The organism is Paraburkholderia agricolaris (assembly GCF_009455635.1).
Classification (GTDB): Bacteria; Pseudomonadota; Gammaproteobacteria; order Burkholderiales; family Burkholderiaceae; genus Paraburkholderia; species Paraburkholderia agricolaris.
The window spans coordinates 2,407,771-2,637,828 of sequence record NZ_QPER01000002.1 but is presented as its reverse complement, the minus strand read 5'-3'; the positions used below and the strand labels follow the sequence as shown (position 1 = coordinate 2,637,828).

Genomic DNA, 230,058 nt, shown 5'->3' with positions numbered 1-230,058 from the left:
CCGATGCAGTCACCGTGCAAGGCGCGGAGGGCGGTGGCCATACCGGCTCGATGCCGACGACTTTGCTGTTGCCGCGCGTACTCGATGCAGTGAAGGTGCCGGTGATCGCGGCAGGCGGGTTCTGCGACGGGCGTGGTCTCGCGGCGGCGCTTGGCTACGGCGCGGCGGGCATCGCGATGGGCACGCGCTTTCTGATGGCCGAAGAGTCACCGGTGCCGCGCTCGACGCTCGCGCGCTACGTGGAGGTCGACGATCCTTCGCAAATCCGCGTGTCCGCGGCGCTGGACGGCTTGCCGCAGCGCATGATCGACAACCCGTATCTGCTGCGTCTCGAAGCATTCGGCCCGCTGCGCCGCACGCTTTTCGCATTGCGCACGGCTGAAGCATGGCGCCGCCAGAGCGGCATGAGTTTGAGCCAGATGGCCGCGCTCGGTTTCAAGGCGCTGCGCGATCACAGCTACACCGCGAGTCAGACCTTGATGGCGGCGAACGCGCCGTTTCTGATTCAACGCGCGATTGTCGAAGGTAAGCCGGACGAGGGTGTGCTGCCGAGCGGCCAGGTCGCGGCGGTGATCGGCGCGATCGAACCGTGCGAGACCTTGATTGCACGCATTGTCGAAGAAGCCGTGGCGCGGCTCGACGCACTCGCGGCGATGCGCAGCGAACCGGTTCACGCATGACCTCGTGCATTCCCCAACGCAGCGCATGACCCGCTAAAGCAAATCAGCATTATTCACCCGGGACGGAGACATGACAGAACCCATCAATAGCGTCCGCTCGCTGCCGTTCAGAATCGAACGCGAAGGCGGCATCGGCGAGCTGGTGATCGACCAGCCGCCGGTCAATGCGCTCGACGCGCGCGGCTGGCAGGCGCTGGCCGACGCCATCGACGCGCTCGGCCGTGACGACAGCGTGCACGTAATTGTGCTGCGCGGCGCAGGGCGTGGCTTTTGCGCGGGCGTCGATATCAAGGAACTGGCCGCACATCCCGAACGGATCGTCGCGGTCAACGCCGGCAATTACGCGACCTTTCGTGCGGTGCACCGTAATCCGAAGCCGGTGATCGTCGCGGTGCATGGTTTCGTACTGGGCGGCGGTATTGGCATCTGCGGCGCGGCGGACGTGATCGTCGCGTCTGAATGTGCGCGTTTCGGCGTCCCCGAGATCGACCGAGGTGCGATGGGCGGCGGCGCGCATTTGCAGCGCATGTTCGGCGTGCAGAAAGTGCGCGCGATGTATTTCACCGGCGACATGGTCGACGCCGCCGAAGCATACCGGCTCGGCGCGGTCGAGCGCGTGGTGCCGCGCGAACAACTGCGTGACGCGGCCTTCGAGATTGCCCGCAAGATCGCCGCGAAGAGCCCCGCGATGTTGCAGCTTGCAAAAGAAGCGCTGAACGGTGTCGAAGACGGCAACCTCGAAGACAAATACCGCTGGGAGCAGGGCTTCACCTTGCAGGCGTACATGACGAACGATTCGGCGGAAGCACGCTCGGCTTTCGTCGAAAAACGCGACGCGCAGTTCGACGGCGGCAACGACGCCGAACGCCAGGCCGGAGCACGCGCATGAAGCTCGATTACACGCCGGCGCAACGCGCGTTTCGCGCCGAGATCCACAGTTGGCTTGCGCTCCATGTGCCGCGCGATCCGCTGCCGAGCTTCGATACCGAGGCGGGTTTTGCCGCGCACCGGGAATGGGAGCGCACGCTGCATTCAGGCCGCTGGAGCATGGTGACGTGGCCGCGCGAACTGGGCGGACGCGGTTGCGATCTGATCGAGTGGCTGATCTTCGAAGAAGAGTACTGGCGCGCCGATGCGCCTATGCGTGTGAACCAGAACGGCATCTTCCTGCTCGGTCCGACCTTGATGGACTTCGGCACGGACGAGCAGAAGGCCCGCTTTCTGCCCGCGATGGCGGCGGGCGAGCACGTATGGGCGCAAGGCTGGTCCGAGCCGAACGCCGGTTCCGACATGGCGGCGATTCGTGCCAGCGCGATCCGTACCGACGATGGAAAGGGCGGCGAGTACATCCTGAATGGCCAGAAGATCTGGTCGACGCGCGCGGTATGGGCCGACTGGCTGTTCGGCCTGTTTCGCAGCGATCCGCAATCCACGCGCCATCATGGTCTGACCTTCCTGATGGTGCCGCTTTCGACGCCGGGCATCACCGTGCGGCCCATCCGTCAGTTGAACGGCCACACCGGCTTTGCCGAGATTTTCTTCGACGACGTACGCGTGCCGGTCGAAAATCGTCTGGCGGGCGAAGGCATGGGCTGGCAGGTCGCGATGGCGACCGCCGGGTTCGAGCGCGGCCTGATGCTGCGCTCGCCCGCGCGTTTTCAGCGCACGGCCGAAGCATTGCGCGCGCTCTACCTCGCGCACCGTGAACAGGCTGATCGCGATCCCACCTTGCGCGACCGCGTGATCAGCGCGTGGATGGATGCGCAGGCCTACGCGCTCTCCACCTACGCGACCGCGAGCCGCTTGCATAAGGGTGGCCACATCGGTGCGGAGTCGAGCACCAACAAGGTGTTCTGGTCCGAACTCGACCTGCGCATGCATCAGACCGCGCTCGATATTCTCGGCGCGCACGCCGAAGTCGTGCCGCAGACGCACGAACAGCACGCGGCGCTCGGCAACTGGCTCGACGGTTTCCTGTTCGCGCAGGCGGGGCCGATCTATGCGGGCACCAACGAGATTCAACGCAACATCGTCGCCGAACGGATGTTGGGTATGCCGCGCTCGTGATGCCGGTGCTGCAAGCATGCAAGCCGCTGCAGCCGGCATTCAGACGCGTAAAGGATTGAGCGAGGAACTATGGATTTCGTATTCAACGAAGATCAGGAAGCATTGGCCAGCAGCGTCAAGCGCTTTCTGATGACGGAGATGACGCCGGAGTTGATCCGTGAGTTGTGGACTACGCCCACGGGCCGCTCGGAGCGTATGTGGGACATGTTCGCATCGCAAGGGCTGACCGCCGTGTCGGTGCCGGAAAATTTCGCTGGCCTGGGACTCGGTGACGTGGAGTGGGCGCTGCTTGCGCAGACCTATGGCTATTTCGCGGGACCCGAGCCGTTACTCGATACGGCGCTCGTGGCGGTCGGCATGCTGGAAGGCTTGCCGGCGAGCGGGCAACGCGATGCGTTGTTGCGTGATGTCGCGGCGGGTTCGGCGCGAGTGGCGATTGCGCATCCGGTGAATCCCTATGTCAGCGATGCGCACGTCGCAAAGGTTTTGTTGTGCGAGCGCGGTGGCGAGCTGCATTGGCTCACACCCGACGCTTGCAGATTGAATCCGGTGGAGAGCATCGATCCTTCGCGGCGGCTGTTCGAAATCGATTGGCAGGCAACGCCGCACACCCGGGTGGCGACGGCCTCCGAAGCGCAACCCTTGCTGGCGCGCGCACTCGACCGGGGTGCGTTCGCTGTTGCCGCGCAATTGCTCGGCCTCACGCAGCGTGTGCTCGACGTCGCGATCGATTACAGCGCGCAACGCAAACAGTTCGGTAAGCCGATCGGTTCGTATCAGGCGCTCAAGCATCTGCTCGCCGACGTCGCGATTCGCTACGAGTTCGCGCGGCCGGTGGTGTACCGGGCCGCCTGCGCAATCGCCGACAACGACCCGCAGCGCGCGCTCTACGTCTCCCACGCGAAGCTTGCCGCCACCGCCGCGGCGCAACTCGCCGCGCGCCATGCGATGCAGGTGCACGGCGCGATCGGCTACACGTGGGAACTCGACTTGCAGATCTTCATGAAACGCATCTGGGCGCTCTCGGGCAGTTGGGGCGACACGACGTTTCACAAGGCCCGCGTGGCCGACGCGCTGATCGAGTCCTGTGCTCCGATCGGACCGGCCCGCACTTTCGAACTGGAATCGTAATGAAACAGGCTTATATCGTCGATGCGCTGCGCACACCCACCGGTCGCCGCAAAGGCGGACTCGCGCAAGTGCATGCCGCGGATCTCGGCGGCTTCGTATTGAAGGAGCTGGTCGCCCGCAACGGCATTCCCGCCGAGGAATACGACGACGTGGTGTTCGGCTGCGTCGATACGATTGGTCCGCTGGCGGGCAATATCGCCCGCACCTGCTGGCTCGCCGCCGGCTTGCCGTTGACGGTGCCGGGTGTCACGGTGGACCGGCAATGCGGTTCGTCGCAGCAAGCCGTGCATTTTGCGGCGCAAGCGGTGATGAGCGGCACGCAGGATGTGGTGGTTGCGGGTGGCGTGCAGACCATGACGCAGATTCCGATTTCGTCGGCGATGACGGCGGCCGAGCCGCTTGGTTTCACCGATCCGTTCTCGGGCAGCATCGGCTGGCGCGCGCGGTTCGGCGATGCGCCGGTGTCGCAGTTTCACGCGGCGCAACGGATCGCGGACCACTGGAACCTGTCGCGCGAAACGATGGAACGGTATGCACTGGAGAGTCACCGGCGCGCGTTGGCTGCGATTGAGGGTGGCCACTTTGCGCGCGAGATTGTGCCGTTCGCCGGTGTCGTTCATGACGAGACACCGCGCAAGGACACGACGCTTGCCAGAATGGCCGCGCTTGAACCGCTGATGCCAGGCGGCGCGCTAACGGCGGCTGTCTCGAGCCAGACCTGCGACGCGGCGGCGGCATTGTTGATCGTCTCCGAAGAGGCGCTCAAGCGTTACGGCCTCACGCCGCGCGCCCGTATTCATCACCTCAGCGTGCTTGGCGACGATCCGCTGTGGATGCTCACCGCCCCGATTCCCGCGACACGTCACGCATTGAAGAAGGCCGGCCTCGCGCTCGCCGACATCGACGTGGTGGAACTGAACGAAGCGTTTGCGTCAGTGGCGCTCGCGTGGCTTGCCGAACTGCGTTATCCGCATGAAAAAACCAATCCGAACGGCGGCGCGATTGCGTTAGGTCATCCGCTCGGCGCCACCGGCGCGCGCTTGATGACCACTCTCCTGCACGAGCTCGAACGCACGCAAGGCCGCTACGGTTTGCAAGCAATGTGCGAAGGCGGCGGGCTGGCGAACGTCACGATCATCGAGCGCCTTTAAGCGCATTCAGGCGCACTCAGGCGCATCACTGTCTACGAGGATCAAGCATGGGAATCTGCAACGAACGCACCGTGATCATTACCGGCGCGGGGGGAGGGTTGGGCCGCGAATACGCGCTGGCGTTCGCCGCCGAGGGCGCGGCGGTGGTGGTCAACGATATTCGTCAGGAAGCCGCGCAAGCCGTCTGCGACGAGATCGCGCGAGCCGGTGGCCGGGCGCTGGCGAATGCCGACGACATCACGCGGGTCGACACGGCGCAACGCATTATCGACGCCGCGCATGAGGCCTTCGGCGCGATTCATGTGCTTGTGAACAACGCGGGTATTTGCCGCGACCGGATGTTCACGAGCATGACCGAGAGCGATTGGGATGACGTGATGCGAGTGCATCTACGTGGCCATTTCTGTCTCTCGCAACTGCTGGCCCGCGAGTGGCGCGACGCGTCGAAGGCAGGACGCGAGGTGGACGCACGCATTGTCAACACAAGTTCGGGGGCGGGTCTGCAAGGGTCGATCGGCCAGGCGAACTATGGCGCGGCCAAGGCGGCCATCGCGGCTTTGACTCTGATGCAGGCCGCGGAATTGCAGCGCTACGGCGTGTGTGTGAACGCATTGGCGCCGGCGGCGCGTACCTCGATGACCGAAGGTGTGTTCGCCGAGATGATGAAAAAGCCCGCTAACGGTTTCGATTACTTCGATCCGGCTAACGTGGCGCCGCTGGTCGTCTGGCTCGGCAGTGCTCAATCGCGTGACGTGACCGGTCAGGTATTCGAAGCGGCGGGGGGCATGATCGCCGTGGCAGAAGGCTGGCGCACGGGGCCGCGCATCGACATCGGCGCGCGCTGGCAAGTCACCGCGCTGGGGGCCGCGGTGGCGAAGCTGGTCGCAGAACGTGAGCCGGCGCAGCAGGTCTACGGAAGCTGACGCGATGAACCTCGCTCTCTCCGAAGAACAGACCATGATTCGCGACTCGGCCGCCGAAGTGCTGGCCGAGCGCAGCGCATCGGCGGTGGTGCGGCAGGCGATCGAACACACGGCGGGTCGCGACGAGGCTTTGTGGCACACGCTCGCCAGCGAACTCGGCTGGTGTGCGCTGACCGTGCCGGAAGCGGCGGGCGGTGCGGACCTCGGGGCGATGGAGTTGGTGTTACTGATGGAACAGATGGGGCGGCGCCTTGCCTGCGTGCCTTATTTCAGCACGGTGTGCCTCGCGGCGACGGCGCTCGCGCAGTGCGAATCCACGGCGGCTCGCGCGTGGCTCTCGCGGATCGCGAGCGGCGAGGTGAGCGCGACGCTCGCGCTGGATGCGGCCGCTGGTTTCGATACGCGCAAGGCGTCGGCATACGCCGTGCCCGGCTTTGATACGCGTTCGGTGACGCTCTACGCTGAAGAGACGGCTTACGGTTACCGTTTGTCGGGGACGTTGGCACAGGTTATCGACGGCGCGAGCGTTGATCTCGTACTGGTGCCCGCCTGGATCGCCAACGAGTCGCGAACCATCGCGCTGTTTGAATTGAACTGCGCCGATCTTGCGGGCCTCAGCCGTACGCCGCTCACCACGCTTGATGCGACGCGTCCGCTGGCACGTATCGAACTGAATGTGGTCGATGTGCCGCGTGACGCACTGCTCGCGTGTGGCGGCGAGGCGCAACGAGCGGTCGCAAGGACCGTATGGTTTGCCGCGTTGGCACTGGCCGCTGAACAACTGGGCGGCGCGCAGCAATGCCTTGATCTCACCCTTGCCTATACAGCGGAGCGCGTGCAATTCGGCCGCGCGATCGCGTCGTTTCAGGCGATCAAGCATCGTTGCGCGCAGATGATGGTCGAGATCGAGGCGACCCGTTCGGCCGTGCTCGGCGCGGCACAAGCGTGGGACCAGGCACGCAATGAAGCATGGGATCAAGCGGCCGTTTCGCTACCGCCGCTTGTGCTTACCGACATCGCCGCAGCAAAAGCCACCGCCAACGACGCTTTCCGTTTTTGTGCTCAGGAAGCGATTCAACTGCACGGTGGCGTCGGTTTCACCTGGGAGTACGACCCGCAACTGTATTTCAAACGCGCACAGGCTTGCAGCGCGCAATTCGGCACGACCGCGCAGATGCTGTCGTTTATCGCGGAACACGTGATCGATCGTAGCGAGGCTTCGAGCGTAACCCGGCCACTGCCGCTGGCGCATGCGGATCACGTGCAAGCTGTCCTCGCAGGAGTGCTCTGATGAACAGCGAAACGCAGCAGCAATGTTTGCGCGCGGAAGTCGCCGGGTGGATGAGTACCCATCTGCGTGGCGAGTTCGCTTGCCTGCAATACCGTGGCGGCCCCGGCGATGAAGAGGCTTATCCCGCGCTGCGCAAGCAATGGGAACGTGAACTGGCGAGCGGCGGCTGGACCGGGCTGGGCTGGTCGAAAGAACAGGGCGGCCGTGCGATGTCGGTCGCCGAACAGGTGATTTTTCACGAGGAATACGCCCGCGCCGGCGGTCCAGGGCGCATGGGCCATATCGGCGAGGGTTTGCTCGGGCCGACTTTGATCGCCTGCGGCACCGACGATCAGCGCCGGCGGTTTCTGCCGGGCATCCTGAACGGCACGCAGTTCTGGTGCCAGGGGTATTCGGAACCCGGTGCGGGTTCCGACCTCGCGAACGTCCGCACGCGTGCGGTCCGCGACGGGAGCGGCAATTGGCGTGTGCATGGCCAGAAAGTCTGGACCTCGCTCGCGCACGATTCCGACTGGATCTTTGTGATTGCGCGCACCGACGCCGAATCGCGCGGCAATCGCGGACTCTCGTTCCTGTTGATGCCGCTCGATCAACCCGGCATCGAGATTCGCCCGATCAAACAATTGAACGGCGGAGCCGAGTTCAACGAAGTGTTCTTCGACGGCGCACTCGCGGCCGCCGAAGATCTGGTCGGCACGCCGGGCGACGGCTGGCGCATTGCGATGACCTTGCTCGGTTTCGAGCGCGGCATGTCCACGCTGGGTCAGCAGATGCAGTTCATCCGCGAGCTCGAATGGGTGGTCGACGCGGCACATGAGGCGGGTGTGGCGAACGATCCGCTGGTTCGTCAACGGATCGCGCGGGCGTGGACCGGCTTACGCGTGATGCGCTACAACGCGTTGCGGATGCTGGCGGGCGCCTCTGCCGATGAAAACGGCGCCGGCGCGTTGAGCCGCGAAGCGCTGATCTACAAATACTACTGGTCGAACTGGCATCGCGATCTGGGCCAACTGGCGATGGACGTGCTGGGCCTCAACGCCAATCTGATCGACAGCGGCGACGCGAAACGTACCCGTCTGCAAGGCGTGTTCCTTTTCTCGCGCGCCGACACCATCTACGCGGGCACCAACGAAATCCAGCTGAACATCATGGCCGAGCGCGGGCTCGGTATGTCCAGAGAACCTCGAGGAACACTATGAACGAATTCCAAACGGTGCGTACCGCGCCTGCCTATGTGCCGGGCCATCAACTGCTGGCGGGTAAATCCGTGCTGATTACGGCGGCTGCCGGTGCGGGCATCGGCTTCGCCGCCGCCAAACGCTGCGCCGAAGAAGGTTGCCGCGCGCTTTTCATTTCCGACATCCACGAGCGGCGTCTTGAGCAGGCGGTCGACACCTTGCGCGCCGAAACCGGCTTACAGGCGATTTACGGACGCTTGTGCAACGTTTCGGTGGAACAGGACGTACGCACGCTGGTGGCGGATGCCGAAGACCGGCTGCAAGGCGTCGATGTGCTGATCAACAACGCCGGACTCGGTGGCGCGCGTCGCATCGTCGAAATGGACGATGCCGAATGGTCGCGGGTGATCGACATTAGCCTCACCGGCACCTTCCGCATGACACGGGCAATCCTGCCGCACATGCAGCAGCGAGGCCGGGGCGTGATCGTGAACAACGCATCGGTGCTCGGCTGGCGGGCGCAGGCGGAACAGGCGCATTACGCGGCAGCGAAGGCCGGCGTGATGGCGCTGACGCGCTGCGCCGCGCTCGAGGCTGCGCCGTACGGCGTGCGTATCAACGCGGTGGCGCCGAGCATTGCACTGCACGATTTTCTGAAGAAGTCGGCTTCGGCTGACCTGCTCGATCAACTGGCATCGCGTGAAGCATTCGGACGCGCTGCCGAAGTGTGGGAGGTGGCGAACGTGATGGTCTTTCTGGCAAGCGACTACGCGTCGTATATGACTGGCGAAGTGCTGTCGGTCAGCAGTCAGCACGCGTGATGGAGCGCGTCATGACTGAAGTCGGCGACATCGGCGGCACCCGTGGCATTGGCAGTGTGAGCGACGTTGACGGCCATAGCCAGCCCGCTCGCATATTCGCCCGTCCCGAAGCGCTGATAGCCGCCGTGGGTGAAACGCTCGGCGCCAGCGAATGGCTCGCGATCGATCAAGCGCGCATCGATCTGTTCGCCGAAGCGACGCTCGATCACCAGTGGATTCATGTCGATGCGGAACGCGCTCGCCATGGTCCGTTTGGCGGCTGTATCGCACACGGCTTTCTGACGCTCTCGCTCGTTAATTTTTTCTTGCCGCAGATCGTGCGTGTCGATGGCGCGCGGCTTGGCGTCAATTACGGCTGCGACAAGATCCGCTTTCCCGCGCCGGTGAGAGTCGGCGCGCGCATTCGTGGCGTCGGCCAGTTGTTGCACGCCGAAGCGATTGAAGGCGGCGTGCAGGCCTGGATTCGCGTGAGCGTGGAAATCGACGGCGAGACAAAACCCGGTTGCGTAGCGGACACCATCAGCCGCTACTACCTGTAGAAACCTGTAGAACCCGTAGAGGAAATCTCATGAACGAAGCGGTCATCGTCTCGGTTGCGCGCACACCGATCGGCAAGGCATTTCGCGGTGTGTTCAACGACACCGAAGCGCCAGCACTCGGCGGCCACGTGGTGCGCGCCGCGGTCGAACGCGCGCAACTCGACCCTGCCGAGATCGACGACGTGTTGATGGGCTGCGCCGCCCAGCAGGGAAGCCAGGGCTACAACATCGGCCGGCTCTCGGCGGCCGCTGCGGGTTTGCCGGCTTCGGTGCCGGGCATGGCGATGGACCGGATGTGCTCGTCGGGCTTGATGACAATCGCGACAGCCGCACAGAACATCCTGTGCGGCGATGCGCGAATCGTGGTGGCCGGCGGCGTGGAGTCGATCACGCTCACGCAGAACAAGCACAAGAATGCGTACCGCGCGCGTTCCGAGGCAGTGCTCGCGCATCAGCCGGCTGCCTATATGGCGATGATCGAAACGGCGGAAATCGTCTCGCGCCGGTACGGCATTTCACGTGAGGCGCAGGACGAATACGCGCTGACGAGTCAGCAGCGCACGGCGGCGGCTCAGGCTGCGGGCCGCTTCGACGAAGAGATCGTGCCGTTCGACGCGCAGCGCGCGCTGTTCGACAAGGAAGGCAAGCCGGCCGGCAGCGAAAGCGTGCGGGCGAGCCGCGACGAATGCAATCGTGCCGATACCAGCGCGGCCAGTCTGGCAGCGCTCAAGCCGGTCTGGAGCGGTGGCGAGGCGGTCGCGCAGGGCGAATTCATTACCGCGGGCAATGCGTCGCAACTGTCCGACGGCGCGGCGGCGGTGGTTGTGATGAGCGTGGCGGAGGCGAAGCAGCGCGGTTTGAAGCCGCTCGGCATTTATCGCGGCATGGCTGTCGCGGGCTGCGAAGCCGACGAAATGGGCATTGGTCCGGCGCTCGCGGTGCCGAAACTGCTGGCACGCCATCGGCTGACGGTGAATGACATCGGGCTGTGGGAAATGAACGAGGCGTTCGCGTGCCAGGTGATTTACTGCCGCGATCAACTGCATATTCCGGCGGACCGTCTGAACGTGAACGGCGGTGCGATCTCGGTTGGCCATCCGTTCGGGATGTCCGGCACCCGTATGACGATGCACGGGTTGCTTGAAGCGCGTCGGCGCGGCGTGCGCCATGTCGTCGTGACGATGTGCGTTGGCGGCGGCATGGGCGCTGCGGCACTCTTCGAAATAGCGGCGTAGACCGCACTCGGAGCTTTGCATGGAACCAGAGTAAGTGCTCTGCGTGGGACCTGAGTAGCGCGACAAGGCGCGAACTCTGGTCGACACGCCAAAGCGCGAACTCTGGTCGACAGGAGACAAAAAATGAAATCGACACTACCCGGTTTGCTGCTCTCTGCTGCCGTGTTGGGCGCGGCGCTGTTTGCGTTTTCGCCTCGCCCGCTGCCGGCTTTCGCGGCGACTGCCATTCAGGCCGACCGCCTGCAGATCAACGGACTTGCCCGAGCGGGCACGCATCTCGTCGCGGTGGGCGAGCGAGGCGTCATTCTGTTGAGCGACGATGCGGGCGCGTCCTGGCGGCAAGCCGCGATGGCCTCTGACGAAGCGTCCGCGCTTACTCAGGTGTTTTTTTATCACGCCGCGTATCGGTATCGCGGTGGGACATGACGGCTGGATCGTACGTACCGTCGATGGCGGTGCGCATTGGAGCGAGGTGCACTTCGATCGCAAGCATTCGGACCCGCTGCTGTCGGTGTGGGGCAATGCGAGCGGACTGGTGTTCGCCAGCGGCAGCTTCGGCCAGTTGTTCGTTTCGCACGATGCGGGCGCCACCTGGACCCAGCAGAAAACGCCCGCCGACGATCGGCACCTGAATGCGATTGCCGGCGATGCAAGTGGCCGTTTGATCATCGCGGGCGAAACCGGCACGCTGCTCCTCTCGACCGACAACGGCGCGAGTTGGGAGAAGCGGCCCGTACCCTATCAGGGCTCGCTATTCGGTGTGCTGAAGCTGGAAAACGGCGACTGGCTCGCGTACGGCATGCGCGGCAACGTGCTGCGCAGCACCGATCAGGGCAACACGTGGACGCATATCGACAGTCATGTCGGCACCTCGTATTTCGGCGCAGTGCAACTGTCCGACGGTGAACTGGTGCTGGTCGGCCAGGGCGGTGCGATCGTGATCTCGCGCGATAACGGACAGAGCTTCACGGTGCGTAAGGTGGGCGGCGTGCAGAGCCTCGCGGCCGTGGTCGACGCCGGGCACGGCGAACTAGCGTTGGGCGGGGAGGCGGGCGTGGCGTTGCTGCCGGCTTCGCCGGCGGCCCAGTCATCGCTTGCACCGCTGCACGCGTCGCCCGCCGCGTCACCGTCCTGAATCCCCGGTTTCGTTCGCCGAATTTCCATAGCGCGCGCGCCGGCCACCGACTCGCCACGCCCGCCGCGCTCCCCGTTGTTTTGCCGTGAGACGCACCATGAACGCATCGTCCCGTCCTTCTCCGTCCCGCCTTTCACGCTTTGTGGAACGCTGCGCCGACGCCATCATGCGGCATCGGCGCATTCTGCTGACGCTATGTCTCGCGTTGACCGTCGCGCTGGGCTGTTCCGCGACGCGTCTGCGGCTCGACCCCGGGTTCAACAAGATGATCCCGATGCAGCACCCGTATATGCAGGTGTTCAACCGCTATGCGAGTGCTTTTCCGGGCGCCAACACGATTCTCGTGAATCTGCGCTGGAAGGGCCACGGCGACATCTACAACCCGGCGTTCATGGACGATCTGCGTCACGCGACCGATGACGTGTTCTTCATTCCCGGCGTGAACCGCTCGCGCGTGTTTTCGCTGTTCACGCCGAATGTGCGCTACACGGAGGTCACCGAAGCGGGTTTTCGCGGGGACGTGGTCGTGCCTGGCCAATTTAGCAGCAGCAATCCCGACGACCTCGCCAAAGTGCGCCGCAACGTGGCGCGTTCAGGGCAGATCGGCCGATTGGTCGGTAATGACCTGCATTCCGCGCTGATTCGCGCGGAGTTACGCGAGACCGATCCGGTTACCGGCAAGCATCTGGATTACAGCGCGGTGGCGCGCCAACTCGAACAGATCCGTGCGCGCTATTCGAACCAGGATGTCGAGGTCGACATTATCGGATTCGCGAAACTCGTGGGGGATGTGGAGGCAGGAATTAGCGGCGTAATCGGCTTTTTCGCCCTCGCTTTCCTGATTACGGCCGCGTTGCTGTTTGCCTACATGCGCTCGGCGAAGACCACGGTGCTCGCGCTGTTCGTCGCGTTGCTGCCGGTGGTGTGGTTGCTCGGCGCGTTGCCGGTGCTGGGCCTCGGTATCGATCCGATGTCGATTCTCGTGCCGTTCCTGATTTTCTCGATTGGCGTTTCGCACGCCGTGCAGATGACCAATGCGTGGAAGCAGGCGCTGGTTGCGGGCATGTCCTCGACCGATGCCGCACGCGATGCATTTCGCAAGTTGTTCGTGCCGGGTACCGTTGCACTGCTGACAAATGCGCTGGGCTTTATGGTGATCATGCGCATCCAGATCGAGATCGTGCGTGAGTTAGGTGTCACGGCGTGCCTTGGTGTACTGCTGATGATCGTCACCAACAAGGTTTTTTTGCCGATTCTGTTGTCGTACACGCGATTGGAAGCCGGCACCCTGGCGCGTGCAAAAAGCCGCGCGGCGCAGGGTGGCAGCCGCCTGTGGACGCGCTTCGCGATCTTCGCGCGTCCCGTGCCGGCTCTCGGCGTGTTCGTGATCGCGCTGTTATTGCTCGCGTTCGGCGCGAGGGAGTCGCGCAAGCTTCAGATTGGCGACATTGGCGCCGGCGCGCCCGAGCTGCGCGCCACTTCGCGCTACAACCTCGATAACGCGCGCATCACGAGTCAGTACAACATCGGCGTCGATGCGCTCGCGGTGATCGTCGAGACCACCGGTTACGACGATGCCTGTCTGCATTACCCGGTGATGAGCGCGATCGAGCGCTTCGAGATGGAGATGCGCGGCGTGGCGGGCGTGCAGTCGGTGGTGAGCGTGCCTTCGCTTGCGAAGATTTCGATTGCCGCTTTCAACGAAGGCAATCCGCGCTGGGGTGCACTGCCGCGTTCGAGCGATGGCCTTACCCAGGGTGCGAGCGCCTTCGATCCGGACAACGGTATGAACACCGAGAACTGCCAGGCGATTCAGGTGTTGATCTACACCACCGATCACGAGGGCAAGACGATCGCGCATATCGTCGATGAGATCAAACGTCTGGCGGCTGCCGATCACACGCCGAATATCGCTTTCCGGCTCGCGGGCGGCAACGTCGGCGTGATGGCGGCGACCAACGAAGCGGTTGGCGACGCCGAGGTGGCGATGCTGCTGTCGATTTTCGGTGCGATCGCGTTGCTGTGCTTTGTGACCTTCCGTTCGTGGCGTGCGGTGTTGTGCATCGTCGTGCCACTGACGGTGGTGTCGATTTTGTGCAACGCGGTGATGGCCTGGCTCGGTATCGGGCTGAAGGTCGCCACCTTGCCGGTGATTACGCTGGGTGTGGGGGTGGGCGTCGACTACGGCATCTACCTGTACGAACGTTTGCAGCATGAAGTGCGCGGCGGAGCCTCTTTGCCCGAAGCGTTCGCGGCGGCGATGCGTCAACGCGGCACCGCGGCCTTGTTTACCGCGGTGACCATGTTCATCGGCGTGGGGACATGGGCGTTCTCCGCACTCAAGTTCCAGGTGGATATGGGCGTGCTGCTTGCCTTCATGTTTCTCGTCAACCTGTTCGGTGCGGTGTTTCTGTTGCCGGCGCTGGCGGCATGGCTTGGGGTGGAGCGGGCGGAGCGGCGAGCGGGTTCGCGGATCGGTGCACCGGACGTGGCCGTGGCAAACGTACTGAACGCGGCCGAGACGACTGAGACGACCGAGGCGGCGGATGCGGCCGTGCGCGGTGCTGCATCGGCGTCAGGCGAAGTCGAGCCGGCTACGCTCGAGCATGGCAATCCCGCGCGCTAGCGAGGTACTAACGAGTTGTTGAAGGGTAGCTGAAGTCCCTAGTCCATCGGGACGATGAAGGCGGAGTGCGTCGCGCTTATCGTCAGGCGAGAGCACGAAAATCTGCGCGCGCTCTGCAGAAGCACTGATGACGGCGGCTATTCAGAAGCGCCGTCTTTTCCATTGGAGGAGATAAGAGATGTCCGCACGTCCCTACAGAATTGAAGCGCAGCCGCTGGTGCAGCGATATGCACGCGGCTGGCACTGTCTTGGTCTTGCCAGCGAATACAAGGATGGCAAGCCGCACACGCTGAACATTTTTGGCCAACGTCTTGCCGCGTTCATGGATTCACAGGGGAAGGTGAACGTGGTCGATGGCTACTGCCCGCACATGGGTGGTGATCTGAGCACTGGCCGTGTGGACGGCGACACGCTGGTGTGTCCGTTTCACGGCTGGCAGTGGGACGGCGAAGGCAACTGCCAGTCGATTCCGTACTGCAAGCGGATTCCGCCGAAGGCCAGGATCGGCACCTGGCAGACTTGCGAACAGAACCAGCTGCTGTTCATCTGGCATGACCCCGAAGGCAATCCGCCGGGCGAAGACGTTGCGATTCCCCGTATCGACGCATGTTTTTCCGACGAGTGGTCCGATTGGGTTGTGGATCTGATGAAGATCGACACGAACTGCCGCGAGCTGGTCGACAACATCTCCGACATGGCCCACTTCGCTACTGTGCACGGCGCGCCGATCGATTATTTCGCGAATCTGTTCGAAGGGCATAAGGCAACGCAATTGCTTGTTGGCCGCAGCGAGCGTCTGGGTGACGACGAACTGATCGCGCTGTCCACTTACTTTGGTCCGGCATATCACATCACGGAAATGACGGGTAAAAGTGGTGGTCATCCGATCCATTCGATTCTGCTGAACTGCCATGTACCGGTCGATATGAACAGCTTCGAATTGCGTTACGGCGTGATGGTGAAGAAGGTGCCGGGTTTATCCGACGAGCAGAACATGGAGATTGCGCGTGCTTATTCGAAGCAGGCTCAGGCTGCGTTTTATGAGGACGTCGCGATCTGGGATACGAAGACGCGGATTGACAATCCGCTGTTGTGCGAGGGTGATGGTCCGCTGTATCAGATGCGCGACTGGTACTCGCAGTTTTATCTCGATGCAGCGGATGTGCGGCCTTCGAGTACGGCGAGAAAGGTCGTGGAGATCAAGGTTCGGGAGGGGGCGGGGAGGGTGGCCTTGCGGCATGTGTTTGAAGAGTGAAAGATGATGAGGGGCCTGTTCGGCGGTTTTGTTGTTGAGCTGGATTTTGGGCGTTGCCTTGCTGTGTTCGTGGTCTGTTTGGCGTTGCCGTCCTGGTCTTTTGGCCTTTCCTTGATTTGTTAGTGGTCTATTAGCGTTGCCCCTGTGCGGGGCGGCACCTACTTCTCTTTGCCGCCGCAAAGAGAAGCAACCGTATTGGAAGTCAAGCGACGGCTAGCTGGCGGATGACCGATGCCCGGCACGGTAGTCAGCGATGCACAGGCGAGCGCATGCAGCACGATTAATGATCGCGCCCGGACTGCCCGCCATCAGGGCAACGCGTGACGAAGCTCAGTTAGTCGGCGAACTCCAGGGCGTGGCGTTACGGACCATCGCATTGAGCGTGACGACGAGCTTGCGGATGCAGGCCGTGATAGCAACCTTGAACGGTTTGCCGGCCTTGCGTAGCCGGTCATAGAAAGCCCGGATGGTCGGGTTAAAACGCAGCGCCGGCACGCAGGCCATATAGAGCGCTCGCCGCACGACGGCGCGCCCACCCTGAATGCGGCGTTTGCCGATGTGCCTGCCGCTGTCGCTATTGAAGGGAGCGACGCCGGTGAGCGCAGCGATCTCCCGGCGGTTCAGCGAGCCAAGTTGGGGCATAAAAGCGATCAGCGTCGCGGCGGCGCCGGGACCGATGCCTGGCACGGAGCGCAGCAGGTCTTCCTTCTGGCGCCACGCGGGCGAGGAGCGCAGGAATGAATCGATGTCGTTGTCAGCGAGCTTGATCTGCTGCTTGAGCCATTTGATGTGCTCGTTCAGACTGTCCCGTGCAGCGGCATGGGCGCGCTCAAGCCGTGCTTTCTCTGCCACGAGCATATCGATGAGCTGGGCACGGCGCAGCAGCAGGGCCTGCAACTGCTCGGTCTGCACATCGGTGAGCGGGCGCACGACGGGCTTGAGGACCGCGGCGAAATGGGCGATGGCGAAGGCGTCGATGCGATCGGTTTTGGCACGCGAGCCGGTTGCGCGGGCGAAGTCGCGTACCTGCCGGGGATTGACCGCGACGGCGGGCAAGCCGGCCTCGCAGAGGGCCCTGAGCACAGCGAGTTCAAGCTTGCCGGTGGCCTCCATGACGATCAGTGTGGGGCTCAACGCGATCAGACGTTGCACCAGCTGTTCGATAGCGACCGGCTCATTGTCGACACGGAAATGTTCGGTGGTGTCGTGAATGGCAATATCGAGCGCGCTGCCGCTGACGTCGATGCCGATATAAACGGAAGAAGATTGATTCATCACGGTACCCATACTTGCAGGAAAATACGAGCTCAAGGCTCAGTCAACTGTTCGGGTTAGAAGGATGAAAAAGGATAGTCGCTCAAGCTTCTCTGCGGGCTCGAAACCCGGTAGGCAGACGAACTGACTGTCCCTGTGACGACAACTGATCGGGTCGGCGTCACAGAAGGGAATATACAAGTAGGCAAGAGAAAGCGGCTCAAACCGCTAATTCTTAAGCGGGTCCCCCGCACAGCCACGGTAGTGGTGCATCTGGAATCTGTCGCCTCGCACATTCGGCCTCAGTGACAAAGGAGTCATACTTCCGGCGGCGCTACGCGCGCCGACGCCCGGTTCAAAAAACCATCAGTTATGCAAAGCGCCGACCAGGTTTCCCAGGCAGACCCGTCCGCGACGCACGCAGTGCGGAGTGGGAGCTGATGAGTGCTTTGTCAACGGCGCGGAGTGTGCGAGGCGACAGATTCCAGATGCACCACTACCGTGGCTGTGCGGGGGACCCGCTTATGAGCTGGCGGGGTGAGCCGCTTTCTTTTGCCTACTTTTCTTTGCGGCAGGCAAAGAAAAGTAGGTGCCGCCCCGCACAGGGGCAACGCTAATAGACCACTAACAAATCAAGGAAAGGCCAAAAGACCAAAATACCAACCCCAAACCCTTACACCAAAACCTTCCTCTCCCGAGCAAGCGTCAGCGCCGTATCTTCAATCATATCCTCCTGCCCACCGACCAACCGCCTCCTCCCCATTTCAACAAGAATATCCCGTGCCGGAACCCGATACTTCGCTTCAGCCCGCTTGGCAAACAGCAAAAACGACGAATAAACTCCCGCATACCCAAGCGTCAACGCATCGCGATCGATCCGGATCGGTGCATCCATAATCGGCACGACAAGATCCTCGGCAACATCAGAAATTCCAAACACATCGACACCCGTCTCAATCCCCATCCGCTCGCACACAGCAATAAACACTTCCATCGGCGTATTGCCGGCACCAGCGCCAAGCCCCGCAGCCGCCGCGTCGATACGATTGGCCCCCGCAGCAATAGCCGCAATCGAATTCGCAACCCCCATCGCAAGATTGTGATGACCATGAAACCCCAACTCCGTCTCAGGTTTCAACGCAGCACGAACCAACCCAATGCGCGCAGTCACATCGTCAGGCAACATATAACCGGCCGAGTCGGTAATGTAGATGCAGTTCGCACCGTACGATTCCATCAACTTCGCCTGCTTGACGAGCTGCTCGGGCGGCGACATGTGCGCCATCATCAAAAAGCCCACCGTGTCCATCTCCAGCTTGCGGGCAAGACCTATGTGCTGCTCGGACACGTCCGCTTCCGTGCAATGCGTCGCCACACGAATCGTGTGCACGCCAAGCCCGTGCGCCATGCGCAAATGCTCAACCGTGCCGATGCCCGGTATCAACAGCGCAGACACCCGGGCCTGTTTTAGTTCTTCAATCACGGCGCTTAAATAGGCTTCGTCGGTATGCGCCGGAAATCCGTAGTTGACCGATGCGCCACCCAGGCCGTCGCCGTGTGTGACTTCGATGAGCGGTACGCCGGCGGCGTCGAGACCGCGCGCGATCGAGCGCATCTGGTCGAGTGAAATCTGGTGACGCTTGGGGTGCATGCCGTCGCGCAACGTCATGTCGTGGACGGTAATGCGGGTTCCTGCTAATGACATGGGAGCTCCTTACGCAGTGGCAGGGGATGCAGCAAGCATCTGTTGGGCAAAGACTTCCGCAGTACGCGCGGCGGCCGCGGTCATGATGTCGAGATTGCCGGCATATTTCGGCAGATAGTCGCCGAGACCTTCGACCTCCATGAACACAGACACGCGGCGGCCGTCGAACACAGGGCCGTTTTTTAACGTGTAGCCGGGTACGTACTGGCGTACTTCGTCGATCATCGCGTGCACGGAAGCCGTGATCGCCTCGACGTCCGGATCGGTCTCGGTCAGGCAATGGATCGTGTCGCGCATAATCAGCGGCGGCTCGGCCGGATTGATCACGATGATCGCCTTGCCTACCGCAGCGCCGCCGATCTGTTCGATCGCGAGCGAAGTGGTGCGGGTGAACTCGTCGATGTTCTTGCGCGTGCCGGGGCCGACTGAACGGGACGACACGGTCGCGACGATCTCGCCATACACCACGCGCTGTACGCGTGAAACGGCGTATACCATCGGAATCGTCGCCTGGCCGCCGCAGGTGACCATGTTGACATTCATGGCCTGCTGGTCGATCTGCGCGGCGAGGTTGACCGGCGGCACGCAGAATGGGCCGATCGCGGCAGGTGTCAGGTCGATCACGCGCACACCGCGCGCGGTCAGCTTGTCGGAATGCTCGCGGTGGACATACGCGGAGGTGGCGTCGAAGGCGATACGAATATCGTCGGCGGCCAGATGGGGCAGCAGGCCGTCAATGCCGTCGGCCGTCGTTTTCAAACCCATCTCGCGGGCCCGTGCGAGGCCGTCGGAATCCGGGTCGACACCGACCATCCACACGGGTTCAAGTACCGCGCTGCGGCGCAGTTTGTACAGCAGATCGGTGCCGATATTGCCGGGCCCGATCAACGCGCATTTGATCTTGCTCATTCAATGCATCCTCAAGGAAAAGACGGTGAAGCGCTCAGGTGAAGTGCTCAGATGAAGCGCTCAGATGAAGCGCACGGAACAACTGCCGATACCTTCAATTCGCATGTCCAACTGGTCGCCACGGGTGACAGGAATCAACGCCGCCAGCGAACCCGACAACACCACTTCTCCAGCGAGGAGTGGCACACCGAGTTCGCCCAGCGTGTTTGCAAGCCACGCGACTGCATCGGCGGGGTGACCCAGCGCGGCGGCGCCGAGGCCTTCCGCGGCACGCGCGCCGTTCTTATCGAGCGTCATGTGGCAGGCGGCGAGATCGAGCGTATGTGGCGCGACGCGTTCTTCGCCAAGCACGTAGACGCCGCATGAGGCGTTGTCGGCCACCGTGTCGCCGATGCGAATCGTCCAGTCGCGGATGCGCGAATCGACAATTTCGAAGCACGCGCCGACCGCTTCGGTTGCCGCAAGCACGGCTTCTCGCGTGATGCCCGGACCGCGCAGATCGTCTTTCAGATAGAACGCTATCTCGCCTTCCGCGCGCGGTGCGATCAGCTTGTCAATCGGGATGTCCTCGCCGGCGACATAGTGCATGCCGGAAAGCAGCACGCCGAAATCCGGCTGGCGCACGTCGAGCATGTCCTGCACGGCCTGGCTCGTTACGCCGATCTTCTTGCCGACAATGGTTTCGCCGGCTTCAATGCGGCGGGCGACGAAGTGTTGCTGCACGCGGTAAGCGTCGGCAAGCGACAAACCCTCGGCGCGCGCCGAGAACGGCGCAATCGGCGCACGCTCGCGCCATGCGCGGTAAAGCTCGTCGCCGAGGGTGGTGTGAAGTGTCGAAGTCATGGCGAGCGCGATTAGAAAGAAAAAAGCGCCGGGGCTGGACCTGAATCCGTCCCCGGCCGTGGTTTTGTTAGAGAGGCGACGAAATCAGTTGCCCGCGCCGCGAATCGCATCCGGCGAGAAGTACGCTTCGGTCAGTTGCGAGCCGCGTGTGAGCACCGGCATCGGTTCCTGATTCGAAAGACGGTCCGCGTAATAAGCACCCGAGATCAGATCGTGATAGAACACGGCGGTCGAATAGAACGATTTGGCGTCGTACGCGTAGAGCGTCGGGGCGAGGTTGGTGCGCCACAGCGTGCCGCGTGCGTCGTAGTTGTCGGCGGCGACTGCGTTCCAGGTGTCTTCGTCGAGATACAGCACCCGTTTCGCGTATTGATGGCGATAGCCGGACTTGAGCGTAGCCTGCAACACCCACACGCGATGCAGTTCGAAGCGCATGTACTGCGTGTTCTCATGGCCCTTGGTCAGCAGATCGGTGTATTTGATCGACGGGTCCATCAGCTTGTAGTTGTCGTACGGCACATACACTTCGCGCTTGCCGAGGATCTTCCAGTCGTAACGCTCGCCCGAACCGTTGAAGAGGCGGTCGTCGTCGACGGTGCGAAAGCCACCCGGTCCTTCGGGCTGGTCGAAGCCGAACTCGGGCGCCTGGCGTACGCGCCGCGTACCGGGGTTATACGACCATGTGCGGCGGGTGTCGGAGCCTTCCTGGTCCCACATTTCGTAGCCGGTGATGATCGTGCCGCGATCGGAGAGCGGCAGCATGGTGGTCTGGCGGAAGAAGCTCTTCGCGTTCAACGGATTCTTCGGATCGAAATGGTCCGCGCTGCGCGGTCCGTAAATCGCGTACTGCACCTTGCCCCACGCGATATTGCCGTCGGGGTAGACCACAGCCTGGTCGTAGGTCGCGGTTTCGCCTTCGACCGCGGACGCGAAGCGCAGATTCCACATCGCCTCGACGCCGTTTTTCGGCACAGGGAACGGCGTGACCGGCGGAAAATCCTTCAGGCCGTTCTGGTCTTTCGTCATCGTGGTGTTGGGCGAGTACAGGCGAATGTCCTTGTACACGGCGTCGCCATAGCTGAAATCGCGATGGCTCGGGTAGACCGGGATCTTGAAGCTGTCGGGATACTTCTTGAGCAGCGCTTTTTCGCCGTCGGTGAGACGCGCTTCGTACTGCTGCATGTTCTGCGCGGTGATCACGAAGAGCGGTTTCTCGTTCGCATACGGATCGGGGAAGCGCTGGCCCGGCTTATAGTCGACGCCCGGTGGCGTGCCGAACCATTTGCCGCTCCACGCGGGGATCGTGCCGTCGGCGTTGCCTGCGCGCTCTGCGCCCATCGGCGTGAGCGGGCCTTCGAGTTTGGCGAGATCTTCCGGGCTGGTTTTGGCAAACGATGGGGCACCCAGTGTGACGGCGAGCGCGGCGCCTGCCGCGAACACGCAGACACGCAATGCGGGATTGAAAATTCGACTCATGACCAAATCCTCTTGCAGTAAAAAGACGGCTGATTCAAAGGGTGATGCTTGCCGCAAAGCGCCCAAAGCCTGCGATACGCGCAATACGCGGGGCGCTGTGCAGCATCAGAACGAGTAAGTGGCGGTGGCGAGCACGTAGTCGCGATCGGCGAGCGGGCGATTGTTCGGGTCAGGCGTGCCGAGGAATTTCGCGTACACGATCCCGAGTTTCAGGTTGCTCAGACGCGTGAAGTTCACACCGACTGTCACGCGGTGGTCGCCCACGCCGGTCAGCGAACCGAGCGCGCCGTTTAGCGCGGATTGGCCGGTGAAGTCATCGGCATAGGTGATGGGTACGTCGACGTCCCAGCCGCTGAAGACGTTCTTGTAGCTGAGCGTCCATGCCACCTCGAAGGCCGCGGAGTTGCGCGTGTTGGTGAGCGTCGTCGAGCCCATGACCGGCGTGATGTTGCCGGCGTGCACATACGAGATTTCGCCCACCAGCGTTTGCGAGGCGGCAAGGAAGGTCGGTCCGATCGAATAGATCGCCGAGAGATTCGACTGCCAGACGTCGCCGCGCGTCGCCTGAGCTCCCGTGGGGGTGTTCACGAGCACCGCGGCGCCTTGGCGGTACGACGTTTCACCCGCGACGTTCACGCCGTTCAGATCGGTCGAGAAGCTCAGGCCGGTGAGCTTGATGTGGTCGAAGTACTTTTCCTGGTACTGCAGTGTCGGGAAGTACGTCGTCACGACACTCGGGTTCATGTCGTTGTAGTGCAGGTAGTACGCACCGAGTTCGGTGTCGCCGAAGACGCGCCAGCGTGCGCCCACACCCCACTGATCGTCGCCGTTCGGGCGGATGTCGTTGCCGCGCGGAATCTGCATGCCGCCTGGGCCGATGATGTATTGCGCGCCGGGGCCGACGACGTCCGAGTAGCTCCAGTAGCCGCCGGGCGGCACCAGCTTGTTAGGCTCGAACGCGAACTGGTAGTAGCCGAGCAGGCTGAAGTTCGGCGCGAGTTGCCATTGCGTCGAGATCTGCGGCACCGGCAGCAGGATATCTTTGACCTCCGCACCGGCCACATACGACGCGGTGGCATTGGAAGGCCCCTGGGCGCCCGCGATGTTCGGAAAGAACACGCTCTCGCCCCATGCGACGACCTGATCGCCGACCTTGACGTTCAGACTCGTGTTGCCGAGGTGGATGGTGTCGTACGCATAGGCCGCGAGCAACTGCGGATAGCCGCCGGCAAAGTAGCTTGCGTCGCTGGTGAACTGGTTGTACGCGCCGCTGTGGTTGACGGTGTAGGGTGCGTTGTTGCTGTTCGGGTGCTGGTAAGCCTGATCGTAGAACACATTGGCCCGCACGAAGACCCCCCAGTCGTCGTGCTTGAGGTTCACCTCGCCCAGCAGGCTCACCTGGTTCTCGATCAGCTTGTTCTTCGCGAAGTTGCGGTCGCCGTCGTCACCGTTGATGTTCGCCGGCGTGAGCAGATTGCCACTCGGCGAGCGGGTGCGCATTCCGAGGCCGTAGCCGAGCGTGAAGGTGTAGTCGAGCGTGGTGTCCGCGCCGAGATTGACGGTGTCGCCCGCGTAGGCGGGAGTGGCGAAGGTCGTCATGGTTGCCGCCGACGCCGCTGCCAGCACGGCGAGTCTGCATGCCGCGCACATTGCGCGCATTGCTGGTGCGCGCGCCTGTGTTCCGTTGATCTGCATCCTGTCTCCTCTGTGGTCACGTCTGAAATTTGTTGTGATCAGAGGTTAGGGGGCACGTGCGGCGCGAGAATCGTCAAAACGGACTAGTCGCTTGCCCCAGGGACGCGAGGTGGGCGCGCGTGAATGCGTCTATGAGTGAGTGGCGAACGCCTTGTGCAGATCGGTGGCGGCGAGAAAGGCGGGCACTTCGCCGCCGCCTTCGAGAATCAGGTTGCTGCCCGACGCATATGCGGCGTGCGGCGAGGCGAGGAACAGGCACGCGGATGCGACATCGCCGGGTTTCGCGAGACGGCCGGCGGGAATCGTCGCGGCGATGCTGGCGAGAGCGGGCGCGCCATCCGCCGCGGAGGAACCCGTGTGGCCGCTCGTGGCGGCTTCTGTTTCGACGAGACTCGGGCTGACCGCGCACACGCGAACCTTGGGCGCCCACTCCACTGCGAGCGAGCGCACTGCATTCAGCAAACCCGCTTTCGCCGCACCGTAGGCTGCGGTTCCCGGAGAGGGCCGCAAACCGCTCACACTGCCGATGAACAGCAGGACGCCGCCTTCCGCTTGCTGCTGCATCAGCGCATTCGCTCGTTGCGCGAGGTGCAGCGGCGCCAGCAGGTTCAGGCGGATGACGGCTTCGGTAAAGCGCGGGGAGGCCTGCGCGGCGAGCGCGAACGGCGCACCGCCCGCGTTGTTCACGAGCACGTCGAGCCGGCCCGTTTCGCGTTCGATCCGCGCGAGCATGGCGTCGATGGTGTCGATATCGCGTACGTCCGCGGCGATGAAACGTGGGGCGTTCTCAGGCACGCCCGCAGCCGTGCTTGCGGGTGGTGTGCGTCCGCATATGTAGACCGTTGCGCCCGCCGCCTGAAACGCCTGCGCGATGGCCGCGCCTATTCCCTTGGTGCCACCCGTCACCAGCACCACCTTGCCGCTGAAATCGAACCCTGTCATTGCCGCTGTCTCCGTCTGTCCATGTGGGCCCGATGGTAGGAGAAATGCGGCGCTGCCTCGTAGTCTGAAAAGACGATGCCTCGCTGCGGATTCGAAGGGATGATGCTTTCGCTGGCGACCCTCATACAATCTGCCGCGTCCAACGAGCGCGGCGCGAGCTAGGAGACAAGCGCGCATGAACGCAACGCCTACCGAGTCCCAACACGCCGACGCGCACAGTAAGTCCGGCAGCGCACCGCAATCCTTGCAGGCGCCCAAAGGGATATTCACGGAAGTCCCCGGCGGCCTGACACTGCATCACTTCGAAGCCGGCAGCGGCGCACCCGTTGTGTTCATCCACGGCAGTGGTCCTGGCGCGAGCGGCTTCAGCAACTTCAAGTACAACTACCCGCAGTTCGCCGCGGCAGGGTTCCGGGCGATCGTGGTCGATCTGCCGGGCTACGGCGCGTCGTCGAAGCCCGCGGATGTGAACTACACGCTCGATTTCTTTGTCGACGCGTTGCGCGCGCAACTCACGGCGCACGGCATTGGCCGGGCCACCTTGCTCGGCAATTCGCTCGGCGGCGCAATCGCGCTGCAATACGCGCTCGATTATCCCGACGACGTCGACAGTCTGATCATGATGGCGCCGGGCGGTGTCGAAGAGCGCGAAACCTACTTCAGGATGGAAGGCATCCAGAAGATGGTGTCGCTCTTCACGAACCGCCAGATGAACCGCCTGACGATGCGGCAGCTACTCGAACTGCTGGTGTTCGACCGCAGCCTCGTCACTGACGCACTGGTCGAAGAACGGCTGAGCGTGTGTGAACAGCAGCCGCCGGAAGTGCTGTCGACCATGCGTGTGCCGAACCTTACCGAACGGCTCGGCGAACTCAAATGCCCGGTGCTGGGTTTCTGGGGCACGGACGACCGCTTCAATCCGGCCAGCGGCGCAATGCGTTTTCTCGAACACTGCGCCGACGCGCGCTTTGTTCTGATGAATCGCTGCGGGCACTGGGTGATGGTCGAGCATCGGCGGTATTTCAATCGCGAATGCCTGGAATTTCTCGCGGAACGGCGCGCCGTTTGAGGCATCCTTCGGATGCGGCGCGACAGGGTGAACGGCTCGACGGGGGTGCCCGGCACGAGCCGCTCAAGTCCGCACGCCGCTGTAACCCCAACTACAACATGACGGAGACGGTATGACATTCCCCCATCAACTGTTCGACATGAGCGGCAAGGTGACCGCCATTACCGGCGGCGCGCGCGGCATCGGTGCGCAGACTGCCCGCACCTTGGCGGCGGCAGGTTCGGCAATCGCGGTGCTCGACGTGCTGACGGAGCCGGGCGAGAAACTGGTCGCCGAGATCAACGAGTCGGGCGGCCGCGCGGCGTTCTGGAAGATGGACGTCACGCAGGAAGAGAACGTGCAGCGCGTGTTCGGCGAAATCGCCACGCACTTTGGACGGCTCGATGCGCTGGTGAACAACGCCGGGATCGAAGGGGCGAATCTGCCCACGCACGAAATGACGCTGCAGCAATGGCAGAAAGTCATCGACGTCAATGTGACGGGCGTGTTCCTCTGCACCAAGTACGCGATTCCGCACATGCTGACGGCGGGCGGCGGCTCGATCGTGAATCTGTCGTCGATGTATGGGCTGGTCGGCGGCCCGGACGTGCCGGCATACCACGCCTCGAAGGGCGCAGTGCGGCTGATGGCGAAGACCGAGGCGATGCTGTACGCCGCGCAGAACATCCGCGCGAATTCCGTGCATCCTGGCTTTATCCGCACACCGCTGCTGGAAGAGGCGTTCGAAAAGCTCGGTGACCCGGAGCAGATCTTCGCGCATATGAAAACGCTCGTACCGCTCGCGAAGATCGGCGACCCACAGGATATCGCGGCGGGCATTCTGTATCTGGTGTCGCCGGCCGGCCGCTATGTGACCGGCACGGAACTGGTGATCGACGGCGGCTACACCGCGCGCTAGGAGGACAGATGAACGCCAGCGAAAACATGAAAGCGCGCCTCGTCGACTATATCGAGGCATTCAATGCGGCCGATGCCGCCCGCGTCGTCGCGCTGTTCGCCGACAATGCGAGCGTCGAAGATCCGGTCGGCACGCCCTTGAAAGAAGGCCGGAGCGAGATCGAAACGTTCTATACCTACGCGACCTCCGTGGGCGCCCGGCTCGAACTGATGGCGCCGCCGCGCGGCTCGCACGGCAATAGCGCGTCGATCAGCTTTCGCGTGCATATCGCGGGGCAGGACGGCCGGCCCGCATACATCGACGTGACCGACGTGATGGACTTCGACGCCGCCGGCAAGATCGTGCGCATGCGCGCCTACTGGGGCGCGGACGACTATCACGTGCTCGCGGCCGCGAGCTGAACCGGAGCGGCGGCACAGTGGCGCTCTACGAGTTCAACGGCAAGCGGCCGCGCGTCGATCCGTCAGCGTACGTGCATCCGAGCGCCGTGCTGATCGGCGACGTGACGGTGGGCGCCTGCTGTTACATCGGGCCGCATGCGAGCTTGCGTGGGGATTTCGGTGCGGTGGTGGTGGAGCGTGGCAGCAACGTGCAGGATAGTTGTGTGCTGCACACCGGCGTGGCGAACGCTTGCCGGCTCGGCGTCGACAGTCACGTCGGGCACAGCGCGATCGTTCACGGCGCGACGCTGGAACCGAGCACGATGGTCGGCATGCACGCCGTTGTGATGGACGGCGTCGTGCTCGGCGCGACGAGCATCGTGGCCGCTTGTGCGTTCGTCAAGAAGGATTGGCGGGTGCCGGCGGGCGTGCTGGTGGCTGGGGTGCCGGGGCGAGTGGTGCGTACCCTGAGCGATGACGAGATCGTGGCGAAATCGTCCGGCACCCGGATTTACCAGCAACTCGCGGCAGATTGCCTGCGCACCATGCGCAGCGTTTGAGGTTGACTGCCGCCCATCGGGCGGCAAGCCGTGCTGCGCTAAAGTTCAAAGACTGCGGCCGGCGCGATAAGCGCGCCGGTCGCAGTGTTCTTTCAACCTCCCTACGTCACATACCCCTGCGCCACGTTGATCAACTGCACGCGATTGCGCACATTGAACAACTGCCGCAGGCGCCGCAGGTGATAGTCGACGTTATGCGGAGACAGCCCAAGGAAATAAGCAATTTCCTTGTCGCGCTGCCCCTGCACGACCGCCTTCAGCACCGCGTGCTGCAACTCGCTCAGCGTGACGCGCTGTTGTTGCTGCGCGGGCGCGATCCCGATCACGCTCTTCGCGTGCGTCCAGATGAATTCGTGGATCGTGTGCGCGAACATCAGCGTTTCGGCCACGATCGACTCCGTCATCCAGCGCGGGTTGCCGATCTCCGAGTTAAAGCACAGGCTTGCGCTCAGCTCCGGCTCGGGCAGCGGCATCTGCGTAAGAATGCCGCTTTTACGCCCGGTGGCCTCCAGCATGTCGATCAGCCCGCCGAGCCTTTCGCTGCGCATCTGCGCACGCGGCAGGTCGGCGCGCATATCGGCCGTGTTCCAGAGGAACGGCATGCCGGTCGGCGACGCCAGCGCAACGCGCGGATCGAGCTCAAAATAACGCTCGCGGAAATAGCGCGTGAGCCAGGCCTGCGACTCGTAGCTGGTCAGCACGAACATCGTCTTGTGATGTGCGGTGGTGCGCGTGGCTGAATAGCTGAACGAGTCGAAGCCAAGTTGCTTGATGCGCCGCCGCACGAACTCCATGCGGTCCTGCGCGCTGCCAAATCGCACCAGCGGACTGATGATCGGTGCGGACCGCCGCGCGGCGGGCGAGGGTGTGCCGATCTCCTCCTCGGTGAAGAGCGTAAGGAAACCTGCGGGCGCGACGCTTGATGCGGTGCGGGCAGATGCCCTGGATGCTTCAGCCGCGTGGGCTGAATTCCCGGGTTGCCGCGTGCCGGCCGGGTAAGCCGGTTCTGCGGCAACCGCTGAGGTGTAAGCCGCCGACACGTGGCTGGCTTCGCCTTGCGGCGAGCCGGTTAGCCAATGCGGCAGCGTATCGCATTCGTGTTCCATGAAACGGTAGCTCCAGCGTTCAAAACGCATGAAAGACGACAACCTGGATGATTAACTATTTCCAAATATTACGGTAGCCGGTTCCTTGCTATCATTTTTGAGATCTTGCGCTGACCTCTAACCGGCGATGCGGGTGTGACAGGGTTTGCTCATGTACATACGGGACCTCCCAGGAAGAGACGTGATGGCAAAAATTCCAAGGCTGACAACGACGCTTGCCTACGACCGCTATATGGCGGGAAAAAAACTGGTGTCGAGCGTGGATCGCCCGTGGCGGCACCTGGTGCTGCGCTCGTACCTCGAACCGGCCGAGCAGGAACTGCTGGAAGCACCTGGCCTGCAGGACGTCACGTTGATGACGCTCGGCAGCGGCGCCGAACACCTCGAGCGCAACGTGAATGGGCACTGGGAGAGCGCCGAGCTGCGCATGGGCGACGTCTGGTACGTGCCGCCCGTGCCGGTCTCGTGGCGCTGGCGTTCGATCAGCGATGAGCCGCTGTCGACCGTCCATTTGCACCTGGAGCGCAGCCTGATCGACAGCGTTGCCGACCAGATGGAACTGGGCGGCTCACGCGAGCTGTCGTTGGGCGACGCGATGCAGTTTCACGATCCACTGATCGCCGCGATGCTCGGCGCGCTGCATCGCGCCGCGGGCGACCCCACCGACTCGCGGCTGTATGTCGACGCGCTGGCCCACGCGCTCGCCGCTCATTTACTGCAACACTATTCGCGCGGCCCTCGCGTGGGCTGCTTGCCGCCGCATCCCGAGCGCCTGGTGCCGCGCCGTATCCGGCGTGTAACCGATTACATCCGTGCCAATCTTGCCGCCGATCTGGCCATTGGCGAACTGGCCGCACAGGCCGGTTTAAGTAACTTTCATTTTGCTCGGGTGTTTCGCCGCGAGACCGGTGAAACGCCTCATCAGTTCGTTACGCGTTTGCGGCTCGAGGAGGCCGCGAGATTGCTGCGCGCCACCGATCTGCCGGTGCTGCAAATCGCGCTTGCGGTTGGTTACGAGAACGCCAGTCATTTCTCCGTGCAGTTCAAACGTGGCTACGGCGTGACGCCGCTTGCCTACCGGCTGCGCGGCTGAGTGTCGGGTTGTGCGGCTGAATCATGTGAGCGGCTCGCCAGCATGCGATGCCCGAGCGGTGCGCCGGCGCTTCAAGGCGCGCGGGGGTTCGCCGGTTGCGACACGCTGTTCTGCCGGGCGGCGCCGCAATGTTCGCGCGTGGCCTGGCATGTCAAGATGGTCGCAGGGGTATCGAGGGCAAGGATCTCGCGGCGGCGTGTGAAATTTCCACGGTGACGCCGGTTCCTTCGCCAGCTTTGCCGTCCGTTGAATTGCCAGAACGGACGTTATGCACTTTTCGCAGTTTGCTGCGCATTGCATCGCTTGCAAACTACGAAGTTTCGTGGCGTGAGTGCCGGTAGAGCTGGCACGCAGGGGCCCGATCGGTGTTCAGGCCGGTTTATCGCCGACCTGCCCGGCATGATGCAGCATCAAACAGCAAGCCGGAAGCACCCATGGCTTTGGCTGGATCGCGGCGCATTGCGCGCAGCCTGGTAGTTTGCGGCGGGATACGGTGGTCTGCTTCCTGCGTGGCAGCCGTCGCCACTGGTTCAACTGGCCTGACCAGTTGGACGGCAAGTGTATCTGTCGAAGCCTTGCACGGGCCGACAGAATGTTGCGCCTGCAGCCGCGCCCCGGCCGGCGTCTGACCGACCTTTCCACTCAACCCGTCACACGGATATCCAGCGATGACCCGACTTCGAATTACCTCCTGCGGCCATGTCTTTACCGCCGAAACGCATCCTGACGCGCCGCAAACGGTGGCCGCTTTTCTGAAGCTCTTGCCGTACCGTCAGAAGCTCATTCACGTGCGCTGGAGCGGCGAGGGTTGCTGGGTTCCGCTTGGCGACTTCAAACTCGAAAACGACGGCGCGGCGGTCGGCTTCGAAAATCATACGAGCCATCCGTCGGTTGGCGACATCCTGTTCTATCCGGGCGGTTACAGCGAAACGGAGATCATCCTCGCGTACGGGTCGTGCTGCTTCGCGAGCAAGCTGGGCCAGCTCGCGGGCAATCACTTCCTGACGATCGTCGAAGGCAAGGAAAAGCTGCGCGAACTTGGTACGAAGGTGCTGTGGGAAGGCGCACAGGATGTGCTGTTCGAGAAAATCTGAAGCGGCGATGTACCGGTGAGAGGCCGGCGGCAGGACAAGCGGGCAGAGACGAATGCGCGGTTTGCGCGCGCCGTCGGCCCGCTTTTTTTGCGCCCCGCACGTTCGATCGTGCGGGGGCGATGCAGTGCTTACCTGCTTACTTGAACAGCTTCATCGCCTGCGTGAGCGTATTGATCACGCCCCATGCCAGCGGCAGCGTCACATACAGCCAGAAGACGGCGAGCTTGACCTTGTTGGTCGGATGAACGGCTTGAACGGTCGACATGCGAGTCTCCTTAGGCGCCTTTGGCGAGTTGTGCGTCGGTCATGTGATGCTTGTCGTCGACCCGCTTGACCAGCAGGTTGCAGATGAAGCCGATCACCAGCAGCACGACCATGATGTGGATCGTCATCGTGTAGGCATCCGCCTTGGCGACGCCGTGCTCCACCTGATACGCGCGGATGTAGTTCACCAGCACCGGACCCGCCACCCCTGCCGCGGCCCAGGCGGTCAGCAGACGGCCGTGAATGCCGCCCACAAACGCCGTGCCGAACATGTCCGCGAGATACGCGGGGACCGTTGAGAAGCCGCCGCCGTACATCGACAGGATCACGCAGTACGCGAGCACGAACAGGGCGATCTGGCCGGAAGCGGCGAAGCCGGGCACTAGGTAGTACAGCACGGCGCCGAGCGCGAAGAAGATGAAGTAGGTGTTCTTGCGGCCGAGCCAGTCCGAAGCCGAAGCCCACACGAAACGGCCGCCCATGTTGAACAGCGACAGCAGACCGACGAACCCGGCCGCGGCGGCAGCGGTCACGGTGCCTTTGAAGCTTTCCTGAATCATCACCGACGCCTGGCCGAGAATGCCGATGCCCGCGGTCACGTTGAGGAACAGCACCAGCCAGATCAGATAGAACTGCGGCGTCTTCAACGCCTGGTCGATGTGCACGTGGTTACGCGAAATCATCTTCTTCTGGTTGGTCGCGGGCGGCGTCCAGCCGGCCGGCTTCCAGTCTGCCGGCGGCACGCGAATCGCGAGTGCGCCGATCGACATCGAGATGAAGTACGCAATGCCGAGCACGACGAAAGTTTCCGCCACGCCGATGCTCGTCGCGCTGCGGAAGTGGTTCATCAATGCCACGGACAATGGCGCGGCAATCATCGCGCCGCCGCCGAAGCCCATGATCGCCATGCCGGTCGCCATGCCGCGGCGGTCCGGAAACCAGCGGATCAACGTCGACACCGGCGACACATAGCCGAGCCCGAGCCCAATTCCGCCGATCACGCCGTAGCCTAGATAGAGCAGCGCGATCTGATGCAGATGCACGCCGAGTGCGGCAATCAGGAAGCCGCCGCCGAAGCAGCACGCGGCGGTAAACATCGTACGGCGTGGACCGACGTGTTCGAGCCACTTGCCGGCAAACGCGGCCGACAAACCAAGGAACACGATCGCCAGCGAAAAGATCCAGCCGAGCGAAGTCAGCGACCAGTCGTCGGGGGCGGATTGCGTAATGCCGATAACTTTGGTGAGCGGCCCGTTGAACACGGAGAAGGCGTAGGCCTGGCCGATACACAGGTGAACCGCGAGCGCCGCGGGCGGAACCATCCAGCGCGAAAACCCCGGTTGCGCGACGGTGGCCTGTTTGGAAAAGAATGGGGCTGAGCCTGAAGTGCCATTCGGCTCGGTGATACTACTCATGGTCGGTCTCCGGTGAGGAATTCTTTGTTATCGGCGCTTCATACACAATGCTTGAGTGTCGCGGCGTAAAAAAATTGCAAGTAATCCGGCATCAATATATGTAATCGAATTTCATATGCCGTATGCAAATTCGATATAAGCCCCGCTTCGACGAACGATAGGACGCAGACATAGCCTTTGCAATATGAGATGTAAATGCATAAGGTATTAGCCTGGTGAAATACGACCGTAATTTGCCGAATTGCGGCAACGCGGCATGAAGCATCGGAATGAACGACCTGAGGCGCGGGATCTGGATGCCGGAACGGCAAGAAGGCGGGGACAAAAGAGAAGCGGGCCGGCGTGGCGTTTTCGCCAGGCCGGCCCGTCGGAACATCGCAACAATCAGTGATCAGTGAGACCCGCGGTCAGAATCAGGCGACGCCGCGCCCGGTCTTCATCTTCGCGGCCACCAGCACCGAGATCAGGCAGCCGATCGCGAGGTAAGCCGCCACCGGATGCCACGAGCCACCGGCAAAGCTGACCAGCGCCACCGCGATAAACGGCGTGAAGCCGCCGCCGACCACGCTCGCCACCTGATAGCCGACACCCGCGCCGCTATAGCGATACTCGGTACCGAACAGCTCGGTGAACATGGGCTGCTGCACGCTCACGACCATATCGTGGGCGACGTTGGCGAGCATGACCGCGAAGATCACGATCCACACCGTCGAGCGCGCTTCGAGCGCGAGGAAGAACGGCACCGCGCTGAACATGCCGACCAGCGCGCCGACGATATACACGCGGCGGCGGCCGAAACGGTCAGCCAGCCACGCGAAGCAGGGAATCGTCACGCAACTTACCGCGCCCACCAGCAGGCCGATCGAGAGGAAGAACTCGCGCGGCATGTGCAGATTGGCCGTCGAGTAGTTCAGCGCGAACGCCGTCACGATGTACATCGTGAACAACTCGGCGAGGCGCAGCGCGATGATCAGCAGGAAAGCCTTGGGGTGCTTCAGCAAGGCCTCGACGATCGGCAGCCGCACGCTGCGTTCGCCGTGCTCGCCGACCTTCTCGACGAACTCCTTCGACTCTTCCATGCTCGAGCGGATCCACAGCGCGATCAGCACCAGCACCACACTGAACAGAAACGGTAGGCGCCAGCCCCAGCTCAGGAACGACGCGTTGTCCATCGAACGGCTGATGATCGCGACGAGGCCGGTCGAGAGCACGAGACCCACGCCATAGCCGACCTGCACGCCACTGCTGTAGAAGGCCTTCTTCTTTTCCGGCGCGCTTTCGACCGCCATCAACGCCGCACCGCCCCATTCGCCGCCGACCGCGAAACCCTGGATTGCGCGCAAGGTCACGAGCAGCACCGGCGCCCACCAGCCGATGCTGGAGAAGGCCGGCAGCAGGCCGATCGCGGCGGTGGAGAGGCCCATCGTCATTACCGTGAGAACCAGCATGCGCTTGCGTCCAAGCCGGTCGCCATAGTGGCCGAACACGAAGCCGCCGAGCGGCCGGAACAGAAAGCCGACGCCGAAGGTTGCGAAGGCGGCGAGTGTGCCCATTGCCGGGCTGACCTTCGGGAAGAACTCGGCATTGAAGACGAGCGCGGCGACGATGCCGTACAGCAGAAAGTCGTACCAGTCGACCACGGCGCCGACAAAGCTGCCGAGCGCCGCCTTGCGTGCCTGGCTGCGCGCCGTATTGTTGCCGGCCACGGCCGTTTTCGGCGCTTTGGGGATGGTGGTACTCATGACGGTGTCTCCTTCGGATTCTCGGACTGCGGTTCAGGATCGCGTGGCGGAAGATAAGCCCAGGAATCAGCGCCGGCCGCCGCCGACCCGTTGCAGGATTTCGGAAGGTTAATGACGCGATGCATATCTCACAATCCGCATTCGATGCCGATTGCGCGATTATCGATCGCATATGCGCGCATAGCGCGCGTTTTACGCGTTTACACCAAGCCGCTTCAGGTGGCCGCGCAAGGCTTTGCATGTCTGAGCCGCGCCGAATCGCGCAGCGTGTCGATGCCGGCGAGCAGCAGCGCGTCGACGTCTTCCCACGGTGTGTTGCGCAGGCGGTCGGTCCACACCATCGTGCCAAAAATGCCTTCCACCAGCGACTGAAAATACACGCTCGCGAGATGCAGATTGAGGGTGGCGGGCAACTCGCCGTTGCTCACCGCGCGCCGTAGCAGCGCGGTCGTGATGCGCAGCGTCTGCTTGTCGTAGAGCGTGCGCCGTCGCAGCAGCGGGGCGTTTTCTTCGCTCTGCTCGCATTTCATATAGAGGATTTCGAGCACGCGCTGCACCGAGCCCGATTCGACGCATTGCCGCAAATAGTGCAGCGCCGCCTCGCGCAGCGCCTCCAGCGCAGGTCCATCCTCGGCCAGTTCGAAGCCCTCGGCGGCGCGCGCGAACGCGCGGTCGCACATCGCGAGGCACACCTCGATCTTGTTCTTGTAGTGTCCGTAGACCGCGCCACGCGACACACCCGCCGCGTCGGCGATATCGGCCATCGCGGTTTGCGCGACGCCTTTTTCCAGAAACACCAGTTCAGCGGCATCGAGGATGCCATTACGTGTGTTTTGCGATTCTTCTTTCGTTTTGCGAGCCATTCGCACTAACCTTTCATTTCGCTGTCGTTACCACGCAACAATCTTACGGTATTTCGCTTTATTCAATCAGTCATGACTGATTATAATCGATCGCCTTTCGCGGACTGCCACAACGAGGCGGTGGCAATTTGGCGGCGGCGACCGCTTCGACACCAAGGATTCAGATGAAAACCACACGCGCCATTCCGATCACGCTCGCCGTAACCACACTGGTCGCGTTGCTCGCGGGATGCGGCAAACAGACCCCGCGGGCCGATGCCACGGCCGCCGCGCCTCAGGAAGTCGCGGTGTTGACGGTTCATCCGTCGTCCACAGCGTTGACGGTCGAGTTGCCGGGCAGGCTCGAAGCATACCGGCAAGCAGAAGTGCGTGCGCGAGTAGCGGGCATTGTCACGGCGCGTCTGTATGAAGAAGGGCAGGAGGTGCGCAAGAATGCGCCGCTGTTCCGGATCGATCCGGCACCGCTGAAAGCGGCTCTGGACGTGGCGGCCGGCACGTTGGCGCGTGCCGAAGCCAATGCACTTGGCGCCACTGACAAGCGCAAGCGCTACGACGATCTCGTTACCGATCGCGCGGTAAGCGAACGCGACCACACCGAAGCGCTTATTGAGGAGCGCCAGGCGAAGGCCGAGGTGGCGTCGGCACGTGCCGAACTAGAGCGGGCGCGGCTGCAACTGAGTTACGCGACAGTCACCGCGCCGATCGACGGCCGCGCCCGGCGCGCGCTCGTGACCGAAGGCGCGCTGGTCGGTCAGGATTCGGCTACGCCGCTGACCACGGTCGAGCAGATCGATCCGATCTACGTGAACTTCTCGCAGCCCGCCGCGGACGTGGCCGCGTTGCGCCGCGCGATCGACACCGGGCGCGTACAAGGCGTCGCGCAAAAGGACATCAAGGTTTATCTGATGCTGCCTGATGGCAGCGAATACGCGCAGACCGGCAAGTTGTTGTTCACGGACCTGGCTGTCGATCCGGGCACGGACTCGGTGGCGATGCGCGCGCTGTTTCCCAATGCGCAGCGTGAGCTGTTGCCGGGTGCCTATGTGCGGATCAGGCTGGATCGTGCGATCGATACCGCGGCGATTGCGGTGCCGCGCGATGCCGTCACCCGCACCGCGGACGACGCAACGGTCAAGGTCGTCGATGCGGCGAGCAAGGTGGTGGTAGTGCCCGTGCAGGTCAACGAGTTGAAGGGCCACAACTGGCTCGTGACGCGCGGCCTGAAGGGCGGCGAGCGCGTCATCGTGGAGAACGCCGCGACGCTTGTGCCTGGCACCGTCGTCACGCCGCGCGAGCGTGCTGAACGTGGCGCGGACCAGCCGGGTACAACGAAGGCCCCGGCCAGCACATAGCGGGTGAACCGGCTGGTTCCCGCCAACCGGCCGTGGCGGCGCGCGCAGCACGCGCCGCCACGGTCGAAACCCAACTGATCAGAGAGCACCATGGCTCGATTTTTTATCGATCGCCCCGTCTTTGCGTGGGTGATTTCCTTACTCATCATGCTCACGGGCATCTTCGCGATCCGTGCGCTGCCGGTCGCGCAATACCCGGACATCGCGCCACCCGTGGTCAACATCTGGGCGAACTATCCGGGTGCCTCGGCGCAGGTCGTCGAGGAATCGGTGACCGCGGTGATCGAGCGCGAGATGAACGGCGCGCCGGGGCTGATGTACACGTCAGCGACCAGCAGCGCCGGTTCGGCATCGATCACGCTCACTTTCAAGCAGGGCACGAATCCCGATCTGGCCGCAGTCGAAGTGCAGAACCGTTTGAAGACGGTCGAAGCGCGTCTGCCCGAGCCGGTGCGGCGCGACGGCGTCTCGGTCGAGAAGGCGGCGGACAACATCCAACTCGTCGTCACGCTGACTTCCGACGATGGCCGCATGAGCGAGGTGCAACTCGGCGAACTCGCGTCGGCGAATGTCGTCCAGGCGCTGCGGCGTGTCGACGGCGTCGGCAAAGTGCAGTTCTGGGGCGCTGAATACGCGATGCGGATCTGGCCCGACCCGATCCGGATGACGTCGCTGAATCTCTCCGCGTCCGATCTGGTTACGGCGATCCGCAGCCATAACGCGCGTGTGACGGTCGGCGATATCGGCAACCAGGCGGTGCCGGACTCGGCGCAGATCAGCGCCACCGTGCTCGCGGGCGGTCAACTGAGCACGCCGGAAGCATTCGGCGGCATTGCGTTGCGCACCAGGCCGGACGGCTCGGCGCTCTATCTGCGCGACGTCGCGCGGATCGAATTCGGCGGCAGCGACTACGCGTTCACCTCGCGCGTCAACGGCAAGACCGCAACCGGCATGGCGATCAAGATGGCGCCGGGTTCGAACGCGGTCGCCACGACCAAACGCGTGCGCGAGACGATGGACCAGTTGAAGAAGTATTTTCCGCCGGGTGTGAGCTATCAGATTCCGTACGAGACCGCGTCGTTCGTGCAGATCTCGATCCAGAAAGTGCTCAGCACGCTAATCGAAGCCGGTGTTCTGGTGTTCCTCGTGATGTATCTGTTCATGCAGAACATCCGTGCGACCCTGATCCCGACACTGGTCGTGCCGGTTGCGCTGCTCGGCACGTTCGGCGTGATGCTGGCGCTCGGTTTCTCGATCAACGTGCTGACGATGTTCGGCATGGTGCTGGCGATCGGCATTCTGGTCGACGATGCGATCGTGGTGGTCGAGAACGTCGAGCGGATCATGGCCGAAGAAGGGCTGTCGCCGTATGAAGCGACGGTGAAGGCGATGCGCCAGATCAGCGGCGCGATTATCGGCATCACGGTGGTGCTGACCTCGGTGTTCCTGCCGATGGCGTTTTTCAGCGGCGCGGTGGGAAACATCTACCGGCAGTTTGCGTTGTCGCTGGCGGTGTCGATCGGCTTCTCGGCATTCCTGGCGCTGTCGCTCACGCCTGCGTTGTGCGCGACGCTGCTCAGGCCGGTCGACGCCGGGCATCATGAAAAGCGTGGTTTCTTCGGCTGGTTCAACCGGATGTTCACGCGCATGACGGGCCGCTACCACGGCGCGGTCGCGAAGATCCTGCGCAAGCCGCTGCGCTGGATGACGCTGTACGCCGCAATCGGCGCGGCGGTCGCGATGCTGTTCACGAGTCTGCCGAGCGCGTTTTTGCCCGACGAGGACCAGGGCAACTTCATGATCATGGTGATGCGTCCGCAAGGCGCGACGATGGCGGAAACGATGCGAAGTATCAAAGCCGTGGAAGATTATCTGCTCGAGAAGGAGCCGGTCGAGTACGTGTACGCGGTTGGCGGCTTCAGCAATTACGGCAGCGGCCCGAGCAGCGGCATGATCTTTTCGACGCTGAAGAACTGGAAAGATCGTAAGGATGCCGAGACACATGTGGAGGCCATCGTCGCACGCGTGAACCAGCGCTTTGCCGGCACGCCGGACACCATGGTGTTCGCGATGAATTCCCCCGCGTTGCCGGACCTCGGTTCGACGAGCGGTTTCGACTTCCGTTTGCAGGATCGCGGCGCCGTCGGCTACGCGGCGCTGGTGGCGGCGCGCGAAAAATTGCTGGCCGACGGTCACGGGCAGAAAGGCATTACCGACCTGATGTTCGCCGGTCAACCGGACGCGCCGCAGATCGTGCTCGACATCGACCGCAACAAGGCTGCCGCGATGGGCGTGACGATGGACGAGATCAATACCACGCTCGCCGTCATGTTCGGCTCCGACTACATCGGCGATTTCATGCACGGCTCGCAGGTGCGGCGCGTGATCGTGCAGGCGGACGGACGCAATCGCGTCGCCGTCGACGATGTGCGCAAGCTGCGCGTGCGCAATGCGGCGGGCCAGATGGTGCCGCTCTCGGCGTTCGTCACGCTGCAATGGCGCGCGGGGCCGCCGCAACTGACGCGCTACAACGGTTATCCGTCATTCACGCTGAATGGGTCGGCGGCACCCGGACACAGCAGTGGCGAAGCGATGCAGGTGATGGAAACGCTGGCGGGCAAATTGCCGGCGGGGATCGGTTTCGACTGGTCGGGGCAATCGTTCGAAGAGCGTCTGTCGGGCTCGCAGGCGCCGATGCTGTTCGCGCTGTCGGTGCTGATCGTGTTCCTCGCGCTCGCGGCGCTGTACGAGAGCTGGTCGATTCCGCTCGCGGTGATTCTGGTGGTGCCGCTCGGCGTGATCGGCGCGGTGCTGGGGGTGACGCTGCGTGGCATGCCTAACGATATCTACTTCAAGGTCGGCCTGATCGCGACGATCGGCCTGTCGGCCAAGAACGCGATTCTGATCGTCGAAGTGGCGAAAGATCTATACGCCGAGGGCATGACGCTGGTCGACGCGACGCTCGAAGCCGCGCGTCTGCGCTTGCGGCCGATCGTGATGACATCGCTTGCGTTCGGCGTTGGGGTAGTGCCGCTCGCGTTCGCCTCGGGCGCGGCATCCGGCGCGCAGATCGCGATCGGCACAGGGGTGCTGGGCGGTATTGTCAGTGCGACCGTGCTGGCGATTTTCATGGTGCCGCTGTTCTTTGTGGTGGTCGGGCGTCTATTCAACGTCGGCAAGCGCCGGCGTCCTGGCCCGGCCGCGACGAATGCACTGGAGATAAAGGAATGAAGCGCGTTTTGATGCAACGAGACCCGTTGCAAGGACCGGCGTTGGCCGGGCGGGTAGCGCGCTCGGCGCTGGTGGGACTGCTGATGACGCTCGCGGGCTGCTCGCTGGCGCCGGTCTATAAGCGTCCGCCGGCGCCGGTGCCGCAGGCTTTTCCGGTAGCCGTGACGGGCAATCCCGCGAATAGCCCTTCCGGTGAGCAGGATCTCGACGACTGGCGTGTGTATTTCACCGACCCGGCCTTGAGCCGCCTGATCGAGGTGGCGCTTGCCAACAACCGCGATCTGCGCACCGCAACGTTGCGCATTCAGGAGGCGCGCGCGCTGTACGGCATCCAGTTTGCGGAGCGGCTGCCTTCCGTCGACGGCACCGCCAGCTACAACCGTGGCCGGACCGTGGATCCTTCGCTGGGCGAAAACGTGGTGGCAAGCCAGTATCGCGCGGCACTTGGCGTGAGCGCTTTCGAACTGGACGTGTTCGGACGCGTGAAGAGTCTGTCTGATGCCGCGCTGGCCGAGTATCTCGCCAGTGTCGAGGCGCAGCGCGCCGTGCAGATCAGTCTGATCGCGGAGGTCGCGTCGGCGTATGTCGCCGAGCGCGCGCTTTACGATCAGGAGCAACTGGCGCGCCGCACGCTCGCCGCGCGTGACGGCATCTACGCACTGACGAAGCGCCGCTATGGCGCGGGCATGAGTACCGCGATCGAATTGCGCACGGCACAGATGCTGGTCGACTCCGCGCGCGCGTCGCTGGCCGCGCTGGCGCGCGAGCGCACCCAGGCAGCGAGTGCGCTGCAACTGTTGCTCGGCGACTTCGCTGTCGATCTGCCGCGCGCCACGCCGGTGCTCGACGACTTGACGATGACGCCGGTGGCGGTCGGTTTGTCGTCGGATCTGCTGATACGCAGGCCGGATATTCGCGAGGCCGAACAGCGCCTGAAAGCCGCGAACGCGAATATCGGCGCGGCACGGGCGGCTTTCTTTCCGAGTCTGCGCATCACCACCGAAGTGGGATCGGTCAGCGACGGCTTTTCCCGTCTGTTCGCGGGCGGCTCGGGAGTATGGTCGTTCGCACCGCAACTGACATTGCCGATCTTCAGCGGTGGCCGCAATCGCGCGAACCTCGATCTCGCAACGGTGCGCAAGGACATGGCGATCGCCGGATACGAAAAGACGATTCAGACCGCATTCCGCGAAGTGGCCGATGCGTTGGCCGCCCGTGATCAGATCGACGCACAGCTCGATGCACAAAAAGGCGTCTATGAGGCGGACAATGAGCGGATGCGGCTTGCGCAACGGCGCTACACGAGCGGGGTGGCAACCTATCTGGAACTGCTCGATGCGCAACGCAGCCTGTTCGAGTCGGGGCAAGAATTAATCCGGCTGAAGCAGTTGCGCCTCACTAATGCGATTACGCTGTACCGGGCGCTAGGTGGCGGATGGCAGAAGGAGGGCAGTGCGTGATCGCCGGGGCTGTATAGACCGGAGACATAGCTGACAGGTGTGCGGGGACATGGTTGACACTTCCGGGTACTAAAACACCCGGTCCCGACCATGCCCTGGAACGCAAGAGACACTATGAGCCTCCGACAGGAATTTGTTCATCTGGCCAGTCAGGACACGCTGACGATGACCGAGCTGTGCCAGCGCTTTAACATCAGCCGGCAGACCGGCTACAAATGGCTCCATCGCGGCGAGCATGCGCTGGCAGATCAATCCCGACGCCCGCTCAGCAGTCCGTCGAAGACCCCCACTGCGATGGAGCAGGAAGTGGTACGGCTGCGCCAGGCCCATCCGCGCTGGGGCGGCCGCAAGATCAGCCGGCGCCTGCGTGATCTGGGCCTTGAGGCGGTGCCGCAGCCCAGCACCGTGACCGACATCCTGCACCGGCACAACCTGATCCTGCCGGCCGATTCAGCGATGAGCCAACCCTGGAAGCGCTTTGAGCACGAGCAGCCTAACGTACTCTGGCAGATGGACTTCAAGGGGCACTTTGAGACCCTCGGGAAGGAGCGCTGCAGCCCCCTGACGGTACTCGACGACCACTCGCGCTTCAGCATCCTGCTGCGCGCCTGTGGACCCACCGACACCGCTACCGTGCAGACAGGATTACGGGAGGCGTTTGGACACTATGGCCTGCCGTTACGCATCAATACCGATAACGGCTCGCCGTGGGGTTCGCCTGGCAGTCCGGGGCAACTCACCGAACTGGCCGTCTGGCTGATCCGGCTGGGTATCCGCATCAGTTACAGCCGGCCTTACCACCCGCAGACCAACGGCAAGGACGAGCGGTTTCACCGTACGCTGAAGGCTGAAGTACTGAACGGACGAAGCTTCGCTACCCAGCAGCACGTGCAACAGGAACTGGACCGCTGGCGCACCGTATATAACTGCGAGCGCCCGCATGAGGCGATCGGCATGGACACGCCCATCAGCCGTTACCGGCCGAGCCCCCGGGCGTATCCATCGATCCTGCCGGAGCCGGAGTACGGCCCGGATGACGTGGTGCTGCTGGTTAAATCGGATGGCCGGCTACGCTTTGAAGGACGGCACCTCAAGGTCTCGAATGCACTTTATGGACTGCCGGTTGCGGCACGCGCAAAGCCGGGCGAAGACGGCGTATTTGAATTCTGGTTTGCCCATCACCGCATCCTCACCCTTGACCTGAGGAGCGACAATCACTGACCATAAAGTGTCAATGATGTCTCCGCACGTTTGTCAACCATGTCTCCGGTCTATACACGGGGCAATTCAGGCGTGTTGTGCAGCGGGCGATCGTGCTACCTTGATTTGATGTCTGGAAACAACAACGCCTGATATACTACATACGGAATATTGATATTTGCGGCGTTGCAGCATATGATTGAGTCATCTGTTCACTTACTCAATCATTCGGAGTTGCAAATGGAATTTGTTCCTCTCGCGTTGCTCGCCGTCGCTGTCGTGGGTTTAGGCTCGGCCGCCACCGTCCTGTTGACCCGCTGGATTCCTCAGCCGGTTGCGCAACTTGCAGCGCAACATGGCCGGTTTGTCGGTCTGGGCGAGCAGGGCGGCGCAGTGCCGGCGGCGCCGTATCGTGCGCATGTTCAACAAGAGGCGATGAATGTCGTCAGAACTTCAAACTGAAGCAGTGGCCACACCGTTGATGTTGTCATTGCAGCCGATTGGCGCGAGCGCGAGCTTGCGCGATCAGGCGTATACGATGCTCCGCCAGGCGATAGCCGACGCGGATATCTATCAGAATCGCGAAGAAATCCGTCTCGACGAGCGCGTGCTGAGCGAATCGCTGGGTGTGAGCCGCACGCCGGTGCGCGAGGCGATGACGCTGCTCGAACAGGAAGGTTTTCTGCGCATGGTGCCGCGCCGCGGCATCTACATCGTGCGCAAGAGCAAGCGTGAAATTGTCGAAATGATCCAGATGTGGGCCGCGCTCGAAAGCATGGCCGCGCGTCTGGCCACTCTGCACGCCACGGACGAGGAAATCGCCCGTCTGCGCCATATGTTCGACAATTTTCGCGACGCCACGCCGGCCGAACACATCGCCGAGTATTCCGACGCCAACATCGCGTTTCATCAGGCGATCGTCGAACTGTCGAAATCGCAGATCATTCTCGACACGATCAAGAACATCTTCATCCACGTGCGGGCGATTCGCCGCATGACCATTTCGCAAAGTGACCGCGCGTCGCGTTCGATCGTCGATCACCTGCGCATTATCGAGGCGCTGGAGCAACGCGATACCGAACTCGCCGAGCGGCTCACGCGCCAGCATTCGCTGGATCTGGCGGCGTTTGTCGAAGCAAATTGCGATTTTCTGGATTGATGGCTGCTTAGGCGCCTGATTGGCGTTACGGATTAAAAAGCCTGCGGTGATGTCGTCACCGCAGGCTTTTTTTCGTCTTCTCTGCTTTGCATGCGGTAGGCGAGGCTGGCAGGCAGTGCTGTGCCGCGCCATCGAAATCGCATCCTGATGCGGTATTTAGCCGGCGTATTCGGCTCAGATCCACGCATGTTCCTGTTTCGTCGTCCGGCAACGGTCATCTTGCGCTACGGGATAAGCCTCGCTTGACGATGCGTGAAATATGGTATGTGATATATCAAACGGACTGAAGGCAGACAGAAGCTCGGTGTTTTCCCTTGGGCAGAGAGAACCGGCGCCGTGCCATTCCCTCGTAACGCAGTCCAGGCAGGCATTCAGCGCAGAAAACGCGGAACGGTTGCACCTGGAAATCGAGCTTGATTGAATGTGATATATCACATACCGTATGTACCACGGCAGTATCCGCACGAATGAGGACTTTCGAAGCAGGAGCGCCCGTCGTAACCGCTGCAACGACCGATCGACGGCTTTGCATCGACCAGGAGACAACCATGTCTGCAGTTGTTTCATCCGGGAATCCCGCCGCGGGCAGCACGACGGCCGAAGACACGCTGAAGCAGAAGACCCATGACGCCGGCGTTGTCTCTGGCGGTCATCTGGTGGCCAAAGCGCTGAACGTCGGCAACCTGCTGAGCGACGTGCCGTTCAGCAAGTTCGCGGAAATGCTCGGCGGTCATGGCGAAGAAGTGCGCGACCCGGCGCAGATAGTCGGCGCCTTGCAGCGCGCCCGCGAAGCGATTCTTCGCACGGGCCGCTCGGCGATCGTGAATATCTGGGTCGACCCGCGCGAATACGCACCGGGTACAAAGAATCAAACCATGTACAAGTAAAACGCGCGAACTTCTGGAGACAAGATATGAGTAAAGCACTCGACGGCGTGCGCATTCTCGATTTCACCCATGTGCAATCGGGCCCGACCTGCACGCAGTTGCTCGCGTGGTTCGGTGCGGACGTGATCAAGGTAGAGCGGGCCGGTGCCGGCGACATTACGCGTGAGCAGTTACGCGATATTCCCGACGTGGACAGCCTGTACTTCACGATGCTCAATCACAACAAGCGCTCGGTCACGATCGACACCAAGAATCCGGAAGGCAAGCTGGTGCTCGAGGCACTGATCCAGAAGTGCGACGTGCTGGTGGAGAACTTCGCGCCGGGCGCGCTTGATCGAATGGGCTTTACGTGGGAACGGATTCAGGAACTGAATCCGCGCATGATCGTGGCGTCGGTCAAGGGCTTCGGCCCGGGTCCTTACGAGGACTGCAAGGTCTACGAGAACGTCGCGCAATGCGCGGGCGGCGCGGCTTCGACCACCGGGTTCGACGATGGCCCGCCGGTAGTGACCGGCGCACAGATCGGCGACAGCGGCACCGGTTTGCATCTGGCGCTTGGCATTGTCACGGCGCTGTATCAGCGCACGCAAACCGGACGTGGGCAGAAGGTGCTCGCCGCGATGCAGGACGGCGTGCTTAACCTGTGCCGCGTAAAACTGCGCGACCAGCAGCGGCTCGAGCGCACCGGCACGATGAAGGAGTATCCGCAATATCCGAACGGGACGTTCGGCGAAGCAGTGCCGCGCGCGGGGAATGCTTCAGGTGGTGGTCAGCCAGGCTGGATTCTGAAGTGCAAGGGCTGGGAGACGGACCCGAATGCGTATATCTACTTCATCACGCAGGCGCCGGTGTGGGCAAAAATCTGCAATGTGATCGGCAAGGAAGAATGGGCCACCGATCCGAACTACGCGACCCCGGCCGCGCGCTTGCCGCATCTGAAGGACATCTTTGCCGAGATCGAGCGCTGGACCATGACCAAGACCAAGTTCGAGGCCATGCAGATTCTGAACAAATACGACATTCCTTGCGGGCCGATTCTGTCGATGAAGGAAATTGCCGAAGAGCCGTCGCTGCGCAAAACCGGCACGATTGTCGAAGTGGATCATCCGACCCGCGGCAAGTACCTGACCGTTGGTAATCCTATCAAACTGTCCGACAGCCCGACCGAAGTCAAACGCTCGCCGCTGCTGGGCGAACACACCGACGAAGTGATGGCTGAACTCGGCTACTCACCCGAGCAGATCAACGCATTGCGAACCGCCGGCGCGATTTGACGGCTCAAGGAGCGACGTATGGATACGTGGATGCGTTTCATGTCGAGCGACGGTGGCATCGTGTTCGGCCGGGTGGAAGGCGGCTATCTGCACGAGTACGAAAGTCTCGATCAACCGGTGCCGACCGGCGCGGTGTTGTCGACCCGTGCACTCACGCCGCTCGCGCCGTGTGCGCCCGGCAAGATTGTTGCGTTATGGAATAACTATCACGCGCTCGCGGCGAAGCTCGACAAGCCTGTGCCGGCGCATCCGCTATTTCTGCTGAAGCCGGCGGGATCGGTGATCGGCTCGGGTGAGGCAATCCGGCGGCCGCCCAGCTATGCGGGCAAGATCGTCTACGAAGGTGAACTCGGGATCGTGATCGGACGGCGCTGCCGCGATGCGAGTGCTGAAGAGGCCGCGGATTCGATCTTCGGCTACACCCTGGTCAACGACGTGACCGCGGCCGATCTGCTGAACGAGAATCCCCACTTTCCGCAGTGGTGCCGCGCAAAGGGCTTCGATACGTTCTGCTGTATCGGACCTTCGATCGTTTCCGGTTTCGACTGGTCCACAGCACGTCTCGTGACGATGCTCGACGGTGTAGAGCGGCAGAACTATCCGTTTGCCGATATGGTGTTTTCTCCTGCCGAGCAGGTGCGTCTGATTTCACAGGACTTGACGCTCGAACCGGGCGATGTGATTGCGTGCGGCACGTCAGTTGGCGTCGGATCGATCAAGGATGGTGCGACTGTGACGATCACGGTCGAGGGGATCGGCACGTTGAGCAATGCGCTGACCGCTGCCTGTGAGTTTGTGCTATGACGCAACGGCCCGGCCTCGTTGCGTTGTTCGGCAGCGCCATGGGACTGGCTGTTATGGTGGGCGGCTTTGCCTGCTATCTTTCGGCGACGATGGCGACGGCGACGGCGACGACGGCGACACGGGCGAATGTCGAGCGTTTCGAACTCTATACGGCGGTGTTCATCGGTGCGCTGGTTTTTGCCGCGTGTGCAATCGCGTTCTGCATGCTGCGCGGCACATTGGATCTCAGCGCGGCGGCGCGTCCGGGTCACGGCATCGTCAATGTATCGGCGCTGCTGCTGTGTGGGTGGCTTGGCTACGGCTTCGTCACCGAACAGGCCCAGCCGTTCGGGCTCGCCGCGCTGCTGGCGATGAGCGTGCTAGCCGCTGCGCTCGGTATGCATCTGATGGCGAATCGCGCCTACTCCCGCAATCCCGGCACCTACGCGCTCAGCGGACGCCGCCATGCGCGTGGTGATGCGCGTTGTCACGCGGGAACGCTCAAGCAACGAGGCGTGTTGGCGCGCATCGAATGGCACGGTGGGGAAGAGCAAACATGGGCGCTGCGTGAGATCACGCCGTGCATGGTGCGCGCGGCAGCATACCGGCATCGCCGCGGCTGGCACGATACTGGGAAGGTGGGCGCACACAGGCATGGGCCTGTGCGCCAGCACGCGACGCTTCGCGCGATGTACCGTCAAAGATGAATAGAGGGATACGTCGAGCGGAACACTGGATAAATGGCGGGAGCGTCCCGCCGCAGTCCCTATTCGTTGGCTTCACCGGCCCCGTTGGCTGGCGCGAACTCGCTGTAGTACCTGAGCTTCCTGCTCAGAATTATCTGGGCAAGAAACTCGGCGTCATACGCTCGGTGAAGATGCGAGTGAAATCGCTCGATGTAGGCTGTGATACGCGCCGCTTCACTATTGAATTCCTTCAGCACATCGAGTGTGGCCTGGTCCCAGCGGAACCGCAGGCCGAGGTCGCTGAAGGCGGCGTTGTAGGCGCTCAGGTGGGCGTCGTCGGAGCTGCCCACGGCAGCGCGTGTGGACAGCGTGCTGGCATGAGAGTCAAGCGGAACGGAATTCATGATCGGCCTCCTCGGCAGACAAGTAAGAGAACTCACTTGCAGCATAGGGATACTGATCAACCTGAAATAGTTAAAGTTTTAATGGGTTTGCATAAGCTACTGTTTATAGACGCTCAATTCCTTCACGCGGGTAATTTTCTCGATGAGATTCGCTCCTTCCTCCATCAGGAAGCGTTTGAAGGCAACCGCAACCGGCGGCAGGCGCTTGTTCTTCCGATGCACGACGTACCAGTTGAGCATGACGGGAAAGCTCTCGACGTCGAGCACGACAAGATGACCGAGCTGCAACTCGAGACTGATCGTATGGGCCGACAGGAACGCGATGCCCATGCCGGCGATCACGGCCTGCTTGATCGTCTCGGTGCTCTTGATCTCCATCGCGATCTTGAGATTGGCGAGACGGCCGGCGAAACCTTCTTCCATCGAATTCCAGGTGTCCGAGCCGCGCTCGCGCACGATAAAAGCCTCGTTCGCCAACTGGCTCATCTTGATGTTGCGTTTGTGCGCGAGCGGATGAGTGGGCGCCGCCACGATCACATAAGGGTGCGGTGCGAACGGCTCATTGGTCGCGTCGGTTTCGTGCGGCGGGCGCACCATCACGGCGAGATCGGTCTGATTGGTCGCGAGCTGATGCAGCAGTTCCGCGCGATTGTGTACCGCGAGATTGAGCACGACGCCCGAGTAGCGCCGCGTGAACTCAGCCAGCACCCGCGGAAAGAAGTAGTCGCCGGCGCTGATCACCGCGACGTTCAGCTTGCCGCCGGACACGCCCTTGAGCTGCCCCATCGCCTCGTCGACTTCGTGGAACTGCTGGATGATCGCGCGGCTGTAGTGGAGCATCTCGGTGCCGGCCGGCGTCAGGTAGATTTTCTTGCCGAGCTGTTCGAACAGCGGCAGTCCCGCATGTTCCTCGAGTTGCCGGACCTGGGTGGAGACGGCGGGTTGCGTCAGATGCAGTTCTTCCGCGGCGCGCGAGAAGCTCAGGTGGCGCGCCACCGTTTCAAAGACCTTCAGTTGCCGCAGAGTCGCATTGCGCATCGTCATGGCCAATGTATAAGCAAATGTGAATCAACATAATAACAAACTTTAATTATTAGTAATTCAGCAATGACCCTAGCATGGGCCTGTATTAGAAGCGGAATTGCCGGCGCGATAGTTAGCCGGGTACTCGGGTTAACGCTTGAATTTGACGCATGGCAGGGGCGAAAGAAGAAATTGATGCAGTGCCGAGGCTTAATTGGTCGAAATAAAAGAACTGATCGGAAAAGCAATGATTCAGGCAGGATTTTTTTCGAATAATGCGAATTAAAGACGCAAATATCAAATATTCCCGAATGGCAACGCTATTCGGGTCATAACCATAAGGTGAGACGCATGGCGCGCGGCGCGACGGCCGGCCGCACGCTAAAAAATAGCGGAGACAAGACGCATGGACGATATCAATCAGCAGACCACGGCCCGCGTATTCTGGGCGAACCGTTGGTGGCAACTCGTCATCGGCATGATGTGCATGGCATTGGTAGCCAATCTGCAATACGCATGGACGTTGTTCGTCACACCGATGAATACGCGGCATCATTGGGGGGAAGCATCCATCCAGCTCGCCTTCGCTATTTTCATTCTCACTGAAACGTGGCTCGTGCCGGTAGAAGGCTGGCTGGTCGACAAGTTCGGTCCGCGCCCGGTAGTCGCCGGCGGTGCGGTATGCGCAGGTCTCGCCTGGGTCATGAATTCATATGCGACGACCTTGCCGATGCTGTATGTGTCGGCGGTCATTGCCGGGATCGGTGCGGGTGGCGTGTACGGTACGTGTGTCGGCAATGCGTTGAAGTGGTTTCCGGATCGGCGCGGTCTCGCGGCCGGTTTGACGGCGGCGGGATTTGGCGCCGGCGCGGCGGTCACCGTCATTCCTATCGCCAGCATGATCACGCGCTCCGGCTACGAGCACACGTTCTTTTTCTTCGGCATCCTGCAGGGTGTTTGCATACTCGGCCTCGCGCTGCTGTTGAAAAAACCGACCTTGCGCCAGCAGGCGGCACCGAAGAAGAAGTTCGCGGTCACCAAGGTCGATTACACGCCGGGCCAGATGATCAAGACACCGGTGTTCTGGGTGATCTACGTGTCGTTTGTCGCGGTGGCGGCCGGCGGCCTGATGGCGACGGCGCAAATTGGTCCGATCGCGAAAGATTGGGGGCTCGCACGCATCCCGATGACGATCTTCGGCATGACCCTGCCGCTGCTCACCGCCACGCTTTCGATCGACAACATCTGCAACGGCTTTACGCGCCCCCTGTGCGGTTTCATTTCCGACAAACTCGGCCGTGAAAACACAATGTTCGTGATCTTCATCGGCGAAGGGCTGGCATTGCTCGGTCTCATGCAATACGGCAGCAACCCGTATGCGTTCATGACGTTCGCGGCATTGATCTTCCTGTTCTGGGGCGAAATTTTCTCGATCTTCCCGGCGATCTGTGCCGACACTTTCGGCAGCAAATACGCGGCGGCCAATGCGGGCACGCTTTACACCGCAAAGGGCACGGCCTCGCTGCTGGTGCCGATCGCTTCGGTATTGTCGGCAACAGGCGGCTGGAATCTCGTCTTTATCGTCTCGGCCGTCGTCACGATTGCCGCGGGCATCTCGGCGAAGTTCATTCTTGCGCCCATGCGTTCGCGCTGGATCGAAACGCACAACGAACCTCAGGGTGCGCTCGCCGTTGCCGGCAGCAAGTCCTCGCGGCTTAGCCGTTGGCCTGAGCAGACAGGCGAATAGAGTGAGCTGCCCACCCCCGGCGGTGACCTCATGAATGTGTCGCTGCAGCAACTCAAGGTGTTCGTCGCCGTGGCGCGTGAACGGAGCTTCACGCGCGCGGCGCGCCAGTTCGATCTGACGCAGTCGGCGGTGAGCCGTTGCGTGCGCGAACTCGAGGACGCGGTCGAATTGAAACTGTTCGATCGGACCACACGCCAGGTAGAACTGACGCATGCGGGCGCGAGTCTCGAACGCAGAATCGGTCGCCTGCTCGATGAAATCGAACTGACTTTGCGCGAGGAGCGTGCCGCTTACGACGGACACACCGGCGTGGTTGTGCTGGCGAGCAATCCCGTGCTGTCGTCGAGTTGGGTGGCTCAGGGACTGGCCCGTTGCGCCTTGGCGTTTCCGGAGCTGATCGTGTCGGTTAAGGACCAGGCGCAAGGCGGTGTGCTGGCGAGCGTCGAGCAGGGCGAAGTGGACTTCGGCGTGGTCTCGGTCGCGGAGCCCCTGAGTTCCGATCAGTTGCATGCACAAATGGTTTTCGCCACGCAACTGCACGTGGTGATGCCGCCCGCGCACCCCTTGGCGCGGCAAACCGTTGTTCCGTGGCGCGCCTTGCAGGAGTACGCGCTCGTCACGCTGAATGCCGACGCGGGTGTGCGCACCGCGCTCGAACTCGCTTTCAGTACGCACGGCCTGAAGCGACGGCCGCTCCAGGAACTTGGACACGTTGCGGCGGTATCGCGCATGGTCGAGCTCGGGATCGGTATCGGCGTTTTACCTGTGGGTGGACATTGGCCTGTGCCCGCGGCGTCGCTGGTGAGCAGACCGCTGGTTCCCGAGATGAATCTGACGACGCTGCTCGTGCATCGCCGCAACCGCTCCCTCAGACCCAACGCCGCGGCGGCGTGGGCGCAGTTTGCTGCCCTGACCGATCCGCTGCTGGTCAGCCCACGCGACATTCCACACAAGGAGCTTCATGATGGAAACTGAAACCGACCTCAGGCGCCATGACCTGCTGATCGACGGCAAGCGTTTGCCGCCCGGCACGGGTGAATATTCCATCGACATCAACCCGGCAACCGAAGAACCGATTGCGCTGGTTGCACAAGGCAGTGCCGCCGATGTCGATACTGCGGTACACGCGGCGCGCGCCGCGTTGAAAGTGTGGAACGCGATACGGGCAGCGGAACGAGGCCGCATCCTGATGCGTCTCGCCGGTCTGATGCGCGCGAATCAGGAGGAACTCGCCGCGCTGGAAAGCCTCGACGCGGGTAAACCGATCTCGGCGGTGATGCGTCAGGATATTCCCGCCGCGATCGATGCGCTCGAATACTACGCAGGCTGGTGCGACAAGATCAACGGGCAGGTGGTGCCGGTGCGTCCTGACGCCTTGACGTACACGCTGCGTGAGCCGGTCGGCGTGGTCGCGGCGATCGTGCCGTGGAATTTCCCGCTGATGATCGGGATGTGGAAAATCGCGCCCGCGCTGGCATGTGGCTGCACGCTAATCGTCAAACCCGCGGAGATCACGCCGCTGACCGCCTTGCGCATCGGCGAACTCGCGCTCGAAGCGGGTGTGCCGCCGGGCGTACTGAACATTGTTACTGGCAAGGGACGGGTGGTCGGCGATGCGCTGGTGGCGCATCCCGGCATCGACAAAGTGACTTTCACGGGCTCGCCTTCAGTGGGGCGCGGCATTCTGCAGGGCGCGGCCGGCAATTTCAAGCGTGTCACGCTGGAGCTCGGCGGCAAATCGGCAAACCTGATCTTTCCGGATGCGAATCTCGACAATGCGGTGCGAGCCGCGGCGTCCGGTATTTTCTTCAATACGGGGCAGGTATGTTCCGCCGGCTCGCGCATTCTGGCCCACCGCGATGTGTATGACGAAGTTGTCGAGCGTCTTGCGGCGCGTGCGAAGGCAATCAAGGTCGGCGATCCGGCGGCACGCGAAACGTCGATGGGGCCGCTTATCTCCGCTGCGCAGATGAAGACCGTGCTCGGCTATGTCGAGGCAGGGCGCGCCGAGGGGGCATCGCTCGTGACGGGCGGCGCGCGGGTGGGCGAACGGGGCTTTTTCGTCGAGCCGACGGTATTCGCCAATGTCGAACATGAAATGCGCATTTCGCAGGAGGAGATCTTTGGGCCGGTGGCAACCGTGATTCGTTTCAACGACGAAGCCGATGCGCTCCGGATTGCCAATGGCACCTTGTATAGCCTCGCGGCCGGCGTATGGAGCGCGGATATCGGCCGGGTGCATCGCGTGGCGCGCGACCTGAAGGCGGGCACCGTGTGGATCAATACTTACGGTTATACCGACGTGCGTTTGCCCTGGGGCGGTTCGGGCGATTCAGGATTCGGCCGCGAGCACGGCGACGTCGCGATCGAAAACTTCACCGAACCGAAGGCGGTGTGGCTGGCGATCGATCAATAGCAGCATAACTAAAGGATCGAACGCGTGGCGTTCGATCCTTGTCTGGGGCCTGCCGCTGCCGCCTGCGGCGAGAGGTGGGCAGGCTGCGTGAACTGACGTTCAGTTGCCCTGCAAGGCCATCCGTTCGCGCAGTTTGATCAGGGCGAGCACGACATCGATGGTCGGCGTGGGCTCGGCAACGAGACGGCCCATTTCCTGAACTACCGTCAGGAGCGGATCGATCTCCATCGGACGGCGGTTTTCCAGATCGACCAGCGTCGAGGTTTTGTGCGCGCCGACCGCACCCGCGCCGTCGATGCGTTTTTCCACATCCACCCGAAAATGCACGCCGAACTGATCCGCAATGCGCTTGGCCTCCAGCATCATTGTGCGTGATACCGCGCGCGTGCCGGGGTCGCTGGTGAGGACGTCGAGTGTGGCGTGAGTCAACGCGCTGATCGGATTGAAGCACAGGTTGCCCCATAGCTTGAGCCAGATTTCGTCGCGGATATTGTCGCGGATCGGCGCATCGAAACCCGCCGCCTGCATGATCTCGTGCAACTGCTGAATGCGCGGTGTACGTTCGCCGCTCGGCTCGCCGATCGGGAATTTCTTGCCGTACACGTGCTTGATGACACCCGGTTCGACGATCTCCGCGGCGGGGTACAGCACACAGCCGATCGCACGTTCCGGGCCGAGCCTCGTCCACTGGCTGCCGTCCGGGTCGATGCTGGCGAGGCGCGTGCCGGCGAATTTTCCGCCGTGCTGATAGAAGTACCAGTAAGGAATGCCGTTGACGCCTGTGACGATCGCCGTGTGCTTGCCGAGCAGCGGCTGCATGGTCTCGACCACGCCCGGCAGGGAGTGTGCCTTCAACGTGATGATGACGAAGTCCTGCACGCCGAGTTCGCGCGGGTCCGACGTACAGCGTACCGGTGCGCTGTACGTTTCACCGTCCATGATCAACCTCGCGCCGTGTTCGCGCATCGCCGCCAGATGCGCGCCGCGCGCGACGAAACTCACCTCCGCGCCGGCACGCGCCAGTTGCACGCCCATCAAACCGCCAATCGCTCCTGCTCCGAAGACGCAAATCTTCATGATGCCGCCCCTGTGACTATGAGAAGTCGCTTGCCCGCCGCCGCATGTGGTCTTGCCGCGGCGGCGGGTCATTGATCGAGCATAAGTCTCCCACGCAATTGCAGATAGTTAAAGTTTCTCCGCCGATGTATTAGGGATTGGTTATGGAAGGGGCAGCGGGAGGCGCTGAGGGGTTCTCGGAAGCAGTCAGAAATTGGCGCAGTTCGTCTGATTGATACCGGGCAGAAATGGGAAATTTCTCAATCGATCAGGATGTCGTTGAGAGGAGAATGCGGCTTCGTTGAAAAGTGATGCAGATGAATGGCATTGCGAACTGATTCCTGGAAGCGATGCCGTGAAGTCGAAGATTGATTTGCAGAATTCGAAAGTGTTTTTGTGTGTGCCGCTGGTGTGCGGATCGCATGGCGGCGAGTGTTCGGCACTGCGGCGCGGCCGAACGACAGGTTAAGCGCCATGCTCACGATGAGTCGTCACACCGCTCGCGAGGATTCCGCGTACATCGAGAGCGTACTCGCGCGTCTGCTCGATGTGATGTTGATCGCACTCGGCGCGGCGCTTGCTTCGCTCCTGTTGGTGACCGGCGTCGCACATCCGATTCTCGAAGGCGCCTTTGTGGCGCTCGACATGGCGTTGGCGATTTTGCTGTTGCCCCTGTTCGGCACTTACGACTCGTGGCGCGGTCGCTCGAAATGGCGTCTTGTCGTCAACATCGTGTTCGGCTGGATCGCGGTGCAGCTTTGCGGCCTCGCGATCATGTTCCTGCTTCACCGCACGGCGTCGGTGTCGCGGGTCTGGTGTGTGAGTTGGACCGTGATGACCGCGGGCGGACTCGTTGCGTCGCGGTTGCTCGTGCATACCGTGCTCGGCCGGATGCGACGCGCGGGGCGCAATCTGCGCATGGTGGCCGTGGTGGGCGCGGGGGCGCATCGCGATAGCGTGATCGGCAACATGGTGAGTTCGCCGAGCGCCGGTTTCAGGGCGGTTGCCACCTTAAACACGCAGCCGCACAGCGAGCCGGATTTTCCGGGTTTGCGTTCATTCAAGCGTGTGCGCGAATTTGCAAACTGGGTGCGAAGCGAACGAATCGAGGAAGTATGGATCGCGTTGCCGATGTCCGAAGAGCAGATGGTATTACGGCTCGTCGATGAATTCAGCGGCGACCTCGTCAATCTGCGGTTCATCCCCGACGTACGCAGTCTCGCGATGTTCGATGGACACCTCGTCGATCTGATCGGCGCTCCGGCCGTCAATCTGATGGCTTCGCCCATGACCCCGCGCGCGTTGCTCCAGAAAGCGATTTTCGACCGGCTGTTTGCGGCCGCGGCATTGCTCGCGCTGTCACCGCTCATGCTTGCGATTGCGGCGGCTATCAAGCTGTCGTCGAAAGGGCCGGTGTTCTTTACCCAACGGCGCAAGGGCGTGGACGGCGAGGTCTTTCGCATCTTCAAGTTCCGCACGATGCGCGTGCACGCGGAGCAATCCGGTGTGGTGCGCCAGGCCACGCGCGGAGATCCGCGCATCACGCGTGTGGGCGCGTTCCTGCGCCGCACGAGCCTTGACGAGTTGCCTCAGTTTCTCAATGTCTTGCGTGGCGAGATGTCGGTCGTGGGACCGCGTCCGCATGCACTCGAACATGACGATCAGTACCGCAGCCTGGTTGACGGCTATATCCACCGCTACCGCATCAAACCGGGCATCACGGGTTGGGCGCAAGTGAACGGGTTTCGGGGTGAGACCGATCGGATCGAGAAGATGCAGGGGCGGGTCGAGCGCGATCTTTATTACTTGCGCAACTGGTCGTTCGGGCTGGATATGCGCATCGTTGTTGCCACGGTGGTGAAGGGACTGGTGCATCGGAACGCGTACTGACGTGCGACGTATTTGTATCAGGCAGAGAGCAGTGCGCGCGATGTTCGGCAAGGTTTGGCCGGCGCGCATGGCATGAACATAAATGGAAGTTGAGTTGGGATGGCCCAGTGGCTCGTGACGACACGAGCGGTGCGCGTGGCGCGACTCGCTTAGGAAACAGGTTGAACAGGATGTTAGTGGTGACCCCTACGCAGACGATCGGTCGTCTTGGATCTTTGACAGTTGCGGCGACTCTGCTGCTGTCCGCTTGCGCGGCAGCGCCTGGCATGCGTATGAAGACTTCGTCAAGCCAGGTGCAGACGACGGCAGCGGACTTTGCCTATCCGGCGAACGCACCGGGCGTGGCCGCTGGTGCCATGGTTGCGAACGATGGTGCGGGGGCCACGAGAGCATCTGATCCTGCAGCGCAAGAGGATTTGAGCAAGGCGGGCGGGAAGGTGAATGCCACGGCGGGTACGCCGGAGATTCCGCTGACGGAACTCGATATTGCACTGGTCAAGCGCATGTCCGAACTGCAACGGCAGAAGCAGTTGGAGCAGGCGCAACTCCTGTCCGGGGCGCCCCAGGCTTATACAGTCGGCCCGGGTGACGTGCTCCAGATCGTCGTCTGGGATCACCCCGAAATTGCCGCGGCGCTGGGCTCGGCACAGACGCAGTCGTCGTCGCGTCCGGCCGATCCGATGAGCGGTTTTGTCGTCGATCAGAGCGGCAAGCTGACCTTTCCTTACGCGGGCACGTTGCAGGTAGCGGGTTTGCGTGTCGAGGAGGTTCAGCAGCGTGTCACGGCCGCGCTGGCGAAGTATCTCGTCAAACCGCAGGTGACTGTGCGGATGGCGTCGTATCGGGCACATCAGGTCTATGTCGACGGCGAGGTGCATAGCCCCGGTGTGCTGGCTGTGAATGACGTGCCAATGACTTTCTACGAAGCAATCAGCAGAGCCGGTGGGTTCAGCGATACGGCTGATCAGAGCGACATCGTGCTGGTGCGCGACGGTGTTTCGCGTCGGGTGAATCTGACCCGGATGCTTGCTGAGGGATTGAGCCCGTCGCAGTTGTACCTGAAGCCTGGCGACCTGCTGCGCGTGGTGTCACGTGACGAGAACACGGTGTACGTGATGGGCGAAGTGAACAAGCCCATTTCAGCGATTCCGCGCCGGACCGGCCGAATTACGCTGGCAGATGCGCTTTCGCAGGCGGGAAGCGTGAACTCGAGTACTGCCGACGCCGCGCAGATGTTTGTGATCCGCGGTTCGCTCACCGAGGCACCGCAGGTCTTTCACCTCGACGGCAGTTCACCGGTTGCAATGTTGATCGCGAAGGAATTCGACCTGGAGCCGAAGGATGTCGTGTATGTGGATGGCAGCGGCCTCGTTCGCTTCAATCGTGTGCTGAGTTTGTTGATGCCGCTTGTCAACGCGGGGTTGACCGCAGGCGTGGTGGCGAAATGATCGGCAGCGTTCTGATGGTTTGCGAGGGCAATGTATGCCGGAGCCCGGTCGCGCGAGTGATGCTCCAGAAGGAGCTGCCGCAGCTCGTCGTGAGTTCGGCCGGTACGCGAGCGTTGATTGGCGAACGCGCCGATCCGCTCGCGGTGCAACTCGCTGGCGAGCGCGGCCTCGATCTCACCGACCATATAGCAACCGCCCTGACCTGGGAGGATGTACGCGGCGCCGAACTGATCTTGAGCATGACTCAGAATCAGCGCGAGTTGATTTCGACGACCTATCCGTTCGCGCGAGGGAAGGTATTTCGTCTTGGTGAACACGATCAGATTGACATCGTCGATCCCTATCAACGGCATCGCGCTGCATTTGATCTGGCATTTGCACAGATCGAGCACGGTGTTTCGAACTGGCGCAACGTCATTGCAAGGCTGGCGCACTGAATCATGAATCTGCTCAAACAAAGTCGAGCGGCCGATACATCTGCCGACGACGAAATCGACCTTTCCGAAATCATTGCCGTTGTCCGCGAGAACCGGTTTCTGATCGCGCTTGTTACCGCCGCGATGCTGGCTCTCGGCGCTGTATACGCATTTCTGGGAACACCCATCTATCGGGCCGACGCGCTGGTTCAGGTGGATGACGACTCTGGTGCTGGCAGCATCAATGACAAGCTCGGGGATCTAGCCTCGCTCTTCCAGAACAAAGCGACAGCAGACGCGGAGATCGAGCTGATCCGTTCACGCATGGTTGCCAGTGAGACTGTGAGCAGCCTGCACCTCGATATCGACGTGAAACCACGCTATTTTCCGGTGATTGGTGCACTAGTTGCACGGCGCGCGTCGGAAGACAGTCTCGCCGACCCGCTAGTCGGATTGCGCCACTTTGCGTGGGGCGGCGAAAAGCTGGATGTAACGCAATTCGATGTGCCGCATAAGCAGTATGAAGAAGATTTCACGCTTATCGCCGAAGACAACCAGCGCTTCGAGCTCCGTGATCCGGATGGCAAAACCGTGCTTCACGGGCGTGTGGGCAATCGTGAGCGTGGCGCGACTCAGTATGGACCCGTGGAGTTGACCGTGGCCAGGATGGTTGCCCGAGCCGGCACAACGTTCGGCATCACGCGGTCGTCGACGCAACTCACGATCGGAGATCTGCAGAAGGCACTCGACATTAAGGAAAAGGTCAAGCAGTCCGGCATCATCTCGATCACGCTTGATGGAACGGATGCCGTTCGAACTACAGCAACGGTCAATACCGTTGCGCGTATCTACGTGCAGCGCAATGTAGACCGGAAGTCGGCACAGGCCGAGCAGATGCTCAGCTTTCTCGGTGAGCAACTTCCCCAGTTGAGAGGAGATCTCGACAAAGCCGAACAGCGTTACAACGCCTTCCGGGCGCAGCACGGAACCGTCGATCTGGAGGCGGAAGGCAAGCTTTTGCTGCAGTCGATTGTCGATACCAACGCAAAACTGATCGAGCTGAAACAGCAGCGCTCACTGCTAGTACAACGCTTTACCGCAGTACACCCGTCCGTGGCAGCGATTGATGCGCAGATCGGCGAGCTTCAACAGCAGCAGAACACGTTCGACCGTAAAGTCGTTGCGATGCCCGACATCCAGCAGCAAGCGCTGCGGCTGATGCGCGACGTACAGGTCAACACAGACCTGTACACCAAACTTCTTGATAGCACGCAACAACTGCGGGTGTTGAAGGCCGGACAGTTGGGCAATGTACGTGCCGTCGACTATGCCGTTGTTGCGGAAATGCCGGTCAAGCCCAGGAAGGCGCTTGTGATTGTCTTGTCAACCGTCTTCGGTCTATTGCTGGGATGCACGATTGCATTCGTAAGACGCGTGCTCAATCGCGGTCTTGAGAGCCCGGCGGAAATCGAGCGCGCGGTTGACGTACCGGTGTACGCAATCATTTCGCGCAGCGAGCGTCAACTGACGTTGCAGCAGTCGCCTCGCAGAGGTGTGTCCGGCCCCCGCGTGCTGGCCGCGGCCTTCCCCGAAGATATCGCCGTGGAGGGTATCCGGAGCCTGCGTACGGCGCTGCAGTTCGGCATTCTGAAGCCCGACAACAACATCGTGATGCTCACGGGGCCGCGGCCCGGTGTCGGCAAGTCGTTCCTTTCGGTCAATCTGGCGACCGTGCTTGCAGCGACAGGAAAGCGGGTATTGCTCGTCGATGCAGACATGCGTCGCGGCAACGTTCACACCTATTTCGAACTACCGCGTAAGCCGGGCCTCTCCGACGTGATAGGCGGTATCGAGCCTGACAAGGCGATTCATCGCCAGGTTCTGCCCAATCTCGACGTTCTCATGAGCGGGACGGTTCCGTCGAGTCCGGCTGAACTGTTGATGAGCGAGCGCTTCGCCCAGGTACTGGCGCAGTTCGGCAAGGGATACGACGTGGTCATTGTGGATTCGCCGCCGGTCCTGGCGGTAACCGATCCGGTCCTGATTGGGAAGCACGCCGGCGCAACATTGCTCGTCATGCGTCATGGCCGTCATTCTGCAGCGGAACTAGGTGAAACGACACGCCAGTTGAACAGTGCGGGTGTAACGGTGAACGGCATCCTGTTGACCGACGTGCCGCAACGTGCCAGCAGTTACGGCGCGTTCTCGGAATACGAAGCGAAGAAGGATGAATCTTGAACTCCGAAAATCAAACCGGGTGCCGCCATACGGGCCCAACACAGTGCATCCCCGTGAAAGTCAAGCGTTCAATACATGGCGGTCGTCATGAATAACCGGATACTGCTTACCTTTGGAACTCGTCCAGAGGCCATAAAGATGGCGCCGCTTGTGAAGCGGCTCAAGAGTACGAAGGGGATTGACTGCTTCGTCTGCGTGACAGGCCAGCATCGGGAAATGCTTGATCAGGTGCTGTCGCTGTTCCAGATACGTCCTCATTTCGATCTGAACGTGATGAAGCGAGGCCAGGACCTCTATGACGTCACGACCTCGATCATGCTGGGCATGCGCGACGTGTTGGCCGACTGCAGGCCGGATCTCGTTCTCGTGCACGGAGATACCACCACGACAATGGCGGCCAGTCTGGCTTCGTTCTATCAGCGCATTCCAGTCGGGCATGTTGAAGCGGGTCTGCGCACCGGCAATCTTCTGTCGCCGTGGCCCGAAGAGGCGAACCGCAAACTGACCGGAGTGCTGGCGACAACCCATTTTGCGCCCACGCAACGTGCGCGCCAGAACCTGCTCGCTGAAAACGTGCCTGACGAGCAGATTGTGGTGACGGGCAATACGGTGATCGACGCACTGCTGCATGTGCGCGAGTTACTAGCGAACGATCCGCAGTTACGCGCCGCGGCAGAGCTGCACTTACCGAAACTCGCACCCAATCGGCGCATGGTTCTGGTTACGGGACACCGCCGGGAAAGTTTCGGCGACGGATTCGAACGCATCTGCTCGGCGCTGGCACAGTTGGCGAGTGCGCATCCGGACGTAGACATCGTGTACCCGATGCATCTCAACCCCAACGTGCGCGGGCCTGTGAACCGTCTTCTTTCGAACATCCCAAACGTTCATCTGATTGAACCGCTCGACTATCTGCCTTTTGTTCATCTGATGGATCGTGCATTTTTGATTCTGACTGATTCCGGTGGCATTCAGGAAGAGGCGCCATCGCTTGGCAAGCCGGTGCTTGTGATGCGCGATACGACTGAACGGCAGGAAGCGGTTGATGCGGGAGTAGTGGCACTTGTCGGAACCGATGTGCAGAGGATCGTTGAAGGTGTGTCGCAACTACTTGGCGACTCCGGGCGATATGACGCGATGAGCCGTGGCGGCAATCCATACGGCGATGGCAAGGCTTGTGAGCGTATCGCCTGCGCGCTTACGGCAAATCCTCCGGCGTCGCTCCTGGCGGCGTAACGACAAACAGATCACTCTATAGCTTGAACAATATGGAATTCGAAATTATCTCGGTAGTCGGACTTGGCTACATTGGCTTGCCGACTGCAGCGGCCTTTGCGGCGCGCCGAAAGCAGGTGATCGGCGTAGACGTCAATCAGCACGCGGTCGACACTATTAACAAGGGCGCGATTCACATTGTCGAACCGGAGCTCGACATGCTTGTTCACGCAGCCGTCACGCAAGGCTATCTGCGGGCGACGACCGTGCCGGAACCCGCTGACGCGTTCCTGATTGCCGTGCCCACACCGTTCGCGGACGGCTTCAGGCCGGACCTGAGCTATATCGAGGCGGCGAGCCGTGCTGTTGCTCCGGTGCTCAAGAAGGGCGATCTGGTCGTACTTGAGTCGACCTCCCCAGTTGGGGCGACCGAGCAGATGGCGGCGTGGATGGCGGAAGTCCGGCCTGATCTAAGCTTTCCACAGCAGGCGGGAGAAGACTCGGATATTCGTATCGCACACTGCCCTGAGCGCGTATTGCCTGGGCATGTGATTCGCGAACTAGTCGAGAACGACCGTGTGATCGGGGGGATGACGCCTCGATGCAGTGAACTGGCGCGTGAGCTGTATCAGAGCTTCGTGCGCGGTGAATGCATTCTGACGGATGCCCGTACTGCCGAGATGTGCAAACTTACCGAGAATTCGTTTCGCGACGTGAATATAGCGTTCGCAAATGAATTATCGGTGATTTGCGATGAACTCGATATCAACGTGTGGCAACTGATCCGGCTGGCAAATCGTCACCCCCGTGTGAGCATTCTTCAGCCCGGACCCGGTGTCGGCGGTCACTGCATTGCCGTCGATCCATGGTTCATCGTCGATTCCGCGCCCGAACAGGCTCGACTGATTCGAACGGCCAGGACGGTGAACGACGACAAACCACGCTATGTGATCGATCGGGTTGAGCGTGCGGCGAAGCGCTTCAGGGATCCTGTGATCGCTTGTCTTGGCCTGGCTTTCAAGGCGAACATCGATGATTTGCGGGAGAGCCCGGCCCTCGAGATCGCACGTGCGCTGGCAGAGCGTTTTGCCGGGCAGGTGGTAGCCGTCGAGCCGAATATCCGGAAACTGCCGGAGTCGCTTGAAGGCACGGTCCGGCTTTGCGAACTGAATGAGGCACTTGCGGAGGCGGATGTTGTCGTGATCCTGGTGGACCACGCCCAGTTCAAGCGGGTCGATCCGGTGCGGTTGCAGGCGAAGGTGGTGATCGATACGCGAGGGCTGTTGTCGCATGGTTAGGCGGTTGAGTTGCGATAGTCATTCTGGAGTGCGCACTGTGCACCGCCGGAGCGTGGCATGAGCAAGGTTTGCGATCCGGTTGAGATCCGTAACACCGCTTCGGGAGGTGGCCGGCCGAAATCAAAGGTTGGCCGGAATGTGTTCATCATGGTTGTGACGTTCGTCGGAAACTACCTCGCCTCATTCGCCACCTTCCCTTATCTGACGCGTGTATTGGGCCCAACGCACTTCGGCGTGCTCGCTTATGCAATGGCAATCGCCGCCTATGGAACCTTGTTCACCGAATGGGGTTTCAATCTCAGCGCGCCTAAAGCAGTGGTCGATTACCAGGACGAACCGCGTGCGCTCAATGAGCTGATCTGGTCTATTGCCGGCGCGAAGACTGGCCTCTGCGTGCTGTCTTTCCTGGCCTTGTTGATGCTGTTGCGGTTCGACGGACATCTCGCATCGTCCAGAACGGTAGTGCTGCTCTCGTGGCTCGGTGTCGTCGCTAATGTATTCACACTCTATTGGCTATTTCAAGGATTGGAGCGCTTTTATCTGATCGCCACAATGGTATTTGCGAACCGTCTGGCGACGTTGCCGTTAACGTTCTGGCTGGTGCATGGCCCCGACGATGTCGCGGTAGCCGCAACGATTCAGGCCGCCGGTCCCGCCGTGGGTGCATTTCGGTCGATCGGGATCGCGTGGTGGTTGGGGTTGTTGCGGGCACCGGATGTCTCATGGCGCTCGATCGGACAACGTCTGAAACACGGCACGGATATGTTCGTTGCCACCGCTTCGGTGACGCTGTTCGGCGCGGCCAATGCAGTTATTCTTGCATCGCTTGCCGGCCCGTATCAGGTCGGTCTCTATGCGGCTGCCGACAAGATCAGAACCGTGGGCAATCTGGTTCCTGCACAGATCAGCGCCGTCCTGTACCCGCGTATTTCCCGCCTCTTTAACCAGCAGCCGCGGGTTGCCGCAAGGCTGACGGTAGTGGGGGCGGTTGCCACGGTAGTGACGTCGCTTGCGAGCGTACTGTTTTTTTGGCTGTTTGCCGGACCTGTCACAAAGTTGATTCTCGGCAATGCGTTTCACGGCGCATCGGCAGTGTTGCTTGTGCTGAGTGTGTCGACGCTGTTCGGTAATCTCGCGTACTTCCTCGGGCTCCAGGTGCTGGTGCCATTCGGCCAGAGTCGCAAACGCTCGTTCGTCATGTTGGCCGCTGGCTGTTTGAATATTGCGCTGGCAATCAGTTTCATACCGCGAATGGGAGCACAAGGCGCTGCGATGTCATTTCTGATCGCAGAAGCAGTGATTCTGGTTTTGTACGTCGTTTCGATTGCTCGTGAGCCGCGCTTGCGGATGTATTTTGCGTTGCTGGCGAGGCACGCATGAGTAGTTCAATGGACACAAACGGCGAGCGTGACCGTACAGGAGCGCCGGAATCGATTCGAATCCTTCATGTCGGCCCTGGATGGGGGCAGCGAGGTGGGATCGCATCGGTTTTGAGCGAACTCGTGACGCTGAAGGATCAGTTCAGGAACGATCATGTATCGATTTCGTTGTTCGAAACGCATGGTTTTCAAAGTGTGCGGCATGCACTCAGCTTTCTGATTGCGGACGTGCCGCATTTCGTTCTGACGTTGATCCGTGGTGTGGATATCGTGCATTTTCATGTTTCTGTACGCGGTTCTTTTTATCGCAAGTTGATGCTATTCACGTTGGCGAAGCTGAGTGGCAGAAAGACCATATTCCATCTGCACGCCGGCAATTTCGAGCGTTTTGAGTCGAACGCGGGAAAAATGAGCAAGCGTGCGATCGGTTGGTTCATACGTAGATCGAATGCGACGGTTGCGGTGTCGAGATCCATTGCCGATGAATTGCGGCGCCTCGGTGCGAAGCCGTCGACGCTTCATGTGATTGGAAACACGGCTTGTCTTGCCGAGCAAGCTTCGCAGAAATCTGTGGAACCCGGAACTGCTGATGATTCGGTGCCGTATGTTGCGTTTGCAGGTCGCCTGACGGAAGCGAAGGGACTCGCAGAACTTCTGAAAGCGATTGCCTTGCTGGGAGACGACGGCCTGACCGTAGCCTTGAAGCTTGCTGGCGGTGGCGATATTGAGCGTTGGAAACAGCTCGCTATTGACTATGGAATCGACGATCGTGTGAGCTTCGTTGGATGGCTTGACGGTGATGAGAAGCTTGCGTTCTATCGGAATGCTCGTGTGTTCTGCATGCCGAGTTACTACGAATCGTTTGGGATATCGACGCTCGAGGCGATGTTTGCGGGGATACCGGTTGTCGGCACGCGACTCGGCGGATTTCTCGATCTTGTCGAGGAGGGGGAGACGGGATTTCTGGTGAAGGCAAATGATCCGGAAGCACTGGCCGCCCGTATTCGACTTCTCATGGTTGACGACTCGCTGGCACGGGCTATGGGCACGGCGGCGCGACGACGTGCAATTCGGTGCTTTTCAATGGAACACACGCTGCGTCGATATGTGAATTGTTACCGTGAAATTAGCCAATAGGAGGCCGGCGGAATGGGTGTAAGCAGGAATAGCGCATGGTTCGTACGTGCAATGATGTTTCTGGTTGTATGCGGCACATGTGAATCACAGGAATTGACCGTGAAATGGAACGACCCGGCTATGGGGGTTCTTGCAAGCACATACGATTCGCTCTACACGATCGACTGGCGAGGCGGCCTTGACTCAACGTTGAGCCTCCAACAGGCCAATGTGGGTGACATCTCAGTCGTCAACGCCCCCTCTATGAGCGGACATAAAGCGCTGCGCGTCAGCATTTCAAAAAGTGAGGATTTCTCTCACGTTGCCAACGGCCTGCCTCGGGCTGAGTTGGTATTTCCCGCGCCCGTCAGATTTACGCAGGGGCGCGACTACCTCGTGAGATGGAGCACCTACATCCCACAGGAATACCGGTTCGATTCGAGCGAGATTATCGCGCAGATACACCAGGGTCCCGCTAGTGGCTCGCCACCCATCATGCTGACTATTACCGGTGGGGACTACACCTTTTCCGAGCGTGGCAGCAGCGAGTCGGGGCAAGGAACAACATTTCGCATCTGCTGCGCAGCGATGGATCAAGGCAAATGGATTCACTGGGCATTACGCTACGTTCCCGATGCCGAAGGCACACACGCTTCTACCCAGTTCTGGAAAGACGGCACCTCGGTCTATGCATCGCGGGGAACACCAAACGCTTATCCCCGCGACAACGCCTCATTTCTGAAGATGGGCCTTTACATTCCCGGTGGATGGAAGCAGGCGGACCCTGGCCCCATCGTTCTGTTCTACGGACCCGTTTCAGTGGGGCGGCGTTAAGCCAGCCCTGACTAAGGTATCGATCTAACATGAAGCGTATCGAAGTACTTGGCTGTCCACTGGACGTCGCGTCGATGGATGAAACGGTCAGTTTTATCTCAGAACGAGTAAGCAGAAGAGAGTTTACCCAGCACGTTGTAGTTAACGTTGCCAAGCTCGTCAATATGAGAACCGATCCGCAGTTGGCAGCGTCCGTGCATTGTTGCGACGTCATCAATATCGACGGGATGGGCGTCGTTTGGGGTGCTCGCGTGCTCGGTCATGACGTGCCGGAGCGTGTGACGGGCGTCGACCTGTTCGACCGTCTGTTGGGCGAAGCTGCCTTGAAGGGTTTTCCTGTCTATTTCCTCGGCGCGACGGTCGATGTGGTTCAAGCCGTGGCAACCAGGTCAGTTATGCAGTATCCCCGACTGATCGTAGCCGGGCACCATCACGGGTATTTTTGGGGTGACGAAGAAGCGATCGTGAAACGAATTCAGGCATCCGGGGCGCGGATGCTGTTCGTGGCGATCACTTCGCCGAAGAAAGAGAAGTTTATCAACCAATGGAAAGCAGCCTTGGGCGTCGATTTCGTCATGGGTGTTGGCGGTACGTTCGATGTGGTTGCAGGTAAGGTAAAGCGAGCCCCATCGTGGATGCAGAGAGCAGGGCTTGAATGGCTCTTTCGCTTGCTGCAGGAACCGCGGCGAATGTTCGCGCGTTACCTCGTCACCAATAGCAAGTTCGCGCTAATGTTGGGTGAGGCCTGGGTGCGCAGGCAAGTGCGATAGAGGTTGTGCCGTTCCTGCCGCATCGCACTTAAAACCGGTCGGGCAGAGGTGGGCTGCAACCATACCGCAGTAAGACAGGCGCTTTGCTTCGTTTCCGGCGATACAGCGCCTGCCGTTTGACATCTCCATCACTTTGCCTGCTTGCAATGGTTATCTTCCTTTTTTTCGTTTCTACGCTGTTCCTTATTCACTTTGTGAAGGCCTGGCGAGGCTATCCGGGCTTTACGTTCTTTGGCATAGTCGCGCTTTATGTGATCTGTATTTCGTGGGTTCCGTACTACGTGCTTTGCAATTATTTTTTGCAAGTTGGGTGGGATTATCCGTTAAGTGGGCTCGAGTTTTTTTGTATCGTAGCGACCTTTGTTGTCAGTGTGCAGATTGCAATGGTTGCGAAGCGTTTGTTTTATTGGCGTCCTCTGATGCAGCGGGTTGATCTATTGTCGCGATTTGCCAATTCGCTCAAAGGCCGTGTGTACTTCTGGTCGGGAGCGGTTGTTGTTGCAAGTTGCATTGGTGGGTTGGCCATGACCAAAGGAATAACGCTGTCCGTAGGTAACTATGGCACTCGCTTCGAATCAAACACCGACACTGGCGGATTTACCATCCTCTCGTATACTGCCGTTTCGATCTCAGTTCTGTGGTTTTTAAAAAGACCGACGTGGCAACGGATGATTGTTTCAGTGGGGGCGATGTTCGCATATGGAATATTTTTGTTCATGACCCTGGGTGGGGCGAGAAATTATCTGGTTGCGGCGGTTCTGCCGGCTTTGTTGATTGCCTATGCTTTAAAAATTGTTAGAGAGAAGCAGCTCGTTATATTTTTTCTTGCAGGTGTTGGGGCAATTACGGCGCTCGCCATGGTGCGGTACGGAAACGCGTTTGGTGCCGGATCCGCGAGATTAATAGCAACGTATACGCGAGACACAGTATTCCCGGTGGAGTCGCTCTCGCGGATTTTTAATAACGATCAAATTCGCTTCGTCGGTTTCGAATATTTTTTCAATCAGGCATATGCTGCAATACCGCGTATGTTCTGGTCCGGCAAGCCTATCTATCTCGATACGATTGCTTATTATTTTACAGAGCAAATTTATGGCTACGGTAAAGGTCTCGTTATTGCGCCGACGGGCATTGGTTCGCTTTATTTGATGGGCGGGTGGTTGTTCGTTTTCCTTGGCGTGCCGCTGCTGATAAGTTCGTTTGTATTGATTGATCGCGCAATGTTCAACGGGAAGTCGATATTTTTTATTTGTCTATGGCCATCAATATTCTTTTCATTTTTCTGTTTCCGTGAGTCCATTGAGCTCGGGCTTTACAAGATCATCGTGCACGCAGTCGGGACCGGGCTTATCTATGGCCTGGCAATGGCGATCTTTATTGTGTTGCCCAAGTCTCGTTCCCATCAACGCGCTTAACGCCCCTCACCCCCTCCTAACCAGCAAAAAACTCACCCCAATCGCCCCAAGAAACGCGCCGCAGCAGCGATTGAACCAGCGCCGGACCTTCGCGCGAACCAGCCACTTGCCAAGGTGCATGCCGGCCCACGAGTAAAGCGCGATCGCCACGCATTCAAGCACCAGAAAGCTCGCACCGAGCACCGCGAATTGCGGCAGCATTGGCTTGGCGATATCGACGAACTGTGGCAGGAACGCAGTGAAAACCAGAATCGCCTTCGGATTTCCGGCAGCCACCAGACATTCCTGCCGCGCGATCCGCCAGAGCGACGCGTCGTCCTGCTGCATCGTGTCGATAGAGGGGGCGTCGCTGCGCCACAACTGGATTGCCAGCCAGATCAGATAGGCGGCGCCCGCCAGTTTGAGCGCAAGAAAGAACCACTCGGATGCATGCAACACAACGGCGAGGCCGGTTGCAGCCAACACCAGCATCAACGCGAACGCGACAAGCCGGCCGGTGCCGCCAACGAAGGCCGTCATGAAGCCGTGACGCGCGGCGACGTTGATCGACAGAAGGTTGTTTGGGCCGGGCGCGAGGTTGATCGCGAAGCAGGCGGGCAGGAAGAACAGCCAGGCGGTGAGGGACATGACGGCTCGCACGGAGAAGGGCAAGGGATTGCGACGAACGGGCGTGTGGGACCGCAGGCGCCTGTAACGCCCCCGATTCCGCGATTTCCCGATATTTGCCGATTGTAGCGAATCGGCGAGCCGTGCCGATTCAGTCCGTGCGTTCAATTCACCGATTTAACAAAGCCCGGGTCGCTGATCAGCGCATCGACGCTCAGCTTGACCGTGTCTTCGATGGCGATGGTATTGCTGGTGAATTTAGGTGACTTCTGCCGGACTGTCTTCGTGGTTGAGAACACGACTTTCTGGCTCGCGGCATCGGTCACGACGTAGCGCATTTTCAGTGTCCAGTATGCAGGCGACCGCGTGTCGTCTACCGTGAACTTCTCGATGCTTCCGCTCAGAACCTTGCGACCTTCGGTGAGATGAAAACCGGCAATCTGCAAACTGCTCGCAATGCCGTTGCGCACGGCCTCGTTGATGTCGTTTTTCAGCACGATGCCGGTCATTGCCGTGTTTTCGATCCGGTTCGGCGAAACCTGGCCGTTGCGTGCCGCCATGTACACGAAGTCGCGAGCAGGGGCGACGCTGAGCCAGCCGGTGGAGTGCGCGGCCGCGCGCGGTGGGCAATTAAGGCCGAACCACGACCAGGAGCAGGCAGACAGCATCAACGGCAGTGCTACGGCGCCACAACCCTTGAGCACAGTGGATCTCAAGGCCGGACGCATGGAACCGTGCGATTGCCGCTGAGATTGGCTCTGGTGCGGCGACTTGGGCGCTGTGCTGGAAAAAGCGGCGGTCGAGGTCAGAGGGGTTGCCTTTTAAGTTGAGTCATCCCGGTACAGAGCAGCATGGTAACAGCGAGCCGATCCCATTCATCTTCTTAACAGGATCAGGGGCCGGAATTCTCGACCGATTGAAACGGCCCCGCTCATCATAACGGGCCGTTTCTTCAATAGGCACAGCGTCATTAGAGGATAGCTGCTACCCATGCCGCATCCGCGCGATCACATCGATGCGCCGGCGGCTGCTTCAGTTGTCTCACGACAATAACCGTCGCGCGTGAAAATCGCGAGACTTGCACCTCATCTCATGCAGGCCGCTATATCCATCATCACGTGTCGATGGGCGTGTGATTTCGGCGAAGCTGCGTGGCATAATCTCCCGGCTTTCATTTCTCCAACATCTCGCCCTATGCTGCGCCGCCATCTGCAGAAGATCGGCAGTATCCTCGGATTGCTCGCAATCCTGATGGCAACGCTCGCACCTACGGTGTCGCAAGCGTTGAATGCGCGGGATCGTCTCGACGCGGCGTTGGTCGACCATTGTTCGGCGCAGGCCGATGCGTCGGCGAGCAGTGGCACAAGTGACTCGCATTCGCTGGCGTTTCATTGGGAAGCATGCGGCTATTGCGGATTGCTCGCACATTTCCCGGTCGTGCCACCGGTGCCGCTTGCCTTCGCGACTCAAGCCGCTTTCGCGCATACCGCTGTCGTCCACGCCAGCGTCAGCGCACCGTCTGTTACGCCGCATCTGTCCGCGCAGCCCCGCGCCCCACCTGCCGCCGTTATCTGATTTCTGCCGGTCTGCCTGCATGCCAGGTGTGGCGTGCTTGCGCATGAATGCCGCCGTTGCGACGACGCGCATGCCTGCCTGAGCGCGCAGACCCTCTTTCCTCCGCCACCGGCTTTTCTCGCTAGCTAGCAGCTTGCGCGTGCTTGTATGCGCACGCCTGTGCCTGTCAGCGCGTGCTTGCCGCGTGGCCCACTCACACGCGTATTCGACCTGATCGAATGCGCGCGATATGCCACATTCAAAAAGACGCTGCCACGATGCAGCGCCGGGACCTCATCCTATGTATCGATTCATCAAAAGAAGCGGCGCGCTATCGAGCGCCGCGGTTTTCTTCGCCACGCACGCGCTTGCGCAGACCGGCAAACCCTCCGACGTTTCGGAGCCGAAACTATTGGCGCCGCTTGTTGTGCAAGGGCAGGCCGGGCATTCTCTAACGTCCAGCACGCCGGCTCAACAGAAGCGCAAGCTCGACGAAACTTCGGGCTCAGTGGGCTTTGTGAATAGCGAGTCGTATACGAACACGTATGCCTTTACCTTGCGCGACGTGCTGAAGGACGTGCCGGGCGTGTTCGTGCAGAACCGCTATGGACAGGAGCTGCGTCTGTCGATCCGCGGCTCGGGCATTGCGCGTTCCTATCACACACGCGGGCTGGAAATCCTGCAGGATGGCATACCGACCAATCAGGCCGACGGCAGCGGCGATTATTATCAGATCGATCCGCTCGCATTGCAGGCGACCGAGGTCTACAAGGGCGGCAACGGGCTCGCTTACGGGTCTTCGACGCTTGGCGGCGCGATCGATTTTCTGACGCCAACTGCACACACAGCGGTCGCGCCGAACATCTTGCGGCTCGAAGGCGGCAGTTTTGGCACGGTGCGCAGCAGTGCGCAGTTTTCGCGCGTGGTGGGACCACTCGATTTCATCGGCACGTTCACGGTCGATCATAACGACGGCTTTCGCCAGCATTCACGCGGTCAATATGAGCAGTTCAACGCCAACATCGGCTACCGCTTCAGTCCGAACGTCGAGACGCGCTTCTATCTCGGCGCATACATCGTCGATCAGCAATTGCCGGGCACGCTCAGTCTGAGCGATGCGCTGAACAATCCAACCAAAGCTGCCGCCAGCGCGTTGTCAGGCGACCAGGCGCGCAATACACGCACGGAGCGGATCGCGAACCGCACGACGGTGAAACTCGACGTCGGCCAACTCGACATCGACACGTGGGCCATCCACAAGAGCCTGTATCACCCGATCTTTCAGGTCATTGACCAGGACGGCTGGACCTATGGCGTGGCGCCTCGCTATACGGCAACGCTGAACCTCGGCGGCATGCGCAACGACGTGATTGCGGGCGCACGTTTTTTCGGCGGCAATACACAGGCGCGGCAGTATGTGAACGTTGCCGGCAATCGTGGCACGCAGACACTCGACTCGTCGCAGAACGCCTACAACTACGAGGCCTATGTCGAGAACCGGCTGTTTTTCCTGCCGACCGTCGCGCTGATGACAGGAGTCAAGGCGCTGCGTGACATGCGTGAATATGTTGACCACGGCGGCCTCGCTGCCGACCCAACCTATAAATCGGCGAGCCAGACCTACAACGGCATCAATCCGAAGCTCGGTTTGTTGTGGCAGCCGAATCGCGAGATTCAGGCCTTTGTCGACATTACCCGCAGCCAGGACACGCCGGACTTCACCGACCTCGCGCAGTCGTTCGCATCGACCACGCGCTTTACGCCGTTGCAGTCGCAACATGCGTGGACGCTGGAGGTCGGGACGCGCGGCACGCGTGGCGCGGTGAGTTGGGACCTCACGGCGTATCAGTCGATGGTGCGCGATCAGTTGCTGCAGTACACGACGAATCCGGATATTCCGGCCGCTACCTTCAACGCCAACAAGACCGTGTTGCGCGGCATTGAAGCGGGTGCTTCGGTCGATGTGTGGCGCGATGTTTTCAAGCCGGGTTCGGGAGACCGGATTACGCTGTCGGGGCTATGGAATCTGAGCGATTTCCGTTTCAGGGACGATCCGCAGTATGGATCCAACCGGATTGCCGGTGTGCCGGTCAACGTGCTGCGCGCCGCGTTGAGTTATGCGCGTCCAGACGGTTTTCATGTGTCGGCGACCGTGGATTGGGTGCCCGCCGGCGCCTGGGCCGATGATGCCAACACACTGCGCGTGCCGGGATATACCTTGCTGGGCCTGCAAGCCGGAATGGATTTCCGCAATGGCGTGTCGGTGTTCGTCGATGCCAGGAATCTGACCAACAAGCGCTACGTTAGCGATATCAGCACGGTGGCCAATGCCGCCACGGCGAGTGGGGCGATCTTTTATCCCGGGGAGGGGCGGAGTGTTTTTGCCGGCATAAGATACGCGTTCTGATTCTGCGTTTGCCTTCTTCGCGACGAGCGAGGAGGGCAAACGCGATCAGAAGAAACCGGCCTTGCCCTGAGTCATATCCACTAACGCCAGCCGTGCAGCGTCCACCGCGTTGACCGGCAGCCGGATCGTCATTTTCACCAGCATTCCGTAAGCGCTGTCGACGAGTCCATAGCCTTCGGCTTCGAGCCATCTGCGCACTTTCGCTTCGTCGGCGTAACTCACTTCGACGATCAGCGTGACCTGAGCAATCCGCTCCACCCGTGGCGCGTCCAGTAGCGCCGAGGCAATCGCGTCGGTGTACGCTCGCACGAGCCCGCCGGCACCCAGCTTCACGCCGCCGTAATACCGCACGACGGCCGCGAGCACGCCGTCCAGATCATGATGCCGCAGCACTTCGAGAATGGGCCGGCCCGCGGTTCCCGACGGCTCGCCGTCGTCGGACATGCCTGACTGGCCACCCGCCAGCAGCGCCCAGCACACATGCGTCGCGCCAGGATGCTCGTCGCGCAGACGCCGCAACTCGGCCATCGCGGCGTCGCGGTCGGCGACCGGTATCGCATGCGCGATGAAACGGCTCTTACGGATTTCGAGTTCCGCGCAGAGCGGCGCGGGCAAGGTATAGGTGGGCAAGGCTAAGACTTCAGTGGACGGAAAAGTTGCGGGCTCATGGGTCGTGTGCATCTCATGTGGCCCCGTGTCCGTCATGGTAACGGATCGCCGACGGCTAATCGGCGAATGTCTATAATCGACAGCTGAACGCGCCCCTGTCCACTGAACGAGGCGCGCCACCCAGGAGATGACATGCTTGATCTTTCAACGCTAGGAACGTTCGTTGCCGTTGTATTAGGGCTTTTTCTGATTCCCGGCCCGGCCGTGCTGCTGGTTTTGACGCGCACGGTGCATGGTGGGCGCAAGGCCGGCATACTCACCGGTCTCGGTATCGCCGTGGGCGATTTCATCCATACGTTAGGCGCGGCGGTCGGGCTGTCGGCCTTGCTGATGACCTCGGCACTTGCCTTCAATGCCGTGAAATTCGTCGGTGCGGCGTACCTGGTCTACCTGGGCATTCGCGCGTTGCGCGAGAAACAGGCGAGCACCCATTTGCCGACGGTCGCGCCAGTATCCGCTTCCAAGGCCTTCTTTCAGGCGATTCCTGCCGAAGTGTTGAATCCCAAGACCGCGCTGTTTTTCCTCGCGTTCCTGCCGCAGTTCGTTCACCCGGAGCACGGCTCATCATTCCTGCAGTTCGCGACGCTCGGATTGATCTTCGTGGGCATGAGCGCGCTTTATACAACGCTGATCGTGCTGACCATTCGTCCGTTGGGCAAACTCGTCAAGCGCATGACATGGCTTAGCCGCTGGCAAAACAAGATTATCGGCGTGCTGTTTATTTCGCTCGGCCTGCGCGTCGCGACACAAACGCGCTGATTCAGCGGGACCGACCTGGCCGCGCACCGTGCCTTAGTTCGGGCGCGCGCAGAAATACGCCGGTTAGCTCGGGCACCGTGCCCGAGCTAGATATTCCGGCGCTGCCGCCTCAAGCGGCCTTCACGTGCGTATTCCATCTGGCCCTGGGTGCGCACGGCAAGCTTTTCCTGTTCGGCGCGGCTCATCTGCCGCGTATCGTCGATATCCCCCACGCGCAGCACTTCTTGCGCGATCCGTATGCGTAGCGTCATTAATGGCTCGCCGCGCTCGACCAGCGTGCGGTCGGCGGCGCGCGCCTGCTGGACGCCGCTGTCGATCAGGTTGCGCAATTCCAGCAACGTGAGCCGTTGGCGCTGGATCTCGAGGATAAGCCGATGAATGGCCTGCTCGTCGCACGTGCGCCACCAGGCGCGCAGTTCGGCGAGCGTGGGAGGATCGAAGGGAGGAAGGTGCATTGCTCAGACGAAAAGTACTGTATATGCATACAGTATAGCCCGTCTTTTTACGGAAACGCGTAGCGCGTGTCGAGCGGATATCAACCCCGCCAAAAGGGCGGTATTAAGGCGCTCAGCCGAGCACGAGCATGATGGACGTGGAGACCACGATGATGAAAAGACAGGCGGCAGTCAGTACGTCGTACGGATAGTTCATGTCGGGACCATAGCGCGTCGGATGAATCGAGCCATGATAGGTGTAACCGTTCGCCGTGACTGTCAACCATTGCAAAGGCCTGGCTAGCTGTCCGCATCGCCGCATAGCAACGCCACCCCCGCAACCGCCGTGGCCCGCAACGACGCGCGCGAATCACCCGCGCGGGAGCGCAACGCGAGGCTGTGCAAAATCGCCGACGCGAGCTTCGCGAGGAGAGCCGGCTGGGCGTCGGCGGCCAGTTCGCCCGCGGCCTGCGCCAGCTTGAAGCGTTTTTCGAAGGCCTTGTCGTAGGTGCGCAGCCCTTCGCCAAGCGCCGTGCGGACCTCGGCGTCAGCCGCCGCTTCGACCGTGGCGGTGCCGATCATAAAGCAGCCGAGCGGATCGCCGTCGGCGGGCAGGTACCACGCAAGTGCGCCCTCATACACGCGCAGCAGTGCCTGCGGCAAGGGCAGGTCCTCGGCGAGCGCGTGAACCATCGCGAGACGGCCGGCCTCGATATAACGTTCGAGCGTGGTCAGATACAACGCGCGTTTGTCGCCGAATGCGCCATACAGGCTCGGGCGATTCATGCCGGTCGCGGAGCTCAATTGATCCAGCGAGGTGCCCGCGTAACCGTTGCGCCAGAACACGTCTCTTGCATCGGCAAGCGCCTGGTCGGAATCATAAGCACGCGGGCGGCCGCGCGGGCGAATCTCTTTTTTTGTACTGATTGGCATAAAAATGTGGCGCAAGTTATTTATATGCAATATAGTACAAAAACACCAACGACAGGGGATCCCCCATGGATTTGTACTTCTCTCCGCTCGCATGCTCGCTCGCCACCCGCATCTCGCTGTACGAAGCGGGGGCGCAGGCCGTGTACATTCAGGTCGATACGAAGTCGAAGCAGTTGGCGGATGGTTCGGACTTCTATCCGATCAGTCCGCTCGGTCAGGTGCCGGTGCTGCGCACGGACGAAGGCTGGTTGTTGACCGAGAACACGGCGATTTTGCCCTATGTGGCCGATCATTATCCCGCCGCACGGCTCGCGCCCGCCGCGGGCACGGCGCAGCGCGCGCGGCTGCAGCAATGGCTGGGTTTTATCAGTACGGAGTTGCACAAGGCAGTGTTCGTGCCGCTGCTCGACGCGCATGCGCCTGAAGACGCGAAGCGCTATGCGCGCGACAAGGCCGCGTTGCGGCTAGGCGTTCTGCAAGATCATCTGGCGCAAAGCGAGTATCTGCTCGACACGTTCACGGTGGGCGACGCCTATCTGGTCACGGTGCTGAACTGGGCATCGTATGGCGGCATCGATCTGTCGCAATGGCCGGCGGTTGCGGGGTACTACAAGCGGTTGATGCAGCGGCCGAGTATTGCAAAAGCCGCCGCCGAAGAAGTCGCGTTGTTTCAGGCAGAAATGGCGAAGCACGCGAAAAGCTGAGAGCAGGTTGCCGGCAGCACGATTAGTCGTCGCTTTGCTGGCAGAATCGGCGCCCCGGAATGTGCGACACGACCGCCTGTGCGATTTCGAGTGGCGTGCTTTCCGCGGGCACCACGCGACGGCTCGACTCGGGGTTGTGCTTCATGGTCCATTCGACGAGTCTGTACGAGCGTCCCCAAGGGGGCTGCAGAGGGTCTGAGACCTTGCACGAGTGGATCTGGCGCACCCATTCGTTGCCGGGCATCGCGCGCAAATGCTCGAATACCGTGTCTTCCACCATGGTTTGACTCCTTGTTCGCAGGCATGCTGTCCATGTATCCGCGCGTCGGCGACACCCCCGGAGAAAAAAGCGCCGCCGATGTTCTGGCGGCTCAACAGGGGATGTTGGGTGTCATAGTTGCAGGTAAGAATTAAGCCAAACTTAAGAACACCCTCAAAATTCCCGCGCTGCGTCCGTTTGCCTGATCGCCTCGTCAAGCCGCTGTTTTGCGGGCGTGGTGATCCAACCCTCAAGACCTCACGGAATTGGCCGTTATTACAGCGATTGGGGCCGCCGACCTCGCTCCGCCTTCGGGCTCGCATCGATAACGTGACGAATCTCGCTCAAACGCCGCTTTCAGACCGCCTTCGCTCGCTCGTCGATACGGTGCAGCACAATGAGCGCACCCTGCGCCGCTTCCAGAACGTCGAGTTGAGGTTGATCGGCGCACAGGATTTCACGTCGTTTCTCGACACGTTGTTTAGCCATCTGCCGCGAGAATTCTCGCTGGCGAGCGTCGTGTTATGGCTCGACGACCGCGCGCCGATGTTGCTCGAACTCCTCGAGCCGGGCGCTTTGCATGCGCTCGACCAGGCCAATCTGAGAACCTCGCGCGAAGGTGGTCTCGCCGCCCAGGGGCTGTGCGATGCAGGACGGCCGTGGCTGGGCAAGCTGGACGAACTGGATGAAATGGCGCGCCGCGCGTTCTTCGGCGACATCGACACGCCGGCTAGCGCGATCTTGTTGCCGCTTGCCGCCGGCGATACCGCCAGCGGCTATCTATGCCTCTGCAGCGACGATCCCACGCGTTTCGCGGAAGGCATGGCGACGGATATTCTGGAACGCTTTGCAAGCATCGTGACGGCGAGTCTCGACAACGTCGCGCATCGCGAGCGGCTCAAGCAACTCGGTATGACCGATTCGCTGACCGGCCTCGCCAATCGCCGCTACTTCGACGAACGGTTGCGCGAGGAGATCATGCGCGCTGTCCGGTATGGCGTGCCGGTCGCGTGTCTGTTTATCGATATCGATAATTTCAAGCTGATCAACGACACCTACGGGCACCAGACCGGCGATCGCGCGCTGGCGGCGGTGGCGGCCTGTGTACGGCAGCAGGTGCGGCTGGGCGACACCGTGGCGCGTTACGGCGGCGAAGAATTCACCGCGCTGCTGCAGGGCGATCGGGCCGATGCGCTGACGGTGGCCGAGCGCGTGCGGCTGGCGGTCGAAAAACTGGATTTACAGGACGACCACGGTGAACGTATTGCACTGACCGTGTCAGTTGGCGTGGCGGCGCGCACGATTACCGGCACGCCGGCCGAGGCGGCCGTGCACGGCCACGCGATGATAGAAGAAGCCGATCGGGCGATGTACCAGGCCAAGCGCAATGGCCGCAACCGCATCGAAGCGCTGGTGCAAGCCGCCAGCCATAACGCTGCACGCTAACCCTCGCTGCAGCAACGGCACCGCGCGTAATTGACGGAGCAGCGGGGACCCTCACGCGTCCGGCGGCACTCCCAGCAATTGCAGCGCGCCACCCGTCACCGCGCCGAACACCGGGCCGGCCACCGTGCCTCCGTAGAACGCTTTGCCGGCCGGGTCGTCGATCATGACGGCGACGATCAGCCGTGGGTCGCTCATCGGCGCCATGCCGACAAACAGCGCGCGGTAACGGTTTTTCGCGTAAGTGGCGCCGACCTGTTTGCGCGCCGTGCCGGTTTTGCCGCCGATCCGGTAGCCTTCCACTGCCGCTGCGCGCCCCGTGCCGCCCGGACCCGTGGCCATTTCAAGCATCGAGCGGATCGCGCGCGCGGTGGCGGGCGTCGTGACCGCATGGCCTGGGTCTGCGGCCTGCGCCGCGCGGGCCGCACCCGCTTCTCTGTCTGCACCCTGGTCCTTGCGCAACAGACTCACGTGATGCAGGGTGCCGTCGCCGGCATAGGCGGTGTAGACCTGCGCAATCTGCAGCAGCGAAGTGGACAGGCCGTAGCCATAGGCCATGGTCGCCTGTTCGATTGGACGCCAGCGTTTGTACGGGCGAACCTTGCCCGACGCGACACCCGGAAAGGTCAAATCCGGCCTCAATCCAAGCCCGTATTCCTGATACTTGTTCCAGATCGTTTCGGCGGGCAGGTTCAGTGCAAGCTTGGCAAGTGCGATATTGCTCGACTTCTGCACCGCTTCGGCAACCGTCATTGCGCCATGATTCGACGTGTCGTGAATCACGGCGGGGCCGATCTTGTACCAGCCCGGCGCGGTATTGATGATGCTTTGCGGCCGCACCTTGCCTTCGTCGATCGACAGTGCGACGACGACCGGCTTGATCGTCGAACCCGGCTCGAAGGTGTCGACCACCGCGCGATTGCGCAGTTGCCGTCCGGTTAGCCGCGCGCGGTCGTTCGGATCGAAGCTCGGATAATTGGCGAGCGCCAGAATCTCGCCGTTACGCGCGTCGAGCACCACCACGCTGCCGGCTTCGGCATGATGTTTGGCGATGGCGTCCTTCAGTTGCGTGTAGGCGAGCTGCTGAATGCGCCGGTCGATCGTCAGGTGGATGGTGTCGCCGTTTTGCGCGGGTACCAGCGGCCGGGTCTCGGACACCACCCGGCCCAGACGGTCGCGGATCACTTCGCGCTGGCCTGGCACGCCGAGCAGTTGTTCGTTGGCGGCGAGTTCGACGCCTTCCTGGCCGTTGTCCTCGATATCCGTGAAGCCGACCACGTGCGCGGCCGATTCGCCTTCCGGATAAAAGCGTTTCGAATCCGCGATTTGCGTGATGCCGGCGAGGCCGAGTTTGTTCAGATGGTCGGCGGTGTCCGCATCCACCTGGCGCTTGAGCAGCACGAAGGTCTTGTCGCCGTTCAGACGCCGGCGCAGTTCCGCCATCGGCAGGTCGAGCAGCTTCGACAGCGGCGCGAAGGTGGCTTCGTCGAGCAGCTTGGGGGAGGCCCAGATCTCATAGGTCGCGAGACTGACGGCGAGCAGCGAGCCATTACGGTCGACGATGCGCCCGCGTGTTGCATCGAGTTCGAGGGTGCGCTGATAGCGTTTTTGCCCCTGATCGACGTAGAAATCCTGATTGACGATCTGCACCCAGAACGCGCGCGCAACCAGAGACGCGAACGCGCTGAACACCAGCAGGATGACGAGTTTCGAGCGCCACATCGGCAGGCGCGCGGCCAGCAACTGGTTCTTCGCGACGGGCGCGTAGGGATCATGCGACTGCGATTTCTTCTTTTGGACCATGAGTGCGGTGAGCGAGCAGCGCTCGCGTGGCGGGCTGAAACCGGCAAGGCCGGCGGCCTGTTACGCGTGACTGTCGAGCGGGCTCCTCGAGTGAAAGCCGCACGCGCGTGGCGTGCAGCGGGATTAGCTTGCGCCGCCCGAATCGGCGGCGGTGAATACCTTGAGTTGCCAGCGAAACCGCACGGCCATCATGCGCACCGTGAAGCCGCCTGCCAGCACCACGATGGAAGCCGGCCCCGGCGCGACATCGCAGGCTTGCAGGGCCACATACAGTGCGCCCGCGCCGAGCGCGATGCTGGCGTACAGCTCCTCGCGCAGCACGAGCGGTATCTGATTGCACAGCAGGTCGCGCAGCATGCCGCCGCACACGCCGGTGATCGCGCCGGCCAGCACGACGATGGCCGGGCTCACGTCGAGTGTCGCGGCAACATCGCAACCGATGATCGTGAACGCGATCAGGCCGATTGCGTCGACCGTGACAAACAGCCCTTGCCAGTTGCGCAACCATCTGGCGCCGGCCGCGGCAATCGACGCCGCCCCAATTGTAATCAGAACGTAATCTGGATGCGAGATCCATGCAAGGGGATAGTGGCCGAGCAACACGTCGCGCACCGTGCCGCCGCCGAGTGCGGTGACGGTGCCGACGAGGCACAGGCCGAAGCGGTCCATGCCGCGGCGCATGCCCATCATGGCGCCGGACATGGCTTCGGCGACGATCGCAAGCAGGTAGAGGGAATGGAGCAACATGACGGCGAGCCTTGCTGGGGCGGCGCTCGTGAGATCAAGGACTCCGCGCATCGGAGCTTGCCGCGAGGCGCGTGTTCGAAAGCGGCCATTATCGGAAGCGGCGGCTCCTGATGAAAATTCCTTAAGCCGAATTCGGCAATGCCAAATTCGGCTTAACTTCGTTGCGGGATCGGGCGAAGTAAGCGTTTGCTGAATGACAGGGGTTTTATCCCGATCTTTTCGAAGCGGACGCGGCTGTGGCCGTCGCCCCGAGCGCCCACAAAAAAGCCGCACGGACTTGAAAATCCGTGCGGCTGGTTCGTTCGATTAATGCGTCGACTCCGACGCGGCGTGTTAAAGAGGCGCTCTCTGCCTGTTGGGCGCCTTCTTTTTTCTCTGACGCCCCTCGCGAGAGGTTCTACCGTGCGAAGCGCGTTCGGCCTCAGGCCGGCAACGCGAAGCTCGAGATCGCCTCGCGCAATACGCCGACCTGATCCTTCAGCGAATGGGCCGCGGCTGCGGCCTGTTCGACGAGCGCGGCATTCTGTTGCGTGACCTGATCCATTTCGCCGACTGCGCGATTGACCTGTTCGATGCCCGCGCTCTGTTCGCGCGACGCATTGCTGATTTCCTCGAGGATTTCGTTCACGCGGCGCACCGACTGCACGATCTCGCCCATGGTCGAACCGGCGTTGGCGACCAGCGATGCGCCGGCTTCGACGGTGTGAGTGGACGTTTCGATCAACGCCTTGATTTCCTTCGCGGCGGTGGCTGAGCGCTGTGCGAGGCTGCGCACTTCGGCGGCGACCACGGCGAAGCCGCGTCCCTGTTCGCCCGCGCGGGCTGCTTCGACGGCCGCATTGAGCGCGAGGATGTTGGTCTGGAACGCGATGCCGTCGATCACGCCGATGATGTCGCCGATCTGCCGCGAGCTGCTGGTGATTTCGCCCATCGTGCGCACCACGTCGTCGACCACGCGGCTGCCGCGCGTGGCCACATCCGCGGCCTGGCCGGCGAGATGGGCTGCCTGCAGCGCGCTGTCCGCATTCTGCTTCACGTTGACTGTCATCTGATCCATGCTCGAGGCCGTTTCGACGAGCGCCGCGGCTTGCTCCTCGGTGCGTTGCGACAGATCCGTGTTGCCTGCGGCGATTTCGGTAGCGCCGATGTTGATGTTTTCGGTGCCGAGACGCACGCGCGACACCGTATCGACGAGACCGGCCTGCATGGTGTGGAGCGCGTGCAGCAGACTGTTGGTGTCGTTCGTGTGTACCGGCACGCGCGTGGCGAGGTTGCCGCGCGCCATCAGTTGAGCCGCTTCGACCGCGACTTCCAGATCGCCGCCGAGTGTGCGGCGGATGCTGCGCAACACCAGCAGCATGACGGCGGTCGCGATTGCGCCGAGCGTCACGGTGATGACGAGCCAGCGCAGCAGATTGGCGTAGAACGCGTTCTGCACGTCGTCCATGTACATGCCGGTGACGAGATACCAGTCCCACGGCGCGAAGCGCAGCGAGAAGCTGGTTTTCGCCACGGGTTTATCGCTGCCGGGCTTGGACCAGAGATAGTCGACGTAGCCGCCGCCGTCGTGATTGCCTGCGTCGACGATATCGGTGAAGAGGTGATTGCCGGCCGGGTCGGTGAATTGAGTCAGGTTTTTGCCGACCAGTTCCGGTTTGATCGGGTGCATTAGCATGACCGATTGCGAGTTGTTGACGGAGATGTAGCCGTCTTTGCCATAGCGCATGGCGGCGAGTGTTTCTAGCGCCTGTTTTTTGGCTTCGTCTTCGGTGATCGTGTGTTGCTGGGCGAGGGTGTAGTAGCGGTTGACGATGTGATTCGCCTGGTCGATCAGCGAGGCGAGCTGGTCACGGCGGTCCGAGATCATCGACGCACGGTTTTGCCATGCGCCGAAGCCGCCGATCAGGATCAGGCCGGTCCAGAGGACCGCGATCATTGAGGCTAGTTTTTTGTTCAGAGTCATAGCAAGAGGGGGGTTTCGCTTTCGCTTGGGCTTTCGCTTTCGCGAGGTGGTCGGTCAAGGGCTCTTTCTGTATTTCGCTTGCAGCGAGTGGCTTGTCGCTTACTGTGTTTACGGGTCCTTGTTCGTTGCTCCGCAGGGAGGGGAAACCCGTTGTTTTTATTTGTCTGATTAAAAGAGGGGATATGCCGTTGGCCTTTTCTGGTAGTGATCGTGGTCTGTTCTGTTGTTGGTCTTTTGGCCTTTCCTTGTTGTGTTAGTGGTCTATTAGCGTTGCCCCTGTGCGGGGCGGCACTTACTTTCTTTGCCGCCGCAAAGAAAGATAAGCAAAGAAAGCGGCTTCACACCGCAAGCTCATAAGCGGGTCCCCCGCACAGTAACGGTAGTGGTGCATCTGGAATCCGTGCACTCGCACACTCCGCGCTGTTGACAAAGCGCTCATCAGCTCCCACTCCGCACTACGTGCGTCGCGGACGGGTCTGCCTGGGAAACCAGCGGGTTTGCTTCGCGCAGCGGGAGCCATCGGCTTCGCCTCGGCGAGGCGCTCCCGCTCTGATCGGCGAAACCCACTTCAAATGAAATGTCGGTGCGTCGCATTCGCGGTGCGATCGCTGCCGCCGCTGTGCTGGCAACAGCGAGGCAACAGCGAATCAGGGAACAGGGATAAACGGGAAAGCGAAACCGCACCTGATGGCAGTGATGCAACGACGAACCGGGAACGGGGTAAATCGGAAGAGTCAAAACCCAGCGGGTGGTGTTCTGAACCGGGTATCGGCGCGCGCAGCGCCGCCGGAGGTATGACGCCCTTGTCACCGGGGCTGAATGTGCGAGGGCACAGATTCCAGATGCACCACTACCGCTACTGTGCGGGGGACCCGCTTAAGAATTAGCGGTTTGAGCCGCTTTCTTTTGCCTACTTTTCTTTGCGGCAGGCAAAGAAAAGTAGGTGCCGCCCCGCACAGGGGCAACACTAATAGACCACTAACAAAACAAGGAAAGGCCAAAAGATAAACACTAATAAACCACGACCGAAGTTAATGCAGAAAAAAACAAACACCAACAATATAAACCAAAAAAACAAAATAAATAGAAAACGAAAAACCCACCCCAAACCCCAAGCCCCGCAGGGCCTAATCACATTTCTCCACGCAACGCCAAAAAACCCCAACCAGAAACTACCCTGCATGAAATGCAAAAAAAAGCACATTTTCCCACTTAACAACAACCTCAAAAAACCTGAATACAACCGGCACTACCAATAAAAACGATTTCAGCTATAGTCGCCATTTTCCAGTCGCCAGCCGGGCAAAAAAGAGCACCAATAAGCCCGCTACCAGGAGTAAAGAAAATGAACGCCCGCGAACCCGCATTTATCCCGGCTTCCCGCAGCGCACGCCTGCGCCAGATGCTCGTCAGCAACGAACTCGAATTCATGATGGAGGCCCACAACGGTCTCTCCGCCCGTATCGTCCGCGAAGCGGGTTTCAAGGCGATCTGGGGTTCGGGTCTCGCGATCTCCGCCCAATTCGGCGTGCGCGACAACAACGAAGCCAGCTGGACGCAAGTCGTCGATAACCTCGAATTCATGGCCGATGCCAGCGATCTGCCCATCCTCCTCGATGGCGATACCGGCTACGGTAACTTCAACAACGTGCGCCGCCTCGTGCGCAAACTCGAACAGCGCGGCATCGCCGGCGTCTGTATCGAAGACAAGCAATTCCCGAAAACAAACAGCTTCATCAACGGCGAAGCCCAGCCGCTCGCCGACATGGACGAGTTCTGCGGCAAGATCAAAGCCGGCAAAGACTCGCAGTCGGATGAAAATTTCTCGATCGTCGCCCGCGTCGAAGCACTCATCGCCGGCTGGGGCATGGACGAAGCGCTGCGTCGCGCGGAAGCCTATCGGCAAGCAGGCGCGGACGCGATCCTGATCCACAGCAAGCTCTCGCGCCCCGATGAAATTCTCGAGTTCGCGCGCGAATGGGCCGGCCGCGGGCCGCTCGTCATCGTGCCGACCAAGTACTACAGCACGCCCACCGAAGTATTCCGCGAAGCCGGCATCAGCACGGTCATCTGGGCGAATCATCTGATCCGCGCAGCAACCTCGGCCATGCAGGCCGTCGCCAAGGAAATTCACTCGAGCGAAACGCTCGTCAACGTCGAAGACAGCATCGCCGCCGTCAACGAAATCTTCCGTCTGCAAGACGCGGACGAATACTCGGAAGCCGAAGACCGCTATCTGTCGAGCGGGCGCTCGGCGGGCTCCGCCATCGTGCTCGCGGCAAGCCGCGGCAAGGGGCTCGAAGCCGTCACCGAAGATCGTCCGAAAGTCATGCTGCCGATCGCGGGCAAGCCGCTGTTGCGCTGGCTCGTCGACGCGTTCAAGAAGCAAAGCGTCAACGACATCACCGTGGTCGGCGGTTATCGCGCCGATGCGATCGACACGGCCGGTATCAAGCTGGTCGTCAACGAACGCCACGCGCAAACCGGCGAGCTGGCGTCGCTCGCCTGCGCGGCCGGCAAGCTCGCGGGCGACACCGTCATCTCGTACGGCGATCTGCTGTTCCGCAGCTACATCCTGCGCGATCTGGTCGAGAGCGAAGCCGCGTTCAGCGTCGTGGTGGATTCGTCGCTGACCGATGCGGAAAACGCCAGCGTGCGCGATTTCGCATGGTGCTCGGCAGCCGACGATCGCGGTCTGTTCGGCAACAAGGTCACGCTGCGTCACGTGTCGAGCGGGCAGGAGGCAAGCTCGGCCATCGCTTCGCAAACGCCGCATGGCCGCTGGGTGGGTCTGCTGAACGTGCGCGGCGAAGGGCGTGAGCGTCTGCAAGCGGTGCTAGGCAAGTTGCAGGCGCGCCCGGATTTCGATTCGCTCGACATGCCCGCGCTGCTCAATGCGCTGATCGAAGCAGGTGAGGCGATCGAAGTGCAATACGTGCACGGCCACTGGCGCGGCGTGAACGATCTGGAAGACTTCCGTCGCGCCGGCGATTTCGCGCATGCGCAAGCGCCGTTTGCGGCAGCGGCCGGCAGCAAGACGAACGACGCCAGCGGAGCGGCGCAATGATCGAGGCAGCACAGTTTGTCGAGGCGGCGCGCGAGCGCGGTTTCGACTGGTACGCAGGTGTGCCGTGCTCGTATCTGACGCCGTTCATCAACTACGTATTGCAGGACGAATCGCTGCATTACGTCTCGGCCGCCAATGAAGGCGATGCGGTTGCGTTGATCGCCGGCGTCACGCTCGGCGCGCAGAACGGTCGGCGCGGTATCACGATGATGCAGAACTCCGGGCTCGGCAACGCGGTGAGCCCGTTGACTTCGCTCACGTGGACCTTCCGTCTGCCGCAGTTGCTGATCGTGACGTGGCGCGGTCAACCCGGCGTCGCTGACGAGCCGCAGCACGCGCTGATGGGACCCGTCACGCCCGCGATGCTCGATACGATGGAGATTCCGTGGGAGACTTTCCCGACTGAGGCTGACGCGATCGGCCCGGCGCTGGATCGTGCCATTGCCCACATGGATGAAACCGGCCGCCCCTACGCGCTCGTGATGCAAAAGGGCAGCGTGGCGCCATACGAGTTGAAAGAGGGCGCCGCCGGCGCGCGCCGCGTGCCGGTCGCGCCGCGTTCGCAATTCAAAAACGTCGCGGCGAATGAATTGGCTTCGCGTCACGACGCGCTGCAAAAAGTCATCGCGCACACGCCGCTCGAATCCACGGTGGTGCTAGCGTCGACCGGTTTTTGCGGCCGCGAACTCTATGCCATCGACGACCGTCCCAACCAGTTGTACATGGTCGGCTCGATGGGCTGCGTGACGCCGTTTGCACTGGGTCTTGCACTCGCGCGTCCGGATCTGCACGTGGTCGCGCTCGACGGCGACGGCGCAGCGCTGATGCGCATGGGCGCCTTCGCCACGCTCGGCGCGTACGGCCCGTCGAATCTCACGCACGTGTTGCTCGACAACGGCGCGCACGATTCGACCGGTGGTCAGGCGACGGTGTCGTCGCAGGTGTCGTTTGCGGGTGTCGCCGCGGCTTGCGGTTACGCGTCGGCGCTTGAAAGCGACGACGTCGGCGTGATCGACGAGATGTTCGGCACAGCGCCGTCGCCCCACGGCCCGCGCTTCGTGCGACTGGCGATTCGCCGCGGCACGCCCGATGGCCTGCCGCGCCCCACTATCACCCCGCCCGATGTGAAGACGCGCCTGATGCGCCACATCGGCGCCGCTTAAGGAGTCCGCTCATGCTGCTGCTCAATCCAGGCCCGGTGACGCTCACCGAACGCGTCCGCAACAGCCTGTTGCAAACGGATCTGTGCCACCGCGAAAGCGAGTTTTTCGACTTGCAGGAAGAAGCGCGCACACGTCTGGTCGATCTGTACGGTCTCGACGCAAGCGAATGGCAAGCGGTCCTGATGACCGGTTCCGGCACGGCCGCTGTTGAAGCCATGACCGCCGCGCTGGTGCCGCAAAACGGCAAGCTGCTGGTGGTGGAAAACGGCGTGTACGGCGAACGCATTTCGCAGATCGCCACGCAGTACGGCATTGCGCATGAGTCGCTGAAGCACGACTGGATGCAGGCGCCGGATCTCGCGAAGATCGCCGAACGCCTCGACGCGGACAAAGCGTTCACGCACGTCGCGGTGATTCATCATGAAACGACCACCGGCCGTCTGAACGATCTGCAGGCGCTCGGCGCGCTGTGCCGCGAACGCGGTCTGCGTTTGCTGGTGGACGGCGTGAGCAGCTTCGGCGCGGAAGCGATCGATTTCGCCGACGCCAGTCTCGACGCCGTCGCGGCGACCGCGAACAAGTGTCTGCATGGCGTACCCGGCGCGTCGTTCGTGCTGGTGCGGCGTGCGGCGCTCACGCAGGCGGCGAGCCGCACGTACTACCTGGACCTCGGACGCCTCGCGCGTTTGCAGGATCAGCGTAATACGCCGTTCACGCCGTCGGTGCATGCGTACTACGCGCTGGTCGAAGCACTGCGCGAACTTGCCGACGAAGGCGGCTGGCGTGCGCGTCACGCGCGTTATGCAGCGCTCGCCGAGCAGGCGCGCGCGGGCCTGGCGGAGCGGGGCATCGGCAGCGTGTTGCCGCCGGAGCAATCGTCGGTGGTGTTGCGCGCGTATCGTTTGCCGAACGGCGTAGCGTATCCGCAACTGCACGACGCACTGAAGGCGCGCGGTTTCGTCATTTACGCCGGTCAAGGCGGTTTGTCGGCCGAACTGTTCCGCATCTCGACGATGGGCAACATTCACGCCGCCGACATCGAGCGTCTCCTGCAAGGCTTTTCCGAGCTGGCCCGCTAAGACGCGCGTTGACTCGGGTGTCCGCTAGCAAGGCAGGCGGCAAGTCCTCGGCGGCGTCACACCGGATCTTTGTCCGGCGGTCCATCGGGCCGCTGCGGCTCCTCGGTGTGATGACCCGGCGACGGCGGCACTAGCGGATCGGCTTCCGGGTCCCGATTCGGATCGGCGTTCGGATCGGGAATCGGGCTGGTATGCATGTCGTAGCTCATTGCATCACCTCTTTGAGTCAGGAATGTGCCTGAACGCAGGCCGTTTCCTTCTAGCGTAGGCGATCCAGCACCGCACGCCCCTTACTTTTTCCTGCGACGGCCCGCGCTCAACTGCCAGTAGCGTTCGGCGGCGAAAACGTCGTCGTAGTTGCCGGCGCCGAATGCGCGCAGTTGGCTTGCGTAAGCGTTGACCGCTTCGCGTTTGAGTTGGAGGCGGCGCGGCAGATCGATCGTGTGACTCGCGTTCGGATAGTCCGGCGTGGCGACAATGCCACGTTGCGCGAGGTCGGCGAGGCGAGCCTGCACGACGCCGGGTGTGCGGCGGTGAATCGCGTCCTCATAGGCGAACCATGTGAGATGCGACAGACGCGGCAGGATTTCGCAACAGGCTTCGAATACCAGGACGTGATCCTCGTGCCGCAGGCCGAGTGGCATGAGCAGCGTATTCGCGGTCGTGCGGTAGATGGTCTCTTCAAGCGCCGCAGCCAATCGGGCGATCGACGGCGAGTCCAGGTACTGGCCGTCACGAAACGGCATGCGTAGCGGAATCGCGTCGAGCACTTCGAGCGCGAGGTTGTCTTCGCGCGTGCGGGCATGGATGGCCTGATGGGCGCTCGTGAACCCCGACTTTGCATCCCATTCGGTATGCATTTCCTGCTGGGGCGGGGCGGCGAATACGGTACAGACCGCGGCGTCGGGGTGGGCGGCAAGTAATGCGCCGCAACTGAAGACGGCGTCGTCGAAATGGGGCGAGACGATAAAAAGGCGTGGGCTGGTTTCGCTCATGGAATGTGTGGAGATTGCGAGACGTGCGGGGCCGCATTCGAAACTTCAATATTGCGTGAGACAAACTTGCCGGATCGACGGCGTCACATCAGCTTAGGCGGAATTGGCGCGGCTTGTGTAATCGTTGTGAGCGGTGCAAACCGCGTGCCTGGGCGGGCCGATTCTGCAGCGGCTTCCCGTAGAGGCTCACCGTTGTGTCTCTGGCCTATCCCGAACCTGCTCACCTTGAGCGGGCGCACTGCCGTCCGCCAGCGCCGCTGCGCGGCTGAACGCCGTTGCGATGGTCGCCACGATGTCGTTGCGTAACGTGGCGTCGGCCATTCCTAGCGCATACGAAGGGTGCCAGGTCGGTACGATCAGGCGCCCGTCGTGGGCGATGGTTTGACCAAGGTATTCGGACAGATTGACGTGCGCGCCGGTCAGTGTTTGCAACGCCGTCGCGCCGAGTGCGACGATGACGCGCGGCGCGACCCGCGCCAGTTCTTTTTCCAGCCAGTACTGACAAGCCTCGAGTTCGCGCCACACGGGTGTGCGATGGACGCGTTGCTGGTCGAGTGTTTCCCATTTGTAATGCTTGACGGCATACGTCAGATACAGCGCTTGGCGCTCCAGTCCGGCGCGTGCCAGCACGGAGTCCAGCAGTTGGCCGGCCGGGCCGGTGAAGGGCTCGCCATGCTGATTCTCGTCTTCGCCCGGCTGTTCGCCGATCACCATGATCGCCGCAGGTGCGGGCCCGGCGCCCGCCACCGCCTGTTTCGCGTTGCGCCATAACGCGCAGCGCCGGCAGGTGGCGAGCGGGCCAGTGGGCTCCTGCAAGGGGGCGTCGCGGCCGAATACTCGACCGGCGGTGTGCGGGGAACGGTGACAGCCGCGCTTTGCGCGCCGAGACGGCTGCGTTCGCGCGCGAGATGTGCGGGCAGCGGTGGACCCGCGGGCGGCATTCTCCAGTAACGCAGCGGCACCGGCGACGGCAGGCTATTGACGGCGTTGCTGTAGTACGCGAGCCAGAGCGCCTCGGTGGGTGTGCTGGTGACGGCTTCGCCGCTCAGTGCACCCGCCGCACTGGCCGCTGACGCTGGCGCGGCTTGCTCGCATTGCGCCCGTAACGGCCGGTCAGTGCGCAGCAGCATGCCGTTCCAGAACACCGCGCCGTGCGGCGTGGCCAGCATCCACGTGGAATTGCCCATGCGCTCGGCGAACCACACGGCGGCCCGCTCCAGCAAGTCGTGATGCGGCTCGTACCAGCCGACGAATTCGGGTGGCCCCATCGACGGATCACGCCGTCTGAACAAGGTGAGTGTCAGCAGGTCTTCGGTTTCGCGCTCGATAGTGCGGATGCGCTGATCCAGCAGCGCGCCGTCCGGGTCGCCGGGGTCGAGGACATTGCGCTCGCTGCGCGTCCAGCGCCAAAGGACGCGGTACAGCAGCGCCCAGCGGTCCGGCGCGCGGAAGCACGCCGCCGTTTTCAGCCAGGAGAGCAGTTCGCGGGGAATCACGGGCGTGGCGAGGCCTGGGGCAGCGGCGGCAGCGATTGCTGGGCCGGAGGCACCCGCCGTGGCGAACGCGGATTCAGTAGCCGGCACGCCCGGAGTTGCAGCCCCAGCTTCAGCTTCGGATTCGACCCACTCGACCTGTAGCGGCTCGCTACCTTGCCGCAGCAGTACCCGCGCGGCACGCCGCCATGTGGCGAAAGACGGTTCGATCGGAATGCGTTTCATGCTGACGCGCCGTGGAAACGCGCATCTTGAAGCGCGTACCTATGCAGCAAAATACTGTATGGATATACAGTATGCGCCAGAACGCCTGCTCGGATCAAGTCAGCCGGATCGAGCCCGCGCCGCGAGCGCACGTCATTGCAACTGGGACAGAGACACGCTCGCAAGCCGACAGGTATTTCGGTCAACGGCGCTGGTCACCAGGGCACGACCTTTCCGAGGTAGTCGAGGTAATGCAGGCCGGCACGCCCTTCATAAGCCTCGATCGTATTGACCAGGTTCGGAATGCTTTCCCCGATGGTCAGGCGCGCCGTAGGACCGCCCATATCGGTCTGGACCCATCCTGGCGCCATCAGCAGGAGACTGCGCGGATACTCGGCGCTGCGCGCCGCGAAAGTACGCATGAACATATTCAGCGCGGCCTTGCTGCCCCGGTAGACTTCGTAATTCGCGTTGGTGGCATTCGCGATACTGCCTTGCCCCGACGACATGACACCGATCGTTCCAGTCGGCGGGACGAGGTCCTGAAACGCGTCGATGACTCTCATCGGACTTAGCGAATTCGTCACCATCACGCGCACAAATTCCTCGGTCGAGACATCCGCGATTGTTTCCCCATCGTCGTTCTTGACGCCGGCGTTCACAAAGAGCACATCGATACGACGGTCTGCAAGGCGGGTGCGCAGCGCTGCGATCTGTTCCAGACTCGTGATATCGACAGTCTCTACTTCCAGCGCGCCAGCGGAGGCCTCCGCGACATGCCGGAGCTTGTCGGTCGAGCCTGTTCGTCCTGTGGCGATGACCTGGTAACCGCGCTTCAAATATTCCGCGACCATCGCCAATCCAAGGCCGCGGGACGCGCCGATAAGGAGGACGGTTTTCTGCGAATGGGTGTTTTTCATGGGTATTTCCGGTAAACGAAGCTGTTCCCGAACCTGAATCTAACGGGAGCGATCCTCGTGGATAAATTGTGCAATCCAATATAGCCATACGCAGGAAAGGGCGGAAGCCGCGCTGAATGCAACTAATATCTGCATCAGACGCCTTATCCCATCTCCGCCAACTACGATTAAAAAAATGTCTGAACCGGACCTCAATCTTCTTTTCGCGCTAGATGCGTTGCTCACCGAGAAAAACGTGACGCGCGCCGCCCGGTCGTTGCATTTGAGTGCGTCGGCAATGAGCCGCACGCTGACCCGGCTTCGCGCCGCGACCGGCGATTCATTACTGGTCCGGGCCGGGCGCCAGATGGTGCTGACGCCGTATGCGGAGGAGATTCGTGAGCGAACGCAAAATATCGTTCAGGACGCGCGTTCCTTGCTGCGCCCGTCGCCCGCGGCGCTGGATTTTTCAACCTTGCGCAGAACCCTGACGATTCGTGTCAATGAAGCCTTCGTGGAAGCCTTCGGTGCGCCCTTGATCGCAGAAGTGACTGCGCAGGCGCCGTTTGTGCGCTTGCACTTTTCGTCCAAGCCCGAAAAGAACGCGGAATATCTGCGCAATGGCTCCGCCGATCTCGAGATCGGCGTCGTGGAGGAAATGGGGCCTGAAATTCGCGTCCAGGCCCTGTTTCGAGACCGTTTTCTGGGTGTCGTCAGAAAGGGGCATCCCCTCGACCTGAAACAGGAGGTGACGATCGAGCAATACGCCGCGTTTGGTCACGTCGTCGCGCCATACGGCCGCCAGACAATCGACTCGCTTGACGCCGCGCTTGCCCAGTCTGGTCTGGAGCGCACGACTGTCGCGGTTGTGCCGAGTTTTCCGGCGGCGCTGGCCGTGGCGCGAGCGTCGGATCTGGTCGCGCTCCTGCCGGAATCTTTTGTGAACACGCAGCCCGGTGCAGCCGTCAGCGTCTACGCGTTCGATCTTCCCGTGGTGACTGAGGGTTTTACGGTTTCGCAGATGTGGCATCCCCGTTCGGAGAATGACCCGGTTCATCGCTGGCTTAGGCAGCTCGTTCTCAGAATGTGCCGTCAGCAGGTGTCGTCGGGTTAAACGCTGCGCAGATCTTCCGGCGTATCCACGTCCCGCAGAATCCCCGGATCGTCGACGTCCAGCCGCATTACCCGCTGTGAGGTCAACAGCGCGCGTGCGCCGGTGTCGCCGTCGAGCGCCACCAGAGCGTCCCGATGCTCGATGCCGAAACCAACCGGATGGCCGCGCTGACCCTGATAAAACGGCGCGACGATCGAAGCGCCGCCGTCGAGCGCACGCGCCACGGCTTCAATTGTGGGAGTGGCGATGCGCGGCATATCGGCGAGTGCGACGATCCAGCCTTCGGCGTCGTCGCTGGCTTCGATGCCGGCGGCGAGACTCGCACCCATGCCACGATTGGCACTCTCGGCGAACACAACGTCACAGCCGGCGTCGTTCAGCAGGCGGGCGAGGGCGTCCGAGCCCGGCCGCACCACGGCCAGCACATGCGAGACGACCCGCAGCAGCCGGTGTGCGGCTTCGTGCGCGACCGGCGTGCCGTCGGGCATCTGCGCGAGCAGCTTGTTGTGCAGGCCGTCCGGGTCGAAGCGTGAGCCGAAGCCGGCGGCGAGCAACACGCCAGTAGCGAGCGAGGCGTAGGCCATGGACGGGCACCGTTAGAAAGGATGTGCCCGATTGTGCGATGCAACGCATCGGCAGGCAAGCGCCAATGTATGGACCGTTATGCGCGCATCGTTTCCATCACCTTGTCGAGCGTCACCGGCAGATCGCGCACGCGCACGCCGGTCGCGTGATACACCGCATTCGCGATGGCCGCCGGTACGCCGGTAATGCCGATCTCGCCGATGCCGCGCACGCCCAGCGAGTTGACATACGGATCGGGCCGATCGATGAACGTGATGTCGAGCGAACCGATGTCGGCATTCACCGGCACGTGATACTCGGCGAGATTCGCGTTGACGAAGCGCCCATAGCGCGTATCGAGCGAGGTCTCTTCCTGGAGCGCCGCGCCCACGCCCCATACGATGCCGCCCATCAACTGGCTGCGCGCGGTTTTCTGGTTCAGTACGCGCCCCACGTCATATACGCCGACCACGCGCGCGACCCGAATCGTGCCCAGATCCGCATCGACATGGACTTCGGCGAACACGGCGCCAAACGAGTGCAGCGAATATTTCTGCCTTTCATCGCCGGGTTTGACCGTCGCGGTGGCTTCGATCGGTTTGCCGCCTGAGCGCGCGATGATCGCCGCCGCCGGATCGCGTCTCGCCGGTTGCGAACGGCTCACGACCCAGCCGTTCTCCACCGTGATGTCGTCGAGCGCGACGCCATGCACCGGCGATGCTTCGTCGGCGAGCGCCAGGGCGATCAGCTGGCTGCGCGCTTCGTTGGCGGCCTCGCGCACTGCTGGCGAAACGCTGGCCGCCGATTGCGAGCCGCCCGACCCCGGTGCTTTCGGCAACGACGAGTCGCCGAGCGCGAAGTGGATGTTCTCCGGCGCGAAGCCGAGGGCGTCGGCAGCCACCTGGGTCATCACCGTGTAGGTGCCGGTGCCGAGGTCCTGGGTGCCGGAGGCGACCATGGCGCTGCCGTCCGGCAGAATCCGTGCGATGGCTGCGGCTTCGCTGCGGTTGGCCGGATAGGTCGCGGTGGCCATGCCCATGCCGATCAGCGTGTTGCCGTCGCGCATCGAGCGCGGTGCGCCGGTACGCCGCGACCAGCCGAATTTCTCCGCGCCGATCTGATAGCACTCGCGCAGGGACTTGCTGGACCACGGCTTGTTTTCCTGCGGATCGGCTTCGGCGTAATTCTTCAGGCGCAGCGCGAGCGGGTCCATCTTCAGTGCCACGGCGAGTTCGTCCATTGCCGATTCGAGCGCGAACGAACCGGTTGTCTCGCCGGGCGCGCGCATGAAGGTCGGCGTGCCGAGATTCATCGGCACGATCCTGTGCGTCGTGATCTGATTGGGCACCGCATACAACATGCGCGTGACCATGCAGCAGGTCTCGGTCCAGTCTTCGAACACCGACGTGTTCGAGGTACTGTCGTGGCGCATCGCCGTCAGCGTGCCGTCGTGCCGCGCGGCAAGCGTGAAATGCTGTTCGGTATGCGGCCGCGCGCCGACCGGCCCGAACATCTGTGGCCGCTCGAGCACGAGACGCACCGGGCGCCCGGTCTGTTTCGCCGCCATCGCGCATAACGATACGTGCGACCACGACGATCCCTTGCAACCGAAGCCACCGCCGATGAACGGCGAAATCACGCGTACGTCGGCCGCCGGCACGCCGAAGGTTCTGGCGACCGCCTGCGCCGCATTGCTGACGCCTTGCGTCGAGTCGTAGAGCGTGAGCTGCGGGCCATCCCAGCGCGCCATGGTGGCGTGCGGCTCCATCGGGTTGTGATGCTCGATCGGTGTCGTGTAGACGGCGTCGATGTGGACCGCACCGCTGCGCATGCCGTCCTCGAAGCTGCCGCGTTGCGTGTCGGTGGTGCGGCCTTGCGGTTTGTCGGGCGCATGTCCGTTCGGCTTCGCCTGTGCGAAATCGAGTACCGCCGCGCTGCTCTGATAGGTGATGCGCAACTGACGGGCGGCGTCGGCAGCATGTTCGAGCGTATCGGCAACCACCACCGCGACCGGCTCGTTGTTGTACTGAACCTGGTTGTCCTGCAACAGCGACAGCCGTCTGACGGCCGGTGGCGCCAACGCGGGCTTGCCGCCATTCGGCAGGCGCGGCGCGTTCTGACAGGTCATCACCAGCAATACGCCTGGCAATGCCTGCGCGCGGCTGGCGTCGATCGACGTAATCGTGCCGCTTGCAATCGTGCTGGTGACCAGCACGGCATGCGCAAGCCGCGCCTCGGGGAACTCGGCGGCGTAGCGCGCTTCGCCGGTAACTTTAAGCAGACCGTCGATGCGGTCCATAGGTTGACCGATCAGGTTCATGCGACACCTCCGCTGCGGCCCGCGGCCAGATTCACTGCGCGCACGATCGCGCGTTGCGCGAGCTGCACCTTGAACGCATTTTCGTGCTGCGGCCTGGCATCGCGTAGTGCGACCGCTGCGGCATCACGCAACCTCGCCTGCGTGAGCGGCTGGCCGTTGAGCATCTGCTCAGCGGCACTCGCACGCCATGGTTTGTGCGCGACGCCGCCCAACGCGATGCGCGCGGTTGTTATGTGATCGCCATCCATCTGCAACGCGGCGGCCACCGACACCAGCGCGAATGCGTAACTGGCCCGGTCACGCACTTTCAGATAGTGCGAGTTCGCGCTGAACAAAGGCGGTGGCAAATCGACGGCAGTAATCAGTTCTCCCGGCCGCAAGGTTGTATCGACGTCGGGCCGATCGCCGGGCAGCCTGTGAAAATCCGCGAACGCAATCGTCCGCTCGCCTGCGGGGCCCGTGACGCGCACGACGGCGTCGAGCGCAGCGAGCGCCACGCTCATATCCGACGGGTTCACGGCGATGCATTGCGGACTCGCACCGAGAATCGCCTGCGTGCGATTGTGGCCTTCGAGCGCCGCGCAGCCGCTGCCCGGCGTGCGCTTATTGCACTGCGTGAAGGCGGTGTCGTAAAAGTAGCCGCAGCGGGTGCGCTGCATCAGATTGCCGCCCACGGTCGCCATATTGCGTAGTTGCGACGAGGCCCCGGCCAGAAAAGCTTGCGACAGCAACGGGTATTGTTCGCGCACCAGCGCGTGATTGGCCGCATCGCTATTGCGCACCAGGGCGCCGATGCGGATACCGCCATCCGGCAGCGTGGCGACCGTATCGAGCCCGCTGATGTGCGTGATATCGATAAGCCGCATTGGCCGCGCCACGCCGCCTTTCATCAGGTCGAGCAGATTGGTGCCGCCGCCGATGAATACCGTCCCTGGCTGCTGCGCCGCGCGCACGGCGCCGGCGACGTCGCCCGCGCGTTCGTAAGAGATCGCATCCATGCTGGTCGCTCCGTCAGGCGTTGGCGTCGTGCTGGCCGCCGTTGCTGCCGGCGCCCGCGCTGTTTTGGCCGCCGCCCTCATGCACGGCGCGCACCGCCGCGACGATGTTGGCATACGCGCCGCAGCGACAGATATTTCCGCTCATGCGCTCGCGGATTTCGTCATCGGAAAGCTGGGGCGGACGGCTGCGGACATCGGCGGTCACGGCGCTGGCGGTGCCGTTACGGAATTCGTTCAGCAGGGCAGTCGCGGAACACAACTGCCCGGACGTACAGTAGCCGCACTGGAACGCATCGTGTTCGATGAAGGCCCGTTGTAATGGACTCAGCACGTCGTTGCTGGCAAGTCCTTCAACCGTCGTGATGTTTTCTCCTTCATGCATCACGGCGAGCGTCAGGCAGGAATTGATACGACGGCCGTCGGCGATTACCGTGCATGCCCCGCATTGCCCACGGTCGCAGCCTTTTTTCGTACCCATCAGGCCAGCGTACTCGCGCAGCGCATCGAGCAGGGTTACGCGTGGCTCCAGTTGCAGCGTATAAGCACGACCGTTGACGGTTAGCGTGACTGGTCGGCTCGGCACCGGAGTATGGGTTTCGGCGGGTGGGGGCGCGGCCGGAGTGGGTGTCTGGGCCCGCAAATGTGGCGCCGCGCCGATGGTGGCGGCAGCGGCAGCCGATTGCAGAAAGCGGCGGCGCGAAGGTTGGGGTGGTGCGATGTCGGGCTCGTCGCCCGGATCCTGAGGTTTGTTTCTCGTGGACATGACGGTCTGCTGGCTCCATTGAAAGGTCAATGCAGGCATGACGACATACGGGTATCCCACGCCCGGATATCCGACGTGCGGGTATCCCATGCGCAGGCATCCGAAGTGTCGCGGTCTGGCTCATCACACACTCAGCAATTTTGGTGCCGTTGCGAACGCAACAGGTTGTCGACGTGGCGCAACTCGATTCATCGTGATCCGGCGACAAGCTGTGGAGAATCCGCTCGAATCGTGGAAGCGCAACCAGATATGCGTTGGCGCACGTCAATTACTAACGTTGCGCTTAACGAACGGGAAAGTAAATACGCGTGGGTGCCTTCTTTCTGGGTGCAAAAAGAAAGACTGTTTTGCTTGGGACGAGGAGTCTGCCTGGCAAGTTCGTGCAATGCCTCCGCGACCATCGCTAACTGACCGTCTATCTATTTCGATCCGCGTTGCAAAAGTTGATCCACCGAATCCAGTGCGCCGCTAAGTTGCTGCTGTCGGTACAGAGTCGGTGCACGCATGCGCGTCGAATTTCAGCAATCGCTGCGGCGGAACGAGACGCGAGCAGCGCGTCTTGTGCTTCATCGGTCGAAGATTCGGGTCGAGTGGACATAGGACACGATGGTGGTCCCTATGCCAATCTCGATGAACGCCTTGTCGGTCAATTGCAGCGGTGGATCGATGCAATTACCTTCGTCATGTGGTCGGTTTCCGCAGCCTGACAGGCGGCAATTTCCATTGGCACGATGGAACCACCTCCGTTTTCTGCCTCTGCCGACTTCTTGCAACTGGCATCGTGGCGCTTCTTCCACGCGGCGATTCTGTCCTCCAGACGCGCTTTGCAGCCGGGAGACTTTGCGACTTTGTCGTCAACAACATCCTGCAGCTTCTGCTCGGCAACCACCCTGTCGCGCCATGCACAGAAGTTCAGGCTCGTCTGGTTTGCGTCACAGTTCGCAAGCATGCCTTGCACCTCGCTCGCGGGTAGTCCGCTCTGTCGCGAGATGACCTCGGCAGGATCGACGGTGTCAGCGAGTGCGGAAGAACACACGAGTGCGAGGGCCAGCAGTGCGACCTTCATCGCGCCCCCTGCGCACCCTCACGACGGCGCAAATCCGCCCAACCAGCAGGACTTAGACGCATTGATTCATTCGGCATATTTTCCTCGCGGTGGCGAAGTCGATAAGACTTTATCATTCGTCAGAGGTGAACGGAATGGATGGCTATGGCATCGCTTTTGGCTGGTCGTAGCGTAGTTCGGTGTTCGCCCATGGCTAAACTCCTCCGTACGACAAGGAGCACCATTAGGACCTGATGCGGACTTCATATCTGCTGAAAGCAGCCCTTCATTCCGTTAGCGATGTGGCATTAAAGTGCGAAGTCATCGCGGATGAACCCGTTGTACTTATCAACTTGGTCAAGTGATAAATAACAGTGTTATGTTCACGCACACTGCGGTCCCTACATCGAACACGGAGAACGACATGAGCAGTGCCATCGTCCGGCATGAAACCCCTCGCTCCATGACGGAGTTGTGGGCGAGAGAATTTTCGGAGGCTATCGAAATTCCCGCAGGCGCAAAATATATCGTGTTGAGTGGCATCGGGGCATTACCATCGAACTTCGATGCCGAACCCCACACGGTTGCCCACTTTGGCGATACACGAGCCCAGACGAAAAGCGTATTCGATCAGATCGCCAAAATCCTCGGCAGCAGGGGCTACGCGTTGGGCGATGTCGTTGCTATGCAGGCGATCTTTGTCGGTGATCCAGCGAACAACGGAAAACCCGATTACGAAGGCTTTTCAAGTGTCTATCTCGACTATTTCGGCTCGAAAACACAGCCCAACCTACCCACTCGCACTCGCTCGCAAGTCGTTGGACTGGTCGAGCCGGGATGGCTAGTTGAAGTAACGGTGACAGCAGCCAAAACGGCGTGACGGCTCGTCACCATGCCTACGTGCTGGTCTGTCCGTCGATTGAAACGATCTGAGAGTTGACGTAGACCAGCTGAACTTGGCCGAGGGAATGTGAAAACGCAGAACTACCCGGTTTTCGGGTGTCGTGGATGCCCCTCACACTTCTATCGCCGACGCCTGCATCGTCTGCTACGCATCAGCCCAGCGGCGCAGCAGATTGTGATAAATACCGGTAAGACTCACCACCGTCGGATCGTTCGAACCTTTCTCGGCAGCGAGGCGCTGCACGTCGTTGTCGAGTTGAAACAGCATGGCGCGTTCGCCGTCGTCGCGCACCATGCTCTGAATCCAGAAGAACGATGCGATCCGCACGCCACGCGTCACCGGGCTCACGTGATGCAGGCTTGAAGCAGGGTAGAGCACCATATCGCCCGCCGGCAGCTTCGCGCGATGCACACCATAGGTGTCTTCGATGCAGAGTTCGCCGCCGTCGTAAGTGTCCGGCTCGGCAAGAAAGAGCGTGGCCGACAGATCGCTGCGAATGCGGAAGTCGGTGCCGCGTAACTGGCGGATCGCGTTGTCCACATGCGTGCCGAAACCGTCGCCGCCTGCATAGCGGTTAAACAGCGGTGGAAAGACTTTCAGCGGCAAAGCGGCGGAAAAGAACCGCGGATTGCGCCCGAGCGCGTCCTGAATCGCATCGCCCACCGCGCGCGCGGCCGGGGAGCCTTCGGGCAATTGCTGGTTGCGTTTGGCCTGCGCCGACTGTTCGCCGGACGTCGCATTGCCGTCGATCCATTGCGCCGCGTCGAGAACTTCACGGCATTGCGCGACCTGTTGTTTGCTGAGTACGCCCTGCAGATGCAACATCATGCGTGCACCTCCTGGTTAATCTCCTCAGCGAGGGCACGAAATGCAGCCACTGGCGAAGCGGCCAGCCATGCCCGCATTTTCTCGACGAATGCCGCCGTTGCCGTCATCGGCACGCGCCGCAGCCATCCGAGCGCGGCGTCGATCTCGCCGCGCGTGGCCAGCAGCCGCGCATAGTTGAACTGGCCGCGAAAGTCGCCGCCCACCGCGGCGCGCCGGTAATAGTCGAGCGCGATGCCTGCGTCGGCATCGACGGCCCAGCCGTCTTCGTAAAAGCTGCCGATATAGTTGAGCGACTTCACGTGCCCCATCTCGGCGGCGCGCCGGAACCATTGCAACGCCTGCGCCCGGTCGCACTCCACACCATCGCCGAGCGCCAGCGCCGACGCGTAGTTATACATACCCCAGTCGAGTCCCGCCTGGGCCGCGAGCCGGTACCAGTACACGGCTACCGGCGCGCACGCGGCCGTTCCCCAACCGTGTTCGTAGCAGCGGCCCAGCATGTTCATCGCCATCGGATGATCCTGCCGGGCCGCGTGCCTGAACCACGTCAACGCTTCTTCGGCATTGCGTTCCACGCCGTGACCGTCGAGCAGATACTGGCCGTACACCGCCTGCGCTTCGACGATGCCGTTGCGCGCGGCAGCCGCCACCCACGCGGCGGCGTGGGCAGGCGGGCCGGAGAGGATCGCGGCGAGTTCGTCATGCGACACGCTCGCCAGCGCCTTCAGCGTCACCTGTTCCATCATGCCTTGCCTAGTAGTGCGCGTTGAGCGTCAGGAAGGCGGAGCGGCCGGCTGCGATCGACGCGTAGTGCGCCGGGTACGCCTGGTCGTAATACGTGCGGTTGAAGATGTTCTGCACGTTCAGTTGCAGATCGACCTTCTTGTTGATCCGGTACGTGGCCATGCCGTCGAAGCGCCAGTAAGAGGGCACCGCGCGCAGATTCGCCGTGTCGCCGTACACCTGCGACATGTAGAACGCGCCGCCGCCGATTGTGAACTTCGGCAGTACGTCGTAGTTGGTCCACAGGCTGATGCTGTTCTTCGGCGTATTCGGGAACTGATGGCCGTTATCCGACGCGGTCTTGCCGTTGTCGCGCAACTGGCTCTTCATGTATGTGTAGCCGCCGAACACCTGCCACTTGCTGGTCAGCTTACCCGCTACGCCGAATTCGAAGCCTTGCACGCGCTTGTTGCCGACCATCGCGTATTCGTTGTTCGGCAGCGTGACGCGGGCGTTGGTCGTATCGATCTGGAACAGCGCGCCGGTCAGCGAGAGCTGGTTGTTCAGCATATTCCACTTGGTGCCGAGTTCGATGCTGCGGTTCTTTTCCGGGGCGAGTTGATCCGCGTTCGCACCGACACCGCCACGGCCCGGCGTCAGCGACTGCGTCTCGCTGCCCTGGCCGAGCAGGGCGCCGGCCGGCGTCGACGAGGTTGCAATCGACGCATAGATGCTGCCGTTGGACGCCGGTTTGAAGACGAGGCCGAACTGGTAGTTGAACAGCGTGTCGTCGCGCGAGGTGCGCTTGCCGCCGTTGGCTACTGTATTGCGGAAATCGGTCGAGTAGTCGTCGACCCGCAAGCCGACGTTGGCCTGCCAGCGTTTCGTGAGTTCGATCGTATCGAACGCGTACAGCGATTTGGTGACGGTGCGCTGCTCGCTCGGATCGTTGGTCTGCTTGACCGAACCGGCCCACGGGTCGTTAGGATTCGGCGACCACAGGCTCGTGCAGTTGTAGCCCGACGCCGCGCCGATACCGTTGGTCCTGCAGATCGCGCCGGTGGCGGCGGCCACGGTGTACGAATCATTCACGCTGGTTTCACGCGACAGTTCGAGGCCGGTAGTGAAGCTGTGCTTCAGGAAGCCGGTCCTGAACTCGCCGAACAGTTCGGTCTGGTTCGCGAGGCTGTAGACGTCGCTGGCACGCGTGTTCGCGCGGCGCCACACCATGCCGTTGACGACGTTGCCCTGGCTGTCGTCCGGCTGCGTCCAGATGTAGTCCTGGGTGGACTTCGTATAACGCGTGGTGTTGCGGATCGTGAGGTTGCTGTTGATGTCGTGTTCGATGCGCACCGTGCCGACGTCCGAAGTCGTCTTGCGGAAATCGCGGTCGATCAGGCCATAAAAGTTATGGCGGTCTACATTGGCCGGATAGATCGTGTCGACGCTGGCCGGTTTGTTGGTGGTTGTGTAGAAGTACGGAATACCGCTGTCGGGCAGGTCGTCGGTCGAGAGATGGTAGTAACTCGCCGTGACGCGGGTAGGCGTGCCGAGACCGTAGGTGAACGACGGCGCGATGCCCCAGCGTCCGTTATTGACCGCATCGCGGCCGGCCACGTCGTTGTTGTGGCTCATCACGTTCAGGCGGAACGCGGCATGATCGGCCATCTGCCAGTTGCCGTCCGCGGTGAAGCGGCGGTAGCGATCAGTGCCGAGGCCGACGCTGCCGTCGGCGGAATTGCCCAGATGCGGGGTCTTGGTGATCAGGTTGATGCTGCCGCCCGCGCCGCCGCGGCCGCCGTAGGCGCCATCCGAACCCTTGGTCACTTCAACGCTTTCGATGTTGAACACTTCACGGGTGGTCGCGCCGATGTCGCGCATGCCGTCGACGAAGGTGCTGCCCTGAGCGTCGTAGCCGCGAATGAAGGGCCGGTCGCCGAGCGGGTTGCCGCCTTCGCCTGCGCCGAAGGTGATGCCCGGCACCGTGCGCAACGCTTCGGTCAAGGTCGAGGCGCCCGTGCTCCTGATCAACTCCTGCGGAATCACGGTGACCGACTTCGGCGTATCGACCAGCGGTGCCGTGAATTTGACCGACGCCGAGTGATCGGTCTTGAAGCCGTCATCCAGTTGACCTTGCACGGCAATCGGCGCGAACTGGTTTTCCGTGTCCGGCGGCGTGGTGCCGGGCGTGCCTTGTGCGAGGGCAGGACCTGCCGCCAGCATGCCGCACAGCGTCGTGCTGATTTTGCCGAGCTTCGGTTCGTCGGACCGCAACTTCATTTTTATCCCCGTTGTTGAGTGCAGGTGGCCGGGTAGACAAGCTGTTCCTTACCCGGACATGTCATGTTTATTACAAAGTGTTTTCGGCGTGCATTCTATGCAATATGTCTGTAATTGAGAAGCGTTCTCAACATAAAATCTCGGGGTGCGGGGCGGAATGCGTGGGCCGACAGATGGAATTAGCGGGCCAATCGGTAGAAATGGAGGGGGAATGCGAGAATTTGGCGACTGCACAGAGGTGAATTTGTTTCTGTTGCACGATCGGTACGAGTAGCGTGCGATTGACCCTTTCTGGCCAAAAGGGGCGGCGTACCCACCCGGCGTTCTACTGCGCGGCGAGTTCAGCTAGCGTTTCGCGCAGCCACACGAGCGCCGGATCGGCCTGGTTGCGTGGATGCCACGCCGCATACAACGTGAAGCCGCGTGCGTCGAACGGCAGCGCAAAGGTATCGAGCCGATCGGCGTAGCGTGCCGCGAAGCGCGACGGCAGCGTCGACACATAGTCGGTTTTTGACAGCAGTTCCGGCACCAGCGTGAAGTGCTGAACCGACAGCGCGACGTGCCGCTCGCGGCCGAGTTCGTCAAGATGCTCGTCCATGAAACCGTGAAAGCTGCCGCCGCTAGTGGACACCAGCACGTGATCGAGCGTGCAGTAAGTGTCGAGATCGAGCGGGGCCGTGCCGCGCGGGTGCCCCTTGCGCTGCACGAATACGAAATGCTCGTCGTAGAGCTTGCGGGCTTTCATCGACGGCGGAATCATCCGGTCGGAACCGAGCAGCAGGTCGATCTCACCGTTCTCGAGCCGCGACGCGGTGATGGGCTGATCGCCCATCACGAACGCCACGCGCACGCGAGGCCCCGCGAGGGCGGGCAAGCGCTCCATCAGGCGCATGCCGAGTACCGCGGTGGCGTTGTCGTGCGCGGCGATCGCGAAGCGCCGCGTGTCGCTTAGTGGATCGAAGGCCGACTGGTGGCGCACCACGGCTTCGAGATTTTTCAGCGCGGCATGCAGCGGCGTCATCAACTCCAGCGCCCGGGCCGTGCGCGTCATGCCACGGCCGGTTTCGGCGGGCAGCAGCAGCGGATCGCCAAAGATCTGCCGCAAGCGCGCAAGCTGCGTGGAGACCGCCGGTTGGGTCAGATGCAGCCGCTCCGCCGCCCGCGTGACGTTCGACTCGGCAAGCAGCGCGTCGAGCGAAACCAGCAGGTTCAGATCGATGCCACGGAGATCAATCATGTTGATAGGTCGCATATGAGTAATTGATTTCAAGAATACGTACCGCGCTTCTACAGTTCAAGCACCGAAACGAACTGAGGGACAACCAAGATGAAAGCCTGGATGCTCGATGAACCCGGCAAGGCGCTGGCCTTGCGTGAAGTGCCGCAATCGCAGCCGCGCCGAAATGCCGTGCTGGTGCGGATGGAGGCGGTGCCGCTGTTGAGTTACACGCGTGACTATGTCGAAGGGAAATTGGGCTATGCGTGTCCGCCGGGACCGTTTTCACCCGGTACCAATGGTGTCGGCCGGATCGTCGCGGTCGGCGAGGGCATGGTGGCATTCCGCGCGGGCCAACGGGTCGCCGTGAATCCGTACCTGATTGCCGATGAAACGGTGCGCGAACCCGCACAGGTGCTACTGGGGCTCACCGCCATCAGCGCCGACAGCGGCGCGTTGATGGCTGACTTTCCGCACGGCACGTTGCGTGAACTGGCCGAATTTCCGGCCTCGACCGTCATCGCGCTGGATGGTCTGGATGAGGTCGACGCCGCCCGTCTGGCGGTGCTGGGCAAATTCGCGGTGCCGTTTGGCGGGCTCCGGCGCGGCCGTCTGTCGGCGGGCGAGACGGTGGCGGTCAACGGCGCGAGCGGTTACTTCGGCTCGGCGGCCGTGATCGCGGCGCTGGCACTCGGTGCGAGCAAGGTCGTCGCGTTGGGCCGGCGGCTGGAACCGCTGCAAGCGCTGGTCGAGCAAGGCCGTGGGCGTGTGGTGCCTGTCGTACTGACCGGCGACGTCGTGCAAGACACGGCGGCGATTCGTGCCGCGAGCGGTGGCGGTGTGGACCTCGGGTTCGACATGGTCGGTCACGCGACCGATGCGAACGCGACCCTCGCCACATTGCGCAGCCTGCGCCGCGGCGGCCGGCTCGTGCTGATGGGCAGCATGCAAGTGGATTTGCCGATTACGTACCGGGAGATGTTGCAGAACAACTGGGAGTTGATCGGCCACTTCATGTACACGCGCGCTGACTATCTCGCGTTGATTTCGATGGTGGCGTCGGGGCAGATCGCACTCGATGCGGTCGAGTTGAAGTCGTATCCGTTTGCTGAACTGGAGGCGGCAATCGACGCGGCCGGCCGTATGTCAGGCCTGCAATGCACGGTGGTGGACGGCAACTCGCAGCACGCGTGGGGTTGAGCATGTAACGACCCGCTCGGGCCTGATCGGACCTGTTTGCGGCAGCGTAAAAAAAGCGGCCTTGCCGGTTCACAGCAAGGCCGCTTTGCATAGGCGGGTCTCAGTCGATCGTCGGGCGATCAATCGATGCCATGAAACACCGCGTCGTCCGGACCGAGATAAGCGGGCGGTCGCCATGCGGCGTCGCGCATCGAATGCTGGACCAGCTTTTCGACGCCCAGCAGCACCGCGAAAATCGCCATCCGCACCGGAATACCGTTATCGGTCTGCCGGAAAATCGCCAGCCGCGGATCGTGATTCAGGTCGACGCTCAGATCGTTCGCGCCCGGCCGGCTGTCGCGCGGCAGCGGGTGCATGATCAACGTGTCGGCACCGCATACGCTGTCCATCAGCGCCTGATTGATCTGGAAATCCGGTGTGTAGCCTTCGAACGATTCGTCGGTGAAGCGCTCTTTCTGAATACGCGTGGCGTACACCACGTCGGCGCCGCGCAGGCCGGCGGTCAGATCGTGAGTTTGCTCGATCACATGATCGTTGCGTGAAATCTGCTCGATGATGTAGCTCGGCATTTCGAGCATGGGCGGCGAGATCAGCGTGAACTTGATGCCGCGATAGAGCGCCAGCAGCTTGACCAGCGAATGCACCGTGCGGCCGTATTTCAGGTCGCCGACCAGCGCGATATGCGCGCCGTCGACAATCTTGCCGAGCCGCGAGAACTCGCGCTGGATCGTGTACAGGTCGAGCAGCGCCTGGCTCGGGTGCTCGCCCGGGCCGTCGCCGCCGTTGATCACCGGCACGTTGGTGGCGCGCGCGAATTCGGCCACCGAGCCTTGCTCCGGATGACGGATTACCAGCGCATCCACATAGCCGCTCATCACGCGGCTGGTGTCGTAAATCGACTCGCCCTTGGCCATCGACGAAAACGTGAAGCCGGTGGTGTCGCACACCGAGCCGCCGAGCCGGCAGAACGCCGCGCCGAAGCTCACGCGGGTCCGGGTGCTGGCCTCGAAAAACAGATTGCCGAGCACCGCGCCTTCGAGCACGCGGGAGATTTTCCGGCGCCGCGCGATCGGCTGCATGATGTCGGCGACGCGAAACAGTGCTTCGACCGAGTCGCGCGAGAACTGATCGACGGACAGCAGTTGCGGTTTGCCCTCGAACAGCATCTGGCTGGCAAGCGACTGCGAGTCTACGCTTTGCGTATGCTTTTCGCCCGGCTCGCCATGCACCACGATTTCCGACACGAAACGCTCCACGATCTCCGGCATGGCGCGCGATTCCTGCGAATCGTCCGGCAGCAGCCAGGTGTCGAGTGCGCGGCGTGACACGCCGATACGGCTCGCGAACGTTTCGCGGGTCATGTTCATGCGACGCATCGCGTCGCGTAGGAAGGCTTGTTGTGGGACGCTCATGCGGGCACCTGTCGGGAAAGGGCTGCGTATCGTCTATGTACGCGGTGCGTATATTAGTTTCCCTGTCGCAGAAGTCAAGCAATTTTGCGAGTTTGGCCGGCCCGCTTTGCCAACTCGCGCCGGACGCGGTTAAACTGCGTGTCATGCATTCCGGCCAAACGTTCCGACTCCGCCCGTCAACCACCGCACGTCTCGCTTTTGCGAGCGTCGTGGTCGCACGCGTGAATCTCGCGAACGTCAACGCCAAAGCCAAAAAACAGCCGCTCATCTGACCGGAGCCGCTGTTCCGTCAGATGTTGCGACGGAACAGCCGGTCAACGCCCCCTGCGGCATTTCCTGTTTTTCCTCCCTCGCACCGCTGATCGGAATCGATACGGTCGTCATCGAGGTAAAAACATGTCTATTTTTTCGGGTATCTGGGTTCCGCTCATCACGCCATTCGCCGACGGCGAGGTAGATCACGCCGCGCTGCGCGCGCTGGTGCGCCGCTATGCCGACGCGGGCATTGCCGGGCTGGTCGCACTCGGCACGACTGGCGAGCCAGCCGCGCTCGACGACGCCGAGCAGGACGCCGTGCTGGCGACGATTCTCGATGAGGCGCAGGCCGCCGCCCAACGCGCGGGTACGCAGGCCCTGCCCGTGCTGGTCGGCGTGTCGGGCAATCACACGGCGAGCATGCAGGCGCGCATCGGGCAACTGAACGCACTGCCGATCGCCGGCGTGCTGATGGCCGCGCCGTACTACATCCGGCCTTCGCAGGCGGGCATCGTCGGGCATTTCCTGGCGCTTGCCGATGCGAGCGAGAAGCCTGTCGTGCTGTACGACATTCCCTATCGAACCGGTGTTCGGCTCGAACTCGACACGCTCCTGACGCTGGCTGCGCATCCGCGAATTCAGGCGGTGAAGGATTGCGCCGGTTCGCTCGAGACCACGCTCGCACTGATTCGCGATGGCCGCCTGCAGGTGCTGACCGGCGAGGACATCAATCTGTTCAACACCCTGTGCCTGGGTGGGAGCGGGGCGATCGCGGCCTCCGCGCATCTGCGACCGGAGCGGTTCGTCGCGCTGTATCGTGCGTTATCGGCGGGCCGCCTCGACGAAGGGCGGCGTATCTTTCATGAGCTCGCGCCATTGATCCAGGCGCTGTTTGCCGAACCGAACCCGGCGCCGGTGAAGGCCCTGCTTGCAGCGCAAGGCCTGATACGCGACGGGTTGCGCATGCCGATGACGCGTGCCAGCGATGCGCTGGTTGCACGGCTTCGTGACCTGGACGGGTTTGATCGGAGCGAGCCGCGTCTGGCGGCGCGGTGAGTGTGAGTGCGGACTCGTCAGCTGCTCTCCGTATTTGAGATGATGGTTCGTGATGCCAGGCGATAATCGTCCCCCTTTGTCCATTATCGCAACCGGTAGGTTGTCCGGTTGATGCCGCATGCAGTCAGTCCTGTTCGCCGATTTCCTTTCCTGTTTTTGCCAGTTCAACACGCGTGGCGCGCTCAACACACCATGCGTGTTGAGCGTGTCTCGTATCGCCCGTACGCTGCCTTGCGCGCGCCTCATGGCGCGTGCCGGGAGCTGCTGATGTCCTCCATGTTTGGCGCTGGCCGCAGGTTTTCCAGCGGCCCGGTCAGTTTCGTGACGCGCCGCACCGTGCTGACCATCGTGGTTGCCACTGCGTTCGGCGCGGCGGCGCTGGCGCTCGCCGCAGGCATCGCGATCGGCATGCATTGGCCGGCACACGACGCCGCCGGCGAGCAAGTGGCGAACCGTGTCGAGCACGACTATGCGATTGATCAACTCGGCAAGCTGAACGCATCCGTGGCGCAGATCGAACCGCGCATCGCGCGCCTGACGATGCAGGTCGACGCGTTGCGCGATTTCGAAACACGTCTGAATACACCGCGGCCGGCGCCGCGCGCACCCGCTACTTCAGCCACTCCGGCCATCCCGGCTACCTCAGTTACGCCGGGCGCCGCCTCCGAACCCGACCTGTCCGCAACCGACGGCGAAGGCGGCCCGTCTTTACCGCCGCGCCGGTGTACGGATGTCATGCCGCAAGCGGCCGGTCATGCCGATGCCGCGCACACCCGGCAACAACTGGATTGCATCGCGGCGACGCTGTCCGCGCTCGAGCAGCAAACCGCCGACCACGCGATCGCCTACGCCGCCTTCCCCGGCCGCATGCCCGCCGACGGCGCGCGCTTCGGCTCACCGTTTGGCAACCGCACCGATCCGTTCACCCATCGTTTGAGTTTTCATCCGGGCATCGACCTGGTCGCTAGAACCGGTACGCCGATTCTGGCGGCAGCAGGCGGCCGGGTGATCTTCGCCGGTGAGAAATCGGGCTATGGCAACTGCGTCGAGATCGATCACGGCAACGGGCTCGTGACCCGTTACGGCCACGCGTCCCGCGTCGTTGCGCATGTCGGCGATCTGGTGCTGCCGCGCCAGTATGTCGCCGACGTCGGTTCCACCGGCCGCTCCACCGGGCCGCATCTGCATTTCGAAGTACTGGTCAACGGCGCGCCGGTCAACCCGGCCGCTTACCTTGCGCTATTCGCGCCCCCGCCCCATGGTTGACCGACGTTTCTCCCGCGATGCGGGCCGTCTGACGCAGCGCGCCTACACGTTGCAGCCCGCACGCTCGCCGGGTTTTCGCGCGGCCCTGTGGGTTCTGGTGTGCGCACTCAGCGCGGCTGGCGGCGCGGCGGCCGTTGTGGCGTGGCACGCGCAGCGCGCCGGCACATCGGAGCTTCAATGCACTGCGGCACCCGCGGATGAAGGCAGCGAACAGAGGGAGCTAGCCCGCGCGCGGCTTGCGTTGGCGCAGGAATCGGTGGCGCGTGCCGCGGTGCAGAAAACCGCGGATGGCGCCGCCGCCGACGTCGCGAGATTGAATGCCGAACTGCAGTTTCTGCGCGGGCAGAGCAAAGCGAAGCCGCCGGAGCCGCGCCGCTGACTGCCGCGCATGCGGCACAACAACCGCGCAACCCGGTAACCAGGCAACCCGGCAGGAACAACCAGGCAACAGCACCCCGGATCGTCGCCCGGAAGACATCGCGCGACGAACATTTTCATTCTCACGAGGTATTTATGTTCAGCAAGAAAAAGCACGCGGGCATCCAGCAGACGAAGCTCGCCACACTCATCGCCCATGACGTGCGGATCACGGGCGATCTCCTGTTTAGCGACGGCCTGCGCATGGACGGCCACGTGACGGGCAACGTCAGCGGCGAGCCGGGTGCGCAGACGCTGCTGGTATTGAGCGAGCGCGGCTCGATCGAGGGTAACGTGCATGGCTATGACGTGGTGGTCAACGGCCGGATCGTCGGCGACGTGATCGCCGATCACTTTGTCGAGTTGCAAAGCGGCGCGCACGTGACCGGCAGCATCTACTACCAGCAGTTGCGGATGGATTGCGGCGCCTCGGTGGACGGCAAGCTGGCGAGGCGTGAAGCCGCGCAGACGGTGACGCCGATGCTCGTCGAGGTGGCCGATAGCGCACGGGAGGAACGCAAGGCCGGCTAATCGGCTAATGCGCGACTAATGCGCGACTAATGCGCGATTAATGAGCGACCAATTAGCGCTTAACGAGCGCCTGACCGGCGGCTAAAGTAATGAACGGGACAACGAGCCGCCAACAGGGGTTCTCAAGCGGCCCGCGCGCCGCGTCAAATCGCTCCCGGCAGCGACTGGCGTTGCGTGGACGTGTCGTGACCGAGCACGTCGCCGCGCGGCAGCCGCGAATCGCGCAGTGCCCGCATTTGCCGTGCTCCGGCGAGATGTTCCAGCGCGCCGCGGTCGAGCGTGGCGAGCATGTCGCGTTCGGTGACCAGCTGGCGCAAGGCCAGCACGATCAAGCCGACGGTCAACAGCAGATCACCTGCAAACACCACTGCGTAAAGCGCCGAGGTGGTGCGAGGATTGCCGTAGAGCAGCGTCATATTGGCCCGATTCAGCAGGACGAGCAGGAGCGGCACGATGACATTGAGCATCGCGATGATGCTGCCCACGACCACCAGCACACGTGCCGGCCCGAGATGCGGACGGCGCCGGCGGCACACTTCATACAGCGTCGCCGCGCGGCACGGCAGGAAAAACAGCGCCAGTAGGAGCGCACGGACGCCCAGCGGCGCGTTCAATGCCAGCATGCTCCCATGCAGCACGGCAAACACGGCAGTGACGGCAACGCCGCTGCGCCACCGCGGCGCTGCGCCGAACAGGTCGCGCGTGCCCGACCAGATCAGAATGCGGCTTAGCAACGCCAGCGTCGCGGTGGCCAGTAGCAGCAGGTCGCTGGGCCAGATCTTGTGCAACGCGAACGATGCCGTGGCGGTGGCAAGCAGATAAAAGCCGATGGCCCAGAAGCGGAAGGCGCCGACCTGCGCGAACATGCGCGAAAGCGCCGTCGTGATGAGGGCGCTGCACAGAAACAGGATCAGCCATACCGTTTGGAACGTCGCTACGTCAATTTTCATGAAATCTCCAGCCGCCAATCTGTCTGTTCCTGCTTATCGGTAAAACGGGGTCGCGCAGCGAGGGACACGGCGACGGACACCTTCGTGGCGCGCCCCTGCGCGTTTCGAGCGGATCCGGATGCTCATGCCGTCATCATCCTCTCACGGAGCAGTTCACCGAAATCGTCGGCGCTAAGCGGCTTGCCTAGCAGGAAGCCTTGCATCTCGTCGCACATCATGGACTTGAGCTTGTCGAGCTGCGATTCGGTCTCGACGCCTTCGGCCACGACGTCCATCTCCAGCGAGTGCGCGAGCGCAATGATCGCGGAGACGATCGCGCTGCCTTCCGGTCCGTGCTCGTCGAGGCCGTTGGTGAAGAAGCGGTCGATTTTCAGTTGCTTGACGCGAAAGCGCTGCAGGTAAGCGAGGCTGGAATAGCCGGTGCCGAAATCGTCGATGGCGATTTCAAAGCCGCTTGCCTGAAACTCGCGGATCATTTCGATGGTTTTAGGCGCGTCCTGCATCGCGACGGATTCGGTGATTTCGAACATGATCTGTTCGCATTGCACGCCTTCCTCCTTGACGATCTCGAGCATCGTTGGGACGAGGCTCGGTTGCGACAACTGGCGCGGCGACAGATTGATCGCCACTTTCATCGACGGCAGGCCTTGCGCGACCCAGCGGCGAATCTGCCGGCAGGTTTCACGCATGACCCAGTAGCCGATCTGTACGATCTGGCCCGAGCGCTCGGCAATCGGCACGAACTCGAGCGGCGCCAGCGCGCCAAGCTGCGGATGATTCAGGCGGATCAGCGCTTCGGCGCCCGCCAGCGAGTCGCCGCTGCCGTGGAACTTCGGCTGGAAGTGCAGCGAGAAATGTCCGGCGGTGAGCGCTTCATGCAGCGCACTCTGAATTTGCAGCGTACGCGTCGCGGCTTCGTTCATGCTTTGTTCGAAGAAGCGATAGGTGCTGCGGCCCGCGCGCTTGGCTTCATACATGGCCGCGTCGGCATGTTTGAGCAGCGTGTCGACGCTGTCGCCGTCGTGCGGGTAGAGCGCGATGCCGATGCTCGGCATCACCTGCAGCGGCTGCGAGTCGGTCCAGATGCCGCGGCGCATCCGGTCGAGCACGCCTTCGGCGATCGTGCCGGCATCTTCGCGTGAATCCAGGTTTTCGGACAGCACGACGAACTCGTCGCCGCCCAGACGGGCGACGGTGTCGCTTGCACGCACGCATAGCAGGAGACGCTGGGCGAACGCGGACAGCACTTCGTCGCCGGCCGAGTGGCCGAGCGAATCGTTAATGGTCTTGAAGCCGTCGAGATCCATGAACAGAATGGCGAACAGCGAACGCTGCCGGCGCGCGCCATGAATCGCGTGTTCGATGCGGTCGGTGAGCGTGCTGCGGTTGGGCAGGCCGGTCAGCGTGTCGAGGGTGGCGAGCCGCACGATCTGACCGTTCAGTTTCGATACCGAGCCGATCAGGAAGCTGGTGCGCGCATCGAAACGCGACAACATCAGCGTCACGATCAGAATCGCAAACGTGAACAGGATCACCGAGGTCGCCAGCCATTCGGCGTTCACGCCCTTAGCCGCGCCGCACACGGCGCCCGGCAGAAACTCGGCGGCCGCCATGCCGGTGTAATGCATGCCGCTGATCGCGACGCCCATCACCAGCGCGGCGCCGAAGCGTTTGTGCACGACGTGGCGTTCGTCGTCGTTACTGAGTGCGCGCGCCATCCATAGCGCGGCGGTCGACGCGCCGATCGCGATCACCAGCGAAGCGGCGAACCAGGCCGGACGGTAATGGATGCCCGGCGCCATCTGCATGGCGGCCATGCCGGTGTAGTGCATGCCGGCAATGCCGAAGCCCATCAGCACGCCGCCGGCTACGAGCCGAAGCGGGGTAAGCCGCGTCTGGGTCGTCACGACCAGTGCCAGATACGAGACGCCGATCGCGAGGCCGAGCGAAAAAGCGGTCGTCGCGAAATCGTAGCCGAGCGGGATCGGCAGCGAAAAGGCGAGCATCGCGATGAAGTGCATCGACCAGATCCCGACACCGAGCGCCGCTGCGCCGCCCAGGCGCCACGCGCGCCGCAGACGAACCGATGCCAGCGTGAAGATGCGGCCTGTCAAATCGAGCGCCGTATAGGACGCTAGCGCCGCGACGAGGAACGAGATTACAACCAGCCAAAAATTGTATGAGCTCTGCATGTTAAGTCCAACCGCGAAAGGGAAGCGGCTGAACCTGTTATCGACAGTTCGCGGCGTTTATTTAATTGATTTTCAATATGTTAGTGATGGGGTTTGATCCTCCCGCGTCTGGCTGCAGCCTGGCGGTAATTTGACCGTGCTTCAAGCCAGGGCGAACCCCTCGTCGAGCCAGCCCGTGACGCCGCCGATCATCAATTTGACGGGCCGTCCCAGTTGCGCGAGACGCAGCGCGCCGCGTGCGGCGCCGTTGCAGTGCGGACCCGCGCAGTAGGTGACGAAGAGCGTGTCCGGCGGGTAAGCCGCGAGCTTCGACGCCACGATTTTGCCGTGCGGCAGGTTCAGCGCGCCCGGCACGTGGCCTTGTTCGAACAGCGCCGGGCTACGCACGTCGAGCAGCACGAAGCCGGGCGTGCCGCTCGCGAATGCCGCGCTGACGTCGGCGCAATCGGTTTCGAATTGCAGCGACGCCTGGAAGTGAGCGACGGCGGCGGTGCTATCGGCAGCGGCGATAGCGGTGACGGGGTTGGTGGAGGAGACCGCGTTGTGATCGGGCATGGCAAGGTTCCGGTAGGGAGTGAGCGTGAAGGCATCGCGAGGCGATTCAGGAGCCTTCATTGTCGCGGTACCTGAGTTGCCGGATAAGTGGCGTAATCGTCAATATCCGGTAACATCACGCCATGCAAAATCATCTCGTTGTTGCACTGGCTTACGACCGGCTCTGTACGTTCGAATTCGGCTGCGTGACCGAACTGTTCGCGCTCGAACGTCCCGAACTCGGCGTGGACTGGTATCGCTTTGCGGTATGTGCGAGTGAGCCTGGTCCGATTCGCGCCGCCGGCGGCATTACCGTTACCGCGCCGTACACGCTCAAGCTGCTGGATCGCGCCGACACGATTGTCGTTCCCGGCTGGCGCGATGCCGGCGAACTGCCGCCCGAGCCGCTGCTGAAGAAGATTCGCGCCGCTCACGAGCGTGGCACACGCCTTTGTTCGATTTGCTCCGGCGTATTCGTGCTGGCCGCCGCGGGTGTGCTCGACGGTAAGACCGTGACGACCCATTGGCGCTACGCCGACACCTTGCAGCAGCGTTATCCGCAACTGCGTGTGCAGCCGGACGCGTTATATGTCGACGAAGGACAGATCATCACCTCGGCGGGATCGGCGGCAGGGCTCGACATGCTGCTGCATCTGGTGCGGCGCGACCACGGCAGCGCGGTCGCCAACCGGGTCGCGCAGCGGCTCGTGGTGCCGCCGCATCGCGAGGGCGGTCAGGCGCAGTTCGTGCCGCGGCCGATGCCGCAAGATGAAGGCGGCCGCCTCGCGAAACTGATGGACTGGGTGCGCCGTCATCCGGCTTTGCCGCACACCTTGCACTCGCTGGCCGAACGGGCCGCGATGAGTCCGCGCACGCTGCAGCGGCAGTTTCACGACGCCACCGGCATGGCGCCCTACGAATGGCTGGTGCGTGAACGCGTGGCGATCGCGCGGGAACTGCTTGAGGCATCCACGCCGTTGCCCATGACGCGTGTTGCGGAACTCGCGGGCTTCGGTTCCGAGGAATCGCTGCGACGGCACTTTCGCCGTATCGCATTGACGAGCCCAGGCGCGTATCGTAAGAAATTCGGCGTGCAAGCCGGGGTGTAGGGCGGCTTGCAGACAGCCCGGTAGACGTAGGTCACGTCCATCTTGCCGTTCTCGTGTGCGCATGTCGTTTCAAACACGCGCTTGCCGATGTGCAAAATCATCCAGAGTCCATGCATGGCAAGCGCTTCGATGCGCGCCGCATGAGATGTCGAATGCGCGTCATGCCGGCTTCCGCACGGGCTCAAACGTCACGAAGCGCCTTGAGCCGGGCATCGCGACTGGTTCGCGTGATTGAGCACCCGCACCGGCCGCGTGTGAGGGTTCGCGCAATCGCCGGTTTTCTGTCAGCATCACGGCCAGCGTCCGTGGCAGCCCACTTCCAGTGTGTGGCGCATACGGCTGCTTGAAGCGCGTCTTTGAAACGCGTCGTCGCCACCGTCCTCTCTTGCTCATGAACGTCAAAATCGCCGTCGTCACTGCTGCCTTTGCTGTGCTTATGCCAGCGCTTGTCGCGGCGCAAACGGAAGCCACCGCGTCGCGCGCTGAACTCTATCGGCGCAACCTGCTGGCAGGCAAAGACGTGCCGTGCCGCACGAACGCGTCATGCGCGGCGTTGGGCGTGGCCGCGCTCGAAGCCGGGCGCGTCAAGGAGGCGCAAACGCTGGTCGAGATGGAAGCCGCGCTCGCCGAAGCCACCGCCATGCAGGCCGACGAGGAGAACTCGCCGAAAGCCACCAGTTCGGCGCGGGCCCGCGTGGCGATGGCGCTGGTCCATCAGGGCGACGTGCAATTGAAGCTGGGTGCGCTGCCCGATGCACGCGCCTACTACCGGACCGCAGTGAGCCGTGGCGACAACTATCCTAACGATGCGCTGCTCGGTCGCGCCGTCGCGGCCGCGCGTCAGCGTCTCGAGTCGATCGCCGGCAAAGCGGTGGTGAACGGGGTGCCGCCAAACGGCGCGCGCTTCGTCAGCTATATGTTTTTCGGCGCGTGGAACAGTATCGAGGTCAAGCCGGTGAAAGGGCGGCACGGCATCTACCGGATCGACGGCGACTTCATGTATCCCACGGTGGGTGCCGACGGCCAGCCCAGCGCGAACATGGGCAATCTGTCGGCCTATGTGCGTTTTTACGACGGTGTGGCGCGCGTGCCCGTGACCGATGGCGGTGGCGATGCGCCGCTCGACGCCACCGCGAGAATCACCAACCTCGCGGCTTATGACAAACCCGCGAACAAAGCGGCGGACAAATGCCTGATCGAGTTCAGGCTTTCCGCACCGGAGACGCTCGATGTCGAGACGCATGGCTCGCCGATGGAATGCGGTTTCGGCTTCAATGTCAATGCGAACGGACGTTACTATCTGATGACAGGCTCCTGACGGTTCGCATGCTGCCGGCGCCCATGCGCGAGTTCGGCTTTGCACGCCGGCTTCCCCATCCGCACTGCGTCTCTTATGATGCAATGGCTGTGCCCGTTTAACCGCTGCCCAAAGCATTCCCGCCAACGAAACCCTGATAAGAATAACGCTCGTCCATGCAAACCCTCTTCGACTATCCCGGACTCGTGTTCATCATTTCGTTCGTCGCGATGTGGTTGTCGGCGCGCGTCGGCGCGTCGGTGCTACGCAGATTCAGAAAGATCGACGAAGATGCACGCGACGACTTCAGCGTGATTCAGGCCGCCACGCTAACCTTGCTCGCACTGATTATCGGTTTCACTTTTTCGATGGCGGTAGGCCGCTACGATCAGCGGAAAAACTATGAGGAAGAAGAGGCAAACGCAATCGGCACCGAATATGTCCGTGCCGATCTGTTGCCAGCCGCCGATGCGGCGACCGTGCGGGGCTTGCTGAAGACTTATCTGGACCAGCGGGTGCTGTTCTACACCACACGCGACGCCGACGAACTCGCCCAGGTTAACGCCGACACGTCACGCCTGCAAAACGCAATGTGGTCCGCAGCGAAGAACGCTGCCACCGCGCAGCCCACGCCGGTGGTCGCGCTCGCAGTCTCCGGTATGAACGACGTGCTCAACACGCAGGGTTATACGCAGGCGGCGTGGTGGAATCGCATTCCCGTCGCGGCATGGGCGCTGATGGTGCTGATCGGCGTGTGCGCCAACGTACTGGTCGGCTATGGCGCGCGCGGTTTGAAAGCGGGCGCCGGCTTGTTGCTGATCGTTCCGCTGATCGTATCGCTGTCGTTCATGCTGGTCGCCGATATCGACAGTCCGCGCGGTGGCGTGATTCGCGTGAAACCGCTCAATCTCCATGCGCTCGTGGACTCGATCCGCTTGCCTTGAACCTGAACCTGTACCGAATCCGCACTGAACCCGAGTTGAACCCGGGTTGAGCCCACAACGAGCTGCATGCAAGAGAAATCCATGTCCGATATTGCACACACCATTGCCGGCTTCAATACCGGGCGCGATCCTGAACGGCTCGCGATGAAGTACAAGCTCATGCGTGGCTCGCCATTCGTGTTTCTGCGCGGCACCTGTCATCTGTTCTATGCGCGTCTGCCGCGCGACAAGGTGCTCGACGATGCACCGCCGGTGTGGATTTGCGGTGACATGCATCTGGAAAATTTCGGCAGCTACAAGGGTGACAACCGGCTTGTCTATTTCGACAACAACGATTTCGACGAAGCCTGCCTCGCGCCGGCTCTTTACGAACTGGTGCGGCTTCTCACGAGCGTGCTGGTCGGTGCAAGCGACCTCAAACTGAGCCGCGCGCAGGCACTCGCGCTCTGCCACACCGCGGTCGATGCGTATGGTGGCGCGCTCGCCTTCGGCAAAGCGCGCTGGATCGAAGCGGAGACCTCCGTCGGCATGGTGCGCGATCTGTTCGACGCACTGGAGAGCCGCACACGTGCCCAGTATCTCGACCGGCGTACCACGCTCAAGGGCAAGACCCGGGTGCTCAAGGTGGACGGCAAAAAAGCCCTGGCGGTCAGCGACGAGACGCGGGCCACCGTTACCGCGTTCCTGCATCAGTTTGCCGCCAGTCAACCCAATCCAGACTTCTATCGCGTCATCGACGTGGCCCGACGGATTGCGGGCACCGGCAGCCTGGGGGTGGATCGCTATGCGATTCTGGTCGAAGGCAAAGGCTCGCCGGACGGCAACTATCTGCTCGATCTGAAAGAGGCGCTGCCTTCTTCGGTGACGCCGCATGTGCGCACACCGCAGCCGAAGTGGCACAGCGAGGCGCAGCGCGTGGTTGAAATTCAGCGGCGCAATCAGGCTGTTTCGCAGGCCTTCCTGCACGCAGTCGATTTCAATCAGCGTTCGTATGTGCTGCGCAGCTTGCAACCTTCGGAAGACCGCGTGGCGTTGAGCGCCTGGGACGACAAGCTGCCGCGGCTCGAAGCAGTGATCAACAGCATGGCCGAATTGAGCGCATGGGGGCAATTGCGCAGCGGCGGCCGGCAGAAGTCGTCGATTGCGGACGAATTGATTGCATTCGGCAATCGTAAGGACTGGCAATTGCCATTGATCGAACTCGCGACGCAATGCGAGGCTCAGGTGACCGCCGACTGGAAAGCGTATTGCGAGGCTTATGATGGTGGCGCGTTTAATCTGTCGGTGCAGAAGTCTTAAGTCAGCGAATCCGCGGGCAGCCTTTCCATGCCTGACGTTCTGGTTTTCGTCGCAGTGATGCGGCGAAGACCTCTTGTGTAGGCACATGGATTTGGCAATTTTAGGAATTATCGGATAACGGGGATGGAATGCTCCTCATAGGGTGCTTGGGCTTCATTCAAGTACAATTAATAAGGATGGCTATAAAAAAAATTTCTGAATAACCTGGCAGGCGTGGCGGCCCGTCTGCTGGCGGTCGGTGCTGACGGAGAGACTTTCTATATCATCGTCGACGGTGTGCAGATCGGCTACTCGGCTTATCGACAGTCTGCGGATGTAATTCGCGTTGGTTCGATTCGCCCGCCACGGTAATAAGGTCACAGAGGCTACACATGCAACGACTGCTAACTCCCCGCGAACATCGATTGATTGAATTTCTTATTTCGGTCAATGCTCCTTTGTACGAGGCGGATGCACCTCGCTGGATGAATCAAATTCAAAACTGTACGGTTTGTGAAGTCAACGTTCCCTATTGCCTCTCGATCAGCCACGGCGAGGAAACCTACGGAGGATGGGAAAAGTCCCGAACGCTTGCGCGTGAACTGATATCCGTTGACGAAGGTGTACCGGTGCTTATCTACGCGATAGCCGATAGAACGCCGGCAGGCTTCGTGCTCGACTCTTTCAATATCGATAGACTCGATGGAGAACCGCTTGCCGCCTATCCCGAGTCGGGCGACGGGCTAATGGTCGTCGAAGGTAACAAAGCGGGTCGGCGGGGCAGATTTGCGTCATCTATATGGCAAGTCGGGTTCGTAACGTGCCTTGGCATGTGGCCAGTCAGCGTAACACCTGAGCGCCGCAGCACAATTCACTTCGAATCGCCGGACAGTGCCAACAGCCAGTTGAATTGATGTTCCGGCGACAACACCAATCCATGCGCGGCGCATGCCAGCCCATGACCGGGTCCTAAAGGAGGAAAATTATGCAACGGGCTTTAGCGACCCACGAACGCCAACTACTGGAGTTTCTTCTTACTGTGAATAGGTCTTTTTATGGTGCCTACGTTCAAAGGTGGGAAGCCCAGATCAAAACTTGCTTGGTTCATGAAGTTAATGTGCCGTACTGCCTGGCTATCAGTCATGATGAAATCAGATTGCCGAGTGGCGGCTACACCACTCTCGCGCGTGAGTTGATCGGCATTGACGAAGGCGTACCGCTGGCGGATTCAACCGGTCAACGCAACACCCAACGTTTCTGCCAGTTTTTCAGCCGGGTTCATAAATTGCAAGGTTTGCCGGGGCCGACCGTTCAGGCGCGCGGCGACCTTGTTCAATTCTGACTGCGAATAGCCGCCCACCGGCTCGCCTTTGGGGAAGTACTGACGCAGCAGGCCATTCGTGTTTTCATTACTGCCCCGTTGCCATGGACTTCGCGGATCGCAGAAATACACCTGCACGTCCGTGGCAATCGTGAAGTTCCGGTGGCTCGCCATTTCCGTGCCGCGGTCCCATGTCAGCGATCCACGCAGTTCTTTTGGCAGCTTGTTCACCTGTTTTATCAACGCGGACACCACACTTGCCGTGTCCTTGCCTGCCACCTTGACCAGCATCACATAACGCGAGTGCCGCTCCACCAGTGTGGCAATGTAGGTGTTGTTCGAACCCGCCAGCAGATCGCCCTCCCAGTGACCGGGCAGCGCGCGGTCCTCCACTTCAGCGGGTCTTTCGCTGATCGACACTGCCCCGATTATCTTGCCCCTGTTCTGGCCGCTTGCCGAGGCGCTCTTCGCCTGACGCATCGTACGGTTCGTACGAAGATGGGTGACGAGTTCCTTTTTAAGCACCCCGCGCGCCTGGATGAACAGGCTGCGGTAGATCGTCTCGTGAGATATCTGCATGTCCTTGTTGACCCGGAACTCGCGCCTGAGCCATCCCGCTATCTGTACAGGAGCCCATTGTAATTTGAGCTTGGCTGCCACCAGCCGGCGCAGACGCGCGTTGCCCGACAACGCACACGCCTTGGGCCGCCGTGCACGCTCCCAGGCATTCGCATCGGCCTCGTGCGCCCGATATCGCTGAATACCGCCATTGCGCCCGATCTCCCGGCTGATGGTCGATTTCGAGCGCCCCAGTTGCAGGGCAATCTGGCCCAACGATCTGTCTGCCCCCAAGGCCCGCGATATCTCCTCGCGTTCGGCAAGTGTCAGTGACCGGGCAGATCGTGTACGAGCGACCGGAGAGATTCCACCGGTCTTGTGAACAACCCGATAAACCCCACTCGGCTGACGCTCGAGCATGCGCGCGATTGTGCTCAACGACTCACCCTCGCGCCACATCCTCCATATCTCGTTCTTCTGCTCCGCGCTCAACCAATGTTTTCTTTGTCGTTCCATCGTGCTCCACACTCCATTTCCGTATTGGAACAGAGGTGTTGCAATGACCGGTTGAATCCGCCCTGCTTATCTATGCTTATGCGGTGGAGACGCAGTCAGGCTATGTCCTCGACTCTTTCGACATCGACCGTCTCGATGGAGAGCCTCTTGTGGCCTATCCCGAGCCAGGCGACAGCCTCATGATTATGGAAGCGGGGAAACGCATAGGAGGGGCAGATTTGCGACACGTGTTCAAGGAGTCGGACCTGTTGCCGCGCTTTAAGCTCCCCAGAGATCGCCTCGATGGAGAAGCTGGCTAACTATCCTGAGGCAGGCGACGGGGTAATGATTGTCGAGCGAAACAGGAGGTTCGGCTATTCACCTGACGGCCCGGTCGTTTCGCGGACCGGCACGGTTGCCAGGAACTGCAGTGCCCTCGATCTGAACGACGCAACACGATACGAGTGGGCTCGATTCGCCCAAGATGAGGAAGGAACAAATGTCAAGACCACTCTCGGCGAAGGAGCATGCGCTGCTCAAGTTTCTGATCGAGGCAAATGAGCCGCTGTATGGTGACCGAACTAATCAATGGAAGACACAGGTTGAAACGTGTCTGGTACGGGAGATCGATTCTCCTTATTTCCTTGCGATGATTCACGAAGAAAACATCGAAAAAGCAGGATGCGACTCAATTACACTCGGCTACGAATTGGTGGGCGTCGATCAGGGTGTGCCGGTTCTAATCTATGCGGTGGCAATGAAAACCCCCTCAGACTATTTCATTGATATCTTTAATGTGGACCGATTAGATGGAGAACCGCTGGTCAATTACCCTGAAGCAGGCGACGGGTTAATGATTGTCGAGCGAAACAAGCGGGTCGGTGGAGCAGATTTGCGTCATTTATATGGCAAATCGGGTTCGTAACGTGCCTTGGCATGTGGCCAGTCAGCGTAGCACCTGAGCGCCGCCGCACAATTCACTTCAAATCACCGGACAGCGCCAACAGCCAGTTGAACTCAGGTTCAGGTGACAACGCCAATGCGCGGCGCATGACAGCGCCGCGCATGCCAGCCCTCCCTCCAGACAAACCCTGATTGCTGCGGTGAATTCGCCACTGCTATCGTTCGCTGGTCGTTGTGGAAGCGCTTCCACTTTTGCTTCCAGACTGTTTCCAATCAGTTTTTAAGCGGCTTCCAGCCGGCTTCCGTATCAAGTTTTGCCGTACCCGGTTCAATGACCTCAGCGCAGGAGAGAATCCGTGGCAAACGACGCATCCGCTGCATTCGACACCCTATCCCCAGCAGTTTCCAAGGGCTCGCTCGCCGACCCCTTCACCCCGCCCGCGGACTCCTCGCTATGGCGCAAAAATTTCCTGCTTGGCGCCGCCACGGCTTCGTATCAGATCGAAGGCGCGGTGGATGAAGACGGCCGCCTGCCGTCGATCTGGGACAACTTTTCGGCGACGCCCGGCAAGGTGCTGGCCGGCGACACCGGCGCGGTGGCCTGCGATCACTATCACCGGTGGGAAGCCGACATCGACATGCTGGCCTCGCTCGGTCTCGAGGGCTACCGGCTCTCGATTGCATGGCCACGCGTGATGGACGCGGCAGGCAGGCCGAATCGCAAAGGGCTCGACTTCTACAAGCGCCTTCTGAACCGCCTGAAAGAAAAGGGCATCACAAGCTTCGTGACGCTCTATCACTGGGACTTGCCGCAGCATCTGGAGGATCGCGGCGGCTGGCTCAATCGCGACACCGCGTATCGCTTCGCCGACTACACCGATCTGATGAGCCGCGAACTGGCCGGTACGGTCGACGCATGGGCGACGCTCAATGAGCCGTGGTGTTCGGCGTATCTCGGCTACGGCAACGGCCACCACGCGCCAGGCCTCGCCAACGACCGTTTCGCTACGCAGGCGATGCATCATCTGCTGCTCGCGCATGGCCTCGCGATTCCGGTATTGCGCGGCAACGATCCGGCTTCGCAGAAAGGTATCGTCGCCAACATCGGCCGCGGCACGGCCAATAGCGATAGCGCGGCCGATCAGCGCGCGGCGCATCTGTTCGAAGTCCAGCACAATGCGTGGATTCTCGATCCACTGCTCAAGGGTGCCTATCCACAGGATCTGTTCGAATTGTGGCCGGGCACCGAACCGCTGGTGCTCGACGGCGATATGCAGACCATTGCCGCGCCGCTCGACTTCCTCGGCATCAACTATTACTTCCGCACGAACGTTGCGAGCGATGGCGCGCACGGATTCCGCGACGTGCCGCTCGAAGGCGTCGAACGCACGCAGATGGGTTGGGAGGTGCATCCCGATGGGTTGCGCGATCTGCTGACGGGCTTCAAGAAGACGTATCACAACCTGCCGCCGATCTACATCACCGAAAACGGCATGGCCTCGGACGACAAGGTGATCGACGGCCACGTCGATGATACGCAGCGCATCTCGTTCCTCAAGCGCCATCTTGCCGCGGTCGATCAGGCGATCAAGGCCGGCGTGGATGTTCGCGGCTATTTTCTGTGGTCGCTGATGGATAACTTCGAGTGGGCGTTTGGTTACGAGCGTCGCTTTGGTGTCGTCCATGTCGATTACAGTACGCAGAAGCGCACGGTCAAACGCAGTGCGGAGTTGGTGACGAAATTTTTGAAGGAGCGTAAGGCAAAGGTCTAAAGGCAGGTGGAGCTGGTTTGTATGTCGACAGCGTTGCATGGGATCAGAGTAAGCGCTAAAGCGCTAACTCTGATCGACAGCTTTGCATGGGACCAGAGTAAGCGCTAAAGCGCTAACTCTGATCGACAGCGTTGCATGGGACCAGAGTAAGCGCTAAAGCGCTAACTCTGATCGACAGCGTTGCATGGGACCAGAGTAAGCGCTAAAGCGCTAACTCTGATCGACAGCTTTGCATGGGACCAGAGTAAGCGCTAAAGCGCTAACTCTGATCGACACAGGAGACGGAATGAACAGCAAAAAAATGATCGCGGCGAGCGTAGTTGCGGCACTGACGTTATATGGCGTCGTCGCGCAAGCCGACCCGTTGAAGGCCAACGTGATTCACTGGTGGACCTCGGGCGGCGAGTCGGCCGCGATCCGCCAGTTCGCCGATGCGTATAACAAGGCCGGCGGCCAGTGGATCGACAACGCCGTGGCCGGCGCCGATCAGGCACGCTCCACCGCGATCAACCGGATCGTCGGCGGCGATCCGCCCACCGCCGCGCAGTTCAATACGTCCAAACAGTTCCACGACCTGATCGACCAGGGCCTCCTGAACAACGTCGACGAGGTTGCCGCGAAAGAGAACTGGAATAACGTCTTCCCGCAGTCGATCATCGACAGCATCAGGGTGAAAGGTCATTACTACGCCGCGCCGGTCGATATTCACATGCCGGCCTGGTTCTTCTACTCGAAACCGGTGTTCCAGAAGGCCGGCATCACCGCCGAGCCGAAGAGCTACGACGAGTTCCTCGCCGATCTCGGCAAGCTCAAAGCCGCAGGCGTGATCCCGCTCGCGCTCGGCGGTCAGCCATGGCAGGAAAAGATTACGTTCGATGCGGTATTCGCCGACGTCGGCGGCCCCGATCTTTATCTGAAGGTGTATCGCGATCGCGACCAAAACGCGGTCAAGTCTGACGCGTTCAGGAAGGTGCTCGCATCGTTCAAGCGCTTGCATGATTTCGTCGATCCGGGCTCGCCTGGCCGCAACTGGAACGATGCCACCGCGCTGGTGATTTCCGGCAAGGCGGGGGTGCAGATCATGGGCGACTGGGCCAAGGGTGAGTTCTCGGCAGCCAACCAGGTGGCCGGCAAGGACTTCGGCTGCTTCCCGGGTTTCGGTCCGCACTCGCCGTATCTGGTTGCGGGCGATGTATTCGTGTTCCCGAAAACCGACAACGCCAACGCGATCAAGGCGCAGAATCTGCTTGCCACGGTGATGACCTCGCCGGCCGCGCAAGTCGCATTCAGCGCGAAGAAAGGTTCGATTCCGATTCGTCCCGATGTGGACGCGAGCAGTCTCGACATCTGCGCGAAGGAGGGTATGGCGATCATGAAGGACAAGTCGCGTCAGTTGCCGAATCCGGAAATGCTGCTCTCGCCTGACACGCAGGGTGCGTTGATCGACGTCATCACGAACTTCTGGAACAAGAACCAGTCGGTCGACGACGCGCAGAAGGCGTTTGCCAGTGCGTTGAAGAGCTAGGCGCCCGCCATGCACGCGCTCAAGCTGCAGGCCGCTGACTCCGGGCATCGCAAAGGGCCGCTGAAAAAGCCGCTTAAAAAACGTTTGCCTATAGCGGTGTGGGTGGCGTTGCTGCCGATGGTCCTGACCGTCGTGTTTGCGTATCTCGGCACGATGGTCTGGACCGCGCGCGTTTCTCTCAGCAACTCGCGCACGTTTCCTTCCGGCGATTTCGCGGGCTTCACGCAATACGTGCGGCTGTTCAACAACGACCGGTGGTTGCTGTCGCTGCAAAACATCGTGATCTACGGTGCGTGCTTCATTGTTGCGTGCATGGTGATCGGTTTGTTGCTGGCGATCTTCATCGATCAGCGTGTGGCGGCTGAAGGCGTGTTGCGCACGGTGTTTCTCTATCCGTACGCCATGTCGTTCGTCGCCACCGGTCTGGTCTGGCAGTGGATCCTGAATCCCGAACTGGGCGCGCAGGCGGTGTTGCACAAGCTCGGCTTCGTGCATGCGCGCTTCGACTGGATCGTCGATCAGGACTGGGTGATCTACACGATCGTCATCGCGACGGTATGGCAGGCGTCGGGCCTCGTAATGGCGCTGCTATTGGCCGGCTTGCGCGGTATCGACGACGAACTGTGGAAAGCCGCTCGAATCGACGGAATTCCGCGTTGGCGTGTCTATGCGAGCATCGTCGTGCCGATGCTCGGGCCTTCCATTTCCACCGCCTTCGTGCTGCTCTTCGTGATGGTCGTGAAGCTCTACGACGCAGTGGTCGCGATGACGCAAGGCGGCCCCGGCACGGCGAGCGAAGTGCCCGCAAAGTTCATCATGGACTACCTGTTCGGTCGCGCGAATATCGGTTTGGCGTCGGCCGCGTCGATCGTGTTGCTCGCAACGGTGCTGGCGATCCTCGCGCCGTTCTTCTATGCCCGCAGCCGCGCTGCGTTGCGCAAGGAGGTGTGATGAACACGCTCAGTCCACCGCTGAAAGGCGGCACGCCGAGCCATGGCCGCCGGCGCCGCCGGACTTTTACACCCGCGCGTTTCGGCGTCTACGCGTTTTTGCTTACGGCCGCGTTGTTCTTCCTGTTGCCGTTGTATGTGATGCTCGTTACGTCGGTCAAACCGATGAGCGAGATTCGCCTCGGCAATCTGCTCGCGTTCCCCACGCATTTCACGCTCGACGCATGGAGCGCCGCGTGGCAATCCGCCTGTACCGGGCTCGATTGCAACGGCATTCAGGTCGGCTTCTGGAATTCAGTGCGTATCGTTGTGCCGAGCACGGTGTTGTCGATCGCGGTCGGCGCGGTGAACGGCTATGCGCTGTCGTTCTGGCGGCCGCGCGGGGCCGGCGTGCTGTTTGGCGTGCTGCTGATGGGCGCTTTCATTCCCGTGCAGGTGATGGTCTATCCGCTCGTGCGCGTGCTGGCGAGCGTGCATCTGTTCAGTTCGCTGCCGGGCATCGTGGTGATTCACACCATCTTCGGCATGCCGGTGATGACGCTGCTGTTTCGCAACTACTACGCGTCGATTCCGCAGGAACTGTTCAAGGCGGCGCGCATCGACGGCGGCGGTTTCTGGCGTATCTTTTTGCAACTGATGCTGCCGATGTCCACGCCGATCATCGTCGTGGCGGTCATCATGCAGGTGACCGGCATCTGGAACGACTTCATTCTCGGGCTGGTGTTTGCCGGCACCAAAAACCTGCCGATGACGGTGCAGTTGAACAACATCATCAACACGACCACCGGCGAACGGCTCTATAACGTCAACATGGCGGCGACCATTCTGACCTCCATGGTGCCGCTTGCGGTCTACTTCATTTCGGGCCGCTGGTTTGTGCGCGGTATTGCGTCCGGCGCCGTCAAGGGATAGGGGATAGGGCGGTAAGGTATGACGAAGCTGGCCAGTTTTGAAACGTGGAGACACATGCAGTGGCAAATGCGATGACACACCCGGCAGCGGGCGCGGCAGATGCGGCGGGCCTCGGCGACGTGGCGGATGCGGCGGGGCTGGCGAATCCGGCCAATGTATCGGTGCGCAACCTGAAGATCCAGCTCGGCGCGAATACAGTGATCGAAAATCTCGATCTCGACGTGCGCGCGGGCGAGTTCGTAGTGCTGCTCGGACCCTCGGGCTGTGGCAAATCCACCTTGCTGCACAGCATTGCGGGCCTGATCGACGTAACCGGCGGCAGCATCGAAATTGCCGGCGAGGACATGACCTGGGCTGACCCGAAAGATCGCCGCATCGCGCTGGTGTTTCAGTCGTATGCGTTGTATCCGACCATGAGCGTCGAGCGCAACCTGTCGTTCGCGTTGCGTATCAACGGCACCCCGAAGGCGGAAATCGAACGGCGCGTCACGCGGGCCTCCGAGATGCTGCAACTCGGCCCGCTGCTCAAGCGCAAGCCGGCGCAACTCTCCGGCGGGCAGCGGCAGCGCGTCGCGATTGGCCGTGCGATCGTACGCGAGGCCGACGTGTTCCTGTTTGACGAGCCGCTGTCGAATCTCGACGCCAAGCTGCGCACCGAATTGCGGCGCGAGCTCAAGCAACTGCACCAGCGTCTGGGCGCGACGATGATCTACGTGACTCACGACCAGGTGGAAGCCATGACGCTCGCCACACGCATGGCCGTGATGCGCGGTGGCGTGATCCAGCAGTTCGGCACGCCCGCGGAGGTCTATGCGCGGCCGGACAATCTGTTCGTCGCGACGTTTCTGGGCTCGCCCGCGATGAATCTGCTCAAGGGCACACTTGAGGCGCGCGATGGATCGCTGCACTTTTGCAGCGCGAACTTGCAGTTCGATGTGTCGGCCTATCCTTTCAAAAACCTGCCAGCGGATCGTCTGCCTTGTGTGCTCGGCGTACGGGCAGAAGACGTGCGGGTGGGCGAACGCGTGGATTCGGGCACGGCCATGAGCGAGCGCGCGAACATTTCACTGGTTGAGCCGATGGGCAACCACCGTGTCATCTGGCTCGATTATCATGGAGTGCAAATCGCGTCGATCGACCAGACCAAGACGCCGGTGGCGATAGGAGATGCCGCGGCGTTCTCGTTCGACGGCGCGCATATTTCGCTGTTCGACGAGGAGGGCGGCGCGCGTCTCTAGTGACCGGACGCGGCGTCGTTGAATACAACAGGCTTGACGGAGAACCGCGTGGCAACACTCAAGGATGTCGCGGCACTGGCCGGCGTGGGGATGTCGACCGCGTCACGCGCCATTTCCGGTAAGGGACCCATTTCAGCCGATGCGGCCGCCCGTGTAAAGGCCGCCATCGAAGCACTGAATTTCCGGCCATCGTCGATCGGCCGCGCCATGGCGACGCAATCGCTCGGCATGATCGGCATTTTCGTGCCGACCTTCTTCGGCTCCTACTACGGCACGATTCTCAAGCAAACCGACACCGAACTGCGCGCGGTGCGCCGGCACGTGGTGGTGGCGACCGGCTGTGGGGAAGTGTCGCCACGCGAGCAGGCCATCGAGGCGGTGCGCTTTCTGATCGGCCGTGATTGCGACGGCGTGGTGGTGATCAGCCACGATCTGCACGACGACGATCTGAACATGCTGCATCGCATGCACCCGAAAATGGTGTTTCTGAATCGCGCGTTCGATCAGTTGCCGGAGGCGTCGTTCTGCGCGGACCATCGGCGCGGCGGCGAACTGGCGGCGCGTACGCTGCTCGATCATGGGCATCGGCAAATCGCGGTGATATCCGGGCCGGCCAGCGCTTCGGACAACCAGACCCGGCTCGAAGGCTTCTTCGCCGAACTGTCACGCGAGGGCATTGCGCGGGAGGACGTCACGCTGATCGAATCGGACTTCTCGCCGGAGGGCGGCTATGCGGCCGCGCAGAAACTGCTCGATTCGAAGCGGCGTTTCACGGGGCTCTTCTGCGCGAACGACACGATGGCGGTCAGCGTGCTGGCGCGCTTCCATCAGGCGGGCATTGCCGTACCGGACGACGTTTCCGTGATCGGTTACGACGACGACTATTCGGCCGCCTATGCCGCGCCGGGACTGACCTCGGTGCATATCCCGACGGCGGAGTTGACACAGAATGCCGTGCGCTGGCTGGTCAATCAGTGTTACCGGACTTCGTGGGAGATCACCCGCGAGTTTCCGGTGAGCGTGACGATGCGGGAATCGGTGGGACAGGTGCCGGGTACGCTGGCGCGAGGTACGGGGTCCGCTTACGTTCCGCTGCGCAGCGACTGTTCGTAGCGCAGGCGCGCTTCTTCATCGAGCCGGGTGTCTTCGAGTTCCTGTAGCACGCCTTCGAGATCGATCGGCGTGGTGTCCTGTTCGACACGGCCGGTCAACTTGGCATCCACGTGCAACGCGCCTGCTTCGTACAGCGACCAGATTTCCTTGCCATAGCTTGTGTCGAGCAAGGCGGGCGCGAAACGGCCGAAGTACGTGGCGAGGTTGTTCACGTCGCGCTCCAGCATGGCCGGCGCTTCCAGATTGCCGGCGGCATCCACGGCTTGCGGCAGATCGATGATCACGGGGCCGTCCGCCGCGAGCAGGATGTTGTACTCGGACAGATCGCCGTGAATCATGCCGGCGCACAGCATGCGCACCACCTGGTTGAGCAGCAGCGCGTGCAATTCGAGCGCGCGTGCTTCGGTCATCTCGACATCGTTCAGACGCGGCGCGACGTCGCCGTCCGCATCGGTCACTAATTCCATCAGCAACACGCCGTCGGTGCAGATGAACGGCTGCGGCACGCGCACGCCTGCGTTGGCAAGCTGGAACAGCGCGTCGACTTCGGCGTTCTGCCATGCCTGTTCCTGTACTTCGCGGCCATAGCGGCTGCCTTTTTCCATCGCGCGCTGCTGGCGGCTGTTCTTGACCTTGCGACCCTGCTGATAGGACGCGGCCTGGCGGAAGCTGCGCTGTTTGGCGTCTTTATAGACCTTTGCGCAGCGCGTGGATTCGCCGCTGCGGACCACGTAGACGGTGGCTTCCTTGCCGCTCATCAACTGCGAAATGACTTCGTCGATCAGGCCTTCCTCGACCAGCGGGAGCAGACGTTTGGGTGTTTTCATGCGGCCGCCGGGGAACGGTGGGCGGCTGATCGGCTGTGCGCGGCCGATTTGAGGGAGAGAGGGTGGGGGATTCGGGTCATGCCGGATTATAAGGGGTGTTGGAGGTGTGGCTTGTGGCAGCCACCGCCCCCTTCAACAACGGCCCGATTGCCTGCTCGATGCAATGGACGAAATACTCCGCCGGACGGGTCAACTGCGACTCCTGCGGTGACAGCAGGTACAACTGCAGCGGCGGTGGCGCGACCGGCAGTGCGAGGCGCACGAAGCTCTGTCCGAGCAAGGTTTCTTCGAGCGAATGCGTGGTCCACGCGAAGATCGCATCGGTGCTGACCGTCAGGCTGTAAAACAGCGCGTATGAGGTACAACGCGTGATGCGCCGGGGCGGCGTGAGTCCGGCGCATTCGAACATCGCGCGGATAAAGCCCGGATAGTTGTCCGTCACGTCGGTGTGAATCCACTCGGCTTCCTGCACCGCTTCGAGCGATGCCGCGTCCGCATAGGGACTCTGTGCGCGCGTCACGAATACGGTCTCGAACGAGACCATCCGCTTCACGCTGCCCAGATCGCTCACCGGCCGGGCGAAAGCGGCGAACGCGAGATCCAGCGTGCGATTGCGCAGTTGCTCGTGCAACTGGTTAAAACCCAGCTCGCGAAACTCCAGCGTCACCATCGGCCAGCGTTTGCGGAATTCGACGAAGGCCTCGGCAAGCCCGGTCGTGCCGACAATCGGCGTGATGCCGATCACGAGGCTGCCGTCGCGCAAGCCCTTCAGATGCGCCATGTCCTCCTCGGCGCGTTCCATCTCGCGCACCACGGTGCGCGCCCGGCTCACCAGCGCCGCGCCTTCGGCCGTCGGCACGACGCCCCACGGGTTGCGCTCCAGCAGCCGCACGCCGAACTCCGTCTCCAGTTCCCGCACCGCCTTCGTGATGGCCGGTTGCGTCACGTACAGCGCCTTGGCCGCACCGTTAATGCTGCCGGTCGAGGCAATCGCAACCAGTGCTCGCAGATGATGAATTTTCATGATGCGGAATATAGCACTGCTGGTTATGCGCATCAAAATTTGTGCTTTTTTGTTTTCGGGCCGGATCTTTACGCTTGGCTTCGACGGTTGCGAAACGACAACCGGCTTAATCGGAGCAAGACGAATGACGCAGGCTTTCCCCCAGCTTCTCGCCGAACTGCGCGAGACCGAGCACGAATTCATTTCGATTCGCCACGACATCCATGCGCATCCCGAACTGGGCTTCGCTGAAACGCGCACCGCGGAACTGGTCGCACGCAAGCTCGCCGAGTGGGGCTATGACGTGACGACGGGTGTCGGCGGCACCGGCGTGGTTGGCCAGTTGCGGCGTGGCACGTCGAATCGCACGCTCGGCCTGCGCGCCGACATGGACGCGCTGCCGATCCAGGAGGCCACCGGCCTGCCGTACGCGAGCACCGTCGCGCAGACCATGCATGCGTGCGGTCACGACGGCCACACCGCGATCCTGCTGGCCGCCGCGCATCACCTTGCACGCAAAGGCGAATTCGACGGCACGCTGAATGTGATTTTCCAGCCTGCGGAAGAGGGCTTGGGCGGAGCCTCGAAGATGATCGCGGACGGCCTCTTCACGCGCTTTCCGTGCGACCAGGTGTTCGCGCTGCATAACGCGCCCGGCTTGCCGGTCGGCCATTTCGCGCTGCGCCACGGCTGCATGATGGCGTCGTCCGACTCGGTGACGATCACCGTGACCGGCAAGGGCACGCACGGCGCGATGCCGCAGTTGGGCTGCGATCCGATCGTCGCGGCGGCCAATATTGTGCTGGCTTTGCAGTCGATCGTCGCGCGCAACATCGAGCCGACTCGCGCGGCCGTGGTGACGGTCGGCGCGATCCACGCCGGCAGCGCGCCCAACGTGATCCCCGAAACCGCAACGCTGAAACTTTCGGTGCGCGCGCTCGATTCGGAAACGCGCGACAAGGTCGAAGCGCGGATCCGCGGCATCGCCCAATTGCAGGCGCAAACCTATGGCGCGACGGCCGAAGTCGACTACCGGCAGATCTCGCGGCCGCTCGTCAATCATCGCGGCGCGGCCGACCTCGCGATCGAAACCATCGAAGCCCTGGTAGGCCCCGAGGGCTACACGCTGATGCCCGATGCGGTGATGGGCAGCGAAGACTTCTCGTGGATGACCGAAGTGGTGCCGGGCTGCTATGTGGTGCTCGGCAACGGCGTCGACTCGAAAGGCGGCTGTGCGGTCCACAACCCGGAATACGACTTCAACGACGCGGCGCTCAGCTGGGGCGCGGCGTATTTCGTCGGACTCGCGGAGCGCTGTTTGAGCGTGTCCTGAGCGTCAGATACCAATCGCATGTGAGGAGCAGGGAGACCCATGAAAAAATGCATCGCAATGAGCGCGGCAGTGCTGACGCTCGGGACCGGCACGGCGCACGCCGAGCCGTATCAGACAACCTTGCTGGCCGCGCTGCCGGAGTTCAATGGCAGCTTGCGCGAAGGCGTGGCGCTGTACGGCTCGGTCGATATGGGAATCAACTACCAGACCGTGGGCGGCAAATCGCTGGTGCAGACCCAGAGCGGCGGCGAATGGACCTCGAAGTTCGGCATCTTCGGACGGGAGGATCTGGGCGGCGGTTTGCGCGCCGAATTCAATCTGGAGAACGGTTTTCTGGCCAATAACGGCGCCATGCAGGACAGCACGTCATTCTTCAATCGCGAGGCATGGGTGGGGCTGAACTCGTCGACGTATGGCCGGCTGCGTTTCGGCAAGCAGATCGGCACGGGGCTGCCGCTCTTCGTCGACGTGTTCGGCACGGTGGGCACCAACTCGGCTTATACGTGGCTCGGCACCGCTGTCGTGCAGACGCCGAAGGGCTTCGGCTACAACAGCGACCTCGGCGCGGGCGCAACGCAACTGGCCGCGCGGGTGAACAACGCGATCACGTACCTGTCGCCGACGTTTGCGGGCTTCAGCACGGAACTGATGTACGCGCCGAGCAACGTAGCGGGGCAGTCGCCTGCCGCGGCGGCGCAGGGTGCGCTGTTGCAGTGGTATGACGGCAGGACTTACGTGACGGGCACCTACAACCAGGTGTGGGGCGCCACGGGAACAGGCAGCACGAGCACCGTGCGCAACGATCTGTACGGCCTCGGCGTAGTGGTCGACACCGGCAAGATCGTGCTGTCCGGCGCATTCAACCAGTACGCGCCGAGGCTCGCCAACGACGGCATCGCGCGTGTCTATACGCTCGGCACGATCTGGCCGGTCGGGCGCAATGCGTTCCGGGCTTCGGTGGTGTATCGCGATACGTCCGGTGTGCACGACTCGGCAAACAATCCCGCGAAAGATTCGGCGTTCGGTGTAATGCTCGGCTACGACTACACCCTCTCCAAACGCACGGGCCTGTATGCGCGCGCCGGCTTCATCCGCAACTACGGCATTTCCACCGTACTGCTGAACAATAATCCGCTGCCGACACAAACCGGCAGCAGCGCGCCGGAACTCGGTACGACGCCGGTCACCGTGTCGCTCGGCATGTATCACAACTTCTAGGCGTACGGCTCCCCATGAATGCAATCCAACACACCGCAGGCGCCGTCGCGAGCAACGCGGCAGCGCAGCGCGCGTCGCGCCGGACCATCTTCGCCGCGGCACTCGGCAATGGCCTCGAATTCTTCGACTTTACGGTCTACAGCTTTTTCGCCGCGCTGATCGGCAAGTTGTTTTTTCCGGCCGGTAGCGAGGTCGGCGCACTGATGATGTCGCTGGCGACGTTCGGCGTCGGCTTTGTGGTGCGGCCGCTCGGCAGCATTGTGATCGGCGCGTATGCCGACCGCGTGGGCCGCAAGCAGGCCCTCGTGCTCACTGTTTCGCTGATGGCGCTCGGCACCGGCATGATCGGCCTCGCGCCGACTTACGCGGCGATCGGTCTGGCCGCGCCCGCGATCATCGTGCTGGGCCGTTTGCTGCAAGGCTTCTCGGCGGGAGGAGAAGTGGGGGCGGCGACCACCTTGCTGATGGAGTCGGGCAGCGCGGGCCGGCGCGGTTCGCTGGTGAGTTGGCAGATGGCCTCGCAGGGCGGCGCGGCGCTGGTCGGCGCGCTGGTGGCGGCGACGCTCTCGCGCAGCCTGTCGCACGAGGCACTGCTTGCATGGGGATGGCGCGTGCCGTTCCTGATCGGGCTCCTGATCGGTCCGCTCGGTTTCTATCTGCGCAAGCATCTCGACGAGACCTTGCCGCCCGCGCATGCGGTGACGGCGGCGGCCCGCAAGTCCCGCATCGAATGGCGGCAGATCGTGGCGGGCACGATGCTGGTGATCGGCGGTACCTCGTCGATGTATGTGATCGTGTTTTTCCTGCCGTCGTTCCTGACGATGACAACCGGCATGCCGGCGGCGGTATCGTTACTGGCGGGTTGCACCGCGGGCCTCGTGCTGCTGATCGGCTCGCCGTTCGCCGGCCGTCTCGCGGACCGTATGCCGCGTCGCAAGACCTTGCTGTACGCGGTGTCGGTAGTGTCGCTGGTTGTGCTGCTGCCGGCGTTCTATGCGATCAGGACCTGGCCGTCGATTTATATCGTGGTGCTAGTCGTATTCGTGCTGATCGGCTTGATGACGCTTTCGAGCCCGGCGGGTTTCGTGCTGATTCTCGAAGCGTTCAAACCCGAAGTGCGGGCAACGTCGCTTGGCATCATCTACGCGTTGGGTGTGACGATTTTTGGCGGCTTCGCGCAGTTGATCGTCAGCGCGTTGTGGCGCATGTCGGGGAGTTTTTATGCACCGGCCTGGTATGTGCTGGCCTGCGGGCTGGTGAGTTTCGCCGGCATCGTGCTGTTCAAGGAAGCGGAATAGGAATGCACTGTCGTGGTGCGGGCGGCGCCAATGCTCGCATCGAGTCGTTGGAAGCGGTCGTCTAATTGTCTGGCCGCGAAGCTGAACGTTGACATGTGCGCGGTGTAATAGATTTGTAGGTGAGCGAAGGTTTGCGCATCGTAGCGCCTTGTGCCGGGCGCGCGCTCTATTGCCCTGTTTGCCGCGTTTTCCGGCGTATTTTCCCGCACATTTTCGGGCGCGTTTTCGCAAGCGGCCTGCCATGCGAAAGTAATTTCTTTGTAATAGTCCGCAACAGTGTTTTGCGTTTTCCCTCATTCAATTCGCACCGCAATCGCTTAAACTTGGCGGTAACAATATGTTACGGGGTGCGAGATGTTGGCCGTGTTCATCATCGCTTGTCCGATCTGCATTGCGGCGCTGTTCGGTTTCGCGCGGCGTGTGGATCCACTGACGGGGCAGTTCAGGCGTTAAGCCGAAGTGGGCCGGTTGCTGTGGCGGATTCGGAGCCTGGGGTCCGAAGCCATCGCACTGGTTTTGCCATTTTCTTTAGCCGATCAACGCTCCAATCCTTGCCTTTCTGTGCCGAGTCGCGGCACGATGCGCGATAAACCTAAGTTTGGGGCACGATCGCGCATGCGAGATTTTCTGGCAAACATCACTTCACGCCTTTGCGTACTGAAGGGCATCCTTCCTTTGAGCCGTGCTGCGGCGGCGCGCGATGCGCTGGCTGGCGTGCAACTGGCGTCAATGGATATTCCGCAAGTGCTCGGCTACGCGCGCATTGCCGGCATGCCTGCCGTTACGGGCCTTTACACCGTCTTTCTGCCGCTTATCGCATTCGCGTTCTTCGGTGCGTCGCGGCACCTCGTGGTGGCTGCCGATTCCGCCACCGCCACCATTTTTGCGAGCCGGCTCTCTACCATGGCGCCGGCTTCGAGCGCTGAATATGCGGCGCTCGCCGGGATGGTCGCCTTGCTCACTGCTGCGCTGTTGTTGACCGCGCGGATCTTCAAGCTCGGCTTTCTCGCTGATTTTCTTTCGCGCACGGTACTGGTCGGTTTCCTCGCCGGGGTCGGCGTGCAGGTCGGCATCGCGATGCTGGGTGACATGCTCGGCATTCCTGGGCATGCCGCCACCAGCGTCGGCCAACTCGTTCTGGCGGTGCGCGAGTCGGCGCAGATCAATCTGCCGACGCTTGCCATTTCAGTGCTGGTGGTTGTCGCCATTCTGGTTTGCAAGCGCTTTTTGCCTCGCGTGCCGGTGCCGTTGATCGCGGTGGTGGCGGGCATCGCGGCCAGCGATATTTACGGTTTCGCGGCGCACGGTATCGCCGTGCTGGGGCCGGTGGCCGGCGGCTTGCCGCCGCTGCGCATGCCTTCGGTTACGTGGCAGCAACTGCTCGATCTGCTGCCGGTCGCGGCTTCCTGCTTCGTGATGATCGTCGCGCAAAGCGCCGCCGCGAGCCGCGTATTCGCTGAGCGTTATCACGAAACCGTCGATACCAACGCCGACCTGCTGGGTATCGCCGCCGCCAATGCCGCGGCGGCGTTTTCCGGCGCGTTCGTGGTGAACGGCAGTCCGACGCAAACCGCGATGGCCGATCGCGCCGGTACGCGCAGCCAGTTCGCGCAGCTTGCGTTTGCCGTGGTGGTGGTTGTAGTGCTGCTGTTTTTCAGCCGTTTTTTGCAGTACCTGCCGCACTGCATCCTGGCCAGCATCGTGTTTACGATCGCTGTCGGGCTGATCAATCTGACGACGCTGTTTTCGATTCGCCGCGAAAGTCCCGGTGAATTTACGCTGGCCGTGTTCACCGCGGCAGCCGTGGTGTTGATCGGTGTCGAGCACGGTATTCTGGTCGCGGTCACGCTATCGTTACTGCGGCACGTGCGGCATAGTTACCGGCCGCACACCATGATTCTCGCGCCCAGCGAAGGCGGTATCTGGGCGCCGGTGCCGGCCGCGCCCGGACTTCAGACCGCGCCGGGCCTGATCGTCTATCGCTTCGGCGCCGACCTGTTCTACGCGAACGACCACTTTTTCGTCGAGAACACCCGCAGCCTGATCGATCACGCGCCGAGCCCGGTGCACTGGTTCGTCATCGACTCTGGCGCGATCACCGACCTCGACTATTCGGCGGCGCGTTCGGTCGGCGAATTGTGCGAGATGCTCAAGAAGATCGGTGTCGACGTGATCTTCGCGCGCGTGAACCAGTACCTGCGCTCGGATATGGAGCGGCATGGAATCACGCCGATCGTCGGCAAGGATCGCATTTTTAGCACCTTGCACGAAGCGTTGCGCCTGGCAGGCGTGGAGCAACCGGGTACGCGCAAAGACGCATCGTAACGAAGGACTATGACGAGGCGTTATAAACGCCTGTTTGGTCAGACGTGGCGGGTCGGCTTCAGAGGTAGGGCTCTTCGTCGGCAAAGAAGTAGCCGACGAAAAAGCACGCGCCCGCAAGCAGCGCACCGAGCACGGCCACCGTATACGCGAGCGCCGTGCCCTGCCAAAGACCGTTGAACCACTGGTGAAGCTCCGCCATCAGCACCTGCGCGGTGCCGCCAATGCGCTGCAATTCGATCTGATAGCGCGGGTCCGCGATGCTGTACATGGAGACGGCGCTGTCCGGCGCCGGCGCCATTGCATAGATGATCGCCGCGGCGATCAGACTGCCGAGCAGCACAGCAGCGCCTGCCAGATAAAGCCGCTTTTGGAATGGCGAGCGCTTTGCTGCCGGATCCAGGTTGTTGCCACCGCTCATTCTGTTCGCTTGTCCACTCGATTCATCAAGCTGACAGTATCGCAGAGCGGGCGAATCCCGAAGGCGCCGTTAGCTTTTCGACGTCAGCAGCTTCATCCCGGCAATGCCGAACATGATCGCGAGTGACCCGTCCAGCCAGCGGCGGATCGCGACGTAAATGCGCCGCGCGGACGCGGTTGAAAACAGCACCGCGTAGCTGCTGAACACGGATACGCCGATCACCATGCAGCCGAGTACTACCGGTGCCGTGTGCGAGGTGCCGCCTGCCGGCGACATGGCCAGCGAAACGATTGAGAGCCACACCAGAATCGCTTTCGGATTGGTGAGGTGCAGCAGCAGGCCGCGCAAATAGAGCCGTTTGAGTGGTTCGCCTTCGCGTGCGGTATTCGTGGGCAGCGTTTCCGCGCGGAACGCGGAGCGCGCGGATTTGAAGCCGAGCCATAGCAGATAAAGTCCGCCGGCAATCTTGATCGCCACCAGACATTCCGAGTAAGTGGCAAGCACCGCCGACAAACCCAGCGACGCCAGCAAGGCCCAGAAAAACGAACCGGACACCACGCCGAGTGCGAAGGTGAGCGCGGATTTTCTGCCGGCGCTCATCGCGAGCGACATGATCGCAAGATTGCTTGGCCCCGGACTCGCCGTGCCGACGAAATAGGCGCTATAGGCGATCAGGACGTCGGTGGTGAGGAAGGTGCTGGCGATCATGGGTTTGTAAGCTTGGGTGGCGAGCAGGGTGGAACGATGCGAGTGCAACGATTCTGCGCGCCGGCGTGCGAATCTCACAGATACAGTTGACGGCCTGTGCAACGGCACAATCGTGCGCTTGCCACGTGGGCTTGCCACATTCATTTGCCATATCAGACACCACATTGGGCACCACCTCAGGCCCCACCTCAGGCCCCACCTCAGGCAGGTAACTCACGCAGCCCGGAGCCGCCGTGCAACTCAGCCCCCCGCCGCCGAGCCGATGCAATCCGCCAGCGCCTCCGCTACCGCCTGCCGGCTATGCCGTGGACGCTGCACGAGCCCGATTTCACGGTGAAACGTCGCGTCGCCGAGTTCGAGCGCGCTGACGTTGGCGGGCCATCTGCCGAGCCCCGCCGTATTCGGAATCAGCGCCACACCGATGCCGCGTGCGACCAGTTGCGCGATGCCCTGCAACTCGTCCAGCTCGATCACGTCGTGCACGTTCAGCCGCTCGCGCCGCAGAAAACGGTCGACCAGCCTGCCGCCGAACGATCCGCGGTCGTAGCGGATGAACGGCTCGCTTCGGAGCAGCTCGCGCCAGGAGCGCTTGCCACGCGCGAGCGCCTTGGGCGCCAGCAGCACGAACGGCTCGGTGACGAGCGTGCGCCATTCCAGTTCGGACGGCAGCGCGAACGGCGGTTTGATGATCACGGCGAGATCGAGCTCGCCCGAGTCCACCTGGCCGAGCAAACCCAGCGACACGCCGGGCACGACGCGCATCCGCCAGCCGGGGCGGTCGTCGCGAAAACGCGCCAGCGCATCGGCGAGAAACGACACTTGCGCGGATGCAATCGCGCCCACCCGCAGCATGCCGCTATCGGCGGCGCCCGCGCCGCGCTCCGAGAGCCGCGCGTACAGCGTCATCATTTCCTCGGCGAGCGCAAGCGTTTCGCGGCCGGCGTCGTTGAGCGTGGCGGAGCGGCCTGTGCGGTCGAACAGCGCGAAGCCGAGTTGCTCTTCGAGCCGCTGCATCTGCGCGCTGACGGCCGATTGCGTCAGGCCGATGCGCGCACCCGCGCCGGAAAACGTACCGTACTGGCTGACGGCGATAAAGGTTCTGAGTTCGCTGAGCATTGTCTATTAATCGATTTTGGTGTTGGTCAGGTCAAATATATATCGTTTTTCACCATTTTTATTCATAGTTAAAATTGGCCTCACGCGTGCGGCTTCATGAACCGCTCCATGGGCCGCTTCAGAGACCGGCACGCGATCCCATTTTCCTCTCTGCGAGTTTTCCGAACATGAGCGTTTCCGAAACCGTTTTGCCGCCGTTCCATCTGGCGTTTCCTGTGCATAGCCTTGCCGCCGCGCGCGAGTTCTATGGCGAGTTGCTCGGCTGTGCGGAAGGGCGCAGCTCGCCGGACTGGGTCGACTTCAATTTCTACGGCCACCAGATCGTCGCGCACCTCGCGCCGGAAGAAATCGGCCACCGGCACACCAGTAAGGTCGACGGCGACGCGGTGCCGGTGCGCCACTTCGGCGCGGTGCTCTCGATGGCGCAATGGCAGGCTGCCGCGGACAAGCTGCAACAGGCCGGCATCGACTTCATCATCGAACCGCATGTGCGCTTCAAGGGCGAGGTTGGCGAGCAGGCGACGATGTTCTTCCTCGATCCGTCGGGTAATGCGCTGGAATTCAAGGCGTTTGCGGATATGTCGTCGTTGTTTGCGAAGTAACAGTTGGTGCGAGGGGCCGGCGGTACACGCCGGCCCCTGGAAATACAAAAGCCGGTCAACCGTGATGGTTGACCGGCTTTTTCGTGCCCGAAGCCAAAGCTCAGCGATTGACCAGCCGCGCCGGAATGAACACCAGAATCAGCACGGCGGAAAGCGTCAGCGTGCAGGCTGTCAGGACGAGCCCGGACGCCAGCGTATGCGTGTAACTCTTGAGCCAGCCGATCACGGTCGGGCTGATGAAGCCTGCCAGGTTGCCGGTGCAGTTGATCAGCGCAATCCCCGCCGCCGCGCCGGTGCCGCCGAGAAACGCGGTGGGCAGTGCCCAGAACATCGGCAGCGCGGTGACCACGCCGGACACGGCCAGCGTGAGTCCGATCATCGACAGCAGCGAGCTGTCGCCGTTGGCCGCGCACAGGCTGAAGCCGCTGGCCGCCACCAGCGCAGGCACGACGATATGCCAGCGGCGCTCGCGCGTGCGGTCCGCGTGACGGCCCACCGTGATCATCGAGACCAGCGCCGCGGAATAGGGAATCATCGTCAGCAGGCCAATCATCAACGGATCGTCGATCCCGGTGCCGCGAATGATGGTGGGCTGCCAGAAGCCGATTGCGTAGGAGCCCATCACCACGCCGAACAGCACGAGGCACAGCAGCCAGACGCGCGCCGAGCCGAACACGGCGCGCACCGAACCATGAGTGCGGACCACGGCGTCGGCGTCGATCTCGTCCTGAATCAGACGTTTTTCTTCGCTGCTGAGCCACTTCGCGTCGGCCACGCGATCGTCGAGGCAGCGAAAAATGACGAAGCCGAGCGCGATCGACGGCAGCGCTTCGACAATGAATAGCCACTGCCATCCTTCAAGACCCCACGCGCCGTTGAACGCGTGCATCAGATAGCCGGACAGCGGGCCGCCGAGCAATCCGGAGACCGGAATGCCGGCCATCAGCAGCGCCGTCATCTTGCCGCGCCGGTGCGAGGGAAACCAGTAGGTGAGGTACAGGATCATGCCGGGAAAGAAGCCTGCCTCGGCGACGCCGAGCAGAAAACGCACCACGTAGAACATCAAGGGCGTGTGTACCCACGCGGTGAGCATCGACAGCAGGCCCCACGTAATCATGATGCGGGCGATCCAGCGCCGCGCGCCGACGCGATGCAGCAGCAGATTGCTGGGGACTTCGAACAGAAAGTAGCCGATGAAGAAGAAACCGGCGCCGAGGCCATAGGCCGCGTCGCTGAAATGCAGGCTGCTGAGCATCTGCAGTTTCGCAAAGCCGACGTTGACGCGATCCAGATAAGCGACCACGTAGCCGACGAACAGCAGCGGCATGAAGCGCCACGCAACGCGCCGGAATAGCTGATCGGCCGGATTCGTATCGGCTGTGGCAGGGTAGGACGTTTGGGTTAGCAAGACTTGTCTCCTGGCCCGCCGTGCTGATTGTTTTGAAGGCTTGGGCGGGCGAACGATGTGAGAGTGTAAGGGCAGGTGAGCCGCGTTTCCATGACTAGGCGGGGCTGATCTCCTTGAGGTCGGCAGCGAGCGTTGCCGCGTCTTCGATTTCGAAACCGGTCTGGGTGAGCGCCTCTTGCAGTTCGTGTTGCTGGGCGTCGTCGAGTTCGACTAGCGGCGCGCGCAGCGTGGGCCAGTGCGGATCGCCCGATTGCCACGCGATCGCGGCCTTCATCGCGGCGATGATCGGGTAGCGCTGAAAAACCGCGCGGGTGTCGTTGAGCCGTTGCTGCTGAGCGGCGGCATCCGCGTCGCGCCATGTCTGCGCAAGACGCACGATCGCGGCCGCGTTGACGTTGCCGGTGGCTGTGATGCAACCGGCGCCGCCGTTCTGCAGGGTCGGCAGCAGCAGCGTTTCGGTGCCGGCGAACACGTCGAAGTCCGCGTGCTGAAATTCCTTCAGCAGCGCGGCGGTGTGATTCCAGTCGCCGGAACTGTCCTTGATGCCGGCGATCACGCCGGGATAGCGCATGAGCAGGCGCTCGATCAGGCCGAAGCTGATGCCGACCTGGGCGACCGGCGGGATGTGATACAGATAGACGCGCAGGCGGGCATCGGCCACGGCTTCGATCACTTCGGCAAAGCCGCGAAACAGCCCTTCGTCGCTCACGCCCTTGTAGAAAAACGGCGGCAGCATCAGTACGCCGGCGCAGCCGCTGTTCACTGCATGGCGCGTGAGTTCGATCGCATCGGGCAGCGCGCAGGCGCCCGTGCCCGGCATCATTTGCGCGGGTGGCAAGCCGGCGTCGAGCAACGCGTCGAGTAGCGCGCGCTTTTCGTTCACGCTGAGCGAGTTCGCTTCCGAGTTCGTGCCGAATACGGCTAGCCCCACGCCCTGGCGCAGCAGCCAGCGGCAATGCTTGATGAAGCGGACGGGCGAGGGCGAGCGGTCGGCGTTGAACGGCGTGAGTACCGGCGACAGAACGCCGCGTAAGCCGGACGTGGGCGTGCTCATGGAAGTGTCTCCTTCGGTGTTCCGATGTTCGTATAGGTCGTGTCGTCGAATGCCTGCCGGGCGGGCCGGATATACCGGGGCAAAGCACTCAGGCGCCGACGCAGTATTGCGTGACCCTGAACAGCGAAGAAGCGTGAGCCGCTTGCTTCAAACGTTAATTATTTTTGTGTCTCGCGAGGCGCGGCGTCCAGTTCCTGTGCGGCCTTCAGGAAGGCATGGACGAGCCGCATACGCGCCGACGAGCGCCCCCACAGCAAACCGACCACACGCTTCGGAAACGCGTGCGGCAACGGCCATCTGGCGAGCGACAGCCCGGAAAAGCGCGTCATCAGCCAGTCCGGCACCAGGGATACACCCAGGCCCCGGTCCACCATCACCGCGATGGCGTCGAGCCCGTCGAGTTCGCAGCGCTGATGCGGCTGGATACCGTGCTGGCGCAAATAGCCGTCGGCCAGTTGTCCGCCGACCACGTTGCGGTCGTAGCGCACGAACGGCTCGCGTTGCAGCACGGCGTGCGGGTCGTCGACCTGCATCGACGCGGGCGTCAGCAATACCAGCGGTTCTTCACGAAAGGTGTACCAGTCGCAGCTTTTCGGCAGATCGAAGAGTGGCTGCACCAGCATCGCCGCGTCGAGATCGCCGCTCACCACCTTGCGGTAGAGCTCGACCGAATTGCCCGGCTCCAGATAGATATCGACCTGCGGATGCCGCGCCAGCAACCCCGCCAGCACGTCGGGAATCACGCTGGTCATCATGGTGGGCGTGCCGCCCAGCCGCAGTTGACCGGCGAGTACGGACTCGTCGTTGAGGTCGGATTTCAGGTCGCGGATATCGTGCAGCACCGCGCGGGCACGTTCCAGAATGCGCTCGCCGGCCTCGGTCGTGCCGACCGTACGGCCTGACCGGCGTACCAGCTTCGCGCCGAGTTCCTGCTCGAGCATCTTCACGCGCTGGGCCACCGCCGCAGGCGTCAGATCGAGTCTGCGCGCGGCTTCGGCGATCGATCCGAGTTCGACCACATAGACAAAGCTCTGCAGATAGCGCGAGTCCATCGAATAGAATTTTTATCTTTTGAAGAAGCCAAAGGATACTGTTTTTGACGCCTCGCGGCTATCACACTTCGATCTCACCGAACGCGCATCAGACGCGGACGGCCAGCAAATTTGGAGGAGTGTGGAAATGCCAAGGATTGAATCGGTGTCGGTTTGCGCGGCGGGTGTGCCGCTCGACCGGGTGACTTCGTTTGCGACTCGCACGGTCTCGACGCGTCACTATGGTCTGGTGAAAGTGCGCTCGACCGATGGAGTGGAAGGGATCGGCTTCTGTTATGTCGGCAGTGCGGGTGGCGAACTGCTGCGGGTAGCAGTCGAGCAATTGCTGGCGCCGGTCCTGATCGGCAAGGACTCGTATGCGGTCGAGGGCCTCTGGCAGGCGATGTATCAGGAGGCGTTACTGCAAGGCCGGGCCGGCACCGTGATGCGCGCCATCAGTATTCTCGATACGGCCTTGTGGGATCTGAATGCGCGCAGCCACAATGTGCCGCTGCACAAGTATCTCGGCGCGGTCGAACTCGATACTGTGCCCGCCTATGCGAGCGGCGGCTACTACCTCGAGGGCAAGTCCGCGGGCATGCTCGGCGAGGAAATGGCGAGCTATGTCGAGATGGGTTTCAAGGCCGTGAAGATGAAGGGCGGGCGCCTGTCGCCACGCGAAGAAGAAGCGCGCGTGCGGGCCGCGCGCGAAGCGATCGGCCCGGATGTCGAACTGATGATCGACATCAACAACGGCTGGACCGATACCACCCAGGCCTTGCAGCATCTGCGGCGCATCGAGCAATACGATCCGTACTTTGTTGAGGAGCCTTTTTCTCCCGACGATATCGACAACCACGCGCGCCTTGCCAAACTCACGCGCGTGCCGGTGGCGACCGGCGAAATCGGTTATGGCCGCTGGTATCACAAGGAACTGCTCGACAAGGGCGGTGCGGCGATCCTGCAAACGGACGCCGTGGTGTGCGGCGGTATCAGCGAATGGCGGCGCATTGCGGCGACTGCCGCGAGCTACGGCGTGGTGATGTGCCCTCACTGGTTCCATGACGTGCATGCGCCTTTGGTTGCGGCCACACCCAATGCCCGCTATGTCGAATACTTCTGGGACGACCAGGTGCTCAACTTCCGCCGCCTGATCGATCGTCAGCTCGGCCACAGGAACGGGCGTATCGTGTTGCATCAAACGCCGGGCCTCGGCTTCGATTTCGACGAGCGTGAGGTGGCGAAGTACGGCAAGTGGACTGTGGTCGCCTAGGCTCGAATGCCCGACTTGAACAGAAAGGCGTTGCATGACGCGAATCTGGCCGTAAGGTATTAGCATTGCGCAATAAAATATAAAGGCATGTCTCGCCTGAGTTCACCGAGACTTGCGTGGGACATGCCTTTAATCGCCCCCTTAAAATCGCCTATCTCCACCTCTTCAAACGTTTGCGTCTGCACGGCATTGCGTGCGTTTGAAGTGTCTCCTATCCTTACATTAGCCTTCCTGACAATTCCGCCATTTTCGCGCCATGCAGGCGTTGGTGCTACCGATCTAGCATATTGGCTGACTCACCCATCCTGGCTGATTCACCCCTCCCTTACCGGCATTCTTTCGGGCGCGTTTCATGTGGATCGTCAACGTAGCGCTTAAGCGGCCATACACGTTCATCGTGATGGCCATTCTGATCCTGCTGGCGACGCCGTTCGTGCTGTTGACCACGCCGGTCGACGTGTTGCCGGAAATCAATATTCCGGTGGTCAGCATCATCTGGAGTTATACGGGCTTGTCGGCCGAGGACATGGCCAACCGCATCACGTCCGTCAACGAGCGCAGTCTGACCACCACGGTCAACGACATCGAGCACATTGAATCGCAGTCGCTGGCGGGCATCACGATTCTCAAGGTGTTCCTGCAGCCGAATGCGAATATCCAGACCGCGATCGCGCAGACGGTGGCCGTCGAGCAGGCACAGCTCAAGCAGATGCCGCCGGGTGCGACACCGCCTCTTGTGATCAGCTATTCGGCCTCCAGCATTCCGGTGATCCAACTCGGCTTGTCGAGCCCGAAGCTTTCCGAGCAGGCGCTCAACGACACCGCGCTGAACTTTTTGCGTCCGCAACTGGTAACGATTCCGGGCGCGGCGGTGCCCTATCCGTACGGCGGCAAATCGCGTCTGATCTCGGTCGACCTCGACACGCGCGCGTTGCTTGCGAAGGGCCTGACGCCTTCGGATGTGGTCAACGCGTTCAACGCGCAAAACCTGATTTTGCCGACCGGCACGGCCAAGATCGGGCCGAAGGAATACACGATCAATATGAACGGCTCGCCCGCTACGGTGGAAGGGCTCAACGATATTCCGGTACGCACGCTCAATGGCGCGACGACCTATCTGCGTGAAGTGGCGCACGTGCGCGACGGTTTCTCGCCACAGACCAATATCGTGCGGCAGGACGGACACCGCGGCGTGCTGATGTCGGTGCTGAAGAACGGCAGTGCGTCGACCCTCTCGATCGTCAATACCTTGCAGGGCCTGCTGCCGAGCGCGCGCGCCGCGTTGCCGCCGGACTTGCACATCACGGCCCTGTTCGATCAGTCCGTGTTCGTGAAAGCGGCGGTGCAGGGCGTGGTGCGCGAGGCGCTGGTTGCCGCCGCATTGACCGCGGCGATGATTCTGCTGTTTCTCGGCAACTGGCGCAGTACCTGCATTATCGCGATTTCGATTCCGCTGTCGATTCTGTCCTCGCTGATCGTATTGCACGCGCTCGGGCAAACCATCAACATCATGACGCTGGGTGGTCTCGCGCTGGCGGTCGGGATTCTGGTCGACGATGCGACGGTGACGATCGAGAATATCGAACGGCACCTGCATATGGGCACGAATCTGCACGATGCGATTCTCGACGGCGCCGGCGAAATCGCGATCCCGGCGCTCGTTTCGACGCTGTGTATCTGTATCGTGTTCGTGCCGATGTTCTTCCTGACCGGCGTTGCGCGTTATCTGTTCGTGCCGCTCGCCGAGGCGGTGGTGTTCGCCATGCTCGCCTCGTACATTCTGTCGCGTACGCTGGTGCCGACGCTGGCCATGCTGCTGATGGGCCATGCGCACAAGCCCAGGCCCAACGCCAAACCGAATCTGTTCCGGCGCCTCTATCTGCGTTTCGATAGCGGCTTCGAGCGCATGCGCTCCGCCTACATCATGATTCTCAGCAGCGTGCTGGTGCGCCGCGCGATGTTCGGCAGCCTGTTTCTGGGTTTCTGCGTGCTCTCGATGAGTCTCGTGTTCGTGCTCGGCGAAGACTTCTTTCCGAGCGTCGACGCCGGTGATATTCGTCTGCATATGCGGGCGCCGACCGGCACGCGGATCGAGGAAACCGCGCGTCTTGCGGACCAGGTCGAAGGTGTGATCCGCGAGGTCGTGCCGCCCGAGGAACTCGGCACGATTCTCGACAATCTCGGCTTGCCGTATAGCGGTATCAATCTGTCGTATAGCAACGCGGGCACGATCGGCACGCTCGACGGCGAAATTCAGGTGGCCCTGAACGAAGGCCACAAACCGACGCAGATCTACATGGACAAGCTGCGCACGCTCCTGCCGCAGCGCTTTCCGGGCGTCGAGTTCTTCTTTCAACCGGCCGACATCGTCACGCAGATTCTCAACTTCGGCCTGCCCGCCGCCGTGGATGTGCAGATTTCCGGGGCGGACCAGCTGGGCAACTTCGACGTTGCGCGCAAGCTGCTGAAACAGGTGCGAATGATTCCCGGCACGGTCGACACGCACATCCAGCAGAAGCTGGACGAACCCGCGATCAATCTTCAGATGGATCGCACCCGGCTGCAACAACTCAATCTGAGCGCGAGCAATGTGGCGCAAAATGTGCTCATTTCCTTGTCGGGCAGTTCGCAGACCTCGCCGGGTTTCTGGTTCAACAACAAGAACGGTGTCGAATACAGCGTCGCGGTGCAAACGCCGCAGTACCAGGTGTCGTCGATCGACGAGTTGTTGCGCACGCCGGTCTCGGGTTCCGCCAATGGGCCTACGCAATTGCTCGGCAACCTCGTACGGGTTTCGCCGCAGACGCAGTTCGCGGAAGTCACGCACTACAACATCAGGCCGGTGATCGACCTGTACGTCAGCGTCGAAAAGCGCGATCTCGGCAGCGTGGCCACCCAGGTCGACAAACTGGTGAACAACGTGCGGGCCTCGTTGCCGCGCGGCAGTCAGATTACCTTGCGCGGGCAGGTGCAAACCATGCGCAGTTCGTTCTTCGGTCTCGGAATCGGCGTGGCGATGGCCATCGTGCTGGTGTATCTGCTGATCGTGGTGAATTTCCAGTCGTGGGTCGATCCGCTCATCATTATCAGCGCGCTGCCCGCGGCATTGGCGGGTATCGCGTGGATGCTGTTCCTGACCGGCACGCATTTGAGCGTGCCCGCGTTGACCGGCGCGATCATGACGATGGGCGTTGCCACCGCCAACAGTATTCTGATGGTGGCGTTCGCGCGCCAGCGGCTGCAGGCCGGCGCACCGCCGCTTACCGCCGCGCTCGAAGCCGGTGCAAGCCGCATCAGGCCGGTGCTGATGACGGCGTTCGCGATGATTATCGGCATGATTCCGATGGCGCTCGGTCTCGGCGAGGGCGCCGAGCAAAACGCGCCGCTGGGCCGCGCGGTGATCGGCGGATTGCTGTTCGCCACCGTATCCACGCTGTTTTTCGTGCCACTGGTGTTCGCTAGCATTCATAGCCGCCTTGCGCGGCGTCACCGTGACGATGACGATATGGACACGACGGGCGGCCATGGCAACGACGGCCCCGCGCCGGATCATGGCGGCGAAGGCAAACCCGCGTAACGTTAATTGATGGCCGAAATGTACGGCTGATTGGAATGGCTGACTGAGATGACCGAAAAAACTCATGCATCGCTAGCGATTCCCGCGCGAGAAACCGAAGGCGGCCACGCGTTGCCGCCGCGTGGCCGCGAATGGAAGCGCGCCAAGATGGCGATCTGGATCGTGCTGGCGCTGCTCGCCATCGGTGCATTGCGCACGGTGATCGCGAATGTTCTGCAGAACCGTTCGGTTGCCGAAACGACGAAGCAGAACGCGGTGCAGTACGTGAACGTGGTGAGTCCGACGCAAACGGAAGGCGGTGGCGACACCTTGCTGCCGGGTACGTTGCGCGGCAATGTCGAGTCGCCGATTTACGCGCGCTCCACCGGTTATCTGCTGCACTGGTATGTCGATATCGGCACGCGGGTGAAGCAGGGGCAACTGCTGGCCGACCTGGATACGCCGGAAATCGATCAGGAACTCGCGCAGGCGCTGGCGCAGCGTCAGCAAACCAGTTCGAGTCTCGGCCTTGCCAAAAGCTCGCTGGACCGCTGGCAACAACTGCGTCAACGCGATGCGGTCTCGCAGCAGGAGCTCGACGAACGGCAGAGCACCTATACGCAGGACGTCGCCAACCTCGCTGCCGCCGATGCCAACGTGAAACGCCTGCAGCAACTGGAATCGTTCAAGCGCATCGTCGCGCCGTTCGCGGGTGTGGTCACGCAGCGCAATGTCGACGTCGGCGACCTGATCGATGCCGGCAGCGGCACGAGCCGCGCGCTGTTTGCTCTCGCGCAGTCGGATCCGTTGCGGGTCTATGTGCAATTGCCGCAGGCGTATGCGCAGAATGTTTCGGTGGGACAGAAGGTGGTGGTTACTCAGGCCGAATTACCGGGGCAGCAGTTCCACGGCACGATCACGCACATCTCCGGCGCGATCGACGTGCCGACCCGCTCGCTGCAAATCGAAGTGACCTTGCCGAATCCCGACGACAAGCTGCGGCCCGGTGCGTATGTGCAGGTGGCCGTGCCGGCTGTGGCCCATGCGAAATGGCTGGTGCCCGGCAATGCCTTGCTGTTTCGCGCCGAAGGTCCGCGGGTCGCGGTGGTCGACGACAAGGGCAATGTGGCCTTACGCAAGATCGTGATCGCGCAGGACCTGGGGCAGTCGCTTGAGATCGAGAGCGGGATCGAGGGTAACGACAGGATCATCATCAACCCGAGCGATTCGATCGCGGACGGCGATCACGTGCAGATCACGCAGCCGCAGAAAAACGGCAAGGGGGCGTCGTGATCGCGAAGCAGGCGAGCGCTGACCGGGCACTCACATCGTCAACGACACGAGCGGCTCTCAGCGCGCTGGCGGCGGCCGCGAGCGCGGCCTTGCTGGCCGCGTGCACGGTCGGCCCGGATTATCAGCGACCGCAAGCCGAGGTGCCGCCCAGTTGGCAAACCGATTCATACTGGCGCGTCGCGGCACCTTCGCATGCGCCGATCACGCCGGACTGGTGGAGCACGTTCGGCGATCCGACGCTCGCCGCGCTGGAAACGCAGGCGCTCGCGCAGAATCAGACGCTGGCCGCGGCAAGCGCGCACTATGAGCAGGCCAAAGCCACGCTCGCCAATACGCGTGCGCAGCAGATTCCCGAGGTCGATCTGAGCGCGACCGGCTCGCGCTTCCGCATTTCGCAGAACCGGCCGCTAACGAATTACGCCACGCCGACCATGTCGACGGTGCAGAACAATGTGCAACTCGGCCCAACGATCAACTACGACACCGATCTATTTGGCCGGATACGCCGTGAAGTGGAAGGCGCCACGGCTTCGGCGCAACAGTCGGCCGACGACCTCGCCAACGCGCGGCTCGTCCTCACTACCGATCTCGCCACCGACTATTTCTCGCTGCGTGAACTCGACGCCGAGATCGACGTGCTGAATCAATCGGTGAAACTGCAGCAGAAGGCGCTCGATTACGTCACGGCCGAGCACGATCTCGGTTCGGTGTCGGGGCTCGACGTGTTGCAGCAGAAGTCGCTGCTCGATTCGACCCGCGTGCAGGCGCAACTGCTGCTGAACCAGCGCGCGCAGGAAGAACATGCGATTGCCGCGCTGGTCGGCGTACCCGCGCCGCAGTTCGCAATCGAGTCTCGAGTGCTCGCCACGCAGGTGCCGCCGATTCCGCTTGGTTTGCCGAGCGACGTATTGCAGCGGCGCCCGGATATTGCCTCGGCCGAGCGCGCGATGGCGGCGGCGAATGCGCAGATCGGCGTCGCCAAGGCGGCGTTTTTCCCGAGCCTGACGCTGATGCCGGGCATCGGCTGGGAAAGCACGCAGTTCGCCAGCCTGCTGAGCGCGCCGACGCTGATGTGGACACTCGGCGCGACGGTCGGCCAGGTGCTGTTCGACGGCGGCCGCCGCGCAGCCAACGTGAAATACGCGAGCGAAGGCTACAAGGCGACCGAGGCGAACTACCGGCAAACCGTGCTGAGCGCATTCCAGCAGGTGCAGGACGGCATCACCGGTCTGTCGGTGCTGGACGGCGCGGCGAAGCAGTCGCACGAGGCGGTGACCGATGCGCAGCATCTGCTGGCGCTCGCCAACGACCGTTATTCGGGCGGCCTCGTCGCCTATCTCGACGTCATCACCGCGCAGCAGTCGCTTCTCACCAGCGAGCGTCAGGACGTGCAGATTCATGGTCAGCAGATGACGCTGTCGGTGTCGCTGGTGAAGGCGCTCGGCGGCGGCTGGGATGGTGCTGGCACGGACATGTCGGGCACGCAGCAGCCCGGCGAAGCAACCAACGCAGCGAACGCAGCGAACGCGACGAACACGAAGGAGGCGATGGCTCCCGCGAAGTGAGCCTCCCGACGAATGACACGGCCAGACAGGAAGGCGGAAAACGGAAAACGAGGCGTTTCGTATAATGCAGGTACAAGGGGACGCGCATGAAATTGCTGATCGTTGAAGACGAGCATAAGGTGGTGGACTACCTGCGCTCCGGTTTGACAGAGCAGGGCTGGGTCGTCGACGTCGCGCTCGACGGCGAGGAAGGCATGCATCTGGCCACCGAATTCGATTACGACGTAATCGTCCTCGACGTGATGCTGCCCAAACGCGACGGTTTCAGCGTGCTCAAGGCGCTGCGCATGCGCAAGTCGACCCCGGTCATCATGCTGACGGCCCGCGACCATGTGAACGACCGCGTGCGGGGTTTGCGCGAAGGCGCGGACGACTACCTCACCAAACCCTTTTCCTTTCTCGAACTGGTCGAGCGGCTGCATGCATTGGCGCGCCGCACGCGCTCGCAGGAATCCACACTGATTTCCGTGGGCGATCTGTTCGTCGATCTGATCGGCCGCCGCGCTACCCGCGACGGCGTGCGTCTCGATCTGACCGCCAAGGAATTCCAGTTGCTCAGCGTGCTGGCGCGCCGCCAGGGCGACATTCTCTCGAAGACCGCGATTACCGAACTCGTGTGGGACGTCAACTTCGACAGCCATACGAACGTGGTCGAAACCGCGATCAAGCGGCTGCGCGCCAAACTCGACGGCCCGTTTTCCTCGAAGCTGCTGCACACCGTGCGCGGCATGGGCTACGTGCTCGAAGTACGTGAAGAGGCAGAGCAAACATGAACCGTTCTATTGCCCGCCGCCTTGCGCTGATGTTCGCGCTGGTGGCGCTGCTCGTGTTCACGCTGGTGGGCACCGGGCTCTTTGTGGTGTTGCGCACGCAACTTCAGCATCACCTGCGCGAGTCGCTCGACGATCGCACGGAGATCGCGCGCATCATCGTCTCTCATGCGGTGACGCCGGAAAAGTGGCGCATGGCGCGTGAAAAACTCACCGACATGACACCGCGCGACGGCAGCACCATCTATGCGGTGTCGAGTGCCGATCCGTATTTCCACTACGGCAAGCTGGTCGAGGGCCCCGTGGTATCGAGCTGGGCGGGCGGATACGCGACTATTGCACCAGCCGGCGGCGGCGCGGACATGCTGACCATTACCGTGCCGATAGCGGCTAATGGTGCGCGCCCAGCGGTGCAATTGCAGGTCGCCGCCAGTTGTTCGCCCAACTTCCGCACCATGCGCGTGTTCGGCTCGGCGCTCGCCGCGCTGTCCGCGTTGGGCAGTCTCGCCGTGCTGCTGCTGAGTTACTCGGTCACCCGGCTGGGTCTCGCGCCGTTGACGCGCTTGACGCGAGATGCGTCCGCAGTGAGCCCGAACAACCGCTCGCAACGTCTGAATACCGCTTCGCTGCCGCTCGAACTGAACGATCTGGCCAACTCCTTCAACGGCGCACTCGAACGTCTGGACGGCGCTTATGGCCGCCTCGAATCGTTCAATGCGGACGTCGCTCACGAACTGCGTACGCCGGTGACGATTCTGATCGGACAGACCGAAGTGGCATTGACGCGCAACCGCTCGGTCGACGATTTGCGTCATACGCTGCAATCGAATCTCGAAGAGTTCGAACGCATGCGCGCGATCATCAACGACATGCTGTTCCTCGCCCGTGCCGACCAGGGCGAGCGCGCGACGGGCCTCGTCGAAGTGTCGCTGGCCGCGGAAGTCGCGCACACGCTGGAGTTTCTGGAGATCCCGTTTGAAGAAGCCCGCGTGCACGCGCAGTTGCGCGGCGATGCGGTGGCGCGCGTGAACCGCTCGCTCTTTGGGCGCGCGTGCACGAATCTGCTGATGAACGCGATCCAGCACTGCGCGCCTGGCGCGGCGATCACGGTGACGATTTCGAACACGCCGGATCAGGTGCGCGTGGCGGTGGCGAACCCCGGCGAGCCCATCGAGCCGGGCGTGCTCGAACACCTGTTCGACCGTTTCTATCGCGCGGAAGTGTCCCGCACCAATAGCCGCGAAAACCACGGGCTGGGTCTCGCGATCGTGAAGGCGATTGCGGAGATGCATCGCGGCGCGGTGTCGGCGGAAAGCGCGAACGGGATCAATACGTTCACGTTTTCGATTGCGGCCTCGAGTGTGGAAACCAGCGCGCCGGCGGCACGCGCGAATGCCGGTGTCGCGGCGGTAGCCGCAGGTTAATCGTCGCGGGTTAATCGTCGTTGGTGAAAGGCAAATCGGCCTGAACCGGTACGCGCGTCTTCACCGTTTGCGCATTGGCCGGTGTCAACGCGCTGACGCGCACACCCAGCAGCCGCAGCTTGCGGTTCAATTCCACCCGTCGCAGACACTCGGTTGCCGCGCGCCGGATCTCGGTGGCGTCGGCAGTCGGTTCGTCGAGCGTCAGGTCGCGCGTGACCGTGCGGAAATCGTCGTAGCGCAGCTTGATGCCCACCGTGCGGCCCACATAGCCCTTCCTCACCAGGTCTTCCGCCACCCGCACGCATAAGCCGGTAAACGAACTGGACAGGGCCGGCCGATCGTGGCGCGGATGCAGATCGCGCTCGAAGGTCGTCTCGCGGCTCATCGACTTCGGTTCCGATTCGACCACGACCGGCCGCTCGTCGTAGCCTTGCGCGACTTGCATGAGCCACGCCGAGTAGCTGCGCCCGAAATGATCCTGCAACAGGCCCGCGTCTGCCGCCGCCAGATCGCCGACCGTGGCGAGACCGAGCGCGGTGAGCTTTTCCGCGGCCTTCGGTCCGATCCCGTTGACCTTGCGCACCGGCAACGGCCATACCCGCAACGGCACGTCCGCCGGCGTCAGAATCGTGAGGCCGTTGGGTTTGTCGAGTTCGGAGCCGATTTTCGCCAGCAGCTTGTTCGGCGCGACGCAGATGGAGCAGGTGAGGCCGGTTGCCTGATTGACGGCCTGCTTGATGCGCGCGGCGATCTCGTGCGGCTCGCCGGGCAGCTCGGTGAGGTCGATGTAGATTTCGTCGATGCCGCGGTCTTCGATCCGGTCCGTGAAATTTGCAACCGCCGCCTTGAACAGGCGCGAGTAGTGGCGATACGACTCGAAATCGGTGGGCAGCAGAACCGCGTCGGGCGCGAGCACGGCGGCTTTCATCATGCCCATCGCGGAGAACACGCCGAGCGCACGGGCTTCGTAAGTGGAGGTGGTCACCACGCCGCGGCCCGCGTAATCGCGCAGCTTCGCAAAGCTGCGGCTGCCGTCTTCAAGCGTTTGCGGCGTGCCGTTGCGCCCGCCGCCGATCACCACCGCCTTGCCGCGCAGTTCGGGATAGCGCAGGAGTTCGACGGACGCGTAGAACGCGTCCATGTCCAGATGCGCAATACGGCGGCTTGCAGAACTCATGGATGGCGGATGGAATGACAGCACGGGCCGCGAGCATAACAGTCGATGCACGCGCCCGTTGCCCTATGGCATGGCTGCTGCGTTGGGCGCCTGATGTATCAGCCATGATGGGCCGTACGCCGGACGCCAAACCATAATACTACCTTGCTCCGCCCGGGCAAGGTGTCACGCGGCAAGCGTCAACCGCAAGCCGGCCTGGCTTTCTTGCATGCGTCCGCAAGCTGGGGCGGCGGGTCTTTCTTGAACACCGTCTTGTACGATTCGAGCACATTCGACTGAACCACCGGCAGAGACTGCACGCCGATCCAGGCCGGCGGCGTCTGGCCGATCAGCGCCTTCATCATCGCCATGGCCTCGGCCACGCCCTGATCGTACGGACGTTGCGAGCCGGTTGCCTTCAGCGGTCCGCCCTTGGCGATCTCGATTGCGGATTGCAGACCGAGGTCGACTGTCGTGACGGGAATATTCACCCCTTGTGCCCGCATCGACGTCAGCGTGTCGAGCGCCGGTTGATCCCAGACGGCGAACAGACCCTTGACGTCCGGATTGCCGGTCAGGAAATCGCCCGCGATCTGCCCCACCTTGGACGGATCCGTAAACGCGACCTGTTTGATCTTGATGTCGGGACGATTTTTCTTGAACCAGTCGTTGACGGCCTTGGTGCGCTCCGTCGTGCTGAAGTAGTCCACGCCGAAATTCACGAGCCCGATGGTGCCGCCTTGCGGCACACACGAGGCGAGCACCTTCGCCGCGATCTGGCCGTTGCCTTCGCTGTCGGCGGAAATCATCGACGCGTATTGCTCGGGATGCTTCAGGCCGGTCGGCACGTTGTCCATGAACACGAGCTTGATGCCGGCTTCGGACACTTTCTTGTAGGTGGCGGCCGTCGCCGTTCCGTCGACCGGGATGGAGATGATGCCGTCCGGATGGCGTTGAATGGTGTTTTCGATATCCGCGATCTGCTTGTCGACCTGGTATTCCGCCGACGCCGTGCCGATCACTTCCACGCCGTACTTCTTGAGCGTATCCGTGATGCCTTGCACCTGCAGTTGCGACCAGTCGAGATTCATGGTCTGCATCGAAATACCGACCTTGAATTTGCCGGCCTTGATTTTGGCGATGTCGGCGTCGCTCAGCTTGACGGCATCCACCGAGGCCGCTTTTTCGCCGTTCGGCCCTTGCCCGACAATCGTCTTCGGACCGATCGATCCGACCGGCAGACTCGTCACGCATTGCGCGTAGGCGCCCGGCGTTGCCAGTGCCATGAGGGCGGCTGCGGCGGCCGCCATGAGAGTGGGTAGAACGTATCCTGAGCCACGACGATGTTTCATGTTTCTTCTCCGTTGGTCTTCATGTTGGTGTTACGTCTCCTGCCATTCACGAACAGCGCGGGCACGCGAACTCACGCGCGATCGACGTGCCCTCGTCATTTTCTGGATCGCTTCGCGCTCATGTCCCGCTCATTTTCTGGTGAAGGCCACCGCCGCGACGATGATGGCCCCCTTGATCACCAGTTGCAGCGATGAACTGACACCGAGCAGCACCAGCCCGTTATTGAGCGTGCCGATGATGAGACTGCCGAGCAGCGTGCCGAGCACGAAGCCGCGGCCCCCGAACAGACTGCAGCCGCCGAGCGTCACCGAAGCGATCACGTCGAGCTCCATGCCTTGCACGACGTCGGGCCGTGCCGCATGCGAGCGTGCCGACAGCACGAGCGCGGCGAGTCCGGCCAGCATGCCGGTGAGAATGAAGGCGAGGGTGGTCACGCGTCGCGTGTTGATGCCGGAGTAGAGCGCCGCCGTCGGATTGCCGCCGGCTGCATAGATCTGCCGGCCGAACACGCTGTAATGCAGCAGCAGGATGCCGGCGATCACGGTCAGCACGGTCCAGATGATCGGCACCGGCACACCGGCAATGTCGCCCTCGCCGAAGATCGCGATGAACGAGTCGTTGGTGATGATCTCGGGCCGCGTGGTCGTCACCATCAAGGCGAGTCCGCGTGCGGCGCTCAAGGTGCCGAGCGTCACGAGAAAGGAGGGGATGTTCAGCCGCGTGCTCACGACCCCGTTGATCGCGCCGACAATCGCGCCGGTGCCAATACCCGCAATCGCGCCGACGATCCAGTTGTCGCCGACATACGCCATGGCAAGCGCCGCGGACATACCCGACAGCGCCAGTGTCGAGCCTACCGAGAGATCGATTTGCCGCGCGATGATCACAAAGGTCATGCCGACAGCGATGATCGACACGAGCGCGGTTTGCCGGCCGATATTCAGGAAGTTATCGATCGAGAGAAACCAGGGTGAAGCGAAGCTGAACACCACCAGCAGGATGGCGAACGCGCCGTACAGTGCATAGGGCCGCTCGCCTTGCAGCAGGAGTTGCGCGATGCGCCGCATGCGGCTCTTGCGCGGTGGCGATGCCTGCCGTTCGGCCGTCATCGGCGAGACAGAATCGTTCATTTTGAATGCGCCCTGGAAGAAGTCCCGCCGGGGGACTCGATGGAAGAACGGGACAACTGGATCAGGTGATGAAGCGCCTCGGCGTTGGCGAGATCGGCACGTTCGACGCTCTTGACGATCGAGCCGTCCACAACGATCGAAATCCGGCCACACAGGCGCAGCAACTCATCGAGGTCGGAGGACACGACGAGCACGGCGGTGCCCGCGTGCGCGGCGTCCTGGATCACGTCGTAGATCTCCTCGCGCGCGCCGACATCCACGCCGACTGTCGGTTCGTCGAGCAGAAGGATCCTGGGACGCGGGTGATTCCACTTTGCAAAGACCACTTTTTGCTGGTTGCCGCCGGAGAGGAATTTGACCGGGGTCGACGAACCCGGTGCCTTGACGGCGAGTTCCTGCATCGAGTGCTTCGCCTGATTGACGGCCGCCTGGCTGCGCAGCCACCCCCAACGGGAGAATTGCGGCAAGCGCGGCAAGGTCAGATTGCGCTCGATCGAATGGTCGAGAACGAGCCCTTCCAGATGACGATCTTCAGGCACCAGCGCGACCCCGAGCCGGATGGCTTCGGCCGGCGTCATACGTGCGCGGGATTGACCTTCGATCACGATCGCGCCTGCCTCGATCTTGCGAATGCCGAAGATGGTTTGCAGGATCTCCGTGCGTCCGCTGCCGATCAATCCCGCGAGCCCGTGGATCTCGCCGCGGCGAATCAGCAGATCGACGTGGCGAAGCCTGTCGTTGCTGACGTTCGACAACTTGAGCACGGGCGCAGCGGCGGCATGGAAGGTGGCCAGGGTTTGCCGCCCGAGACCCGGTTCGTCACCCGCCATGCCGGCAGCCGTCCGCTCCCGCGCCTGCAAGGCCGCATGACCGGGGCCGACGATGGCCGCGACCAGTTGCTTCATATCGGTGTGCGCGGTCTGGAACACTCCTGCGTTGGCTCCGTCGCGAAACACGGTGACACGCTGCGAAATCCTGAACACCTCGTTCAGACGATGCGTCACATAGATCACACCGACGCCGCGCTGTGTGACCGCGCGGATCGCGTCGAACAGAATCTGTTCCTCGCCGCCGGTCAGCGCCGAGGTGGGTTCGTCGAGAATCAGCACGCGCACGTCGCCCATCAGCGCCTTGCAGATTTCGGTCATTTGCCGGTATGCGAACGGCAATGCGCCAACGGGCGTGCGCGGGTCGAGCGGGATGCCGTGCGAGTGGAGGAATTCGCGGACGGTGGCCATCAGTTGCCGGTTCTTCACGAAACCGAGACGGGTGCGGGGCTCGCGCCCCAGCATCAGATTTGCGCCGACCGACAGCGATTCGACCAGGCTTAGATCCTGATAGACCACGGCAACACCGGCTTCACGCGAGCGCGCCGGCGAGTCGAACGCCACTTTCTGGCCGGCGATCTCGATGACGCCGTCGTCATAGGCATGCACGCCGCTGAGGATCTTGATCAGGGTGGATTTGCCGGCGCCGTTTTCGCCGAGCAACGCATGGACTTCGCCGGGCAATACGTCGAGGCTGACGCCGCGCAGCGCCTGCACGCCACCGAATCGTTTGGTGACGCCCGCAACACGGATCAATGGAACCTGAGGCGATGACGCGGCCGCGACCGCAACCGGCTCACTCATCTGACACGTCTCCTTCGTCGATACGGCGGAATCTTTCTCTTTGTATGGCGCTGATGGCCGAAACCGTTTTGTGATCTTCGCATCATGAATATGGTGCGTCAATAACATTTGTGGCGTGTGACAGCGCCTGATACCGGATTATGTGACGATTGAATCGGAAAGCTTGTGATAATTCTATCAATCGTTGTAGCATAAGTGCGAACAAACTTGTCGGCGGCCGTTGTGCGCCGCGTCAAATTTCCGGATGCCTTATGCCTGAAGCCCCTGTGCTTTCTTCTTCGGTCGTCACGCTGCGCGGCGGCCCGCTGGTTCATCCGGTGCGTAATCCGGGCCTGCCGTTCGACGCGTCCTGGCTGGACGGCTTGCGGGTCAATCAGTCCGCGGTCGAGCGGCGCACGGCCACGCTCGGAACCCGCCGCAGCGTCAAGAAAGATGCCCAGGCAGCCTGGCTGCTGAAGGCTGTCACCTGTATCGACCTCACCACGCTCAATGGCGACGACACCGAGGGGCGCGTGCGCCGCCTTTGCGCGAAGGCGCGCCAACCCGTGCGGGCCGATCTGCTCGAAGCGCTCGGCATCGCGCCGCACGGCATCACCGCGGGCGCGGTGTGTGTTTATCACCGCTTCGTCGCGGCGGCGGTGGATGCGCTGCAGGGCAGCGGCATTCCGGTCGCCGCAGTATCGACAGGATTTCCGGCCGGACTGATTCCGCATCCGCTGAAGCTGAAAGAGATCGAGGCGTCGGTGGCGGACGGGGCGCAGGAAATCGACATTGTCGTCACGCGTGAATATGTGCTGACCGGCAACTGGCAGGCGCTCTACGACGAGGTGCGCGAGTTCCGCGCGGCCTGCGGTCCGGCACACCTGAAGGCGATTCTGGCCACCGGCGACATCCGCACGCTCTCCAACGTGGCGCGCGCCTCGATGGTCTGCATGATGGCCGGCGCCGACTTCATCAAGACGTCGACCGGCAAGGAAGGGGTCAACGCCACGCTGGATGTCTCGCTGGTGATGGTACGCATGATCCGCGAATACCAGCAGCGCACCGGTGTGCCGATCGGCTTCAAGCCGGCGGGCGGTGTGTCGAGCGCGAAGTCCGTGCTGTCCTATCAGATTCTCATGAAGGAGGAACTGGGCCGTCCGTGGCTCGAACCGGAACTGTTCCGGATCGGCGCATCGAGCCTGCTGGCCGATATCGAACGCCAGCTCGAACATCACGTGAGCGGCCGTTACTCCGCTTTCAACCGCCACCCCGTAGCCTGAACAGAAGACCGATCTCATGAGCGTAGCCGAGTATTTTTCATCGATGGAGTACGGTCCCGCACCCGAGGACGATCGCCCTGCGCGCGCGTGGCTCGCGCAGTATGAAGCGGGCTTCGGGCATTTCATCGGCGGTGCGTGGCATGCGCCCGCTGCCGGCGAGCGGTTCGTCTCGCACGCGCCAGCCACGGGCGAGCGGCTCGCGGATATCGCGCAGGGCGACGCGGCCGATGTCGACGCGGCCGTGGCCGCCGCGCGCGCCGCGCAGCCGGGCTGGCTCGCGTTGGGCGGCGCCGGGCGGGCACGGCATCTGTATGCGCTCGCGCGCATGGTGCAGCGGCATAGCCGCCTCTTTGCCGTGCTCGAAGCACTCGACAACGGCAAGCCGATCCGTGAAACACGCGATATCGACGTACCGCTCGTCGCGCGGCACTTCCTGCATCACGCAGGGTGGGCGCAATTGCAGGAGAGCGAATTCGCCGATTACGCGCCGCTCGGTGTGATCGGCCAGATCGTGCCGTGGAATTTTCCGCTGTTGATGCTCGCGTGGAAGATCGCACCGGCGATTGCACTGGGCAACTGCGTCGTGTTGAAGCCGGCCGAATACACGCCGCTCACGGCGCTGCTGTTTGCCGAACTCGCGCACCGGGCCGGTTTGCCGGCCGGCGTGCTGAACGTCGTGACGGGCGACGGCCGCACCGGCGCCGCGCTCGTCGAGCATCCGCAAGTGGACAAGATCGCGTTCACGGGGTCGACGGAAGTCGGGCGCCTGATACGCGCGGCCACGGCCGGCTCGGGCAAATCGCTGACGCTCGAACTCGGCGGCAAGTCGCCGTTCATCGTATTCGACGACGCGGATCTCGACGGCGCGGTCGAAGGAGTTGTCGACGCGATCTGGTTCAACCAGGGGCAGGTTTGCTGCGCGGGCTCGCGCCTGCTCGTGCAGGAGGGCATCGAAGCGCGTTTCATCGCGAAGCTGAAGCGCCGCATGGAAACGCTGCGCGTGGGCACGTCACTCGACAAGAGTATCGACATCGGCGCGATCGTCGATCCAGTGCAACTCGAACGTATTCAGTCGCTGGTGGAAACCGGCCGGCGTGAAGGCTGTGTGGTGTGGCAGTCGCCCGATACGGCGATGCCTGCCGGTGGCTGTTTTTATCCGCCTACACTCGTCACCGGCGTGGCGCCGGCTTCCATTCTGGCGCAGGAAGAAATCTTCGGACCGGTATTGGTCGCAATGAGTTTTCGCACACCGGACGAAGCGATTGCGCTTGCCAATAACTCGCGCTACGGGCTCGCTGCGAGCGTGTGGAGCGAAACCATCGGCCGCGCGCTCGATGTCGCGCCGCGCCTTCTTTGTGGCGTGGTGTGGATCAACGCGACCAATCTGTTCGATGCGGCGGTTGGTTTCGGGGGTTACCGCGAGTCGGGCTATGGCCGGGAAGGCGGCAGCGAGGGCATCTACGAATATCTGAAGCCGCGTGCCTGGCTCAAGCTTGCCGCCCGCCGGGACGCGCGCGCTGAACGCCCTGAACAGACAGCCGGCGCAGACGGGCTTGGGTCGTTGTCGAACGTCACGCTGATCGACCGTACTGCGAAGCTTTTCATCGGTGGCAAGCAGGTGCGTCCGGATAGCGGCTATTCGTTACCGGTTCACGCGCCGGATGGCACTCTGGTCGGTGAAGTGGGTGAGGGCAATCGCAAGGATATTCGTAACGCGGTCGAAGCGGCGCGCGCGGCGCAGAAATGGTCGCAGGCGAGCACGCATAACCGTGCCCAGGTGCTGTTCTATCTCGCGGAGAACCTGGCCGTTCGTGCGGACGAATTCGCGCGGCAACTGGTGATCAGAAACGGCGCGACGGAAGCGGCGGCGCATGCGGAAGTCGAGGCTGCGGTAGCACGCCTCTTTACTTACGCGGCGTGGGCCGACAAGTTCGACGGCGCCGTGCATACGCCGCCGCTGCGCGGTGTCGCGCTGGCCATGCACGAGCCGCTTGGGGTGATCGGTATCGCCTGTCCGGACGAAGCGCCGTTGCTCGGCTTCGTCTCGCTGGTGGCGCCCGCGCTGGCCATGGGCAATCGTGTGGTGGTCTTGCCGAGTGCGGCGTGCCCGCTCACCGTGACCGATTTTTATCAGGTAGCCGAGACTTCAGATGTGCCGGGCGGCGTGCTGAACATCGTCACGGGTGAGCGCGGTGCGCTGTTGCCCGCGCTTGCCAGACACGATGACGTCGATGCGCTCTGGTGTTTCGGCCATGCGGCGGATTCGACGCTGGTCGAGCGCGAGTCGGTTGGCAATCTGAAGCGGACATTCGTCGATTATGGCCGCCAGTTCGACTGGTTCGACCGTTCGAGCGAAGGCCGTCCGTTTTTGCGTCAGGCCGTGCAGGTGAAGAACATCTGGATCCCGTACGGAGACTGACCGCTAGACCCACAGGGTGTCGAAACCCCATGCACGCCAACCAGAAAATGGAGGAGACAACGTGCTGAAGAATCTGAATTTGCGGTTTTCGCAGGTTTTGCCTCGAGGGGAACGCGAATGAATACGCCGGTACAACGAAACGGGCGTGTCGTCATTCTGGGCATCTACGTCACGGACCTGACGTTTCGTGCCGCGCGTATGCCCCTGATCGGAGAGACGATTGCCGGCTCGGCATTCGCAATGGGTCCTGGCGGCAAGGGCTCGAATCAGGCGGTGGCGGCGGCGCGTGCCGGCGCCGAGGTGGTGTTCTGCACCCGCATCGGCAACGATGCATTCGGCGAGATTGCGCGTAAAACGTGGGCTACTGAAGGCATTACGGCACGCGCGTCGGTGATCGAGGGCGTCTCCACGGGCGCGGCGCATATCTTCGTCGACGACACCACCGGCATGAACGCGATCATCGTCGCTTCCGGCGCGGCCGGCACGATGAACGCAGCCGACGTCGACGCGATCGAAGCCGACATTGCCGCTGCGCGCGTGTTCGTCACGCAACTCGAGCAGCCGCTCGCGGCGGCGCGCCGCGGCCTTGAGGTGGCGCGCCGGCACGGCGTCATCACCGTGTTCAATCCGGCGCCCGCGTTGCCGCTCGACGACGACATCTTCCCGTTGTGCGACTACATCACCCCCAACGAAACCGAAGCCGCCGCGCTCACCGGCGTGCCGATCGCGAATGCCGATGACGCGCGCCGTGCTGCCGACGTGCTGCTCGCCAAAGGTGTTGGCGCGGTCATCGTTACGCTGGGGGAAAGCGGCGCGCTGCTGCACTCGCCGACCCAGTCCGTGCTCGTGCCGGCCTATCGCTGCGGCCGCGTGGTGGAGACCGCCGGTGCGGGCGACGGCTTCACGGGCGGCTTCGCGGCCGCTCTTGCACGCGGCGACGACGCGATGGCCGCACTGCGTTTCGGCTGCGCACTCGCGGGCATTTCCGTCACGCGGCCGGGCACGGCGCCTTCCATGCCGACGCTCGACGAGGTGAATCGCGTGTTGAACCAGCCGGCCGAACTGTCTCCGGCAAGCTCGCCGCTGTCCTGATCATTGCGAAGACTCAAGGAGATCGTGTTCACCATGAAGTCCTCGTTTACCACTGGCAACGCTGGAAAAATGTTCGGCGACCGGCAACTGAATTTCCTGCTGATCGTCAACGTACTCGTCGTGCTGGCCGCAACCTGGCTCTCGCGCGGGCAATTCGTCGATATCGACAACCTGCAGTCGATGGGCGGGCAGTTGCCTGAACTCGGCCTGCTCGCGCTCGGCATCATGTTGTCGATGGTGTCGGGCAACGGAGGAATCGACCTGTCGGGCGTGGGGCTCGCGAACCTGTCCGGGATGGTCGCCGCGCTGGTCGTGCCGCGCTTCGTCAGCGGCGACGACTCGCCGGTGCTCTACACGTCGCTCTTCTGCGTGATCGTCGTGGTGATGGGGCTGCTTGGCGGACTCCTGAACGGCGTGGTCATTGCGCGTCTGCGCCTTACGCCGATTCTCTGCACGCTCGGCACGCAACTGTTGTTCACGGGTTTTGCGGTCGTGCTCAGTAATGGCGCTTCGGTACACGTCGACTATGTCGATCCCTTGTCGAATATCGGCAACGGTACCGTGTTTCAGGTGCCGATCGCATTCTGCATCTTTATCGCCGCTGTGATCGTGCTGGGATGGTTGCTCAAGCGCAGCCCGTTCGGTTTGCGCCTCTATCTGATGGGCACCAATCCGAAGGCCGCGTTCTACGCCGGCATTCCGCGTGCGCGGATGCTGATCACAATCTATGCGATGTGCGGCGTGCTGGCCTCGCTCGCCGGTCTGATCAGCGCGACCCATACGTCGAGCGCGAAATGGGACTACGGCAACTCCTATCTGCTGATTGCCATTCTGATCGCGGTGATGGGCGGTGTGAATCCGGCCGGCGGCCACGGCCGCATCATCTGCGTGTTCTTTGCGGCCACCGTGCTGCAGTTTCTCTCGAGTCTGTTCAATCTGCTGGGCGTGTCGCAGTTTTTTGGCGATTGCGCGTGGGGTTTTCTGTTGCTGCTGTCGCTCGCGTTCGCGGGCGGCGAGCGGGTGCGCACGATCTTCGGTTTCGGCGGCCATGGTGGTGGCGGTGGCGGTAGCAGCAGTACCGCGAGTTCCGGCGGCGCGGCGCCGAAGCATTAGCGCGTCGCACAGACGCGAGGCGCAGGCAAGGTTTCAGTACGCGGCGGACAACGAGCCCTGGCTGTCCGTGACGATGAAGTGGGGCGACATCGAACCATAAAGGAGACATCGCATGAAATTGACTCGACTGGGTACCGCGCTCGCAGCAGGCGCCCTTACGGTGGGCGTGATTGCCGCTGCGCACGCGGCAACCAACGAGACGATCGTCACGGTCGTCAAGGTGACCGGCATCAACTGGTTCAACCGGATGGACGAGGGCGTCAAGCAATTCGCGAAGGACAACCCGGGTGTGACCGCGTATCAGACCGGCCCTGGCCGGGCGGATGCCGCACAGCAACTGAAGATCATCGAAGATCTGATCGCGAAGAAGGTCACGGCGATTGCGGTGGTGCCCTACGATCCGCCGACACTCGAACCGGCCTTGAAGAAGGCGATGGATCGCGGCATCAAGGTGGTGACCCATGAGGCCGACAACGAAAAGAACACGATGGTCGATATCGAGGCATTCGACAACACGGCCTACGGTGCCGGCCTGAACGAACGTCTCGCTTCATGCATGCACAACGAAGGCAAGTGGGCCGTGCTGGTCGGCTCGCTCGGCAGCCGCTCGCAGGTGCAATGGGCCGACGGCGGGATCGGCAATGCGAAGGCGAAGTATCCGAAGATGGATCTGGTCGAACCGAAACTCGAAACCAACAACGACGGCGAACGCGCCTATGAAGTCGCGAAGGAAGTGCTGCGCAAGCATCCGGACCTGAAGGGCTTCCAGGGTTCCTCCTCGCTCGACGTGATCGGTATCGGCCGCGCGGTCGAAGAAGCCGGCATGCAGGGCAAGATCTGCGTGTACGGCACGGGCCTGCCGACTGAAGCAGGCAAGTTCCTTGAGAGCGGCGCGATCAACGGCATCGCGTTCTGGGATCCGAAGCTTGCGGGCATCGCGATGAACAAGATTGCGCAGATGCTGATCGACGGCAAGACGGTCGAGAACGGCGCCGACCTCGGCATTCCGGGCTATACGAAAGTTACCGTCGCCAAGGGGCCGGGCAAGGGGATCATTGTGCGCGGCCAGGGCTGGGTGAACGTCGACAAATCGAACTACAAGCAGTATCCGTTCTGATATGAGTGAAGACGCAACGTCACCGCTGTCCTCGCGTTCCGACACGCCGCAACCGTTTCTTCAGGTGGTCGGCGTGCACAAGCGTTTCACCGGCGTGCATGCATTGCGCGGGGTGAGCCTGTCGTTCGAGCGCGGTCAGATTTATCACCTGCTCGGCGAAAACGGCTGCGGCAAGAGCACCTTAATCAAGATCATCTCCGGCGCGCAGCCGCCCGACGAAGGTGAACTCGTGATCGAAGGCGTTCGGCATGCGCGGCTTTCCGCGCTGGAATCGCTGGCGGCGGGAATCGAGACCGTCTATCAGGATCTCTCGCTGCTGCCCAACATGAACGTGGCGGAAAACGTTGCACTCACCGCCGAGCTGGCCACGCACGAAGGCCGGCTCGCGCGGACCTTCGACCGCCGGGCGCTCGCGCGCACGGCAGCGCGAGCGCTGGAATCGGTGGGCCTGCCTGGCGATGCGGAATTTCAGGCGACCTTGATCGAGCAGTTGCCGCTTGCCACGCGCCAACTCGTTGCCATTGCGCGCGCGATTGCCAGCGATGCAAAGTTCGTCATCATGGACGAGCCCACTACCTCGCTCACGCAAAAGGAGGTCGACAATCTGATCGCCGTGCTCGCGAATCTGCGCGCGCAGGGCGTGACGGTGCTGTTCGTTAGCCACAAGCTCGACGAATGCTACGCGATCGGCGGCGAAGTCATCGTGCTGCGCGACGGCCAGAAAATGGCGCAGGGGCCGATCGCGCAATTCACCAAAGCGCAGATCAGCGAGCTGATGACAGGGCGCCATCTGTCGAACGAGCGCTATCGTGAAGGAGCGTTCAGCCAGGAGGTCGTGCTCGACGTGCGCGGCTTCACTCGCGCGGGCCAATTCAGCGGCGTGTCGTTCGCACTGCATGGCGGCGAGATTCTCGGCATTACCGGTCTGCTCGATTCGGGGCGCAACGAACTTGCTCGCGCACTCGCGGGTGTTGCACCGGCGCAATCGGGACAGGTGATGCTCGACGGCAAGGCGATTTCCTTGCGTACTCCCTCGGACGCGAAACATCATCGCATTGGCTATGTGCCGGAAGACCGCCTGAACGAAGGGCTGTTTCTCGACAAGACGATCCGCGACAACGTGATTACCGCAATGATCTCCAGCCTGAGGGACCGCTTCGGCCAGATCGACCGCACGCGCGCGCAGGCGCTTGCGGAACAGACGGTGAAGGATTTGCAGATCGCGACGCCCGGTGTCGACAAGCCCGTGCAGTCGCTCTCGGGCGGCAATCAGCAGCGCGTATTGATTGGCCGCTGGCTCGCCATCGATCCGCGCGTGCTGATTCTGCATGGGCCGACGGTTGGCGTCGACGTTGGATCGAAAGACATTATCTACCGCATCATGCAGCGCCTGTCGCAACGCGGCATCGGCATCATCCTGATCAGCGACGACCTGCCCGAGCTGCTGCAGAACTGCGACCGCATCCTGATGATGAAGAAGGGGCGTGTGGCGAGCGAATATCAGGCTGACACGTTGAGCGAAGCCGACCTGTATCGCGCGCTGCTTTCGGAAGCCGCATAAAGCACGCCGCATAAAGGACGCCGATACCCATGAACTCGCGGATCCCTTCGCGCATGAACCAGACCATGACCACCCCGAGCGTTGTTGAAGTCGCCCCCGAGGTCAAGCCACCCACCTTGATGGCGAAGCTCTCGCGTAACCCCGAATGGTTCACCGTCGCCTTGATTGCGGCGACGTGTGTGATTGTCGGCACGATCAATCCGCGCTTCTTTCAGCTCGCGACGTTATTCGATCTGCTGCATTCGGCCACCACGATGTCGCTTTTCGCGCTCGGCACGCTAGTCGTGCTTGCGTCCGGCGGTATCGACGTCTCGTTTACGGCAATCGCCGCGCTGACGATGTACGGCATCACGAAGGCGGTGTTTGCATGGTGGCCGGATGCGCCGTTCGCATTGATCCTGATCACCGGTGCGCTGGGCGGCGTGCTGCTCGGTCTCATCAACGGCCTGCTGGTGCATCGCCTGAAAGCGCCTTCGCTGATCGTCACGATCGGCACGCAGTATCTGTATCGCGGCCTGCTGCTGACGTTTATCGGCACGACGTTCTTCATGAACATTCCGCACAGCATGGATCATTTCGGCCGGATTCCGCTGTTCTTCTATCACACCAGCGAAGGTCTGCGCGCCGTGCTGCCCATCTCGGTACTGGCGCTGGTGGTGGCTGCCGTTGTTACGTGGTGGCTGTTGAACCGGACCATGATGGGGCGCGGTGTCTATGCGATGGGCGGCAGCCTCGCGATCGCCGAGCGGCTCGGCTACAACCTGCGCGCGATCCATCTGTTCGTGTTCGGTTATACCGGCATGCTCGCCGGAATTGCGGGCATTCTGCATGTATCGAACAACCGGCTCGCGAATCCGTTCGATCTGGTGGGCTCGGAACTCGATGTGATCGCCGCGGTGATTCTGGGCGGTGCGCGCATTACGGGCGGCACGGGCACGGTGGCCGGCACCTTGCTCGGTGTGGTGCTGGTCACGCTGATCAACAGTGTGCTGATTCTGGTTGGGGTGCCGAGTACCTGGCAGAAGGTGATTATCGGTGCATTTATTCTGATCGCGGGGACGCTGTTTGCCTTGCAGCGCAAGAGCTGAAAACCGGCCGCCCGCCGGCACGGTGCCAGGCGGCTAGCGCATTCATTTGCGCTTGCGAAGCTCCTGGCCCTTTTCGGTGATGATGGAATCGAAGTCGTCGACCTGCGAGAAGCGTACCGCCTTGACGACGCCGAACTTGCTCTGGTCCACCACCAGATGCCGTTCGACGGCACTCGCCATGGCTGCCTGCTTGAGCGCGACTTCGTGAAAATTCCAGCATGTGACGCCGCGCGCGCTGTCCACGCCGCCCGCGGAAATAAATGCCTTGTTGATGCCCATGCGGCGCAGCATCTCCAGACTCTCTTCGCCCGCAAACGAATCTGAAGACGGCACGTAGACGCCGCCCAGCAGAATCATCCGCACATTCGGCTTGCGCCGCAAAATCTCCGCCACGTTCAGCGAATAGCAGACCACGGTGACGTGACGCTCAAGCGGAATCAGACGCGCCAGCGTGGTGAGCGTGGTGCCGCAATCGATGAAGATCGTTTCGTGGTCGACAACGAGTTTCGCCGCAATCGCGGATGCTTCCGCCTTGGCCTGCGCGAAGTGATCCTGCTCGGCTTCGAGTGAATAGCCGGCGGTATTGGGTACGTCGGTCGCGCTGACAATGTAGCCGCCGAGATACGTGAATCGTTCCGGACTGCCTGCGATATCGCGCCGGACAGTCATCTCCGATACGTTCAGCAGGCTGGCGGCGTCGCGCAGGCGCATGACGCTCTGCTTGGCCAGCGCATCGGCGAGGGCGCGGAGGCGGTCGGGTTTCAGCATGGAGGTCCTGTCGCGCAGTAGGCAGAGGCGTTATGTTTTGTTCGAGTTGATGGGAGAATTATAACAAGAGCTTGTCAGCGCGGCGAGCCTGTTTGAGCCTCGAATTTGAAGACTTCGATGAATCGCGGGGATTGTCTGGACGAATCGACCGTTGGTATCACGGCAAGGTCGAATGGGAGGGCGTGGAGCGATACCACTGTTTGCCGCTCGCGCGTGACGCGAGCGGGCGGGGAGCAATGATTACTGCTTGATGCCTTCAGCCTGAATATGCAATGTGGTTTGCATCTTGAAGCCGTAGGTCTTGCCGAAGTCGATGCCGAAATCGTCGCGATTGAACGTCGCGGTCGATTCAGTGCCGCACACTTCGCGCTTGAGCATCGGGTTGATGAAGCACTTGAACGATTCGATCTTCAGGTTGACCGGCCTGGTGACGCCGTGCATGGTCAGGGTGCCGATCACTTCCACCGGCTTGTCGCCGTCGAAGCGGATCTGCGTGCCCTTGTAGGTCGCGCTCGGATACTTGCCGGCGTCGAAGAACTTGTCCGTGACCAGTTCCGCGTCGAGCTTGTCGTTACCGATATCCACCGAGCTCATGTCGATCGTCACGTCTACCGTACCGGTCTTTGCCGCGCGGTCCAGCACCACGGTGCCGCTGCTTTTCTTGAACTTGCCGCGCCAGATCGACAGTCCGCCGAAGTGATCGGTTTCGAAGCTCGGATAGGTGTGCATGGGATCGAGCTGATATGTGTCGGCGGCCATGGCGTTGAACGACAAAGCGGTGGCCAGCGCGCCTGCGGCGAGCAAAAGTTGTTTCTTCAAGTGATTCTCCAGGTTTCAGAAAGTGCTGCGACGCTTCGGTGTGTTGCGTTACTTTTTCGAAGCGACGATGTGAAATTTGATGACGACTTCGTCGGCGACAACCGACGTGTCTTTCCATTCGCCTGTGCCGACATCGAACTGCGAGCGTTTGATCGGCAAGGTGCCGTCGAAGGTTTGGGTGTTGCCCTGGCTGGCGATCGTGACCGGCACCACCACGGTTTGCAATTTGCCTTTGATGGTGAGCTTGCCGGTGATCCTGTACTGATTGCCGCCGGCTGGCGCGATCGCGCTCGAAACGAAAGTCGCGGCCGGCCAGGTCGCGCTATCGAACCATTCCTTGCCTTGGGCCTGCTTGTTGTAGTCGTCCGCACCGAGGTCGTAACTGCCGGTGTCGATCGAGACATTGGCGCTGCCGGCGGTTGGCCTGGCCGGATCGAAATTCAGCTGCGCCGAGAACTTTTTGAATTTGCCGTCCACCGGCACGTTCATCTGCTTCGTCGTGGCGATGACGCTGCTTTTGCTCGTGTCGACATCGGCGTGCGCGAGGCTTGCGCCGAAGAACGAGAGGGCGGCGGCGCCGGCCAGAATGGAGTGGTAGAGATTTGATTTCATCGTGGTACGCATCCTATCGAACCCACGCGCGTTGATTGCGCACTGCTGGGAATTTGATTGCCAACCGGCTGTAGCCAATCTGCCGTGACCCGGCTGATACCTGTGTTACTTGAGGAACGGAATCATCCGCGCGAGCAATCCGTCGCGGTCGACAAACTGATGCTTGAGCGCCGCCAGTACATGCATGACAACGAGCGTCAGCAGCGTGTAGTTGAGCAGTACGTGGATTGTGCGCAGGCTTGCCTTGAGCGCCTGGTCGGGGCCGATAAAGGTGGGCAGCGGCACGATGCCGAGGTACACCACCTGAATGCCCGCGGCCGAGCTATAGAAGTAGCCGGACAGCGGAATGGCCAGCATCAGAACGTAGAGCACGCCATGCACGAGATGGGCCGCAGCCTTCTGCCACGTGGGTGTCGCGCGATCGAGTACAGGCGCGCGGTGCGTGGCGCGCCACAGCACGCGGGCCACGGCCAGCACGAAGACAGTCACACCGATCCATTTGTGCCACGAGAAGTACTTCAGCTTGGTGGGCGTAAAGCCGGGGATATCGGTCATGATCCAGCCGATATAGAACCCGCAGATGATCAGCAATGCAATGAGCCAGTGCAGGGCGATGGCAGGACCGCTGTAATGCTCGACGTCTGAAGGACGGGGTTTCATGAATTCATGCTCGCTATTCGTGAGGCGCGTGATGCTTACCGCGTGCGGTATGTCGCGTGTGAATGCGGATGGTAGGGATGCCGATGAAAACTGAATAGACGGGCAGAAGAGAACAGATCGTTCTAGCCGTGACGCTAATGGGGATGGAATAAACGCGCGTGACCTCCTGCGGGCGTGGCACGTCACTTGCAACCCGATTCCGGCTGTCTTGCGGTCATGGGGTATGCTGCGCTCCACGGTCGCGCTCGCGCGCCATCCAGATCATCCAGAATCAGAATCCAGGACTTGTCCGTTGAATTCAGTCTTTCTATCCTGGGGTATCGCCATCGCCGCCACGGCCGGCGTCATTACCCGTCCGTTCAAATGGCCCGAGGCCGTGTGGGCCGTCGCCGGTGCGTTACTGCTGGTGTCGCTTGGGCTGCTGCCCGTCGACCTGGCCATCGAGGCGGTCGGCAAAGGCACGGACGTCTACCTCTTCCTGTTCGGCATGATGCTGCTCTCGGAAGTCGGGCGTCGCGAAGGTCTGTTCGACTGGGTGGCAGTATTCGCGGTCAATCATGCCAAGGGTTCGCCGCGAAAGCTTTTTTTGCTGGTCTATCTGGTCGGCGTGGTCATCACCGCCTTTCTTTCCAACGACGCCACGGCGGTCGTCCTCACGCCGGCGGTATTTGCTGCCGCCAAAAAAGCGAAGACGCATCCGTTGCCCCTGCTCTTCGTGTGCGCGTTCATTGCGAATGCCGCGAGTTTCGTGCTGCCGATCTCGAACCCGGCCAACATCGTGCTGTATGGCAATCACACGCCCGCGCTCGGCGCCTGGCTGATGCGCTTCACGCTGCCTTCGCTACTGTCGATCGTCGCGACTTACGTGCTGTTGCGCTGGACCCAGCGCGAGGCGCTCGCCGGTACTTGCGAGGCCGATCTCGAGCCGGTGGCGTTGTCGTCGAGCGGGCGCGTTGCGCTTGGCGGGATCGCGGTGACCGCCGTCGTGTTGCTGACGGTTTCCGCCTTCGATGTCCCGCTCGGCTTGCCCACCGCGATACTCGGCGCGCTGACCGCGTTGGTCGTGCTGATCCAGGAGCGCAAATCGCCGCTGCCGATGATCCGGGAAATATCGTGGAGCGTGTTGCCGCTGGTCGCCGGCTTGTTCGTGCTGGTCGAAATGCTCGATCACACGGGCGTCATCAGGACGTTCGCCAACCTGCTGCAAGACGCGACGCGACACAATGAATTCTCGACGGCCGGTTGGGCGGGCAGCGTCATCGCGATCGGCAGCAATCTGATGAACAATTTGCCGGCGGGTCTGATCGCCAGTTCGACCGTGATGCAGACGCATAGTCCGGAGCGGGTGATCGACGCGCTTCTGATTGGTGTGGATCTGGGGCCGAACCTGTCGATTACCGGTTCGCTCGCCACGATCCTCTGGCTCAACGCAATTCGCCGCGAGGGCGAGGACGTGAGTTTTATGAAGTTCCTGAAAGTCGGGATCGTGGTGATGCTGCCGGCGCTTGCGCTGGCGCTTACCGCGCGGATCCTGATCTAGGTTCCCGTCGGCCGCAAGGGCGGCTTGCCCGCCAGCGTTCGCACGGATTGTTCGAGCGTACGCAGCACAGCTTCGAGCCGCGCGAGGCGCGCGCGCTGGGCGGGCATCAACGATGTTCTGGGAAGCATGAGCAACCGCTGACGCCAATAGGACAACGGGATGCGATCGTTGGCGGAAATCAGCCCAAATACGCGTTCCAGATGGGCAATTTCCTTATCCAGGTGTTGGAAGCTCATCAAGCGTTCCTGAAGAAGAGGAATGGGCAACGAAGCGGTGCGGGCGGAATTCCATAAGTTGGAAAGACCAGACCGATCCATCTAACGGACGCTAAACACGCTTTGCGTTGGTAATCCGTTTGAGCAAATCCCGTACCGCATCCCTCTGTACTGACGCGATGTCGAGCTTTCAAACGTCCTGCATTGACCTGATGTATTCACTTCGTCCAGTCCCGGAGGCTTCTGGACGGAGCAAGTCTTCTGCCTGTTTTAAATCGCGTAGTGCATGGAAATAGTTAATCGGACGCTTAAAAACTGAGCTCATTTCGCATCTTTGCCTGTAAGCCGTGGCGATTTAACACTGGATAAGCTGTTCTCGCGCGGCACGCCGGCCATTCTTCAGGGCAACGGGAATTCACCAGGAATCTTTGTGGGCAGCATGGCTTATGCTGGTTCAACGGCTATTGTCGTAACCGGTACATCGGAAACGAACAAGCCGGGTGCGCGTTTTGCGCCCTTGATGCTGCACCACCTAACGCGGCACCACCATGACAGGCTGAGCGTAAGTAACGACAGGCGCGGGCACGATTGCGTAGCGGGTCGGCGCGGCCAGCAACACCGGCGTGCCGGCCGCGACCGCCACCGGAATCGGAGCGGGCGGGGGCGCAACCACATAGACCGGTTTGACCGGCGCATAGCCGTAGTAATAGACGGCGCGTGGCGGCGGCGCGTAGATCACGGTGGCGGGCACGGTGACGATTACCCGGGCGAACGCTGTCGACGAACAGGCGAGACCGATGGCGGTGAAGGCAGAGGCGCAGACTAGACGAATACTCACTTGATACTCCTGAGACGTGTTGAACGGCGTAGCGCATGTGCCGGTGAAAAAAAGCGGCTGATTCGGATTGCTTGATAAGTCATCCGAACCGCCGGGGCGCTTTGGTTGCTTAAGGTGCTTAAGGTGCTTAAGGTGCCGGTAGTGCTGGCAGACGAAAGATACGCAAACTGCGTTCGAAACGGCAGCGCGAACTTATTTCATTTCATGTCGCGCGAAAGTAGTCGTGAAGACAGGCGTGCACGTGGTTGAAGCGCCGACGTGTCGCGACGGCAGCGCGCTGTGCCTGTCATGCCGACGTCACCAGAACCATGAAATACGGCGACATGATTCTGAAATTGCCTTCCGGCCGCGCTTGCCCAAGAATCCGCTCTGTCATCGAACGGATCGCGGCGGTTTGCAGGCGACGCACGATGCTTTAATCGAGGAATCAGTCATGAAGAAGTTAATCGCCGTTGTGCTGCTGTGCTGCGCATCCACCGTCACGTTTGCTCAAACAGCCGCACCGCAAGGTGGCAATCCCCAGCGCATGGAACGCATGGCGCAGCAACTGCAAACGCGCTTTGCGAATGCCAACACCACGCACGACGGCAAGCTCACGAAAGAACAGGCCGCCACAGGCATGCCGATGGTCGCGAAGCATTTCGATGAAATCGACACGCAGAAAGCGGGTTACATCACGCTGCCGCAGATCATGGCATTCATGCAGGAACGCGGGGCAGCGCACTGAGCGGCGCGGGCATCGGCGGGATCGTGGGATGGCTGTTTATCCCGTCGTTCTACGTGTTGTCGCCGCGCGAGGCAGAACGGCACGCGGCGCGCCATGCACCGCCCGACGCTTGAACCGAGGAGCTGTCAGATGGATCGCCCCGCCAAAATTATCGTGCTCGACGACGAAGCCGAACTGCGCAACATGCTGCAGCGTTTCCTGCGTGGCCATGGTTTCGACGTGCGGGTCGCGGAGGACGGCAAACGGCTCGACCGCTATCTGGAGCGCGAGCCGTTCGATTTGCTGGTGCTCGATCTGATGATCGGCGAAGAAGACGGCCTCGCGATCTGCGCCCGCTTGCGCGAGCAAGGGCAAACGCTGCCGATCCTGATGCTGACCGCCAAAGGCGATCCGCTCGACCGGGTGGTGGGCCTCGAAACCGGCGCTGACGACTACCTCGCCAAACCGTTCCTGCCGCGTGAACTGGTGGCGCGGATCAATGCGCTGCTGCGCCGCCAGAAGATGGCTTCGGGCGACGTCACCGTGACCTCGCAGAGTGTGCGCTTCGGCGACTTCAGTCTTGACGTCGGCAAGCAGGAGTTGTCGCGCGCGGGAGAGCTACTGGAGATTCATTCGGCGCAGATGCTGCTGCTGGTCGCGCTGGCTTCTTCGCCGAACCGGCCTGTGAGCCGGGACAATCTGCTGGCACGCGCCCGTGGGCGTGAGCACGATGCGCTCGATCGCAGTATTGACGTGCAGGTGCTGCGGCTCAGGCAGATCGTCGAGGACGACCCGTCGAAGCCGCGCTTCATCAAGACCGTTTGGGGCATCGGCTATATGCTGGTCGCGGACGTCGACTCATGACCCGCACGTGGCTGCAGCGCGCGCTGCCGAGAACGCTGCTGGCGCGCAATATCGTTTTGCTGATCGTCCTGGTGATGCTGAGCCAGGTGTGCTCGCTCGGCGTGTTGCTGCATTATGTGCAGCGGCCGCGTGTCGTGCGGGCGGCCACCGTGTTCGCCACCTACGTGACGACGCTCGACGGCCTGCTTCAAGCCACGCCGCCGAACGCGCGCGCCGGATTGACTGGCCGCCTCGACGCGCGTGCGCAACTGCCTGCCGAGGCTACCGTCAAGCCGCCACCCAGTTTGCTGCTGGCCTATCGCACGTATCAGCGCAGCGTGTTTCTCGACAGCTTGCGCGCGCATCTGCCTGCCGATATGCCGGTGCTCTGGCAGTTCGAAGGTGGCCAGCGCTTGTGGATTCGCATGCATGCGCCGGCCGATGCGCCGCATTCGCCGTACTGGATCGCGCTGCCGATTCCGGAGGACGCGCAAGGCGCCGGCCTCGACGCTGCGATCCTGTTGTCGCTCGGTCTGGGTGCGCTGGCAGCGCTGACCGGCTACGTGATCCAGCGCCATCTCAACCAGCCGCTGCGGCAGTTGACGCGGGCGGCGCGCCGCGTGAGCGCCGGCGAAACCCCCGTGCCGTTGCCGACCGACGGTCCCACCGAGATCGCCGCGGTAAGCGGCGCATTCAATCAGATGACGCATACGTTGCAGCAAGCCGAGGCGACGCGCGCGCTGATGCTGGCCGGCATCTCACACGACATCCGCACGCCGCTCACCAAACTGCGGCTCTCGATGGCCATGGCGATGCCGGACGGCAGCGACAGCAGCTTTGTCGTCGCAGCGGAATCCTATCTGGACCAGATCGAAACGATCTTGCAGCAGTTCATGGATTACGCCGGCAGCGGGGAGCGCGAAGCGGCCGAAGCCGGTGATCTCAATGCATTGATCGAACGGCTCGCCGGCGATTTCGCGGGGCTGGGCCATGAATTTGAGCTCTCGCTGGCGGTTTTGCCGACGATTGCGTATCGGCCGATCAGCATGATGCGGCTCCTGATGAACCTTATGCAGAACGCGATCGTCTACGGCGGCAGCGGGCTTGCCGTACGGAGTTGGGTCACGGGCCAGGCCGTGTATGTGGCGGTTGGCGATCGCGGCAAAGGACTTTCGGCAGAGGAACTCGAACAGCTGAAAGCGCCGTTTCAGCGCGGCCGCAATGCTCGCGCGCACAGCGGCGGTACCGGGCTGGGGCTTGCGATTGTCGAGCGGATTGCACGGCTGCACGGCGGCAGCCTGCAGTTTCATGCGCGTGAGGGCGGTGGCCTGGAAGTGTGGGTCGTGTTGCCGCGTGTGTCCTGATCGAGCCCGCTCATTTCCTGTCCAGCCACGCGTCCAGCCCGACCCGGAAAGCCACGCCCGCGATAACCGGCACGGTCAGCATCAGAATGATGCCGAAGTTGGGAATCTCGTCGCCGTAAGTGATTGGACCGTAGAGCACGACCGTTGCCACGATCGCGAAGACCACCACGCCGATCGCAACCATCAGAAGGTTGCGCGACGTAATGGACAGATCCTTGCGCTTTGCCTTGCCCGGTTCAGTGCGGGTAGTCGGGACTTCGTCGTGTTGGGCGGGCATGATGGTTCTCGTGGCTGGAAAAGTGCCGCGTAAGACGCGGCTGCAAATTCAAATCGAAACGTGATGACAACGCGCGGTAACGAAACGTAATGCGGGACCCGATGCCCGGCGTAGTGCCATCGCCCGGCAACGGGTCGCACGCCGGCCGGCACGCGTTCGCATCATACCCAGGGTCGTTCGCGCCGCACACATCAAACCGCGCCGGCCAGTAATCCCGCGGCGACGATCAGCAGCACCAGGGCGGCGATCGCGCTGAACCGGTAGTCGCGTTGATGCAGGAACATCCCTAACATCAATATAAGCCGCATTATCGGCAACAGGATAAAAAGCGCGATGCCAGCGCTCATAACATGCATGCCGGCTGATATCGAGAGCATTTCGGGCAGCGTTCGCATGCCGGATAGTGCGCTTGCAAGCTTGCTGTCGCCGGTGCGAAGAAGGCTAATTGCAAGGCCGGTTGCAATGATGCCCGTTGCCACCCATGTGCCGTAGTGCAGGAGTCTCGCCAGCCAGTGTTCGAGCCGTCTCCCGGTCGACGCAACGCCGCTCATGCCGACGCTCCGAAGAGGTGGATGCCGAATGCTTCGAGCAGCATTTGCACGGCCAGCACCGCCAGCACCACGACAAAGAGCACGCGCAGCCTGTCGCCCGACAGGCGCGTGAGAACCCGTGCGCCGAGCAGGGCGCCGACGACCGAGCCCAAGGCCACCGGGCCGGCGATTGCCGCCACGATTTCACCGCGCAGGAAGTAAGCGCCGGCGCTGGCCGCCGCCGTCACGCCGATCATGAAATTGGAGGTGGCGGACGAGACCTTGATCGGCAGGCGCAGCGCCGTATCCATCGCCGGAATCTTGAGAACGCCGCTGCCAATGCCGAGCAACGCCGAAATCAACCCCGCTCCGTACATGAGGGACAGGCCCAGCGGCACGCGTTGCACGCGATAGTCGACGTCGTGTCCGAGCGCGCGGTCCGGATAGCTCGAATCCAGGCGTAACGAAGCGCCCCACGACCGTGCGCCCGGCACGGCAGCGCCATCACCGGCAACCGGATCGGCACGCCGTGCCAGCATTTGCTGGGCGGAGACCAGCAGAATGACGGCAAAAATGAAAAACAGCACGGACACCGGGATGAGCCCGCTCAACAGGACGCCGGACAATGCGCCGAGCGTGGTGGCGGTTTCCAGAACCACGGCGAGCCGGACATTGGTCAAGCGGCCGCGCAGAAAGGGCGCGGCGCCTCCGCACGAGCAGGCGATCACCGAAACGATGCTGGCGCCAATGGCGATGTGAATGTCGAGGTGGCCGAACATGGTCAGGATGGGCACGATAAAAATGCCGCTCGCCATGCCGAGCACGCCGCCGAGCGCGCTTGCCCCAAGCGACACCGCGAAGAGCCACAGCGTGTAGCCCAGATCCATCGCTGCCTGTGCGCCGGTCATGGCAGGTTCGGCTTGCGCCGGGCGAGGCGGGTAACGAACTGGATCTGATCGCCCCGGTAGTACAGCTTTTCATAATCGACCGGACGGTTTTCGTCGCTGTACGAGGTTCGCTCGATCAGAAAAATCGGGCTGCCCGCCGCGACCTCGAGGGCCCGCGCAACGGCTGCGTCCGCGGCGATTGCCTCCAGCCGGTATTCCGCTTCGATCAGGGCAACGCCGTACTTCTCTTCGAGCAGCGTGAAGATCGGCTCTGCCTCGAGATCGTTTTCGATGATCTTTTCGCCGATGTCTTTTGGCAGCCAGGTTTCGTCGAACGAAAGCGGTGTGCCGTCGGCGATGCGCACGCGCTGAATGTGGACGACGGGCGTACCCGGTTTGAGCGCCAGTTTGCCGGCCACGGCCTCGCTGGCGGTTTCGACCTGCCTCGCCAGCAGACGGGCGCTCGGATGGCGGCCGTGCGCACGCATATCCTCGACAAAGCCGCTCAGTTCGGTAAGCGGCTGCGTGAGGCGCGGCTGGGTGACGAAGGTGCCTTTGCCACGGCGGATTTCGATCAGGCCGCGCGTAATCAGGTTCTGCACCGTTTTCTGCAGCGTGGTGCGGCTGATGTTGAAACTTGCCAGCAGGCTCGCCTCGTTGGGTAATTGCGTGCCCGGCGGATAGGTGCCGTCTGCGATCCGCGCGGCGAGCACCGTTTCGACCTGCGCGTAGAGAGGGAGTTGGCTGTTTCGGTCGGCGTTCATGTAAGACATCATGACGTCATGATGTCTTGATGTCAAGGCAAAACAGGTTGCGCACCAATGGGTGGTTGAGTGGATCGACACGCGCGAAGATAATCTTGCCGCCCAGTCATGGGTAATCGACGCGTGGTTCGTTCCGTGAACGTCCTGATGGGTGTTTCGCTGACGACGTCTAATGAATCTTTGGATTCCGAACCTTCAGGGAAAGAGGAGACGATCCATGGAGGCTTCAGATTCATTACGGGTATAGCATCCACATAATGCAGATCATAAATAAGTTTTACTTTCCGATTTTCCGTCGCGCCGCCATTGTGTGAGCCAGACAGCCAGTCTATAGCCACAACTCATGCGCTGCGCGGCTGCATTCATGAGAAACGTGGCTTTCATCTTTAGATGAGCATTTCTTAAGATTCCTTAAGAAATTGTTCGTCGATTGTCGTTGTTCGGGAGCGGGATGAATTTCAATACTCGCGCCCATCCCCGGACCGACGGTCAGGCCAATAAACGGAAAGGAGACGAATCGATGGAAAAGCGCATGATGACCTTGATGTTGCTCGCGGCGGCCACGTTGGCCGGCTGCGGAGGTGGAAATGACGTCAGCACGCCGACGCCGCCAAAGCTGTTGACGAACATCGCCGTACCCAATGCTTCGAGCCCACCATTCAGTTTCGACATCAGCTACGTCGAGGCCGGCAAGTACTTTCTCTCCGACCGCAATAACAAAGCCGTCGATGTCGTGGACACCGGATCGAACACGCTGATCGCACAGATTCCCGGGCCGTTCATCGGTGCCGGCGCCACGACAGACGAGTCCGGTCCCGACGGAATCGTAGGTGTCACCGGCACGAACACGATCTATGTTGGCGACGTCGATTCAGTTAAGGTGATCGATACAACTGCGCAGAAGACGGTCAATACAATCGTCATCAGTCATTCCGGCTCGCGTGTCGATGAGGGCTGCTACGATCCTGACGATCATCTTGTGATGTTCGCAAGTCCCGGAGACTCACCACCGTTCGTCACGTTGATTTCCACGCTGACGCAAACGGCGGTGGCGAAGCTTTCTTTCAATGGCTCGTCGGGGCTTGAAGCGTGTGCATATGATCCCGCCTCGAAGAGTTTTTTGATCAACAATGACGGGACTTCTGCCAATCCCGATGGCGAGCTCGATGTCATCACCGCCAGTTCCGCGGTAGCGGGAAGTCCATCCGTCAGCAAGTCGTTTCCGTTAGGGAAGTGCGGACCCGCGGGAATCGTGCTTGGCCCGAATAACGACGTGCTCGTTGGATGCGATCCGCCGGCGGGCGATCCGCTCATCACGCTGATTCTCGACCGTGCGAGTGGCGCAATTCAAGCCAGCCTGCCATTTGGCGGGGTGGACCAGGCCAGTTACGATCCGGCTTCCAACCGCTATTTCCTCCCGGCCCGTCATTACGTCACGAGCGGTATCGCCGCAGCATCGGGGTTTAGCCCGCAGATGGGCGTAATCGATGGTGCCTCACGGCAATTGCTCTTTAAGATTCCGGTGGGCACAGGCGCGCACTCTGTCGCTATCGACAGCACGCTTGGGCAAGTGTATGTGCCGTTCCAGCCCGGCGCGGCTGGCTTCCCCAATGGCGGAATCTCAGTGTTCTCGACCCACTAGTCTGTCCGATGCGGGTCATAGCCCTGGCGGGCCGGACCGGATGGCGATTGCCGCAGGGACGTTTCCGCGATGGCTGGATGGGCGCTGCCGCCAGTGCTCCACGATCCGCTGGGTTGACGGATCTGGAGCGCTGGTGGTGGCCGTCTTCATCGTAGCGGACGTTCAAAATCTATCGAAATCCGCTACGGCAATCCCGCGTACGGTTCACTGTCGCGCCCCAATGCCAATAGGTCAGTGGTAGGTCGTCGTGGACGACTGCAGCTTCGTTAGCGCACCGCGTTTGAATCGAAACCAGCCTTGCGAACCTTGCATCACGACCTCGTCGCCTTGCCAGAACACGCGCTTGACCGTCATGCGCGTGCCACAGCGCTGCACAAGCGGAGGACGTTGGCGCAAGTCGTACAGCACCGGGCCGGAATCGGTCTGCACGAGCATGCGCTCTACAGTGTCATTGTTCTCGGCTATGTCATCGAAATGCGTGAGCGTGTTCGCGCCAAACCGATCGAAAATTTCCTCGTCGAGCATCGCCGCAAAATCGTGATCGGCGCGCACGAATTGCAGTTTGCCCGAGGGCGTGCCGAGCGGGCCGGACGCGTTGCTTTGCGCATGAACGCAAGTCGCGAAAGTGGCAGCCGCGAGCGCGGCGGCGAAGAGTCGTCTCATGTTGCCTTTCAGGTTCAGCGGTGTCTCCGACGAAGGAGTACGACTCGCAATTGTTTCCTGGAAAGATTGTCGTCGATTCTGGTCGGCATGTCGAAGATCGGCAACTGGCCCAACATGGCTTCAGATGGAATTGACGACTGGCCGCATCCAACTCCGACCGGCTTGTCGGCAATCCAGGTGCTTATGTCGAGTGCCCCTGATTGGCCGGTTGTCGGCTATGCCAACTGTTCGCCGAAACCGCTCAAGACGGGTTCGGACCGACCCCCAGGATGCTCATTAATGTCCTCGCGTTTCTCTGCCCCTGGTCCTCGAAACAGTTATTGAAGATCACATGAGTACGGCCCGCCCGCGTCGCGATTGCGCGGATCGACGAGGCCAGTTCGTTCAGTTCGCCGTCGCTATAGTCGTAGTCGAAGCGATCGGCGGCGCTTGCCGCGCCCGTCGCGCCCCACGTCTGCGTATTGCGGCCGTGCAGACGCACCATGGCGAGTTCGGGATGCGTCGCTTCCCACACGGTGTGCACGCGGTTCGTCACTTCCGGCGGGGCGTCGACGATCACGTGGACGAGGCCGCGCTCGCGCAGAAAATCGAGTGTCCATTGCGCGTGCTGATCGTCGAACCAGGTTTGATTGCGAAACTCGACGGCCATCAGATAGTCCGCCATGCGCAGCCGGCACGTTTCGACAAGCGCGAGACCGTCCGGCGAACGGATGATCCACGGCGCGAACTGGAATAGCACCGCGCCGAGACGACCGCTCGCGCGCAGCGGTTCGAGCGCTTCCTGATAGCGCCGCCATAGTTCGTCGAGAATCTCGGCGGAGAGTTCGCCGTAATAGACGTTCTTCTTGCGCGGCCCGGTGATGCCCGCCGGCAACGCCGTCGCGATGTCTTTGGGCAGGACGTCGGGTGAAGTCTGATGGCCGGTGAAGAGGCGAAACGATTTGAAATTGAACGTGAAGCCAACGGGCGTACGCTGGCTCCACAACTGCGAATTGGGTGCTGATGGCAACGCGTAGTATGCCGAATCGACTTCGACGAGCGGAAACTGCGACGCGTAAAAACGCAGCCTTGCTTCCGCGCTGCTGCTGCCGCGCGGATAAAAGCGCTTGCAGGCGATCAGCGTCTTGTCGGTCCAGCCAGCCGTGCCGCATCGGATGTCCATCGGCGGGTCCGTGTGATTTGCGCAAAGGACTCCGCTAGGAGGCCGCCTCCGTGTGATCGAGCCACTCGGCGAGTTGGTGCCGCAACTGCGAGATATCGAGCGGCTTGCCGAGCAGCCGTGCGCCCGGGATGGTGTCGCCGATCTCGGCATTCTCGCCGTAACCCGACACCAGCAACACGCGGATGTCCGGCTGCTGACCGAGCACCGCGCGCGCCAGGTTGTCGCCGGACATGCCGGGCAACGTCAGGTCCGTGAGCAGCACATCGAAGTGTTGCGTGGGCACCAGTGCCAGCGCTTCTTCGGCGCTCGCGACCGCGGTGCAGTCGAAACCCAGCGCACCGAGCAGATCGTTGAGCGCATCGCGCGAATCGGCGTCGTCTTCGACCAGCAGCAGACGAGCCGGTGTGCCGGGCTGGGGGACCGCCGAACTCGTCAGGGAATCCGCCAGCGAGCTCGCGGTGGCGCTTGCGAGCGAACTCTCGATCAAAGGGGCAACCGCATGCGGACTTTCGCGCGGTTCGGATACGCCGGACGAGCCGGCCGGATCGTAGACCGTGCGCGGCACGCAAGGGGCGATGCGTCCATCACCCACGCTGACGACGCCGGCGTTTAGCACGACGCGCACTTTGCGCGCGAGATCGTCGCGCCGGTAGGGTTTGGAGAGCAGCGTGATGCCGGCGTCGAGCTTGCCGTGATGGACGATTTCGTCGCGTGTATAGCCGGAGGTGAAGAGCGTCGGCACCGTGGGCGAGCGAGCCGCCGCGCGCTGCGCCAGTTCCACGCTTTTTACCTGGCCGGGCATCACGACGTCGGTAAACAGCAGATCGATCGGCACGTCGCTATCGATGAACTCGAGCGCCGCATCGCCACTGGATGCAGTCAGCACCTTATAGCCGAGTTGCGCGAGCATTTCGACGGCGGTCAGACGGACATCCGCATCGTCCTCGACCACCAGAATCGTTTCGCCGCCGCCCACCGGCGCCGCAGTCTGATCGGCGGTTTCGACTGTTTCCGGCTCGCAGCAGCGCGGGAAATACAGCGAGACCGTGGTGCCGCGCCCCACCTCGCTGTCGATCACCGTATGGCCGCCGCTTTGTCTGACGAAACCGAACACCATGCTTAAGCCCAGGCCGGTGCCATGACCGTCGGGCTTGGTCGTGAAGAACGGTTCAAACACGTGCTCGAGGATTTCGGGTTTCATGCCGGTGCCCGTGTCGGTCACTGAGAACACCACGTATTCGCCCGGCGAGAGTTCCGGTTCGCCACGGCAGAACTGGGCGTCCAGCACACGGTTCGTCGCGCGCACGGTGAGTGTGCCGTCTGCTCGCATCGCATCGCGGGCATTGATCGCGAGATTGAGCAGGGCGTTTTCGAGCTGGTTGCGATCGACCTGCACATGCCACAGGTCGTCGCTCAATATCGTTTCGATCTTGACCGTTTCGCCGAGCGCCCGGTGCAGCATCTCGCTCATGCCGGCCAGCAGACGGCGCGGGTTCAGCACGGTAGGCGAGAGCGGCTGGCGCCTCGCGAAGGCGAGCAGATGCGCGGCCAGTTTCGCACCGCGTTTGACGGCGTCGGTTGCGGCGGACAAGCGCCGCAAGGTGGCCGGATTGCAGTCCGCATCGGCGGCGAGCATTTGCAGATTGCCGTTGATCACTTGCAGCACGTTGTTGAAGTCGTGCGCGACGCCGCCTGTCAGGCTGCCGATCGCTTCCATTTTCTGGGCCTGGCGCAACTGCTCTTCGGCGAGCGCGCGTGCGGAGACTTCGTCGGCGACGCGTTGTTCGAGTGTTTCGGTCAACTGACGCAGCGATTGCTCGGCGATCTTGCGTTCGTGAATGTCGATCAGCACGCCGGGAAAGCGCGTCGGCTCTCCATGTTCGTCGAACTCGCACTGGCCGTTTGCCTGCACCCACATATAGTCGCCGTCGGGACGGCGAATCCGGTACTCCGCGCGAAACGGCTGGCCGGTGCGCATCGCTTCGATCGTCAAGTGATCGTTGAGCGGCTGGTCGTCGGGATGGATCACTTGCGTCGCGGCATGACGCTCGACTCCTTTCGCGGCCTCGTCCAGCGGAAACGAAAAGGTGCGCGCGAAACGTTCGTCGCCAGTGACGGTGCCGGTGCGCACGTCAAGCACCCAGGTGCCGAGCACGGCGCCGGTATTGAGTGCGAGTTGCAGGCGTTCGTTGGTTTCGTGCAGTTCCGCCTCGGCGCGTTGCCGCCAGCGTTCGGTCAGTACGCGCGTGGTGGTTTCGACGACCATCGCGAGGACGCCCGCGGGGGCGCCGCTATCGTCGGCGACCGGGCTGTAGTAGAGGTCCATCCAGACGTCTTCGGGCTTGCCGTCGCGCAGCAGAACCAGTTCCTTGTCGCGATACGACAGGGTGCCGCCGGCCAGACAGGTCACCATCACGTGACGGTTGAAGTCGGCGACTTCCGGCCAGCCGCGTTCGACTGGACAACCGAGCAGATAGGGATGCCGTCCGCCCGCGAAAATCGCGTAGGCGTCGTTATAGATCATGTAGCCCGGTTTCCCCCATAGGAGCACGAGGGGCACGGGCGACGCGAGCAGCATTTGAACGGCAGCGGTGAGACTGCGTGGCCAGTCTTCTATGGGGCCGAGGCTGGTCGCACTCCAGTCGAATTCGCTGATGCGCCGCGCCATTTCCCCGTTCCAGCCGGGGCAGCCGTGGTCTTGTGCCGGGAATGGCATTGCTGCGCTCCACAGAGTTCACGTCAATGAGTGTGTCCCCACTCTGCCGACGCGCATGGCGCGCGTGGATGCTCAGCAGGAGGTGGGATGAATCTTCTGCTGTGTACCGCGGGGATGAGGCGGCCACGAAGCGGCTGCGCGGCAGCAATAATTGTAGGCTACAACGCCCCCTGTTGGCATAACAGAAGGGGCTCTGCGGGTTTAGCCGAACAATCGGCGCGAATCGCCTCGCAAGTTTTACCTGCATTGGATCGAGTATGTGCGCTGGATCCGGAAAGAAGCGCACGCGTCGCCGGTTTGGGCTGGAGGTCTGTTGCTTGAGTGAGGCATGAGCGGTGCGCCTGGGTGGCGGGAAAGAGTCAGGCGTGTTTCGTGCTGCCCGCTCTTGTTCGCTTGCGCCAACGGGAGCAAGGTGCGGGTTGAGCGCCACACCGGATTCGAACTTCAACAAATGCGGACGCCAGGATGCCGAAGAAAAACATCACACGAAACAAGCTGCCTAAGCCGGAGGTACGGCAGGCGTTATTGACCGCCCGTCGCAACGCCAGAATGGCGCGTTCGGCGCATGCCTATGTGCGCGGCAACACGAGCAAGTTCTACGAATGGCTCGACGGGATGGAGAGCCACACTTTGCCCGAGGGGCCGGCGATCTGGATCTGCGGCGATTGCCATAGCGGCAATCTTGGGCCGGTTGCCGATGGAGAGGGGCGCGTCGAGATCCTGATTCGCGACCTCGACCAGACGGTGATCGGCAATCCGGCGCACGACCTGATCCGCCTTGGGTTGTCACTGGCGACGGCCGCGCGCGGTTCGGACCTGCCTGGCCTGACCACGGTGCACATGATGGAAGCGTTGGCGGACGGCTACGAGCGCGCCTTCGACGAGGCGGCCGGCGAAGCCGATATCCATGCCGAGAAACCGGAGGCGGTGAGGGTCGTGATGAAGGAGGCGGTGCGCCGTTCGTGGCGTCATCTGGCGGAGGAGCGGATTGAGGATGTCGAGCCGACCATTCCGCTTGGCTCGCGTTTCTGGCCGCTGGCGAAGCGTGAGCGGCGCGAGATCGAGGCGTTGTTCGAGAAGGGATCGCTGGCGCGGCTCGCGACGGTATTGCGTGGCGCTGGCGACGGCGCGGATGTCGAGGTGCTCGATGCGGCGTACTGGGTGAAGGGGTGCAGTTCGCTGGGGCGGTTACGGTATGCGGTGCTACTGGATATCGACGGTGCTGCGGTGGATGGTGACGACCTGTGCCTGATCGACATCAAGGAAGCCGCGCAGGCGGCGGCGCCGCGGTATCCAGGCGTGCGCATGCCGCGGGATAACGCCGAACGGGTGGTGGAGGGGGCGCGGCATTTGTCGCCATCGCTGGGCGAGCGGATGCGGGCGGCGCGGTTATCGGATCGGGCTGTTGTGATACGGGAGTTGCTGCCGCAGGATATGAAGTTGACGATTGAGCAGTTGACGCAGGATGAGGCGATGAGAGCTGCGCGCTTTCTTGCGTTGGTGGTGGGGAAGGCGCATGCGCGGCAGATGGATGCGGGGGAGCGCGCGGGGTGGCTTGCGGAGTTGCGGAGGAATCGGTCGAAGACGCTCGATGCGCCGGGGTGGCTTTGGAAGAGTATTTTAGAGTTGGTGAGTAGTCATGCTGTGGGGTATTTGGAGCATTGCCGGCGGTATGCTAATGAGGGGAAATAAGGGATTTTTTTCGCGTGGCGATGGGGGTTGGGCTTTTGGGCTTTTGGCCTTTCCTTGTTTTGTTAGTGGTCTATTAGCGTTCCCCCTGTGCGGGGGGGCACCTACTTTTCTTTGCCTGCCGCAAAGAAAAGTAGGCAAAAGAAAGCGGCTTTACCCCGCCAGCTCATAAGCGGGTCCCCCGCGCAGCCACGGTAGTGGTGCATCTGGAATCCGTGCTCTCGCACACTCCGCGCCGTTGACAAAGGACTCATCAGCTCCCACTCCGCACTACGTGCGTCGCGGACGGGTCTGCCAGGGAAACCTGGCGGGCGATTCGCATAACTGATGGTTTTTTTGAACCGGGCATCGGCGCGCGCAGCGCCGCCGGAGGTATGACTGCCTTGTCACTGAGGCGAAGTGCGCGAGGCGACAGATTCCAGATGTACCACTACCGTGACTGTGCGGGGGACCCGCTTAAGAATTAGCGGTTTAAGCCGCTTTCTCTTGCCTACTTCTCTTTGCGGCGGCAAAGAGAAGTAGGTGCCGCCCCGCACAGGGGCAACGCTAATAGACCACTAACAAAACAAGGAAAGGCCAAAAGACCAACACCAGAACAGACCACCAACACAGCAAGGAAAGCCCAACACGCAAAAAACCAAAAACCAAAACCGCCGAGCAGGCCCCTAATTCGACAACGACAAATACGGCGAACTAAGCGGCGTAGGCGGAAATGGCTGCAACCCCGTCTGCCTGCTAAAACTATACCGCACATAAACCGCCGCAAGCCACTCCCGATACTCATAAGCATTGCCGAGCGACGCAGTCGCCCCAAACGCCAACTGCGGTGCCAGTTGATATTCCCCCACCGCACTAAGCGAATAAGAAAGCCCAGTCTTACTCTGCCCAGGATAAACCGCACCACCATCCACACCCGTGCCAATAAGATTGGCTATCGCCGCCGCAGTAGCCTGGCGGTTGGACCCGTCATTGAGCGGGAAGTAGTTCGACGCGTCCTGACGATAATGCTGCACGCCGATCGACCCCTTCACGTCATAAGTGAACTGCCCATTGCGCCCAGTCCATTCCACCGGCAGATTCAGAATCACATACTGCTGCGGACTGAAGTACCCACCCTGACCGTAGGTGAAGTACGACAGGTTCTTGTTATACCGCATCAGTGTCGTGTTCACGCCGACAGTCAGCGTCTGATCCGCATCCTTGAAGACGCGCGTATAGACTCCGCCGCCGCCCTTGACCGCGTTGTTGCTCGCAACGTTGTAACCCTGGTAGTACTGATACGCGGCATTCACGTACAGGCCACTGGTGCCGTCGTCCCATGCAAGGCTGCCGAGGCCGCCGTTGGAAGTGACGCCGCCCCACTCGAGGCCGGAGCCGGAATCGCGCGCGCCCGCATACGAAAGCAGGCTGTCCGTCACCGCGCGGCGGGCGATAGCCAGCGAATAAGACACCTTGTCGGTGATGCCGCCGTTGTATTGCAGGCCGCCCACGACGGTTTTCTCAGGGAAGCCGAGCGGCGTCACGCCGATATCGCCGCTAAAGCTGCGCGCTTCGTAGCCGAGCGACAAACCCACACCGTTGGCGGTCTGGCTGCCATAAGTGTTGTTGCCGGTGACTGCCGCGATCGCGGATGTGCTATTGGATAGTCCCGCGCCGAATCGCGCAAGCGTCGAGAGATTGCCCGAAGCAGTGCCGGCATCCAGCGTAACCGGCGTGGCGGTCACCACAATGTGGCCGTTGCCCGCCTTGATGCGCCCCTGAATGGGCGCTTCGATATCGGTCAGCGTCGACAGCCCGTCCTCGCCCGAACGGTTGCGGAACACAATCCCGCCCGACACCGTGCTCGATTGCTCGCGATTGACCTGAGCCAGTTCCTCCGCTACACCAAGCGTCTGCGTATTGGCAACGTTCGGTTGCGGGTAGCCGCCGCCATTGCCGTTCGCACCAGGTTGCTGCGGGTAATACGGCTGCGCATAACCGGTCGGCGGCTGCGGAATGTACGGTTGCTGCTGTTGCGCGTAATAACCCGAACCCTGACCCGGATACGGCTGATAGGGTTGCTGAGCGTAAGCCTGCTGCGGCGGAACCGGTTGATAGGGCTGTTGCGCGTAACCCTGCTGCTGCGGATAAGGCTGCTGGCCGTAATAGGGCTGTTGCTGCTGCGGATAAGCTTGCTGCCCATACGGCGCCTGCGCATAGGCCTGCGTGTTGCGATTGCTCTTTGACGCGCTTTGTTTCTTGCTGGCCGAGCGTTTCGTGCTCGCGGACGAATTCGCATAACGCGGCGGCTGCATCGAACCGGCGTTGGCCTGCGCTTCACGCGCGGCGGGCGACATCGGCCATGGCGTGGCCGTATAACCGTCCGGTACCTGCTGCGGGTACTGAGCCTGCTGCGGATAACCACCTTGTTGCGGGTAGCCGCCTTGCTGCGGATAACCAGCCTGCTGCGGATACCCCGGGTTGTACTGCTGCTGCGGGACCTGCTGCATCTGCGGCTGGCCCTGGCCCGGATACGGTTGCAACGGCGCGCCTGACTGGCTCGATCCGTTGCTCCCCTGGCCGTAGCCCCCTGTGTTGACGCCGGGCAGCGGCGCGTTATAAGGCACGGCGGCCGGCGCGGCATTGGGCAAATACGGCTGCGGCGCGGGTGCCGTGTAAGGCGCGACGTAGGGCGCGGGCTGCGTGGGTGGCGGATAGTTCGGCACGGTCTGTGACGGCAAGGAAGACTGCGAGTACGGAAGCGAGGCACGCGCGGCATTGGAGCCGCCGCCGGCAAACGCGGCGTTGTCGGCGTCGCTCGGCGAGATCGTGGCGGTTTTACCTTCGAAGGGATTGGTGCCCGGCAGCGGCGTCGCGCCGATCCGGCGCATCGCGACTTCCCAGCCGCGCGGCACGTTGCTCGGTGCATTGGCGCGTGGCGCGTTGGCCATCAGCGGCGTATTGGCCGCGACCAGCGAGCGCTGCAGATACGTCGACGCGAGTGACAGCTTGCCTTCGGCGCGATACATGCGCCCGACCGTCGCCAGCACGCCCGGGTCACCAGGGGCCGCCGCGAGCGCTTGCCGCGCGAGCGATTCGGCATAGCTGAACTGTTTCGCCCCGGTCGCCGCGGAGATGCCCGCCTGCAGCAGGTTCAGGTCGTCCGGCTTGCGTTGCAGCGCGACGCGGTAACTGGCGAGCGCATTGCGGTCGTCGCCGGCGCTCGAATAGAGGCGGCCGAGGGCGGCTTGCAGATCGGGATTGTCAGGCATCGCCGCCAGCCACGGCGCGATCACGTCATAGGCGCTGGCCAGATCGCCGCGCTGACGCACCGCGTCGCATTGCTTGATGACGATCCCCAGATTCAGATTGCCGAAATCGGTGCGCTGCTGCGGTGTCAATTGCATCGACGCGAGCCGCCGCATCACCATGCCGAGTTCGGCTTCCTGCTGCGTGGCAGACAGAATGCCCGCGTATTGCAGCAGTAAATCGGTATTGCCAGGTGCCGCGTTCATCGCGCTGCGTACGAGGCCCAACGCGCGATTCGGATCGCCGGCCTGCTGATACGCGGCGGCGATCACGCCGATCAGTTCCGGGCTGTTGCCGGCCACCGGCTCGGCCGCTTGCAAGGTCGCCAGCGCCTGTTGCGACTGGCCGTTGCGCGCCATCCGCGTCGCGAGGTCGGCCTGCTGATGCACCCACAAGCGGTGCTGCAAGGTCGTCATCGCGTCAGTGCGCTGCGTGACCGGAATCCGTTCGAGTTGCGCGAGACCGGCTGCCCAGTCCTGGGTTTCCGCCGACAGCAACGCACTCGCGTAGAGCGCGTCGGTCATGTCGGGATGCGCGGCGAGCAGCCCGTCCATCATGCTGCGGGCATTCGCCACCGCGCCCTGGCGCACGTAAATGCGCGCGAGGTCGAGGCGCAGCCAGGGATCGTCGGGATTGTTCAGCAACGCGTCTTCGAACAGGCTGCGCGCGCTGCCGAGATCGCCGCGCGCTTCGGCCGCGCGCGCCTGGGCAGCCTGCGCTTCGCCACGCAGACGGTTGATGCCGCCGGCCTTCGATTGTTGTTCGCTGTTCAACTGATTGGCGAATTGCAGTGCTTCGTCGCCACGGCCTTGTGCAGCGAGCGCGCCGACGAGGCCGCGAATCGCATCGGGATTGTCGGCCTGGCGGCGCAATGCCATTCTGTAGGCCTGCTCGGCGCCGGCCGGGTCGCCATTCGATAGCAGCATCTCGCCGAGCAGCACCTGCGCGGTGACGTCGGACGGATTCAGCGCGATCGCGCGTTCGAACAGCGACTTTGCCTTCGCGAACTCGCCATTGCTGCGCGCGCCGATCGCGTCGCTGGTGTAGGTCCAGTAGGTTGCACTATCGAGCGCGGTTTTCCAGCGCGCCGGATTGCCGCTGCGCGACGCCCGCTCCAGATAGTTGCGGGCTTCGGCAAAGCGTTCCTGCTTCAACGCGGCGATACCCATGCCGCCGAGCGCATCGGTGTCGTTCGGACTATTTGCCAGTACTGATGAAAACTTCGACCGCGCCGTGTCGAGCTCGCCACGGTCGAGCGCGGCGAAACCGTCGGCGATGGTGCGGCCACGAGCATCGACGGCGGCATTTTCCTGCGCACGGTCGCGAGCCGCCTTGTCCTGCTGGACCATCGAATCGAAGCGGGCCTTGACCGCGGCGTCGTCGGGTGAGCCTTGCAGATAGGCTTCGTACGTCGCGGCGTCGGAGGGCCGTGCGTCGAGCCACAACAAGGCTTGCCGCCAGCTCTTTTTCGCCGACGCGCCAACCGTGCTGTCGCCGGCCAGCTTCTGCAGCCGCGCGATACCGTCGCGGCGCGTGGTGTCGCGATAGGTCAGATGCTGTGCGTAGGCGAGGGCGTAGCGCGGGTCGTCGGGGTTATCGCGCGTGAGTTGTTCGAGGCCGCGGCGGGCCTGGTCCCAGCCCTGCGGGGTGGCCGACAGCGCCTGGTAATACTCGAGCTGTAGTTCGGGCGTAGCCGGCTTGCCGTTCAACGCGCGCTGATATTCCTCCACCGCACTCGCGCTTTGACCGCTTTGCGCGAGCCGCCGCGCGTCGTTGACGGTCTGATCACGCAAGCTCGATTCGCCGAGCCGCCGGCCCAGTTCGTCCAGATTCGGATAGTTCGGCGCGACCGCTTTCAGACGCGCCAGATATTGCTGCGCTCCCGCGCCGTCCTTGCGGTCGGCGAGCACCATGCCCATGCCGTAGAGCGCGTCGGGTTGCTTCGGATCGATGCGCAGCACTTTCTGCCACGCCTGTTCGGCGAGGTCGCCGCGGTGATGCGATTGCCAGTACTTGCCCTGATCGATCAGCACGCTCAGCGGGTCTTTCGACGCCTGCGCCAACGCATCAGGCGAGGCCGTCGCCACACCGCACACCACCGTGAGGCTCAGCGCGAACCGCAATGACAACGCGAGGGCGCTCAATCGCATGCATTTCTCCAACTGGGCACGAGACGGCCGGCTTCGTCGAAGCGATAGCGGCCGTCGATAAATCCGGCGCCGAACAAGCCGAGCACACGATCGTAATAGACAGGCTCGCGACCCGGCACATTGGTGTCGAGCACGGCGAGATGGGTGCGCGCAAGGCCGAGGCCGCGCTCGTCGCCGAGTGCCTTGAAGTACGGCGCGAGCGCGCCCCAGTAGCTTAACGGTCCTTCGCCGCTCGCCGTGCCGGTGGTCGACGAAACCTTCTCGGGTGGGATACCGGTTTGCGCCACCTTCGCGCGCATGCCGCCCACCGCCGCAAGCCAGGATTTGGCGAGAGGATCGGCGGACGACGTGAGACCGGCCCACAGGTAGACGCGGATCGCGTCATAGCTGCCCGTGTCGCCTTCTTTCGGATCGACCACGAACTGGCCGTTCTGCCACGCGGCCCAGTCGGGCGTGAAGCCTAGCGGCGAGGTGGTCTTGATCAGCTTGTAGGCGTTGTCGGCGAGCCTGGCCCACGGACCGCCCGGCATTTCCTTCGCCAGCGCGCGCAGCACCGGCAAAGGCAGATAGCTCGGGTTCAGGCGTGTGACACCGCCATTTTTGAAGCCTTGCGGTCCGGGCAGCAGCATCGGGCCGAGGCCCGGCAGCGTGGTCATTTCCTCGCGCGCAATCTGCGCGGCGAGCGCCTGACCGAGTTGCGTGTAACTTGCGTCATGCCACAGGCGGCCGGCTTGCAGCAGATCGTAGGCGATCCACAGGTCGGAGTCGGACGCGGAATTCTGATCGAGCACGCCGAACGAGCCGTCCGGTTTCCTGCCCCAGAGCCACGACGGCAGCCGCACGTTTTGCGCGTCGAACTGATTGCCCGCGAGATTGGCGCGGGTCCAGCCGAGCAATCGGTCGAAGCTCGCGCGGTCGTTCGCGACCAGCGCGAAGAACATGCCGTACGACTGGCCTTCCGAAGTGGTTTTCAGTTGCGGCGACGAATAATCGATCACGCGGCCATCGGCCTGCACGAAGTGTTCGACGAAGATGCGGTACGCCGGCCAGTCGTTATTGCACTGGCCGGGCTGACCAGGCTGGCCTTGCGTCGGCGTGGTCTGGGCCACCCTGGTGAGGCCGGCAAAACTCGTGGCCGCCGCAAGCGCGAGGCCCAGGCCCAACGCGAGCGTCATATAGGTCTTGTTGATTCGAACCCGCATATCAGTCCTATCGGTCCTCTCAGTCTTTCAGGCGGCGCGCGGCGATCGAACGCAGGGTCCGGTAGAACAGGCCCGCGATGATCAGCGCGGCAAGCACGCCGCTCAGCACCAGCAGCAGCGGATGCGACGACAGCGCCCAGCGCAGATACTCCTGCGGCGACAAACGGCCGACATAGTACGCTTCGCCGTTCGACGTGATGGTGACGGTACGGCCGTGGATCACGGCCATCGCGCCTTGAATTTCCGGCAGCACGTCGGCGTCGAGCAGGGCGGCGGACAGATCGGCGTCCGACTGGCCGGCCGCGCTCACCAGCGCGACGGCGCTGCGGTTCTTCTGCAGCGGCGATTCGAAACCGGTCAGGAGCGCGTCGCCGTTCGAACTCACGAGCGTGAGGTCGGCGCGCGCCGGCGAGCGTTCGACACCGCGCTCGCCATGCCACCAGTCCTCGAGCTTGAAGACCACGTCCGACAGCGAGAAGGTGCGCGAATCGCCGTCGCTTGAAAACGGCATCGATTTGGCCCAGCGCTGCAGCAGCGGCTGCTTGCCCGGCGCGCCGAAAATCAGCAGGTCCTTGTTCGCGTACTTGTCGACGTCATCGGCCGTGCCGACGGTGACGCCGTTCACCGGATATCCCGTCGATGCGCCCATGCGGCCCATGGTCAGCAGGTACAGGCTGTAGTCGCTCGAATCGGCGTCGTTCGGCAGGACCACCGCGGTCTCGGAGAGGTCGGCCATGCGGGTGAACGGGAAGCCGCTGTTGGCGAATGCTGCCAGATCGGGCAGCGCCATGTAATGCGGGAACGACGACAGGTCGATGGTCGAGTTCGGATCGATTGAGCCGACTACGTTTTCCAGCAGACGGCCGTGACACTCGCCGGTGTTTGGAATGTCGTAGTAGAAATGCAGGCGCACCTGCGCGCGCGGCGTCAGCAGCAGCGGCGGAATATGGACCGTGCGGCGCGCTTCGGCGGTTTTGTCCGGCAGGACGCGCGCGAAATAATGGCTCAGTTCGAACACCGAGGCCGACTCGGCCGGAATCGGCAGCGACTGCACGAAGCCGTCATTGACGCTGATGTTCAGCGACGACCGGTCGCGCAGCGGACGCACCGTGTAGCGGTAGCGCAGATCGATCGGCGCGCCCTTGGTGTGCCACATGAACAGATCGGGCGGCACGCGCAGGTTCACGCGCACGGCGTCGGCGTCGTAGCCGGACACGCTCAGATCGCGCGGGTCGGCAAGCTCGCCGAAACGCACGGGGCGGTTGGTGGGCAGCCAGTTCGGCGCGTCGTACGGCGCCCGCGGCGCGAGTTCGTTCAGGCTCGTGATCGTCGCGCTCTGGCCGGTCAGCGTGTTCTGGCCGATGCCGAGAGCTCTGGCCGCGGTTTTCAGTTCGGCCTCGGTGCGGCCGAGCACGAGCAGCAGCTTGCCGCGCGCCGGCGCTTCGCGATCCACCACGGCGATCGTCGGGCCGGAGATTGCCGGAATCGTCACGCCGGCCGGGCGTTGGTCGTCAGTGGCGAAAACTACCGCGTTACCCGACAGCGGCGCGTTATCCAGTTGCGCCGGAAATACCGCGCCGCGATAGCCGGCCAGCGCGCCAAACCACGACGCGACGATGCCGCCCGCTTCGAGTGTGCCGGCGCCGGGTTTTTGCGGGAACACGAACGGCAGCTCGAGGCGGCGCACATCGCGGCGGTCGAAGAACGGCTGCGGCAATGCCGCGAGATCCGGCTTGCTGGCGAGCGACGCATAGGTCAGGTCGAGCGAACTGGCATTGCTGACGGTGGCCCATAGCGACGAATTCGCCGGGTCTTCGCAACTCGTCGTGTAGTGACCGATCAACTGCACGTTCAGGTGATTGAATTCGGTGATGAAGCGCGGATCGACCGAGACGTCGCGCGCCACCAGCATGCCGGCCTGTTCGCGTGGCACCGGCAGTGTCGCGGCGACTTCGCCGTTCACCAGCACTTTCAGCTGGGAAATATTCGCGAGCAGCGCGGGCGAGTAGCTGTAGACCAGATGCAGGATCGCGCCGGTCACCACTTCGTCGCCGCGCACGGAGAACGCGACGCCGTTCTGGCCGTCGGTGCCGCGCAGTTGCAGCGGATCGCGCGCGCCGAGGTCGGCGAAGGTGAGCGTTTGACGGCGGCCGCCCGGCACCAGGGTGCCCGGTTCGGCGGTGGTGGGCGTTCTGAGACCTAAGGCTTTTGCCGACGAAGCGGCGAGCGCCGGCGTGGGTGTGGCCAACTGTGCTTGTGTGATCGCGGTCGGATCGTAAGGCACGGCCGGGCTCGGCGCGGGCACGCTGCCCACTCCGGTGGCGACGCGCGCAGCCGGCGCGCCTTGCCCTTGCTGAGCCTGGGCCGCGACCACCTGGCCGGCTTGCGCCGCGCTCGCGCCGCTCATTGCCGCCGCGATCACTTCGGCGGCCGATGCCAGCGGCGCCGTCAACGCGGTCTGCAACGCGAGCCAGCAGGCAAGTCCGCGCATCAACCCTTGCGAGCGAGGGCGCCCCGCCAGACGCGCCTGCGCTTTCATCCCACCGCGCTCGTGATGCGAGCGTTCGACGTTTGACTTCGCCATCCTGTTGCCCATAGATCAGTCTTTGGTTTTTAGCTTCTTGACGTCCACCGGACGGCTTTTCATCGAGCTTCGAAGGTCGGCATAAAGATGCTCGAAAAGACCCACGATGCCGCGCGCGCCGACCGACAGCACATGCGACAGACCGCGCAGCGGCGTGTCCTGCTGACGCCCTTCGGCCCAGCCGGTCCACGCGTCGGCGCGCGCGAAGGTGGTCTTCACGAACTCGTACTCCTGCTCGCGCGTCAGCGTCGCGAAGCGCAGGCCCACGCGGCCCGGCTCGGTGAAGCCGACCGTGGCGGGGAAGGTGTATTCCTCGTCGCCGCGAAACAGCGACACGGTCACGCGCTCGTGGATCGGCACCTCGATTTTGCCGGGCAGCGCCACGCCGACCCCGCCTTCCGAGTAGTCGATGGTTTCGCAGGCCAGCGTGCGGCCGGTCGAGAATTTCAGCATCACGGGCATTTGCATCGCCACGCGGTGCACCGCGCGAATCTGCCGGCGCTCGCTCGCCGCGGCCACGCTCGCGCCGAGAATCAGCATGTTGTAGGTGGTCCAGCCGAGGTTCAGGATGGTCGTGTTCACCACGCTGCGGATGTGCCAGTTCAGATAGATATGCACGATGCCGACCACGAAGCCGATCAGGTTCAGCAACAGCAGGAACAGATACGGCCGCGAGATCGCCCAGTCGAAGTAGTTCTTCTCGATCTGGCCGCCCTTGGCTGTCACGTTGAACTTGCCGAGCTTCGGGTTGATCAGTGCGAGCAGCGTGGGCGCGGTGATGTAGGAGGCCAGCACCGATTCGTACACTTCGGCCCAGAACGAATGGCGGAACGAGCGCTGCATCCGCGAGTTGGTGATGCTCGCGTGCATCATGTGCGGCAGCGCGTAGATCGCGATCGTGCTGGCGGCGGCTTCGATCACATGCGCGCCGAAGAACAGATACGACAGCGGCGCGGTGAGGAACACCAGGCGCGGGATGCCGTAGAAGAAGTGCATCATCGCGTTCAGATAACAGAGCCGCTGGCCGATTTTCAGACCCTTGCCGGTCAGCGGATTGTCGATCCGGAAAATCTGCGTCATGCCGCGCGCCCAGCGAATCCGCTGGCCGATGTGGCCGGAGAGGCTTTCGGTGGCGAGGCCTGCTGCCTGCGGAATCGCCAGATAGGCGGTGGTGTAGCCGAGGCGGTGCAGCTTCAACGCGGTGTGCGCGTCTTCGGTGACCGTTTCCACGGCGATGCCGCCGATCTCTTCGACCATGCTCCGGCGCAGCAGCGCGCACGAGCCGCAGAAGAAGGTGGCGTTCCACAGATCGTTGCCGTCCTGCACGAGGCCGTAAAACAGTTCGCCTTCGTTCGGCACCTTGCGGAAGGTGCCGAGATTGCGTTCGAACGGATCGGCGGAGAAGAAGTGGTGCGGCGTTTGCAGCATCGACAGCAGCTTGTCGCGCAGGAACCAGCCGAGGCCGATCTGCAGGAACGAGCGGGTCGGAATGTGATCGCAGTCGAAGATCGCGAGGTATTCGCCCTGGGTGATCTTCAACGCTTCATTGATGTTGCCGGCCTTCGCGTGGCGGTTGTGCGTGCGGATGGTCCAGTTGACGCCGACTTCCTCGCAGAACGCCTTGAACTCGGGACGGCGGCCGTCGTCGAGCACATGGATCGAGATTTTCTCGGCCGGATAGTCGAGCGCGAGCGCGGCGTAGATGGTCGGTTTCACCACCGAGAGCGGCTCGTTGTAAGTCGGGATGAACACGTCGACGCTCGGCCACTGGTCGCGTGAAGCGGGCAGCGGCATCGGCGTGCGCTTGAGCGGCCACGCAGTCTGAAAATAGCCGAGCAGCAGCACGATGGTCGAATAGACCTCGGCCGAGACCAGCAACAGACCCCACGCGGCGTCGAGCGGATGTTCCCAGTAGGTTGTCGACGTGAGCCGCCAGTACATATAGCGGCCCGAGGTGACCACCGAGAGCATGATCATCACCATCGTCGCGTAACGGCCGGGCATACGGCGGAACCACAGCGCGGTGAGGAAGCAGCAGGTCGCGAAAGTCAGTTGCTCGTAAAACGCGAGCGGCACCGTGAACACGAAGTACAGCATCACCAGCGCGAACAGTGTGACCAGACCGGTCACGATCCGGCTGTTCCAGAACCGGGCGTCGGCGAAGCGTTCGAGCCGCGACGGCTCGGCGCCCTCGAGGCCCTGCGAAGAAGGCGTGCTCATGCGACGTTCCCCGGCGAGACGGCGATCGCATCGACCGCCGTCATGAGCCAGTTGCCGCACGAACGAAAATCCGCGGCCGCCTGGCTGAGTGGATCGTAGTGAATCAGCGTGGTGTCGCACGCGAGCGCTTCGCTCACGCCTTCGTCCAGATGGATCACGCCCGGAAAGAGCCTGTCGCCGAGCATCTGGCGCAGGACCTTGAGGACGTCTTTGGTCAACTGGCGCGACTGGTCGATCTGGTTGATCACGTAGCCCACGCCGCCGAACTCGGGGCGCGGTGCCGCGTAGGTGTCGATCAGCCGTTCCATTAACGGAATGGCCGCATACGAAGCCGCGTCGGCGAGCACCACGTTCAGCGCGAAGGTGGCCGCGCACAACGCATTACGCACGTACGCGGACGAACCCGGCGGCGTATCGATGATGACGATGTCGGACGGGTCGAGCCGCAGCGCTTGCAGCGACTGCGCGAGCCAGCCCGGCTCCTGGTCGATATAGGCTTCGAAGCGGCGGCGGTCGTCTTCGATCAGCGCGCCGTAGGGCAGCACCGTCACGCCATCTACGCCGTCGAACATCACCGTTTGCCATGGATCGCCTGTCAACGTGGCGCGCGACAAACCGTCGATGCTGTCGAGCGGCACGCCGAAATGCAGGCGCAGCGCGTTCTGCGGATCGAGGTCGAGCGCGATCACGCGCCGGCCGCCGGCGGCCAGCACGGAGGCGAGATTGGCGGCGAGGGTGGTTTTACCGACCCCGCCTTTGGCGGACACGACCGCAATGACTTTCATGAGCGACGAGGGCCGTTGACCAGCCACGAGTTGGAGGCGCCGGGCGTAGCCGCGCGCGATGTGCCGGCCGGCGCCGGCGCTGTTTGAGCGGCGGTGCCGCGCAGACGGTCGAAGACCGATTGCAGCGGCGCGGATTCGCCCGGATTGCCGGCTGTGGGTTGCTGCGGCGCGGGTGCGGCTTGAGTGGCGAACAGTTTGCCGAGGATCGACGCGGGTGGCGTGGGCGCCGCCGGCGCGGTTGGGTAGGCGTGAGCGGGGGCCGGAGTGTGCGCTTGAGCGGGCGCCTGCGCCCATGCTGCGGGTGCTTGCGCCCAGGCGGGTGCGGGGGCACGGGGCGCCGTCGGGTTGAGTGGCATGCTCGCCATAGCTTGCGTGACAGGCAGCGCCGGTGTGCGGAACTGGCCTAACGGCGCAATACTGGCAGGCGGCACGGCTGCGCGAGCCGGTGCCGTGGCAACCGGCGGTATCGATAGCGGTGGTGGGGCGACGGCTGGCGCGGCCTGCCTCGCCAAGGGCGTCGCCGCGTCGGTCCGTGTCACGGCCGGTGCGACCGGTGCTGTCGGCACTGTTGGTGCTGTTGGTGCGGCCGGTGCTGTTTCCGCGGCGGGTGACGCCGTGGTGCCGTCGTTCGTTTCGAGCGCGCCGAAACGCGATGCGCCGCTCGGCGCGGCAGATTTGGCGGCAACGACGACAGGCGGGATGTCCCGCCGGTGTGATCGTGTAAACAGCGGCGCCTTCGCCCGCGTGACCGAGGCGGCGTCTTTGGGCACGTCGTCCTGACGATCGGCAGCCGCTGCCGCTGCCGCTTCCTCGGCCGCCTTCCGGGCCGCTTCTTGTGCCAACGTCTCGCTATCCGCCTCGCGGCGTTGCCGGATCGCCGGGATCGTGGGCTGCGTCAGATCCAGCGTCACCAGCAACGGCCAACGCGTGCGCGCCGAACGCGCCTCGTTCTCACGGCCGATTTCCTGGTATGCGTTGGCGTCGCCCCCAAAATGATCGAACAGTTTCTCGATGTCGCTCGATGAACTCATAGTGCCGCCGTGTTTTTAATGAACTGCCTGACTTGCTTGACCTGCATGACCTGCCTTAAGCCAAACCACCCACCTGCTCGCCGCGCCAGCAATGCTGGCGCCGCCACTTCACGCGCACCGGTCTGGCGCGTTCCTCTACTGCCTGTTGCCTGGGACTCTCTGCCGGCCGCAAGCCGGTGTCCGCCGGCTCATGCCTGATGGTTCAAACCCACGCTTGGCCCAGCGGGACCCTCAAGCCGGATGCCGCCCCAGCCGAAACTCGATCGCGGTGTCCGCGCCGAACTCGCTCGTTTGCACGACCGACAAACCTTGCGCGCCCAATGCGCTCAACCAGGTCTGATAAACGCCTTCGAGAAATGCGGGGGTCCATGCGAGCGCCGGATTGCCGAACGCCTGCAGCGGCGCACAGTAATGCACGATGCGCAAAGATTCAGCTTCGTCGGACAGTTCGACGTAGCCCCAATCCATGTCCTGCCAGAGCAGATTCAACGCATGAGCGAGTTCCGCCGTGGACCCGCAAGCGGGTAATTGATGCGCCGCGGCAAACCGGGAGCCGACGCGGTACATCAGTTGGCGCAGTTCGTCGCGGCCGATCTGCGCTTCGAACTCCGTTGCCAAGGCGCTCAGCATGCCGCGCCATTGCGGCGAGATCTGACGTTCCAGCAGGTAATCGAGAATTGGGACCATATTTTCCGGGAAATGGCCGTTGCTTCAGCCGTGTATGAAAACGGGCGCCGACGGTTGAATGCAAATGAACGTGTTACGGAAGGCCGCGCGTTGCACGCGTCCCAGGTTACTTTTACCGAACTGTCTAGTCTGTCCGCCACACTTCGCAGGAGTCTACTTAAGACATTAACTTTTAGCCACTTTACATTCGTCTGCGTTATACACGCAAACGATTGCCCCAAGTTTCTCGCCACCCCGTAATACTTACGTCATTTTTGCGGCCTCAACTTTCATCCGGGCCGGTAAGCTTACGAATTTGCGCGGCGCTATCGCGCATGCAACGGGGAAGTCGTGCAGACAGCAGGAACGCGGCGTGCCGTGACGATGCCGTCTGACTCAAGACAATAATGTTCAATCCACTCACTATTCTGGTTGTCACGGTTTTGTCGAGCGCCATGGCGATGGCCGTGCTCGGCTCACTATGGCGCGCGGCGATACCTGGCGTCGGCTACTGGATCTCGGCCAATGCGGTCGCGATCGCGGCGCTCCTTGCTTTTGCGTTGCAAGGACACGGCCCGCACTGGCTGACTATCGTGGCGGCCAACGAACTGCTGGCTATCTCGCTGCTGCTGGTGGTGGAAGGCTGCTATCGCTTTCTGGGCCGCCGCACGCGGCCATGGGCGTGCTACGCCGGCGTGCTTGCCGTGTTGATCGGCATAACTTACTGGACCTTTGTCTCGCCCGATTTCAGCGCCCGCGTGACCGTGGTATCGGCGTATCACGCGGGCCTCTACGCGATGCTCGCCGTCATGATGCTGCGCTACCGTCCGTCGAACCGGCCACGCTATTGCTACTACTTCCTCGCGGTAGCGTCGGTACTCTTATGCGCGGGGCATCTCTCGCGTGGTGTCATGTACAGCTTCGGCATGCTGCTGCAGACCAGCTTGCTGCAGGTGACGCCAGGCAATGTGGTATTTCTCGCCATCGGTATCCTCGCGCCGCCGTGCCTTTCGATTGGGGTTGTGATGCTGGCGCACGATCGTCTCGCCGAGCGGCTCGAGCGGCTTGCCAATGTCGACGATCTGACTGGCGCGCTATCGCGGCGCGCCTTTCTGGCGATCGGCGAGGCGCTGCCGGGGGCGACGCCGCGCACCGGCTCGCCGGTGGCGATGGCCATTATCGACATCGATTCGTTTAAAGCGGTCAACGACCACTATGGCCACGCTGCCGGCGACCAGGTGTTGAGCCATTTCGCCGCGTTCGTCAGCGCCAATCTGCGGGGCGGTGATGTGTTCGGGCGGCTGGGCGGGGAAGAGTTTGGCGTGCTGTGCCCGGCAACCACCAGCGCCGAGGCAGTGCGTTTAATGGATCGTCTGCGGGCGCGGCTAGCGTCGGCCGCGCCGGGGGAGTTGCCGCGTGGACTGAAATATACCTTCAGCGTCGGCGTGGATCAGCACCGGCCCGGCGAATCGCTTGCCCAGCTGATGGCGCGTGCCGACGGCGCGTTGTATGCCGCCAAGGCCTCGGGACGCAACCGGGTGATGGCCGCATAGCCGCTTACGGGGCGGGACACAATTCTATTTGCGGACAGGGCATAAATATTTGTCAGACGGTTGCCGTTATACATGGGCCAAGTGACCGGAGCCAGCCTGATAACTATCAATATGCTTTCCACTTCAACGAAGCAACTGTCCGATTCCGGTTTGCGCGATCGTTTTCATCGGCGGTCCCTGGAGCACCAGCGTCCACTTTCGACCGTGACGATGGCGTTTACCGTGATCGCGTTCCTGTGTCTCGTGGGGGCGCGCAACATGGTTGCCGGGCCGGCGACGCCGCTTCCCTACCGGCTTGCCTGCGCGCTGGTGCTGGCACTGCTGGTGATGGCGATTCCACGTGCGGGCTCGACGTGGATGTTCGGCGCAATCGGCGTCGCGTACTCGCTGGTGCTGGTGGCCGGTCTTGCGCTGAACGTCTCGGGTGTCGAGCATCCGTTGCTGTGGATCCTGCCGGCCATGGTGGTGATCCCGATCTGCGCGGCGCCGCTATGGCTTACGCCGCTGCATTTTTTCATCGGCAGCGCGGTTTTCTATGGGACGGCGTTTGCGTTGCTGTTTGGCGGGCCGCGCACGCATGACGTCGACGTTGTCGTGTGGATGTGGATCGTAGCGATCGGCGCCCCCACTTCCATTGTGTTTCACTTCGGCTTTTATCGATTCCGGCGCAATCACTTTCTGCTCGAGAGCCAACTGGCGCAGCTTGCTGCCACCGATCCGCTGACCGGGCTGCAAAACCGCCGCGCGTTCGTCAAGCAGGCCGAGCGCCGCCTTGAAACCCGGACCGCGGATGCACGGATCAGCGCGATTTTTCTCGACATCGACAATTTCAAATCGCTGAACGACCGCTTCGGCCACGCGATCGGCGACCACGCGCTGTATCAGGTTGCCCAGGTGCTGATGGAGGAGACCTCCGCGGACGACAGCGTGAGCCGGATCGGCGGCGAGGAGTTTGCCGTGCTGCTGCGCGACGGGCTGGCCGGTGCCCTGGCGCTGGCCGAGCGCCTGCGCGGCGCGATTGCCGCCATCGAGCGGCCGGACGGCTTTCTGACCGCGAGCTTCGGTGTGGCCGAGCACCGGGGCGGCGAAAGCATCATGGTGCTGCTCGACCGCGCCGACGAAGCTTTGCTGCGCGCCAAGCATTCGGGCAGAAACCGCGTGTGCGCTGAACGCGCGCTACCGTTCGAGGCGCTGCAAATGCTTTCCGGTGCCGCACACGGGGAGGGTGGCGCGGCCACGTTGCGGCATCGCTGGGACGACTACTACCTGACCTCGCACTTCCAGCCGCTCTACAGTTTGTCGCATCAGAAGCAGGTGGGGTTCGAAGCTTTGCTGCGCGGCGAGCAGGATGACGGCACGCTGGTGCCGCCCATTGTTCTGTTCGCGCCGAAGCCGTCCAGCGACGAAGGCGAACTCGATCGCGCGAGTCATGCCGTGCATCTGGCCAATGCGCGCAAGTTGCTGCCCGGCGACGCGTGGCTGTTCCTCAATATTTTGCCGGCCACGTTTATTGCCGAAGGCTATGCCGATCAGCTCGCCCTGATTGTGCGAGCGGTGGGGTTCGAGCCGGAGCGGGTGATTCTGGAGATTCTCGAATCGCATGGCGGGAGCGTCGACGACATGTCGCGCGCGGCGGCTTTATATCGTGAGCACGGCTTCCTGATTGCCGTCGACGATTTCGGCGCGGGTCAATCGAACCTTGACCGGCTGTTGCGGATCCGGCCGGATATTGTGAAGCTTGACGGTGAGTTGATTCGCGCGACCAGCCACGGCACCGAGCAGCCGATTTTGCCGAAGCTGGTTTCGCTGTTGCATCAGGCGGGGATGCTGGTTGTCGTGGAGGGTGTGGAGACCACGGAGGAGTTGATCCTGGCGGTCGAGTCGAATGTGGATTTCGCGCAGGGGTATCTGCTTGGGCGGCCGGCGGCGGAGCTTGCGCCGCCGGAGTCGGTGCATAGGCAGATCGATGACGCGTTCGATGTGATTGCCCAGGGGCGTGCGCATCAGTATGCGTTGTTCGAGTCGGAGGTCGAACCTTACCGGGGTGCGTTGAAGCTGGCTGCCGATGCTTTGCTGCTGGGTGTTCCGATGGAGGAGGCGTTTGCTTCGCTGGCGACGTTCGAGCGCTGTATCAGCGGGTTTATTCTCGACGATTCCGGACGGCAGATCGGGAATGAGGTGCGGGGGCCGGCATGGAGTAGCGATGGCGCTTCGCTGCATCCTGTGGCGAATCCGCAGGATGCCAGATGGGATCATCGGCCGTATTTTCGTAATGCGGTTTTGCTGCCAGGCGTGGCCGTGGCTAGTAATCCTTATCTTTCTTTGGCCAGCGGGCGGCCTTGTGTTGCGGTTACTTTGGCTGTGCAGTTTGCTGGGGGACGGTGTGTTGTTGGGGTGGAGCTGGATTGGTCAGTGGTGGGGTTGCCTTGGCCGGCGGGGGATTGAAGTTGCGCGGGGCGCTTTCGTTGATCTGGATTTTTGGGCGTTGCCATCTTGGTCTTTTGGGCTTTTGGCCTTTTGGCCTTTCCTTGCATTGTTAGTGGTCTATTAGCGTTCCCCCTGTGCGGGGGGGCACCTACTTTTCTTTGCCTGCCGCAAAGAAAAGTAGGCAAAAGAAAGCGGCTCAAACCGCTAGCTCATAAGCGGGTCCCCTGGCTTGGAGGGGGTAGTGGTGCATCTGGAATCTGTCTTCTCGCGCACTCCGCGCTAGTGACAAAGCATTCATCAGCTCCCACTCCGCACTGCGTGCGTCGCGGCTGGGTCTGCCTGGGAAACCTGGCAGACGCTTTGCATAACCGATGGTTTTCGAAACCGGGTTTCGGCGGCGCAGGCCGCCGGAGGTATGACTGCTTTGTCACTGACGCCGAATGTGCGAGGCGACAGATTCCAGATGCACCACTACCGTGGCTGCGCGGGGAACCCGCTTAAGAATTAGCGGTGTGAGCCGCTTTCTTTTGCCTACTTGTATATTCCCTTCTGTGACGCCGACCCGATCAGTTGTCGTCACAGGGACAGTCAGTTCGTCTGCCTACCGGGTTTCGAGCCCGCAGAAAAGCTTGAGCGACTATCCTTTTTCATCCTTCTAACCCGAACAGTTGACTGAGCCTTGAGCTCGTATTTTCCTGCAAGTATGGGTACCGTGATGAATCAATCTTCTTCCGTTTATATCGGCATCGACGTCAGCGGCACCGCGCTCGATATTGCCATTCACGACACCACCGAACATTTCCGTGTCGACAATGAGCCGGTCGCTATCGAACAGCTGGTGCAACGTCTGATCGCGTTGAGCCCCACACTGATCGTCATGGAGGCCACCGGCAAGCTTGAACTCGCTGTGCTCAGGGCCCTCTGCGAGGCCGGCTTGCCCGCCGTCGCGGTCAATCCCCGGCAGGTACGCGACTTCGCCCGCGCAACCGGCTCGCGTGCCAAAACCGACCGCATCGACGCCTTCGCCATCGCCCATTTCGCCGCGGTCCTCAAGCCCGTCGTGCGCCCGCTCACCGATGTGCAGACCGAGCAGTTGCAGGCCCTGCTGCTGCGCCGTGCCCAGCTCATCGATATGCTCGTGGCCGAGAAAGCACGGCTTGAGCGCGCCCATGCCGCTGCACGGGACAGTCTGAACGAGCACATCAAATGGCTCAAGCAGCAGATCAAGCTCGCTGACAACGACATCGATTCATTCCTGCGCTCCTCGCCCGCGTGGCGTCAGAAGGAAGACCTGCTGCGCTCCGTGCCAGGCATCGGTCCCGGCGCCGCCGCGACGCTGATCGCCTTTATGCCGCAACTTGGCTCGCTGAACCGCCGGGAGATCGCTGCGCTCACCGGCGTCGCTCCCTTCAATAGCGACAGCGGCAGGCACATCGGCAAACGCCGCATTCAGGGTGGGCGCGCCGTCGTGCGGCGAGCGCTCTATATGGCCTGCGTGCCGGCGCTGCGTTTTAACCCGACCATCCGGGCTTTCTATGACCGGCTGCGCAAGGCCGGCAAACCGTTCAAGGTTGCTATCACGGCCTGTATCCGCAAGCTCGTCGTCACGCTCAATGCGATGGTCCGTAACGCCACGCCCTGGAGTTCGCCGATTAACTGAGCTTCGTCACGCGTTGCCCTGATGGCGGGCAGTCCGGGCGCGATCATCCATCGTGCTGTCTGCGCTCGCCTGTGCATCGCTGACTACCGTGCCGGGCATCGGTCATCCGCCAGCTAGCCGTCGCTTGACTTCCAATACGGTTGCTTTTCTTTGCGGCAAGCAAAGAAAAGTAGGTGCCCCCCGCACAGGGGGAACGCTAATAGACCACTAACAAAGCAAGGAAAGGCCAAAAGACCAAAAGCCCAAGAGGGCAACGCCAAAAAACCAGATCAAAGAAACCGCCGAGCAGGCAAAACCCTTCCTCGCTGCGAAGCAGCCTAATACCCTCCTTTAACACCCACCCCCATCCCAGCAGTTTTCTTATACGAAGCGGCCAGATCAGCCGCCGCCCGACTTAACAAACCCGTATCCGTCCCCACCGCAACAAAACTCGCGCCCGCCGCGAGATACTCAGCGGCAATCCCCGCATCAGGCGCCAGCACACCCGCCGCTTTACCTGCATCCCGAACCTTCCCGATACCGCTGCAAATCGCCTCGCGTACGCGTGCATCCCCAGGCTTACCCAGCAACCCCATCGAAGCACTCAAGTCCGCCGGACCGAAAAACACACCGTCAACACCGTCCACCGCCGCAATCGCCGAAAGATTCTCCAGCCCCTGCACGGTCTCCACCTGCACCAGCACACACAACTCATCCGCCGCGGTGTTCAGATAGTCTGAGATCCGGTTCCACCGCGAGGCCCGCGCCAACGCGCTCCCCACGCCACGAATACCCTGTGGCGGATAGCGCGTCGCCGCAACAGCATCCGCGGCTTGCTCAGCCGTATCGATCATCGGCAGCAACAACGTCTGCGCGCCAATATCGAGCAACTGCTTGATCAATGCACTGTCGCTTCGTACCGGCCGCACCACCGGATGCGATGCATAGGCAGCCACCGCCTGCAATTGCGCCAGCGTGCTGCGGACGTCGTTCGGTGCATGCTCGTTGTCGATCAACAACCAGTCGAAGCCGGCAGTGGCCAGCAACTCGGTGACGTACGCGTCGGCCAGGGCCGCCCATAAACCGAATTGCGGCTTGCCCTCAGCCAGCGCACGCTTGAATGTGTTTTGCGGTAGTGACATATCGCCCACTCAAATGAAATTCAAACCAATACCGCCCAGCGGACCATAGTCGACATGGAACGTGTCGCCCGCTCGCGCGGGGATCGGGCTTGTGAACGAGCCGCTCAGAATCACGTCGTTCGCATTCAGCACTTCATCGTAAGGCGCGATCTTGTTCGCGAGCCATGCGACGCCCGTGGCAGGGTGATTCAGCACGGCCGCAGCAAGTCCGCTTTCTTCCACCGCGCCGTTCTTGTAGAGCAAGGCACCAACCCAGCGAAGGTCGACGTCCAGCGGGCGCACCGGTCGGCCGCCCAGGACGATGCCGGCATTCGCCGCGAAATCGGAAATGGTGTCGTAGACCTTGCGCGGCGCCTTCGTCTCGCGGTCGAACTGTTCGATGCGCGCGTCGATAATTTCCACCGCAGGTGTCACGTAGGCGGTGGCGTCCAGCACGTCGAATAGCGTAACGCCTGGGCCCTTCAAGGGTTTGCTCAGCACGAAGGCCAGTTCGACTTCCACGCGTGGGGCAATGAAGCGGTCGGCGCGGATGTCCTGGCCGGCTTCAATGAACATGCTGTCGAGCAGCGGCGCGTAATCGGGTTCGTCGATCTGTGACGAACGCTGCATCGCGCGTGAGGTCAGGCCGATCTTGCGGCCCTTGATCACGTGCCCCGCAGCGAGTTTGAGTTTCACCCACTCGCGTTGAATCGCATAACCGTCCTGGACGGTCATCCCGGGATACTGGGCGGAGAAGTGGCGCAGTTGGGTGCGGGTCTTCTCGGCGTTATCGAGTTGCAACGCAAGCTCGCGGATAGTCTGTTCGTCTAGCATGATGGATTCTCTATATGCGGCTGCCGGGCCCGGAATCGGGTCGGCGTGTCAGCCTTGAGTAGCCTTAAGCCGCGCGTGCAAATTGTTGTGCTTCCACGTGCCGGATTCGCTGAATTCATTGATCTCCAACGACAACGCGAGGCCGTGTTTTTCAAACTCCGTGGCGAAGTGCTGTTTGATTACCTGAAACAACGCATCGCCAGTCGCTTTTTTAGCGTCGTCCGAGCGGCCTGCGCCGATCTTCAGGTCCGCGTGCAGGAAGGCGGCGTCCGCCCGGCCGTCGGCAATGCTGTATTGCTCGCAGCGCAAAGCGCGCACGCGGATGCCGCCGAGCGGATAAACGCGTTGTTCGTTTTCACGCTGCGCATCGAGGCATTGCGCAAGCGATCTGCAAAGCCGCCCGATGCTGTCTTCATCAGCAAGATTGGCGCTGTATTCGAGTGTCAAATGCGGCACGGCAAGCTCCTTTCTCGAGACTTAAGCGGGCAGGGGCGTGACGGGAAAGATCGCATTGATCTGGCCCGTACCCGAACTGCCGAAATACGGTGTGACGACTTCCACCTTGCCCTCGTAACGATCCCAGCCGAGTGCGCCGAGCAGCATCGCGGTGTCGTGCATGCCGCCTTCGCCCCAGCATTTCTCGTTATAGAGCGGCAGCATCTCGCAGAAGGTCTTCCAGTCGCCGGCTTCCCACAACTCGACCACCTTGCGGTCCATCTGTTCGAGAAACGGGCTCCACACCTTGTGCATGAACTGCTCGGCGGTACCGTTGTTGGCGAAGTGGTGGCTCAACGAGCCGCTCGCCAGAATCGCCACGGTGCCGTCGTAACGCTCCTCGATCGCCTTGCGCACGGCAAGACCAAAGCGCGCGCTGGTTTCGAGTTCATGCCACATGCACCAGCCGGATACCGAGACGGTCTTGAAGTGCTGGTCGCCATTCATATAGCGCATCGGCACCAGCGTGCCGTACTCAAGTTCGAGCGTGGTCTCGCTGTGCGCGCGGCTCTTCACGCCCATTTCATTGGCGACTTCCGCAATCAGATTGCCGAGCCCGACATTGCCGGGATACGCGTACGGCATGTTCTTGATGAAGTGCGGCAGTTCGTTACTCGTATAGACCCCCTCGAACTTCGGCGCGCAATTGATGTGGTATTCGCTGTTCACGAGCCAATGCACGTCGAATACGACGATCGTATCCACACCCAGTTCGCGGCAACGCCGGCCGATTTCATGATGGCCGTCGATCGCGGGCTGCCGGCAGCCCTTATGAGGGCCGTCGAGTTCGGACAGATATAACGACGGGACGTGAGTGATCTTTGCTGCCAACGCGAGTTTGCCCATCGCGATCTCCTGTTCAGTGTGGCGCGAGACCTGCTGGCCTCGCGCGCTATGGCGACGCGGGTCAGGCGCCCCAGTGCGGAATATGATGCGAGCCGAGCGATACGCACACGTTCTTCGGTTCGAGAAACACTTCGTAGCTCCATGTGCCGCCTTCACGGCCCACGCCCGATGCCTTGGTGCCGCCGAACGGCTGGCGCAGATCGCGCACGTTCTGGCTGTTGACGAAACACATGCCGGCCTGGACCGCCGCGGCAACGCGCAAGGCGCGCCCGGTGCTCTCGGTCCAGATGTAGCTCGACAAGCCGTAAGAGATGTCGTTGGCGAGTCTGATCGCGTCGGCTTCGTCGTCGAACGGAATCAGGCACGCGACCGGGCCGAAGATCTCCTCCTGCGCGATCCGCATGCGGTTGTCGACGTCGACGAACACCGTTGGCTGAACGAAGTTGCCTTTGCGCATGGCTTCCGGCAGGTCGGGTGCGTCGAGGCCGCCGCAGGCGAGCGTGGCGCCTTCTTTCGGACCGAGTTCGATATAGCTGCGCACCTTGGCCAGGTGTCCCTGGCTGATCATCGGGCCGACGATCGTGCTGTCCGCCAGCGGATCGCCTACCGTCAGGCGTTTTGCGCGCTCCACGAAACGTTCGGCAAAGCGCGCGTAAATCGAGCGTTGCACCAGAATGCGCGAACCCGCCGTGCAGCGCTCGCCGTTGTTCGAGAAGATCATGAACACGGCAGCGTCGAGCGCGCGTTCGAAATCGGCGTCGTCGAAAATCACGAACGGCGATTTGCCGCCCAGCTCCATCGAGAACTTCTTCAGGCCTGCCGTTTGCACGATACGGTTGCCGGTTGCCGTCGAACCGGTGAACGACACCGCATGCACGTCCGGGTGCGCCACCAGCGGTTCGCCGGTGTCCTTGCCGAAGCCGTGCACGACGTTCAGCACGCCGGCGGGAATCCCGGCTTCGAGCGCGAGATTGCCGAGCATCGAAGCGGTCAGCGGCGACAGTTCGCTCATCTTCAGCACGGCGGTATTGCCGAACGCGAGGCAGGGCGCGACTTTCCACGTTGCCGTCATGAACGGCACGTTCCACGGCGAGATCAGCGCGCACACGCCGACCGGGTGGAACAGCGTGTAGTTCAAATGCGTATCGGTGGGATACGTATGGCCGTCGACGCGCGTGCACATCTCCGCGAAATAGGTGAAGTTGTCGGCGGCGCGCGGCACGAGTTGCTTGCGCGTCTGCGAGATTGTCTGGCCGGTGTCCTTCGTCTCGGTCTCCGAGATTTCCGGCACGTTCCTCGCGATCAACTCGCCGAGCTTGCGAATGGCCTTTGCGCGCTCCGTCGCCGGCTTGCCGGCCCATGCCGGGAACGCTTCTTTAGCCGCGCGCACGGCGGCGTCGACTTCTTGCGCACCGCCGCTGGCGACTTCAGCGAGCACTTCTTGCGTCGCCGGATTGACTGTCTCGAAGTAGTCTTTTGCGGCGCTGGATTTGCCGTTGATCAGATGTTCGATTCGCATTGCCTTGTCCTTTCTCTTTTACTGTGCCGATCAGGCGCGGCCGAAGTCCGCGTCCGATGCAATCGTATTGACGAGACGGCCAAGGCCGTCGATTTCACAGACCACTTCGTCGCCCGCATTGACGTTGACGATGCCTTCCGGCGTGCCGGTCAGGATCACGTCGCCAGGTGCGAGTGTCATGAAGCTGCTCAGGTACTCGATCAGCGCCGGGATATCGGTGACGAGATCGCGCGTGTTGCCGTGTTGCTGCCGCGTGCCGTTCACGAAGGTGCGCAGTTCGAGTTGCGTGACGTCTTCGACATCGGCGGCATCGACAAACCAGGGGCCGAGCACCGTGCCGCCGTCGCGATTTTTCACGCGCAGGTTGGGGCGGTAATAGTTTTCCAGGTAGTCGCGGATCGCGTAGTCGTTGGCGATCATGTAGCCGGCCACATGTTGCATGGCGTTTTCGCGCGTGACGTTCTGCGCGGTTTGGCCAATCACGACGGCCAGCTCGCACTCGTAGTGCATGAAGGTGACGTCGGCGGGGCGGCGCGTGAAGCCGCGATGACCGATCACCGTGCCCGGGCCCTTGAGAAAGACCAGGGGCTCTTCCTGTTTGTTGAACTGCAATTCCTTTGCGTGTTCGGCGTAGTTCAGGCCGAGCGCGAAGATCGTGCCGACTTCGATCGGTGCGAGCCACACCACTTCATCCTCACGACGCACGCGGCCGTCGGCGAGACGTACGCCGTGAGCGTCCGGATAGGCTTCGTGAATCGCGCCTGCATAGGCAACGCGGCCGCGCATCATGGTTGTTCTCCAGCTTGTTCTTTTGCACTGACAAACGACACCTCGAGCGGCGGCAGTCCGCCAACTGACAGCGTGGCCGCGTCGCCGATATGTGCGACCGGCGAACCATGAGGCACGCCCAGCGTAATGACGTCGCCGGCACTCAGTGTCATGAAATCGGTCACATCCGCAATCAGTTGCGCCACGCTGCGTACCGACGATGCGGTGCTGGCGGTAAAGACTTCATGTCCGGCAAGCGCGACCTTGATGCCCAGATCGTCAGGTGCCGCGACATGACGTGCGGCAACCACGGCCGGTCCGATCACGCAGAAACCGTCGCGTGCGCGGAACCGCACCGAGGGGCGGTACACGCTCGCGTGCGGCACGCTCAGGTCGGCGACCAGCGTGTAGCCCGCGATGTAGTCGAACGCCTGGCCCGCGCCGACGCGGCTTGCCGTGCGGCCGATCACGATGCCCAGCGAAGCGCCGACTTCCACGCCCAACGCATTGTCGGGTACGACGACACGGGCGCGATGACCGGCGAACGTATTGCGCGGCTTCAGATAGAGAACGGGCGCTTTCGGCGGCGCTTTGTAAGGCGCGGCGTGTACCGCGTCGCCCAATGCTTGCAGCGCGGCGCGGTCGTTCAGCAAGGTTCCATACACGGCGCCGGAAACGGGAGCGCGGCAGGCCACGCCGCGCGCGAGCAGCGCGGCAGCGGTTTGCGCGTCCACGTCACGAGGCAGCGCGTCGCCTTCGGGATGCAGCAGGTGATCGGCAAGTGCAAACATAAATCAGTTGTCTCTCGGAGAAAACACTAACATGTTAGTAGTATTGCGCTTGATATCATCCACGGTCAATAGCCTGTCGGCTGATTGCGGGTTTTCCCTTAAGCTTCGACGGCTGCTTTTAACTATCTTCCGCCATGTCCGCTTCTGCTTCGATTCGAGTTTTGCATCGCAACCTGCCGATGCTGTTGCTGCGCGCCAGAGAAAAAATGATGGAGCGGTTCCGCCCCCTGATTACCGCTCACGGGCTGACCGAACAGCAGTGGCGCGTGATTCGCGCGCTCAATGAGCACGGCCCGATGGAGCCGCGTCACATTTCCGACATCTGCACGATTTCGAGCCCGAGCATGGCGGGGGTGCTCGCGCGCATGGAAAGCATGGAACTGGTGACGAAGGAGCGTTTCGCGGAAGACCAGCGCCGCGTGCTGGTGTCGCTTACCGATGCGAGCGTGGAACTGGTGCGCGTGATCTCGAAGGATCTCGAGGCGCACTATCGCGAACTGGAGCGCAAGGTAGGGCCGGAGATCGTCGAGCGTGTGTATCGCGCGGTCGACGATCTGCTTGCCGGCCTGGAAGAAGACGACGAGTGAAGCCGCGGCTCAATCGCCCTGGCCGGGCGCCGAGGTATTTGCCGCGGCGTTCTCCCTGAGGCCGAGCAGCCACGGAATCTGGCTTTTGTCGTGCATGCCGAGCTTCTTGTACGCGCAGCGCAGATAGTGGCGCACGGTGGTGGGCGAAATCGCCATGCGCTGCGCGACTTCCTTATGTGAGAGGCCGTCGCCGTACAGCTTGATCGCATTCAGTTCGCGTGGACTCAAACGGTCGAGCGGCGAGCGTTGGCGCGCTTCCAGCTGAAACAGACCGACTACCGGCGAACAGCTTACCGTCACCGTTTCGCCGACATACGGCTGGCCCGTATCCGCATGCAGATGCGCGATCAGCGGCGCGGGCAGATGCTGGTTCTGATAGCCCGGCCACTCGCTGCGCAGAATAGTCTCGAACGCTTTATCCGCCTGGTGCACCGCACCAAAACCATCGCAGATCGCGCGCGCCGGCGTTGAAACGCCCCCGCCACGCTCGCGCGTCAACTGAAACGAACGGTTGATCGTGAGTGCCGCGCTCAGATGCGGAATCACATCCTCCAGCGTTTGCGCATCCGCCGCGGAAAACGGTTTGTCGAGCGCGCGGCGATATACCGAGAAGAACGTCGCGAGCCCGAAGCGATGATCGAGCGCCGACACCACCATCAACTGTGCAAGCCCGTACTTGATCGCCCAGGTGCGAAAGCGCTGATCGATGCCGGGCGCCACGATCGACACGGCCAGCGCACGGCCGTAGCTGTTCATCGAGCCGAGCGCGAGCGGATCGCAATCCCGCACGCGCTGCCAGTCGGTAAAGAATTCGCCCGGCAGGCCATAGACGAAGCTGTTGTGCATCACCGGACCATTGGCCGTGTGCGTGGTCACACCGGTCCAGCCGGCGTCGAATGGTAAATGCTGCGAGAGCAGACGAAAGAAGCCATGTTCGAATTCGCCGATGCCGGCGCGGTTGGCGAGGGCATAGAGGTCGAGCAGGAAAAGGCTCAGGCCGCGCGTCGCGGTGCCATTGCCGGAAAGCGTGCCTTCGAAATCGGTGCTGCGCTGTTCGGGCGGCGCGCCCGCGTAATCGTCGAGCGCAATGGCAGCGGGCATTTCACCCCACTGATCGAGAACCCGCCTGGTGTCTGCGGTGACTGTCACGCTGTTTCCTTCGGCTGTCGATAAGGCGCGTCTGGCCGCTCGCGCGGCATGCCGATCGATTATACGTGGCACTTTTTTGAAAAACGCAGCGGCCGAAATGGCCTTACACCCCCTCATTTGAACGGCCCCATGCCGCGGATGCCGCGCCGCGTCAGCACGCCGGGCCGCTCAACTTCGCGGCGCATGCCAATCGCACCAAGGCCGCGCGCAATCGCGTGCGGGTTTTCCTTACCGTTCATCTGGACGTCTAGTCAGCGCAATTGCCGCTACGGACACTGCCGTTGCACTCGATCGGAGATGCAGCCCGCAGCGACGGACACATTACAAAAACATTAGACGGTTTGGAGCTTCTCGATGAAACGAAACGAATCACGGCAGCGTGGAGGTCGGCGAAAGACGTTGGCGGTATTGAGCGCGGCGGCCGGCTTGTGCGCCACGGCCGCCCACGCGCAATCGAGTGTCACGCTGTACGGTTTGATCGATGCAGGCATTCAGTACCGCACGAACGCGGACGGCCAGCACGGCGCGGTCAACTTGCAGAACTACGGGGTGTTGCCCTCGCAGATCGGTTTGACGGGCAAGGAAGACCTGGGTGGCGGCCTGCAGGCAATCTTCCGCCTCGAGCAGGGTATCAACGTGAACGACGGCACGGCTACGGTGCCAGGCTATGCATTTTTTCGGGGTGCTTACGTTGGCTTAACCGGCAAGTTCGGCACCGTCACGCTGGGGCGGCAATTCAGCGTGCTGTTCGATCGCACCGTTTTCTACGACCCGCTGCTGTATGCGGCCTATAGCGGGCAGGGCGAACTGGTGCCGCAGTCGGCTAACTTCATCGACAACTCGGTGAAGTTCAAGAGCGCCGATTACGGCGGTTTCAGCGCCGAAGCCCTGGCTGCGACCGGCGGTGTGGCCGGCAATTCGCGCTCAGGCCGCGTGCTGGAAATCGGTGCGCAGTACGGCGGCAATGGCTACGGCATCAGCGCGGCGCTGCATCGGGCGCAAGGCACGGCGTCCGCGGATGGCGATACCTCGGGACTGCAGCAGACCATCGGCACGCTGGCCGCGCATTGGGACATCGCGACGCTCTCGCTGTATGGCGGCGCGGAACGGCAAACCGGAACGCTCGCGCCGTCGAAAACGGTGGCATGGGGCGGGGCGCGTTATCAGGTCAACAATTTCGTCGGCCTTGCGGGCGGCGTCTACCAGACCTGGTCGAACACGCCGAGTGTCGGTCATCCGACGCTGTTCATCGCGAGCGGTACCTATGCATTGTCAAAGCGCACGGTGGCGTATGTGAATCTCGGCTACTCGCGCAACAGCAGTCAAAGCTCGCAACCCGTCTATGAATATGACGCCACGCCGCTCAATGGCGCCTCGCAGTTCGGCGCGATGCTCGGCATGTATCACACGTTCTGAGTATGCGTCGCGCCGGCGTGGCGCTTCGGTGTCGACAACGCCGGCCTGGTTTCGCTTTTTCCTGGACCGCATACCGGCCCTCGTTGCAACGCAACCGTTACCTCATGAGCCCTATGAAAACTTCTTCGACCTCCTCATTTGCCACAGCCGGCGCGTCCGCGACGCCTGCGGCCGCGCCACGCGAATTCGCGGCGTCCACGCTGCTGTCGCTGGTGGTGTTCGCCGCCATCACGCCATTGTTGTTGCTGGTCGCGCCGGCAGTGGCGGCGCAGCTCGGCGGACAGCTCGGTTTGAGCGCCTCGCAGATCGGCACGTACTTCTTCGTCGAACTCGGCGCGTTCAGCTGCGCGACCTTGCCGTCGCTCCTGTGGCTAGGCCGTGTCGACGCGCGCCGTGTCGCGGCGATCGCCACGGCCGTGTTTTGCATCGGCAATCTCGCCACGGCGGTGCTGATGCCGGGTTTCGTCGCATTGCTGGTGCTGCGCGCGTTGACCGCGCTCGGCGGCGGCACGCTGATGGTGCTGTGCATGACGAGCGCGGCGACGAGCGGCAATCGTGACCGCGTGTATGGCTTGTGGGTAGTCGGTCAGCTGGTGGCCGGCGCACTCGGTCTCGTCGTGCTGCCGCATCTGTTCGAAGCGTTCGGTCTGCGCGCCCTGTATGTGACGCTGGCCGTGCTCGCGCTGATCGCGTCGCCGCTTACGCGCGGCTTCGATCCGGCCCTGGGCGGAGCTAGTGGCAAGCAGGCGCAACAGGCCGCGTCCGGTAACAACGGCAGCAGCACGTGGTTTCTGGCGACGCTGGTGATCGGTGGCGTGCTCACGTTCTATGTGGCGATCGGCGGCGTCTGGACCTTCGCGAGCAAGGCGGCATCGCTCGCCGGACTCGACGCCGGGCATACCGGCGAACTGCTGGCTATCGCGAGCGTGATGGGAATCGTCGGCGCGGCGTGCGCGTCGTTTATCGGCAACCGGATCGCGCGTGCCGCGATGCTGCTGACGGGTTACGCGATTCTCGTCGCGGCTTTGCTCGGGCTGTCGGCGCATCCGGGTTCGACGGGTTATGCCGCCGCGATCTTCGCGTTCAAGTTCGCGTGGACCTTCGTGCTGCCGTTCATCCTTGCCGCAGCCGCAAAAACCGATACGTCGGGCCGTTTGATCGCCACGCTCAACTTCGTGATCGGCGCTGGGCTTGCGGTCGGTCCGCTGATCGCCGGCGTTCTGCTCGACGCCGGCGCGGGACTCAATACGTTGTTTCAGGGCGCGGCAGTGATCTGTGCGTTGTCTTTCATTTGCCTGCTTCGCGTTGAGCGTAGCGGGCGCGAAATGCCGGGTGCGCAGCCGTGATCGTGCTGCCGAACCCGGTCGATCTGAATCCGCAGGTGAACTACAGGTAAGAGACATGATGAGCAAAACGGCATTTTTCACGGATGAACGCACTTTCTGGCATACCGGTGGCACGCATGCGCTGTTCTTTCCGATCGGCGGCTGGGTGCAGCCGCCGTCGAGCAGCGGTTACGCGGAATCGCCCGATTCGAAACGCAGACTGCTGGCCTTGATCCAGACCTCGGGGCTGGCGGCCTCGCTCGACATGCAGAGCGCGGCGCTTGCCACTGAAGAGGATTTGCTGCGCGTCCATCCGCGGGACTATCTGAACCGTTTCAAGGCGCTCAGCGATACGACCGGCGGCGATCTGGGCGACCTCGCACCATTCGGCAAAGGGAGCTACGAGATCGCCGCGCTTTCCGCGGGGCTGGCGATTGGCGCGATCGATACCGTGCTCGACAAACGGGCAAGCAACGCATTTTCGCTGTCGCGGCCGCCCGGCCATCACTGTCTGCGCGATAAGCCGATGGGTTTCTGCCTGCTCGCCAACATTCCGATTGCGATCGAAGCGGCCCGCGCGAAGTATGGCGTCGAACGCGTTGCGGTGATCGACTGGGATGTCCACCACGGCAACGGCACGCAGTCGATCTACTACGACGACCCGAACACACTGACGATTTCGCTGCATCAGGATCGCTGCTTTCCGCCGGGCTACAGCGGCGCGGACGAGCGCGGCGCGGGCGCCGGTACGGGGGCCAACCTGAACGTTCCGCTGTTGCCGGGCGGCGGCCACGACGCCTATCTGTACGCATTCGAGCGCATCGTGCTGCCGGCGCTCGACGCGTTCAGGCCGGATCTGATCGTGGTGGCGAGCGGGCTCGACGCGAGCGCGGTCGATCCACTTGCCCGCATGCTGCTGCATAGCGAGAGTTATCGCGCGATGACGCAGTTGATGCGCGATGCCGCCGAACGCTATTGCGGCGGGCGTCTGGTGATCGTGCACGAGGGCGGGTATTCGGAAGCGTATGTGCCGTTCTGCGGCCACGCGATTGTCGAAACGCTGGCGGACGTGCGCACGCTGGTGACCGATCCGATGCTGGATCTGGCGATAGCGCAGCAGCCGAACGAGCGTTTCAAGGCTTTTCAGCGCGGCTTGATCGATGAACTGGCGGATGAATTCGGGTTGCCGGGTCTTTGACTGCTCCGCCGCGTCCTGAACCTCCGAGGCCCGTGGGCCATGCGCTCATGGGTCTTTCCGGGGCTTTCAGGACGCTTTAAAGCGCGGGCGTTGTCATCCTTATGGTTGATGCCGCCGCACCCGCGCTCTCCGTACAGTAGTCAAAGGCGCCGCGGCGACTCGCTAGAGGCGGGCCGAGCCGCGGCAAATCATCGAACTACTGGAGCCATACAGACATGACATCCCAACCCGTTTTCATCCAGGTCGGCGCACTGGCCGAAGGTTTCGCACCTGACAGCCACATCTTGCCGCCGGTCGACGATCTGACCGGCCGCACGTTGCAGCTCGAATTCGCGGATGGCCCCGCCGAGACGTTGACGTTCGTCTCCGCCGGTGTGGTGCGTACGTCCAATGGTCAATTCGAATGCCGGATCACCTCGGTGCGCGACGGTATTTACTTTGTCGATTACGTCGGCGGTGGCGACGGCTCGCGGCCGGCAGCGACGAGTTACGTGCTCGACGTGAAACAGGGCCTGTGCACCTCGTTAGCCGGCACCTTGCCGAACGAAAGCGAAGCCCGTACCGATGCGTTCACGCGCGTCGAGCGAGGCCTGGAGCTGACCGGCGTGCAGGTGCGGTTCCGTCACGGCAGGATCGTGGCGCAGGGCGCTCAGGCTGGTGCCGAGGCAGGGGCTGAAGCGGCATTGCATCACCCGACGCACGAACTGATCGGCATGCGCAACCTGTACACGTATAGCGCGACGGAACAGTACGAGCACGTCTATCTGAACGACAACTTCTATGCGTGGCAATGCCTTTCGGGCGTGGAAGCCGGTCTCGCCGACGTGGATCGCTGCCACTACATCGCCATCGCCAAAGACCTGTACCTGTTCGTCTGGCGTGAAAAAATCATTCCGACGCTCGGCGTGGTGATGATCGACCTCGAACGCAAGAAGACCGACGGCAAGATTTTTGGTTACCGGGGCAGCCAGTTCGACTCGCTGTCGAATTTCCCGGTCGGCGCACTTGCGGAAGTGCTCAATGTGACACGGTATCCGCGATGAACGGCGCCGCGCAGCATGCGGTGAGCGTGCGTGATTTCGCCGGCAAGACCGTGCTGGTGACCGGCGGCGCGCAAGGCATCGGGCGCGGCATTGCCGAGGCGTTTGCCGCGCGCGGCGCCTCGGTGGCGATCGCGGATCTGCGCGTCGACGCGGCCTCGGAAGCGGCGCGGCAGCTCGCGCAGCAGGGCGGCACGGCGCGTGCCTACGCAGCGGACATGGCCGAGTACGCGCAGATCGAGCATCTCGTTGCCGAGGTGGAGACGGGTTTCGGCAGGCTCGACGTGGTCGTGCACAACGCTGCGTATTTTCCGCTCACTGCCTTCGAGGCGATTACGCCCGCGATTTTGCAGCGCACTTTCGCGGTGAATCTCGCCGCGCTCTTCTGGCTCGCGCAGGCAGCGACGCCCGCGTTTATCCGGCAAGGCGGCGGGCGGATGCTGGCGACCTCGTCGGTGACCGGGCCACGTGTGGCGTATCCGGGGCTTGCGCATTACGCGGCGTCGAAGGCAGGCGTGAATGGCTTCATTCGCGCGGCGGCGCTGGAACTGGCGAAGCATCGCATCACGGTCAACGGCGTCGAGCCCGGCATGATCCGCACACCCGCAATGGGCAACCTTGGCGACGACGCGCACAACCGCCGCATCGAACAGGCAATCCCGCTCGGGCGGCTGGGCGAACCGGCGGATATCGCGGCGGCCATGCTGTTTCTGGCTTCCGACGCGGCCGCGTATATCACCGGCCAGACCATCGTGGTCGACGGCGGCGCGACCTTGCCCGAGTCGACCGCCGTGATGGGCTAAGGCCTCGCTGACCTCGCTTACATATGTTCGAACGCGAGGGTCGGCACGTCGACGATCGAGGAGCCGCCATCGGCAACGAGGGTGGCGCCCGTCACGATCGACGCAGCGGGCGACGCCAGAAACTCGCAAACGCCGGCGATTTCCTCCGCCTGCGCGGGGCGGCGCAACGGCACATCGGCGCAAACCCGCTGATAGGCCGCGTCGAGGGATTCGTCATAGCGCTGCATCAGCGGCTGCATTTCCGCGTCGGCCATCGGCGTGCGGACCCAGCCGGGGCAGACCGCGTTGACGCGTACGCCGTGCGGGCCGTAGTCGCGCGCAAGCGAACGCGTCAGGCCAATCAGCGCGTGTTTCGAGGTGGTGTAGCCGCATACGGCCGGCCCGGCGGCGAGCGAAGCGATCGAGGCGACCAGCACGATGGCGCCGCGCTGTTCGATCAGATCGGGCAGGCAGGCGCGGGCGGCGACGAAGGCGGTGTCGAGATTCGCGCGCATGGCGGCGGACCAGGCCGCGTCGTCGGTCTCGGTGGCGGCGCCCATGCCGAAACTGCCGGCGCAGGCGATCAATGCATCGATAGCGCCGCCGTCGGCCTTGATTGCCGCGATGAAACGTTGCCAGTCGGCGGCGCTGGCTGCGTCGCCATCGAGCGCGAGGCCACCGGTTTCGCGCGCCACCCGTTCGAGGGGCGCGCGGCGCCGGCCGATCAGTGCCACGCGTGCGCCGCGCGCAGCAAACAGCCGCGCGCAGGCTTCACCGATGCCGGTGCCTGCGCCTGTGATGACGACGGTGCGTTGTTTGGACATGGGTTCCTTACGAATATGAATGAAGGTGATCTGGTGTGATGAAAGGGGCAAACGTGAATTCAGAGTCTAGGCGTGCGGGCTGCGGCGCGGAATCAGGCAAAAGGATGACAACGCAGCCGTCGTTTCAGCAGGCAAGCCGCGTCGATTTGCCAATTCGTGCTCACGCCATGGAATTGGGCGTTCGTACGATGGGCCGGAGCTGGTGAACCGGGAGAGCGCCATGTTGAATACGATCCGCGACGCAGCCGCGTCTCAAGGCGCCTTTATGCCCGCGCTGGGCGCAGCGGTGAGCGCGCTCGCACAGCTGGTGCGGCCATCGGCAACGGTTTTTTACTGGGTCGGCGCGGATAACGAGCCATCGGGTTTCGAACTGTTCGGCATGACCGAGATGATGCATCGCACCTATTTGCAGCGTTATTGCACGCTCGATCCCATGCATCCGTCGCGTTTTTCGACGCAGACCGGCAACGTGCTCACGCTCGCGGGCGAGTTGCCCGAGACGGTGCGCGGCGCTTCGGTGTACTGGCAGCGCTTCCTGAATCCGCATCAGGTGGTCGATGTGATGGAGGTCTTGCTGCGAGACGGCGCACCCGGCGCCCCTGGCGCGCGAGGCACGCGGCCGGCGGCGGCGTTCTCACTGCTGCGCATGGCGCCCGCGGAAGCGTTCTCGGCGGACGACCAGCACCACGCAAGGGCAGTGCAACCGCTGCTGGAAGCGGCGCTGGTGCCGGCGCTGCGTGAGCAGCGGGCGATGCGCACCCACGCGCGCCATGGCACAGAGGTCGAAAACGATATCCGTCCAAACTTGACGCATCGCGAACAACAGATCGCGCGTCTCGTGCGCAACGGCTTGTCGAACAAGGAGATCGCACGCGACCTCGCGCTCGCGCAGCCCACCGTCAAAACCCACCTGTTGCGCATGTTCCGCAAGCTCGGCGTGTCGAGCCGCACGGAAATGATCGGCGCGCTCTTTCTATAGAGGACCGAAGCCATGATCGACACCTGGCCGATGGCGGGCGCGCGCGTCGAACCGGTCGAGGCCGATGGCTCGATGCTGCTTTATGCCGTCGCGGCTGTCGCGGTGGAGCGCGCCGACAGCCGGCATGGCGCGCGCTGGTTCCAGCGCCGGCAGTCTGCGCTGGCCGCGGTGATTTCGCGTGAAGAAGACGTGTCCGACATTCTGCTGCGCTTGCCCGATAGCTGGAACATCGTCGATGGCGCGCGGTGTGTCGGCCTGCATGACGATGCCGACATTCTGTCCGGCGATCCGCGTTTTTGCCGCGGTTTCGTCGAAACGAATTGCGCCATTGCCGGCCATAGCGATGGCGTGCGTTTTGCGCTGTTCATGCAGATCAATGCAGCCGAAGCGGTGTTGCTGCCCGAACGGCTATTCGTGCAGCGCGACGCTTTCGAACATTGCCTGTATGCGCAACCGTGAGCGTGTCATCCAGCGCACCTGAGTGCAAACGAGTATTAGATGTTTTCCCTTATGCAAGGGCCCGCTGCCGATTTGCGCTAACGGTCGAAAAAACCTGCGTGACACCATGCTTCAACGCGATGGCCCCGTGGCCATCGGCAGTCAGTAACAAGACACCAACGAGAGACCCAGGATATGAGTAACGATGCAACGGTTGTCGTCAGCGACGCGGTTCGCGCGTTCGTACAACGCGATTTCGGCCTGTTTATCGGCGGCACACAGCAACGCGCGCATTCGGAGCGCCGGCTGGACGTGTTCAATCCGGCGAGCGGCGAGCGCCTCGCGACGGTAGTGGACGCGGACGCAACCGACGTCGATCACGCAGTGAGCAATGCGCGCGCCGCATTCGATGCGCGGGTGTGGAGCGGCCTGCGTCCCGCCGATCGCGAACGCATTCTGCTGCGTTTTGCCGACCTGCTCGAAGCTAATGCCGAAGACCTCGCGCAACTCGAAACGCTGAATCAGGGCAAGTCGATCAACATCGCCCGCGCGGTGGAAGTGGGCGCGACGATCGAATACGTGCGCTATATGGCGGGCTGGGCGACCAAGATTACCGGCGAAACGCTGGACGTATCGATCCCGTTTCCGCCCGGTACCCGCTATACGGCGTTCACGCGCAAGGAGCCGATCGGTGTAGTGGCCGGCATCGTGCCGTGGAATTTCCCGCTGATGATCGCGGTGTGGAAACTGGTGCCGGCGCTCGCGGCGGGGTGCACCATCGTGATCAAACCGTCGCCGGAAACCCCTCTGACGGCGCTGCGGCTGGCCGAACTGGCGCTGGAGGCCGGCGTTCCCGCCGGCGTGTTCAACGTCGTTACCGGTGGCCGCGAATGCGGCGCCGCGCTGGCGGCGCATCCGGGCCTCAGCAAGATTTCGTTTACCGGCTCGACACCGACCGGCAAGCTGGTCGGCACGGCCGCCGTGCAGAACATGACGCGCTTCTCGCTTGAACTCGGCGGCAAGAATCCGGCGGTGATGCTCGCCGATATCGACGTCGAGCAGGCGATTCAGGGTGCGCTGGCCGGCGGCTTCTTCAACCAGGGGCAGGTGTGCGCCGCGGCCTCGCGCATCTACGTGCATCGCAGCAAGTATCGGCAGGTGGCCGACGGTCTGGCCGATATCGCCAACGCGATGACGCTCGGACCCGGCCTCGATCCGGCAGCGCAGATCAATCCGCTCGTGTCCGCGCTGCACCGCGACCGCGTGAATCAGCACATCGCGCGCGCCCAGGCAGCCGGTCTGAAGTTTCTTGCGGGCGGCAAGCCGGTCGATCTGCCGGGCTACTACGTGCGCCCCACGGTGATCGCCGACGTGCCGCACGACGCGGCAATCGTGCGTGACGAAGTGTTTGGTCCCGTGCTCGCCGTCGTCCCGTTCGACGATCCGCTCGAAGCACTGCGCCTCGCCAACGATTCACAGTACGGCCTCGCCGCGAGCCTCTGGAGCAATGATCTGAAGACCGTGATGAACCTCGTGCCGCAAATGGAGGCGGGCACCGTGTGGGTCAATTGCCATGTGCCGCTCGATCCCGGCATGCCGTTCGGGGGCTTCAAACAGTCGGGCATCGGCCGCGAATTCGGCAAGTATGCGATCGAGGGTTTTACGGAAACCAAGTCCGTGTGTATTGCGCATTGAAGCTCGCGCATTGAGCTGGGCGCGGGCACACGAACCTACCAACATACAGGACTTAATGGAGTAGGCACTATGGGAACGAACGATTCCGCCTTCTGGCATCCGATGCAGCACCCGGCCGAAATGCAGCAGCGCGAGCCGATCCGTATCGTGCGCGGCGACGGCTGCTATGTGTTCGACGATCGCGGCAATAAGCTCGTCGACGGCGTGGCCGGTCTCTGGAACGTCAACGTCGGCCACAACCGGCGTGAAGTGAAGGACGCGATTGTGCGTCAGTTGGACGAACTCGAATACTTCCAGCTCTTCGACGGTATTTCGCATCCGCGCGCCGAGGAGTTGTCGAAGGTGCTGATCGAGATGCTCGAACCGGAAGGTATGCGCCGCGTGATCTACAGTTCAGGCGGCTCGGATGCGGTCGAATCCGCGTTGAAGCTCGCGCGTCAGTACTGGAAGCTGAAAGGCGAAGCGGACCGCACCAAGTTCATTTCGCTGAAGCAGGGCTATCACGGCACGCATTTCGGTGGTGCGTCGGTGAACGGTAATACGGCGTTCCGCCGCAATTACGAGCCCAATCTGCCAGGCTGTTTTCACGTTGAAACGCCGTGGCTTTATCGCAATCCGTTCACCCAGGATCCCGCCGAACTCGGCCGGATTTGCGCCGAAATGCTGGAGCGCGAGATCGTTTTCCAGAGTCCCGACACGGTGGCCGCGTTCATTGCTGAACCGGTGCAAGGCGCGGGCGGCGTGATCGTGCCACCGGAGAACTACTGGCCGCTGATTCGGAAAGTGTGCGACAAGTACGGCATTCTGTTAATCGCCGACGAAATCGTCACGGGCTTTGGCCGGACCGGCAGCATGTTCGGCAGTCGTGGCTGGGGTGTAAAGCCCGACATCATGTGCTTTGCGAAGGGCATTTCTTCCGGCTACATTCCGCTTGGCGCGACCGCGTTCAATGAGCGCATCGAGCAGGCCTTCATGACCAACGCGAATTTCACCGGCGCGTTGATGCACGGGTACACTTATGCGGGGCATCCGGTTGCGTGCGCAGCGGCGCTGGCGAACCTGAAGATCGTCAAGGACGAGAACCTGCCGGCCAACGCCGCGCAGCAGGGCGCGCACCTGCTTGAAGCGCTGCGGCCGTTCACTGAGCGCTATGCGGCCGTGGGCGACGTGCGCGGCAAGGGCCTGATGGTCGCGCTCGATCTGGTGAAGTCGAAGCAAACCCGCGAGCCGATCGACCCGACTTCGGGCTATGCCAACGCGGTGGCCGAAGTGGCGCGCGCTCACGGCGCATTGGTGCGGCCGGTCGGCACGAAGATTATTCTGTCGCCGCCGCTGGTGGTCGAATCGGGGCAGCTCGACGCGCTGGTCGGTGCGCTGGCCGCCGGCTTCGACGAAGTGAAATTTGCATAATTGACTTGGTCAAGTGTTGAGGCGCGCTGCAGAATGCACAGGTGCATTCCAGGTTGGGGCAGCGCGCGATGAAACTGAATCCGTGGAAGTGTCGCGGTTTTTCTAAATCGAACCGCATCCGCCAGCCTGGCATAACATTGCTTCTTCATTGGCAGAACGAGGCGCCGCGAGCCGCGGTCTTCGCCTGCGTCCAGGTTGGCGTCCGCTACGACAGGCCGGGCCGTCATCGCATGAATGTAGCCTGTTCAGAGTAGGCGGGAGGAGACATGGACTTCCGGATCAGCACGCTTGCCGACGTGCACGATCATTCGCTGGCCGTGAGCGGCTGGGAGCAGGTCTATCGTCAGATGACGCCGGGCCGCTTCCAGAGCACGCTCGTGCAGGCGAGTTCGAACGACTTTCATTTCTTTCGCGAAACCACCAATCGCCGTGTGGCGCAGCATGGCGTCTCGCCGGCCGGTCTGGCTTCGATCGCGGTGCCTTTGTATGCGCCGCTCGTCGGCACGTTTCAGGGGCGGCGCGTGGAGGGTTACGCGCTGCTGCTGCTCGGCGCGGGCGAGGAGTTTCGCTTCTACACGCCGGAGTCGATGCACTATGCCGGCATCAGTGTCGGCGCCGACATGATGGAAGAGCTGCTGGGCGTGATGGTGGGCGAGCACGCCAGCCGTCAGGTGAAAGGCGGTGTACTGGCGCTTTCCGATGAGCAGGGCGTGATGCTGCGTGAGCGGCTCGCGCCGTTTCTCGACGCTGCGGAGCGCAATGCGGCCGCGTTTGCGCATCCCGCGGCGACCAAGGTATTCCGCGACGAAATGATCAGTGTGCTTCTTGGCCTGATCGAAAGCGCGACGCAGACGCCGCCGCGAGACCTCACGCACACCACCTATAGCGACATCGTGCGGCGTTGCGAACGCATTCTGCAAGACAACGCCGAACAGCCGATCACCGTGCTCGATCTGTGCCGCGCGCTGCGCTGCAGTCGCCGAACCTTGCAAACGAGTTTCCAACGCGTAGCCAATGTGACGCCTGTCGAATACCTGCGTTCGATCCGGCTCAATGCGGTGCATCGGCTGTTACGTATGACGAGCGCGGAAGAGCTTCTGATCGGCGATGCCGCTTGCCGCTGGGGCTTCACGCATCTCGGCTATTTTGCCCGTGAGTATCGTGACCTGTTCGGCGAATTGCCGTCGCAGACACCGCGCCTGAGCTAACGGCCCGCGCGAGCGGGTCGTCCCGCCGGCCCGATGTTCTGTTCGATCCTCCGCCCGGATTTTCACCATGAATGGTTCCCGCTTGCGGACGTGCTTGCACACGTCCCGCCTGATCTTTCACGTCCGCGATCGGCTGTGTGACCGGCGCCTAGGCGTAAACCCAGGTTCTCGTGCTGCGTTGCCGATTTGTGCTCCCGCTCAGCATTTTTGGTTTTCTACAGTGCGTCAACACTTGCGCTGCGCCCGACTTCGTCGTGACGCGGACGAAGGAAAATCCAGGAGCCAAAACTATGAATGTCGTCGCTGAACCGTCACCGTCCACCGAGTTACGCAAAGGGGCGCTGGGACTGGGCTTCATCATTTTCTTCGTGATCTCGGCGGCCGGGCCGCTGGTCGCGATCGCCGGCGGCTTTCCAATCGGCATCATGCTCGGCAACGGCGCAGGCACACCGGCCTTGCTGATCGCCACCGTGGTGATCCTGCTGATGTTCTCCGCCGGCTATACGGCCATGTCGCGGCACGTGACCAACGCCGGCGGCTTCTATGCGTTCACGGCTCGCGGTCTCGGCGGCACCGCGGGCGGCGCGGCGGCATTGATCGCACTGCTCGGCTACAACACGATGCAGATCGGTTTGTACGGCATGTTCGGCGCGGTGACCTCGGACTTCCTGCACACCCACTTCAACCTCAATACGCCGTGGTGGATCTGCTCGCTTGCCGCGATGGCCAGCATCGGCGTATTCGGCTACCGGCAAATCGATCTGTCGGCGAAAGTGCTTTCGCTGCTGGTGTTCGGTGAGTACATCGTCGTGTTGATCCTCGATATGGCGATTCTGAAGAGCGGTGGCGATAGCGGCATCAATGCAGCCTCGTTCACGCCACACGTCTTCATGGGCGGCACGCCCGCGATCGGCTTTCTGTTCTGCTTCGCCAGCTTCATTGGTTTCGAAGCGACCACGATCTATAGCGAAGAGGCGAAAGACCCGCAGCGCACGGTGCCGTTGGCGACTTACATTTCGGTGCTGCTGATCGGCGTGTTCTATGCGTTCTCCGCGTGGTGCATGGTGATTGGCGCGGGCAGCGACAAGATCGTCAAGACGCTCACCGCGTTGAGCGATCCGACCACGTTCCTCTATACGCTCTCCGATCACTATGCCAACAAGACGCTGACGGCGGCGATGAGCGTGCTGTTCATCACCAGCGTGTATGCGGGCCTGCTGGCTTTCCACAACTCGGCGTCGCGCTACTTCTTCGCGACCGGCCGTGAGGGTTTGCTGCCGCAAGCGCTTGGCCGCACGCATCGTGTGCATCTCAGTCCGCATATCGGTTCGCTTGCGCAAACGGCGGTGGCCGCGATCGTGGTGCTGGTGTTCATCGTCGCCCATGCCGATCCGGTTCTGACACTGTTCTCCTGGCTCACGAATGTGGCGACCCTTTGCATCATCGCGTTGATGGCGCTTTCGTCGGCGGCCGTGTTCGTGTTCTTCAGACGTACCGGTTGCGACGACGTGGGCGTGATGCGCGTGGGCGTGTTGCCGGTGCTGTCCGGTCTCGCCCTGGCGGTTGTGCTGGTGCTCGCAATCTTGAATTTTCCGCTGCTGACGGGTGCTGGGGAAGGTGTGTCGTACGCGTTGACCGCATTGCTGCCGATTTTTGCGGTGGCGGGCGTGCTCGCGGCGAAGAAGCTCAAGCAGCGCGACCGTGAAGCGTTTGGGCGGTTAGGGCGCTCAAGGTTGTAAAGCGTTTCGTAACAGCTTCGCGACAACAAGACTTGATTCGAGCTTAGGAAGACATCGTGGAAATGGAGACCAAATGAGCTTTCGTACCATCCTTGCAGCAACGTTCGTAGGCGGCGCGTGTACCGTCATGATGCCGCCCGTGTACGCGGCGGACGCGGCTCTCCCGGCATCCTCATCTGCTGGCGCGGTTGCTGCGCCCGGCGTGCGTCCCAATGTGCTGCTGATCGTCGCCGACGATGTCGGACGCTCGGACCTCGGCGCATTCGGCAGCGAAATTGCCACGCCGAATCTCGATGCACTGGTCGCGCACGGCCGCCTGCTCGACACGATGTATGTCGCACCGACCTGTTCACCAACCCGCTCGATGCTGCTGTCCGGGATGGACAATCACCTCGCCGGCGTCGGCAATATGGCGGAGATGATCACGCCGCATCTGACGCCCGAAGAGGTCAACCATCCCGGCTACGAGGGCGGCCTGAATCAGCGGGTGGCGGCCTTGCCGGAAATCATGAAAGACGCCGGCTACTGGACCGTGATGGCCGGTAAATGGCATCTGGGCGGTAGCGACGGCATGCGCCCGGATCAGCGCGGCTTTGAACGCTCCTATGCGTTGATGAACGGCGGCGCGTCGCACTTCAGGCAGAAAGTGATGACGATCACATCGGATGCGCCGGAGCCGACCTATCGCGAGAACGGCAAGAAGATCGACTTGCCTGCCGACTTCTATTCATCGCGGACGTACACCGACAAGCTGATTGCCTATCTGCAGGATTCGCAGCGCGGCAGCAAGCCGTTCTTTGCGTATGCAGCCTATACGGCGGCGCATTTGCCGCTGCAAGCCCCTGACGACGAATTGCAGAAAGTGCGCGGCAACTACGACGTCGGCTACGACGTCATCGCGCAGCGCCGCATCGACAAGATGAAGCGCCTCGGTCTCGTGCCGAACGACGCGAAGCCCGCACCGCTGCCCGAAGGCACAAAACCATGGAGCGCCTTGAGCGCCGACGAGAAAGCACGATCGGCCCGCACGATGGAAGCTTACGCGGCGTTGGTGGCCGATCTCGACCGTAACGTCGGCCGCCTGATCGACTACCTGAAAGCGAGCGGTCAATACGACAACACGCTGATCGTGTTCCTGTCGGACAACGGCCCCGAAGGCAACAAATGGGACGAGGACAGCGGCAACGCCAAGTGGATCGCGCAGACCTTCGACAACTCGCTCGACAACATCGGCCGCGCCAATTCGTTCGTGTTCGAGGGCCCGGCGTGGGGACAGGTGAGCGCGCAGCCATTCCGCCTCTTCAAGGCC

The 230,058-nt window shown here is 62.3% G+C and carries 198 protein-coding genes and 2 pseudogenes (2 of these 200 cut by a window edge); 112 read left to right on the top strand and 88 right to left on the bottom strand.

Going from position 1 to position 230,058, the window contains the following annotated elements; all coding sequences use genetic code 11:
* The 15 genes from GH665_RS33060 to GH665_RS32995 form a co-directional block, all read left to right on the top strand.
* On the top strand, positions 1 to 680 hold the 3' portion of the coding sequence (locus GH665_RS33060) for an NAD(P)H-dependent flavin oxidoreductase (protein WP_153141311.1). 403 nt of this gene lie to the left of the window's left edge; 680 of the gene's 1,083 nt are visible here — the last part of the coding sequence; its start codon lies off the left edge, out of view; it ends in the stop codon at positions 678 to 680.
* A gap of 70 nt (positions 681 to 750) precedes the next feature.
* The gene (locus tag GH665_RS33055) at positions 751 to 1,569 is read left to right on the top strand and encodes an enoyl-CoA hydratase family protein (protein ID WP_153141310.1); all 819 of its coding nucleotides are present in this window, start codon (positions 751 to 753) and stop codon (positions 1,567 to 1,569) included.
* Positions 1,566 to 2,747, top strand: coding sequence for an acyl-CoA dehydrogenase family protein (locus GH665_RS33050; RefSeq protein WP_153141309.1), 1,182 nt, complete (start codon positions 1,566 to 1,568; stop codon positions 2,745 to 2,747). Before GH665_RS33055 ends, GH665_RS33050 begins: the two co-directional genes overlap by 4 nt.
* Before the next feature lie 69 nt (positions 2,748 to 2,816).
* Positions 2,817 to 3,878, top strand: coding sequence for an acyl-CoA dehydrogenase family protein (locus GH665_RS33045; protein WP_153141308.1), 1,062 nt, complete (start codon positions 2,817 to 2,819; stop codon positions 3,876 to 3,878).
* Entirely contained in the window at positions 3,878 to 5,029 is a 1,152-nt protein-coding gene (locus tag GH665_RS33040; protein ID WP_153141307.1) for an acetyl-CoA C-acetyltransferase, read from the top strand. Before GH665_RS33045 ends, GH665_RS33040 begins: the two co-directional genes overlap by 1 nt.
* A gap of 47 nt (positions 5,030 to 5,076) precedes the next feature.
* Positions 5,077 to 5,952 (top strand): SDR family oxidoreductase, encoded by an 876-nt coding sequence (locus GH665_RS33035; protein WP_153141306.1) that lies wholly within the window; start codon positions 5,077 to 5,079, stop codon positions 5,950 to 5,952.
* 4 nt (positions 5,953 to 5,956) lie between these two features.
* Positions 5,957 to 7,243: an acyl-CoA dehydrogenase family protein gene (locus GH665_RS33030; RefSeq protein WP_153141305.1), complete on the top strand. Its 1,287-nt coding sequence runs from the start codon at positions 5,957 to 5,959 to the stop codon at positions 7,241 to 7,243.
* Positions 7,243 to 8,442, top strand: a complete 1,200-nt coding sequence (locus GH665_RS33025) for an acyl-CoA dehydrogenase family protein (protein ID WP_153141304.1) — start codon at positions 7,243 to 7,245, stop codon at positions 8,440 to 8,442. The genes GH665_RS33030 and GH665_RS33025 overlap by 1 nt, the downstream gene beginning before the upstream one ends.
* On the top strand, positions 8,439 to 9,242 hold the full coding sequence (locus tag GH665_RS33020) for an SDR family oxidoreductase (protein ID WP_153141303.1): 804 nt from the start codon (positions 8,439 to 8,441) through the stop codon (positions 9,240 to 9,242). Before GH665_RS33025 ends, GH665_RS33020 begins: the two co-directional genes overlap by 4 nt.
* A gap of 11 nt (positions 9,243 to 9,253) precedes the next feature.
* Positions 9,254 to 9,781 carry a MaoC family dehydratase gene (locus tag GH665_RS33015; protein WP_153141302.1) on the top strand — a complete coding sequence of 176 codons (528 nt, stop codon included), beginning with the start codon at positions 9,254 to 9,256 and terminating at the stop codon, positions 9,779 to 9,781.
* A gap of 29 nt (positions 9,782 to 9,810) precedes the next feature.
* Positions 9,811 to 11,016, top strand: a complete 1,206-nt coding sequence (locus tag GH665_RS33010) for an acetyl-CoA C-acyltransferase (RefSeq protein WP_153141301.1) — start codon at positions 9,811 to 9,813, stop codon at positions 11,014 to 11,016.
* Positions 11,017 to 11,139: 123 nt separating this feature from the next.
* Entirely contained in the window at positions 11,140 to 11,442 is a 303-nt protein-coding gene (locus tag GH665_RS39295; protein WP_246216444.1) for a beta propeller repeat protein, read from the top strand.
* Positions 11,432 to 12,151, top strand: coding sequence for a WD40/YVTN/BNR-like repeat-containing protein (locus GH665_RS33005; RefSeq protein ID WP_246216443.1), 720 nt, complete (start codon positions 11,432 to 11,434; stop codon positions 12,149 to 12,151). Before GH665_RS39295 ends, GH665_RS33005 begins: the two co-directional genes overlap by 11 nt.
* Before the next feature lie 97 nt (positions 12,152 to 12,248).
* A complete protein-coding gene (locus GH665_RS33000) occupies positions 12,249 to 14,777 on the top strand; it encodes an efflux RND transporter permease subunit (protein WP_153141300.1) in 2,529 nt (842 codons plus the stop codon).
* A gap of 178 nt (positions 14,778 to 14,955) precedes the next feature.
* Positions 14,956 to 16,032, top strand: coding sequence for a 3-ketosteroid-9-alpha-monooxygenase, oxygenase component (locus GH665_RS32995; RefSeq protein ID WP_153141299.1), 1,077 nt, complete (start codon positions 14,956 to 14,958; stop codon positions 16,030 to 16,032).
* Positions 16,033 to 16,362: 330 nt separating this feature from the next.
* Here GH665_RS32995 and GH665_RS32990 read toward each other — a convergent pair whose 3' ends face one another.
* The 7 genes from GH665_RS32990 to GH665_RS32960 all read right to left on the bottom strand — a co-directional run bounded on the left by GH665_RS32990 (position 16,363) and on the right by GH665_RS32960 (position 24,856).
* Positions 16,363 to 17,307, bottom strand: coding sequence for an IS110 family RNA-guided transposase (locus tag GH665_RS32990; protein ID WP_174771707.1), 945 nt, complete (start codon positions 17,305 to 17,307; stop codon positions 16,363 to 16,365).
* A gap of 652 nt (positions 17,308 to 17,959) precedes the next feature.
* Positions 17,960 to 18,991 carry a 4-hydroxy-2-oxovalerate aldolase gene (gene dmpG / locus GH665_RS32985; RefSeq protein ID WP_153141298.1) on the bottom strand — a complete coding sequence of 344 codons (1,032 nt, stop codon included), beginning with the start codon at positions 18,989 to 18,991 and terminating at the stop codon, positions 17,960 to 17,962.
* Positions 18,992 to 19,000: 9 nt separating this feature from the next.
* Positions 19,001 to 19,900 (bottom strand): acetaldehyde dehydrogenase (acetylating), encoded by a 900-nt coding sequence (locus GH665_RS32980; RefSeq protein WP_153141297.1) that lies wholly within the window; start codon positions 19,898 to 19,900, stop codon positions 19,001 to 19,003.
* A gap of 60 nt (positions 19,901 to 19,960) precedes the next feature.
* The gene (gene dmpE / locus GH665_RS32975; protein ID WP_153141296.1) at positions 19,961 to 20,743 is read right to left on the bottom strand and encodes a 2-oxopent-4-enoate hydratase; all 783 of its coding nucleotides are present in this window, start codon (positions 20,741 to 20,743) and stop codon (positions 19,961 to 19,963) included.
* Between the two features lie 84 nt (positions 20,744 to 20,827).
* A complete protein-coding gene (locus tag GH665_RS32970; protein WP_153141295.1) occupies positions 20,828 to 22,219 on the bottom strand; it encodes a DUF1329 domain-containing protein in 1,392 nt (463 codons plus the stop codon).
* A gap of 105 nt (positions 22,220 to 22,324) precedes the next feature.
* Positions 22,325 to 23,914, bottom strand: coding sequence for a DUF1302 domain-containing protein (locus GH665_RS32965; protein WP_153141294.1), 1,590 nt, complete (start codon positions 23,912 to 23,914; stop codon positions 22,325 to 22,327).
* Positions 23,915 to 24,043: 129 nt separating this feature from the next.
* Positions 24,044 to 24,856, bottom strand: a complete 813-nt coding sequence (locus GH665_RS32960) for an SDR family oxidoreductase (RefSeq protein ID WP_246216442.1) — start codon at positions 24,854 to 24,856, stop codon at positions 24,044 to 24,046.
* Positions 24,857 to 25,031: 175 nt separating this feature from the next.
* Between GH665_RS32960 and GH665_RS32955 the strand changes: the two genes are divergently transcribed.
* The 4 genes from GH665_RS32955 to GH665_RS32940 all read left to right on the top strand — a co-directional run bounded on the left by GH665_RS32955 (position 25,032) and on the right by GH665_RS32940 (position 27,763).
* Entirely contained in the window at positions 25,032 to 25,925 is an 894-nt protein-coding gene (locus GH665_RS32955; RefSeq protein WP_153141292.1) for an alpha/beta fold hydrolase, read from the top strand.
* Between the two features lie 112 nt (positions 25,926 to 26,037).
* A complete protein-coding gene (locus GH665_RS32950) occupies positions 26,038 to 26,823 on the top strand; it encodes an SDR family NAD(P)-dependent oxidoreductase (protein WP_153141291.1) in 786 nt (261 codons plus the stop codon).
* Positions 26,824 to 26,831: 8 nt separating this feature from the next.
* A complete protein-coding gene (locus tag GH665_RS32945) occupies positions 26,832 to 27,224 on the top strand; it encodes a nuclear transport factor 2 family protein (RefSeq protein ID WP_153141290.1) in 393 nt (130 codons plus the stop codon).
* 17 nt (positions 27,225 to 27,241) lie between these two features.
* Entirely contained in the window at positions 27,242 to 27,763 is a 522-nt protein-coding gene (locus GH665_RS32940) for an acyltransferase (protein ID WP_153141289.1), read from the top strand.
* Positions 27,764 to 27,864: 101 nt separating this feature from the next.
* Here the strand turns inward: GH665_RS32940 and GH665_RS32935 are convergent, their stop codons facing one another.
* A complete protein-coding gene (locus GH665_RS32935; protein ID WP_153141288.1) occupies positions 27,865 to 28,869 on the bottom strand; it encodes a helix-turn-helix transcriptional regulator in 1,005 nt (334 codons plus the stop codon).
* Between the two features lie 184 nt (positions 28,870 to 29,053).
* Here GH665_RS32935 and GH665_RS32930 point away from each other — a divergent pair, with 184 nt between their 5' ends.
* Both GH665_RS32930 and GH665_RS32925 read left to right on the top strand, forming a co-directional pair.
* On the top strand, positions 29,054 to 29,962 hold the full coding sequence (locus GH665_RS32930) for an AraC family transcriptional regulator (RefSeq protein ID WP_153141287.1): 909 nt from the start codon (positions 29,054 to 29,056) through the stop codon (positions 29,960 to 29,962).
* Positions 29,963 to 30,630: 668 nt separating this feature from the next.
* The gene (locus tag GH665_RS32925; protein WP_134463425.1) at positions 30,631 to 31,056 is read left to right on the top strand and encodes a DUF3830 family protein; all 426 of its coding nucleotides are present in this window, start codon (positions 30,631 to 30,633) and stop codon (positions 31,054 to 31,056) included.
* 136 nt (positions 31,057 to 31,192) lie between these two features.
* Here GH665_RS32925 and GH665_RS32920 read toward each other — a convergent pair whose 3' ends face one another.
* The 4 genes from GH665_RS32920 to GH665_RS32905 form a co-directional block, all read right to left on the bottom strand.
* Positions 31,193 to 31,321 (bottom strand): MFS transporter small subunit, encoded by a 129-nt coding sequence (locus GH665_RS32920; protein WP_025647814.1) that lies wholly within the window; start codon positions 31,319 to 31,321, stop codon positions 31,193 to 31,195.
* A 10-nt stretch (positions 31,322 to 31,331) separates the two neighbouring features.
* Positions 31,332 to 32,735, bottom strand: coding sequence for an L-lactate MFS transporter (locus GH665_RS32915; RefSeq protein ID WP_153141286.1), 1,404 nt, complete (start codon positions 32,733 to 32,735; stop codon positions 31,332 to 31,334).
* Between the two features lie 413 nt (positions 32,736 to 33,148).
* Complete coding sequence (gene shiA, locus GH665_RS32910; RefSeq protein WP_153141285.1) at positions 33,149 to 34,477, bottom strand: shikimate transporter; 1,329 nt, start codon at positions 34,475 to 34,477, stop codon at positions 33,149 to 33,151.
* 215 nt (positions 34,478 to 34,692) lie between these two features.
* Positions 34,693 to 35,340 (bottom strand): TetR family transcriptional regulator, encoded by a 648-nt coding sequence (locus tag GH665_RS32905; RefSeq protein WP_153141284.1) that lies wholly within the window; start codon positions 35,338 to 35,340, stop codon positions 34,693 to 34,695.
* Between the two features lie 164 nt (positions 35,341 to 35,504).
* On the opposite strand from GH665_RS32905, the gene GH665_RS32900 reads away from it, so the two are divergent.
* The 10 genes and pseudogenes from GH665_RS32900 to GH665_RS32855 all read left to right on the top strand — a co-directional run bounded on the left by GH665_RS32900 (position 35,505) and on the right by GH665_RS32855 (position 47,393).
* Positions 35,505 to 36,692, top strand: coding sequence for a MexX/AxyX family multidrug efflux RND transporter periplasmic adaptor subunit (locus tag GH665_RS32900; protein WP_153141283.1), 1,188 nt, complete (start codon positions 35,505 to 35,507; stop codon positions 36,690 to 36,692).
* 90 nt (positions 36,693 to 36,782) lie between these two features.
* Positions 36,783 to 39,923 (top strand): multidrug efflux RND transporter permease subunit, encoded by a 3,141-nt coding sequence (locus tag GH665_RS32895; RefSeq protein ID WP_153141282.1) that lies wholly within the window; start codon positions 36,783 to 36,785, stop codon positions 39,921 to 39,923.
* Positions 39,924 to 40,006: 83 nt separating this feature from the next.
* On the top strand, positions 40,007 to 41,383 hold the full coding sequence (locus GH665_RS32890) for an efflux transporter outer membrane subunit (RefSeq protein ID WP_246216530.1): 1,377 nt from the start codon (positions 40,007 to 40,009) through the stop codon (positions 41,381 to 41,383).
* Positions 41,384 to 41,473: 90 nt separating this feature from the next.
* Positions 41,474 to 42,604 (top strand): IS481 family transposase, encoded by a 1,131-nt coding sequence (locus GH665_RS32885; protein WP_153134442.1) that lies wholly within the window; start codon positions 41,474 to 41,476, stop codon positions 42,602 to 42,604.
* 219 nt (positions 42,605 to 42,823) lie between these two features.
* Positions 42,824 to 43,045, top strand: a complete 222-nt coding sequence (locus GH665_RS32880; protein ID WP_153142414.1) for a hypothetical protein — start codon at positions 42,824 to 42,826, stop codon at positions 43,043 to 43,045.
* A complete protein-coding gene (locus GH665_RS32875) occupies positions 43,023 to 43,742 on the top strand; it encodes a GntR family transcriptional regulator (protein WP_153141281.1) in 720 nt (239 codons plus the stop codon). Before GH665_RS32880 ends, GH665_RS32875 begins: the two co-directional genes overlap by 23 nt.
* Before the next feature lie 671 nt (positions 43,743 to 44,413).
* Positions 44,414 to 44,629 (top strand): annotated as a pseudogene (locus tag GH665_RS32870) (thiamine pyrophosphate-binding protein); the annotation flags it as partial.
* 26 nt (positions 44,630 to 44,655) lie between these two features.
* Positions 44,656 to 45,903, top strand: a complete 1,248-nt coding sequence (gene frc / locus GH665_RS32865; protein WP_153141280.1) for a formyl-CoA transferase — start codon at positions 44,656 to 44,658, stop codon at positions 45,901 to 45,903.
* 18 nt (positions 45,904 to 45,921) lie between these two features.
* Positions 45,922 to 46,707 (top strand): fumarylacetoacetate hydrolase family protein, encoded by a 786-nt coding sequence (locus GH665_RS32860; RefSeq protein WP_153141279.1) that lies wholly within the window; start codon positions 45,922 to 45,924, stop codon positions 46,705 to 46,707.
* Positions 46,704 to 47,393, top strand: coding sequence for an NAD(P)(+) transhydrogenase (Re/Si-specific) subunit beta (locus tag GH665_RS32855; protein WP_153141278.1), 690 nt, complete (start codon positions 46,704 to 46,706; stop codon positions 47,391 to 47,393). Before GH665_RS32860 ends, GH665_RS32855 begins: the two co-directional genes overlap by 4 nt.
* A gap of 59 nt (positions 47,394 to 47,452) precedes the next feature.
* Here GH665_RS32855 and GH665_RS32850 read toward each other — a convergent pair whose 3' ends face one another.
* Positions 47,453 to 47,776: a hypothetical protein gene (locus GH665_RS32850; RefSeq protein WP_153141277.1), complete on the bottom strand. Its 324-nt coding sequence runs from the start codon at positions 47,774 to 47,776 to the stop codon at positions 47,453 to 47,455.
* 96 nt (positions 47,777 to 47,872) lie between these two features.
* Entirely contained in the window at positions 47,873 to 48,820 is a 948-nt protein-coding gene (locus GH665_RS32845; RefSeq protein WP_153141276.1) for a LysR family transcriptional regulator, read from the bottom strand.
* A 385-nt stretch (positions 48,821 to 49,205) separates the two neighbouring features.
* Between GH665_RS32845 and oxlT the strand changes: the two genes are divergently transcribed.
* From oxlT to GH665_RS32830, 3 genes are read left to right on the top strand one after another with little or no spacing between them, the layout of a single operon-like run.
* The gene (oxlT, locus tag GH665_RS32840) at positions 49,206 to 50,546 is read left to right on the top strand and encodes an oxalate/formate MFS antiporter (RefSeq protein WP_153141275.1); all 1,341 of its coding nucleotides are present in this window, start codon (positions 49,206 to 49,208) and stop codon (positions 50,544 to 50,546) included.
* Positions 50,547 to 50,576: 30 nt separating this feature from the next.
* Entirely contained in the window at positions 50,577 to 51,521 is a 945-nt protein-coding gene (locus GH665_RS32835) for a LysR family transcriptional regulator (RefSeq protein WP_153141274.1), read from the top strand.
* Positions 51,511 to 52,962 (top strand): aldehyde dehydrogenase family protein, encoded by a 1,452-nt coding sequence (locus GH665_RS32830; RefSeq protein WP_153142413.1) that lies wholly within the window; start codon positions 51,511 to 51,513, stop codon positions 52,960 to 52,962. The genes GH665_RS32835 and GH665_RS32830 overlap by 11 nt, the downstream gene beginning before the upstream one ends.
* Positions 52,963 to 53,061: 99 nt before the next feature.
* Here the strand turns inward: GH665_RS32830 and GH665_RS32825 are convergent, their stop codons facing one another.
* The gene (locus tag GH665_RS32825; RefSeq protein ID WP_030098864.1) at positions 53,062 to 54,039 is read right to left on the bottom strand and encodes a 2-dehydropantoate 2-reductase; all 978 of its coding nucleotides are present in this window, start codon (positions 54,037 to 54,039) and stop codon (positions 53,062 to 53,064) included.
* A 239-nt stretch (positions 54,040 to 54,278) separates the two neighbouring features.
* On the bottom strand, positions 54,279 to 54,500 hold the full coding sequence (locus GH665_RS32820) for a hypothetical protein (RefSeq protein ID WP_153141273.1): 222 nt from the start codon (positions 54,498 to 54,500) through the stop codon (positions 54,279 to 54,281).
* On the opposite strand from GH665_RS32820, the gene GH665_RS32815 reads away from it, so the two are divergent.
* The 11 genes from GH665_RS32815 to GH665_RS32765 all read left to right on the top strand — a co-directional run bounded on the left by GH665_RS32815 (position 54,493) and on the right by GH665_RS32765 (position 68,037).
* Positions 54,493 to 55,908, top strand: a complete 1,416-nt coding sequence (locus GH665_RS32815) for an undecaprenyl-phosphate glucose phosphotransferase (protein WP_153141272.1) — start codon at positions 54,493 to 54,495, stop codon at positions 55,906 to 55,908. The two genes, GH665_RS32820 and GH665_RS32815, sit on opposite strands and share 8 nt — an antisense overlap.
* 272 nt (positions 55,909 to 56,180) lie before the next feature.
* Entirely contained in the window at positions 56,181 to 57,356 is a 1,176-nt protein-coding gene (locus tag GH665_RS32810) for a polysaccharide biosynthesis/export family protein (RefSeq protein WP_246216441.1), read from the top strand.
* The gene (locus tag GH665_RS32805) at positions 57,353 to 57,793 is read left to right on the top strand and encodes a low molecular weight protein-tyrosine-phosphatase (protein WP_153141271.1); all 441 of its coding nucleotides are present in this window, start codon (positions 57,353 to 57,355) and stop codon (positions 57,791 to 57,793) included. The genes GH665_RS32810 and GH665_RS32805 overlap by 4 nt, the downstream gene beginning before the upstream one ends.
* Before the next feature lie 3 nt (positions 57,794 to 57,796).
* Positions 57,797 to 60,010 (top strand): polysaccharide biosynthesis tyrosine autokinase, encoded by a 2,214-nt coding sequence (locus tag GH665_RS32800; RefSeq protein ID WP_153141270.1) that lies wholly within the window; start codon positions 57,797 to 57,799, stop codon positions 60,008 to 60,010.
* Positions 60,011 to 60,085: 75 nt separating this feature from the next.
* Positions 60,086 to 61,246, top strand: coding sequence for a non-hydrolyzing UDP-N-acetylglucosamine 2-epimerase (gene wecB, locus GH665_RS32795; protein ID WP_281357366.1), 1,161 nt, complete (start codon positions 60,086 to 60,088; stop codon positions 61,244 to 61,246).
* 32 nt (positions 61,247 to 61,278) lie between these two features.
* Positions 61,279 to 62,523, top strand: a complete 1,245-nt coding sequence (gene wecC, locus GH665_RS32790) for a UDP-N-acetyl-D-mannosamine dehydrogenase (RefSeq protein ID WP_153141268.1) — start codon at positions 61,279 to 61,281, stop codon at positions 62,521 to 62,523.
* A 57-nt stretch (positions 62,524 to 62,580) separates the two neighbouring features.
* On the top strand, positions 62,581 to 63,903 hold the full coding sequence (locus tag GH665_RS32785; RefSeq protein ID WP_153141267.1) for a flippase: 1,323 nt from the start codon (positions 62,581 to 62,583) through the stop codon (positions 63,901 to 63,903).
* Between the two features lie 8 nt (positions 63,904 to 63,911).
* A complete protein-coding gene (locus tag GH665_RS32780) occupies positions 63,912 to 65,039 on the top strand; it encodes a glycosyltransferase family 4 protein (RefSeq protein ID WP_153141266.1) in 1,128 nt (375 codons plus the stop codon).
* Between the two features lie 99 nt (positions 65,040 to 65,138).
* A complete protein-coding gene (locus GH665_RS32775) occupies positions 65,139 to 65,852 on the top strand; it encodes a heparin lyase I family protein (protein WP_246216440.1) in 714 nt (237 codons plus the stop codon).
* Between the two features lie 29 nt (positions 65,853 to 65,881).
* Positions 65,882 to 66,622 carry a WecB/TagA/CpsF family glycosyltransferase gene (locus tag GH665_RS32770; RefSeq protein ID WP_153141265.1) on the top strand — a complete coding sequence of 247 codons (741 nt, stop codon included), beginning with the start codon at positions 65,882 to 65,884 and terminating at the stop codon, positions 66,620 to 66,622.
* A 146-nt stretch (positions 66,623 to 66,768) separates the two neighbouring features.
* Entirely contained in the window at positions 66,769 to 68,037 is a 1,269-nt protein-coding gene (locus GH665_RS32765; protein WP_153141264.1) for a WzyE family oligosaccharide polymerase, read from the top strand.
* Positions 68,038 to 68,043: 6 nt separating this feature from the next.
* Here GH665_RS32765 and GH665_RS32760 read toward each other — a convergent pair whose 3' ends face one another.
* Complete coding sequence (locus tag GH665_RS32760) at positions 68,044 to 68,664, bottom strand: LysE family translocator (RefSeq protein WP_153141263.1); 621 nt, start codon at positions 68,662 to 68,664, stop codon at positions 68,044 to 68,046.
* Between the two features lie 143 nt (positions 68,665 to 68,807).
* A complete protein-coding gene (locus tag GH665_RS32755) occupies positions 68,808 to 69,371 on the bottom strand; it encodes a hypothetical protein (RefSeq protein ID WP_408277697.1) in 564 nt (187 codons plus the stop codon).
* Between the two features lie 466 nt (positions 69,372 to 69,837).
* Here GH665_RS32755 and GH665_RS32750 point away from each other — a divergent pair, with 466 nt between their 5' ends.
* Both GH665_RS32750 and GH665_RS32745 read left to right on the top strand, forming a co-directional pair.
* Entirely contained in the window at positions 69,838 to 70,218 is a 381-nt protein-coding gene (locus GH665_RS32750; protein WP_153141262.1) for a DUF2946 domain-containing protein, read from the top strand.
* Between the two features lie 280 nt (positions 70,219 to 70,498).
* The gene (locus GH665_RS32745) at positions 70,499 to 72,604 is read left to right on the top strand and encodes a TonB-dependent receptor family protein (RefSeq protein ID WP_153141261.1); all 2,106 of its coding nucleotides are present in this window, start codon (positions 70,499 to 70,501) and stop codon (positions 72,602 to 72,604) included.
* Positions 72,605 to 72,649: 45 nt separating this feature from the next.
* On the opposite strand, the gene GH665_RS32740 is transcribed toward GH665_RS32745, so the two are convergent.
* Entirely contained in the window at positions 72,650 to 73,285 is a 636-nt protein-coding gene (locus tag GH665_RS32740; protein ID WP_153141260.1) for an IMPACT family protein, read from the bottom strand.
* A gap of 120 nt (positions 73,286 to 73,405) precedes the next feature.
* Here GH665_RS32740 and GH665_RS32735 point away from each other — a divergent pair, with 120 nt between their 5' ends.
* Entirely contained in the window at positions 73,406 to 74,032 is a 627-nt protein-coding gene (locus GH665_RS32735; RefSeq protein ID WP_153141259.1) for a LysE family translocator, read from the top strand.
* An 86-nt stretch (positions 74,033 to 74,118) separates the two neighbouring features.
* On the opposite strand, the gene GH665_RS32730 is transcribed toward GH665_RS32735, so the two are convergent.
* The 3 genes from GH665_RS32730 to GH665_RS32720 form a co-directional block, all read right to left on the bottom strand.
* A complete protein-coding gene (locus GH665_RS32730) occupies positions 74,119 to 74,487 on the bottom strand; it encodes a hypothetical protein (protein WP_153141258.1) in 369 nt (122 codons plus the stop codon).
* Positions 74,488 to 74,599: 112 nt separating this feature from the next.
* Complete coding sequence (locus tag GH665_RS32725; RefSeq protein WP_153141257.1) at positions 74,600 to 74,758, bottom strand: hypothetical protein; 159 nt, start codon at positions 74,756 to 74,758, stop codon at positions 74,600 to 74,602.
* Positions 74,759 to 74,766: 8 nt separating this feature from the next.
* Entirely contained in the window at positions 74,767 to 75,399 is a 633-nt protein-coding gene (locus GH665_RS32720) for a TetR/AcrR family transcriptional regulator (RefSeq protein ID WP_153141256.1), read from the bottom strand.
* Positions 75,400 to 75,464: 65 nt separating this feature from the next.
* On the opposite strand from GH665_RS32720, the gene GH665_RS32715 reads away from it, so the two are divergent.
* Entirely contained in the window at positions 75,465 to 76,103 is a 639-nt protein-coding gene (locus tag GH665_RS32715) for a glutathione binding-like protein (RefSeq protein WP_153141255.1), read from the top strand.
* 22 nt (positions 76,104 to 76,125) lie between these two features.
* Here GH665_RS32715 and GH665_RS32710 read toward each other — a convergent pair whose 3' ends face one another.
* Entirely contained in the window at positions 76,126 to 76,383 is a 258-nt protein-coding gene (locus tag GH665_RS32710; RefSeq protein ID WP_153141254.1) for a DUF2866 domain-containing protein, read from the bottom strand.
* 309 nt (positions 76,384 to 76,692) lie between these two features.
* Between GH665_RS32710 and GH665_RS32705 the strand changes: the two genes are divergently transcribed.
* Positions 76,693 to 77,808 (top strand): GGDEF domain-containing protein, encoded by a 1,116-nt coding sequence (locus tag GH665_RS32705; RefSeq protein WP_153141253.1) that lies wholly within the window; start codon positions 76,693 to 76,695, stop codon positions 77,806 to 77,808.
* 51 nt (positions 77,809 to 77,859) lie between these two features.
* Here the strand turns inward: GH665_RS32705 and GH665_RS32700 are convergent, their stop codons facing one another.
* From GH665_RS32700 to GH665_RS32690, 3 genes are all read right to left on the bottom strand, one after another.
* Positions 77,860 to 79,608: a peptidoglycan D,D-transpeptidase FtsI family protein gene (locus GH665_RS32700; RefSeq protein ID WP_153141252.1), complete on the bottom strand. Its 1,749-nt coding sequence runs from the start codon at positions 79,606 to 79,608 to the stop codon at positions 77,860 to 77,862.
* A gap of 123 nt (positions 79,609 to 79,731) precedes the next feature.
* Positions 79,732 to 80,355: a trimeric intracellular cation channel family protein gene (locus GH665_RS32695; RefSeq protein ID WP_144194889.1), complete on the bottom strand. Its 624-nt coding sequence runs from the start codon at positions 80,353 to 80,355 to the stop codon at positions 79,732 to 79,734.
* Positions 80,356 to 80,776: 421 nt separating this feature from the next.
* Positions 80,777 to 82,318, bottom strand: coding sequence for a methyl-accepting chemotaxis protein (locus GH665_RS32690; protein ID WP_153141251.1), 1,542 nt, complete (start codon positions 82,316 to 82,318; stop codon positions 80,777 to 80,779).
* Between the two features lie 1,345 nt (positions 82,319 to 83,663).
* Here GH665_RS32690 and aepX point away from each other — a divergent pair.
* The 3 genes from aepX to GH665_RS32675 are packed head-to-tail and all read left to right on the top strand — an operon-like array spanning position 83,664 to position 87,627.
* On the top strand, positions 83,664 to 85,385 hold the full coding sequence (aepX, locus tag GH665_RS32685) for a phosphoenolpyruvate mutase (protein ID WP_153141250.1): 1,722 nt from the start codon (positions 83,664 to 83,666) through the stop codon (positions 85,383 to 85,385).
* A complete protein-coding gene (aepY, locus tag GH665_RS32680; RefSeq protein ID WP_153141249.1) occupies positions 85,382 to 86,548 on the top strand; it encodes a phosphonopyruvate decarboxylase in 1,167 nt (388 codons plus the stop codon). The genes aepX and aepY overlap by 4 nt, the downstream gene beginning before the upstream one ends.
* 11 nt (positions 86,549 to 86,559) lie before the next feature.
* Complete coding sequence (locus GH665_RS32675; RefSeq protein ID WP_153141248.1) at positions 86,560 to 87,627, top strand: 2-aminoethylphosphonate aminotransferase; 1,068 nt, start codon at positions 86,560 to 86,562, stop codon at positions 87,625 to 87,627.
* A 56-nt stretch (positions 87,628 to 87,683) separates the two neighbouring features.
* On the opposite strand, the gene GH665_RS38845 is transcribed toward GH665_RS32675, so the two are convergent.
* The 5 genes and pseudogenes from GH665_RS38845 to GH665_RS32660 form a co-directional block, all read right to left on the bottom strand.
* Positions 87,684 to 87,836 (bottom strand): hypothetical protein, encoded by a 153-nt coding sequence (locus GH665_RS38845; RefSeq protein ID WP_165614491.1) that lies wholly within the window; start codon positions 87,834 to 87,836, stop codon positions 87,684 to 87,686.
* Between the two features lie 81 nt (positions 87,837 to 87,917).
* The gene (locus GH665_RS32670) at positions 87,918 to 88,622 is read right to left on the bottom strand and encodes a PIG-L deacetylase family protein (protein WP_153141247.1); all 705 of its coding nucleotides are present in this window, start codon (positions 88,620 to 88,622) and stop codon (positions 87,918 to 87,920) included.
* A 186-nt stretch (positions 88,623 to 88,808) separates the two neighbouring features.
* A complete protein-coding gene (locus tag GH665_RS39290; protein WP_246216529.1) occupies positions 88,809 to 89,570 on the bottom strand; it encodes a UdgX family uracil-DNA binding protein in 762 nt (253 codons plus the stop codon).
* A gap of 86 nt (positions 89,571 to 89,656) precedes the next feature.
* Positions 89,657 to 90,340: pseudogene (locus GH665_RS39285) on the bottom strand (DUF4130 domain-containing protein); the annotation flags it as partial.
* Between the two features lie 194 nt (positions 90,341 to 90,534).
* Positions 90,535 to 91,239, bottom strand: a complete 705-nt coding sequence (locus GH665_RS32660; RefSeq protein ID WP_153141246.1) for an SDR family NAD(P)-dependent oxidoreductase — start codon at positions 91,237 to 91,239, stop codon at positions 90,535 to 90,537.
* A 175-nt stretch (positions 91,240 to 91,414) separates the two neighbouring features.
* Between GH665_RS32660 and GH665_RS32655 the strand changes: the two genes are divergently transcribed.
* Positions 91,415 to 92,332 (top strand): LysR family transcriptional regulator, encoded by a 918-nt coding sequence (locus tag GH665_RS32655; RefSeq protein WP_153141245.1) that lies wholly within the window; start codon positions 91,415 to 91,417, stop codon positions 92,330 to 92,332.
* Here the strand turns inward: GH665_RS32655 and GH665_RS32650 are convergent.
* From GH665_RS32650 to GH665_RS32630, 5 genes are all read right to left on the bottom strand, one after another.
* Positions 92,329 to 92,916, bottom strand: a complete 588-nt coding sequence (locus GH665_RS32650) for a nucleotidyltransferase family protein (protein ID WP_153141244.1) — start codon at positions 92,914 to 92,916, stop codon at positions 92,329 to 92,331. The genes GH665_RS32655 and GH665_RS32650 overlap by 4 nt on opposite strands.
* 77 nt (positions 92,917 to 92,993) lie before the next feature.
* Positions 92,994 to 95,216, bottom strand: a complete 2,223-nt coding sequence (locus tag GH665_RS32645) for a xanthine dehydrogenase family protein molybdopterin-binding subunit (RefSeq protein ID WP_153141243.1) — start codon at positions 95,214 to 95,216, stop codon at positions 92,994 to 92,996.
* On the bottom strand, positions 95,213 to 96,214 hold the full coding sequence (locus tag GH665_RS32640; protein ID WP_153141242.1) for an FAD binding domain-containing protein: 1,002 nt from the start codon (positions 96,212 to 96,214) through the stop codon (positions 95,213 to 95,215). Before GH665_RS32640 ends, GH665_RS32645 begins: the two co-directional genes overlap by 4 nt.
* A gap of 13 nt (positions 96,215 to 96,227) precedes the next feature.
* Positions 96,228 to 96,977, bottom strand: coding sequence for a (2Fe-2S)-binding protein (locus GH665_RS32635; protein ID WP_153141241.1), 750 nt, complete (start codon positions 96,975 to 96,977; stop codon positions 96,228 to 96,230).
* Positions 96,978 to 97,623: 646 nt separating this feature from the next.
* Positions 97,624 to 98,043, bottom strand: coding sequence for a lysozyme inhibitor LprI family protein (locus tag GH665_RS32630; RefSeq protein ID WP_153141240.1), 420 nt, complete (start codon positions 98,041 to 98,043; stop codon positions 97,624 to 97,626).
* 403 nt (positions 98,044 to 98,446) lie between these two features.
* Between GH665_RS32630 and GH665_RS32625 the strand changes: the two genes are divergently transcribed.
* A complete protein-coding gene (locus GH665_RS32625; RefSeq protein WP_246216439.1) occupies positions 98,447 to 98,902 on the top strand; it encodes a RidA family protein in 456 nt (151 codons plus the stop codon).
* A gap of 168 nt (positions 98,903 to 99,070) precedes the next feature.
* Here the strand turns inward: GH665_RS32625 and GH665_RS32620 are convergent, their stop codons facing one another.
* From GH665_RS32620 to GH665_RS32605, 4 genes are all read right to left on the bottom strand, one after another.
* Positions 99,071 to 99,754: a Fe2+-dependent dioxygenase gene (locus GH665_RS32620; RefSeq protein WP_153141239.1), complete on the bottom strand. Its 684-nt coding sequence runs from the start codon at positions 99,752 to 99,754 to the stop codon at positions 99,071 to 99,073.
* Complete coding sequence (locus tag GH665_RS32615; protein WP_153142408.1) at positions 99,751 to 100,497, bottom strand: tetratricopeptide repeat protein; 747 nt, start codon at positions 100,495 to 100,497, stop codon at positions 99,751 to 99,753. The genes GH665_RS32620 and GH665_RS32615 overlap by 4 nt, the downstream gene beginning before the upstream one ends.
* A 10-nt stretch (positions 100,498 to 100,507) precedes the next feature.
* A complete protein-coding gene (locus GH665_RS32610) occupies positions 100,508 to 102,757 on the bottom strand; it encodes a TonB-dependent receptor (protein ID WP_153141238.1) in 2,250 nt (749 codons plus the stop codon).
* Between the two features lie 325 nt (positions 102,758 to 103,082).
* On the bottom strand, positions 103,083 to 103,994 hold the full coding sequence (locus GH665_RS32605; protein WP_153141237.1) for a LysR family transcriptional regulator: 912 nt from the start codon (positions 103,992 to 103,994) through the stop codon (positions 103,083 to 103,085).
* 90 nt (positions 103,995 to 104,084) lie between these two features.
* Here GH665_RS32605 and GH665_RS32600 point away from each other — a divergent pair, with 90 nt between their 5' ends.
* A complete protein-coding gene (locus GH665_RS32600; protein WP_153141236.1) occupies positions 104,085 to 105,173 on the top strand; it encodes a zinc-binding dehydrogenase in 1,089 nt (362 codons plus the stop codon).
* Between the two features lie 119 nt (positions 105,174 to 105,292).
* On the opposite strand, the gene GH665_RS32595 is transcribed toward GH665_RS32600, so the two are convergent.
* Entirely contained in the window at positions 105,293 to 106,585 is a 1,293-nt protein-coding gene (locus tag GH665_RS32595; RefSeq protein ID WP_106353443.1) for an aspartate carbamoyltransferase, read from the bottom strand.
* A gap of 396 nt (positions 106,586 to 106,981) precedes the next feature.
* Between GH665_RS32595 and dapA the strand changes: the two genes are divergently transcribed.
* The 4 genes from dapA to GH665_RS32575 all read left to right on the top strand — a co-directional run bounded on the left by dapA (position 106,982) and on the right by GH665_RS32575 (position 110,110).
* Positions 106,982 to 107,896 carry a 4-hydroxy-tetrahydrodipicolinate synthase gene (dapA, locus tag GH665_RS32590; protein WP_153141235.1) on the top strand — a complete coding sequence of 305 codons (915 nt, stop codon included), beginning with the start codon at positions 106,982 to 106,984 and terminating at the stop codon, positions 107,894 to 107,896.
* Between the two features lie 267 nt (positions 107,897 to 108,163).
* Positions 108,164 to 109,162 (top strand): M23 family metallopeptidase, encoded by a 999-nt coding sequence (locus GH665_RS32585; RefSeq protein ID WP_153141234.1) that lies wholly within the window; start codon positions 108,164 to 108,166, stop codon positions 109,160 to 109,162.
* Positions 109,155 to 109,541: a hypothetical protein gene (locus GH665_RS32580; RefSeq protein ID WP_153141233.1), complete on the top strand. Its 387-nt coding sequence runs from the start codon at positions 109,155 to 109,157 to the stop codon at positions 109,539 to 109,541. The genes GH665_RS32585 and GH665_RS32580 overlap by 8 nt, the downstream gene beginning before the upstream one ends.
* Positions 109,542 to 109,675: 134 nt before the next feature.
* Positions 109,676 to 110,110: a bactofilin family protein gene (locus GH665_RS32575; protein ID WP_153141232.1), complete on the top strand. Its 435-nt coding sequence runs from the start codon at positions 109,676 to 109,678 to the stop codon at positions 110,108 to 110,110.
* Positions 110,111 to 110,253: 143 nt separating this feature from the next.
* Here the strand turns inward: GH665_RS32575 and GH665_RS32570 are convergent, their stop codons facing one another.
* From GH665_RS32570 to GH665_RS32560, 3 genes are all read right to left on the bottom strand, one after another.
* On the bottom strand, positions 110,254 to 111,060 hold the full coding sequence (locus GH665_RS32570) for a hypothetical protein (protein WP_153141231.1): 807 nt from the start codon (positions 111,058 to 111,060) through the stop codon (positions 110,254 to 110,256).
* A gap of 122 nt (positions 111,061 to 111,182) precedes the next feature.
* Entirely contained in the window at positions 111,183 to 113,252 is a 2,070-nt protein-coding gene (locus GH665_RS32565; RefSeq protein ID WP_153141230.1) for a putative bifunctional diguanylate cyclase/phosphodiesterase, read from the bottom strand.
* A 141-nt stretch (positions 113,253 to 113,393) separates the two neighbouring features.
* Entirely contained in the window at positions 113,394 to 113,807 is a 414-nt protein-coding gene (locus GH665_RS32560) for a rhodanese-like domain-containing protein (protein ID WP_153141229.1), read from the bottom strand.
* A gap of 122 nt (positions 113,808 to 113,929) precedes the next feature.
* Here GH665_RS32560 and ftrA point away from each other — a divergent pair, with 122 nt between their 5' ends.
* From ftrA to GH665_RS32535, 5 genes are all read left to right on the top strand, one after another.
* Positions 113,930 to 114,895: a transcriptional regulator FtrA gene (gene ftrA, locus GH665_RS32555; RefSeq protein WP_153141228.1), complete on the top strand. Its 966-nt coding sequence runs from the start codon at positions 113,930 to 113,932 to the stop codon at positions 114,893 to 114,895.
* Positions 114,896 to 115,331: 436 nt separating this feature from the next.
* Positions 115,332 to 116,213, top strand: coding sequence for a hypothetical protein (locus GH665_RS32550; protein WP_217361921.1), 882 nt, complete (start codon positions 115,332 to 115,334; stop codon positions 116,211 to 116,213).
* Positions 116,214 to 116,368: 155 nt separating this feature from the next.
* Positions 116,369 to 117,136, top strand: a complete 768-nt coding sequence (locus GH665_RS32545) for a bestrophin-like domain (RefSeq protein WP_153141226.1) — start codon at positions 116,369 to 116,371, stop codon at positions 117,134 to 117,136.
* Between the two features lie 81 nt (positions 117,137 to 117,217).
* Complete coding sequence (locus GH665_RS32540; RefSeq protein ID WP_153141225.1) at positions 117,218 to 118,435, top strand: DUF2252 domain-containing protein; 1,218 nt, start codon at positions 117,218 to 117,220, stop codon at positions 118,433 to 118,435.
* A gap of 371 nt (positions 118,436 to 118,806) precedes the next feature.
* Positions 118,807 to 119,328, top strand: coding sequence for a hypothetical protein (locus tag GH665_RS32535; RefSeq protein ID WP_153141224.1), 522 nt, complete (start codon positions 118,807 to 118,809; stop codon positions 119,326 to 119,328).
* Positions 119,329 to 119,642: 314 nt separating this feature from the next.
* Here GH665_RS32535 and GH665_RS32530 read toward each other — a convergent pair whose 3' ends face one another.
* Complete coding sequence (locus tag GH665_RS32530) at positions 119,643 to 120,809, bottom strand: IS30 family transposase (protein WP_153134736.1); 1,167 nt, start codon at positions 120,807 to 120,809, stop codon at positions 119,643 to 119,645.
* A 478-nt stretch (positions 120,810 to 121,287) separates the two neighbouring features.
* On the opposite strand from GH665_RS32530, the gene GH665_RS32525 reads away from it, so the two are divergent.
* From GH665_RS32525 to GH665_RS32495, 7 genes are all read left to right on the top strand, one after another.
* Entirely contained in the window at positions 121,288 to 121,713 is a 426-nt protein-coding gene (locus tag GH665_RS32525; RefSeq protein ID WP_153141223.1) for a hypothetical protein, read from the top strand.
* A 334-nt stretch (positions 121,714 to 122,047) separates the two neighbouring features.
* A complete protein-coding gene (locus GH665_RS32520; protein WP_153141222.1) occupies positions 122,048 to 123,463 on the top strand; it encodes a GH1 family beta-glucosidase in 1,416 nt (471 codons plus the stop codon).
* Between the two features lie 286 nt (positions 123,464 to 123,749).
* On the top strand, positions 123,750 to 124,988 hold the full coding sequence (locus GH665_RS32515) for an ABC transporter substrate-binding protein (protein ID WP_153141221.1): 1,239 nt from the start codon (positions 123,750 to 123,752) through the stop codon (positions 124,986 to 124,988).
* A gap of 9 nt (positions 124,989 to 124,997) precedes the next feature.
* Positions 124,998 to 125,939, top strand: a complete 942-nt coding sequence (locus GH665_RS32510; protein WP_153141220.1) for a carbohydrate ABC transporter permease — start codon at positions 124,998 to 125,000, stop codon at positions 125,937 to 125,939.
* The gene (locus GH665_RS32505) at positions 125,939 to 126,850 is read left to right on the top strand and encodes a carbohydrate ABC transporter permease (RefSeq protein ID WP_153141219.1); all 912 of its coding nucleotides are present in this window, start codon (positions 125,939 to 125,941) and stop codon (positions 126,848 to 126,850) included. Before GH665_RS32510 ends, GH665_RS32505 begins: the two co-directional genes overlap by 1 nt.
* Positions 126,851 to 126,921: 71 nt before the next feature.
* On the top strand, positions 126,922 to 128,088 hold the full coding sequence (locus GH665_RS32500; protein ID WP_174771769.1) for an ABC transporter ATP-binding protein: 1,167 nt from the start codon (positions 126,922 to 126,924) through the stop codon (positions 128,086 to 128,088).
* Positions 128,089 to 128,136: 48 nt separating this feature from the next.
* Positions 128,137 to 129,201 (top strand): LacI family DNA-binding transcriptional regulator, encoded by a 1,065-nt coding sequence (locus GH665_RS32495; protein ID WP_246216438.1) that lies wholly within the window; start codon positions 128,137 to 128,139, stop codon positions 129,199 to 129,201.
* Here GH665_RS32495 and GH665_RS32490 read toward each other — a convergent pair.
* Complete coding sequence (locus tag GH665_RS32490; protein WP_153141217.1) at positions 129,171 to 130,028, bottom strand: PA4780 family RIO1-like protein kinase; 858 nt, start codon at positions 130,026 to 130,028, stop codon at positions 129,171 to 129,173. The two genes, GH665_RS32495 and GH665_RS32490, sit on opposite strands and share 31 nt — an antisense overlap.
* Positions 130,029 to 130,104: 76 nt before the next feature.
* On the bottom strand, positions 130,105 to 131,052 hold the full coding sequence (locus tag GH665_RS32485) for a LysR family transcriptional regulator (protein ID WP_153141216.1): 948 nt from the start codon (positions 131,050 to 131,052) through the stop codon (positions 130,105 to 130,107).
* A gap of 124 nt (positions 131,053 to 131,176) precedes the next feature.
* On the opposite strand from GH665_RS32485, the gene GH665_RS32480 reads away from it, so the two are divergent.
* The 4 genes from GH665_RS32480 (at position 131,177) to GH665_RS32465 (ending at position 137,205) form a co-directional block, all read left to right on the top strand.
* Entirely contained in the window at positions 131,177 to 132,364 is a 1,188-nt protein-coding gene (locus GH665_RS32480; protein WP_153141215.1) for a M20 aminoacylase family protein, read from the top strand.
* 39 nt (positions 132,365 to 132,403) lie between these two features.
* Positions 132,404 to 133,582, top strand: a complete 1,179-nt coding sequence (locus tag GH665_RS32475; protein WP_153141214.1) for a porin — start codon at positions 132,404 to 132,406, stop codon at positions 133,580 to 133,582.
* A 14-nt stretch (positions 133,583 to 133,596) separates the two neighbouring features.
* On the top strand, positions 133,597 to 134,880 hold the full coding sequence (locus tag GH665_RS32470; protein ID WP_153141213.1) for an MFS transporter: 1,284 nt from the start codon (positions 133,597 to 133,599) through the stop codon (positions 134,878 to 134,880).
* Positions 134,881 to 135,495: 615 nt separating this feature from the next.
* Positions 135,496 to 137,205 carry a SulP family inorganic anion transporter gene (locus tag GH665_RS32465; protein ID WP_153141212.1) on the top strand — a complete coding sequence of 570 codons (1,710 nt, stop codon included), beginning with the start codon at positions 135,496 to 135,498 and terminating at the stop codon, positions 137,203 to 137,205.
* Between the two features lie 58 nt (positions 137,206 to 137,263).
* On the opposite strand, the gene GH665_RS32460 is transcribed toward GH665_RS32465, so the two are convergent.
* The 3 genes from GH665_RS32460 to GH665_RS32450 all read right to left on the bottom strand — a co-directional run bounded on the left by GH665_RS32460 (position 137,264) and on the right by GH665_RS32450 (position 139,447).
* Positions 137,264 to 137,623 (bottom strand): hypothetical protein, encoded by a 360-nt coding sequence (locus GH665_RS32460; protein WP_153141211.1) that lies wholly within the window; start codon positions 137,621 to 137,623, stop codon positions 137,264 to 137,266.
* Between the two features lie 69 nt (positions 137,624 to 137,692).
* Complete coding sequence (locus tag GH665_RS32455) at positions 137,693 to 138,331, bottom strand: LysE family translocator (RefSeq protein ID WP_153141210.1); 639 nt, start codon at positions 138,329 to 138,331, stop codon at positions 137,693 to 137,695.
* A 240-nt stretch (positions 138,332 to 138,571) separates the two neighbouring features.
* The gene (locus tag GH665_RS32450; protein WP_153141209.1) at positions 138,572 to 139,447 is read right to left on the bottom strand and encodes a LysR family transcriptional regulator; all 876 of its coding nucleotides are present in this window, start codon (positions 139,445 to 139,447) and stop codon (positions 138,572 to 138,574) included.
* Between the two features lie 167 nt (positions 139,448 to 139,614).
* Here GH665_RS32450 and GH665_RS32445 point away from each other — a divergent pair, with 167 nt between their 5' ends.
* A complete protein-coding gene (locus GH665_RS32445) occupies positions 139,615 to 140,049 on the top strand; it encodes a VOC family protein (RefSeq protein ID WP_153141208.1) in 435 nt (144 codons plus the stop codon).
* 100 nt (positions 140,050 to 140,149) lie between these two features.
* Here GH665_RS32445 and GH665_RS32440 read toward each other — a convergent pair whose 3' ends face one another.
* The 3 genes from GH665_RS32440 to GH665_RS32430 form a co-directional block, all read right to left on the bottom strand.
* A complete protein-coding gene (locus GH665_RS32440) occupies positions 140,150 to 141,457 on the bottom strand; it encodes an MFS transporter (protein ID WP_246216437.1) in 1,308 nt (435 codons plus the stop codon).
* Between the two features lie 94 nt (positions 141,458 to 141,551).
* Positions 141,552 to 142,511: a dihydrodipicolinate synthase family protein gene (locus GH665_RS32435; RefSeq protein WP_153141207.1), complete on the bottom strand. Its 960-nt coding sequence runs from the start codon at positions 142,509 to 142,511 to the stop codon at positions 141,552 to 141,554.
* Between the two features lie 158 nt (positions 142,512 to 142,669).
* A complete protein-coding gene (locus tag GH665_RS32430; protein WP_153141206.1) occupies positions 142,670 to 143,563 on the bottom strand; it encodes a LysR family transcriptional regulator in 894 nt (297 codons plus the stop codon).
* Between the two features lie 127 nt (positions 143,564 to 143,690).
* On the opposite strand from GH665_RS32430, the gene GH665_RS32425 reads away from it, so the two are divergent.
* From GH665_RS32425 to GH665_RS32400, 6 genes are all read left to right on the top strand, one after another.
* Positions 143,691 to 144,815, top strand: coding sequence for a mandelate racemase/muconate lactonizing enzyme family protein (locus GH665_RS32425; RefSeq protein WP_153141205.1), 1,125 nt, complete (start codon positions 143,691 to 143,693; stop codon positions 144,813 to 144,815).
* A gap of 352 nt (positions 144,816 to 145,167) precedes the next feature.
* Positions 145,168 to 148,392 (top strand): efflux RND transporter permease subunit, encoded by a 3,225-nt coding sequence (locus GH665_RS32420; protein WP_153141204.1) that lies wholly within the window; start codon positions 145,168 to 145,170, stop codon positions 148,390 to 148,392.
* A gap of 48 nt (positions 148,393 to 148,440) precedes the next feature.
* Positions 148,441 to 149,664 carry an efflux RND transporter periplasmic adaptor subunit gene (locus GH665_RS32415; protein ID WP_153141203.1) on the top strand — a complete coding sequence of 408 codons (1,224 nt, stop codon included), beginning with the start codon at positions 148,441 to 148,443 and terminating at the stop codon, positions 149,662 to 149,664.
* 65 nt (positions 149,665 to 149,729) lie between these two features.
* The gene (locus GH665_RS32410; RefSeq protein WP_153142406.1) at positions 149,730 to 151,229 is read left to right on the top strand and encodes an efflux transporter outer membrane subunit; all 1,500 of its coding nucleotides are present in this window, start codon (positions 149,730 to 149,732) and stop codon (positions 151,227 to 151,229) included.
* Positions 151,230 to 151,315: 86 nt separating this feature from the next.
* Positions 151,316 to 152,002, top strand: a complete 687-nt coding sequence (locus GH665_RS32405) for a heavy metal response regulator transcription factor (RefSeq protein ID WP_153141202.1) — start codon at positions 151,316 to 151,318, stop codon at positions 152,000 to 152,002.
* Complete coding sequence (locus GH665_RS32400; protein WP_153141201.1) at positions 151,999 to 153,423, top strand: heavy metal sensor histidine kinase; 1,425 nt, start codon at positions 151,999 to 152,001, stop codon at positions 153,421 to 153,423. The genes GH665_RS32405 and GH665_RS32400 overlap by 4 nt, the downstream gene beginning before the upstream one ends.
* A gap of 10 nt (positions 153,424 to 153,433) precedes the next feature.
* Here the strand turns inward: GH665_RS32400 and dinB are convergent, their stop codons facing one another.
* The 4 genes from dinB to GH665_RS32380 form a co-directional block, all read right to left on the bottom strand.
* Positions 153,434 to 154,600: a DNA polymerase IV gene (dinB, locus tag GH665_RS32395; RefSeq protein ID WP_153141200.1), complete on the bottom strand. Its 1,167-nt coding sequence runs from the start codon at positions 154,598 to 154,600 to the stop codon at positions 153,434 to 153,436.
* A gap of 179 nt (positions 154,601 to 154,779) precedes the next feature.
* The gene (locus GH665_RS32390) at positions 154,780 to 155,931 is read right to left on the bottom strand and encodes a substrate-binding domain-containing protein (protein ID WP_153141199.1); all 1,152 of its coding nucleotides are present in this window, start codon (positions 155,929 to 155,931) and stop codon (positions 154,780 to 154,782) included.
* Between the two features lie 129 nt (positions 155,932 to 156,060).
* Positions 156,061 to 157,062 carry an ABC transporter permease gene (locus GH665_RS32385; RefSeq protein WP_153141198.1) on the bottom strand — a complete coding sequence of 334 codons (1,002 nt, stop codon included), beginning with the start codon at positions 157,060 to 157,062 and terminating at the stop codon, positions 156,061 to 156,063.
* Positions 157,059 to 158,693 (bottom strand): sugar ABC transporter ATP-binding protein, encoded by a 1,635-nt coding sequence (locus tag GH665_RS32380; protein WP_153141197.1) that lies wholly within the window; start codon positions 158,691 to 158,693, stop codon positions 157,059 to 157,061. Before GH665_RS32380 ends, GH665_RS32385 begins: the two co-directional genes overlap by 4 nt.
* Positions 158,694 to 158,944: 251 nt before the next feature.
* Between GH665_RS32380 and deoC the strand changes: the two genes are divergently transcribed.
* From deoC to GH665_RS32345, 7 genes are all read left to right on the top strand, one after another.
* Positions 158,945 to 159,955, top strand: coding sequence for a deoxyribose-phosphate aldolase (deoC, locus tag GH665_RS32375; protein WP_153141196.1), 1,011 nt, complete (start codon positions 158,945 to 158,947; stop codon positions 159,953 to 159,955).
* A gap of 16 nt (positions 159,956 to 159,971) precedes the next feature.
* Positions 159,972 to 162,374, top strand: coding sequence for an aldehyde dehydrogenase family protein (locus GH665_RS32370; RefSeq protein ID WP_153141195.1), 2,403 nt, complete (start codon positions 159,972 to 159,974; stop codon positions 162,372 to 162,374).
* 117 nt (positions 162,375 to 162,491) lie between these two features.
* Positions 162,492 to 163,466: a ribokinase gene (gene rbsK, locus GH665_RS32365; RefSeq protein WP_153141194.1), complete on the top strand. Its 975-nt coding sequence runs from the start codon at positions 162,492 to 162,494 to the stop codon at positions 163,464 to 163,466.
* Between the two features lie 33 nt (positions 163,467 to 163,499).
* Complete coding sequence (locus GH665_RS32360) at positions 163,500 to 164,579, top strand: ABC transporter permease (protein WP_153141193.1); 1,080 nt, start codon at positions 163,500 to 163,502, stop codon at positions 164,577 to 164,579.
* 112 nt (positions 164,580 to 164,691) lie between these two features.
* Entirely contained in the window at positions 164,692 to 165,696 is a 1,005-nt protein-coding gene (locus GH665_RS32355) for an autoinducer 2 ABC transporter substrate-binding protein (RefSeq protein WP_028200255.1), read from the top strand.
* A gap of 1 nt (position 165,697) precedes the next feature.
* Positions 165,698 to 167,257, top strand: coding sequence for a sugar ABC transporter ATP-binding protein (locus tag GH665_RS32350; RefSeq protein WP_153141192.1), 1,560 nt, complete (start codon positions 165,698 to 165,700; stop codon positions 167,255 to 167,257).
* Positions 167,258 to 167,286: 29 nt separating this feature from the next.
* Positions 167,287 to 168,345: an ABC transporter permease gene (locus GH665_RS32345; RefSeq protein ID WP_153141191.1), complete on the top strand. Its 1,059-nt coding sequence runs from the start codon at positions 167,287 to 167,289 to the stop codon at positions 168,343 to 168,345.
* A gap of 42 nt (positions 168,346 to 168,387) precedes the next feature.
* Here GH665_RS32345 and GH665_RS32340 read toward each other — a convergent pair whose 3' ends face one another.
* The 4 genes from GH665_RS32340 to GH665_RS32325 form a co-directional block, all read right to left on the bottom strand.
* Positions 168,388 to 169,113, bottom strand: a complete 726-nt coding sequence (locus tag GH665_RS32340; protein WP_153141190.1) for a DeoR/GlpR family DNA-binding transcription regulator — start codon at positions 169,111 to 169,113, stop codon at positions 168,388 to 168,390.
* Between the two features lie 240 nt (positions 169,114 to 169,353).
* Complete coding sequence (locus GH665_RS32335) at positions 169,354 to 169,932, bottom strand: YceI family protein (RefSeq protein WP_153141189.1); 579 nt, start codon at positions 169,930 to 169,932, stop codon at positions 169,354 to 169,356.
* A 48-nt stretch (positions 169,933 to 169,980) separates the two neighbouring features.
* Positions 169,981 to 170,544, bottom strand: coding sequence for a YceI family protein (locus tag GH665_RS32330; RefSeq protein WP_153141188.1), 564 nt, complete (start codon positions 170,542 to 170,544; stop codon positions 169,981 to 169,983).
* Between the two features lie 105 nt (positions 170,545 to 170,649).
* Entirely contained in the window at positions 170,650 to 171,204 is a 555-nt protein-coding gene (locus GH665_RS32325) for a cytochrome b (protein WP_153141187.1), read from the bottom strand.
* A 292-nt stretch (positions 171,205 to 171,496) separates the two neighbouring features.
* Between GH665_RS32325 and GH665_RS32320 the strand changes: the two genes are divergently transcribed.
* Positions 171,497 to 172,744 carry an arsenic transporter gene (locus GH665_RS32320; protein ID WP_153141186.1) on the top strand — a complete coding sequence of 416 codons (1,248 nt, stop codon included), beginning with the start codon at positions 171,497 to 171,499 and terminating at the stop codon, positions 172,742 to 172,744.
* Here the strand turns inward: GH665_RS32320 and GH665_RS32315 are convergent.
* Together GH665_RS32315 and GH665_RS32310 are read right to left on the bottom strand one after the other, a co-directional pair.
* Positions 172,741 to 172,980, bottom strand: a complete 240-nt coding sequence (locus GH665_RS32315; protein ID WP_153141185.1) for a hypothetical protein — start codon at positions 172,978 to 172,980, stop codon at positions 172,741 to 172,743. The genes GH665_RS32320 and GH665_RS32315 overlap by 4 nt on opposite strands.
* Positions 172,981 to 173,491: 511 nt before the next feature.
* On the bottom strand, positions 173,492 to 173,797 hold the full coding sequence (locus GH665_RS32310; protein WP_153141184.1) for a hypothetical protein: 306 nt from the start codon (positions 173,795 to 173,797) through the stop codon (positions 173,492 to 173,494).
* Between the two features lie 433 nt (positions 173,798 to 174,230).
* On the opposite strand from GH665_RS32310, the gene GH665_RS32305 reads away from it, so the two are divergent.
* The 3 genes from GH665_RS32305 (at position 174,231) to GH665_RS32295 (ending at position 176,710) form a co-directional block, all read left to right on the top strand.
* Entirely contained in the window at positions 174,231 to 174,524 is a 294-nt protein-coding gene (locus tag GH665_RS32305; protein ID WP_153141183.1) for an EF-hand domain-containing protein, read from the top strand.
* 129 nt (positions 174,525 to 174,653) lie between these two features.
* Complete coding sequence (locus tag GH665_RS32300) at positions 174,654 to 175,367, top strand: response regulator (RefSeq protein ID WP_153141182.1); 714 nt, start codon at positions 174,654 to 174,656, stop codon at positions 175,365 to 175,367.
* Positions 175,364 to 176,710: an ATP-binding protein gene (locus GH665_RS32295; protein WP_153141181.1), complete on the top strand. Its 1,347-nt coding sequence runs from the start codon at positions 175,364 to 175,366 to the stop codon at positions 176,708 to 176,710. Before GH665_RS32300 ends, GH665_RS32295 begins: the two co-directional genes overlap by 4 nt.
* Before the next feature lie 10 nt (positions 176,711 to 176,720).
* Here the strand turns inward: GH665_RS32295 and GH665_RS32290 are convergent, their stop codons facing one another.
* The 5 genes from GH665_RS32290 to GH665_RS39280 form a co-directional block, all read right to left on the bottom strand.
* Positions 176,721 to 176,987 (bottom strand): hypothetical protein, encoded by a 267-nt coding sequence (locus GH665_RS32290; protein WP_153141180.1) that lies wholly within the window; start codon positions 176,985 to 176,987, stop codon positions 176,721 to 176,723.
* A 191-nt stretch (positions 176,988 to 177,178) separates the two neighbouring features.
* Positions 177,179 to 177,538, bottom strand: coding sequence for a DUF1634 domain-containing protein (locus GH665_RS32285; RefSeq protein WP_153141179.1), 360 nt, complete (start codon positions 177,536 to 177,538; stop codon positions 177,179 to 177,181).
* Positions 177,535 to 178,425 carry a sulfite exporter TauE/SafE family protein gene (locus tag GH665_RS32280; protein WP_246216435.1) on the bottom strand — a complete coding sequence of 297 codons (891 nt, stop codon included), beginning with the start codon at positions 178,423 to 178,425 and terminating at the stop codon, positions 177,535 to 177,537. Before GH665_RS32280 ends, GH665_RS32285 begins: the two co-directional genes overlap by 4 nt.
* A complete protein-coding gene (locus GH665_RS32275) occupies positions 178,422 to 179,168 on the bottom strand; it encodes a GntR family transcriptional regulator (RefSeq protein ID WP_153141178.1) in 747 nt (248 codons plus the stop codon). The genes GH665_RS32280 and GH665_RS32275 overlap by 4 nt, the downstream gene beginning before the upstream one ends.
* A 489-nt stretch (positions 179,169 to 179,657) precedes the next feature.
* A complete protein-coding gene (locus GH665_RS39280) occupies positions 179,658 to 179,798 on the bottom strand; it encodes a hypothetical protein (RefSeq protein WP_246216434.1) in 141 nt (46 codons plus the stop codon).
* Here GH665_RS39280 and GH665_RS32270 point away from each other — a divergent pair.
* Positions 179,788 to 180,810, top strand: coding sequence for a YncE family protein (locus GH665_RS32270; protein WP_246216433.1), 1,023 nt, complete (start codon positions 179,788 to 179,790; stop codon positions 180,808 to 180,810). The two genes, GH665_RS39280 and GH665_RS32270, sit on opposite strands and share 11 nt — an antisense overlap.
* Before the next feature lie 231 nt (positions 180,811 to 181,041).
* On the opposite strand, the gene GH665_RS32265 is transcribed toward GH665_RS32270, so the two are convergent.
* From GH665_RS32265 to GH665_RS32255, 3 genes are all read right to left on the bottom strand, one after another.
* Complete coding sequence (locus GH665_RS32265; protein WP_153141176.1) at positions 181,042 to 181,473, bottom strand: hypothetical protein; 432 nt, start codon at positions 181,471 to 181,473, stop codon at positions 181,042 to 181,044.
* A 241-nt stretch (positions 181,474 to 181,714) separates the two neighbouring features.
* Positions 181,715 to 182,635 (bottom strand): DUF72 domain-containing protein, encoded by a 921-nt coding sequence (locus GH665_RS32260; protein ID WP_153141175.1) that lies wholly within the window; start codon positions 182,633 to 182,635, stop codon positions 181,715 to 181,717.
* Between the two features lie 34 nt (positions 182,636 to 182,669).
* A complete protein-coding gene (locus GH665_RS32255; RefSeq protein WP_153141174.1) occupies positions 182,670 to 185,351 on the bottom strand; it encodes a response regulator in 2,682 nt (893 codons plus the stop codon).
* 465 nt (positions 185,352 to 185,816) lie between these two features.
* Here GH665_RS32255 and GH665_RS32250 point away from each other — a divergent pair, with 465 nt between their 5' ends.
* Complete coding sequence (locus tag GH665_RS32250) at positions 185,817 to 187,043, top strand: DUF2252 domain-containing protein (RefSeq protein WP_153141173.1); 1,227 nt, start codon at positions 185,817 to 185,819, stop codon at positions 187,041 to 187,043.
* Between the two features lie 662 nt (positions 187,044 to 187,705).
* On the opposite strand, the gene GH665_RS32245 is transcribed toward GH665_RS32250, so the two are convergent.
* From GH665_RS32245 to bcsD, 7 genes are all read right to left on the bottom strand, one after another.
* Complete coding sequence (locus tag GH665_RS32245) at positions 187,706 to 192,478, bottom strand: cellulose synthase subunit BcsC-related outer membrane protein (protein ID WP_153141172.1); 4,773 nt, start codon at positions 192,476 to 192,478, stop codon at positions 187,706 to 187,708.
* Positions 192,469 to 193,680, bottom strand: coding sequence for a cellulose synthase complex periplasmic endoglucanase BcsZ (bcsZ, locus tag GH665_RS32240; RefSeq protein WP_153141171.1), 1,212 nt, complete (start codon positions 193,678 to 193,680; stop codon positions 192,469 to 192,471). Before bcsZ ends, GH665_RS32245 begins: the two co-directional genes overlap by 10 nt.
* Before the next feature lie 19 nt (positions 193,681 to 193,699).
* Positions 193,700 to 196,276, bottom strand: coding sequence for a cellulose biosynthesis cyclic di-GMP-binding regulatory protein BcsB (gene bcsB, locus GH665_RS32235; protein WP_153141170.1), 2,577 nt, complete (start codon positions 196,274 to 196,276; stop codon positions 193,700 to 193,702).
* A 3-nt stretch (positions 196,277 to 196,279) separates the two neighbouring features.
* The gene (bcsA, locus tag GH665_RS32230; protein ID WP_153141169.1) at positions 196,280 to 198,484 is read right to left on the bottom strand and encodes a UDP-forming cellulose synthase catalytic subunit; all 2,205 of its coding nucleotides are present in this window, start codon (positions 198,482 to 198,484) and stop codon (positions 196,280 to 196,282) included.
* Positions 198,481 to 199,269 (bottom strand): cellulose biosynthesis protein BcsQ, encoded by a 789-nt coding sequence (gene bcsQ / locus GH665_RS32225; protein WP_153141168.1) that lies wholly within the window; start codon positions 199,267 to 199,269, stop codon positions 198,481 to 198,483. The genes bcsA and bcsQ overlap by 4 nt, the downstream gene beginning before the upstream one ends.
* A complete protein-coding gene (gene bcsP, locus GH665_RS32220) occupies positions 199,266 to 200,300 on the bottom strand; it encodes a cellulose biosynthesis protein BcsP (RefSeq protein WP_153141167.1) in 1,035 nt (344 codons plus the stop codon). The genes bcsQ and bcsP overlap by 4 nt, the downstream gene beginning before the upstream one ends.
* Before the next feature lie 231 nt (positions 200,301 to 200,531).
* The gene (bcsD, locus tag GH665_RS32215) at positions 200,532 to 200,987 is read right to left on the bottom strand and encodes a cellulose biosynthesis protein BcsD (RefSeq protein ID WP_153141166.1); all 456 of its coding nucleotides are present in this window, start codon (positions 200,985 to 200,987) and stop codon (positions 200,532 to 200,534) included.
* Positions 200,988 to 201,373: 386 nt separating this feature from the next.
* On the opposite strand from bcsD, the gene GH665_RS32210 reads away from it, so the two are divergent.
* From GH665_RS32210 to GH665_RS32200, 3 genes are all read left to right on the top strand, one after another.
* Positions 201,374 to 202,519 carry a GGDEF domain-containing protein gene (locus GH665_RS32210; protein WP_153141165.1) on the top strand — a complete coding sequence of 382 codons (1,146 nt, stop codon included), beginning with the start codon at positions 201,374 to 201,376 and terminating at the stop codon, positions 202,517 to 202,519.
* Positions 202,520 to 202,630: 111 nt separating this feature from the next.
* The gene (locus tag GH665_RS32205) at positions 202,631 to 204,964 is read left to right on the top strand and encodes a bifunctional diguanylate cyclase/phosphodiesterase (protein ID WP_153141164.1); all 2,334 of its coding nucleotides are present in this window, start codon (positions 202,631 to 202,633) and stop codon (positions 204,962 to 204,964) included.
* 697 nt (positions 204,965 to 205,661) lie between these two features.
* A complete protein-coding gene (locus tag GH665_RS32200) occupies positions 205,662 to 206,606 on the top strand; it encodes an IS110 family RNA-guided transposase (protein WP_174771768.1) in 945 nt (314 codons plus the stop codon).
* Positions 206,607 to 206,923: 317 nt separating this feature from the next.
* Here GH665_RS32200 and hpaI read toward each other — a convergent pair whose 3' ends face one another.
* The 7 genes from hpaI to GH665_RS32165 form a co-directional block, all read right to left on the bottom strand.
* Positions 206,924 to 207,727, bottom strand: coding sequence for a 4-hydroxy-2-oxoheptanedioate aldolase (hpaI, locus tag GH665_RS32195; RefSeq protein WP_153141162.1), 804 nt, complete (start codon positions 207,725 to 207,727; stop codon positions 206,924 to 206,926).
* 9 nt (positions 207,728 to 207,736) lie between these two features.
* Positions 207,737 to 208,540 (bottom strand): 2-oxo-hept-4-ene-1,7-dioate hydratase, encoded by an 804-nt coding sequence (hpaH, locus tag GH665_RS32190; RefSeq protein WP_144194588.1) that lies wholly within the window; start codon positions 208,538 to 208,540, stop codon positions 207,737 to 207,739.
* Between the two features lie 48 nt (positions 208,541 to 208,588).
* Positions 208,589 to 208,996: a 5-carboxymethyl-2-hydroxymuconate Delta-isomerase gene (locus tag GH665_RS32185; RefSeq protein ID WP_153141161.1), complete on the bottom strand. Its 408-nt coding sequence runs from the start codon at positions 208,994 to 208,996 to the stop codon at positions 208,589 to 208,591.
* 21 nt (positions 208,997 to 209,017) lie between these two features.
* Positions 209,018 to 209,881 carry a 3,4-dihydroxyphenylacetate 2,3-dioxygenase gene (gene hpaD, locus GH665_RS32180; RefSeq protein ID WP_167531035.1) on the bottom strand — a complete coding sequence of 288 codons (864 nt, stop codon included), beginning with the start codon at positions 209,879 to 209,881 and terminating at the stop codon, positions 209,018 to 209,020.
* 61 nt (positions 209,882 to 209,942) lie between these two features.
* Positions 209,943 to 211,400, bottom strand: coding sequence for a 5-carboxymethyl-2-hydroxymuconate semialdehyde dehydrogenase (gene hpaE, locus GH665_RS32175; RefSeq protein ID WP_153141160.1), 1,458 nt, complete (start codon positions 211,398 to 211,400; stop codon positions 209,943 to 209,945).
* Between the two features lie 30 nt (positions 211,401 to 211,430).
* Positions 211,431 to 212,189, bottom strand: a complete 759-nt coding sequence (locus GH665_RS32170; protein ID WP_153141159.1) for a fumarylacetoacetate hydrolase family protein — start codon at positions 212,187 to 212,189, stop codon at positions 211,431 to 211,433.
* The gene (locus GH665_RS32165) at positions 212,186 to 212,959 is read right to left on the bottom strand and encodes a fumarylacetoacetate hydrolase family protein (RefSeq protein WP_153141158.1); all 774 of its coding nucleotides are present in this window, start codon (positions 212,957 to 212,959) and stop codon (positions 212,186 to 212,188) included. The genes GH665_RS32170 and GH665_RS32165 overlap by 4 nt, the downstream gene beginning before the upstream one ends.
* Positions 212,960 to 213,138: 179 nt before the next feature.
* Between GH665_RS32165 and hpaR the strand changes: the two genes are divergently transcribed.
* Entirely contained in the window at positions 213,139 to 213,546 is a 408-nt protein-coding gene (gene hpaR / locus GH665_RS32160) for a homoprotocatechuate degradation operon regulator HpaR (RefSeq protein ID WP_153142403.1), read from the top strand.
* Positions 213,547 to 213,555: 9 nt separating this feature from the next.
* On the opposite strand, the gene GH665_RS32155 is transcribed toward hpaR, so the two are convergent.
* Both GH665_RS32155 and GH665_RS39505 read right to left on the bottom strand, forming a co-directional pair.
* The gene (locus GH665_RS32155) at positions 213,556 to 214,695 is read right to left on the bottom strand and encodes a response regulator transcription factor (protein WP_425496060.1); all 1,140 of its coding nucleotides are present in this window, start codon (positions 214,693 to 214,695) and stop codon (positions 213,556 to 213,558) included.
* Positions 214,696 to 214,808: 113 nt separating this feature from the next.
* On the bottom strand, positions 214,809 to 214,934 hold the full coding sequence (locus GH665_RS39505) for a hypothetical protein (protein WP_281357363.1): 126 nt from the start codon (positions 214,932 to 214,934) through the stop codon (positions 214,809 to 214,811).
* 115 nt (positions 214,935 to 215,049) lie between these two features.
* On the opposite strand from GH665_RS39505, the gene GH665_RS32150 reads away from it, so the two are divergent.
* The 5 genes from GH665_RS32150 (at position 215,050) to GH665_RS32130 (ending at position 220,477) form a co-directional block, all read left to right on the top strand.
* Positions 215,050 to 216,111: a porin gene (locus GH665_RS32150; RefSeq protein WP_153141157.1), complete on the top strand. Its 1,062-nt coding sequence runs from the start codon at positions 215,050 to 215,052 to the stop codon at positions 216,109 to 216,111.
* Between the two features lie 113 nt (positions 216,112 to 216,224).
* Positions 216,225 to 217,457: an MFS transporter gene (locus GH665_RS32145; RefSeq protein ID WP_153141156.1), complete on the top strand. Its 1,233-nt coding sequence runs from the start codon at positions 216,225 to 216,227 to the stop codon at positions 217,455 to 217,457.
* A 58-nt stretch (positions 217,458 to 217,515) separates the two neighbouring features.
* Entirely contained in the window at positions 217,516 to 218,634 is a 1,119-nt protein-coding gene (locus GH665_RS32140) for a class II histone deacetylase (RefSeq protein WP_153142401.1), read from the top strand.
* Positions 218,635 to 218,849: 215 nt separating this feature from the next.
* Positions 218,850 to 219,677, top strand: a complete 828-nt coding sequence (locus tag GH665_RS32135) for a MoaF C-terminal domain-containing protein (protein WP_153141155.1) — start codon at positions 218,850 to 218,852, stop codon at positions 219,675 to 219,677.
* Positions 219,674 to 220,477, top strand: coding sequence for an SDR family oxidoreductase (locus GH665_RS32130; RefSeq protein WP_153141154.1), 804 nt, complete (start codon positions 219,674 to 219,676; stop codon positions 220,475 to 220,477). Before GH665_RS32135 ends, GH665_RS32130 begins: the two co-directional genes overlap by 4 nt.
* A 17-nt stretch (positions 220,478 to 220,494) precedes the next feature.
* Here the strand turns inward: GH665_RS32130 and GH665_RS32125 are convergent, their stop codons facing one another.
* Entirely contained in the window at positions 220,495 to 221,280 is a 786-nt protein-coding gene (locus GH665_RS32125) for an SDR family NAD(P)-dependent oxidoreductase (protein ID WP_153141153.1), read from the bottom strand.
* Between the two features lie 220 nt (positions 221,281 to 221,500).
* Between GH665_RS32125 and GH665_RS32120 the strand changes: the two genes are divergently transcribed.
* The 7 genes from GH665_RS32120 to GH665_RS32090 form a co-directional block, all read left to right on the top strand.
* On the top strand, positions 221,501 to 222,259 hold the full coding sequence (locus GH665_RS32120) for a helix-turn-helix transcriptional regulator (RefSeq protein ID WP_153141152.1): 759 nt from the start codon (positions 221,501 to 221,503) through the stop codon (positions 222,257 to 222,259).
* A 12-nt stretch (positions 222,260 to 222,271) separates the two neighbouring features.
* A complete protein-coding gene (locus tag GH665_RS32115) occupies positions 222,272 to 222,718 on the top strand; it encodes a hypothetical protein (RefSeq protein WP_153141151.1) in 447 nt (148 codons plus the stop codon).
* 174 nt (positions 222,719 to 222,892) lie between these two features.
* Positions 222,893 to 224,392 (top strand): aldehyde dehydrogenase family protein, encoded by a 1,500-nt coding sequence (locus GH665_RS32110; RefSeq protein WP_153141150.1) that lies wholly within the window; start codon positions 222,893 to 222,895, stop codon positions 224,390 to 224,392.
* A gap of 69 nt (positions 224,393 to 224,461) precedes the next feature.
* Positions 224,462 to 225,802 (top strand): aspartate aminotransferase family protein, encoded by a 1,341-nt coding sequence (locus GH665_RS32105; RefSeq protein WP_153141149.1) that lies wholly within the window; start codon positions 224,462 to 224,464, stop codon positions 225,800 to 225,802.
* Between the two features lie 266 nt (positions 225,803 to 226,068).
* Complete coding sequence (locus GH665_RS32100; RefSeq protein WP_153141148.1) at positions 226,069 to 227,010, top strand: helix-turn-helix domain-containing protein; 942 nt, start codon at positions 226,069 to 226,071, stop codon at positions 227,008 to 227,010.
* A gap of 290 nt (positions 227,011 to 227,300) precedes the next feature.
* The gene (locus GH665_RS32095; protein ID WP_153141147.1) at positions 227,301 to 228,749 is read left to right on the top strand and encodes an APC family permease; all 1,449 of its coding nucleotides are present in this window, start codon (positions 227,301 to 227,303) and stop codon (positions 228,747 to 228,749) included.
* A gap of 73 nt (positions 228,750 to 228,822) precedes the next feature.
* On the top strand, positions 228,823 to 230,058 hold the 5' portion of the coding sequence (locus GH665_RS32090) for an arylsulfatase (protein WP_217361920.1). The gene runs 489 nt beyond the window's last position; only the first 1,236 of its 1,725 coding nucleotides appear in the window; the start codon lies at positions 228,823 to 228,825; its stop codon lies off the right edge, out of view.

Excerpts from the sequence above, each read along its gene's own strand:
- GH665_RS32370 (WP_153141195.1), top strand. The coding sequence starts at position 159,972 with ATGAGCGTAGCCGAGTATTTTTCATCGATGGAGTACGGTCCCGCACCC.
- GH665_RS32425 (WP_153141205.1), top strand. The coding sequence starts at position 143,691 with ATGCCAAGGATTGAATCGGTGTCGGTTTGCGCGGCGGGTGTGCCGCTC.
- GH665_RS32545 (WP_153141226.1), top strand. The coding sequence starts at position 116,369 with ATGCAAACCCTCTTCGACTATCCCGGACTCGTGTTCATCATTTCGTTC.
- GH665_RS32265 (WP_153141176.1), bottom strand. The coding sequence starts at position 181,473 with ATGAGACGACTCTTCGCCGCCGCGCTCGCGGCTGCCACTTTCGCGACT.
- GH665_RS33055 (WP_153141310.1), top strand. The coding sequence starts at position 751 with ATGACAGAACCCATCAATAGCGTCCGCTCGCTGCCGTTCAGAATCGAA.
- bcsD (WP_153141166.1), bottom strand. The coding sequence starts at position 200,987 with ATGGTCCCAATTCTCGATTACCTGCTGGAACGTCAGATCTCGCCGCAA.
- GH665_RS32895 (WP_153141282.1), top strand. The coding sequence starts at position 36,783 with ATGGCTCGATTTTTTATCGATCGCCCCGTCTTTGCGTGGGTGATTTCC.
- GH665_RS32970 (WP_153141295.1), bottom strand. The coding sequence starts at position 22,219 with ATGAGTCGAATTTTCAATCCCGCATTGCGTGTCTGCGTGTTCGCGGCA.
- GH665_RS32480 (WP_153141215.1), top strand. The coding sequence starts at position 131,177 with ATGACGCAGGCTTTCCCCCAGCTTCTCGCCGAACTGCGCGAGACCGAG.
- GH665_RS32385 (WP_153141198.1), bottom strand. The coding sequence starts at position 157,062 with ATGAACGATTCTGTCTCGCCGATGACGGCCGAACGGCAGGCATCGCCA.
- GH665_RS32115 (WP_153141151.1), top strand. The coding sequence starts at position 222,272 with ATGATCGACACCTGGCCGATGGCGGGCGCGCGCGTCGAACCGGTCGAG.
- GH665_RS32980 (WP_153141297.1), bottom strand. The coding sequence starts at position 19,900 with ATGAGCAAGATCAAATGCGCGTTGATCGGGCCCGGCAATATCGGCACC.
- GH665_RS32300 (WP_153141182.1), top strand. The coding sequence starts at position 174,654 with ATGGATCGCCCCGCCAAAATTATCGTGCTCGACGACGAAGCCGAACTG.
- GH665_RS32765 (WP_153141264.1), top strand. The coding sequence starts at position 66,769 with ATGGTTATCTTCCTTTTTTTCGTTTCTACGCTGTTCCTTATTCACTTT.
- GH665_RS32675 (WP_153141248.1), top strand. The coding sequence starts at position 86,560 with ATGCTGCTGCTCAATCCAGGCCCGGTGACGCTCACCGAACGCGTCCGC.
- GH665_RS32740 (WP_153141260.1), bottom strand. The coding sequence starts at position 73,285 with ATGCACACGACCCATGAGCCCGCAACTTTTCCGTCCACTGAAGTCTTA.
- GH665_RS32580 (WP_153141233.1), top strand. The coding sequence starts at position 109,155 with ATGGTTGACCGACGTTTCTCCCGCGATGCGGGCCGTCTGACGCAGCGC.
- GH665_RS32615 (WP_153142408.1), bottom strand. The coding sequence starts at position 100,497 with ATGGAACAGGTGACGCTGAAGGCGCTGGCGAGCGTGTCGCATGACGAA.
- GH665_RS32815 (WP_153141272.1), top strand. The coding sequence starts at position 54,493 with ATGCTCACGATGAGTCGTCACACCGCTCGCGAGGATTCCGCGTACATC.
- GH665_RS32695 (WP_144194889.1), bottom strand. The coding sequence starts at position 80,355 with ATGTTGCTCCATTCCCTCTACCTGCTTGCGATCGTCGCCGAAGCCATG.
- GH665_RS32105 (WP_153141149.1), top strand. The coding sequence starts at position 224,462 with ATGGGAACGAACGATTCCGCCTTCTGGCATCCGATGCAGCACCCGGCC.
- GH665_RS32120 (WP_153141152.1), top strand. The coding sequence starts at position 221,501 with ATGTTGAATACGATCCGCGACGCAGCCGCGTCTCAAGGCGCCTTTATG.
- GH665_RS32455 (WP_153141210.1), bottom strand. The coding sequence starts at position 138,331 with ATGATCGCCAGCACCTTCCTCACCACCGACGTCCTGATCGCCTATAGC.
- GH665_RS32255 (WP_153141174.1), bottom strand. The coding sequence starts at position 185,351 with ATGCCATTCCCGGCACAAGACCACGGCTGCCCCGGCTGGAACGGGGAA.
- hpaD (WP_167531035.1), bottom strand. The coding sequence starts at position 209,881 with ATGGGCAAACTCGCGTTGGCAGCAAAGATCACTCACGTCCCGTCGTTA.
- GH665_RS32460 (WP_153141211.1), bottom strand. The coding sequence starts at position 137,623 with ATGAGCGGTGGCAACAACCTGGATCCGGCAGCAAAGCGCTCGCCATTC.
- dmpG (WP_153141298.1), bottom strand. The coding sequence starts at position 18,991 with ATGTCATTAGCAGGAACCCGCATTACCGTCCACGACATGACGTTGCGC.
- GH665_RS32360 (WP_153141193.1), top strand. The coding sequence starts at position 163,500 with ATGAAGTCCTCGTTTACCACTGGCAACGCTGGAAAAATGTTCGGCGAC.
- GH665_RS32630 (WP_153141240.1), bottom strand. The coding sequence starts at position 98,043 with ATGAAGGTCGCACTGCTGGCCCTCGCACTCGTGTGTTCTTCCGCACTC.
- GH665_RS32295 (WP_153141181.1), top strand. The coding sequence starts at position 175,364 with ATGACCCGCACGTGGCTGCAGCGCGCGCTGCCGAGAACGCTGCTGGCG.
- GH665_RS32755 (WP_408277697.1), bottom strand. The coding sequence starts at position 69,371 with ATGCGTCCGGCCTTGAGATCCACTGTGCTCAAGGGTTGTGGCGCCGTA.
- GH665_RS33020 (WP_153141303.1), top strand. The coding sequence starts at position 8,439 with ATGAACGAATTCCAAACGGTGCGTACCGCGCCTGCCTATGTGCCGGGC.
- GH665_RS39295 (WP_246216444.1), top strand. The coding sequence starts at position 11,140 with ATGAAATCGACACTACCCGGTTTGCTGCTCTCTGCTGCCGTGTTGGGC.
- GH665_RS32610 (WP_153141238.1), bottom strand. The coding sequence starts at position 102,757 with ATGAAGTTGCGGTCCGACGAACCGAAGCTCGGCAAAATCAGCACGACG.
- GH665_RS32095 (WP_153141147.1), top strand. The coding sequence starts at position 227,301 with ATGAATGTCGTCGCTGAACCGTCACCGTCCACCGAGTTACGCAAAGGG.
- GH665_RS32500 (WP_174771769.1), top strand. The coding sequence starts at position 126,922 with ATGACACACCCGGCAGCGGGCGCGGCAGATGCGGCGGGCCTCGGCGAC.
- GH665_RS39280 (WP_246216434.1), bottom strand. The coding sequence starts at position 179,798 with ATGTTCGTCAACAGCTTTGGCGGCGTCGGCGTGCTGACGTCATTTCCA.
- GH665_RS32560 (WP_153141229.1), bottom strand. The coding sequence starts at position 113,807 with ATGCCCGATCACAACGCGGTCTCCTCCACCAACCCCGTCACCGCTATC.
- aepX (WP_153141250.1), top strand. The coding sequence starts at position 83,664 with ATGAACGCCCGCGAACCCGCATTTATCCCGGCTTCCCGCAGCGCACGC.
- aepY (WP_153141249.1), top strand. The coding sequence starts at position 85,382 with ATGATCGAGGCAGCACAGTTTGTCGAGGCGGCGCGCGAGCGCGGTTTC.
- GH665_RS32750 (WP_153141262.1), top strand. The coding sequence starts at position 69,838 with ATGCTGCGCCGCCATCTGCAGAAGATCGGCAGTATCCTCGGATTGCTC.
- GH665_RS32290 (WP_153141180.1), bottom strand. The coding sequence starts at position 176,987 with ATGCCCGCCCAACACGACGAAGTCCCGACTACCCGCACTGAACCGGGC.
- bcsZ (WP_153141171.1), bottom strand. The coding sequence starts at position 193,680 with ATGCGGGTTCGAATCAACAAGACCTATATGACGCTCGCGTTGGGCCTG.
- GH665_RS32605 (WP_153141237.1), bottom strand. The coding sequence starts at position 103,994 with ATGATTGATCTCCGTGGCATCGATCTGAACCTGCTGGTTTCGCTCGAC.
- GH665_RS32585 (WP_153141234.1), top strand. The coding sequence starts at position 108,164 with ATGTCCTCCATGTTTGGCGCTGGCCGCAGGTTTTCCAGCGGCCCGGTC.
- GH665_RS32710 (WP_153141254.1), bottom strand. The coding sequence starts at position 76,383 with ATGGTGGAAGACACGGTATTCGAGCATTTGCGCGCGATGCCCGGCAAC.
- dmpE (WP_153141296.1), bottom strand. The coding sequence starts at position 20,743 with ATGACTTCGACACTTCACACCACCCTCGGCGACGAGCTTTACCGCGCA.
- GH665_RS32340 (WP_153141190.1), bottom strand. The coding sequence starts at position 169,113 with ATGCTGAAACCCGACCGCCTCCGCGCCCTCGCCGATGCGCTGGCCAAG.
- GH665_RS32210 (WP_153141165.1), top strand. The coding sequence starts at position 201,374 with ATGTTCAATCCACTCACTATTCTGGTTGTCACGGTTTTGTCGAGCGCC.
- GH665_RS32915 (WP_153141286.1), bottom strand. The coding sequence starts at position 32,735 with ATGAGTAGTATCACCGAGCCGAATGGCACTTCAGGCTCAGCCCCATTC.
- GH665_RS33035 (WP_153141306.1), top strand. The coding sequence starts at position 5,077 with ATGGGAATCTGCAACGAACGCACCGTGATCATTACCGGCGCGGGGGGA.
- GH665_RS32325 (WP_153141187.1), bottom strand. The coding sequence starts at position 171,204 with ATGAAACCCCGTCCTTCAGACGTCGAGCATTACAGCGGTCCTGCCATC.
- GH665_RS32995 (WP_153141299.1), top strand. The coding sequence starts at position 14,956 with ATGTCCGCACGTCCCTACAGAATTGAAGCGCAGCCGCTGGTGCAGCGA.
- GH665_RS32570 (WP_153141231.1), bottom strand. The coding sequence starts at position 111,060 with ATGAAAATTGACGTAGCGACGTTCCAAACGGTATGGCTGATCCTGTTT.
- GH665_RS33040 (WP_153141307.1), top strand. The coding sequence starts at position 3,878 with ATGAAACAGGCTTATATCGTCGATGCGCTGCGCACACCCACCGGTCGC.
- GH665_RS32330 (WP_153141188.1), bottom strand. The coding sequence starts at position 170,544 with ATGAAATCAAATCTCTACCACTCCATTCTGGCCGGCGCCGCCGCCCTC.
- GH665_RS32990 (WP_174771707.1), bottom strand. The coding sequence starts at position 17,307 with ATGAATCAATCTTCTTCCGTTTATATCGGCATCGACGTCAGCGGCAGC.
- GH665_RS32850 (WP_153141277.1), bottom strand. The coding sequence starts at position 47,776 with ATGAATTCCGTTCCGCTTGACTCTCATGCCAGCACGCTGTCCACACGC.
- GH665_RS32745 (WP_153141261.1), top strand. The coding sequence starts at position 70,499 with ATGTATCGATTCATCAAAAGAAGCGGCGCGCTATCGAGCGCCGCGGTT.
- GH665_RS32800 (WP_153141270.1), top strand. The coding sequence starts at position 57,797 with ATGAATCTGCTCAAACAAAGTCGAGCGGCCGATACATCTGCCGACGAC.
- GH665_RS32890 (WP_246216530.1), top strand. The coding sequence starts at position 40,007 with ATGACGCTCGCGGGCTGCTCGCTGGCGCCGGTCTATAAGCGTCCGCCG.
- GH665_RS32885 (WP_153134442.1), top strand. The coding sequence starts at position 41,474 with ATGCCCTGGAACGCAAGAGACACTATGAGCCTCCGACAGGAATTTGTT.
- GH665_RS32420 (WP_153141204.1), top strand. The coding sequence starts at position 145,168 with ATGTGGATCGTCAACGTAGCGCTTAAGCGGCCATACACGTTCATCGTG.
- GH665_RS32905 (WP_153141284.1), bottom strand. The coding sequence starts at position 35,340 with ATGGCTCGCAAAACGAAAGAAGAATCGCAAAACACACGTAATGGCATC.
- GH665_RS33030 (WP_153141305.1), top strand. The coding sequence starts at position 5,957 with ATGAACCTCGCTCTCTCCGAAGAACAGACCATGATTCGCGACTCGGCC.
- GH665_RS33045 (WP_153141308.1), top strand. The coding sequence starts at position 2,817 with ATGGATTTCGTATTCAACGAAGATCAGGAAGCATTGGCCAGCAGCGTC.
- GH665_RS32550 (WP_217361921.1), top strand. The coding sequence starts at position 115,332 with ATGCCAGCGCTTGTCGCGGCGCAAACGGAAGCCACCGCGTCGCGCGCT.
- GH665_RS32640 (WP_153141242.1), bottom strand. The coding sequence starts at position 96,214 with ATGGATGCGATCTCTTACGAACGCGCGGGCGACGTCGCCGGCGCCGTG.
- GH665_RS32835 (WP_153141274.1), top strand. The coding sequence starts at position 50,577 with ATGAATGTGTCGCTGCAGCAACTCAAGGTGTTCGTCGCCGTGGCGCGT.
- GH665_RS33010 (WP_153141301.1), top strand. The coding sequence starts at position 9,811 with ATGAACGAAGCGGTCATCGTCTCGGTTGCGCGCACACCGATCGGCAAG.
- rbsK (WP_153141194.1), top strand. The coding sequence starts at position 162,492 with ATGAATACGCCGGTACAACGAAACGGGCGTGTCGTCATTCTGGGCATC.
- GH665_RS32145 (WP_153141156.1), top strand. The coding sequence starts at position 216,225 with ATGAAAACTTCTTCGACCTCCTCATTTGCCACAGCCGGCGCGTCCGCG.
- GH665_RS32510 (WP_153141220.1), top strand. The coding sequence starts at position 124,998 with ATGCACGCGCTCAAGCTGCAGGCCGCTGACTCCGGGCATCGCAAAGGG.
- GH665_RS32135 (WP_153141155.1), top strand. The coding sequence starts at position 218,850 with ATGACATCCCAACCCGTTTTCATCCAGGTCGGCGCACTGGCCGAAGGT.
- GH665_RS32620 (WP_153141239.1), bottom strand. The coding sequence starts at position 99,754 with ATGATGTTGCATCTGCAGGGCGTACTCAGCAAACAACAGGTCGCGCAA.
- GH665_RS32505 (WP_153141219.1), top strand. The coding sequence starts at position 125,939 with ATGAACACGCTCAGTCCACCGCTGAAAGGCGGCACGCCGAGCCATGGC.
- GH665_RS32645 (WP_153141243.1), bottom strand. The coding sequence starts at position 95,216 with ATGAACCTGATCGGTCAACCTATGGACCGCATCGACGGTCTGCTTAAA.
- GH665_RS32785 (WP_153141267.1), top strand. The coding sequence starts at position 62,581 with ATGAGCAAGGTTTGCGATCCGGTTGAGATCCGTAACACCGCTTCGGGA.
- GH665_RS33015 (WP_153141302.1), top strand. The coding sequence starts at position 9,254 with ATGACTGAAGTCGGCGACATCGGCGGCACCCGTGGCATTGGCAGTGTG.
- GH665_RS32380 (WP_153141197.1), bottom strand. The coding sequence starts at position 158,693 with ATGAGTGAGCCGGTTGCGGTCGCGGCCGCGTCATCGCCTCAGGTTCCA.
- GH665_RS32305 (WP_153141183.1), top strand. The coding sequence starts at position 174,231 with ATGAAGAAGTTAATCGCCGTTGTGCTGCTGTGCTGCGCATCCACCGTC.
- dapA (WP_153141235.1), top strand. The coding sequence starts at position 106,982 with ATGTCTATTTTTTCGGGTATCTGGGTTCCGCTCATCACGCCATTCGCC.
- GH665_RS32250 (WP_153141173.1), top strand. The coding sequence starts at position 185,817 with ATGCCGAAGAAAAACATCACACGAAACAAGCTGCCTAAGCCGGAGGTA.
- GH665_RS32150 (WP_153141157.1), top strand. The coding sequence starts at position 215,050 with ATGAAACGAAACGAATCACGGCAGCGTGGAGGTCGGCGAAAGACGTTG.
- GH665_RS33050 (WP_153141309.1), top strand. The coding sequence starts at position 1,566 with ATGAAGCTCGATTACACGCCGGCGCAACGCGCGTTTCGCGCCGAGATC.
- GH665_RS32435 (WP_153141207.1), bottom strand. The coding sequence starts at position 142,511 with ATGAGCACGCCCACGTCCGGCTTACGCGGCGTTCTGTCGCCGGTACTC.
- GH665_RS32880 (WP_153142414.1), top strand. The coding sequence starts at position 42,824 with ATGGAATTTGTTCCTCTCGCGTTGCTCGCCGTCGCTGTCGTGGGTTTA.
- dinB (WP_153141200.1), bottom strand. The coding sequence starts at position 154,600 with ATGAGTTCTGCAAGCCGCCGTATTGCGCATCTGGACATGGACGCGTTC.
- GH665_RS32315 (WP_153141185.1), bottom strand. The coding sequence starts at position 172,980 with ATGAGCTTCCAACACCTGGATAAGGAAATTGCCCATCTGGAACGCGTA.
- GH665_RS32140 (WP_153142401.1), top strand. The coding sequence starts at position 217,516 with ATGAGCAAAACGGCATTTTTCACGGATGAACGCACTTTCTGGCATACC.
- GH665_RS32875 (WP_153141281.1), top strand. The coding sequence starts at position 43,023 with ATGTCGTCAGAACTTCAAACTGAAGCAGTGGCCACACCGTTGATGTTG.
- GH665_RS32515 (WP_153141221.1), top strand. The coding sequence starts at position 123,750 with ATGAACAGCAAAAAAATGATCGCGGCGAGCGTAGTTGCGGCACTGACG.
- GH665_RS32465 (WP_153141212.1), top strand. The coding sequence starts at position 135,496 with ATGCGAGATTTTCTGGCAAACATCACTTCACGCCTTTGCGTACTGAAG.
- GH665_RS32100 (WP_153141148.1), top strand. The coding sequence starts at position 226,069 with ATGGACTTCCGGATCAGCACGCTTGCCGACGTGCACGATCATTCGCTG.
- GH665_RS32655 (WP_153141245.1), top strand. The coding sequence starts at position 91,415 with ATGTCTGAACCGGACCTCAATCTTCTTTTCGCGCTAGATGCGTTGCTC.
- GH665_RS32955 (WP_153141292.1), top strand. The coding sequence starts at position 25,032 with ATGAACGCAACGCCTACCGAGTCCCAACACGCCGACGCGCACAGTAAG.
- GH665_RS32350 (WP_153141192.1), top strand. The coding sequence starts at position 165,698 with ATGAGTGAAGACGCAACGTCACCGCTGTCCTCGCGTTCCGACACGCCG.
- GH665_RS32735 (WP_153141259.1), top strand. The coding sequence starts at position 73,406 with ATGCTTGATCTTTCAACGCTAGGAACGTTCGTTGCCGTTGTATTAGGG.
- GH665_RS32715 (WP_153141255.1), top strand. The coding sequence starts at position 75,465 with ATGGATTTGTACTTCTCTCCGCTCGCATGCTCGCTCGCCACCCGCATC.
- GH665_RS32110 (WP_153141150.1), top strand. The coding sequence starts at position 222,893 with ATGAGTAACGATGCAACGGTTGTCGTCAGCGACGCGGTTCGCGCGTTC.
- GH665_RS32165 (WP_153141158.1), bottom strand. The coding sequence starts at position 212,959 with ATGTTTGCACTTGCCGATCACCTGCTGCATCCCGAAGGCGACGCGCTG.
- hpaR (WP_153142403.1), top strand. The coding sequence starts at position 213,139 with ATGCTGTTGCTGCGCGCCAGAGAAAAAATGATGGAGCGGTTCCGCCCC.
- GH665_RS32275 (WP_153141178.1), bottom strand. The coding sequence starts at position 179,168 with ATGAACGCCGACCGAAACAGCCAACTCCCTCTCTACGCGCAGGTCGAA.
- GH665_RS32600 (WP_153141236.1), top strand. The coding sequence starts at position 104,085 with ATGAAAGCCTGGATGCTCGATGAACCCGGCAAGGCGCTGGCCTTGCGT.
- GH665_RS32540 (WP_153141225.1), top strand. The coding sequence starts at position 117,218 with ATGTCCGATATTGCACACACCATTGCCGGCTTCAATACCGGGCGCGAT.
- GH665_RS32445 (WP_153141208.1), top strand. The coding sequence starts at position 139,615 with ATGAGCGTTTCCGAAACCGTTTTGCCGCCGTTCCATCTGGCGTTTCCT.
- GH665_RS32390 (WP_153141199.1), bottom strand. The coding sequence starts at position 155,931 with ATGAAACATCGTCGTGGCTCAGGATACGTTCTACCCACTCTCATGGCG.
- GH665_RS32280 (WP_246216435.1), bottom strand. The coding sequence starts at position 178,425 with ATGACCGGCGCACAGGCAGCGATGGATCTGGGCTACACGCTGTGGCTC.
- GH665_RS32900 (WP_153141283.1), top strand. The coding sequence starts at position 35,505 with ATGAAAACCACACGCGCCATTCCGATCACGCTCGCCGTAACCACACTG.
- GH665_RS32760 (WP_153141263.1), bottom strand. The coding sequence starts at position 68,664 with ATGTCCCTCACCGCCTGGCTGTTCTTCCTGCCCGCCTGCTTCGCGATC.
- GH665_RS32170 (WP_153141159.1), bottom strand. The coding sequence starts at position 212,189 with ATGATGCGCGGCCGCGTTGCCTATGCAGGCGCGATTCACGAAGCCTAT.
- GH665_RS32660 (WP_153141246.1), bottom strand. The coding sequence starts at position 91,239 with ATGAAAAACACCCATTCGCAGAAAACCGTCCTCCTTATCGGCGCGTCC.
- oxlT (WP_153141275.1), top strand. The coding sequence starts at position 49,206 with ATGGACGATATCAATCAGCAGACCACGGCCCGCGTATTCTGGGCGAAC.
- GH665_RS32415 (WP_153141203.1), top strand. The coding sequence starts at position 148,441 with ATGACCGAAAAAACTCATGCATCGCTAGCGATTCCCGCGCGAGAAACC.
- GH665_RS32805 (WP_153141271.1), top strand. The coding sequence starts at position 57,353 with ATGATCGGCAGCGTTCTGATGGTTTGCGAGGGCAATGTATGCCGGAGC.
- GH665_RS32470 (WP_153141213.1), top strand. The coding sequence starts at position 133,597 with ATGAATGCAATCCAACACACCGCAGGCGCCGTCGCGAGCAACGCGGCA.
- GH665_RS32845 (WP_153141276.1), bottom strand. The coding sequence starts at position 48,820 with ATGACGATGCGCAATGCGACTCTGCGGCAACTGAAGGTCTTTGAAACG.
- GH665_RS33000 (WP_153141300.1), top strand. The coding sequence starts at position 12,249 with ATGAACGCATCGTCCCGTCCTTCTCCGTCCCGCCTTTCACGCTTTGTG.
- wecC (WP_153141268.1), top strand. The coding sequence starts at position 61,279 with ATGGAATTCGAAATTATCTCGGTAGTCGGACTTGGCTACATTGGCTTG.
- deoC (WP_153141196.1), top strand. The coding sequence starts at position 158,945 with ATGCCTGAAGCCCCTGTGCTTTCTTCTTCGGTCGTCACGCTGCGCGGC.
- GH665_RS32945 (WP_153141290.1), top strand. The coding sequence starts at position 26,832 with ATGAACGCCAGCGAAAACATGAAAGCGCGCCTCGTCGACTATATCGAG.
- GH665_RS32825 (WP_030098864.1), bottom strand. The coding sequence starts at position 54,039 with ATGAAGATTTGCGTCTTCGGAGCAGGAGCGATTGGCGGTTTGATGGGC.
- GH665_RS32830 (WP_153142413.1), top strand. The coding sequence starts at position 51,511 with ATGGAAACTGAAACCGACCTCAGGCGCCATGACCTGCTGATCGACGGC.
- GH665_RS32960 (WP_246216442.1), bottom strand. The coding sequence starts at position 24,856 with ATGACAGGGTTCGATTTCAGCGGCAAGGTGGTGCTGGTGACGGGTGGC.
- GH665_RS32485 (WP_153141216.1), bottom strand. The coding sequence starts at position 131,052 with ATGAAAATTCATCATCTGCGAGCACTGGTTGCGATTGCCTCGACCGGC.
- shiA (WP_153141285.1), bottom strand. The coding sequence starts at position 34,477 with ATGAGTACCACCATCCCCAAAGCGCCGAAAACGGCCGTGGCCGGCAAC.
- GH665_RS32200 (WP_174771768.1), top strand. The coding sequence starts at position 205,662 with ATGAATCAATCTTCTTCCGTTTATATCGGCATCGACGTCAGCGGCACC.
- GH665_RS33025 (WP_153141304.1), top strand. The coding sequence starts at position 7,243 with ATGAACAGCGAAACGCAGCAGCAATGTTTGCGCGCGGAAGTCGCCGGG.
- GH665_RS32205 (WP_153141164.1), top strand. The coding sequence starts at position 202,631 with ATGCTTTCCACTTCAACGAAGCAACTGTCCGATTCCGGTTTGCGCGAT.
- bcsA (WP_153141169.1), bottom strand. The coding sequence starts at position 198,484 with ATGAGCACGCCTTCTTCGCAGGGCCTCGAGGGCGCCGAGCCGTCGCGG.
- GH665_RS32245 (WP_153141172.1), bottom strand. The coding sequence starts at position 192,478 with ATGCGATTGAGCGCCCTCGCGTTGTCATTGCGGTTCGCGCTGAGCCTC.
- GH665_RS32575 (WP_153141232.1), top strand. The coding sequence starts at position 109,676 with ATGTTCAGCAAGAAAAAGCACGCGGGCATCCAGCAGACGAAGCTCGCC.
- GH665_RS32635 (WP_153141241.1), bottom strand. The coding sequence starts at position 96,977 with ATGTCCACGAGAAACAAACCTCAGGATCCGGGCGACGAGCCCGACATC.
- GH665_RS32260 (WP_153141175.1), bottom strand. The coding sequence starts at position 182,635 with ATGGACATCCGATGCGGCACGGCTGGCTGGACCGACAAGACGCTGATC.
- GH665_RS32565 (WP_153141230.1), bottom strand. The coding sequence starts at position 113,252 with ATGCAGAGCTCATACAATTTTTGGCTGGTTGTAATCTCGTTCCTCGTC.
- GH665_RS32700 (WP_153141252.1), bottom strand. The coding sequence starts at position 79,608 with ATGGTCCAAAAGAAGAAATCGCAGTCGCATGATCCCTACGCGCCCGTC.
- GH665_RS32925 (WP_134463425.1), top strand. The coding sequence starts at position 30,631 with ATGACCCGACTTCGAATTACCTCCTGCGGCCATGTCTTTACCGCCGAA.
- GH665_RS32720 (WP_153141256.1), bottom strand. The coding sequence starts at position 75,399 with ATGCCAATCAGTACAAAAAAAGAGATTCGCCCGCGCGGCCGCCCGCGT.
- hpaH (WP_144194588.1), bottom strand. The coding sequence starts at position 208,540 with ATGCTAGACGAACAGACTATCCGCGAGCTTGCGTTGCAACTCGATAAC.
- GH665_RS32730 (WP_153141258.1), bottom strand. The coding sequence starts at position 74,487 with ATGCACCTTCCTCCCTTCGATCCTCCCACGCTCGCCGAACTGCGCGCC.
- GH665_RS32690 (WP_153141251.1), bottom strand. The coding sequence starts at position 82,318 with ATGACTCTGAACAAAAAACTAGCCTCAATGATCGCGGTCCTCTGGACC.
- GH665_RS32650 (WP_153141244.1), bottom strand. The coding sequence starts at position 92,916 with ATGGCCTACGCCTCGCTCGCTACTGGCGTGTTGCTCGCCGCCGGCTTC.
- GH665_RS32535 (WP_153141224.1), top strand. The coding sequence starts at position 118,807 with ATGCAACGACTGCTAACTCCCCGCGAACATCGATTGATTGAATTTCTT.
- GH665_RS32475 (WP_153141214.1), top strand. The coding sequence starts at position 132,404 with ATGAAAAAATGCATCGCAATGAGCGCGGCAGTGCTGACGCTCGGGACC.
- GH665_RS32130 (WP_153141154.1), top strand. The coding sequence starts at position 219,674 with ATGAACGGCGCCGCGCAGCATGCGGTGAGCGTGCGTGATTTCGCCGGC.
- GH665_RS32430 (WP_153141206.1), bottom strand. The coding sequence starts at position 143,563 with ATGGACTCGCGCTATCTGCAGAGCTTTGTCTATGTGGTCGAACTCGGA.
- bcsB (WP_153141170.1), bottom strand. The coding sequence starts at position 196,276 with ATGGGCAACAGGATGGCGAAGTCAAACGTCGAACGCTCGCATCACGAG.
- bcsQ (WP_153141168.1), bottom strand. The coding sequence starts at position 199,269 with ATGAAAGTCATTGCGGTCGTGTCCGCCAAAGGCGGGGTCGGTAAAACC.
- GH665_RS32595 (WP_106353443.1), bottom strand. The coding sequence starts at position 106,585 with ATGAGCGTCCCACAACAAGCCTTCCTACGCGACGCGATGCGTCGCATG.
- GH665_RS32920 (WP_025647814.1), bottom strand. The coding sequence starts at position 31,321 with ATGTCGACCGTTCAAGCCGTTCATCCGACCAACAAGGTCAAGCTCGCC.
- GH665_RS32285 (WP_153141179.1), bottom strand. The coding sequence starts at position 177,538 with ATGAGCGGCGTTGCGTCGACCGGGAGACGGCTCGAACACTGGCTGGCG.
- GH665_RS32810 (WP_246216441.1), top strand. The coding sequence starts at position 56,181 with ATGAAGACTTCGTCAAGCCAGGTGCAGACGACGGCAGCGGACTTTGCC.
- GH665_RS32450 (WP_153141209.1), bottom strand. The coding sequence starts at position 139,447 with ATGCTCAGCGAACTCAGAACCTTTATCGCCGTCAGCCAGTACGGTACG.
- wecB (WP_281357366.1), top strand. The coding sequence starts at position 60,086 with ATGGCGGTCGTCATGAATAACCGGATACTGCTTACCTTTGGAACTCGT.
- GH665_RS32125 (WP_153141153.1), bottom strand. The coding sequence starts at position 221,280 with ATGTCCAAACAACGCACCGTCGTCATCACAGGCGCAGGCACCGGCATC.
- GH665_RS32860 (WP_153141279.1), top strand. The coding sequence starts at position 45,922 with ATGGATACGTGGATGCGTTTCATGTCGAGCGACGGTGGCATCGTGTTC.
- GH665_RS32670 (WP_153141247.1), bottom strand. The coding sequence starts at position 88,622 with ATGAGCGAAACCAGCCCACGCCTTTTTATCGTCTCGCCCCATTTCGAC.
- GH665_RS32770 (WP_153141265.1), top strand. The coding sequence starts at position 65,882 with ATGAAGCGTATCGAAGTACTTGGCTGTCCACTGGACGTCGCGTCGATG.
- hpaI (WP_153141162.1), bottom strand. The coding sequence starts at position 207,727 with ATGTCACTACCGCAAAACACATTCAAGCGTGCGCTGGCTGAGGGCAAG.
- hpaE (WP_153141160.1), bottom strand. The coding sequence starts at position 211,400 with ATGCGAATCGAACATCTGATCAACGGCAAATCCAGCGCCGCAAAAGAC.
- GH665_RS32935 (WP_153141288.1), bottom strand. The coding sequence starts at position 28,869 with ATGGAACACGAATGCGATACGCTGCCGCATTGGCTAACCGGCTCGCCG.
- GH665_RS39505 (WP_281357363.1), bottom strand. The coding sequence starts at position 214,934 with ATGAACGGTAAGGAAAACCCGCACGCGATTGCGCGCGGCCTTGGTGCG.
- frc (WP_153141280.1), top strand. The coding sequence starts at position 44,656 with ATGAGTAAAGCACTCGACGGCGTGCGCATTCTCGATTTCACCCATGTG.
- GH665_RS32930 (WP_153141287.1), top strand. The coding sequence starts at position 29,054 with ATGGCAAAAATTCCAAGGCTGACAACGACGCTTGCCTACGACCGCTAT.
- GH665_RS32855 (WP_153141278.1), top strand. The coding sequence starts at position 46,704 with ATGACGCAACGGCCCGGCCTCGTTGCGTTGTTCGGCAGCGCCATGGGA.
- GH665_RS32405 (WP_153141202.1), top strand. The coding sequence starts at position 151,316 with ATGAAATTGCTGATCGTTGAAGACGAGCATAAGGTGGTGGACTACCTG.
- GH665_RS32400 (WP_153141201.1), top strand. The coding sequence starts at position 151,999 with ATGAACCGTTCTATTGCCCGCCGCCTTGCGCTGATGTTCGCGCTGGTG.
- GH665_RS32490 (WP_153141217.1), bottom strand. The coding sequence starts at position 130,028 with ATGAAAACACCCAAACGTCTGCTCCCGCTGGTCGAGGAAGGCCTGATC.
- GH665_RS32950 (WP_153141291.1), top strand. The coding sequence starts at position 26,038 with ATGACATTCCCCCATCAACTGTTCGACATGAGCGGCAAGGTGACCGCC.
- GH665_RS32965 (WP_153141294.1), bottom strand. The coding sequence starts at position 23,914 with ATGCAGATCAACGGAACACAGGCGCGCGCACCAGCAATGCGCGCAATG.
- GH665_RS32625 (WP_246216439.1), top strand. The coding sequence starts at position 98,447 with ATGAGCAGTGCCATCGTCCGGCATGAAACCCCTCGCTCCATGACGGAG.
- ftrA (WP_153141228.1), top strand. The coding sequence starts at position 113,930 with ATGCAAAATCATCTCGTTGTTGCACTGGCTTACGACCGGCTCTGTACG.
- GH665_RS32345 (WP_153141191.1), top strand. The coding sequence starts at position 167,287 with ATGAACTCGCGGATCCCTTCGCGCATGAACCAGACCATGACCACCCCG.
- GH665_RS32780 (WP_153141266.1), top strand. The coding sequence starts at position 63,912 with ATGGACACAAACGGCGAGCGTGACCGTACAGGAGCGCCGGAATCGATT.
- GH665_RS32525 (WP_153141223.1), top strand. The coding sequence starts at position 121,288 with ATGTCAAGACCACTCTCGGCGAAGGAGCATGCGCTGCTCAAGTTTCTG.
- GH665_RS32355 (WP_028200255.1), top strand. The coding sequence starts at position 164,692 with ATGAAATTGACTCGACTGGGTACCGCGCTCGCAGCAGGCGCCCTTACG.
- bcsP (WP_153141167.1), bottom strand. The coding sequence starts at position 200,300 with ATGAGTTCATCGAGCGACATCGAGAAACTGTTCGATCATTTTGGGGGC.
- GH665_RS38845 (WP_165614491.1), bottom strand. The coding sequence starts at position 87,836 with ATGAGCTACGACATGCATACCAGCCCGATTCCCGATCCGAACGCCGAT.
- GH665_RS32530 (WP_153134736.1), bottom strand. The coding sequence starts at position 120,809 with ATGGAACGACAAAGAAAACATTGGTTGAGCGCGGAGCAGAAGAACGAG.